Raw genomic sequence first — 176,964 nt, 5'->3', positions numbered from 1 at the left:
GGCCCAGGGCCCCCCCCGGCCCCGGGCCCCCCCCCAGCGCCCCCCGCCGGGGGGTCCGCCCGCCCGGGGCTCGGGGTCAGGGCCGGCGGGTCGGCAGGATCGGAGCCGGCAGGTCGGTCGTCCCCATCAGGTGCCGGTCGACGGCGGCGGCCGCCGAGCGCCCCTCCGCGATGGCCCAGACGATCAGGGACTGGCCACGGCCCATGTCACCGGCCACGAACACGCCGGGCACCGACGTCGACCAACCAAGATCGCGGGCGACGTTGCCGCGGGCGTCCAGGTCGACGCCGAGCTGCTCGAGCAGGCCGGGGCGCTCCGGGCCGACGAAGCCCATCGCCAGCAGCACCAGGTCGCACGGCAGCTCGGTCTCGCTGCCCTCGATCTTCTGGAAGCGCCCGTCGACCATCTGGACCTCGTGCATGAGCAGGGCCCGCACGTTGCCCTCGTCATCGCCGACGAAGCGCTCGGTGGAGACGGCGAAGACCCGCTCGCCGCCCTCCTCGTGCGCACTGGACACCCGGTAGACGATCGGGAAGGACGGCCACGGGTTCGCCGGCGGCCGGGAGGCGGGCGGCCGCGGCATGATCTCGAGCTGGTGGACGGACAGGGCGCCCTGCCGGTGCGAGGTGCCCAGGCAGTCCGCCCCGGTGTCGCCACCGCCGATGATCACGACCCGCTTGCCGGCAGCGGAGATCGTCGTCTCGGCCAGGTCCCCCTGCTGCACCCGGTTCGCCGGGACCAGGAACTCCATGGCCAGGTGGATGCCCCGCAGCTCCCGCCCGGGGACGGGAAGGTCACGCCCCACCGTCGACCCGCCGGCCAGGACGACCGCGTCGTAGGACGAGCGCAGCTCGTCGGCGGTGATGTCGACGCCCACGTTGCACGAGGTGACGAACGACGTCCCCTCGGCCTCCATCTGGGCCAGACGGTTGTCGAGGACCCGCTTCTCCATCTTGAACTCGGGGATGCCGTAGCGGAGCAGGCCGCCGGCGCGGTCGGCCCGCTCGTAGACGACCACCTCGTGGCCGGCCCGGGTGAGCTGCTGGGCGGCGGCGAGGCCGGCCGGGCCCGAGCCGACGACCGCGACGCGGCGGCCCGTGCGCACCGACGGCGGCACCGGCACGACCGACCCGTCCGAGATGGCACGGTCGATGATGGTGACCTCGATCTGCTTGATGGTCACCGGGTCGTCCCCGATGCCCAGCACGCAGGCCGCCTCGCACGGCGCGGGGCACAGCCGCCCGGTGAACTCCGGGAAGTTGTTCGTCGCGTGCAGCCGTTCGATCGCCTCGGACCAGTCCGAGCGGCGGGCGAGGTCGTTCCACTCGGGAATGATGTTCCCGAGCGGGCAGCCCTCGTGGCAGAACGGGATGCCGCAGTCCATGCACCGGCCCGCCTGGTCACGCAGCGCCGGCTCCGGGAACGACTCGTACACCTCGCGCCAGTCGGTGATGCGCACGTCCACCGGTCGGCGCGTGGGCAGCTCCCGGCGGTGCTTGAGAAAGCCGGTCGGGTCAGCCATGCCGCTCCTGTCGGTTCCATGAGGCCGCTGTGACGTGTCCGCCCCGCGTGCCCCGCTGATGGTTCGGGGACGCCGGCATCGCGTTCCCGGCCGTGATGTCGGTCGACGTTCGTTCGGTCGGTCGTTGGGTCAGTCGACGCCCGCTCGGTCGACGTCCGGTCGGGCTGGCGCGTCATTCGGTCTGGCGCGTCATTCGGTCTGGCGCGTCATTCGGTCTGGCGCGTCATTCGGTCTGGCGCGTCGTACGGGCTGGCGGTCGATCTGCAGCGGTGCGGAGAATCGTCCTCCGAAAACCGCGCTCGCGCGAAGGATCGCCGCGAGGTGGGCTGCCGCGCCGGTCAGACGCGCGCGGCGGCCATGATCGCATCCTCCACCGACAGGCCCTGCTCCTCGGCGCTCCGCATCGCCGCCAGTACCCGCTTGTAGTCCTTCGGCATGACCTTGACGAAGTCCTCCTGGGCGCCGGCCCAGTTGGCGATCAACCGGGACGCGATGGCCGAACCGGTTTCCCGGTAGTGCTTCTCGACGATGCCGCGCAGCGCGGACCGGTCGTCGTCGTCGAGCGGATCGACGTCCACCATCTCGGTGTTGATGCGCTGGATGACCGGCTTGTACAGGTAGGCCACGCCGCCGCTCATGCCGGCCGCGAAGTTGCGCCCGATCGGCCCGAGAACCACCACCGTACCGCCGGTCATGTACTCGCAGCCGTGGTCGCCGACCCCCTCGACGACCGCGGTGGCTCCGGAGTTGCGCACGCAGAACCGCTCGCCGACGATGCCGCGGAAGAACGCCTCGCCGGCGGTCGCGCCGTAGAGCAGCACGTTGCCCGCGACGGTGTTCTCCTCGGCGCGCAGCGGCGACTCCTTCGGCGGGAAGACGATGATCCGCCCGCCGGACAGCCCCTTGCCGGTGTAGTCGTTGACGTCGCCCTCGAGGGTGAGGGTCATCCCGCGCGGCACGAACGCCCCGAAGCTCTGCCCCGCGGAGCCGGTGAACCGCAGCGAGATCGTGTCGTCGGGCAGGCCGGCGGCCCCGTACCGCTTCGTCACCTCGTAGCCGAGCATGGTCCCGACCGTCCGGTTGACGTTGCGGATCGGCATTTCAAGCCAGACCGGACGGCCATCCTCGATCGCGCCCTCGCAGAGCTGGATCAGGGAGTTGTCCAGGGCCTTGTCGAGCCCGTGGTCCTGGCTGGCGGTGCAGTGCAGCGAGCCGCCGAACGGCCGCTCCGGGGTGTGCAGCAGCGGGGTGATGTCGAGCCCGGAGGCCTTCCAGTGGTCGATGGCGGCGCGGGCGTCGAGCAGGTCGACCCGCCCCACCGCCTCGGCGATGCTGCGCAGCCCGAGGGCGGCCAGGTGCTCCCGGACCTCCTCGGCGATGAAGGTGAAGAACGCCTCGACGAACTCCGGCCGGCCGGTGAAACGCGCGCGCAGCTCCGGGTTCTGCGTCGCCACGCCGACGGGGCAGGTGTCGAGGTGGCAGACGCGCATCATCACGCAACCCGCGACGACAAGCGGCGCCGTGGCGAAACCGAACTCCTCGGCGCCGAGGAGCGCGCCGACGACGACGTCCCGCCCGGTCTTCATCTGGCCGTCGACCTGGACGACGATCCGGTCCCGCAGGCCGTTGAGCAGCAGCGTCTGCTGGGTCTCGGCGAGCCCGAGCTCCCAGGGGGCGCCGGCGTGCTTGAGCGAGGTCAGCGGGGAGGCGCCGGTGCCGCCGTCGTGGCCGGAGATGAGCACGACGTCGGCGTGCGCCTTGGAGACTCCCGCGGCCACCGTCCCGACGCCGACCTCGGCGACGAGCTTGACGTGCACCCGGGCCTTCGGGTTGGCGTTCTTCAGGTCGTGGATGAGCTGGGCGAGGTCCTCGATCGAGTAGATGTCGTGGTGCGGCGGCGGCGAGATCAGACCCACGCCCGGCGTGGAGTGCCGGGTCTTCGCGATCCACGGGTACACCTTGTGCCCGGGCAGCTGGCCGCCCTCCCCCGGCTTCGCGCCCTGCGCCATCTTGATCTGGATGTCGTCCGCGTTCGCCAGGTACTCGCTGGTCACGCCGAACCGGCCGCTCGCGACCTGCTTGACCGCCGAGCGACGCAGGTCGCCGTTCTCGTCGGGAAGGAACCGGCGCGCGTCCTCGCCGCCCTCACCGGTGTTCGACTTCCCACCCAGGCGGTTCATCGCGATCGCCAGCGTCTCGTGCGCCTCGGCGCTGATCGAGCCGTACGACATGGCGCCGGTCGCGAACCGCTTCACGATCTCCGACACCGGCTCGACCTGGTCGATCGGGATCGGCGCCCGCCCGCGGGTACGCAGCTCGAACAGCCCGCGCAGCGTCGCGTTCTCCCGGGAGAGGCCGTCGACCTTCGCGGTGTACTGACGGAACAGGTCGTACTGACGGCTGCGGGTGGAGTGCTGGAGCAGGAAGACCGTCTCCGGGTTGAACAGGTGCAGCTCGCCCTCGCGCCGCCACTGGTACTCGCCGCCGACCTCGAGGGTGCGGTGCGCCAGCTCGGACGGGACGGCCGGGTAGGCGCGCCGGTGGCGGGCCGCGACCTCCTCGGCGATGACGTCGATGCCGACGCCGTCCAGCCGGCTCGGGGTGCCGACGAAGTACTGGTCGACGAGCTCCTGGGCGAGCCCGATCGCCTCGAAGACCTGGGCGCCGGTGTAGCTCGCCACCGTCGAGATGCCCATCTTGGACATCACCTTGAGCAGACCCTTGCCGAGGCCCTTGATCAGGTTCTTCTCGGCCTGCTCGCGCTCGATGCCGGTGAGCTCGCCGCGGGCGAGGAGGTCGTCGATCGACTCGAACGCCAGGTACGGGTTGACCGCCGCCGCGCCGTACCCGGTGAGCAGGGCGATGTGGTGGACCTCCCGGGCGTCGCCGCACTCGACGATCAGGCCGACCTTCGTCCGGGTCTTCTCCCGGATCAGGTGGTGGTGGACGGCGGCCGTCAGCAGCAGCGACGGGATCGGCGCCTTGCGCTCATCGGAGTCGCGGTCCGAGAGGACCACAATGCGGGCACCGTCGGCGATCGCCTCGCTGACGCCGGAACAGATCTCCGCCAGCCGCGCGGCCAGCGCCGCCCCGCCGCCGGCGACGTCGTAGAGACCACGCACGGTCACCGAGGCGAACCCGGGCATGTCACCGTCGTCGTTGATGCCGATGATCCGCGCCAGCTGGGTGTTGCTGATCACCGGGAACGGCAGGTGCACCATGCGCGCCGACGCAGGGGACGGCGCGAGCAGGTTCCCCTCCGGGCCCAGCGTGCGCCCGAGGCTGGTGACCAGCTCCTCCCGGATGGCGTCCAGCGGCGGGTTCGTGACCTGCGCGAACAGCTGGGTGAAGTAGTCGAACAGCAGCCGCGGCCGGCTGGAGAGCACCGCGACCGGGGTGTCGGTGCCCATCGACCCGATCGGCTCGGCCCCGGTACGGGCCATCGGGCCGATGATGATCCGCAGCTCCTCCTGGGAGTAGCCGAACACCTGCTGGCGGCGCATGACGGACGAGTGCCCGTACAGGACGTGCTCGCGCTCGGGCAGGTCGTCGAGGGAGATCAGCCCGGCGTGCAGCCACTCCTCGTACGGGGCGGCGGAGGCCAGCTCGGACTTGATCTCGTCGTCGCTGACGATCCGGCCCTGCGCGGTGTCGACGAGGAACATCCGGCCCGGCTGCAGGCGCCCCTTGCGCACCACCCGGTGCGGCGGGATGTCGAGCACGCCGACCTCGGAGGCCATCACGACCAGGCCGTCGTCGGTCACCCAGTACCGGGACGGACGCAGGCCGTTGCGGTCGAGCACCGCGCCGATGACCGTGCCGTCGGTGAACGCGATGGACGCCGGCCCGTCCCAGGGCTCCATGAGCGCGGAGTGGAAGCGGTAGAAGGCCCGGCGGGCCGCGTCCATCTCCTCGTGGTTCTCCCACGCCTCGGGGATCATCATCAGCACCGCGTGCGGCAGCGACCGGCCGCCCAGGTGCAGCAGCTCCAGCACCTCGTCGAAGCTGGCCGAGTCGCTGGCGCCGTCCGCGCAGATCGGGAACAGCCGGGACAGGTCGCCGGGGATGAGGTCGCTGGCGAGCAGCGCCTCCCGCGCCCGCATCCAGTTGCGGTTGCCGCGCACCGTGTTGATCTCGCCGTTGTGGGCGATCAGCCGGTACGGGTGGGCCAGCGGCCAGCTCGGGAACGTGTTCGTCGAGAACCGGCTGTGGACCAGCGCGATGGCGCTGGCGAACCGCGGGTCGTCGAGGTCCGGGAAGTAGGCGGAAAGCTGATGGGTGGTCAGCATGCCCTTGTAGACGATGGTCCGCGACGACAGCGAGGGCATGTACACGCCGGTCTCCCGGCGCACCCGCTTGCGCACGCAGAACGCGCTGCGCTCGAGCTCCATGGCGTCGAAGCCGTCGGGCCCGGTCGCGGTCGAGGGCGCGGACGGATCGGTGGCGAGGACCGCCGTGCCTACGCCGTCAGCGGCCCCGGCAGCGCCGGCGATCTCGGCGCCGTCGGCCGTGACGGGCGCGACGCGCGGCCGCGTCGGCGTGCCGGGCAGCGCGAGGAAGACCTGCCGCATCCACGGCTCGACCTCACGGGCGGCGTGGCCGACGATGTGGCTGACGGTCGGCACCTCCCGCCACCCCAGGACACGCAGGCCCTCCTGGCGGACGATCCGGCTGATGGTCCGGACGGCGTCGTCGCGCTCGCCGGCGACCTGCGGCAGGAACACGGTGCCCACCGCGTACCGACCGGGCGCGGGCAGCGCGAACTCGACGACGTCACGGAAGAAGACGTCCGGGACCTGGACGAGGATGCCCGCGCCGTCACCGGTGTCGGGATCGCTGCCCGACGCACCCCGGTGATCGAGATTGCGCAGCACGGTCAGACCCTGATCGACCAGCTCATGACTGCGCCGGCCGTGCACATCGACGACGAAGCCGACGCCGCACGCGTCGTGTTCGAAGGTGGGGTCGTAGAGACCTTGCGCAGTCGGCATCCGGCGGTGTCCTGTCCATCTTCAAGGGCCGATGGGAGCGGACGACGCTGTCCGGAGGGCGGCGCGACGAGATGACGGGCTGGTCGCCAGCTCCACGCCTCTACCGAGTGTGCCATGAGCGCGCCGGATCCGCCGTGATCGCTAATGTCCGCCAGGTCACAGCAAGATGACGGCAGATTTCCTGGACGATCAACGAAGTTCAGGTAAAAGGCGTCGATGACAGAAAATGTCACAGCGAGGCAACATCGTTGTCACCGAACGCGTCGCCCGGCGACCCGGCCCGGACGGACAGCCGGCCCGGGTGACGACACACTCCCGGTCCGCAGTGTACGGATCTCGTCCAGCCGCCGGTCCGCCCGGCCGAGGAACGGACCGATTCCAGGGTCCGGCGACCGCGAACGTCCCCCGGGGACGCCGACGTCCCGGGGACACGGGGTCTCCTGGTCGGGCGGGGGTTCGCCCGAAACGTCAACCCGGTCGCGGGCCCGGCGACCGCGCCGGTGATCCCCGCCGCTGGGCGAGGCGGCCTACCCCGACCGCTGGTCGTGGCCGGACGGCGCCGGCAGGCCGGGCGCGGCTGGCTCGGTGACCGGGTCACCGGCGGTCCCGGTACCGCCGACCGCACTGCTGGCACCGCTGGCACCACCACTCGGCCCGGCTGGTCCGCCGGGCGCGGCCTGGCCGTCGGCTGGCCCCGTGCCGGGAGCCGCCGCGGTGTTACCGCCGGCGGCCACACCGCCGGAATCCGCGGCGGAGCCGACGGAGGCACCGACCGGGGCGACGGCACCCGTGGCTGCCGTCTCGCCGTCACCGTCACCGTCACCGGTGGCGGTGGCGGTGGCGGTGGCGGCGGGGCTGGTCCAGCCGACATCCGGGTCGATCGGGCGACGGACCAACGCCAGCGCCAGCAGGGCCAGCAGGAAGACCGCGATCGAGACCCAGATGTTGATCCGCAGCCCGAGGACCTTCTCCGCGGTGTCGATCCGCAGGGCCTCGATCCACAGCCTTCCGATGGTGTAAAGCGCCACGTAGAGGAAGAACAGCCGGCCGCGGCCCAGCCGCCAACGCCTGTCGACCAGCAGAAGCACCCCGGCGACCGCGAGGTTCCACAGCGACTCGTAGAGGAACGTCGGGTGATACGTCGCCACGCCCGGGATCATCTGGTGGGCCGGGTCGATGCGGACCGCCCAGGGCACGTCCGTCGCGCGGCCGTACAACTCCTGGTTGAACCAGTTACCCCAGCGCCCGATCGCCTGCGCGAGGGCGAGGCCCGGCGCGAGCGCGTCGGCGAACAGGCCGAACGAGACGCGCATCCGACGGCAGGCGATCCAGGCGCCGAGCGCGCCACCGGAGACGGCGCCCCAGATCGCCAGGCCGCCGTTCCACACCTCGAACACGGCCAGCAGATCGCCGTTCGTACCGAAGTAGGCCTCGGGGCTGCTGACGACGTGGTAGATCCTCGCACCGACGATCCCGAACGGGACCGCCCAGTACGCCACCTCGCTGGCGATCACCGGATCCGCGCCCCGGGCCCGCAACCGCCGGGCTGTGACGGCGACAGCGACGATGATCCCCAGGACGATCATCAACGCATAGGCGCGCAACGGGACTGGTCCCAGATGCACGACCCCTCGAGAAGGACTGGGTATCGCAGCGAGCACCACGAGCGTCAGGCTATCTCCCCGTACTCAGCCGGCAGCGAGGCCAGCCCGCCGACCGCCGACGGACCCACGCCCGTCCACACCGCCGGATGGCGGCGGACAGCGGCGAACGCCTGCGGATGGCGGCGCCCGCGGACCGCGGCGAGCGCGGGACGACCGGAGGCCGCCTGGTCAGGCGGTGGCCGAACGCACGCCGGCGGCGAGCTCGACCGCCAGCCGCTCGATCGCACCGACGCCGTAGGCACCGTCCCGCGCGTCGGCCGCCAGGGCCCGGACCAGCGCCGAGCCCACGATGACGCCGTCGGCGAAGCCGGCCACCTCGGACGCCTGGGCACCGGTGCTGACGCCGAGGCCAACCGCCACAGGCAGGTCGGTCACCTCCCGGACCCGGGCGACCAGGCCGGCCGCCTTCACACCGACGGCGGCGCGCGCACCGGTGACGCCCATGGTCGACGCCGCGTAGACGAAGCCGCCGCTGTGCGCCGTCACCAGGCGCAGCCGTTCGGTGGTCGAGCTCGGCGCGACCAGGAAGACCGGGTCGAGGCCGTGGGTGGCGCTGGCCGCGAGCCACGGGCCGGCCTCCTCCGGCGGCAGGTCGGGGGTGATCGCCCCGGCCCCGCCGGCGGCGGCCAGGTCGGCGGCGAACGCCTCCATGCCGTACCGCTCCACCGGGTTCCAGTAGGTCATCACCAGGGTGGGGGCCCCGGTCTCGGCGACCGCCTCGACCGTGCGCAGCACGTCCCTGGTGGTCACGCCGCCGCGCAGCGCGGTGTCCGCGGCGTCCTGGATGACCGGGCCGTCCATCGTCGGATCCGAGTAGGGCAGGCCGACCTCGACGACGTCCACGCCCGCCGCGACCATCGCCCGCATCGCCGCGATGCCGCGGTCCACCGTCGGGAACCCGGCGGGGAGATAGCCGACGAGCACCGCCCGCCCGTCCTTGCGCGCGGCCGCGAAGGCCTCGTCGAGCGGGCTCGGCCCGCCGGGTCGGGCGGGCCGCTGCCCGGACGGCTCGAGCCGGCTCGGCGCCGGCTGGTCGTTTGCCGGCTGCTCCTGGGCCCGTGCCTGCTGGGCCGACTGGTCGTGCGCCACTTGACTCCGCACCGTGCGTCCGTTCCTCGTCGTTGTCGTCAGGCGGACGGTTCGGTGGCCGGGGTTGCGCCCTCGCCCCGGGACTCGGCGTCCGTGTCGTCCGTGTCCAGCAGATCGAACCAGCGGGCGGCCGTGTCGACGTCCTTGTCTCCTCGGCCGGAGCAGTTGACCAGGACGACGGCATCCGGGCCGAGCTCACGGGCCACCTCGAACGCGCCGGCGAATGCGTGTGCGCTCTCGATCGCGACGAGGATGCCCTCCGTCCGCGCGACCAGCGCCAGTGCCTCCATCGCGGCGCTGTCGTCGACCACCCGGTAGCTGGCCCGGCCGGTCTCGTGCAGGAGGGCGTGCTCAGGGCCGATGCCCGGGTAGTCGAGCCCGGCCGAGATGGAATGGGAGACCTGGGTCTGACCGTCCGCGTCCTGGAGGAGGAAGGTCCGCATGCCGTGCAGGACCCCGGGCGCGCCCCCGGCGATCGCCGCGGCGTGGCGGCCCGTCACCACTCCGTCGCCGCCGGCCTCGCAGCCGATCAGGGCGACCTCGGTGTCCGGGATGAAGCGGTGGAAGACGCCCATCGCGTTCGACCCCCCCCCGACACAGGCGACGACGGCGTCGGGTAGGCGGCCGAGCAGGTCGAGCGTCTGCTGACGTGCTTCCACGCCGATGATCCGCTGGAAGTCACGGACCATCATCGGGAAGGGGTGCGGGCCCATCACGGACCCGATGCAGTAGTGGGTCGAGTCGACGGTGGCCACCCAGTCGCGCATGGCCTCGTTGATGGCGTCCTTCAGGGTGCGGCTGCCCGACGCGACGGGAACCACCTCGGCACCGAGCAGGCGCATCCGGGCGACGTTGAGCGCCTGCCGGCGAGTGTCCTCCTCGCCCATGTAGACGACGCACTCCAGCCCCAGCAGGGCGCAGGCGGTGGCGGTGGCCACGCCGTGCTGACCGGCTCCGGTCTCGGCGATCACCCGGGTCTTGCCCATCCGCCGGGTGAGAAGGCACTGCCCGAGAACATTGTTGATCTTGTGTGAGCCGGTGTGCGCGAGATCCTCGCGCTTGAGCAGGATGCGCGCGCCACCGATCCGCTCCGTGAGCCGGTCGGCCGAGGTCAGCGGCGTCGGGCGCCCGGCGTAGCTCGCCAACAGGCGGTCGAGCTCATCGACGAAGGCGGGGTCGACCCGGGCGGCCTCGTAGGCCGCGGTGAGCTCGTCGAGCGCCGCGAACAGCGCCTCCGGGACAAACCGCCCGCCGAAACGGCCGTAGTGGCCGGCGGCGTCCGGTACGGCCTGCCAGTTCCCCGCCGCCTGGGCGGCCGACCACGTGCCGACCTCGACCGGGCCGGTCGCGCGGCTCGGGTCGGTGGCACGGCTCGGATCGATGGCGGAGGTCGGGTCGGCGGTGGTGTCGACGGATCGAGCTGTCACGGCCCCGACTGTACCGGCGCCCACCCCCACCGAGGTGACGTGCGGGGCCGGGCCCCGCCCGGAGACGCTCCGAACACAGAGCATCCGTGCGGGCCTGGCCGGCGACCGCTCGGCCGACCGCCTTACACGGCGCCCGAGCGGTCGGCGGGTCAGTGCGCGATACGGGTGGCGGGATGCGTTCCGGCGGTCACGAGATCGGCGACGAACTGGCGCGGGTCGCCGCCGGTCACGGCGGCCTCCCCGACCAGCACCGCGTCGGCCCCGGCACCCGCGTACTGGAGCAGGTCGCGCGGGCCGCGCACGCCGGACTCGGCGACCTTCAGGACCCCCTGCGGGACCATCGGCGCGAGCCGGGCGAAGGTCTCCCTGTCCACCTCGAGGGTGCGCAGGTTGCGGGCGTTGACCCCGACCAGCCGGGCGCCCGCGTCGAGAGCCCGCAGCATCTCGGTCTCGTCGTGCACCTCGACCAGCGCGGTCATGCCCAGCGACTCGACCCGCTCGAGCAGCCCGATCAGCCTCGGCTGATCGAGCGCGGCCACGATCAGCAGGACCATGTCGGCGCCATGCGCCCGCGCCTCGAGGACCTGGTACGGCGAGATCACGAAGTCCTTGCGCAGGACGGGGATGTCGACGGCCACCCGGACGGCGTCCAGATCGGCCAGCGAGCCGCCGAACCGCCGCTGCTCGGTGAGGACGCTGACCGCCGCGGCGCCCGCCTGCTCGTAGAGCGAGGCGAGCGCCGCCGGATCGGCGATCGTCGCGAGCGCACCCCTGGACGGCGAGCGGCGCTTGATCTCCGCGATCACCGAAACCCGCGGTGCGCGCAGCACCGCCAGCGCGTCCCGGGGATCGGGTACACGCTCAACACGTTGTTTCAGAGCTGCCAGGGACGTTTCCCGCTCACGGACGGCCAGATCTGCTCTGACCCCGTCGAGGATCTCCTCGAGAGCGTTCATCGCCCCGCGCTCGCGCCAGTCGCGGCTGCCATGCCGCCGATGGTAGGGCAGTCTCGAGCCCGAGGCCCGTCGCCCCCACCCGCGGCGCCGAGCCGTCACGATTCGTGGTTGTCCACGCATTGGCCATCCGAGTGGCCGCACCCCTGACGTCGACGTCGAGGCCAGACCAACCCGAGGGATCGCGGGACGAGCGACGGAGCCCCGACCGACGGTAGTGGTGCTCCTGTTGGCCCTGACACCGGACGCACTCGCGCGACCACGGCACGACACCTGGGCAGACGCCTCGCGACACGCCCGCGCACCCGGCACTTTGACGGTCCGCCACCGACCCGTATCATCGAACACACGTTCGAACACGAGTGGATTCGGGAGGCGCGATGTGGAGTGACGAGCCGAGGCCTCGAGACGCCGCGGACGCGGCACGGAGGTCAGATACGGCCTACCCGCGGGCCCGCCGGGGCGGCTCGGAACGGCTCGTCGCAGCCTGGTCCGCCGCCGCCGTGTGGTCCGCTCGCCGGGTCTCCGGCGGCATTCCCACCCCCGCCGGGCCGCCCGTTCCGAGTGCGCCGGAAGGTGGCGCCGACGAGAGGATCGGCCAGAATTCGCGATCATCGTCCCGAGTACGCGGCGCGGCGCCGGAGCGCCCAGCGCCCGGCCGCCCCGCCACGAGCCCGGGTGGCTCCGCGGCTCCCCGGCCCACGGGCCCGGCGGCCACCGGCGCAGCGGGTGCCGCGGACCCCTCCCCGGCGAGTCCCGTGGCCTGCGGATCAGTGGGCGCGGCGCCGCCGCGGCTCACCGCCCCGCCAGGTGCCCAGACCGAGACCGGCGGAGGCGGTACCGAGGGCCGCAGAGCGCCTGAGGAGCGTGCCGGCGGCACGGGCCGGGCGGGGCTCAGCGGCGCGCCAGACACGCCCGGCCGCCCTCCGCGGCCAGGCCCGGGCACGGCGTCCCGCGTTCCCGTGAGCGGTCCGGTGACGGAGCATGACCTGCTGATCGCGCAGGTTCAGGATCTCGACCGCCGCATCGCGCGGATGGACGAGCTCATCTCCCTGCTCGAGGCGGACATCGAGCGCAATGACCTGACCTTCGCCGCCCTGGCCGGCCAGCGGCTCCGGCTCACGACGGCAGATCCCGAGCAGAAGGTCGACGGCGCTCCCGCCCCCGCGCGGGACGCGGTCCCTGAACGAGAGGAGCAGTCCTGATGGTCAGGTGGGGTCCTGGCCCCGCTCGATGGCGTCCCAGGCGTCAGCGGGTGCGGCTGCGCGGGCCTGGTAGCGGCCGGACATGGCCGGCCAGGTCCCGGCGCGTGCGACGACGACGGCACCCGTGATCGCGAGCACGAGACCACCGAAGGAGGCGAGCCATGGAGCCACGGTGCGGGAAAGATCGAGGATGGTCGGATCCCCGATGGGGACGAGCGCCCTGACCTCGTCGGTCCCCCGCACCGCGGCCATCGGGTCGAGGGCGATCCCGCCGGCGATCAGGAAGATCGCGACCCCTGCACCCGCCAGGAGCACGCCCACCAGGGTCCGCCCCACGCGCCTGGTCGCGATGATCGCCACGGTGGCGGCGAGCCCGAGCAGCGCCAGCGCGGTGGCGGCCGGGGCGAGCGATTCTCCCGACCACTTCACCGGCAGGGGCGCCGCCACGGCCGAGGCCTGCCCGCCCGTGCCGGCCTGAACTTGGGCCGAGACCCAGGTCGCGCTGGCGCTGAACAGGACGACGGCGGATCCGACCAGGCACGCGACCATGGCGAGCGCCCGCTCCCGGCGGGCGCCGGGAGCGGGGCTTCCTGCGGGCGCGGGCAGGTCGGCGGGCGCTGTCATACCGGCGGGCGGAGCGACTCCGCCACCTCGATCGCGCGGAGAACCGCCGCGGCCTTCGTCCGGCTCTCGAGATCCTCGGTGTCGGGAACGGAGTCCGCCACGATCCCGGCGCCGGCCTGCACGTAGGCCATTCCTGAACGGAGGACCGCTGTGCGGATGGCGATCGCGGTGTCGAGGTCACCGCCGAAATCGAGATATCCCACGACCCCGCCGTACAGGCCGCGCCTCGTCGGCTCGAGCTCGTCGATGATCTCCATGGCCCGCACCTTGGGCGCTCCCGACAACGTCCCGGCGGGAAAGGTCGCGGCGAGGACGTCGACCGCGCTGCGCTCGGGCGCCACCTCACCGATCACGGTGGAGACGATGTGCATGATGTGCGAGAACCGCTCGACCGACGCGAACTCGACCACCCGCACCGATCCGGGCACGCAGACCCGCCCGAGATCATTGCGGACCAGGTCGACCAGCATCACGTGCTCGGACCGTTCCTTCGGATCGGCCAGGAGCTGGGCGGCCAGTTCGGCATCGCGCTCGGGGGTCTCGCCCCGCGGCCGGCTGCCCGCGATCGGGTGCAGCAACGCCCGGCGGCCGGTGACCTTGACGTGCGCCTCCGGCGACGAGCCGACCACATCATGATCGGCGAACCGCAGCAGGTACATGTAGGGGCTGGGGTTCGACGCCCGCAGAACCCGGTAGACGTCGAGGGCGTCGGCGGTGGTGGGGCGCTCGAACCGCTGGGAGACCACGATCTGGAAGCACTCCCCCGCCCGGATCTCCTCGATCGACCGCTCGACGGCGGCGTGGAAGCCGCCGGGCGGGGTTGCGGAGGCGAAGTCGCGCACGCCCGTGGACGCCCCGGTCGTGGTCGCCACGGTCGGCTCGCTCCACTTGCCGAGATCTGCCGTCATCACCTCGATGCGGTGCACCGCATCGTCGTAGGCGGCGTCCAGCTCCGCCCGCCGCGCGGACGGTCCGCCCGCCGCTCCTGGGCCAGCCAGGTCCGCTGCTTCGGCCGGGTCCCCGGAGCCGGTGAAGATGTTCGCGACGAGCTGGCACGATCCGTCGGTGTGGTCGAGGACGGCGAGGTCGGTCGTCAGGAGCATCCGCAGCTCGGGCATCCCGAGATCGTCGGTTGCCCGGGCGGGCAGCCGCTCGATGCGCCGGACGATGTCGTACGAGAGGTACCCGACCAGGCCTCCCAGCAGCGGCGGAGTGCCACTCGGCCGGGCCGAGCAGAGCTGGCGTTCCACGGCACGCAGGACGTCGAGCGGGTCGCCGTCGAGCGGGACACCGGGCGGCGGGGTTCCGTCCGTCCAGGCGGCCTGCCCGTCCCGTTCGGTGAGTGTGGCCGCGGCACGGACGCCGACGAAGGAGTAGCGCGACCACACGCCCCCGTGCTCGGCGGACTCGAGCAGGAACGTCCCCGGCCCGCCGGCCAGCTTGCGGTAGACCCCGACCGGTGTCTCGCCGTCGGCGAGCAGGCGGCGGGACACCGCGACGACCGGCTGGCGCGCGGCGAGCTCGTGGAACTCCGCCCGGCTCGGTGTGATCTCGCCGGTGGTCATCGTGGTGCTCCCGTCGTCGGCGCCGGCGCCACTGCCGGCATGGACATGGGCGTGGAGGGCGGCGTCGGCGTGGGGTTCACGGCCGGGGGCGGCAGGGGCCGGGCGCCGCCGACCTGCAGCTCGCGGCCGGTGAAGCAGGTACGCGTGCCGGTATGGCAGGCCGGGCCCACCTGGTCCACCTGGACCAGCACGGTGTCGCCGTCGCAGTCGAGGGCGACCGACCGCACCCACTGCACGTGCCCGCTGGTGTCGCCCTTGACCCAGTACTCGGCCCGGCTGCGGCTCCAGTAGGTGGCCCGGCCGGTGGTGAGGGTCCGGTGCAACGCCTCGTCGTCCATCCATCCGACCATGAGCACCTCACCCGAGTCGTACTGCTGGGCGACGGCCGGGAACAGTCCGGAGCCGTCCCGCTTGAGCTGCCGGGCGATGGCGGGGTCGAGATCGGAGGCACGTGCGGTCACCCGCCCATTCTGCCCGCCGCGGCCAGCAGGCCTCCAGGTCACCACGGCAGGCGGGCCGGGACCCGCCGACCGGGGTCACCCCTCCGGGCGGCGGTCAGTGCGACGAGACCCCGGCCGCCCAGGATTCGTGTAGCCGCCGGTAGACCCCGGGCACGGCGACCAGCTCCGTGTGCGTCCCGCGCTGGACGACCCGCCCGGCGTCGACCACGACGACCTCGTCGGCGGCCTCCGCGGTGGAGAGCCGGTGCGCGATGGTGACGGAGGTGCGTCCCCTGGTGAGCTCGAGCAGGGCCGTGGCGATCTTCACTTCGGTCGCCGGGTCGACGGCGGAGGTCGCCTCGTCGAGGACGAGCAGGTCGGGGTCGGCGAGCTGGGCACGGGCAAGCGCCACGAGCTGGCGTTCGCCGGCGGAGAGCAGCTCACCGCGTTCCCCCACCGGGGTGGCGATGCCGGCGGGCAGGCCGGCGAGCCAGTCGCCCAGGCCGAGCTGCGCGAAGGCGTTCACGATCTCGGCGTCGGAGGCGTCCGGCCGCCCGTACCGGACGTTGCCGGCGACGGTGAGGTCGAACAGGAACCCGTCCTGCGGCACCATGACCACCCGGCCCCGCAGCGAGTCGAACCGCACCTGGTTCAGCGGGACGCCGCCGATCAGCACGGTGCCGTCGGTGGGGTCCATGAGCCGGGTGAGCAGCTTCGCCATCGTCGTCTTGCCGGAGCCGGTCTCCCCGACGACGGCCACCCGCCGGTGCGACGCGAGGTCGAGCGTCACGTCGTGGAGCACCGGCGGGCCGCCCGGGTAGGCGAATCCGACATGGTCGAACCGCACGCCGAGCGGCCCGTCGGGCAGCGCCACGCCACCGGTGTCCTCGGCCGGGTCGCGGACGTCCGACGGGGTGTCGAGGACGTCGAGGACCCGCCGCAGCCCGGCGAAGGCGTTCGCGCCGTCGTTCAGTACCTCGGTCAGTGACTGGATGGGCATCACGAACAGCGTGAGGAGGAACAGGAAGGCCACCAGCTGCCCGGTGGTCAGCGATCCGTCGACGCCGATCGCGACCCCGACGATCACCACCCCCGCGGTGGTGAGCGCGGCGACCGTCTCGACTCCGGCGAACACCCCCGCCACCAGGGTCTGGGCGTGGGTCTGTGCGGCGCGGTAGTCCTCCACCGTGCCGTCGATGCGCCGGGAGGTGCGGTCCTGCGCGCCGTAGGCCCGCACGACCTGGGCGCCGACCACCGACTCCGAGATCGCGCCGAGCATGTCCCCGACCCGCTCCCGCACCTTCCCGTACCGCACCGCCAGCCGCTTCTGGAAACGCCGGGTGGCGATGACCAGCGGGACGAAGAACGCGTACACCAGCAGGGCCAGCTGCCAGGAGTAGACGAACATGAGGATCGTGGCGATCAGCATCTGCCCGGTGGCGACGATCAGCATGACGCCGCCGAACTGGAGGAACTGCGACATCGTGTCGATGTCACTGGTGACCCGGGAGGTCAGCGAGCCGCGCCGCTGCGCGGACTGGCTCAGCATCGACAGGTCGTGGACGTGACGGAAGGCCCGGACGCGCAGGGTGGCCAGCGCGCTCTCGGAGACGCGGTAGAGCCGCACGTTCATCCGGAACGCCGCGAGCGCGGTGATCAGGATGGCGACCGCGGCGAGGGCCACCGAGACTCCGACGAGGCCGAGGTCCGCTCCGCCCTCCCAGACACCGCGGTCGAGCGTCTGCTGGACCACGACGGGGATCACCACCTTGCCCACGGTGGCGGTCACGGCGAGGGCCAGGGTTCCGGCGATGCCGGCGGTCAGCTCCGGCACGAGCCGGCGCAGCCGGCCCCCGGTCGCCCACAGGCCGTCGGAGCTCATCGTGCGCCCTCCTGGTCCGGAACCGTCAGCATTCCGACCGAGGCCGCGTCGACAGGCGCGGCGGTACCCGATGCGGCGGCGTTCAGCCCGGAGGAGCCCGGCGCCGGCACCCGGTGAGGCCCGGGCTCCCCCCGCGTTCCCGGGGTCGGCCCGTCGCCGGTCCCGGCGTCCGTGTCCTCGTCGTAGGCCGTCAGCAGCTCCGCGTAGCCGGGCGAGCTGGCCAGAAGCTCCCGGTGGGTGCCCTGCGCGGTGACACGGCCGTCATCCAGGTGCACGACCTCGTCGGCGAGCTCGACGGTGGACCGCCGGTGCGCGACGATCACCACCGTCGACGCCCCCGCCCGCTCCCGCAGCCCGGCGAGGATGGACGACTCGATCCGCGGGTCGACGCTGGACGTCGCGTCGTCGAGGACCAGCAGCCGCGGGTCGCGCACGAGCGCGCGGGCGAGGCCGATCCGCTGGCGCTGACCGCCGGAGAGCGTGGTCCCCCGCTCCCCCACCCTGGTGTCGAGGCCGGCTGGCAGGGCGCGGACGAAGCGCTCCGCCTGGGCCCGGCGCAGGGCCTCCCACACGGTCTCGTCGTCGACGTCCAGGCCGAGGGCGACGTTCACCCGCACGGTGTCGTCGAACAGGAACGTCTGCTGGGGGACGAGCGCGACCGCGCGGGTCACCTCGCCCATCGCCAGGTCACGCAGGTCCACGCCGTCGATCCGGACGGTGCCCGAGTTGGGGTCGACCAGGCGGGCGAGGAGGTTCACCAGAGTCGACTTGCCGGCACCGGTGCGCCCTGTCAGCGCGACCACCCGGCCGGGGGCCACGTCGAAGGTCACCCCGTGCAGCGCGGGCCACACCGCCTCGGTGGATGGCGACCTGGCGGCGGGGATGTTCGCGGAGGTGTCCGTGACGTCGTCGTGGTCGCCGGCGGTCTGCACCGGGTAGCCGTATCCGACGCCGGTGACGCGCAGCGCCGCCGGGCCGGAGCCGGCGAGGGCGGCGGAGCCGAAGCAGAGACCGCCGCGGGCCGTGAGCACCGCGTCCACCCGCTCGTGCCCGACGACGGACCTGGGCAGCTCACCGAAGACCCATCCGATCGCTCTGATCGGGAAGGCCAGCAGGGTGAACAGGTAGGCGACCCGAACCAGCTCACCGACGGTGAGCGAGCCGCCGTCGATGCGGACCGCTCCGACGACGATCACGGCCAGCACGCCGAGGTTGGGCAGCGCCTCCATGACCGGGTCGAACATGCCCCGGACCTGGCCCGCACGGACCATCGCGTCGCGCAGCTCGCCGGCCTTGACGGCGAAGCGGGCCGTCTCGTCGGCCTCCCGACCCAGGGTCTTCACGACGAGCGCACCGTCGAAGGACTCGTGGGCGACCCCGCTGACCTCGGCTCGCAGGCGCTGGGCGCGGCCGTAGAGCGGCGACACCCACCGGCCGTAGACCACGTTGACGACACCGAACGCGGGGAACACGACACAGCCCACCAGGGCCAGCAGCGGGTCGGTCGCGATCAGCAGGGCCAGCGCCGCGGCGAGCATGACCAGCACGCCGGCGGCGAACGGCAGCGGCGCGATCGGCGCCCACGTGGCCTCCACGTCCGCGTTCGCGTTGGACAGCAGCGAACCGGTCGAGTGCCGCTGGTGCCAGGCCAGCGGCAGCCGCAGGTACTGGCGGGTGACCCGACGCCGGTAGGTGGCCTGCAGCCGGTACTGCATCATTCCGGAGACCAGGCGGCGGAAGAACATCCCGGCCGCCCGGGCGAACCCGATGCCGACCATGATCAGCGCCGCGCCGATGACGGCGCTCCAGTCGGCGGCGCCGTCGTCGATGCTCGGGACGAGGACGCGCTCGGTGATCTCGCCAAGGGCGAGCGAGCTCGCGACCGTCGCCAGCGCGTAGAGGGAGCTGCCGGCCAGCGCGATCAGGAAGACCCTGAGCTCCTCCCGGACGGCGATCGCGAGCACGCCCAGCCCGCGCCTGATCACCGTGGGCGAGCCCGCCGCGACGGGCCGGGGCTCCGCGGCAGGCCGGGGCTCCGCGGCAGGCCGGGGCTCCGCGGCAGGCCGGGGCTCCGCGGCAGGCCGGGGCTCCGCGGCAGGCCGGGGCTCCGCGGCAGGCCGGGATGCCGCGGCGGGGGGCCCAGGCGAACCGGCACCGCCGGGGGCTGCTTTCCTGCGGGTCACCTCGCCGGACGCGGGGTCACCGGGCACTGGCACTCCTCCGTTTCACGGGCGGCCGCGGAACACCCCCCGCGGCATCGGCGGCCGCCGCACGCCGTCCCCCGGGTGACGCGGCCGTTCGTCACTCAACGCGCAACCCGGCGGTAACAGTCCCGGTCAGACGCCTGCTCACCAGCGCGCCCCGGACACGGTGCCCGCCGGCTCACCACCCGGACGACCAAGGCGCGCCCGACATCCTGGCCCGCGCGAAGGCCGCCGGCCCGGCAATGACCCAACCGACCGCTGATGGACAACCGACGTTCGACCCGCGTTCGAGGAAATGCCCACGACCGACGCCACCAGCCGATCCGTACCCCGGCCGCAGCCGTCAGCCCGGCCCCGCAGCCGTCAGCGCCGCAAGCCGGCCGCTCGTTGCCCGCAGCCGTCAGCGCACCGCGATGGCGGCGTCGCGCAGCACCTTCTTCACCTCGGAGATCCGCATCCGCCCGAAGTGGAAGACGCTGGCGGCCAGCACGGCGTCGGCGCCGGCGCCGACCGCGGGGGCGAAGTGGTCGAGGCTGCCGGCGCCACCGCTGGCGATCACCGGGACGTTCACCGCCGCGCGGACCGATGTGATCATTTCCAGGTCGTAGCCGTCCTGGGTGCCGTCGGCGTCCATCGAGTTCAGCAGGATCTCGCCGGCGCCCAGCTCGACGGCCCGCGCGGCCCAGGCGACCGCGTCGATGCCGGTGCCCTGGCGCCCGCCGTGGGTGGTCACCTCGAAGGCGGGGCCGCCCGGCTCGCGGGAGCGACGGGCGTCCACCGAGAGCACGATGCACTGGCTGCCGAACCGCAGCGCGCACTCGCGGACCAGCTCCGGGCGGGCGACGGCCGCGGTGTTGATCCCCACCTTGTCGGCGCCGGCGCGCAGCAGCCGGTCGACGTCGTCGACCGAGCGCACCCCGCCGCCGACGGTGAGCGGGATGAAGACCTGCTCCGCCGTGCGCCGGACGATGTCGTACGTGGTCTCCCGGTTTCCGCTGGACGCGGTGATGTCGAGGAAGGTCAGCTCGTCGGCGCCCTCGGCGTCGTAGAGCCGGGCCATCTCGACCGGGTCGCCCGCGTCCCGCAGGTCGGTGAAGTTCACACCCTTGACGACCCGCCCGCCGTCGACGTCGAGGCAGGGGATCACCCGGACGGCGACGGTCACGGTGCGCCCGCCGCGGGCACCTCCGCCGCGACCGCGAGCGCCTCGGGCAGGGTGAACGCGCCGGCGTAGAGCGCCTTGCCGACAATGGCGCCCTCGACACCGGGCACCGTCGCGATCGCGCGCAGGTCCTCCAGGGAGGAGACGCCGCCGCTGGCGACCACCGGCCGGGTCGTCGCGGCCGTCACGGCCCGCAGCAGCTCGACGTTCGGGCCGGTGAGGGTCCCGTCCCGGCGGACGTCGGTGAGCACGTAGCGGGCGCAGCCGTCGGCGTCCAGCCGTGCGAGCACCTCGTAGAGCTCGCCGCCCTCGCGCGTCCAGCCCCGCGCGGCGAGGGTGGTGCCACGGACGTCCAGGCCCACGGCGATCCGGTCGCCGACCCGGTCGATCGCCTTGCGCACCCACTCCGGGTCCTCGAGCGCCGCCGTGCCGATGTTGACCCGGGCCGCGCCGGTGGCCAGCGCGGCGTCGAGGGAGTCGTCGTCCCGAATGCCGCCGGAGAGCTCCACGGCCACGTCGACGGAGCGGACGACCTCGGCGATCAGGTCACGGTTGGACCCGCGGCCGAAGGCCGCGTCGAGGTCGACCAGATGGATCCACTCGGCGCCGTCGCGCTGCCAGGCCAGCGCCGCCTCGCGCGGGTCGCCGTAGGAGGTCTCGGTTCCGGCCTCGCCCTGGACCAGGCGGACGGCCAGGCCGTCGGCCACATCCACCGCGGGTAGCAGCGTCAACGTCACATCCCCACCCTACGGGTCACCCCGGCCCTCGAGGAGGCGCACCACCGGACCACACGAGTTGCCGCAACCTGAGATCCTCCGACCACGGATCGCTCTAGCGTGGTCGGCGATGACCTTCGACGTGGCAGGCCAGGCGTCGACGCCCGGAACCACCGGGCGTGCCCTGGCCAGCGCGCGGATGTGGGCCGCGATCGCGTCCGCCGCCGCGCGCCGGTACGTCACCGACCGGGCGACGGTCGCGGCCTCGGTCATCTCCAACATCGTGCTGACCGTCCTGCGCGGCCACCTGGCACTGGCCGTGTGGGAACAGCGCCCCGGGCTCGCCGGCTACGACGCCACCGCGGCGGTCACCTTCACCGTGGTCGGGCAGGCCCTCGTCAGCACCTTCGCCGTCTTCGGCGGCATGGTCGACCTGGCCTGGCGGGTGCGCGACGGCGGCGTCGAGACCGACGTCGTCCGGCCCGTCGGGTTCCAGCGGTGGTGGCTCGGCCTGGAGGTCGGGCGGGCCGGGGTGTACCTGACCACCCGCGCGATACCCGCGGGTGTGGTCGGAGCGTTCCTGTTCGACCTGCGGCTCCCCCGCTCGTCGGGCACCGGCGCGCTGTTCGCCGCGAGTCTCGTGCTGGCCCTCCTGGTCAGCTTCGGCCTGCGCTACCTGGTCGCGCTCAGCGCGTTCTGGCTGACCGACGACCGGGGGGTGCAGGCCGTCGCCGCGCTCGTGATGATGTTCTTCTCCGGCGCCGTGCTGCCCCTCGGGCTGTTCCCCGGCGTGCTCGGGACGATCGCCGGGTTCCTGCCGTTCGGGGCCGTCGTCCAGGCGCCGATGGACCTCTACCTCGGGTCGCCGGCCGGCGGCACGGCATACCTCGGGAGCGCGGCCGCCGGCCCGGAACGGATCCTCGCCTACCAGGCGGTCTGGGCGCTGCTGCTGTGCCTGGCCGGCCGCGTCCTGACGACCGCCGCGCTGCGCCGCCTCGTCGTACAGGGAGGCTGACGGGTGACCACGGACGAGGCCGCGGCCACCGCCGGCGCAGGCGCAGGCATCAGCACTGCCGGCACCACGGCGACCGGCACCCACGTGAGTGGCACCCACGCGACGGTTGCCGACAGCGGCGTGGGCGGGCGGCTCGGGCTGGTGCGGGCGGAGGCGGGCCACTACCTACTGCTGGTCGGCGCAGCCTTCCGCTCGACGGCCCAGTACCGGCTCTCACTCGTCCTGTACACCCTCGTCGAGATGGCGGCGACGGTGCTGGACCTCGCCGCGATCGGCATCGTGTTCGCCCACCTGCCCGACCTCGACGGCTTCTCGCTCGCCGAGGTCGCCTTCCTCTACGGGACGTCGGCCCTCGCCTTCGCCGCCGCCGAGGCCGCGGTCGGCCCGCTGGACCGCCTCGGCTGGCCGATCAAGGACGGCAAGCTGGACCCGATGCTCACCCGCCCCGTCAGCGTGCTCGTGCAGGCCGCGACCGCGGACTTCTCCCCGCAGCGGCTGGGCCGGGTGGTGCAGCCCGCCGCCGTCCTCGTGATCAGCCTCACCGCGCTGGACGTCCCCTGGACCCCCGCCCGGATCGCCGTCCTCCCACTAATGATCATCAGTGGGATCGTGATCAGTGTGAGCCTCTCGGTGGGCACCGCGGCGGTGCTGTTCGTCGCTCCGGACGCGTCCGTCGCCGTGGGCGCCGTCCGGCAGGGCGCGGCGCTCGCGACGCAGTACCCGCTGACGGTCTACGGCCGCCGGACGGCGCTGCTGATGACCGTGGTGCTGCCGATCGCCTTCGTGAACTGGCAGCCGGCCCTGTTCGTGCTCGACCGGCCCGACCCGTTCGGCCTGCCGGGGCTCACCCGGTTCCTGTCCCCCGCCGTTGCCCTGGTCACCGCCATGCTCGCCGGGACGGCCTGGCGCCTCGGCCTCCGCCACTACCGCAGCACCGGGAGCTGAGTGTCATGACCGGCGTCATCGACGTCGAGGGGGTCAGCAAGACGTTCGTCCTGCGGCGGCGGGCCGGCTGGATGCGCCGGGAACGGGTGGACGTCCACGCCGTCGCGGACCTGTCGTTCACGGTCCGGGCCGGGGAGATCGTCGGGTACCTCGGCCCGAACGGCGCGGGCAAGAGCACCACCATCAAGATGCTGGTCGGCATCCTGACGCCGTCCGGTGGGCGGCTGCGGGTGGCCGGGCTGGACCCGTCCCGGCAGCGCCTGCGGCTCAGCCGGCGCATCGGGGTGGTCTTCGGCCAGCGCTCGCAGCTGTGGTGGGACCTGCCACTACGCGACAGCTTCGAACTGATCCGCCGCATCTACCGGATCCCGGCGCCGCGATACCGGAACAATCTCGAGCATTTCGTCGAGATGCTGGCGCTGGCGCCGATCCTCGACACCCCGGTGCGGCAGCTCTCGCTCGGCCAGCGGATGCGCGGCAACATCACGGCCGCCTTCCTGCCCGACCCGGAGATCGTCTACCTGGACGAGCCGACGATCGGCCTGGACGTCGTCTCGAAGACGGCGGTCCGCGCGTTCCTCGCACGCACCAACCGCGAGGCGGGGACGACGATCGTGCTCACCACCCACGACATGACCGACGTCGAGCAGCTGTGCCGGCGGGTGATGGTCATCGACCATGGCCGGCTGGCCTTCGACGGCGAGCTCGAGACGCTGCGCGAGCGCCTCGGCGGCACGCGGACGCTGCGGGTCGACCTCGCCGAGCCGCTGCCGGCGATGACCGTCGAGGGGGCGCGCGTCGTGCGGGTGCACGGCGCCCGGCAGTGGCTCGAGCTCCCGGCGGGTGGCAGCGCGGCACCGCTGGTCAGCGAGATCGCGGCCCGCTACCCGCTGGTCGACCTCTCGGTCGGCGAGCCGGCGATCGAGGACGTCATCGCCCGCCTCTACACCACCGACCGACTCGCCCCCGACGCCCCCTGATCAACAGGGCCGGAGCCGACGCCTGCGCCTGTGGCGGCGGCGGCTGGCCGCTGCAGGTGGTCAGCTCAGGGTGCGCAGCCAGTTCCGCAGGACGTGGGCACCGGCGTCGCCGGACTTCTCCGGATGGAACTGGGTGGCCGCGAGCGGTCCGCGCTCGACCGCGGCGGCGAACGCCTCGCCGTGCTCGGCGACGGTGTCACCCGCCCGCGCCGCCGCCGCGTAAGAGTGCACGAAGTAGAAACGCGTCTCCGCGTCGATGCCCTCGAACAGGACCGACTCCGATGGGGGCGTGACGACGTTCCAGCCCATGTGCGGCAGGACCGGCGCCGTCAGCCGGCGCACGCTCCCCTCGAGCACGCCGAGGCCCTCCGTCCGCACACCGTGCTCGTCGCCGAGCTGGTAGAGGATCTGCATGCCCACGCAGATCCCGAGGACCGGTCGGCCGGCAGCCAGCCGCTCACGCACGACCTCGCCGCCGCCGACCGCATCCACACCCGCCATGCACGCCGCGAAGGCGCCGACCCCGGGGACGACGAGCCCGCCGGCGGCCCGGGCGGCGTCGAGATCCGCCGTCACCGTCACCTCGGCACCGACCCGGGCGAGCGCCCGCTCGGCCGAGCGCAGGTTCCCCGAGCCGTAGTCGAGGACGACGACGTCCGGCCGCGGGCCGCTCAAAGCACGCCCTTGGTGGACGGCACGCCGGCGACCCGCGCGTCGAGCGCCACCGCGTCGCGCATGGCCCGGGCCACCGACTTGAACTGCGCCTCGACGACGTGGTGGGCGTTGCGCCCGGACAGCACCCGCACGTGCAGCGCGATCCGCGCCGAGGCGGTGATCGACTCGAAGATGTGCCGGGTGAGCGTGGTGTCGTAGGTGCCGATCAGGCCGACCAGCTCCGGCTCGACGTGCACACAGTAGGGCCGGCCGGAGAGGTCGACGGCCGACTGCACCAGCGCCTCGTCGAGCGGCACGGTCGCGTCGCCGAAACGGCGGATGCCCGCCTTGTCGCCGAGCGCCTCGCGCAGCGCGGTGCCGAACGCGATGGCCGTGTCCTCGACGGTGTGGTGCGCGTCGATGTGCAGGTCGCCCTCGGTGCGCACGGTGAGGTCGAAGCCTCCGTGCTTGCCGAGCTGCTCCATCATGTGGTCGAAGAACGGGACGCCGGTCTCCGCCGACGCCAGGCCCGTCCCGTCGAGGTCGAGCTCGATCAGGACGTGCGACTCCTTGGTCTTGCGCTCGACGCGAGCGGTGCGTGCCATCGTTTCCCTCGGGTTCTCCACTGGTGCGGCGCTGGACCGGCCGGCCGGCCGGCCGGCTGTTTGGTCGGTCCGGGCGGTCGTACCGGTCCGGATGTTCGGGTCGGTCCGGATGGTCGGGTCGGGTCGGCCCGGCCCGGTCGGTCAGGAGCTGATCTCCACGGCGGCGCGCAGGAGGGCCGGGCGGGCGGTCAGCACCCGGCGCAGCGCGTCGAGGAAGGACTCCGTCTCGTTCGGCAGGCCGGCCGTCACCCGCAGCCAGCCGTCGAGGCCGACGTCGCGGACGAGCACGCCGGCGTCGAGCAGGCCCTGCCACACGGCGCGCTGGTCGGTGAAGTGGCCGAACAGCACGAAGTTGGCGTCGCTCGGAGCGGTCACGCAGCCGAACTCCGGCAGGGACCGGACGAGCAGGTCGCGCTGTGCCTTCACCGCGTCCACCGTGCCGAGCAGCTCGTCGGCGTGGGCGAGCGCGGTGCGCGCGACCGCCTGGGTGAACGACGACAGGTGGTAGGGCAGGCGGACGAGCTGCAGCGCGTCGACAACCGCCGGATGCGCCGCGAGGTAGCCGACCCTGGCGCCGGCCAGCGCGAACGCCTTGCTCATCGTCCGGGTGACGACCAGCCGGGGGTGGTCGGGCAGCAGGGTGAGCGCGCTGGGGACGCCGGCCCGGCGGAACTCGCCGTAGGCCTCGTCGACCACGACGACACCCGAGCCGACCTCGGCCATGGCGTCGCAGGCGGCCGCGATGACCTCCGCGCCGAGCGCGGTGGCGGTGGGGTTGTTCGGCGAGCACAGGAACAGCAGCGCCGGGCGGTACCGGCGGATCGCGGCGGTGACCCGGTCGGCGTCGAGGGTGAAGTCCGCCGCGCGGGACTCGGCGACCCAGCCGGTGGCGGTCGCCAGCGCGATCAGCCGGTGCATCGAGTAGGACGGCTCGAAGCCCACCGCCACCCGCCCCGGACCGCCGAACGCCTGGCAGAGCTGCTGGAGGATCTCGTTCGACCCGTTGGCCGCCCACACCTGGGCCGCGTGCACGCCGAAACCGGCGTCCGGGGTCAGGTAGTACGCCAGGTCGGCGCGCAGAGCCTCGGCCTCCCGGTCGGGATAGCGGTTGGCCTCGGTCGCGGCGAGGGTCGCGGCCTTGCCGAGCGCATCCACGAGCCCGGCGGACGGCGGGTGCGGGTTCTCGTTGGTGTTCAGCCGCACCGGGACGTCGATCTGGGGCGCGCCGTAGGGCGACATCCCCCGCAGGTCGTCACGCAGGGGCAGGTCGTCCAGGGTGACGGGCCGCCACGGGGCACGGTCGGCCGGGGTGGCCGCAGCGGAGCGCAGCCGCCCGCGGCCACCGACGGGCGCGCCCTGGCCGGCCGGCGCCCCCGGGAGCACCCCGCTGGGACCTGCGGCGTCAGGTGGCCCGGCGCCGTCACCCAGGCCGGCGCCGTCACCCAGGCCGGCGCCGTCACCCAGGCCGGGGCTGTCGCCCAGGCCGGGGCTGTCGCCCGAGGGGGCGGCGTCGCCCGCTCCGCTGATGTTCCCGGTCATCGGGCCCGTACCTCCACCGCGTCGACGTGGGCGATCAGGTCCTCGGCTCCGCCGAGCGCGGCGATGCGGGGCGCGATGTCGGCGAGCGCCTCGGGGCCGCACTCGACGACATGGACCTGGCGCTGGAAGGCGGACACGGCGAGGCCACTGGAGTGCCGCGCGGTGCCGCCGGTGGGCAGGACGTGGTTCGAGCCGGCGAGGTAGTCCCCGAGCGGGACGGGTGCGTAGGCACCGACGAAGATCGCGCCCGCGTTGCGCACCCGGGCGGCGACACCCGCCGCGTCCGCGGTGTGGATCTCCAGGTGCTCGGCGGCCCAGGCGTCGACGACCGCGAGACCCGCGTCGACGTCGGCGACGATCGCCACGGCGCCCTGGCCGGCCAGCGCCTCGGTGACCCGCTCCCGGTGCCGGGTGGCGGGGACCTGCTTGTCGAGCTCGACGTCGACGGCGTCGGCCAGCTCGGGCGACGTCGTGACCAGCAGGCAGGCGGCCATCGGGTCGTGCTCGGCCTGCGCGATCAGGTCGGCGGCGACGAAGTCGGGGCGGGCCGAGCCGTCGGCGAGGATGGCGACCTCGGTCGGGCCCGCCTCGGCGTCGACACCGACCAGCCCGCGCAGCAGCCGCTTCGCCGCGGTGACGTAGACATTGCCGGGGCCGGTGACGACATCGACGGCCGGGCAGCTCTCGGTGCCGTGCGCGAACATCGCGACGGCCTGGGCGCCGCCGGCCGCGTAGACCTCGTCGACCCCGAGCAGGGCGCAGGCGGCCAGCACGACCGGATGCGGCAGGCCGCCGTTGTCGACCTGGGGCGGCGAGGCCACCGCCAGCGAGGCGACGCCGGCCTCCTGCGCGGGGACGACGTTCATGACCACGCTGCTGGGGTAGGCGACCCGCCCGCCCGGCACGTAGAGGCCGACCCGGCCGACCGGGATCCAGCGCTCGGTGACCTTCGTGCCGGGGGCCACCTCGACGACCACCGGCTCCCGGAGTTGGGCCCGGTGCACCAGCCGCGCGCGGCGGATCGCCTCGGTCAGCGCGTCACGGACCGCCGGGTCGAGGGCCGCGAGCGCGCTCGCGAGCGCGTCGGCCGGTACCCGCAGCTCGGCCGGGCGGACCCGGTCGAAGCGCTCCGCGGCGTCGAGGACGGCCGCGTCACCACGGTCGCGCACGTCGTCGCAGACGGGGCGGACCGCGTCCATCGCGACGTCGACGTCCACGGCCGCCCGCGGGAAGAGCCGACGGACGTCCGACGTGGTGGGCTGCGCGGAGCGCAGATCGAGCCTTCTGAGCACGCCCACGAGCGTATCGGCCCGACCGCCGGTCCGAGCAGTGGAACTGTTTGGGAATACCACACCGTGATACGGCGCGGGGCGCGGTGGCACCGGGACCCGGCCCGAGCGGGGTAACCTGCGGCGGTGAGCTCCAGTTCGGACGCCGCCCCCAGTTCGGACGCCGCCCCCGCTCCGGGTACCGCCCCCGATCCGGGCGCCTCCCCCAATGGCACAGGCAGGTACGACGGCAAGTCGGGCTTCCTAGCGCGGCCGCTGTACGCCTACCTGATGGAGCACGGCTCCCCGCCTGACGGCGTCCTGAGTGACCTCGCGGCCGAGACCGCGGCGCTCGGGAGCGTCGCCCGGATGCAGATTCCCGCCGAGCAGGGCTCGCTGCTGACGATCCTGACCGCGGCCCTCGCGCCGTCCCGGGCGATCGAGATCGGCACGTTCACCGGCTACTCCGCGCTGAGCATCGCCCGCGGCCTGCCCGCGGGCGGCCGACTGCTGTGCCTCGACGTCAGCGAGCAGTGGACGTCCGTCGCCCGCCGGTACTGGGAGCGCGCCGGGGTGAGCGACCGCATCGAGCTGCGGCTGGGGCCCGCCGCCGACTCGCTGGCCGCGCTGCCGGCGGAGCCGGTTTTCGAGCTGGCCTTCATCGACGCCGACAAGACCTCCTACCCCACCTACTACGAGCTGCTGCTGCCCCGGATGAAGCCCAACGGCCTGATCATCGTCGACAACGTCCTGCAGTCCGGCCGAGTCCTCGACGCGGACGTGACGGAGCCGAGCGCCGTCGCCGTGCGCGCGTTCAACCGGATGGTGGCCGACGACCCCCGCGTCCAGGTGGTCATGCTCCCCGTCGCGGACGGCCTGACCATCGCCCGCAAGCTGCCGTAGTCCTACCGTTCCGGACGGCCGATCCGGACGTCGACCCCGGGTGAGTAGTGCGCCAGTGGCTCGCCGGGCAGCGGCAGCAGGCCGGTGGCGCGGACGAGACCGTCGTCGATCTCCTCCGGGTGGGCCCGCCACAGCGGCCAGGGCTCGTGGTGGGCCCGCACCGCGCGGTGACTCGATCCGGTCGAGCTGAACACGATCCAGCGCGCCGTGAGGAAGTGGTCGAGCGGGCCGAGCTCGCCGGGCTGGTAGCGCGGGCCGATCCGGATGCGCACCCGGCACGAGGTACCCCGCGGGCCGGGCCAGCGGCGCCGGCACTCGTACCGGATCTCGCTCGGCCCCCCGCTCGGCCCGCCGGACGGCCCGCCGGTCTCGGTGAGCGTCATCGAGGCCCAGAGGTACGGCAGGCGGAAGCCGGTGCGCGCCACCAGCACCGCGCCGAGCCGGGCGGCCTCCAGGGAGAAGAACCAGATCCCGCGCCGGCCCCGCCGGTCCACGACGTAGGTCCGGACATTCGTCTCGCAGAAGTGGGACGCCCAGGGCACGGCGCGCCCGCCGGGCGTCGCGACGCGCATGTAGAAGGGCACCAGGCTCACCCAGGCCCGGTCGTCGTAGGTGTCGGCGGCGAGTTCGGGGGGCAGCAGCCGGCCGACGGCCTCGGGATCGACGGGCCAGTGCACGAACGTGAGCCGCTCCCAGCGCTGCGTCATCGTGGGCCGGTCGACGGTGAACGGGCAGCTGGGCTCGACGACAGGCCGGTCCGACCAGTCGTGCCCATCAGGCAGGCCGGGATGATCCGGACACATACCGACATCGTCGCACCAGGTGACTCAGGTCGCACCGGATGTCTCATCGGGCCCGAACGGGGACCGGCCCCAGACCCGCGCCCCGACCCCGTGTCAGCGGGACGCTCTGCCTCACCAGGACGCCCCGGTTCCACCGGGACGCTCCGGCCCACCGCGCTCCGGCCCATCGGGGTCCGGCCCATCGAGAAGCCCGGCCTCACCGAGAGTCTCGGGCTCTTCGAGGAACTCCGACTCCTCCGAGTCGGAGTCCGGCGAGCCGGGGCCGGACGCGCGCGGCCAGGAGCCGGCCGGCCGGGAGGTGCCCGGCCCGGATGCGCCCCTGGGAGCGCCCGGCGAGGCGAATCCACCGGCCGCGCCGGGCCACCAGCCGCCGGGCCACCAGCCCCCGGGCCAGCCGGGGCCGGGCGCCCCGCCGTCACCGGGCCGGCGACCGCTCGACCAGCCACCACCGGGCCAGCCGCCGTCCGGCCAGCCGCCGTCAGACCAGGCGCGGGCGGCAGGCCACGGTGGGTCCGGCCAACCGCGGAGCGCCCAGGGCGGGCCGACGAAGCCGGGCGGAGGCTGACGCCAGTACTGTTCGCGGCGGCGGCGCATCCACCAGAACCCGCCGATGAGGAGCGCGCCGGCCAGGGCGGTCAGCGAGATACCCGACAGCCCGGTGAACGGCAGTTCACCCCCGGCCTGGCCCTTCCCGGTCCCGCCCGGCCCACCCGCCGCACCGCCGGCAGCGGGAGCCGGGGACTCGGCCGGGGCCGCGCCGGCGGACGCCGCCGGGGGCCGCCGTTCGGACGCCGCGGCCGCCTCGTCCGCGGCCGCCTCGTCCGCGGCCGCCACCTCCTCGGCCGCCACCTCCCCCTCGGCCGCCACCTCGTCGCCCGCGGGATCGCCCAGGGTCAGGCCGTCCAGTCGCGGGATGGAGCTGCGGTCGGAGACCACCGTGGCGCTCTGCTGGCCCTGGAGAAGCTGCAGGAGCGCGATGACCTCCCCCAGCGTCAGCCCGGTGGGCGTGGTGGGCGTGGTGGGCGTGGTGGCCGAGCTACCGCTGTCCTTCGGGGGCCTGTGTCCGCCGTGCCCGTAGTCGGAGCTGTCGGCGTCATCGTCCGCCCCCCTCGGGGATCCGACCACGAGAACCGTCGCGGTGAGGGTGAGCGGGGACGTCCCCGCGGCCGGGACCCCTGTGGCCCCGGCCGCCGCCGGCACGCCGGTGGCCGGGAGCGGGACCGCGCCCGGGGCGACGACCGGAGCAGCGGCCGGCGGGGCACCGGCGCCGGTCGCGGTAAGCAGCTTCGTCCCCAGCGACATGAAGCTGACCGGGACCGCGATCCTCCCCGCGGCGTCCGCCGTGGTCGCGTCCGACGGGACGCCGTTGGCCGCGATCTCGACGAGCGTGCCCGGCGCGAAGCCGCATCCGCCGAAGGTGGTGCTCTCGCCGACCAGCAGGCGCGAGTGGCCCACCCGACCCGAGCCGCAACCGGGAGCGGCCAGCACCGCCACCGTCCTTCCGGCGGGAACGGGCAGGGGTACGGCGCCGGGAGCGGACACGCCGCCGGTGGGGCCGGCCGTGAGGACAGGCCCCCTGGCAGCTGTGGGGACACCGGGGGCCGCGGGACCCGTCGCGGCCCCCGCGGCCCCCGCGAGCAGGACCTCCACCGTCACGATCAGTAGCAGGAAGACGGCCAGGACCGCACCCATCGCAACCATCCGCCTACTGGACGGGACGGCTTCCAGACACTCAGGCACACTCATCGACGACCCCCACCGTCGCGGCTGGCGGCCTAGCCGTCGACAACCGGCAGCCTAGGAGCGACTACTCTCCGTGTCCATGACCTGCTGGGGTCCCGAAGGGACGGCGGGTAGCAGGCCCCGGCGCGCGGTGACCAGCAGGCGCCCGGCGCCCAGCCGGTAGGGCGTGCCGTCCGGATCGGAGTGGCGTCCGATGTCGGTGAAGCCCGCCGCGCCCAGCAGGTCACCGATATGCCCGCACGTGTAGACGTGATGGACGGCGGTGGTGTCCAGCACGTCGTCACCGCGGGTGAACCGGTATCTGCTGAGCATCCGGCTGCGGGCCACGTCGTAGTCGACCGTCGCCTCCGTCGTGATGTCACCGGTCCGCATGACGCGCGCCTCGCCGGTGAAGCCGGGCAGGACGGACTCCGCCGTCGCGCCGAAGTCGAGGACGAGGCCCCCGCCGGGGCGCACCGCCGCGGCGAGGGAACGGACGAACTCCGCGGTCTGCGCGGGGGTGAGGTAGCCGAAACTGTTACCGAGGCACACCGCCGCGTCGAAGGAGCCCGACGGGGCGATCTCCCGCATGTCCCCGAGAACGAACTTGACGGCAGTGCCCGTGGCCGCGGCGGCGCGGCGGGCGTGCTCGATCGCCTCCGCCGACAGGTCCACGCCGGTCACCCGGTGGCCGCGCTCCGCCAGCGCGAGGCTGTGCCGGCCGCTTCCGCACGGGACGTCGATGATCCGCGACCCCGGCGCGAGCCCGAGGCGCGTCTCGACGAAGTCGACGTCGGCGGCGGTCATCTCCGGCGTCGCCGCGCGGCGCCAGAACTCGTTCGGCAGTTCGGTGAAGAACTCGGTGAACCACTCGGGCGAGGGTTCGCCGGTCTGGTCGGTGAGCTGAGTGGAGGAAGAAGAAACAGAAGAATGTGCGGACAACGCCGAGATCTCCTTGCTGGTGCTCTGCAGGGTGACGACATATGTCACCGGGCACCAGGAGTCACGCGCCGCGTCCCGCGGTCAGCGCTGAGCGCCACCGCGCCGGGTCGACGGGTGACCTCCGGAAGCCCGGGACTGTTCCCGGGCAGCCATGGCTTCCTCCACTGTCGGCGCCGGCTGTGTGTTTCCGGCGCTGCCGCGGTCACTGTAGGCCAGCCCGTCACGAACCGTCAAAGTTATTTTCCGGCCGGCGGCGCGCGGTGTCGGAACACCCGCCTGGTCGGCACACCCTCGCCGGGTGTCGGCGGGATCGGCTACAGCGCCAGCCACAGCCGAGCGCCAATACGGTCAGAGCTTCGGGAACTGGCGGTCTGCCTGCTCGCCGGGCTCCAGCAGCCCGGCGGCCGCGCCGACGATCCGCTCGTCGGGGCGGCCGATGACCGACTCGTCCCGGCCGGGGTAGTCCAGCCGGGAAAGGACGTACCGCATCGCCTCGAGCCGGGCCCGCTTCTTGTCGTTGCTCTTGATGACCGTCCACGGGGCCTCGGGGATGTCGGTGTAGAAGAACATCGATTCCTTGGCCTCGGTGTAGTCGTCCCACCGGTCGAGCGCCGCGAGGTCGACCGGGCTGAGCTTCCACTGCCGCACCGGGTCGATCTGACGGATGAGGAACCGCGTCTGCTGCTCCCGGCGGGAGACCGAGAACCACAGTTTGACGAGGTGAACGCCGCTGCGGACGAGCATCCGCTCCAGCTCGGGCGCCTGGCGGAGGAACTCCCGGTACTCCTCCGGGGAGCAGAAGCCCATCACCCGCTCGACCCCGGCCCGGTTGTACCAGGAGCGGTCGAACATGACGATCTCGCCGGCGGTGGGCAGGTGGGCGATGTACCGCTGGAAGTACCAGGTCCCGCGCTCGGTCTCGGTCGGCTTCTCCAACGCGACGACCCGGGCGCCGCGCGGGTTGAGATGTTCGGTGAACCGCTTGATGGTGCCGCCCTTGCCGGCCGCGTCGCGCCCCTCGAAGACGAGGACGAGCCGCTGCCCGGTGTCCTTCACCCAGTACTGCAGCTTCAGCAGCTCGATCTGCAGCAGCCGCTTGTCCCGCTCGTACTCGTCGCGGGAGAGCCGCTGCGCGTACGGGTAGTTCTCCCGCCAGGTGTCGATGGTCGTCCCGTCGGGCCGGAGCAGGATCGCGTCGTCGGCGTCCTCCTCGACGACCGTCAGCGAGCGGACGTCCGCGCCCAGGTACTCGACCGGGAGCACGCCGGGCGGCGCCTCGGCGGCGGCACGCAGACCAGGAGTCGCGGTGGTCAGGTCACTCATGGCAGCCTCCGGTGGCGGTAGCGGGCCGTCGTCGGATACGGCACGTCCCGGGCCGCTTGCCTGCCGGGCGGCCTGTCTGCCGGGCGGCATCGCCTCCCGGTCGGCGTTGTCTCCCGGTCCGCCTTGTCCGCGACGTACCCGCTCCGGGGGTGCGGCAGGCCGGGAGATCCCGCGGCGCCCCGGCCGTCCTCCCCGATCCCACCACCGACCTGGCCGGACGGACCGCGCCGAGCTGGGTGTTCATCATCTGTTCCCCCAGATGAACACAAGTCGACCCGCCCGGGAGCCAGATCCGCGGGCCGATGCCCGGGGATGGGACCGTGCTACCCTCCATTTGACCAGTGTTCAAATGGAGAGCGGAGGTCGGATCACCGTGCAGCGACAGAAGGAACTGGACCTGACCGGCAAAGTCGTGATCATCACGGGGGCCAGCCGGGGCGTCGGCCGGCAGGCAGCCCAGACGTTCGCCCGCCGCGGCGCGAACCTGGTCCTGGCCGCACGAACGGTCGAGCCGGACAGAACCCTGCCCGGCACCCTGAACGAGACACTGACGCAGATCGAGAACACGGGCGCCAGCGCGATCGCCGTGCAGACCGACTTAGCCAGCGAGGCGGATCTCCAGCACCTGGTCGACGCCGCCGTCGAGCGGTTCGGTGGCGTCGACGTGCTCATCAACAACGCGGCGGCCACCACCGGCGACATCTGGTCCAAAAGATTCCTGGAGCTGACACGCGAGGACTGGCTGTACCAGTTCGACGTCAACCTCCACGCGCCCTTCACCCTCATACAGTCAGTGACACCGATCATGGAACGTCGCGGCGGCGGGCGCATCCTCAACCTCAGCACCGGCAGCGGTGAGGTCTTCCGCCAGCCCGAGGAGCTCCCCAAGCTCGAGAACATCGGCGAGTTCAGCCTCGCCGTGCCCGGCTACTACTCCAGCAAGCGAGCACTCGACCGGCTCGGCAACGTCCTCGCCCCCGAGCTCGCCCGGAAGGGCATCGCCGTGATCGGCATGCACCCGGGCCTGGTGGCCACCGAGCTCGTCGCCATCCGCGTCAAGGAGGCCGGCCTCGACGACAGCGTGGCCGTGCCGATGGACGTCCCCGCCCGCATGCTCGCCTACTTCGCCTCGTGCGCCGAGCCCATGGAATACACCGGACGCCTGTTCTGGGCCGAACGTGAACTCAAGGAGCTCGGGATCGACCTGGACGACCAGCCCACGACCACCGCCTGAACCGGAGCGACGGGACGGCCGGGGCGCCCGGGTCACCGCCACCAAAGGGAAGATCATGAATCTGGAGAAGTACGGGCCGTGGGCGCTGGTCGTCGGCGGCTCGGAGGGCATCGGTGAGAGCTACGCCCGAAAGCTGGCCGCCCAGGGATTCAGACTGGTCCTCACGGCCCGCAAGACCGGTCCCTTACAGGTGCTCGCTGATGACCTGCGCGCGGGCGGCGCGGAGGTACGCATCCTGTCCGTCGACCTGAGCGAGCCGGACGCCCTGGAGCGGACACGGACCGTGACCGACGACATCGAGGTCGGCCTGCTCATCTACAACGCCGGCGCCAACAGCGTCCGCGGTGATTTCGTCGGGTTGGATCCCGCGGTCTACCGGTCGGTCATAGCCGTCAACGTGCTCGGTCAGGCCGAGTTCGCGCGGCACTACGGCGGCCTCATGTGCGCGCGCAAGCGCGGGGGGATCATCCTGTCCGGCTCGGGCGCCAGCTTCATGGGCGCGCCGTCCCTGGCCGCCTACTGCGGGTCGAAGGCCTTCAGTCGCATTTTCAGCGAAGCGCTGTGGATCGAGTGCGAACAGTACGGAGTCGACGTACTGCACCTCAGCATCGGCTTCACGGCCACTCCGGCGATGGCCCGGCTGGGTTATCCCCTCGACGCCGCTCAGGCGCCCGACGAAGCCGCCCAGGAAGCCCTGGACAACATCGCCAATGGTCCGCTGTGGATCGCGGGCGGACAGTCGTCTCTCGAGACCGCGGTGAACCGGTCCACGGTTCCGGGGCGAGCCGAGGCAGTTCGGGCGTTCGCCACCCCGGGACGGTTCTGACGCCGCTCGAGCCCGGCGGGCGTGGGCCCCGTGGCCGGCGGCGGTGACGGTGTGGTCGCCAGCGATCCGCCGCCGGTCAGCACGGGTGCCGTCAGCGGCCGCGGTCAGCCCGCACGGTCAGCAAATGCGGTCAGCGGGGCGGTAAGCGGATTTCCGGCGGCGCGGCGGCGTCGCGGCCGAGCGCGGCGAGACCGGCGGTCACCAGGTGCCGCAGGAGTTCGGGACGGCGCCCGGCGCGGCGGGCGAGGAACTCCGCGGGCGGCAGCACGACCCGGCCCGCCGACCGGCTCACCGGTCGAACCCCCGGCCGACCCGCCGGCCGACCCGCCGGCCGACCCGCCCACACCGTGATCATCAGACCTCCCGAGGCGACCTGAGTTCAATCGCGCGATTTGTATCTGCGACGGAGCCTACAAAACCCGCCTGGGCTGCTGTTACGCTGCCGCCACCTGAATGACGACCTCGAGTGGGTACTCAGGAGGCACGGTTCAGAAATGGCAGACATCCAGCGTGCGGCCGGGATTTCCAACCTCGATGCCGACACCGGAGACGCGAGACCGGCTCCCCGCCGGAAAACACTCAGCAGCCCCTACCTGCACCGCCTCCAGCGCCGCCATTTCCTGCTGTTCGACATCATCCCGATTCTTGGCACCATCGCCGCGCTCGGATTCCTCACCGTGCACCCGTTCGGCTTCACCGAGCTCGGGCTGCTGGCGTCGATGTGGCTGCTGACCGGGCTCGGTGTCACCGTCGGATATCACCGGCTGTTCACCCATCGGACGTTCAGGACAACGCGCGGCGTCTCGGCCGTGCTAGCGGTTCTGGGCTCGATGGCCGGCCAGGGCGGGATGGTCTCCTGGGTCGCCCTGCACCGGCGGCACCACGAGTGCAGCGACCGCACCGGCGATCCGCACTCCCCCAATCTCGCCGGCGGCGGGCTGCGCGGCCGGCTCCACGGGCTGGCGCACTCCCATTTCCTGTGGATGCGCCGCCACGAATACCCCAACATCGCCCACTACGCTCCCGACCTGCTGAGAGACCGCGCGCTGGCCCGGATCGGGCGGCGCTACGACTACTGGGTCCTCCTGGGCCTGCTGATCCCGACGCTCGTCGGCGGCCTGGTCTACTGGAGCTGGGCCGGGGCGGTGAGCGGGTTCCTCTGGGGCGGCCTGGTGCGGATCTTCGTCCTCGAGCACATCATCTGGTCGATCAACTCCTTTCTGCACATGTTCGGCACCCGGGCTTTCGACTCCCGGGAGAACAGCAGGAACGGCGGTGTCTTCGGGCTGCTGACCCTGGGCGAGTCGTGGCACCACAACCACCATGCCTTTCCGGAATCCCCCTCCTTCGGCCTGGCCTGGTACCACCTGGACCCGGGGTACTGGCTCATCAGGACCCTCGCGGCGTGCGGCCTCGCCTGGGACCTCAAGGTTCCGTCCACGGAACGCATAGCCGCACGAAGAGTGCCGAGAACCGCCGGGACGGCGACCGGCCCGGCGACATAGGGAGCGGACACAAGTGGAGGGGACACAAATGGAGGGGGCACCAATGGAGTCGACACAGCCGGAAATCGCGGGATGGTGCCGGGAGTACCTGGCCGGACTTCTCGAGGTCCCCGCGGGAACCCTCGATCTGGACGCCGACTTCGATCGGCTGGGCATCGATTCGGCCCTGGCGGTATCCCTGCTCACCGAGGTCGAGGACCGTTACGGCGTCGAGCTCGCCGCCGAGGAGCTTTTCGCCAATCCCAGCCTGAACGCCGTCGCGGCACGCCTGCACGAGCAGCGACAGGCGCAACGGCAGGTGACCTGATCGTGACGCTGACCGACGAGAATGACCGGAGGGCAGAGGCAGCCGAGGCGGCTGCCGCCGTCCGCCATCACTACGACGTGGGAAACGAGTTCTTCGCACTCTGGCTGGACCGGTCTCTCACCTACTCGTGCGCCATCCGGGCGGCGGCGGACGACACCCTGGAGGCCGCCCAGGAGCGCAAGCTGCGGTTCCATCTCGACGCGATCGACGCGGGCCGCGCGCGGAGCGTGCTGGACATCGGCTGCGGCTGGGGCTCGATCCTGGAGCGGCTGTCCGGTGAGCGTGGGGTGGCGCGGTCGGTCGGCCTCACCCTCAGCGAGGAGCAGGCGGCCCACGTGCGCTCCCGCGGCCACCCCGGTGTGGACGTCCGCACCGAGGACTGGCTGCACTACTCCCCCGAGGACCGCTTCGACGGGATCATCTCGATCGGCGCGTTCGAGCATTTCGCCAGGCCCGAGGACTCGCCGGCCGAGAAGGTTCGGCGCTACCACGAGTTCTTCACCCGGACGAGGTCCTGGCTGAACGACGGGGGCGCGCTGTCGTTGCAGACGATCGCCTACGCGAACATGTCCGGCGCCGAGGCGAGCCGCTTCATGCAGCAGGAGATCTTCCCGAACGCGGAGCTGCCCACCCTGACCGAGATCGTGACCGCGGCCGAGGGCGTCTTCGAGATCCAGTCGGTGCACAACGGCCGGCTCGACTACGCCTGGACGTGCGAGCAGTGGGCCCGCCGCCTGCGCGCGCGGCGCGCGGAGGCGGGCCGGCTGGTGGGGCCCGAGGTGGTCGCCCGGTACGAGCGCTACCTGAAGCTGTCCTCCGTCGGCTTCCGGATGGGGAAGATCTGCCTGCTCAGGATCGTGCTGCGCCCTTTCCGGGACCGCTACTTCGCGGCCGGGGAGGTGCCGAGGGGATGACCCCGCGGGCACACGAAGCCGCCGTCGACGAAGCCGCCGTCGACGAAGCCGCGGCCACCGTTGGCGGAGCCGCCGCCGGCAGGGCCTCCGGCGGGGGCGCCGCCGGCGGAGGGCGGGCGGCGATCCGCTTCAACCCCTTCGGCGCGGAGTTCCGCCGCGACCCCTATCCGCTGTACCGACGGATGCGCGAGGCACAGCCCGTCCACCGCACGATGGGCATGTGGGTCCTGACCCGGCACGCCGACGTGCAGGGCGTCCTGCGGGACCGCACGTTCAGCGCCGGGCTCATCCCCCAGTTGGTCAGCCGGCGGGCCGGCCAGCTGGCCCGGGCGAACGTCGACCGGGTGGTGCGGCTCGGCGAGAAGTCCCTGGTGTTCACCGACAACCCGGACCACGCGCGGCTGCGCGGGCTGGTGAACCGGGTGTTCACCGCCACCGAGGTGGCCGCGCTGCGCCCCCGCGTCGAGGAGGTCGCCGGTGGCCTGGTGCGGCGCGCCCTGGCCGCCGGCGGCATGGACGCCATCGCCGACCTCGCGGCGCCGCTGCCCGTCACGGTCATGTGCGACTGGATGGCGCTGCCGGACGGCCTGCGCGCGCAGGTCGGCCCGTGGACGCACGACATCCGGTTCCTGCTCGAACCCGGGCTGATGCGGGCCGGCGACTTCGAGCACGTGTGCGACGTCGTCGAGACGTTCGCGCGGGCTCTGGACGGGGTCGTCGCCGAGCGCCGGCAGCGGCCCGGCGGCGACCTGATCAGCCGCCTGCTCGCGGCCCGCACGGCCGGCGGGGACGCACTCACCCCCGAGGAACTGATCTTCGTCTGCATCATGTGCTTCGTCGCGGGCAACGAGACCACGAAGTCGCTGCTGGGCAATGGTCTCCTCGCGCTGCTGCGGCACCCCGACCAGGCGGCCCGCCTGCACCGCGCGCCCGAGCTGGCCGGCGACGCCGTCACCGAGGCGCTGCGCTACGACAGCCCGCTGCAGATGACCAAGCGCGTCGCGACCCGCGACGTGTATGTCGACGGCCGGCGGATCCGGGCCGGCGACCAGGTGCTGCTGTGTCTCGGCGCCGCGAACCGCGACCCGGCCGTGTTCGACCGGCCGGACGAGTTCGACGTCACCCGCGCGCCGAAGGCCCACCTGGCCTTCGGCCACGGCATGCACGGCTGCCTCGGCGGTCTCCTCGCCGAGATGCAGGCCCAGGTCGTCTTCGAGTGCCTCTTCGGAGCGACCACCAGCATCGAGCCGCGGACCGACCAGCTCGAGTGGCAGGACCACAGCTCCATCGTCCGGGGGCTGCGGCACCTCCCGGTGACTCTGCACGCCGCCGGCACCGTTCTCCCCCGCGCCCTCCCCCACGCCGCCGGTGCCGCCCGCCCCGCCGGCGCGGCATCCCCGGAGGCGTCCCGGTGACGACCGTCGGGACGTCCAGCCGGTGACGCGGGCCCGGTCCACCAGCGCACAGCGAGCGCGGCGAGAGGGGATGGCGGTGCGACGGACGACGACGCCCGGTACAGCGGCGGTGCGGCCGGGAACGCTGCTTCCCGACGTCCTGCGTGGGCGTGCCGCGCTCGAACCGGAGCGGACGGCGTACGTCTTCGTGAACGAGCGTGCGGAGGAGACCGGCCGCCTGACCTACGGCGGGTTGCACGCCCGCGCGCTGGCCGTGGCCGGTGAGCTGTCCCGGGCCTGCGAACCCGGTGACCGGGCGCTGCTGGTGTTCCCGCAGTGCCTGGACTTCGTCGTCGCGTACCTCGGCTGTCTGTACGCGCGGGTGGTCGCGGTGCCCGTCCACCCGCCGCACCGCGACGGTGTCCAGGACTCCACCCGCCGGATCGTGGACGACTGCGAGCCGGCCGCGGTTCTCACGCTCGAGGCGATGGCCCGCGAGCTCCGGGCCGCCCTGACCTCGCCGCGCGGCGCGATGTCCTGGATCCCCGTCGACCGGATCCCCGCCGGCCCGGCTCCCACGGGCATCCACACCGCGGGCATCCACACCGTGGACGTCCACGCCGCGGGCCTCGACCCCACGGCCGTCGAACCCATGGACCTCGATCCCGCCGACATCGCGTTCCTGCAGTACACGTCGGGCTCGACGTCGGACCCCAAGGGGGTCATGGTCTCCCACGGGAACCTCGCCGCCAACCAGGAGATGATCCGGCGGGCCTTCGGGCACGACCGCGACTCGACGGTGGTCGGCTGGGCTCCGTTCTTCCACGACCAGGGCCTGATCGGCAACGTGCTGCAGCCGCTGTACGCCGGGGCCACCTGCGTCCTGATGTCCCCGACCGCCTTCATCCGGTGGCCGATGCTGTGGCTGTCGCTGATCTCCCGGTACCGCGCGCACACCAGCGGCGGCCCGAACTTCGCCTTCGAGGCCTGCGTGGCCCGCGCCGCCCGGGGCGGGGTGCCCGATCTCGATCTCAGCTGCTGGAAGGTCGCCTTCAACGGCGCGGAGCCCGTCCGCCACGACACCCTGCGACGCTTCGCCGAGACGTTCGCGCCGCACGGGTTCGACGAGCGGGCGCTCTACCCGTGCTACGGCCTCGCCGAGGCGACGCTGCTGGTGACCGGCAGCGAGAAGGGCCGCGGGGCGAGGGTGATCGAGGCGGCCACCGAGGACCTGCGTGAGGGCCGCTACACGCCGGTGCCCGCGGGCCGCGGCAGCACCCTGGTCGGTTCCGGGGTCCTCCCCCGGGACGGCGCGCTGCGGATCGTGGACCCGCGGACGGGACGATCTCTCCCACCGGACCGGATCGGGGAGATCTGGGTGGCCGGGGACCATGTCGCGCGGGGCTACTGGGACCGCCCGCGGGAGAGCACCGAGACCTTCCACGCCGAGCACGCCGACGATCCTGGCCGCGGCTACCTGCGCACGGGGGACCTCGGCCTGGTGGTCGACGACGAGCTGTTCGTCGTGGGACGACTGAAGGACCTCGTGATCATCCGGGGTCGGAACTACTACCCCCAGGACCTCGAGCACACCGCGCAGTCCGCGCATCCCGCGCTGCGGCCGGGCGGGTGTGCCGCGTTCTCCGTTCCGGGTGCCGACCGGGAGAGGCTCGTCATCGTCCAGGAGGTCAGGGGCGAGTTCCGGCGGCGGGCCGACCCGGGTGAGGTCGCCGGGGCCATCCGGGCCGCGGTGGTGCGTGAGCACCAGGTCTCCGTCGGGGATCTCGTGCTGACGCTGCCGGGCCGGCTCCAGAAGACGACCAGCGGAAAGATCATGCGAGCCGCGGCCCGACGCCGCTACCTGCGGGACGCCTTCGACCGCTGGACGCCGTCGACCAGCCCGTCCACCGACCCGGCCACCGGCCCGTCTCCCAGCACCGACAACCCGCGCGAGAGGACCTGAAATGGACTCGCCACGAGCGCCGAACCCCGATTTCGAGCGGGCCGTGACGGACGCGGTCCTGAGCATGCCGGCAGCCCGGCACCTCGGCTTCCAGGTCGGCAGGCTGGCGCCGGGCGAGGCCGAGCTCGTCCAGCCGTACCGTGCGGAGCTGACCCAGCATGACGGGTTCGTCCAGGGCGGCGTGCTGGGAGCGCTGGCGGACTTCGCCGGCGGGTGCGCGGCCGGCACGCTGCTGCCGGCCGGCTGGGCCAACATGACCATCGACTACACGGTCAAGATCGTGGCCCCCGCGCGCGGGGAGCGGATCGTCGCGCGCGGGCGCGTCATCAAGGCGGGGCCGACCATCAGCGTCGCCGCCGCCGACGTCTACAGCTCGACCGCCCGCGGCCGGGAGGTCGAGACGCTGTGCGCGACCGCATTCGTCACTCTGCGCAACATCAGGGTCCCCGACCCGAGGAGGGGCGCCGACCGGTGACCGACACCCGAACCCCGCGGGCCACCAGCGGGCAGTACGTCTTCAATCCGTTCGCCGACGGCTTCGCCGAGGACCCCTACCCGCACTATGCCCAGCTGCGCGAAAACGCGCCGGCTCACCGGCACCCGCTGGGATTCTGGATTATCTCCCGGTACGAGGATGTGGCGAGAATCCAGCGCTCCGGGCATTCCGTCGACGAACGGCACATCACCGAGCTTCCGGAGTGGAAAAGCGAGTCGCGGACCCTGGGCAAGCAGAACCGGCTCATGCACGGCCTGTCCATGCTCGACCAGGATCCACCGAACCACACCAGGCTGCGCCGGCTGGTGACGAAGGCGTTCACCCGGCGCGCCGTCGACGCGCTCGAAGGGCGGATCGAACGCATCGTCGACGACGCTCTCGACCGGATGGCCGAGGCGGGCCGGGTCGACCTCGTCGCGGAGCTGGCCTTCCCGCTCCCGTTCACCGTGATCTCCGAGCTGCTGGGCATCCCGGTGATGGAGCACGGCAGGCTCCGCGAGCTGACCGGGACGATGGTGCGGGCCCTCGAGCCGCTGCCCGACCCGGGGCTGCAGGCCGAGATCCGGGCGGCGAACGACGAGGTGGCCGCCATCATGCGCACGGTGACCGACTGGAAACGTGACAACCCCGGCGACGACCTGCTGACCGCGCTCATCGGCGCGGAGCACGACGGTGACGTCCTCAGCGCGGAGGAGCTGGTCGCGCAGGTCATGCTGCTGTACGTCGCCGGCCACGAGACGACGGTGAACCTCGTCGCGGGCGGGATCCTCACGCTGCTGCGCCACCCCGACCAGATGCGCCGGCTGCGCGACGAGCCCGAGCTCGCCGGGAACGCGGTGGAGGAGCTGCTGCGCTACGACAGCCCGGTGCACCTGATGCGGCGGATCACCCTGGAACCGCTGTCCGTGCGTGGCACGGAGATCCCGCCCGGCGTGTTCGTGACGGTGTGTCTCGCGGCGGCCAACCGGGATCCCGACTTCTGGGGCCCGGACGCCGACGAGGTCCGCCTCGACCGCGCCGACGCGCACCGGCACGTGTCCTTCGGCGCCGGGATCCACCACTGTGTGGGCGCGGCGCTGGCCCGGTTGGAGGCCCGGGTGGCCATCTCCCGCTTCGTCGGGCGATTCCCCGCGCCGGTGCTCGAGGACGTCCGCTGGAACGGCCGGATCAACGTCCGCGGCCCGGCCTCGCTGACGGTCGCCGTCCGGTAACGGCGTCTCGGGCCGGCGGCGGTCCGGGCCGCCACCGGCGTCACGGGCCGGCGGCGCCCTGGAACGGTGGGATCACGCCCCGGCGACGAACCCGCGCAGCAGGCCGGTGATGACGTCGGGCTGCTCCAACGGGCTGGTGTGTCCGCAGTCGGCGACGACCTCGAGCCGGGCGCCGGGGATACGGGCCGCCATCCGCTCGGCCCGTTCGGGCGGGGTGGCCACGTCGTCGGCGCCGACGACGACGAGCGTGGGCACCGCGATGCCGGGGATCTCGTGGTCGACGGGCGGGCGGTCGGCCACCCCGAGCACCGCCTTGCGCAGGGCGGAGCGGTCGACTCGGCCAAGCCGGCCGGCCCACTCCGCGACGACGGGCCGGCCGTCCGGGTCCGCGAGGAAGGAGGGGCCGAACATGGTCGGACGGACCCGGCCGAGGACCGGCCGGACGCCGACCAGCCGAGCCACCAGGGCCAGGCGCCGGTAGGCACCGGCCTCGGTCGGCTCCTCGGCATCGGCGCTCGAGTCGAGCAGCGTCAGCGACCGCAGCAGCTCGCCGTGGCGGGCCGCGATCCGCAGGCCGACGAAGCCGCCCATGGACAGTCCCACCCAGTGCACGGGCGCGAGGCCGAGCCGCTGGATCACGGCGACCGCGTCGGCGGTGAGGGTGTCCATGTCGTACCCGCCGGGGGTCGGCGGTGTGTCACCCTGGCCGCGCCAGTCAAGGGTGACGCAGCGGTAGTGCTCGCGCAGCGCCGCGACCTGCGCGCGGAACACCCAGCCGCCGAACAGCAGGCCGTGCCCGAACACAATCGTCGGCGCATCCGGCCGACCTGCTGGAGAACCGGTATCTCCATAAGAGATCGACACGCCCCGGACATCGATGGTCGACACAGCGCTCCGCTCCTTCTTGAGATCTTGTCCCACGCCAGGAAGCGGGCACCCAGGCTACCCGCCCCGATATTCTCCACGACATCCGAAAAACATTCAGTTAATATACGGAAAAATAAGATCGAAGAGATTAGGATATTTCCCGCAAAGCGATTCCGGTAAGCGTTCCCGGTAACCCCGAAGTGACGTCCTGGTCGGAGGTGGCCGATCCCGCGCGCCGCCCGGCGCGAGCGACATCCTCGACCCGGAGTGCGCCGGCCGGGTCTCCGCCATCGGCGCGGCCACCGACGCGGGCGGGCCGGCCGTCGGCGACGAGGTGTGTGCCCTGCTGACCGGTGGTGGGTACGCGGCCCGCGTCAACGTTCCGGCGACGCCGGCACCGGAACACCGAACACCGAACACCGTCCCGTCGTCCGAAAGCCGTACCCATCGACGGATCGTGAAGTACTCTTGCGGCAAACCTCGCTATCCGGCTATTGTCACTGACGGCTATTGTCACTGACAATTGGCGGTCAGATGATTTGGCGGTCAGATGATGGAATCCCGCACTCGGATCGTCTTATCCGAGCGAGGCTGACATGGTGACGCGCGACGCCTCGGCCCTGGACCCTCGACGGATCCGCGAGCTGTTCGATCTCCGTAGTGAGGTGTACGCCGCCCGCGGCGGGGCGTTCGAGGGCGACATCTACCCGGAGTTCCACCGGCTGCGCGAGACCGGCCCGGTGCACCCCGGCATCGTCGGTCCTCTGGTCGGATTCCACGGCGACGCGTTCTTCCCGGGCCTGCCCTATCCGGAGCTGCCGCACTTCTCTGTCTTCGACTACGCCACCTGCCAGGCGGTGCTTCGGGACACTGGGACCTTCGCCTCGGCGCCGGCCATCCCGGGCTTCGAGAACGAGCGGAGCGAGACTGTTCTGCTCTTCATGGACGGCGCGCGGCACCGCCGCTACCGGGCGCTCGTCCAGCCGTCGTTCGTGCCCAAGCAGGCTGGCTGGTGGATCGACCGGTGGATCAGATCCACCGTGCACATGCTCATCGACACCTTCGAGGCCGCCGGCCGGGCCGATCTCAACGTCGAGTTCTGTGCCGCCATTCCGCTGCTCACCATCTGCGGCAGCTTCGGTGTCGGCGCCGCCGACGCGTTGCGCATAAAGGCGGCGGCGACCTCGGACGGGCGCAGCCCCGACGCGTTCGTCGACATCGTGATGCCCATCGTCGCGGCTCGTCGCCGTGATCCGCAGGACGACCTGATCAGCGTTCTCGCGCAGGCGGAAATCACGGATGAGGACGGCGGGCGCCACACCCTCGCCGACGAGGAGATCCTGGGCTTCGCGTTTCTGCTGCTGACCGCCGGCTCCGGTTCGACGTGGAAGCAGATGGGCATCACGCTCCTCGCCCTGCTGACCCGTCCCACCTGGCTGGAAGCCGTACGCGCGGACCGCGCGCTCCTGCGCCCGGCAATCGACGAGGCCATCCGCTGGACGCCCACGGACCCGATGTTCTCGCGTTTCGCGAGAGTGGACACGACGCTGCGTGAGGTCGCGATCCCCGCCGGGTCGGTCGTACATCTGTGCTTCGGCGCGGCCAACCGCGATCCCGCGCGCTGGGAGCGTCCGGACGAGTTCGATCCCACCCGCCCGGCGGGTCCGCATCTCGGCTTCGGTGGCGGACCGCACATCTGCCTGGGCATGCACGTGGCCCGCGCGGAGATCCACACCGCGGTCTCCGCGCTGCTCGACCGCCTACCCGGTCTGCGCCTCGATTCTCATGCCGAGACCCCGCGCGTCATCGGGATGTACGAGCGGGGACCGTCCGCCGTGCCGGTGGTGTGGCGATAGGAGCCACGTCCTCGTCGCCCGGCCGGACGGCACGAACGCCGTCCGGCCGCGGCACGGCGTGACCCGCACTCAGGCGGTGGGATCGTCGATGCGCCGGCCGGTGGTCGCGTCGAACAGGTGGAGATGGGCGGCCGCGACCCTGGTCCGCACCCGGTCGCCGACGGCCGGCTGGTCGACGCCCGCCCGGACGGCCACCGCCCAGCGGCCGAGCTCCCCGGCGCAGTGCACGACGACGGCGTCGCCGGTGAACTCGACGACGTCGACCACGCCGTCGGCGTGCAGCCCCGGCCCGGTCGACTCGCCCCCGGCGCCCAGCCCGGCGGCCGGTCCGGCGTCCGGCAGCCGCTCGAGGACCCCGTCCCCGGGACGCCACCCGAGCCGGACCTCGGCCGGCAGCCCGCCGCCGGGGATCACCACGCGCAGGCCGGGCGCGGTCAGCTCGGTCCCGGCGGGATGCGTGCCCGCCCGCACGTCGTGCAGGTTCATCGCCGGGCTGCCGACGAAGCCGGCGACGAAGGTGTCCGCCGGGCGCCGGTAGATCTCACCGGGCGTGCCGGACTGGACGACCTTCCCGCCGTTCATCACCACCAGGTTCGTGCCCATCGACAGTGCCTCGAGCTGGTCGTGCGTCACCAGGACCACGGTGTTGCCGAGTTCCCGGTGCAGCCGGACGAGCTCGGCGCGCGCGTGCTGGCGCAGCTGGGCGTCCAGGGCGGACAGTGGCTCGTCGAGCAGCAGCACCGAGGGGCGACGGACGACCGCGCGGGCCAGTCCGACGCGCTGGCGCTCGCCGCCGGAGAGCTGAGCCGGCCGGCGTCCGCGCAGCTTCTCCAGGCCCAGCATCGCGCACGCCTCGGTGACCCGGCGGGCGATGTCGGCCTTGCTCGGCCCGTTGCGCCGGTCGTGGCGGGCCTCGAGCCGCAGGCTGAACGAGATGTTCTGCTCGACGGTCAGGTGCGGGTAGAGCGCGAAGTCCTGGAAGACCATCGAGACCCCGCGCCGTCCCGGCGCGACGTCCGTGACGTCCACACCGCCGATCACGACCCGGCCCGTGTCCGGGGTCTCCAGGCCGGCGACGACCCGCAGCCCGGTGGACTTGCCGCAGCCCGACGGCCCGACGAGCACGGTGAACGAGCGGTGCGGGACCTGCAGTCGCGGCACGTCGAGGACGGTCTGGCGGCCGTAGCGCTTCGTGACGCCGTCGAGCAGGACTCCGGCGCCGTCCGGGGTGAGGTCATTCGCGGTGCCGCCGTCCGTGGTGACGCCGGCAGTCATCGGGGGGGTCTCAGTCGTCAACTGGCTACCGCAATCCGGCCTGGAGGAAGGCGTCGGCTATCCGCCGGGACGCCAGGACATACGCGGCGGCGACCGGGAGCGTCGCGAGCATCGCCGCGGCGAGCATCGGGCCGTGCTCGGGCCCCTCTGTGGTCTCGAAGAGCTGGAGCCCCATCTGGATCGTGGTGTGCTCCGGACTGGGCGCGGCCAGCGAGGGCCACAGGTACTCGTTCCACGTCGTGATGAACACGACGATCCCGACCGCGCCGAGGGCGGGGCGCAGCAGCGGCAGCACGATCTGCCGCAGCGTCTCGCCGTGCGTCGCGCCGTCAAGAGTGGCGGCGGCGATCAGCGTCGGCGGTATCGCCCGGATGTGCTCGCGCAGCAGCAGGACGGCGAGCGCGCAGGTCGCGAGCTGCGGGACGATCAGGCCGACGAAGCTGTCCCGCAGGTCCAGCCGGGTGATCATCAGGAAGTGCGGGATGATCAGCGACTGCGGGGGGACGACGAGGGCGACCGTGACCAGGCCCAGCACCAGCCGCTGGCCCCGGTGGGCGAAGCGCACGAACGACCAGGCCGCGAGCACCCCGGCGACCAGGTGCAGCAGGGTCACGCCGATCGCGGTGACGAAGGTGTTGACCAGCAGCCGCCAGAGCGGGAACTCCCGCAGGGCGTACCGGTAGTTGTCCAGCGTGCCCGGGAACGGCAGCGGGTTCGCGTTGTAGATGTCGGTGCCGGGCTTGAACGACGCGGACAGCGCCCACAGCAGCGGGAACAGCATGACGAACGCGGCCAGCAGCAGCACCGCGTGCCGGCCCACCGTCGCGCCCCGGCCACCGGACAGCGCGCGGCCACCGGACAGGGCGCGGCTTCCGGTCAGTGCGCGGCTACCCGAGGGCACGGCGCCTCCTCAGCAGGGTCGACAGTCCGAACAGCGCGGTGAGGATCAGCACGATCAGGACCGCGGCGGCGGCTCCCGTCCCGGCGTCGAAGAAGGTGAACGCGTAGGTGTACAGGCGGTAGTAGATGTTGTCGGTGCTGGCGTCCGGGCCGCCCTGGGTCAGCACGGCGACGTTGGTGAAGGTCCACTGGCCCGCGAAGACCACGCAGAGAAACGACAGCAGGACGGTCGTGTTGACCAGCTGGGGGACCACCAGATGCCGGGTGATCTCCCACTCGGTGGCGCCGTCGATGCGGGCGGCGTCGAACGCGCGGCGGTCGAGCGCGGCCAGCGCCGCGCCGTACAGCAGGATGTTCAGCGCGACGAACCGGCTGGACGTGATCAGCGAGATCGCCCAGATGGCGGTGTCGGGATCGCCGAGCCAGTCCTGCTCGGGCAGGCCGACGGCGCCGAAGACGTGGTTCGCCACGCCGCCGAGCGGGTCGAGCACGAACCGCCAGGACAGCGCCGTCGCGACCGGGGCCAGGACGACCGGCAGGAACAGCAGCGACCGGTAGTTGTCGCTGGCCCGCCCGGGCCGCTTCCACAGCATGATCGCCAGCGCCATGGGGACGATCGTGGCGAACGGCAGCAGCGCCAGGACGTAGAGCCCTGTCCGCGCGAGCGCGTGCGGGAACTCCGGTTCCTCCACCAGGCGGCGGTAGTTGTCCACGCCGACGAACGTCCTGTCCGGCGACACCAGGTCCCAGTCCAGGAGGCTGAGCACCATGGTGAACACCAGCGGGCCGTACACGAAGACGAGCAGGGAGATCAGGACCGGGGCCTGGTAGGCCCAGGGCGTCAGTCGGGCGCGGACGGCGGCGGCGGGGACACGCCTGTTCGCGTGCCCCCGCGCGTCGAGCGTCGAGGCGCCGGCCTCGAGGGTGGTCATCGTCAGGCGCTGAGCTTCCGGATCTTCTCGGCGACCGAGGTGAGCGTCGGCCCCGGGTCCGCGCCCCGCAGCACGATCGGTTCGACCGCCTCGTCCTGCAGCGCGACGACCGCCTGGTTCGCCTTCTCACCGCGGAAGGCGGTGTACGGCGCGACGGTGTCGAGCTGCTCCAGCGACGGGGCGAGGAGCTTCACGATCGCCGAGTCCCCCAGCTTGGTGGCGACGGACTCGCGCAGCGGCAGGTAGCCGATCTTGGAGGTGATGATCTCGAAGCCGGCGTCGCTCGTGACGAACTTGATGAACTCCCAGGCCGCCCGCTTGTGGACGTCGTCCTTGGCCAGCACCGCGAGACCCGCGCCCGAGTAGGTGGGCCGGGCGGGCTTCGAGCCGAAGGCCGGGAAGCCCGCGGTCCGCAGCTCGAACTTGCCGGTGGCGGCCTTCATCGCACTGGCGAGGACGGCGGTGCTGGTGACGAGCATGCCGAGTTTGCCGGTGGTGAAGGCGGCCAGCGCCGTCTCGGTGTTCACCGCGGGCATCGCCCCGGACTTGACCAGGTCCTGGATCCCCGTGAGTGCGCCGACCGCCGCCGGCTTGTCGAGGGTGACCTCGCCGTTGGCGTCGACCAGGCTGCCGCCGTTGCCGTTCACCACGGACTGGGTGAGGAAGTCGGACTTCGCGGAGTCCACGACACCGTAGTAGACGCCCTCGGACCCGGTGCCCTTGATGGCCAGCCCGGCCTTCTTGACCTCCTCGAGCGTCGTCGGCGGCTTGGCCGGGTCGAGCCCGGCGGCCCGGAAGAGGTCGGCGTTGTAGTAGAGGACCGGGATCGACATGGTGTAAGGCATCGCCTTCACCTGGTCGTCGACCGAGACGGCCGAGAGGATGCTCTTCGACATCCCGGCGACGTGCTCGTCCCACTCCGCCGTCGGCGGGATCTCCTGGACGGGCACGATCGGCAGGGCCTGCACGGCCTCGGCCATCTTGCTCCAGCCGATCTGCGCGACGTCCGGCGGGCTGCCCGCGGCGGTGTCGGTGCGCAGCCGGGTCAGGACGTCCTTGGTCGCCACGCCCTGCGGCTCGATGGTGATGTTGGGGTGGGCCTTCTCGAACGCGTCGATGAGGGCCTGCGTCCCCGTGCCGCCCAGCCCGGGGGTGCCGTAGTTGTAGGAGAGGAACTTGATGGTGACCTTGGTCGCGCTGTCCAGCGGGGCCAGCGCCCCCGCGGCGTTCTCGGTGCCCGAGTCGCCGTCGCTGCTGCCACACGCCGCCGCGGCGAACACCGAAACCGCGGCGAGCAATGCGGGAATCAGCCGCCGACCACGCACGCGCCCTGTCCGGCCTGTCATACTGTTACCTTTCCGAGGTTCGTGCACACCCGTGTCACCGATGTGCGTGAGGCCAGCGCAACGCACTGGTGGAATCGCCGGGGAGAACCGTGCCGGCCCGCCTTCCGATCCGCGTCCGGCGGCGGGATGTCACCGCGATTCCCGAGGTCCAGGTGGAGCATGACGGCCGGTCCCCCCGAGCAGGCAGGCAGGCGGATCCCTGGGAACGGAACCAATGCCCGTTCCCCCGCCCCCTGCGCACCGGACCCGAATCGGGCTGTTCGGGCCGCCGCGAGCAATCGTGCTACCGCGGATTCCCGATCGCAAACGTAACTTCGAATCCGATCATCACGTATTCCAATCGGCGTCGGCCTCTAAACCATCCGGCCAATACGCCGATAAACGTCGGATGAACAAACCGGGTCGATTTGATGACAGCCGCCAGCCGCGGGCGGCTGGCGGCTGGCGGCTGGCTCGGTTACTACGCGGACCTGGCAGGCTGACTGGATGGCAGGTCGGGACACGGCGCCGGACGAGGTGGCGCCCGCGGTCGCCGCCGCCCGGCTGGCCGCGCAGGGGCTCGCGGGCACGGCGTGGTGCACGGCCGTCGACACGGTGGCGCATCTCCTCGCGGTTCAGGCGCAGGACCCGCGCGGCATGCGGCTGGCGATCAGATCACGGGTGGCCGGCTCCCACGCCGCCGACGTCGACGAGGCCCTGACCACCGACCGCTCGCTCGTCGTCACCTGGCTGAACCGGGGGACGCTGCACCTCGTCCGGGCCGAGGACTACTGGTGGCTGCACCCGCTGACCGCCCCGCGGATGCAGGCCCAGATCCGGCGTCGGTTCACCGAGGAGGGCGTCTCCCCCGCCCAGGCCGAGAGGGGCGTCTCGGTCGTCGAGCGGGCGCTGGCCGCCGACGGGCCGCTGGGCCGCGACGCGCTGCGCGAGCGTCTCCGCGGTGCCGGCGTACCGGTGGACGGGCAGGCGCTGGTCTACATCCTCATCGAGGCGTCGGTGCGCGGCCTGGTCGTGCGCAGCCCGGTGGCCGGCGGCGAGCAGGCTTACGTGCTCGTCCGCGACTGGCTGGGCCCGCCGCCGGAGCCCCGCGAGCGCGACGACACGCTGGCCGAGCTGGCCCGGCGGTACCTGGCGGGCCACGGCCCGGCCACCGACCGCGATCTCGCCCGCTGGGCCGGGCTGCCCCTGGGCGACGCCCGCCGCGGGCTGGCCGCGATCGCCGCGGACCTGGCCGACCGCGACGACGGCCGCGCGCAGCTTCGGTGCCCACCTGGCCTCGGGCCGGCAGCCCCCGCGGCCGGCCCGGCCGGGGCAGGCGCGGCGGCCGTGGCGGGCGTAGCGGGCGGTGACGGCGCCACCGATGTGGCCGGCGCAGGCCGGATGCCGCCACCGAGGCTGCTCGGTCAGTTCGACCCGGTCCTGCTTGGCTGGGAGTCGCGGGACTGGATCGTCGGGCCGCACCGCGGCATCGTCACGTCCAACGGCATCTTCCGCCCGTTCGCCCTGGTCGACGGCCGGGCGGCCGGCACGTGGGCCGTCCGCGCCGGGCGGGTCGAGCTGACTGCCTTCGCCCCGCTCTCCCCTGCCGTCACCCAGGCGCTGCGTTCCGAGGCCGCCGACGTCGAACGGTTCCTGCGCCCGGCCGGCCAACAGGCTTCCGTCAGCTCCCGGCGCCCATGACGAGGCAGGTGCTGCTCGCGGTGGCCACGACTCGGCCCTGCGCGTCGCGGACGTCGCCCTCCGCGAATGCCGCCCGGCGGCCGGGACGGGTGACCCATCCGTGCACGGTCAGTGTGTTCACCCGGCCGGGGAGAACCTGGACAGGGCGGACGTAGTTGACCTTGATCTCAAGAGAGGTGTACGCGACACCGACCGCCAGTGTCGTGTGCACCGCGCAGCCCGCCGCGGTGTCGAGAAGGGTGCAGACGAGACCGCCGTGGACGAGCCCGATCGGGTTGTACGCGGACTCGTCCGGCTCGCAGGTGAAGACCACGTCGCCGACCTCCGCCGTGACCGGGCGGAAGTCGAAGACTCGTGAGATCGGCGGAGGCGGGACGGTGCCGTCGACCATCGCCCGCAGGAACTCCAGGCCGGACATGGTCAGGCTCGACCGCGCGCTGGCGGCCGGGTCGTACCAGGTCACGGTCTTGCGGCGCAGGTCGCCCCACCTGGGGTCCGCGCCCGGCGGCGCGGCGACGGGCTCCGCCGGTGCACCGGCGGACCGGGGTGCGGGCTCGGACACAGGCTCGGGCTCGGACACAGACACGGGCTCGGGCTCAGACGCGGGCTCGTTGGGCGCGGCGGGTGGCATGAGCAGGAGCCTAGCCACCCAGACCATCTGAGTTGGAAATTGCTTCCCAGCCACGCCTCGCCCCCGTGACACGATCAGGTCGACGGGCTCCCGGTCGACGACTCCGCCCCGGTCCGCACGGACCGGGGCGGGTCAGGCGGCGCGGATCGGCAACGGCGGGCCGCCCGAGACCACCCGGGAGACGGTGAAGACCACGCGCCGGCCGGTTCCGCCGTCGTCGTCCGCCGGGCCGGGGTCCGCCCATTCCACATGCGCGCGGCCCGAGAGCTGCACGGTGTCGCCCGTGCCGAAGTCGACGAAGGCCAGCGCGGCCGTGTCGTCGACCTGCAGGTTGCCGAGACTGTTGAACATGTTGTTGCCGGGGTAGTCGGGCCACGCCAGGTCGCCTCCGGCGACCTGGACGAACCCGGCCGGGCCACCGCGGTGTGACGCGTCGGCACCGCGTTCCGGATGGATGGTGCCGAGGAAGAAGGTGTCGGCCGCGCGCACGATCCGGGTGGCCGACTCGTCGAGCCGATCACCGACCAGCGGAGCCGGGTGCTCGGTCCGGCGGGTCGGCCCCGTGCCGATCGTGCGCTCCTGGATGTACTGCGGGCAGTTGCCGTAGGCCTCGCCGACCTCGACCACCAGGCTCCCGGGACGGGCCGAGATCAACGTGCCGTTGACGCGCATTCGGCGCCGCGCCTGTGGATCGATCGCCACGATCCCGACCGGCTGGTCCGCGCCGAGGTCGGACAACGGGTCGCCGGGCACCGGAGCCGCGCGGATCCGCAGCAGCTCCCCGGCACCGTCGAGGAATCCCGGTGGACCCGTCAGGACCGAGATCCACAGCGTTCCGGCGCGGTCGCGCGCGGTCAGCGCCGCCAGCCGCAGACCTGCCAGGAAAGCGGTCGAGCCGGGGCGCAACCGGGTGGGCCCGAGCATGCCCGCGAGCCGAGCCGCGTCCCGGGCGACACCAGCCCGCTGCTGCACCGCCAGTTCGCCGTCATGGAAACCCCGAGCCGGGTCGGCTGTCATCGGAACGTCACCTCGCGGTCTGTCGAATGCCGACTACGCCGCCGAGAGACGGACAATCGGCCCTCGGTCGCGCCCCGCTCGGCAGCCGAATGCTCCACACCACCGATCGTCCCGCCGACGCCGCCTACGGGGAACCGTCAGATGACGGTAGCTGGAGGCCTACGGAACTCGCTCGACTTCACCGGCGGATGAGTCCGGCGGCCGTCCGGGCCTGGTTCACCCCGGCCTGGTAGACCGGCCGCCAACGGCTCCGGTCACCCAGGTCGGGGCCGAAGCTGTTCCGCGCGGCCTCGTCGGGGGCGATCCGCACGACGGCGGGCGCGGGCCGCACGGCGGCCGCCACGGGTGACACGGCGGCCGGCACGGCGGGCCCGGGCCTGGGAGCCCCCGGTTCGATGACCACGACCGGGTCGGCGCCGTCAGCGAGGTGGATGTTGGATCCGCCGCCCAGCGCGCCGTCCATGTAGCGCCGGCCCTCGATGGTCACCGGCGGGTAGGCGGCGGGCATGGCGCAGCTGGCCGCCACGGCGGAGGCCAACGGGACGCCGCTGGCGCGGTCCCAGACGACGGGCCGGCCGGTCTCGACGTCCACCGCGGTGATCAGCAGCCGCCGGTCCGGCCAGTCGTGGGCTCCGATCAGCCACGCCATCCGGGCGACGTGCACGTCCTCGGGAATGGTCGGGGCGGTGAGCGCGATCCGGCCGACGCGACGGACCCGCTCCGGATCAGCCTGATCGGCGAGGATCGCGAACACCTCGCCCATCAGGCCGGGGTCCGGGCGGGTCCGCGGAGCGGTCGGGTCGGGGCTCGGATCGGGCAGGGCGGAGAGGCGCTCGGGGTCACCGCCGGTGGCCAGGACCGCCCCCGCGATCGCACCCGCGGAGGTTCCCACGATCAGATCGGCGTCGGCGAGGTCCACGCCGCCACGGCGCAGGCCGGCTGCCAGCCCGAGCAGCCAGGCCGTGCCGACCAGCCCACCCGGCCCCAGGACGACCGCCGCACCATCGGAGAAGGTCATGCCGATCAGCGTCGGGGCTGAAGTCGGGTTCAGGTCAAGGCCCGCCGGCTACGGCCCGACGCGCTCGTCGGCGGCTCGCCCGGCCGGCCCACCGACCTCCGCGGGTGCCGCGGGTGGGAAGCCCATGACAGCGGCGACGTCCGCCGGTCGGAACGTCGGGCCCTTGACCGCCTTGCCGCCGGCGGGATGCGCCTCCTTCGTCAGGTTCGCGCGGTGGATCTCGGCGAGGACCGCGTCCAGCGGGATCCCGTACCGGGCGGCCGTGCCGTAGGCGACGTACACGACGTCGGCCAGCTCCTGGGCGAGGCCGACGAGGTCGCCGTTCTCGTCGGCGGCGACGGCCTCCGCGGCCTCCTCGGCCAGGAACTCGCGCCGCAGCCGGCGGGTCGCCGCGTCCTGGAGACGCGGCGAGCCCGGCAGGTCGTCACCCAGCGCGCCGTGGAACTCCCGCACCATCGCCATGACGGACGGCGCGGTGGGGATGCCGCGTCCGCGGCCAGCCGGCCGGCCGGGATCACCACCAGGATCACCACCGGGGTCGACACCCGGCGCCACGGCCGGCGCCGCCGGTGGCACCGCGCCCGGTGCCGGTGACGCCGCCGCCAGCCCTCCTGGTACCACCGCGACCAGCCGCGACGTCTTGGTCAGCACCTGGTCGCCGAACCGCTCGGCCCAGGAGCCGGTCAGGGACGCCGCCGTGACCAGGGCGCTGAGCGCGACGTCGAGAAGCTCGTCCACCAGATCCTGTTCGGAGGAGCGCGGCTTGCGCGGGTTCTGGCCGCGCAGACCGATCAGGGCGGCGCTCGCCTCCCCGCACTCCTCGACCAGCTTCAGGACCCGCAGCGCCAGGCCCTCCTGGGGCCCGATCCCGTTGCGCGCGTCGTTCACGTCGAGCGCGCGCACGGCGGCGTCGATCGCCGCGACGGGAAGCGCCGGGTCAGGCACCGCCGGCCGGTCCGGGAGGGAAATCACCACGTCGACGCTACCGCCGGAACCCGCACGCCTGATCGCTGGCCGAAGCCGGCCGCGCCTACGATGCGCCCACGATGCGCAGGGCGAACTGGCTGAACTGCCAGACCACAGCGTCCTCGGTCAGCTCGCCGTCATCGCGGAACCACACCGCGACGCCCATCCCCAGGTCGAGGATCGCGTACGAGGCCAGCCTCGCGGACTCCACCTGGAACCGCCCCGCCCGCAGGCCGGCCTCGATGAGGTCCCGGAAGCACCGCTCGTACTCCGCGCGCAGGCCCAGCACACGCTCGCGGTTGGGCTGGGTGAGGCTGCGGATCTCGCGGTTCCCGACGAACGCCTCCAGCCGGTGCCGCGCGTGGTACCGGACATGCGCCTCCGTGGCGCGCCGCAGCCGTTCCACCGGGTCCGCCGTGGTCGCGACGGCCGCCCGGTGCGCGGCCAGGAGCGCCTCCATCGTGCCGGTCATGATCTGCTCGAGGACGTCCTGCTTGGACGCGACGTGCTTGTACAGGCTGGGCCCACGCATGCCGACGGCGGCACCGAGGTCGGCCATCGTGGTGGCCTCGTAGCCGGAGCGCGTGAACAGGTCGAGCGCGGCGGCGCGGATCTGCGCGGACCGCACCGAACTGGGCCGGACCACGTCCTTTCCAGCCACGCCCCTCCCCGATCGCTAACAGGTGATAGCCAAACCTGGCCACCGTCACCTCGCATCATAGTCAGGATCACTTGCGGCCAGCACAAAGCCGTGTCTAGCATCCGGCTAATAGTCATTAGCCCCTGCGGCAGCCAGGAGATCCGATGGTGGTTGACCTCGCGCCCGAGCCGGCGGTCGCCGACCTCGCCGAGCGCACCGCGCGGTTCGTCCGTGACGTGGTGCTCCCGGTCGAGGAGCGGCACCGGGATCCGGTCCCCTCCGAGGCGGTGCGGCGCGAGCTGCAGGACGCCGCACGGAAGGCGGGCGTGTTCGCCCCGCACGTCAGCACCGGGTACGGCGGCCACGGGCTGGACATGCGCGGTCGGGCCGCGGTGTTCGAGGAGGCCGGGTACGCGCTGCTCGGGCCGCTCGCGCTGAACATCGCCGCCCCCGACGAAGGCAACATGCACCTGCTGGAGGCCGTCGCCTCCGGCCCGCAGAAGGAGCGCTACCTGCGCCCCCTCGCGGCCGGCGAGATCCGGTCCTGCTTCGCGATGACGGAGCCCGCCCCCGGCGCCGGGTCGGACCCCAGCGCGCTGACCACCCGTGCCGAGCGGGTCGACGGGGGCTGGCGGATCAACGGGCGCAAGTGGTTCACCACGGGCGGCGACGGGGCGGCGGTCACGATCTGCATGGCCCGCACCTCGGGCGACCCCGGGGACGCGGGCGGCGCGACGATGTTCCTGGTCGACGCGGACAACCCCGGCATGAAGACGGTGCGGCACATCGAGACGCTCGACCAGAGCCTGTTCGGTGGCCACGTCGAGCTGCTCTTCGAGGACTGCGAGGTGCCCGACGACGCCGTGCTCGGCCAGGTCGACGCGGGCTTCCGCAACGCGCAGGTCCGGCTCGGCCCGGCCCGGATGACGCACTGCATGCGCTGGCTGGGCATCGCCCGGCACGCCAACGACATCGCGATCCGGCGTGCCAACGAGCGTGAGCTGTTCGGCTCGCGGCTGGGCGAGCTGGGCATGGTCCAGCAGATGATCGCCGACAACGAGATCGACATCGCCGCCTCCCGGGGCCTCATCCTGCGGGCCTGCTGGGAGCTCGACCAGGGCCGTTCGGCCGCGCAGGCCACGTCGATCGGCAAGACGTTCTGCGCCGAGGCGGTGTGGCGGGTGGTGGACCGGTCCCTGCAGATCTGCGGTGCGCTCGGGGTGTCCGGGGACGTCCCGCTGAGCCGGTTCCTGCGCGAGGTGCGCCCGTTCCGGATCTACGACGGCCCGTCCGAGACCCATCGCTGGGCGATCGCGCGCCGGGCGATCAGGCAGCACGCCGCGGCCGCCCGGTGAGAACCGCCGTCGAGGGGCTGGACCTGCCGGCGCTGGACCGCTTCTTCGCCGAGCGGATCCCCGGTTTCCGCGGCGAGCTGACGGCCGAGCGGCTGTCGGGCGGCCGCTCGAACCTCACGTACCTGCTCACCGACGGGACGACCCGCTGGGTGCTGCGGCGACCGCCGCTGGGTGGGCTCACCCCGTCGGCCCACGACGTGCTCCGCGAGCACCGCGTGGTGTCGGCCCTGTCCGACAGCGTGGTCGCCGTCCCCCGCGCGGTCGCCCACAGCGAGGGCGACCCGCTGGGCGTGCCGTTCTCCGTGGTCGAGTACGTTCCCGGCCCGGTCATCCGCACCGAGGAGGAGCTGCACGCGCTCCCCCAGATCGACATCGACCGCTGCGCCCACGCCCTGATCGACGTGCTGGCGCGGCTGCACTCCATCGAACCGGACGGGGTCGGTCTGGGCGCCTTCGGCCGCCCGCAGGGCTATCTCGGCCGCCAGGTACGGCGGTGGAACGACCAGTGGCAGCGGATCCGCACCCGCGCCCTGCCCGATGTCGACGCCCTGTACGCCAGGCTCGCCGAGGCACACCCGGTGGAGAGCGGCGCGTCGATCGTGCACGGCGACTTCCGGATCGACAACGTCATCGTGGCGCCGGAGGACCCGGCGACGGTACGCGCGGTGGTGGACTGGGAGATGGCGACTCTGGGCGACCCGATCGCCGACCTGGGCGTGCACATCGCCTACTCCGATCCGGCGTTCGCGCCGGTGCTGGGCGGCTCGGCGGCGTCCACCAGCCCGCGCCTGCCGGCCGCGAGCGAGCTGACCAACCGCTACGCCGAGATCACCGGCCGGGACCTGAGCAACTTCCCGTTCTACCTCGCACTCGGTTACTTCAAGGTGGCGGTGATCGCGGAGGGCATCCACTACCGGTTCGAGCAGGGCGTGACCCGCGGCGCCGGGTTCGACTCCGTCGGCGAGGCGACGGCACCACTCGCCGCGGCCGGGCTGCGCGCCCTGAGCGGAAACCTGGAGACACCTTGACCTGGGAGAGACCGTGACCCTGGAGACACCATGACCAACGTGCTGGACCTGTTCCGGCTGGACGGCAGGGTCGCCGTCGTCACCGGCGCCAGCTCGGGGCTCGGCGTCGGCTTCGCCCGCGCGCTCGGCCAGGCCGGCGCGGACGTCGTGCTCGCCGCCCGCCGCGCCGACCGCCTCGAGGAGGTCGTGCGGGACGTGCGCGGGACGGGACGGCGGGCGCTCACGGTCACCACCGACGTCAGTGACCCGGAGCAGTGCACCGCCCTCGCCGAGGCGGCGGTCACCGAGTTCGGCCGGATCGACATCCTGGTCAACAACGCCGGAGTCGGCACCGCGGTACCCGCCCTCCACGAGCGGCCGGAGGAGTTCCGGCGGGTCATCGACGTCAATCTCAACGGCGCCTACTGGGCGGCGCAGGCGTGCGCCCGGGTGATGGAGCCGGGCTCGAGCATCATCAACATCGCCAGTGTTCTCGGGCTCATCAAGTCCTACGCACCGCAGGCCGCCTACGCCGCCAGCAAGGCCGGGCTGATCGGGCTGACCCGGGACCTGGCGCAGCAGTGGTCGGGCCGCCGGGGGATCCGGGTGAACGCCATCGCCCCGGGATACTTCGCCTCCGAGATGACGGCACAGATCCCACCAGACAAGCTGATGACGTTCATCGGCAACACCAGCCCGCTGCGCCGGCTCGGCGAGCAGCACGAGCTGGACGCGGCGGTGGTCTTCCTGGCCGGCCCGGGAGCTTCCTACATCACGGGAACGACGCTCGCGGTGGACGGCGGCATGTCCGGCCACTGAGCTTGCCGGCTGACTCCGGCCCGGCGGTGCGCCGGCCGGTTCCCGGGTCGTCCGCGCCGCCGTGATTGGGTCTTGTCGTGGCCTGATCGTCGTGGCCTGATGGGAGGTGGTTCGTGATGGCGGACGTGCCCGCCGATCCGACCGTGGTGCACCCGGTCCCCGGGCAGCCGCGGGTGGTGCTGCTGAAGCCGCTGTGCACCTCGCCGCTGATCGAGGTCGGGGAGTTCTCCTACTACGACGACCCCGACGACCCGACCGCCTTCGAGACCCGCAACGTGCTGTACCACTACGGGCCGGAGAAACTGGTCATCGGCCGGTTCTGCGCGCTGGGCGCGGGCGTGCGCTTCATCATGAACGGCGCGAACCACCGCATGGACGGCCCGTCGACCTTCCCCTTCCCGATCATGGGCGCTTCCTGGGCCGAGCACTTCGACCTCATCACCGGCCTGCCCGGCCGCGGTGACACCGTGGTCGGCAACGACGTCTGGTTCGGCTACCGCGCCATGGTGATGCCCGGCGTCCGCATCGGCCACGGCGCGATCATCGGGTCCGGCTCGGTCGTCGTGGACGACGTCCCCGACTACGGCGTGGTCGGGGGCGACCCGGCGCGGCTCCTCCGCCTGCGCCACAGCGAGGCGGACGTCGCCCGCCTGCTGGCGCTGGCCTGGTGGGACTGGCCGATCGAGCACATCACCCGGCACATCCGCACCATCATGGCCGGCAGCGTCGACGACCTCGAGGCCGCGGCCCCCAGGTAGCCGGGCGCGGGGTCACGCCTCCCGGACGATGAGCGCCGCGCGGTGGTGGCCCGGTGTCCCGATCTCGTCGAGCAGCGCGATCGCGAAGTCGGCGTAGGTGATCCGGCTCGCCCAGTCCGCGTGCCCGGCGACGCGGTAGCGGCCGGTGCGCGTGCCGTCGTGATCGAAGTCGCCGGCGGGTGCGACGTACACCCAGTCGAGATCGCGGCCCCGGAGCTCGTCGAGACCCGCCGCATGGCCGAGGGCGAAGGGACGGTACTCGGTCGGGAAGGCGGGCTCGTCCATCAACGGGGCACCGGACGCCCCGGCCATGATCGAGGCGAGGCCGACCATCACCAGGCGGCGCACCCCGACCGTCGGCAGCCCGGTGCTCAGCGCACGGGCCGACGCGGTGAAGAAATCGTGGGACGGCACCGCCAGGTCGACGGCGGCGCTGATGGCGGCGTCGTGCCCGGCCGCCACCTCCTCGACACTCGCCACATCGACGACGTCGCCCCGCACTACCCGCACGTCGGACGGCATCTGGTGACGTGCCGGGTCGCGCACCACGGCGGTGACCTGGTGACCGCGCCGGCACGCCTCGGCGACGGCCTCCCGGCCGGCCCGACCCCCGGCGCCGAAGATCACGATGTTCATGCGGGACCGCCTCTCACCGGAGCCGGAGCCCTCACGCCCGGCCAGTGCCCGGACGCTATGGGGGACAGCGGTTACCTCCCGGATAGCGGCTACCATGCCGCCATGAGGGAACCGCTGCCCTCCGACATGTTCGACGAGCTGTGCCCGTCCTCGCTCAACCCGATCCGGTTCGGCGACAAGTGGGCGGCTCTCGTCATCCGGTGCCTCGAGCACGGCCCGCGCCGCTTCTCCGAGCTGCGGGTTCCGCTGCGCCGGGTCTCTCCCAAGGTGCTCACCGCGTCGCTGCGCTCCCTCGAGCGGGACGGCCTGGTCAGGCGCACCGTGTACGCCGGGCCGAGCCCGCGGGTGGAGTACGAGCTGACCCCCCTGGGCCGCAGCATCCTGGAGCCGATGGCCGCCGCCTGCGCCTGGGCGGAGGAGCACTGGGACGAGCTGCTAGAAGCCCGGGAGGCGCACGACGGCGCGGGCCGCCTGGACCCCACCGGCTCGTGACGAGCCCGCCCGGCGGCCCTGACCGAGGCGTCCCGGAACACTGACCGCTGCTGCTCAGGTCACGGACTGTTTCTCTCGCCGGCGGAGCCGCGGGCGACCAGCGCCGGCTCGAAGACGATGCTGACCGCTTCACCGGGACGTTCGACGACGAGCTCGGCTGCCCGCCGGCCCATCTCGTACGAGGGCTGGGTGATCACGGTGATCCCGAGCGCGGTGGCCCAGGGAAAGTCGTCCATCGTCACGAACGCGATGTCGTCGGGAATGGCGAGGCCGCGAGCCGTGAGCGCCGAGTACGCGGCGACGGTCAGGCGGCCCGTGGCGCAGGCGACCGCGTCCAACGGCGTTCCGCGAGCATGCGCGCGCGCGAGGAGCGCGCCGACAGCATGGTCGGCCTCTTCCGCCGTCTCGGCGACGGCCACCGCGTCCGCGGGCAGCGGACGTCCGAGCTCGATGAGCGCCTGCCGCAGCCCCGCCGTGCGCTCGAGCTGGGACGGGCGGCTCCCGGAGGTGACGACCCCGACGGACGACCGCCCGCACCCGACCAGATGCCTGGCCATCAGACGACCGGCCCCGACGTTGTCGAGGCTGACGGCGTGCAGGTCGGGCGGAGGGTTCCGCACGGTACGCGCGACGATCACGCACGGCGTGCCGGTCTCGGCCATGCGGCGGGTGCGGCTGTCGGTCTGCTCGCCGGCGGTCACGATCAGGCCGCGCACCCGGTGCTCGTCCATCATCCTGACGAGCGCGATTTCATGGTCGGCCTGGCGGAACGTGTTGGCGAGCATGACGAGGCTGTCGTTGGCGGCGGCCACGTCGTCGATGCCACGGATCAGGTCGAGGTAGAAGGGGCTGCTCAGGTCACGGATGACAACACCGATCGTGCTGGAGCGACCGGCGAAGATACTTCTGGTGAGCGCGTTGGGGCTGTACTCCAGCGCGGTGACCGCCTCCCGCACCCGGGTCGCGGTCGCCTCGGTGACGGCGCCCCCGTTGAGCACGCGGGAGACCGTCGCCGTGGAGACGCCGGCGTGCGCGGCGACGTCACCGATGGTGACTCGCTTCGCCATGGTCGCTGCGCGTCCCTCCGAACGGTTCCGGCGGTGCCCGGTCAGGCCGCCTGGTCGGCCGACGCTCCGGTCGGGTGCCCTGCGGGCTGACGTCCCGGCGGCTGTCCAGTCGGTAGGCGGCCGTCGGATGCCCGGTCAGGAGGGCGGCCCGTCAGCGGGCGACGCACCGGCCGTCGCGAACGGCGAACCTGCCACCGACCATGACAGTACCCACGTCGCGGAGCTCCGCCGGGTCGGTCACCACCAGGTCGGCGATCGCCCCGGGGACGACACGGCCACGGCGTGGCGCCAGGCCGGGGATGGCGTCCGCGGCGTTGGCGGTCGCCATCGCGACCGCGGCCGGCAGGGTCACCACGCCCGCCCGGACGGCCCGGTCGATCGCGAGCAGGACCGGGTCGTGGCGGACGGTGTCGCCCACGACGATGATGTCGACGTCGCGCCGCGGTTCCCCTCCCCGGCCGTCGACGAGGTCACCTCCGTTCAGGACGACCGTGCGCGTCATCCGCCCCTCACCGGGCCCCCGCCGGGTGGAACCGCTCGAACCGGAAGGCGGCGAGCTCGTCGCCGCGGTCCTCCCCCGTCACCTCCGCCGCGACCAGGTCACCGGCGTGCACGCTCAGGGTCACGCCGCTGTGCGAGACGGCGAAATGGAAGTTGGGCAGCTCGGCCGCCCGCCCCAGCACGGGCAGGCCGTCCCCGGGAATGGGCCGTTCACCGATCCGGACCTTCTCCACCGTCGCCGCCCGGATTCCCGGGTAGAGCACCCGGCTCGCCTCGAGGATCGTCTCGACCGCCGATCCGTCCGCGCTCATTTCACCGTTGCCGGAAATACGCACCGCGCCGTCGATCGCCTGGGTGTGCAGCAGCAGCCGTCCGCCCCCGTCCGGCCGCAGGTGGACGTCCGGCGCGTGGATGACGCGGGATACCGAGACGGTGACCGGGGAGGTGTGGACGAGCACGCCGTGGGTGTTGCGCATCGGCAGATCCAGGCCGGCGAGCCCGGCGATCGCGCCGGCGCGCGGCCCCGCGCAGTTCACGACCGCGCCCGCGGAGATCGAGCGACCCGAGGCGAGGCCCACGGCACGTACCAGTCCAGCGGCGATCCGCAGGCTGACGACCGGGTCGTCGGTCACCAGCTCGGCGCCCCGGGACACCGCCCTCGAGAGCAGGTGGCCGACCAGGCGGGCCGGCTCGACCCACCCCTCCCGCGGGAAGTAGGCGATCTCGTCCGCCGGAAGCGCGGCGGGATCCACGTCCGGTTCGAGCTTCAGCGCCTCGGCCCGGCTGAGCCAGCGCACCTCGTACCCGTAGGCGACGACGGTGGCGACCTTCCGGCGCAGCACCTCGTGCTCGTCGTCGGCGGTCTCCCACCGCAGGTTGCCGGACTCGTGGTACCAGTCGCCGGCGGGCGTCTCGGCCGCCAGCCTGCGGTGGGCGTCCATCGCCGCGACCCCGAAAGCGTGGTACGGGTGTGACTGCTTGCTGGAAGCGTTGATCCAGGCGAACGTCGCACCGGAGGTGCCGCCCGCGGGGGCGCCGGCCTCCACGATGACGACCCGGGCACCGCGGCGCGCCAGCGAGGCGGCGACCGCCGCGCCGTAGGCACCGGCACCGATGACGACCACGTTCTCAGCCATGCCGATCCTTTCCCTCCGGGCCGGCGGCTCTCGCCGCGTCACGCACTCTTGAAACTAGTTTCAGTAACTAGTTTCACCCTGACTCACAATGCCCGCACGGTCAACCAACAGGGCCAGCTCAGATGATGCCGTCGGCCCGCAGTCGGGCGAGCTCCCCGTCGGGGACGCCGGCGGCGAGGAGGATCTCGTCGGTGTCCGCGCCGAGTGCCGGCGGTCCGGTGGTGGGCGTCGACGACCGTCGTCCCTCGGCGTCCCGGAGCCGGACCGGCGTCGCTGGCACCAGCGTGCCCATGACGTCCACGAGGGCTCCGCGTGCCGAGGCGTGCGGATCGGTCAGCAGATCCGGGCCCTCGTTCACCGCGCCGATCGTCGCGGCGGGGTCCGACTCCATCCACTGCGCCGCCGGCCGGGTGACGAAGACTTTCTCGAAGCGCTCGGCCATCGCCGCCTGCTCCTCGACGGGGGCCGTGAGCCGGTCCGCCAGATCGTCGGCGTCGAGGACCCGGCAGAGCGCATGCCAGGTCCGGGACTCGGCCGCCGAGACGCTCACCCACCGGTCGTCGGCGCATCGGTAGAGCCGGCGGCCCGCAGCCCATCCCAACTTGGGCGCACCGGCGGTGAACTGGGCCGGCATGCCGGACAACAGCCACGTCGAGGCATCCGTGATCGAGGCGTCGACGAAGCAGCCGGTTCCGGTTCGGGCAGCGCCGGCGAGCGCGGCGGCCACGGCCATCGCCGCGACGGCACCGGCCATGGGCGCGGCGATCGCCGTCTGGGGCATCCACGGGAGCTGCTCGGCCATCGCGGCCAGCGCGCCGGACTGACCGAGAAAGGTGACCTCGTGGCCGGCCCGTCCGGCGTAGGGGCCGTCAGCGCCGAAGGCGGACAGCGCCGCCCACACCAGCCGTGGGTTGACGGCTGCCGCCTGCGGATACCCGAAGCCCGCCTCCTCCAGGGCACCCGGGCGGGAGCTGTCGACGACGGCGTCCGCCCCGGCCACGAGCCGGCGGAGCACGTCGAGCCCCGCCGGCCGCCGCGTGTCGAGGGTGATGGAGCGCTTGCCCCGGTTGAGGCCGATGTGGGCGGGCGACGTCCCGGCCGGGCCGCGGAGCGGATCGCCGGCGCCAGGGGCCTCGACCTTGACCACCTCGGCGCCGAGGTCGGCCAGCAGCAGGGTGCAGTACCCGCCGGGATAGTGCCGGGCGAGGTCGAGAACGCGGACCCCACGCAGAGGGAACGTCACCCGCCAAACCTATGCAGGTATCGGGCGAGCTGGTCGAGGGATGTGATGCGGTCTGGCTCGTCGTGCGGGCCGAGGCCGGCCGGGGCGACCGCGGCCAGCACCGCGTCGACGTCGCCGAACCTCGCCCAGGTGGACGCGTAACAGGTCAGGTAGTCGGCGAAGAGCCGGTCAAGGCGTCGTCGGTGCCGGCAGGGTGCCGTCAAGATCGAAGATCACTGCCTGGAGCGGTGCTGTGGTCATCGTCCCGAGTATCCATACGACGCTCGCCGTGCCGGGGCTCGAGAGCGCAGCCGTGAATCCGGCGCCAGGCGCCCGCGATCCATCGGATGTCCCGTCAGCCGACCCGGCATCCGGAGGGCGCCTGCCCGTCCGGGGCCTGGACGTACGCCTTGTAGGCCGCGTCGTGCAGCGGGACCGCCTGGCACAGACCGGAATCGGCGAACGACCACGGGGTGGGAAACCAACCCGGCGGGTGCGCCGGCCGCAGGTCGTGCTCGAAGTCCTTCCTCCGTTCCTGGAGCATCCGCGCGACGAAGGCGACGAGCGGCCGGTCCGTCGACTTCATCGCGACCACGCCGTTCGGCGTTCCGAAGGTGCCGACCTCGTTCACCCCCGGATATTCCGGGCCGAGCGGCAGTGCCACGAATGGCTGACTCACGTCCGGGTAGACGGTGGACCATTCCTCGGCGACGGCGACGCGACCGTCGTTCAGCGGGACGAGCCTGATCATGTGCCCCTTGGCGAGGTAGTCGCTGATCAGCTTCGTCGGGGCACCAGCTGCCCAGAAGACGGCGTCCACCGGGGCCGTCGAGGATGGATCCAGTCGTGGCAGCGCCGTCTTGAGCCCCTCGTCGGGGCTGCTGTCCACCTTGCAGTTCCAGGTGTCCTGCACGTACCGGATGAGCACAGTGCTGATCTGGTTGGTGCCCGAGCTGTCCCGTCCAGCGAGAACCTGCTTCCCGCACAGGTCGACGAGTCCACCGATGGGCGAGTCGGGCGGCACGATGAGGTGCACGATGTCGTAGTAGACCTGCCCGACGTAGCGGAGACCGGCGATGGGACCGCCGTTCTCCGGACGGAAATCCCCCAGCCCGCGTTCCGCGTCCACCGGGACGTTGAGCTGGGCGAGGCTGAGGGTGCACTTCGGGTCCGCGGCGAGGGTGCGCAGGCTGGCGGAGGTCCCTGACGTGCTCAGATCAGCGGTGGCCGACCAATGGTTACCGCCGTTGAGTGCGCGATCATTGATGAGGTCGGCGAGCGTCTGGGCGTACAGGCTGTAGGGCGAACCGGCCAGGCCACCCAGCACCTGTACGTCCTTACAGCCGGTGTCGGCATACGGTGACGGGCCGGAACCGCCCAGCCAGTTCTTGAGGGCGCCGGTGCCCACAATTCCACCGCCGGTGAGAGCCACGAGCAGCACCAGCGCGATCAGCACCCGTGGGGCCGGCCACGGTCCGCGCCGTACCCGGCCGCCGGGAAACTTCGGCCGCGCCAGAGGCGGCCGTCGTGCCGGTGTGGGCGTACTCGCGGACGCCGTCGCCGTGGCGGGCCTGCCGGGGAAGCTCGGTGGTGACTTCGGCTTGTGCCGCTGTCCGCGGGCCGCCGCCAGCACGCGCTCCCGGGCGGTGTTCTCGTCGACGTCGAACAGGTCCGTCCCGACGACCTGTCGCAGCAGGCCGGGTTGTTCGCACTCGCCGACCCGGAGGACAAGCAGCCGGCGATGGATGCCGATCGGGTCACCCGCCCAGGCCGCCGCCCATTCGGCCTCGGCGTAGGCCGAGGCTAGATACTCGGCGGAGAGCACGGCAACCGTCCTGGCCGCGCCTCCTGCCGCCCGGTGCATTTCGTGAACGAAATGAGATCCGACAGCGAAATCCCAGACCTGGATGCGGGTGCTGTACCCGGCCTCCTCGAGGTTCCAGGCGATCCACTCCGCCCACGCCTCGTCGGCGGTGGCGTACGAGACGAAGAAGTCCGTCCCGGCGACATTCGCCACCGCGCCCCCGTTGTCGCAGTCCCCCGATGCCATGGGCACACACCCTGGCACAGGTGGCGATCCGCTGATGGCGCCACCCCGTCACGCCCCGGGCTTCTCCCCGTGACACCTCGTGGCTCGACCCGTTCCCCCCGCAGCGACCGCGCCGCAACCGGGCACCGGCGACCTCGGCTGCCTGATCGACCAGGTACACCAGTCCGGGCTGACGGTGAGACCGACCACCACAGGACGGCGCCGCGTCCCCGCCCCGCCGACGCCGACGCCGACGCCGAGTTCACCGTGCTCCGCCGGCGGACGAAGAAGGTCGCGTCACCAGGCCATGGACAGCAGTTCTCCGTGCCACGGGGGAAGCTTGGCCACGGCGCCGGTCGAGACGTCGATGCTGTAGCGCCAGTCGTGGCTGTCACGCAGGCGCAGATCACCGTCGACCAGGTCGACCGCCATCTGACCGAGGGAGTGAGCGGGGTCGGTGTTGCGCTGCTCGAGCAGAACCCGGGTCTGCCGGCCGTCACGGGCGTCGAGTTCCACCACCCGGGACACCCCGCTCCCGTCCGCGGCCTGTTCCGAGGCGATGACGTACACGTGCCTGGCGTCGGCGCTCAGCACCGGCGCGCTGGTCTGCGCCTGCGTCTGCGTCCGCGCCGTCGGAGTCGAGAGTCGCACCGTTCCAGGAATCAGCCGGGAGTTGGCGATCAGATCGCCCCCGTCGGCCTCGGTGTCGAGAATGCGGATGCCGTCGTCCGCTCGTGTTCCGGAGAGAAAGAAGGCGAGGTACCGACCGGTGGCGTCCCAGCTGAAGAAGGACCCGGCGCCGCCATAGGAATAGCTGGTGCCCGGACCGTTGCGGGCGAGCGTGAAGGTCTTCGTCTCCGAGGTGCCAGGAGTGACGATCTCGATGCGGTAGGGCGTGGACTGCGCCGAACCGTCGAGGTCGGGACCGGTGGGAAGCCTCCCGCGGACCAGTCGGGTGCCGTCCGGAGACGCCGAGGTGAAGTCCTCCCCGACGCCGCCGAGGTTCCGGATCTCGGTGAGGGCGGCATTCCGCCCGGAGCGATCGATGGTGAGCAGATACGCCACCACGCCCTCCATACTTCCGACCTCGGCACCCCCACGCGTGTCGCTGCCGCTGATGAAGAAGACGCGGTGGTCCTCCGTCGGGTTGAGACCGTGGAAGACGACTCCCGGCGGGTTCGGCACGCTCAGGCGCCGTGTCCCGGTCGGCGAATCCTGTTCGAAGACCTCGAGGGATCCGCCGCCCGTGATACTGACGACGAAGTGCGGCCTGGACGGGGGAGCTGCCAGCATCGCCGGATCGCGTACGTCATGACGCAGCACCACTACGACCACCCCGACAATGATCAGCACGAGTGTCGCCGCGGCGACCGGAAACGCCATGCGAGGGACGGCGGCGTATCGCCGTCGGCGGCGGTGCGTGGTGGGGGCCAGGCCCGTGGCCAGCTCCGGGACCGGCCCTGCGGCGAGCGCCGTCGCGGCGAGGGCATCGCGGAGCCGATCCTCAGTGGTGCTCATGCTTCCTCCTGCCCGAACACACGACTCAGCGTCCGCAGGCCCCTGCTCGCGGTGGAACGGACACTGGACGGGCTGATGCCCAGAACATCGGCAATCTCGTCGTCCGTGAGATCGAGGTAATAGCGAAGGACGAGGACGGCACGGCGCCGCGGGGGCAGCCGGGCCAGTGCCCGCATCACCTCAAGGCGATCCTCGCCGACAATCGCCGCGTACTCGGCCGATTCGGCCGACCAGATCGGCGGAGGGTGCGACGCGTGCAGGCGCCGGGTCAGGGCCCGGCGGCGAAGGGCCGAGTTTGCACCGTTGACGACGGCGGTACGGACGTAGGCGGGTGCACGTCCCGGGTCGCGCAGGTCAGGCCATCGTCGCTGCAGGCCGACGAAGGCGTCCTGGACGATGTCCTCGGCGGTCGCCCGATCGCCGACGAGCAGCACCGCCAGGCGGAACAGCCCCGCCCCGTGCGCCGCGAAGACGGCGGCGACCCCGGGAGGCTCACCCGCCACCAGCGTAGTTGTCTGTTTCACGCTACATAGACGCACCAGGCGCTGATCCGATGCTCACCGGGCCGAAGAATCTGTACCTCCAGGAGAGCTCGCCACCACCGGACCAGAGCTTGAGAACCTGCTCAAGCGCCCGGCGACGTCCGTCCGCTCGATCCTGGCCACGTCCACTACCCGGCTCTGAACTCCCCCGGCCCTGTCGATGTGGCCGCGGCCGACTCGCCGCCGGCCGGGAGGGCCTGCTCGGCCCCCGACTCGGGGCGCTCCACAGCGACGAGCGCGACGTCGTCGCCAAGCGAGCCGCCGGTCCAGCAGACGAGCGCGCTGACCAGGTGCGCGTTCGCCTCGGGCAGCTCCGCGGCGGCGAACGCGTCCGACACGGCCGGGAGAAGCGGGAAGAACTCCCGGGTACCGCGGTTGCGGGCTTCGGCCAGGCCGTCGGTGTAGAAGAGCACCCGGTCAGACCGGGCGAAAAGGTAGTGGGCCACGGCCGGCGCGGCACCGAGACCGAGCGGTGGCTGCCGGTCGGCGACACCGAGTGGCTCCACGACGCCGCCCCGGACCCGCAGCGGGTCGGGGTGGCCGGCGTTGAGCAGCGACATCCGCCCGGCACGGTCGATCTGGGCGACGACCGCGGTGACGAAATCCTCGCTCTTCTCACTCCCGAAGGCGGCGACCTCGCTGTCGAGCGCCGCGACCAGATCCGCCGGATCCTCGAGCCGCCCCGCCAGCGCCCGGAAGCAGCCCAGGACACGGCTGGCGAGCCGAACCGCCTCCAGCCCCTTGCCCCGGACGTCCCCCACCAGCAGCCGCACGCCCCACCGGGTGTCCACCACCTCGTAGAGGTCTCCGCCGACGCTGGCCTCCGTGGCCGCGCTCCGGTACAGGGCGGTGAACCGCAGGCCGTCGACGACCGCCGGGACCGGGCTCAAAATGGCACGCTGCGCGACCTCGGCCACCCGCACCAGCGCGGTCAGCCGGTGCTCCCGAGCCTGGCGGGCCCGGCTCGCGACCACGGCTATCCCGCCGCCGAGGGCGATGCCGGCGAGCCGGATCACCCGCGCGATCTGGCCCCCTCCCGCATCCGGTTCCACGACCTGGTTGGCGATCTCCACCGCGCCCGCCCCGGCGAGCGCGGCGAGTGCGTAGACACCGGTCAGTCGTGGACCGACCGTGCTGGCAGCCAACAGCGGAGCCATGACCACGAGCGCGATGATGACGAAGTCGGGTCCCCCGACGGCGTCGACCACGCAGACCGCCACGATGATGACAAGCGGGACCAGCATCGCTGCCCGCGAACGGACCCGCATGACACTCACGTCGAACGTGGTACCCGTCGGGTGTGCCCCGACCCGAACGGGCGGCCACCGGACGGACGGCGACGGCGGACCGTGACGATGACCTGTCTGCCGCCGGCAGAGCGCCCTCCCCCTGGCTCACCCCTCGCTCTAGGTTCGTCACCATGACCGAGACCACCACCGGCAGGAACAGCGGACCGATCACTGGATACGCGGCCGGCGTTCCGTTCACGGCACTGCCGCCAGCCGGCGGCGCCGACGTCCCGGCACCGCTGGTGGTGACCTGGCACATGATGGACGCGCCCCGTTCGGACAGCGCGTTCGCCGCCGCGCTCCCACTGGCCGACGTCCCCGCCTGGCGGGTGCATCTCGGGATGCCGCTGGTCGGCCGACGTCCAGTGGAGGGAGCGTACGAGGCCGCGCTGGCCGATCCCGTGCTGCGGTATGTCGATCCGGTGGTCCGGCAGGCCACCGAGGAGTTCCTGCCGGCGCTCGACGCGCTGGAGGACGAGCTCCCCCTCAGCGGCGGGCCGATCGGGATCGTCGGCGCGTCGCTCGGGGGGACGGTCGCGCTCAACGTGGTGGCCCGGGTGCCGGTCCAGGTGTCGGCGGTGGCGCTGGTGAACCCGGCCATCCGGGCGCGGACCGTGGTCGACGTCTTCACCGCGGCGGCGGGCACGTCCTACGAATGGGACGAACGGGCGCACGCCGCGGCCGATCATCTGGATTTCGTGGCCCATGCCGGGCTGATCAGCGGCCGCCGGCAGGCACCAGCGGTACTCGTGGTCAGCGGCGAGCTCGACTACCCGATCAGCCGCTCCGACGCCGGCGAGCTGATGGCCGCGCTCCAGGCCGAGTACCAGGACCCGGCGCGGGTCCGTCTGAGCACGATCGCCGGCCTGGACCACCCACTCGCCGAACAGCCCGGCATCGAACCGGCGCCGCAGATCCCGCTGGCCAAAGTCGTCGACCGCGTGGTCAGCGAGTGGTTCCGCGCGAACCTGTGACCGCTGCAAGCAGAGATCGTCCGCCGGAGCGGCGGGTGGTTCACGGATCGCCGCCGGGCTCCGGGAGGCGAAGGCGGTCACCTCGAGGCTGCTCGCAGCTGACCGAACTTCGCGATGGCAACCGGGGTCACCGGGGTGAAGAAGTTGACGGGGTTGCCGTCGGGGTCATGGAACGGTTGTCGGACGGGCGGGCGGCGTCCGGCGCGAACAGCGCGACGGTGCGGGTGCCGGCGATCGCGAGCGTGGCGCAGGTGGTCCTGAGCTCAGCGAAATCCTGGTTGGACCAGTCCGCCCGCACGCCGATCGCCCGCTCGTAGAAGCCGAGACCCGCCCTGGCGCGCAGGCAGTCTGACGGGCGGGAACCGCGCTGACGGCGAGGCGCCGGGATGGCGGGCCGAGATCCGGACCCGCAACGCCGCGGGCCGGACGGCGAACCGCAGCAGCGGGTGTAGCTCCGCCGCCTCGCCGTCGATGCCCGCGTGCACCGGTGCGGTGGCGCTGACCGTCAGACCCTGTGCGCTCCAAGCCCGCCCCGGGGGGCGAACTCCGTCGCCGGGGCGGTCCAGAATGACGATTCCCAGCTGGCCGGTGTCGAGCGCCGGGCGGGTGCCGCGGTGCAGGGGGTGGTCCAGAGCGTAGGGGTTGTTCGACACCAGCACCACGGCGAGCTGATGGTGTTCGCGTCCCAGGTCGTCGACCAGGCGCAGATCGGACGCGGGTGAGCTGGGCCCGAGTACCTCCTCGGCGGTCCGCAGGAGCGTACTCAGCTTGGCGTCGCGGTAGGCGGGCTGGCGGACGGCGTCGCCGTAGATTCCGAGCGAGACGTTGTTGACGAACAGGCGGCCGTTCACGTCGGCCACGTCGATCCGGCGCTCGACCCCGTCCGTGAAGGCATCCAGCGCGCCCCCGGGATCGCGTCGGTCGACCCCCAGATCGAGCGCGAAGTGGTTGCGCGTGCCGGCGGGGACGCAGATGAAGGGCAGCCCGTGCGCGGCGGCGGCGGTGGCCACCACCGCCAGCGACCCGTCGCCTCCGGCCATCCCGACCGCGTCGGCGCCGCTGGCCACGGCGTCGTCAACCAGCGTTGCCAGGTTCTGGCCCGGGGCCAGGAGGACCGACTCTACCCCGCGTTCGCGGGCCCGCTCGGCCAGCCCGGCGCGAGCCGCCGTGCCACCACCGGACCTCGGGTTGATGAACAACACCGGCCGGCGCGGCGGGCCGACGGGCTGCCAGCCGTAACGCGACAGCCGGCGATCGGACGGGCTCGTCGCCGACGGGTCGAGCGATGCCACCTCACTCCCCTCCCCCCACTCCCGTCCGCTCTTCGACCGCGCGTTCCGCCTGCTCCCAGGAGCCGTTGCGGATCTCGACGAGAAGGTCGTGGACCAGACGAGTAAGCTCGGTGTCTTCGTGAAGGTCCTGCTCGGCCACATGGAAGTCGTGGTTTGCTTTTTCTTGCGCAAAGGCGGACTGGCGGTTCTGGCCGATCATCACGAAGGTGGAGAGGAAGATCTCCTCAAGCGACACAAACAGCGTCAGGGTCGGCCAAAGGTGCTTCTCCAGCCAGATCGTCCAGGCCGCGAAGAGGGCAGCGTGCAGATAGACGAACTGCATCGAGCCGGCGAAGGCGATGATGCTGTCGGCGATCCGCAACTGGATGTCGTCGCGTCGCCGACGCAATTCGGACACGACGGCCGGGTGAAATTGTCGCTGCGCGCTCGTGGCTTTCCTGGTCGTGGGCAGCACGGTAGGGGTCCTTCGTTCAGGCGCGTCGAATCCGCCGAGCAACGACAGGTTCTTCGCCACTGGTGTGTCCGAAGGGCTCAGCGAAATCGTACGCTTTTCACCCGGGAAGATCGGTCGGTCGCCCATGGCGACCACGCGCCGGGTGGCTGACCGGCCGATGAGCCGCCGCGTGGCCGCCAAGGCGTCCGTATCCGTCGACCGCTGACCCCAGATGGGCGGTGGTTGCGCCGCTGGGGGCTCGCCCCGTTGCCTGGTGCTCGTTCGACGTGGTGCTTTCCGGGTGCTTCCCGGCACATTCCCGACGAGTGCCGCGGAAGCGCTAGCTGCGGCTCGAGGCAAACTCGTCAGCCTCGGCGCGGGCGATGACGGCGTCGGCGATGGCGTACTCGGCCTGGTCGATCACGAGGAGCGCCACGTCGATGGCGTCGACGGCGTCCTCCTCAGCCCTGTCGGCGCGGTGCTCGGCCTTCCGGACGTCCCGCTCGGCGCGCCGTTGCTCCGCCTCGGCGCGCAACTCGGAGAACCGCTCGTTCACCGACGACCGCACGGCGTTCCACCGCGCCTCCGCGCCGGCTTCCGCCTGCGCGATCTGCTCCGATGCCTTGGCCGCGCCGGCTTCGGCCGACGTCTTGATCGATTCCCGCTGCGCCTCGAGGCGCGCCCGGTTCTTCTCCCGCGCCGCACCGACGACGTCCTCGACGTGCCTCGTCCGGTCGGAAAGTTCGGTGAGTTGTTCGGACAGCGACTTCATCGACTGACCCTCCCCGGGGATCTCTGCATGATTCCGGCTGCTTCGGCAGCCGCCTGGTCATAGTCGTACGTGCCCTTTACCCCCGGTTCCTGAACACGGGAGGGGTCGTGGCGGCCCACGTTAGCCCACCTGGGGCTTACCTCCCGATATCCCTGTTGCACCCAAAGGCGTACATGGCGAAGTCGTCCTATTTCTCGCGACGATTTGGTCCACTGCCCGTCTTTATCCCGGTCTGCTCCCGGGGACGGGCGACGGCTGGCCGAGGGGCAGGGCGGTGCCGGTGACCGCCCGCAGGTCGGCCAGCAGCTGCCCGGTGGTCCGAGCCGCGGTATCGACCGGCTCCGGCGACCAGACAGTGCGGTTGTGGGATGTGTCCGACCAGGGCGCACCAAGCCCCGCTCGGCCAGCCCCTCGCCGGCCACACCAACTCGGTGTTCTCGATGGCGTTCGCCCCGGACGGTCACACCCTGGCCAGCAGCAGGGACACCGCAATCCGACTCTGGGACGTCACCGACCGGTCTACTCCCCGTCTACCCGGGGCACCGATCACCGGCCACACCAACACCGTCGGACCGGTGACGTTCTCTCAGGACGGCGACACCCTGGTCAGCGGAAGCTACGACGACACCGTACGAATATGGGACGTGACCGACCGGTCCCATCCCCGCCCACCTGGTCTGCCCCTGACCGGTCACACTGACTGGATTTGGTCGGTAGCGTTGTCGCCGGACAACCAAACCCTTGCCAGCGGCAGCAAGGACAACACAATACGACTGTGGGCCCTTCCCTGACCAGGAGCCGCGCGAACCAAAATTTGCGGCACCGCGGTGCGGACGATCGGGGGTCGACCGTTGCACCACCTATCAGTCGGGTGACGGGTGGTGCAACGGTCTTCCCTTGTTCAGGCTCAATTCAGAGACTGCTGCACTGATTACTCTTCCAACCCCCGACGGTGTTCAGCGCTCCATAGTTGACAGGTGCGGGCTGATTACCAGAGCAGGACAGGCTACCGCCGATATGGTTCCCCGACACCACAATCGGCCTTTGCCCTGTGTTGTTGTTAACTATCAGCACTGAGGACCCGATATTCGTGTGAGAAACGAGCACCTGTCCGGTTGTCTGGCCGATGCTGAGCGACCCACCGACACCGACGTCACGGATGTGAACTCTGGTCGCGCCACCGGTGTTGATCGACCCGCCGATGCTGGCTTTATCAGCGACGAAACCAGCGCCACCCGAGACATTAATCGAACCGGTCACTCTGGCGCCTGGTGCCAGGCACGTAACACCCGTGGTCAAGCTCAGCGAACCCTGATGAGTGCCGGCCACAGTGTGGTCACACGACTGGAAGTAGTTCTCGAACTCGTAGTCAGAGATTTTTTGACCACCCCTCGTACCCACCTCACCACTGGTACGGAAGTGAACCCCCACGTTGATCCGAGCATTGATCATCTCTTCTGCCATTTGAGAGAAGCTCGTGAAGCTCCGGGTTGTGTTGGAAGACCGACTGAAGACACTGATCGCGCCTCCGGCGATGGTGTCACTGCCGAAGAAATCCTCGAACGCCCTCGTGTACACTCCAGCAGCGTAGTTGTGGCCCGCCGGGTATTCCGGATGCTCCCACTCCGACTGGTCTTCCAACGGCAACCAATCCGGATCGACCGCTGTCGCCGGGTTCCCGTCTGCGTCAGCCTCGCGGATCGCCGTAACCGGCCGCCACCTGTGGTAGAGGTACTTGTTGTGGCCAACCATTATCTGGCCGTCGGCCTCCGCAAGAGCTGTCATGGCGAACAGGCGAGCCGTCTCCGACCCATCAAGGCTCTGACGCCGGGCGAGTTGCGCGGCGATGTCGCCCCACGGCGCCTGTTGCCAATATAGTCCGACATCAAGTTGTTCCGGCGTCCGCGTCGTGCTTGACTGCGACCCCAGGCTCTTTGTCTCGTTGACGTCTGCCGCGTACCGTTCACTTGTCAGCGGGATCGGCGCTTCAACCTGAAATCGCTCAACTCCGGGAATTAGGAACGGCTTCACATTCCTAACCCACGCATGGGCATCCAGTTGGTAGCTCGGAGGTACCGGCCGGAATTCCCCAGGCTCGTTTCCGATTGGGAAGGTCTCGTCTTCCGCATTGCGCCCATCGTTCTGGCGGGCGGCGAGCATCGCCGATGCAGCCTCCTCACCCACAGCGATGCCGCCGTTCTTCGCTGGGCCGTTGGGAATCAAGGCAAGGGTGGACTGGTATTTGGAATCGAGCGTTGCTTCCATCTCCGGGAGGAGGCTCAACAACACCCTGTAGGAAGCTGTCGCCGCCGCCGCTCCCACAGAGTCGCCCGGATCCGCCGAGGGGGGTATGGCAACGTATGCCTGATGGGTACGGGAGATCCCGTTTGTCGCGTCATAGACCGCACCGTTGACCATCGCCTTGTCGGGTGCGGAGACCCACGGCGGGGTTGCGCTGGTCAAACCCCTGTTGAACAGCAGAAACCCACTGGTCTGGTACCAGTCGATGATTATATTTCTATCGGTTTCGGTTGATGCGGATGCGGGTGACGCCGACATGATTGGGACGGTAGCCGCAGCCAGGCAGGACAGGGTGGCACCACAAATTCCCGCCAGAAATCCTTTACGACTTAATTGTCGGTTTCTCATACCTACCTTCTCCCTTGCCGGCATCATGGGGATTCTTTGCTTCGGGACCAACAGTCCGCCGCTATTACAGCAAAACCTCCTGGCGTGTCGTCGACGACACGCCATACATGAAGTCCCGTAGCCACGGAGATCGATAGGTGTAGCCGGCCGGAGGGAAGGTACACTTCCGGATCGCGAGGGGTTTTACTGTAGTACTATTGGCAGGATTTAAAATATCCGCGCTATCGCACTTTTGCAGGCACCTGATCATCGATCGAACCTGCTACCACTCGCCTGTAAGGCGCCACCGCGCCAGCGCCGTAGTTGACCTGTATGAACGCAGGTCACCCCGGAGTGTTGGGCACACAATTGTGTTGTGTCTCAACGATCTCGATCGAGGCGATTTCGAGAACCCGATGCCGTGGAGATCACACTCCTCACGGCACTGCCGGGCCTCCTGAGCGAGTCGTACTGGAGCGCCGGCGAGAGCGATGGCTCGCTCGAGGGGGCTTCGCGCGGTCAGGCGACGTCGAGCCAGGCACGGCTTTCCCAGCGAGCACCGCCCGCCCGTTCGACTGGACCGCCTGTTCCTCGGCGGACACCGTCAGCCGGTCAACGAGATCGTCGGCTTCGAGGACGCCGCAGAGGGCACGCCAGGTCCGGGGTTCGGCCGCCGAGGCGGTCACCTATCGGTCGTTGGCAGATCGGTAGAGCCGTCGGCCCGCGGCCCATCCCATCCTGGACGCACCGCCGGCGAAGCAGCCCGGCATGCCGGACAACAGCCACGTCGACGCGTCCGCGATGGAGGCGTCGACGGAAACAGCGGGTGTCGGTGCGAGCCGCACCGGCGAACGCGGCGGCCACGGCCATCGCCGCGACGGCACCGGCCACGGGCGCGGCGATCAGTGCCCGGGACATCCACGGGAGCTGCTCCCCATCGCGGCCAGCACACCGGAATGGCCGAGGAAGGTGATATCATGACCGGCACGTCCGACGTAGGGGCTGTCGGCCCCGAAAGTGGACGGGGCCCGCTCACACCAGCCGCGGGTGACGCCGGCCGTCTGCGCGTATCCGAAGCCCGCCTTCTCCATGGCCCCCGGTCAGGCACTGTCGACGACGGCATCCGTTGAGGCGCGCACCCGCCCGCACGACCTCACGCAGAGGAGAGCGCCGCCCAGATCGGGTGCCAGGAGGCGATCGCGGTGGCAACTGTCGCGGCCGTGAGCAGTCCCGTCATAGCCAACGGCGCCGCCGCGCGGCGCAGCCGAACGGCGAGCGGCGTACCCCCGTCTCCGGACAGCCGGACCTCCTGCAGGATCACGACGGACAGGACCAGCAGGAAGGTCAGGGAGTCCTGCAGGGCGAACAGGAGATAGCCCGATCTCCCGCCCGCGTGATGGACGGTGAGATAGGTCCAGCAGGCCGCGAGCGGGACGACCACCATCGCGACGTAGGGAGCCATGGGTCGCAGCGAGACGGCTCCGGCCTCACCCCCCACTCCCTTCTTCGTGATCATGTATGGCTTCTTGACTCTGAGGACGACCTGGACGAGCGCGGAGAGGACCACGATCCAACGGGCGGCATGCAGGACGATCCCGCGCCAGGTCAGCCGTATACCGGTCGGCACGTGCCACGGCCGGCTCCACCACCAGATCAGCAGCGAGGCGACGCTCAGCGGAACGCTGTGGGCGAGGAAGTCCAGATAGTGGACCTTCGCGATGGCCTGGTTCAGGCAGAGCGCGAGAAGCGGCAGCGCGAAGAGGATCAGCATCGACAGCGACCAGAGGGTGTACCAGGTCTGAGCGAAGAGAAACTGGACGGCCTGCCGCAGTCCGTACCGGCGGAGCAGTCGGGGCGTGTGCCGCAGGAGGACCTCGATCATCGAGTACGCCCACGCGAACTGCTGCGACAGATAAGTCTCGAACGTCTCGGGCCCGTCACCGGTCGCGATGACATCCGGGACGAAGACGCCCTGGTATCCGCGCGCAGCCAGGCAGACGGTGTCGAGGTGGTCCTCCGCCCTGGTCGGCTGGAACCCGCCGATCTCGAGGATGCCGGCCGTGTCGTAGGTGCAGTGACTCCCGATGATGAAGGGCGTCCGCGAGAACCCGAAGAACCCCATCTGAAGCGGTCCCTGCAGACCCAGTTCCTGCTCGGCCGCGCCCCGGGCGGTCCAGTGTTCGAAATTCCCGTACACACTCGGCGCCTGCACCCACTTGACCTTTGGGTCGGCGAAGTAGCCGAGCACCCGGTCCAGGTAGTCGGGGTTCGGTATGTGATCGATGTCGAGCTGGGTGAAGTGGCTGTACTCGTGGCCGTGGGCATCCAGCCAGCTGTTGACGTTGCCGGCCTTGGTCTTGCGTTTGAACGGCGGGTTCCGGCGATTCCAGCCGGCCACCCCCTCCCGCCCCCAGCGGGCCTCGTCATGCCGCGAGAAGTATCGGACACCTACCGACCGGGCGAGCTCCTCGATCTCCGGTGAGGAGACCTTGTCGACGAGTATCCAGCTGTCGTGCGGATATCTGATCCTGCTCATCGCCACCAGTTGGCGACGGACGATCTCGAGGGACTCCGAGCCGGGGACGGTGAGGCTGATGACGGCAACCCGCCGGATCGGCGCCGAGATCTCCGCCTGGCGCACCGGAATGGGAACGGGCCGCCGCATGTGCCCGACAAAAATCAGATACATCCCCGCCAGGAGGGTACCCACGTAGAAGAAGGACACCGACATCAGCACGAACAGCACGATCGAGCCGACGTTGTCGGCGCGTAGCCACCACCACCAGAAGAACACCGTGGCAGCCAGCCACCCCACCGTGATCAGCCAGTACTGCAGTTTCTGCCACCGGCTCATCACGGCCGTCGACCGGACCCGGTTCCCGGAATTTTCCAGGAGGCTTGGCGTTAACCTCTGGTACTGCAGGGGGACGGTCAGCGGCCCGACACCACCCGCCAGATCCTCCGAAACGTACGCCTCGCGCACCGGACCATTCACCGGTCTCCCCCAGAAGAATGCGCGCGCTCGTTTCGACGAGCGGCGAAGAAAAGAGCCACCATGCGTCCCCGCACACAAGGTGCACGGAGAGGAAGAGCGCCACCGCCGGTCACACAGAAGAAAGGCGAGGCTACAGAGGCGAAGGGATCACCCGCGAGTAGAAGCACCCCGCTCCGGCGAACGCCTCCGCGACAAACAGTGATCTTTCATCGTCATGACCAACACTGACGATCAGCTCGTCGCCCGATGACCTGCCACCGCAAGTCCGCCCCCCAAGCCCAGGCATTCGACCGGGGCACCCACACAAAGGTCAGCATAGCCCGGATGATGTTCGAGGCTAGACCACTATCATCCGACTGGCAACGCTTGGCACCTTTCGCGACAACCTCATTACCCAGAGCGACCACCGACACCGACGGTCCGGCGCCACCGGGCGAGAGTCCATGTAGACCAGCAACCAAGATCGAGGATCGGAAAGTCGGCGAAGCGGTATATTTCACCGGCGGTACGCGCGCCGAGCGCGCTCCACGACAACGCGGTGAATCGGCAGCCCGGAGTCACCGTCCCCGGGCACGCACACGGCGGACGGCTGACGGCTGACGGGCAGGCGACCTGCGGGAAGAGGAACCGAGACCCATGCGGGGCAGCGCCGCGCGCGTGATTCACATCGTGAGCCTGATCGTGGCCGCGGGTACGGTGGCGGTAACGGTCACCGTCCTGACCGGGCGCGACAGACCGTCACGCGAGGTCCTCAGCGTCCGGGGCGCGGACATCTCGTTCACGCTCCAGGAGGAGGCCGCTGGGACCGGCCTCTCCGACGGCGGGCGGCGCCTCCCCATCGAAAGGATCCTTGCGGCGCACGGCGCGAACTACGTCCGGCTCCGGGTCTGGGTCGATCCACCCGCCGGATACAGCGACGAGCAGTCTGTCCTCACCCTGGCACGCCGCGCGACGGACGCGGGGCTAAGAATAGTGCTTAATCCGCACTATTCCGACTTCTGGGCGGACCCGCATTCACAGGAGATCCCGGTGGCGTGGCGTGGCGCCGATCTCGTGACGACGGCAGCGAAGGTCCGGGAATACACACGCGGTCTGGTCGCCAGACTGGCGGCGCAGGGAACGCCCGTCGACATGGTTCAGATCGGCAACGAGATCACCAACGGGATGCTCTGGCCGCTCGGCGATGTCCGGGACGGCACACGAACACAGTGGTCACGCCTCGCGGAGCTGGTCAACAGCGCGATCGAGGGTGCCCGCGAAGGCACGTCGGGCCGGCCCGTGGCCATCGTCCTCCACGTCGACAGCGGGGGCGACCTCGGCCGCTCGGAGTATTTCTTCGGCAACCTCATCCAGGCGGGCGTCACCGCGTTCGACGTCATCGGGGTGAGTTACTACCCGTACTGGACCGGCTCCCTGGCGGCGCTACGGGCAACGCTCGACGGCCTGGCCCGGCAGTACCACCGGGACATCCTCATCGCGGAGACCGCGTATCCGTGGACGTTGGTCGACCCCGGGCCGGGCGACTGGGTCACGTCCCCCGACCAGCTACCGGACGCCATGACGGTGCCGGCGACGCCGGCCGGGCAGGCAGCCTTCTTCGCCGAGCTGCGGCAGATCCTCCACGACGTTCCGGACGGCCGAGGCCTGGGGTTCCTCGCCTGGGAGCCCGGCTGGCTCACAGTTGCCCCCAAACCCGGCGAGCCGATCCCCGGAGCGAACCTCGCGATGTTCGACCGGGACGGGGTCGGGCTGCCCAGCCTCGCCGCGTTCGCACCCCCCGACGCCACCGGCCTGTGAACGCGGATCACACCAGGCGACGAAGAGGACGACCGCCGGGACGACGCCGCGTAGGGGCCTATCCCCTCCGGACCCGGATTGAGGTCGGCATCTACCAGCAGCGGGGCATCCTCACCAAGGACAGCCTTCGCGAACAGGCCGGACGACGACTCGGAATCGTCTCAGCGCGGGGCACCTGGTATCTCGTCCCGCGTGTCCTCGGGAGAGGCCCGAACCTCACCGGGAACGACACCATGTTGCTCCCCTGCGGCGCACAGGCGGGACCAGACCGCCCGGGTGGCGTCGTCGCTGGGGAAGAACGACTCCAGTCGTAGTTCCTGCGCGGTCACATCGATCGGCGTGCCGATCGATGTGACGACGGAGAACAGGTCAAGGGCGTGCCGGCCACGTCGAACCGCACGTCGATCACGGGCGCGGCGGCGTCCCACGGCTCGGGGGCGGCGAGCAGCGCGGCGACGTCGGCTCGCGCACGCAGCCGGCGCACCAGCGCATCGGTGCGCTCATCCAATACTCCGCCCACAGCCTCGCGCCGGGCCCGTTCCAGCAGATGCGGGACGACGCTGTGCCAGTTGCGCACCGCACGCCGCACCGGCCCGGCTCGATAACCATCTGGAGGACGTTCGCGGACTCCACATACAGCCGCCCGAACAGCAGCCGGGCACCGTTGTTGGCCCGCACCAGGTCCCAGCTGCGGTTCAGCACCACCGCCGGCAACGGATCGTGGCCGCGGAGCATGGGCCGACAGCGCCGTGTTCACGCGGTCCAGCTGGGGCTGTCCAGCGGCTCCGCGGTGTATGCCGGCGCGTAGCCGCCGGCCAGCAGGAGCACGTTGCGCTCCCGCAGCGGCACGTCCAGGGCGCGGGCCAACCGCCCGATCATCTGTCGGCTGGGCTGCGCCCGGCCGCTTTCGATGAAGCTCACGTAACGGGGCGTGCTGCCCGCCGCCGACGCGAGCTCCAGCTGACTGATCCGGCGTACCCGCCGCCAGTGGCGCAGCTGCTCTCCGAGCGGCGGACCGGCAGGTGACGCGGACTGCGGTACCGACATGACACGCACCGTACGGTGCAGCCCGGGCGGGATCCCTTCCCTGGCAGGGAATCGCGCCCATGCCTCGGACTACGCCGCACAGCCTCGTCGGCGCGGACAGCCCCACCCTGCCACCCCGAATCACCCCGCCGTGAAGCGCCTGGCGCGGTGCAGACGGACCGCCCGCAGCACCGCGGCATCGAGCGCGACGGCCGCGACGATGGCGAGCGAGCCGAGGGGCACCCAGTCGCCGAGGCGGGCATACGGGGTGCCGGTCGCGCTGGTCAGCGGCAGGTCTACGACATAGGCGCCGCGCCCGTCCCTGCCCAGGCGGAACAACTGCCGGCCGGAGGCGTCGAAGGCGGTGGACACGCCGGTCAGCGTGGCGTGAAGGACAGGCCGTCCCGCCTCGACCGCCCGCAGCGCGGCGAGGCTGGCGTGCTGATCGGGTGCCCAGCTGTCCTGGAAGGTCGAGGTGGCCGACTGGACGACGACCACGTCCGCGCCGTCGTTCGCCAGACGGCGGGTCATGTCCGGGAAGGCCGACTCGAAGCAGACCAGCGGACCGAGCCGGATCGTCCTGCCGTCCGGCTTCCCCGCGGCGAGCACGGTAAGCCGGACGCCCTTGCGGCGGTTCTCAGCGGCTGCCTCGGTCACCGCGGTCAGCCAACCGAAGACGGGGCGCAGGGGGATGTACTCCCCGAACGGCACCAGCCGCATCTTGTCGTACCGCCCGCGCGGGCCGTCCGGTCCGACCAGCACTGCCGACTTGTAGATCCCCCCGCCCCCGTCGTCGGGGCTGGCGACCTCATCAGCACGCCGCGCATCGGTGTTGACCAAGACCGGGACACCGAGCATGCGGGACAGATCCTCGAGCCGGCGCAGCCGTGCCTGGTCGTCGACGAGGTCGAACCCGACGCTGCTCTCCCCCCACACGACCAGGTCGACCCCGGTGCCGACCAGGCTTCTGGTGGCCGCCTCACCGTCGGCGAACCGCACGTCGGCACCGTGGACGACGCCTGGCTGGACGCCACCAACGGTGAGCGTGCCGGTGTTGGCCGGGGTGGGCACGGCCGCCGCACCGGCCACCATCACGGCAACGAGCAGGCCGGCTGCGAGCGCGACGCCAGCCCGCCACGGTCGCCGCCGCCCCGACCGCAGGCCCGGCATGACCGCGGCAGCCACCAGCAGGTTGACCGCAGCGAGCAGGAAGCTCAGCAGCCACACCCCGCCGACGGCGGCCAGCGGCAGAAACGGTCGGGCGTTCCACTGGCTGGCACCGAGCAGCGCCCACGGCCCACCGAAGCCCTCCCACGACCGGGCGAACTCCCCGATCACCCAGCCGGACGGGACGGCGACCAGCGCCCAGGCGAGACGGCGGTACCCGGGCGGTTGGGAGGGCAGCCGGGGGCGCAGAGCCGTCCAGACCAGGACACCCCACGGCATCCAGGTGACGCCGAGCGCCAGACCGAGGACGACGATGAACGGACCGGTGTTCGGAACCAGCCAATAGCAGGTCGCCAGGAAGAACCCGGTACCGCCGCACCAGGCACGGATCGCCGCCTCCCGCGGGACGGCGGCCGCCACGATCACCAGGGTTGCCGGCACCACCCCGACGAAGCCGACCGGCCACGCCGACAGCGCGGGGAACGCCACGGCGGGCACCGCCCCGAGCAACGCGGACAGCGCCCGGTACCGCCACCGGGACCACCGGGTCGGCACCAGCCACACATGCCCGCCCGCGTCGACGGACACGGGGCGGCCGGCGCTGCTGGCCATGTCTCGATGGTGCTACCGGGCCCGGCGGCGTGCGCCCGGAGGAGCCCGCCCGGCCACTCCCGCTCGTCGAAGGCGGAGAACCACTCGGCCCTGGCCCGACTCGACGACCGCCTGAGCGGAACCCGACTGACCAATCACTCCCGCGACGGTGGTCACGCTGCGCGTTGCTCATGGGGTTGCACCGGTCCCCGAAAGATATCGCGGCTGGTCACGAGCTTGATCGGAGATCAACGAGCATGCGGAACCAGCGCGTGGGCGCGGCAGGGGTCGAACCTGCGACCACTCACTTGTAAGGCTCCAGAGGGCAAACACTGTACTCGACCTGCATATATGAAGGTCGCTACTAAGCGTCGGGCGCACAATTGTGTCTAAACAATCTCTCGGGCGATGACTCAGGCGATCACAACGTGGGGAAAATCATGTTCACCTCGATCCTAGGCGCCATCCTCCCGTACGAGCTTTGTTGTGCCGCCACCGCCTCCCGGTGACACTGAACGCATGGAAGGAACCCCGTTTACCATCGGTGGACCCGAGCTGGTCACCGACGTGAGCCCGGCGGGCTGGGTCGTGGACGGAACCCGCGGCCCCGGCTACACCGTCGGCTCCCTGGTGCCGCGGAGCTTCGCCGCGTACGCCCGCGTGTTCCACCCGGCCTATCTGGACGAGGCCGAAGTTCGCTGGACCACCGTGGCCCACGGAAATGGACGCCTACCCCACCCCTCCATGGAGTGGATCTCCATCACTGGCTCCTGGCAATACTTGCAGGGCAGCAGCGATCAGCCCGGTCTGTGGAACAACCAACCAACGCAAGGATCCCTCCCCGTTCCACAGACAGCACGTCTTTCCGGCCTGCTCGCTCGGCACACGACCACCGCGAATCGGTGCTGGTTCGCCGTATGGCGAGGATTCGGCGCACTCGCCGTGCCCACCGCCGGAATTCCGACCATCGCCATGACGCACCGTCCCATGGTCCTGCTGACCGGCCCACTGACTGCGGCGACCGCATCGCTGGAGCATCCACCCTGGGATCGGCGGGCCAGCCTGTGGTGGCCCGAGGACCGCGCATGGTGCGTCGCCACCGATGTGGACCTGATGACCACCTACGTCGGCGGCAGCCGGGCCTGCATCAACGTCCTCACCGCAGACGACCAGCTCGAAGCCATGCCCGTCCCAGTCGACCAGCGGATCACTTGGGACAGCGACAGCATCAACCCGACCCCGCCGCGGACAGCCCACTGAATGACTCGCCTCACGCGGACCAGAGCCGGAGGCGGGCCTCGACTCCGGCGCCGCGCGGGCGTGGAGGTCCGGTTGGGCCGGACCCTCCCGGACGGCGCGGCGAAGAGCAAGATCGCACTGCTGATGGGATGGGCCGTCCTATGATGCGTAGCATGCCGAATCTGAGCGTGTCGGTTCGTGAGGCCACCCTGCAGGACGCTCGAACTCAGGCCGAAGCCGCCGGACTCACCCTGTCAGCCTGGGTCGACAAGACCCTGACCGAGGCCATCTGGACAGCCCGGTTCGCTCGACAGCAGCAGCGCAACGCAGCGCTCGGAGTGACTCCCAAGGCCCTCGACGCCGAGTTCGCCCGTCTGGAGGAGCTGCGCCGCCGTGCAGCAGGGTGAGGTGTGGGCGCGCGCGGACGCGCCAGCCCACGCCCTGATCGTTTCAGCCGACCTGTACAACCGAGCGGGTACGGGCCGAGTCGTGACCTGCCCGGTCATCCCCGGTGAACCGCTGCCCCACGACGACTACGCCGCCGACGCCGGGATCACCACCCCGATCAGGGGCACGATCCTGCCCGAACTCGTCGCGTGGATGCCGGTCTCCGGACTGTCCCATCCACTCGGCCCCATCCCCTCCGACGCATGGCAGCGGGTCGACCAGATCCTGCGCCGCGTCCTCGGACACTAAAGGCGAGCCAGCAAGCAGCAGCGCCTTCGATCAGTTGAGCGACGGCACCCGCGTCGGGCGTGAACCGCCTCGGGTTCAGTCGTCGCGGTCAACACCAGGCTGGTACGACGAGCGTTGCTGCGGACGATCCTGGACAGGGTCCGCGGCGCGACGGATGACATCTCGACGGTCAGATCGTCGATGCTCGATGTTCCCGGGCAACCGCCGACAATCAGGGACGTCCCGTGAGCCTGGCCGGGTACCTGCATGATCGAAAACTTGTGTTGTGCCTGAACGCTGTGCTCTACACGCGGGCCTACGGAACGATCTCTGTATCCGTCGAGGCGTTCGAGGATCCGCCGCCGAGGGGACATAGCAGCTGGTCGCGAGCTTGATCAAAAATCAAGCGAACACGCGGAACCAGCGCGTGGGCGCGGCAGGGATCGAACCTGCGACCACTCGCTTGTAAGGCGAGCGCTCTCCCGCTGAGCTACGCGCCCGGGGTGGATGCCCAGCCTACGCAGGCATCGTCCGTCCGGTGGCACGGCCGATCGCCGGATCGGTGAGGTGACCGTGCCCGGTCGCAACGTTAGCGGATGATCCCGGATCGTGGGTCAGGAAACCGGGCGCGGTCGCCCGAACATGCGGGTGAGGGCTGCGTCCACATCGGCGGCGAGGTCGCCGCTGAGGGCACGCTCAGGCCCCTCCACGGCTGGTTCCCCGCCATGACGTCCCGCGGAGGCGTTGGGAGTGTCTGTGGCGGCCGGCACGCCCTTGGCGGATCCTGCGGCCGGCGGGCGCAGAGCACCGGTTGTGGTCTCTGGCACGTCGGAGGCGGTCCGCGACGGTTCGGGGATGAGTGAGGACAGTCCGGGCGTGGCTGAGAACGGTTCGCGAGCCGATGAGGGCGGTTCAGGGGCTGGCGAGCGCCCGGCGGGCTGCTGTTCGGAGGATTTCCGCGCGCCGCAGGCCCGGCAGAACACCGTGCCGAGGGCCTTCGCCAGGTGGGTCGAGGCGCAGCGGTCGCAGCGGTCAAGGATCTTCTCCCACTCCGGGGAGGGGCGGCAGGTCGGGCAGACCAGGACCTGTTCGCCGCCGACGACCGCGCGTTGCCAGGGGCTCGCGCCCCGGACTGGGTCGGTCTGTCGCGTACTGCAGCGGAAACACGGCATGAGGTTCCCCGTCCTCGAAGACCGGCGGCGCACGTCGCCCGTGCCATGCCACGCCGGGACCCCCGCGAGGTGTCCCTGACTCGGGAACACCTCGCGGGGGTCCGACGGGCGAGGCGACCCGGCCCGCCGCTCGCCGGGACTACAGCGAGGCGAGGGCCTTGAGGTACTCGGCCTGGTCGCGTGCGTCCGGAATGTTGTTGACGACCTTCCAGCGCACCTTGCCCTCCTTGTCGATGATGAAGGTTCCGCGGAGGGAGATGCCCTTCTCCTCGTTGAAGACCCCGTAGGCCTTCGCCACCTCGCCGTGCGGCCAGAAGTCGGCCAGCAGCGGGAACTCGTAGCCCTGCTGGTCGGCCCAGACCTTGTGCGCGAAGGAGGAGTCGACGGAGATGGCCAGCACCTGCACGTCGTCGTTCTGGAAGGAGGCCAGGTCGTCCCGGACGGAGCACAGCTCGCCCTGGCAGACGCCGGTGAAGGTCAGCGGGTAGAACAGGAGCACCACGTTGCGGCGGCCCCGGAAGTCGGACAGGGTGACGACCTCGTTGTTCTGGTCCTTCAACGAGAAGTCGGGGGCGACGGCTCCGACGTCGACGGTCACGAGCTCTTCCTCTCGATTGCGGTTGGTTTTCGCGTCCTGCGGTGCTGTTCGACCTCTCGGTCTTCGCGACCTGTCGGTCCTCTCCGCCAGCATGCCACCGTCGGCCGCGGCCTTGCGCTCCGGCTGCGGCCGGTGTGCCGGATCCCGCGGGCAGGCCGGGGCGGTGGGCAGCGGCGGCGCTACGACACGGATGCGATGGCGAACAGGATGAGCACACAGGGGGAACACATCGGGGCGGGTACTCGGCAACGGCACTCGAAGATGTAGAGACCCGAAACGGCTCCAAGACGTGCCCGGCCGGCCGCGGATGGCACTTTTCCGGTCAGCGAAGCCACAGGAAGGCGCGGGAGCCGGTTTCCGGGACTCTGGTGCCCTAGTCTGACCGGTCAACGACCGCGGCGAGCTAGTCGTGCCGGACAACGACAGAGGTGACCGGGCGGAGTGTGCTTTTTCCGGCCGTTGCCCCGGCTCGCGGCCACGCCGCGGACGGGGCCGCACAGTGGCGCGTCGGGCGTCCCGCGGATGCCGACAGCAGGGAGGTCGTGACCACCTTGACCGATCACATGCCGCCGTCCGGCCCACCTGGCTGGGGCCCGGGCGGCCACGGAAGCCCCGGCGGACAGCCGCCCGGGCCCGGCGGTGCCTTCGGATCGTTCCCGGACGGCCCTCTTGGAGCACCGCCCGGAGGCCCGCGCGGGTTCGCCGGCGCGGCCGGGCCGGCGGGTGCGCCCGGTCCGGCCCCGGGTGGTCCGGGCGGCTACCCGCCGTTCCCCCGGGAGGGCTCGAATCCCTACCCGCCCCATCCCGGGGCCGGGCAGACCTATCCCGTGCCGCCCGGATACGGGCCGCCGCCGGCCGGTGTGCCGCCGGTCGGAGCCGGCGTCCTCGGTAAACGGCGCAACCCGTTCGGGGTGTGGCTCGGCCTTCCGCTGATCACTCTCGGGATCTACGGGTTCGTCTGGGTGTACAAGACCAACAAAGAGCTTGCCGCCTACAACTCGCGGATCAAGGTCAACCCTACGCTGTCGCTGCTGGCCTTCCTGATCGGCTGGGTGCTGATCGTCCCGCCGTTCGTGGCGGCGTGGCGGCTGGGGACGCGGACAGCGGAGGCGCAGCGCGCCGCGGGCCTGCCGGAGATCAGCCCGGGGATCGCGTTCCTGCTGTGGCTGATCGGCGGTGGGCCGCTCTATCTCCAGTTCGAGATCAACAAGATCTGGAACCGCTACCCCGGCGCGGTCGAAGGCCAGCAGGTGCCGCTGAGCCGCTGAGCCGCACGGCGTAGCGGACGAGAAACGGGGCACCGCGGGCTGTGACGGCCCGCGGTGCCGTACCGCTGATCATTCAAGTGCGGATGCCGGCCGGGCGGGCGGCACACGGACCTGGCGCCGGGCATGGCGGAAGGACCGTCGGCAAGCACGTCACACCGATCGGTTGCGACCCCGACTGGGGAGATCGCCGCCGCTGAGGCCTCGGACGCGCGCGGGCGCCCGGGGCCTCAGCGGTGGCGGACCCGCTGGGACTTCGGGGCGGCCAGCCGCATTCCGGCCCATTCGGCCGCGACGCTGACGGTGCTGGTCTGGACGAGGCCGGCGGTCGGCACGGCGTCCAGGACGTCGCTGGGCTCGACGTGGCCGTCACGGCCGGCCTTCGGGGTAAGCAGCCAGATCACGCCGTCCTCGGACAACTGCCTACGCGCGTCGATGAGGGCGTTGGCAAGATCACCGTCATCCTCGCGCCACCAGAGGAGCACGACGTCTACCACGTCGTCGGAGTCCTCCGGGACGAGGTCGGTGCCACTCGAGGTCGTGACCGCGTCCAGGAGATCCTGGGCGATGTCGTCGTCCTCGTTGAGCGACTGGACCAAGGTGCCGGCCATGACTCCCAGACGTTCCGCACGGCGCTGACCCTCGGCGTTCGCCGCGGTCGGACTCACCCTCCGCTACCTCCTGCTCGTCTACACGACGCTCCGCGGTCGCGAGGCGCCCCGGTCGTGGGCGGACCGGTTCGGCGACGATCCGCTCGCGCGACCCGCCGTGGGCCTAGTCCACCGGACCATGCGGTGGGTGCGCAAGTGCCACGCCGGGGGTTGTGGACAAGCAGGGGGATGCCGGCCGTTCCACAACGATCTCCGCTGACACAATCTCGCTACCCCGGGGCCGCCTCGTCAACCCGTCGTACGAAACCCGCCGACATGATCCCACCATCAGTCCAACCTGCGGGTATGTGATGTCGGACGTCTCCTGGCCGTTCCGATGATCCCAGGTCCGGCACCGGGGTGGGCGCACTGGCCGGACTTTGCCCGCCGGACGGGGCCGACCGGCCCGGTCAGCCCGGCAGGAAGGAGAACCGGACGGTCCGCTCGGGGTTGTCCACATTTAGGTCGACAAGCGCCACCGACTGCCAGGTACCGAGCGCGAGCCGCCCGTCCAGGACGGGAACGGTCAGGGACGGCGGGATGATGGCTGGCATCACGTGTGAGCGGCCATGCCCGGGCGAGCCGTGGGCGTGCCGCCAGCGGTCGTCGGCGGGCAGCAGGGCGGCCAGGGCGGCGAGGAGGTCGTCGTCGCTGCCGGCGCCCAGCTCGAGGATGGCCACGCCCGCCGTCGCGTGCGGGATGAAGACGGACAGCAGCCCGTCACCCCGGCCGGCGACGAACTCGGCCGCCGGCTCGGTGAGGTCGACGACCCGTTCGTCGCGCCCCGTCCGCACCGTCATCGTCTTCGTCTCCACGGTGGCGTCCCTCCCTCGGCGGGCGTCCACAACCCGGGCGCACGTAATCCCAACCATCCCGCACCTGCCGGTGCGACCGCCCGCACGCCACCCCGACGCCTGGGTGGCCGTCCGGGTCCGAGGGCTGCGTCCAGGTGCTGCTCAGACGGCCGTCGCGGCGTGTTCACCGGCGCGCCACCACCTCGGGGACAGACCGCGAACAACCGCGTGTGCCGATCCAGTTTCCCTACCGCACAGTAGGCAGGGCGTGCGTGACGACCGTGTCGAGACGGAGCACGATAGTGAGAGGGCATCGGCACAGGAGCTAACGGAGAGCAGGAGTAGGCGTGGCGCAGGACACAACGCGGAAGTTCTCGGTCATCACCGACGGGCTCCCGAGCCAGTTGCCGGACATCGATCCGTCCGAAACCAGCGAATGGCTCGAGTCGCTCGACGCGGTGATCGAGGAGTCCGGGCGAGGCCGGGCACGGTTCCTCATGCTCAAGCTCCTCGAACGGGCACGTGAGAAGGCGGTCGGGGTACCGGGCCTGACCAGCACCGACTTCATCAACACGATCCCCCCCGAGCAGGAACCCTGGTTCCCGGGCGACGAGCACGTCGAACGGCGGATCCGGGCGTACATCCGGTGGAACGCCGCCATCATGGTCAGCCGCGCGAACCGTCCGGAATATAATGTCGGCGGCCATATCGCCACATATGCCTCGAGCGCGAGCCTGTACGAGGTCGGCTTCAATCATTTCTTCCGGGGCAAGGACCACCTGACCTCCTCCCCCGGCAGCGATTCCGGGGACCAGATCTTCATCCAGGGGCACGCCTCCCCCGGCATCTACGCCCGCGCGTTCCTCGAGGGCCGTCTCACCGAGGCGCAGCTGGACGCGTTCCGCCGCGAGGGTGAGCCGGGCGGCCTGTCGTCCTACCCGCACCCGCGGCTGATGCCGGACTTCTGGGAGTTCCCGACGGTGTCGATGGGCCTCGGCCCGATCGACGCCATCTACCAGGCGCGGTTCAACCGCTACCTGCTCAACCGCCAGATCAAGGACACCTCCCGCAGCAAGGTGTGGGCGTTCCTCGGCGACGGCGAGATGGACGAGCCGGAGTCGATCGGCGCCCTCGGGGTCGCCGCCCGCGAGGAGCTCGACAACCTCATCTTCGTGGTGAACTGCAACCTGCAGCGCCTCGACGGGCCGGTCCGCGGCAACGGCAAGATCATGCAGGAGCTGGAGTCGCTGTTCCGCGGCGCCGGCTGGAACGTCATCAAGGTCGTCTGGGGCCGTGACTGGGACCCGCTGCTCGCCAAGGACACCGACGGCGTCCTCGTCCACCGGATGAACACCACACCCGACGGCCAGTTCCAGACCTACTCGACCTCGTCGGGCGACTACATCCGGGAGCACTTCTTCGGCGCCGACGCCCGGCTGCGCCGGATGGTCGCCAACCTGGCCGACGAGGATCTCAGCAAGCTCTCCCGCGGCGGGCACGACTACCGCAAGCTGTACGCGGCCTACAAGGCGGCCACGGAGCATGCCGGTCAGCCCACCGTGATCCTCGCCCACACGATCAAGGGCTGGACGCTGGGCAAGGACTTCGAGGGCCGCAACGCCACGCACCAGATGAAGAAGCTCACCAAGACCGAGCTCAAGGAGCTGCGCGACCGGCTCTACCTGGAGATCCCCGACTCGGCGCTGGACGGCAACCTCCCGCCGTACTACCGCCCGGGGCCGGACTCCGAGGAGATCCAGTACATGCGGGAGCGCCGGGCGGGGCTCGGCGGATCGATCCCGCGCCGGGTGGTGCGGGCCCGCCCGCTCTCCCAGCCGCCGAAGTCGATCTTCGACGAGCTGCGGCGGGGCTCGGGCAAGCAGCCGGTGGCGACGACGATGGCCTTCGTCCGCCTGCTCAAGGACCTGATGAAGACCAAGGAGATGGGCGCCCGGTTCGTGCCCGTCATCCCGGACGAGGCGCGCACGTTCGGCATGGACGCGATGTTCCCCACGGCGAAGATCTACTCGCCGCACGGGCAGCGCTACGAGGCCGTCGACCGGGACCTGCTGCTCTCCTACCGGGAGTCCGAGTCCGGCCAGATGCTGCACGAGGGCATCAGCGAGGCCGGTTCGATGGGCTCGGTGATCGCCGCCGCGACGGCGTACTCCACCCACGGCCAGCACATGATCCCGGTGTACGTCTTCTACTCGATGTTCGGCTTCCAGCGGACCGGCGACCAGATGTGGGCGCTCGGCGACCAGCTCGGCCGGGCCTTCCTGCTCGGCGCCACCGCGGGGCGCACGACCCTGAACGGCGAGGGCCTGCAGCACCAGGACGGCCACTCGCTGCTGCTGGCATCCACCAACCCGGCGTGCGTGTCGTACGACCCGGCGTTCGCGTTCGAGATCTCCCACATCGTCCGCGACGCGCTTGACCGGATGTACGGCGAGCGGAACGAGAACGTCTTCTACTACCTGACCGTCTACAACGAGCCGGTCCCGCAGCCGGCCGAGCCGACCGGGGTCGACCCGGCCCAGATCATCGCCGGCATGTACCGGTTCCGTACCGCCGACGCGCTCACCGGCGGCGAGGGGACGCCCGCCACGGCCGCCGAGAGCTCCACCACGGCGCAGGCGCAGCTCCTGGCCAGCGGTACCGGCATGCGCTGGGCGCTGGCCGCCCAGGAGATGCTGGCGGCCGACTACGGCATCGCCGCCGACGTGTGGTCGGTGACCTCGTGGAACGAACTGCGCCGGGAGGCGCTGGTGTGCGAGCGGCGCAACCTGCTCAACCCCGAGCAGCCGCCGGCCGTGCCCTACGTCAGCCAGATCCTGGACGGCGCGCCGGGCCCGGTCGTCGCGGTCTCGGACTGGATGCGCGCCGTCCCCGACCAGATCTCGCGGTGGGTGCCGCAGCAGTACACCTCGCTGGGCACCGACGGCTTCGGCCGCTCCGACACCCGGGCGGCCCTGCGGCGCCACTTCAACGTCGACGCCGAGTCTGTGGTCGTGGCGACCCTGGAGGCGCTGGCACGAACGGGTGATGTCGAACAGGCCACGGTGGACGACGCCATCCGCCGGTACGGGCTGCGCAAGGACGGCGCCGGCGAGGCCGCTCCCGGCAGCGGCGCCGTGGAGGAGGACGACCAGCCGGTCTCCGGCTGACCGGGCGCGGCCGGTCAGCCGGCCGCGGCCTCAGCGGCCTGCCCGGTCCACGGCGGCTGGACGGCCCGTGGCGGCGGCTGGGAGCGGCCTGTGGGGCCGCCCGGACCTGGCCCGCGGGGCTTCCGAGACACTCGGGGCCCCGCGGGCACCGGTGGCGGACGTGCCGCCCGCGACACGGCGTGACGACGTTCGCCACCCTCGACACCACTGTGCGTAACCGAATGTGGCACTAACTCTTCGTGTTCACGGAGCTCCGGCCGCGCACCGGCTACCATCTGTACTCCAACGGTGCCACCAGCACAGCACTCCGTGTGACAAGCTGTCACCGGCAATCGGTTCCGGATCGTCACCGGCGACACTATTGTCTCGGGAGTGACATCCACGGCCGACGGCCAGGCGACGCTGTCGCGCGTCGGCCAAGGGTCGGCCAACCGCCGCGGGACGTCCCCCACGGCGCACGGCACCGTGCCGCGGCACCGGCCCGTCGAGGGCAGGAGCGTGGCCGGCGTCGCATGGCCGGAACGCGGAGCATCCGGTTCGCGGAGCCCGCGGCCGTCCGGTGATCCGGACGGCGCTCGGTGGGGCCCGTCGCGACCTGGTCGCCACGAGATCGAGGAGGAGCACGTGACGCGTGTCCCGAGGACCACCGGTCCGGCCGCCATCATGGCGGCCACCCGCCAGCCGGGCCGGCAGGCATGATCCTCCGGGCCCGCCGCATCGAGCGGCTGGAGGAGCATCCGAACCTCCGCGGGATCCTCGGCATCCTGGCGCAACTCGTGCACACCTCCGACAGCGAGCTGGTGGCACTGGCCTCGCTGTGGCGCAACTCCGGTCAGCTCGCCTCGGCCCGGGACAAGGCGCTCGCCCCCGACTCCCCGCTGATCGTCGAGGTCCTGGCGGCCTTCGACGCCCTCTCCGCCATCTACGCGGATGATCTGGCCGGCGCGGAGTACGTCACACTCGACCCCGCGATCACCGCGACCGCGCTGCGCGCGATGCGCGACGCGCTCGCCGGCGCCTACGCGAAGCCGATCCTGAACCGCTCCGAGTACACGGCGCTGCTGCGGCCGTGGCGCACCGTGTACCCGCGGGTCCGCTCGCACGAGCCGGATCTGGGCCCGGCCGCCGCCGACGTGAAACGGGTGCTGGCCACACTGCCGCGGCTGGCCCGCCGCTGCCACGACCAGGCCAGCCTCGAGGTCTTCGACGGCCTGCTCACGACCGTGCTCACCCGCGACGACGACGCCCACCAGATCGCGATGGAGCGGGCCTTCGACAGCGCCGTCCTGACCGGGCGACGGCGGGTGTGGACGCTGGTCCGCCGCAGCGCCGCCGAGGGGTTCTGGCGGCTGTGCCCGGCCTGCCGCCGGCTCGCCACGGCGCCGGACTCGTCCTCGGACGAGCGGGTCATGGAGCTGTGCGCCGACCTGGCCTGCGCGCTGCTCGTCGAGGACCTGCTCGACCCCGAGGTCTTCGCCCGGCTCACCACCCCGCTGCGCGCACTGGTGCCGCTCCAGAGCCCTCCCGGGGACTGACCCGGCACCCGGTGCCGCCCCCGGGGCACCGCCGCCGTCGTCCGGGTCTACTCGGGCCGGTAGACGATGAGACGGGCACCGCTCGTCGTGACCGCGATCCGGCGGATCCCCTCGGTCACCTCGCCGTCGCTGGCGAACGGCAGCGGGGACGGCTGGTTGGAGGAGATCCGCACCCGTTCCACCGTCCGCTGCTCGTAGACCCGTGACCGGCCGAGACGTCCGGTCAGCACCGCGCCGACGAGGCGGAGCCGGGCCAGCGGCGCGGTCGCGTCGACGACCCGCAGGTCGAGCAGGCTCTCGTCGAGGCGGGTCCGGTATGTCGGGGCGAACCCGTCGGGCAGGTAGCGGCCGTTGCCGACGAAGACGAGCCAGACCCGGCGGGTGACGCCGTCGATCTCGACGTCGAACGGCGGGTCGCTCCACAGCACCCGGCTCAGCGCGATGATCATCGCCGGCCACTTGCCGATCCGGCGCTCGAAACGCTCCCGGATGCCGACCATGTCCGGGTAGCCGCCGAGGCTGGCGGTGTTCACGAAGATCCGGCTGAACCGGGAGTCGGCCGCGCCGATGCCGTCGACCCTGCCGACGTCCACCGCGACGGCCGTGCCCTCGCGGACCGCCTTGATCGTGTCGCCGGCGCTGTTCAGGCCGACGTCGGCGGCGAAGTGGTTGAGGGTGCCGGCCGGGAACACCGCGAGCGGAAGGCCCCGGGCGAGAGCGGCCGCGGCCGCGGCGTTGACCGTCCCGTCGCCGCCGGCGACGCCGAGGACCCGGCTGTGCGCGGCGACGCGGTCCAGGGCCTCGGCGACGTCCTGGTCGGGGCCGACCTCGACGACCTGCGCGCCGGGCAGGTCGGCACGCAGGACTGCGACGAGCTCGGCGTGGTGACCGGCGCCGGACCGGGCGTTGACGACCACACCCAGGCCCGTCCCGTCCGGCAGGGCCGGGGCCCAGGCGGACGCCGGCCGGGCCCGTGCCGGCGACCAGGGGCGCCGCGGCATCACCTTCGTCGTCAGCAGCCCGGCGCCGATGCCGAGCGCGGCGCCGGCCACCACGTCGCCCGGGTAGTGGGCACCGACGTAGACCCGGGAGAAGGCGACCGCGGACGCCAGAGCGACCACCGGGACGGCCGCCGCGGGCGCGTCGAGCGCGACACCGGTGGCGAAGGCGGCCGCCGAGGCCGAGTGCCCCGACGGGAACGAGAAGGTCGTCAGGTCACGGCGCAGCCGGCGCAACGGCGGGATGCCGTGTGTCGGCGGCCGGCCCCGGCGGAACAGGAGTTTGGCCGGGCCGTTGGCGACGGCGCTGGCGACGCCCAGGGCGAGCAGGCCGCGCATCGCCGCCGGGCGGCGGCGGCCCTTCGTCGCGCCCAGCGCGCCCGCCACCCCCCACCAGAGCATGCCGTGGTCGGCCGCGTGGGAGAGCCGGGGCAGCAGCGGGTCCACCAGCGGCCGGGCGCCGGCGATGGCGGAGAACATCGCGCGGTCGACCGTGATGAAGGTGTGCACGAAACGCCGGCCGATCGCGACGTCGTGCCGGACGAGCAGGCGGGCCAGGTCGCCGACGCGGGGCAGATCGCTCTCGCCGACCAGGTCGCGGGAACGGTCACGGTCACGGGTGCGGGAACGGTGAACGGGCCGCGGAATCCGCCGCATGGACGTCACGCCGGAACCGTACCCGTTCGTCCCGTGTGCGGGCGGGCGCGCGCGGCGATCCGCCGGGAAGGCGGAACGCCGGCTCAGGGCACCGGGTCGGGTCCGGGCGGGCGGGCGGGACACCGGGTCGGGGCGAGGTGCCGGGTTGGCGCATGGTGGCCCGCGACGTGGTCCTCTCACGGCCGGGAGGACCACGTTCAGGTGATTCGCACAGGCCGGACCGGCATCAGCACGTCGTCAGCCTGGTCCGTCGTGCCGGCGCGCGGAGCGGCCCGGTGACCCCCGCGCCGCCGTCCCAGCGGCACCCGCGGCGCATCCGCAGCGCACACGGCACCGCTCACAGGTGCCGGCCGTGCCCCCCGGTGCCGGCACAGGCCAGGGCGGAACCCCGGCCCGGGCCGGACGGTGCCGGGGCGCGCCGCACCGCCCAGCCGGGCGGCGGGACGTGGCGGGTCAGACCGGTGTCGGCGCGGCGACCGCCCCTCGACGCGGCGCGGGCGGCCGGGGCACGCACCCGGGCCTCGGCAACGGTCGCCGCGGCTCCACGGTGCGCCCGGTGGGCAGGATCTCCCCCGTGTCCTCGAAGAGGATCACCCCGTTGCAGAGCAGACTCCAGCCCTGGTCACAGTGTCTGCTGGTGACTCTCGCCGCGTCGTGGTCGGCGCTGTCGGCCGTCGGGCAGGGCGGACTGTGCGGACACCTCCGCCGCGCGACGGGGGAGGCGGAGGCGGGGTCGCCGGACGGCTCCGCCTCTGTGGTGGGCGCCGGCAGGGCCGGGGCCAGGTTGAAAACACTTCCTTGGTGCACGAGCACCAGAGGTTACGCCTCTCCGTTAGGCACGTCACACGGGGGCGCCCGTGCGCCCACCGGCGTGTCACGCCGTACGCGGCCAGCCGGGGGCGGGTGTGGGCGTCCGGTAGGCCGGGGCGTATCTCCCCGTGGCCGTAGGCGAGGGCCGCTGCCCGGCGCTCACGCATATGGGTAGATTGCAGCCCGACGCCGAGCGTTCGACCTGCTCGGACCGGAGGATTGGTCCGAGCCGACAGGCGGGGCCCGCTTCGTCGATCGATCGTCGCGGCCGGGCCGGTCCGGGATGCGGACCATCAAGTTCGGCCCGGCGCACGTCTGCTCCTGGCCTGTGGGGGGTCACGCATGGTGAACGACTCGCGCACCACCGGCGGTCCGCTGCCGGAGACCGCCGGCCCGCTCGCCGCCGGCGGCCTCCACGGCGCCCGCGCCGATGTAGCCGTCGCCGATGTAGCCGTCGCAGGCACCGCTGTCACCGGCACCGCCGTCGCCGACTCCGCCGATGACGGTGATCCCGCCGACCGCCTCGACGTCTCCGTCGTCATGCCGTGCCTGAACGAGGCCGAGTCGGTCGGCGTCTGCGTCCGCAAGGCGCTGGCCGGGCTGGCCGCCGCCGGAGTCGTCGGCGAGGTCGTCGTCGTCGACAACGGTTCGACCGACGGCTCCGCGGCGGTGGCGACCGCGGCCGGCGCGCGCGTCGTCGCCGAGTCACGGCGTGGCTACGGCAACGCCTATCTCGCCGGCTTCGCCGCCGCGCACGGCCGGTTCCTGGTCATGGGCGACTCCGACGACACCTACGACTTCGCCGACCTCGGCGCGCTGCTCGCCCCGCTGCGCGCCGGGCGCGCCGACTACGTGCTGGGTTCCCGGTTCGCCGGTGAGATCCTGCCCGGCGCCATGCCCTGGCTGCACCGATACGTCGGCAACCCGCTCCTCACCGGCATCCTCAACCGCCTGTTCGACGTCCGCTCGTCCGACGCCCACTCCGGGATGCGGGCCTTCACCAAGGACGCCTACCGGCGGATGCGGCTGCGCTGCGAGGGCATGGAGCTCGCCTCCGAGCTCGTCATCGCCGCCCGTCGAGCCGAGCTGCGGATCGAGGAGGTGCCGATCACCTACCACCCGCGGGTCGGAGCGTCGAAGCTCCACTCACTGCGGGACGGCTGGCGCCACCTGCGGTTCATGCTGCTGCTGGCGCCCAGGCACCTGTTCGTCCTGCCGGGTCTGGTCCTGTTCGGGCTGGGCACGGCCGGCCAGCTGGCGCTCCTGCCCGGTTCGCTCGATGTCGGGTTCCACCGGCTCGACCTGCACTTCTCCGTGCTGTTCGCGCTGATCGCGATCCTCGGTTGGCAGTTGGTGCTTCTCGGTGTCTTCGCCGACGTCCACAACCATGCCGCGGGGTGGCAGGAGCGCCGCCGCTGGCCGCTGACGTCGATCCACCGGCGTTTCACGCTCGAGCGGGGCCTGGCGGCCGGCGGGATCCTGTTCACCGTCGGCTTCGCGATCGACTGCGTCATACTCGCCCGATGGCTGGCGAACTCGATGGGGCCGCTCAACGAGCTGCGCCCCGCCCTGCTCGCCATGTCGCTGATGGTGCTCGGCGCGCAGACCGCCTTCGGGTCGTTCTTCCTGCGGCTGGTGACGGCCGGGCCGAGCGGCGGCCACCGCCGGGCCGGCTGGGCACCCGCGACCGGACCCGCCGTCTCAGCCGCGGCCACCGGCGCGTCGCCATCCGCAGTCTCGCCGTCCTCAGCGTCGCCGGCCGATCCCCCGCCAGCCGCGGCCCCGCCGGCCGCGAGGCCGGTGGCGGCCGAGCCGGGCGACGACGCGGCGGCCGGTGACCGCGCCCCCGGGCCGGTCGGGGCGCCGGGCCCGGTCGGGACGCCGACGCCAGACGGCGGAGCCGGTCCGGCTACCCGCACGGGCCCGGAAAGTCATGAGAACGACGAGGATGCGGCGTTCCTCGCCGCGCCCGCACCTGTCCTCGGTGGAATTCCCGCCCACCAGCACTGACCACTCCGATCGGGTCTTACCGTGATCCACATACACAATCGGGGGCCCAAAGGGGACCATTTGGACAATTCCGCGGAACGATCGTGGACCATGGGTGCCGTGACGGCACCTGGACAGCTCCACGCCTCCGGACCCCGCGGCGCGCTGGAGGCCCCTGGCCGATCCCGACCCGGCGACGGCGACGCCTGGACCACGCCCGCCGTGAGCCCGGCTACCGGTGACGACGAGGGCGGCTCCGGCCGCCACGCCGCCCTGGGGCCGGCCGCGGGCCCGTCCGAGCTCGAGCCCGGCTTCGAGCTCGAGTCCGGCTTCGAGGCCGAGCCCCGCTCCGGGCTGAACCGGCGCGGGCGCTTCCGCCGGCGGTCAGCTACCGGACGGCGCTCCCCGCTCGCCCGGCACTCCGTGTTCGAAGTTTTCCTGCTCACCGGCGTCGTGCTGCGGCTCGTCACCACCTACGCCTACCGGCCCGTCTTCGAGTTCAACGGCGACTCGTACGCGTACATCCGACTTACCCGGCTGTCAGAACCGGACCCGATGCGCCCGGCCGGCTACCCGGCGTTCCTGCGCGCACTGACCGAGACCGGGGCCGACCTGTGGGTTGTCCCCCTGGTACAGCACGTGCTCGGGATCCTGCTCGCGACGGCCCTCTACGTGCTGCTCGTCCACCGCAGGGTGGCCCCGCCGATCGCCGCGCTCGCCACCGCACCGATCCTGCTCGACGCCTACCAGATCGTGATCGAGCACTTCGTGATGGCCGAGACGCTCTTCGCCGTCCTCCTCGTCGCCGCGGTCGTCGCCCTGATGTGGTCGCGCCGGCCGTCGGTATGGGCGTTCGCCCTGGCCGGCCTGCTCCTCGGCGCGTCGGGCCTGGTGCGCACGATCGGCGTGGCCATCGGCCTGCTGGCCTTCGGCTACGTGGTGCTGCGCCGGGTCGGCTGGCTGCGGCTCGGGGTCTTCGCCGTCTTCCTGGCCGCGCCGCTGATCGCGTACGCGTCCTGGTTCCAGTCCTCGCACGGGAAGATCGGGCTCACCGGGGGCGACGCCGCCTGGCTGTACGGCCGGGTCGCCCCGATCGCCGACTGCGGCCAGCTCGACCTCGAGCCCAGCCAGCTCTCGCTGTGCTCCCCGCACCCGGTCGGCGAGCGGCCCGACCCGAGCTACTACGTGTGGGACCGCAACAGCCCGAGCAATCAGCTCGACGTCCCCGTCGACGAACGCGACCGGCTGCTGAACGACTTCTCGCGGCAGGTCATCACCCGGCAGCCCGTTGACTACCTGCGCATGGTCGGCTCCGACATCGCGCACTACTTCGAGCCGGGACGCCGCGTCGGGCCCCGGGACTGGCCGGACGCCACCTGGCGCTTCCCGACCGCGGACGAGCCCCGCTACCTGCACAACGACGAGCCGCTGCTGGGCCTGCACGGGGAGGCCGACCGGCCGGATCGGACCGTGATCGAGCCGTGGGCCGGCTATCTGCGGGCCTACCAGAGCCGGGGCTTCACCCCCGGCCCGGCCCTCGCCGTGGCCGGTGTCCTCGGCCTGCTCTCCTGCCTGGCCGCGCTGCCGCGGGTCGTCCCGGCGGGCCTGCGTGGGGGTGACGGGCGTGCCCGCTGGCACGACCTGACCGCGGAACGCCGGCGCACCGGCGCCGACTGCCTGTTCCTGGTCGCCGCCGGGGCAACGATGATCATCGTGCCGGCGGCCACCGTCTGCTTCGACTACCGGTATCTGCTGCCGGCGCTGTTCCTGCTGCCGCCGGCAGCCGCGCTCGCCGTCCACCAGGGCCACCTGCTGGTCGTCGCGTGGCGTGAGCGGCGCGAGGCCGCCGAGACCCCCTGGCGTACGCCTCCCGGCCCGACCGGCCTCGGCGCGGCCGACCCTGACACCGACGGTGACCCGACCGGTGCTGACACGCTCAGCGCCACCGAGACCGGCCCTGACGGCGGCGGCGCGACCGGTTTCGGCGCGCCAGGCGATCGCGCCGATCCGGACGCCCCGTTCAGCCTCGGCGGTCTCGGCGCGCCGCCGGGCCGCGTGGCCCCGGCTGGCCACGGCGATCATCGCGAGGGCGGGCCCACGAGGCCGGCCACGCCGGCCAGACCCATCCCGCCGACGACACCGAACCCACCGGCACCGAACCCGCCAGCGCCGATTCCGCCGACGGATCCGATCCCGCCGGCGGCGTCGGCCAGGCCGGCCCCTCTCCGGAGCGGGCCGAACCCGGCCGCGGCGGCGGCGCGGCGGCAGAACCCGTCCGGCACACCGCCGCTGCCGAAACGTGCGCCCGGGGTCACGCTCGAGGCGAGGAACCGCCGATCGCGTCCCGCCGCGGCCGGCGGGGCCGCCCCTGAGACGCCGTCCGGACGAAGCACGCCGCAACGCCGGCCCGTGAGCCTCGGCCCGGACGCCCGGATGCCCACCCCGGGCAGCCGACCCGCGGCGCGCGGCCCGGCCGCGGCGAACGCCTGGGACGACCCGACGGCGCCGCCCACGAAGGTCGAGCCCGACGCCGGGGACGATCCGACGTTCCCCGGTTGATCATCCGGCCTGATCAGGCCGGGTGCCCGACCAGGCATGGTGCCGCTGTGGGCCGGGTGCCGGTGTTGGCTAGCGCCAGCCCAGCAGACGGGGCCCGTCGATGCGGGGGCAGGCGTCCACGACCACGTCGAGCCCGGCGTCACGGGCGCGTGCCTGCGCGGCCTCGTCCCGGACGTCCAGCTGCGTCCAGACGGCACCGGCGCCGATCTTCACCGCCTCGTCGATGACCTCGCCGACCAGGTCGGAACGGACGAAGAGATCCACCACGTCCACCGGGAACGGGATCTCGCTGAGCGTCGCGTACCCCTGCTCGCCGGCGACCACCGGCGCCGACGGGTGCACCGGGATCGTCCGCTTCCCGTGCCTGCGCAGGTACCCGGCCACGCCATAGGCCGCGCGTGAGGTGTTCTCGGACAGCCCGACAACCGCCCAGACCTCGGTGTCGGCGAGGACCCTGCGCTTGACCGCATCCGTGTTCTCCGTCATGGACGTTCCAACCCCTGGGCCAGCACGGACAATCCCGCGGCCTCGCCGACGCGCCGGCAAGGCCGGTCAGATCAGCCGCCGTCCGGGCCGGTCAGGAAAGTCGTCGTACAGGCCGGCCGTCGTACAGGCCGGTCAGGTGCGGGTCGTGTGGTGCTCCGCGGCGGCGAGGACGACCTGGACGGTGAGCCCCGCGACTCCGTCGACGCGGGCCGACGCCAGCGCCAGAGCGTCCGTGTCGGGCGGGAAGTGCTCGTTCGGGACGGCCACGACGGCGAGGCCCGCGGCCGAGGCCGCCCGCAGGCCGTTCGCCGAGTCCTCGACGGCGACCACCACACCGGCCGCCGTGCCGTCCGGCACCCGCATCCGGCGGACGGCTTCCAGATACACGTCGGGCGCGGGCTTGCCCCGGGCGACCTCCTCGGAGGAGACGACCTGGCGGAACTCCCCCGCCAGGCCGGCGCGGTCCAGCACCAGCTCGATGAGCGTCCGCGGGGACGAGCTCGCCACTCCGAGTGGCCAGCGCTCCGCGAGCGCCCGCACCGCCGCCACGGCGCCCGGGAGCAGCGGCGGCGCGTCGCCGTAGCGTGCCGCGACCCGGCTGCGTACCTCGGCCGCGATCTCCTCCGCGCTGTCACCGGCACCCAGCTCGAGCAGGTACCCGGACCACTCCGCGGTGGACATCCCCATCATCAGGGCGGTGCTGTCGGCCGCCCAGCGGCCCCCGCGCTCGGCCACGAAGGCCCGCCGGACCTCGTCCCACACCTGCTCAGAATCGATCAGCACACCGTCGAGATCGAAGATGACGGCCTGGACGGTGACCGGCGCGGGAGGGAGAGCCACCCGCCCATCCTGCCGGGCCGCTCCCCCTGGCGGGGCCGTGTCCTCCTGGCGGGGCCGTGCCTGCCGGTGTGACATGACCCGGCGATCGGCGAGCCCGAAACGTTAAGGTCAGGAAATGCACAACGCGCACAGCGTTCCAGCGCCTGCCGGGTGCCGGCGGACCGGCCCGGAGACGTCGATCCCCTCGCCATCCGCCCAGGCGGCAGCCGGCCAGGCCGCGTTCGCCCACGGCCAGGTCACCTACGCCCAGGCCGCATCACGCCGCCCTGCCCCGGCCGACGTCCGCGGATGAGCGACAAGCACGAGGTGACGCTCTCCCCCTCGGCGGAGCGGGATCTGGCGAAGCTGCCCGAGCTGCTCAGCGCCGAGGTACGCCGGTTCCTGGACGGGCCGCTGCGCAACGATCCCCGTAAGGCTGGGACGCCGCTCGCCGGCGAGAGCCAGGTGGGCATGTTCGAGGCGACGGGGCGCGGTTGGCGGGTGCTGTACCGGGTGGACGCGAACACACGGACGGTACGCGTGATGATTGTCGGACGCCGACACACCCCGTCCCGGCTGCCATTCTGAGAACGGCGGCCCCCCGAATCGGCGACACGCCGACCGGGCGGCTTCGTTGTTTCTCGCTCGCCCACGGGACGATGCTCGCCGACGCCGCCATTCCCACCCGTGGCCGCGCGCAGGGATCCGTCACCCCTGAGCGCTCCGCCACCGGATCGACCGGCCTAGCTGGGTATTTTCACGCGGGCGGGGCGCCCCGGTTCATCGCCGCGGCGAGCCGCGCGCGGTGCTTCGCCGCGTAGGTTTCCTGGTCGTTCAGCCGCGGGAACTCACCGGCGGGCACCGGCACGTCGAGGAATTCACACAGCGGACCCCAGCCCTGGGCGATGTCGAAAACCAGCAGGCGGTCGGGCGGAATCTCACGGCGTACCGCCTCGCTGTGCTCCTCGAACGCCTGCAGTGCGTGTTCCCTGTCCTGGAAGCGGCCCTTGAAGACGCCGTCCCACACGATCAGGTCCATCATCTTCATGACCCGCGTCGCCTCGGGGTTCGCGACCGTCGGCCGCGCCGAGCCGGCCCGGAACAGCGTGTTCGAGACGCTCTGGTACCACTTCCCGGGATCCCGGACCGTCAGGATGACCCGGGCCGACGGGTAGTGCGCGACGAGCTCGCGCCAGAAGAAGGCTCCCGGCCAGTCGACCGTCGACCGGTAGTCGCGGTACAGGGCATCCCAGTCCGCGGCGCCGCCCTCTGCCGCCGCTATCCAGTCGGCAACCGTCTCCCGGCGGGAGAGGACCTCGTCCATGTGATGGCAAGGGCCGTGGCCGAGCTGTTCGAGAGCAGCCTTGAGCGAGAGCGTTCCGGTGCGCCCGAAACCCACACCGATGACCTCGACCAATGTTCCTCCTCAGAAGATCCGGAGGCAAGAATAGCGACTATTCCAGCATTGGTCCAACACTGATTGCCTCAACCGGTAGCCCGGAGTTTTGATGGCGCTTTGCTCTCGGCCAATTACCCGGATCCCGAGGGAAAATCCGGGAATTACCGCAGAATTACATTCACCCGCAGACTACCTCCGAAATGCTCGCCCCGCGCCACATTCGAGACGGCCGGACGCAGAGAAACAAACACGCGACAACGCCCGCTGGAAGCACCGCGACAGTCGCTCGAGAGAAGTGACAGCCGACCCGCGACGTGACGGTTACGGGCCACTCGTGAATAGGGGGTGGTGGCGAGGCCGAGAGCGGAGATCCGGGCCGCACACGATCAGCCGGGCCAGCAGTGGCGGCAAGCCTCGCGCAAGCCCGCGCGGGCCGAGTTGCACGGCGGCAGGCCGCCTCGGAGTCTCTCCAGACACCATGCGGCCATCGTGCCAGAGACCGCAGCACGGCAGACTGCTTTTCGACAAACGACCCGCCCGCGGCTCGGACGCCCAGGGGCGAGCCACCGGGCGCCGCCGCCGGGCCGCTCCCGGCTTCCCGCAGCCCGGGGAGCGGCCCGCCGGCAGACGCCGGGACAGCCTGCTAGGAGACGTTGACGCCGAAGTCGAGCGCGATTCCGCGCAGGCCGGACGCGTAGCCCTGCCCGACGGCCCGGAACTTCCACTCAACGCCGTAGCGGTAGAGCTCACCGAAGATCATCGCGGTCTCGGTCGAGGCGTCCTCGGTGAGGTCGTACCGGGCGACCTCGGCGCCGGTCGTCGCGTCCGCCACCCGGATGAAGGCCTCGCGGACCTGGCCGAAGGTCTGCCGCCGGGCGTCCGCGTCGTAGATCGAAACCGCGAAGACCACCTTGCTGGCCTGCGGGGAGAGGATCCGGAGATCGACGTTGATCTGCTCGTCGTCGCCCCCACCGCCGCCTACGAGGTTGTCCCCCAGGTGGGTCACGGCGCCGTCCGGGCTGACCAGGTTGTTGAAGAACACGAAGTGGCTGTCCGACAGCACACGGCCCGAATCACCCACGACGATCGCCGAGGCATCGAGGTCGTACGGCGCGCCGGTGGTCTGACGGACCTGCCAACCGAGACCGACGGTAACAGCCGTCAGGTTGGGCGCGACCTTGCTGAGCGAGACATTGCCGCCTTTGGACAGCGACACCGATGACATGTCGTGAGCGTAGTCCCGAGCTCGGGCCCGCGGCATCCCCTCCCCGCACTTGTCTCGTTCCGACCTCACTTCGTTGTGCCGCCCCGGATTCAGGCCGGCGCACGCACCGGTGGGTTGGTTCGCGCATGCCCTGGCCAGGACCACACCTGCCCGCGCGGGGCAGGATCGGCGCCCGGCTAGGGTGCCAGAGATGGAGATCCGCCAGGCGCCGCCGGACTCGGCCGGGACGGCCCGTGTCGTGCCGCGTCACCTGGTCGGCCGGGACCGGGCCAGTCGATGAACCCCGGAACCATCGCGACCGTCGCGCCTGCGGCGGTCGCCGACACCGGGATGACCCGGCGCCGCAAGGCGCTCGCGCTCACCCAGCCGCTGCACGACCTGGACGCCAGGAAGTCGTACCTGGAGGGCGCCGACTTCGACGTCTACGCGATGGCCGAGCTCGCGCTGCACGCCATCGACCTGGTCACCGTGGCCATGGACTTCGACCGGGGCGCGGACCACGAGCAGGTGCTACGCAAGCTCGTCCCGCTGGCCGCCGACCAGGCACCCGACCGGCCCCGCGCCGAGCACGAGCGGGTCGCCCGGTGGGTGCTGAGCAACCTGATCAACGTCGGCAGCGTCGACCGCGGGTTCGACGTCATCTACGGCACCTACCGGGCCGACGGCCGCTACGTGCGCCGGCGGTTCGACTTCAAGCTGCTCGTCGAGCTGACGGGCAGCGGCGGCGAGCTGTATCTGCGCGCCACGGACGAGGCGGTAACCGTCCTCGTCGGCGCGCTGGACACGGACGTGACCTCCGCGCAGATCGCGGCCGAGGTGACGCTGGACAACCTGATCCGCCGCGGCCGGCTGGCCGACGCCAGAACGGCGGCGGAATCGGCGCGGTACCGGACCGTCCAGTACGCCGAGCAACTGCGCCGACAGCTCGACGCGACGCGGCGCAACGTGCTGGCGGTCGACTGGCTGCGCGCGGTACCGGTGCTGCTGGATGAGGCACTCAGCCACGTCGAGCAGCGGTACCGGCACGAGAACGCGATCCTGACCCACATTCGGCGGTACCGCGACGCGGCCGACGACGCCGATCACAAGCGGCAGGCCGCCGAGCTGGTCGCGATCGTGGCGGACTGCGTCCGCCGCCACACCCAGCTCCAGGCGCGGCTGCTCGAGGCGGGCGCGGTCTTCCGCGCCGAGCAGGACCGCCAGCAGTTCGCGGATGTTCCCGCGCGCGACGGGATCGACCTCTACACGCAGGTCCTGATGCCCGTCCTGGCTCTGCCGGTGGCGACGGCGGCGGCTCCGGCCACTGCCTTCTTCCCGGCAGCCGTGGGAGTGCGCACGCCTCGGGCCGTACGCCTCGTCGATCTGGTCGACGGGCTTCTGGCGCCACCCGCCGAACAGGAGGTGCTCGGGCCTCCGGTGGTCGAGGCGGACCTGGTCTCGCTGCGCGAGCCGGCACGGTTCGACGACGAGACCTGGTCGGCCGCGACGGCCATCCTGGAGATCGCGCCGGAGGCGCCGCGGCGACTGTCGGAGCTCCTCGCGCAGGCCAGGCGGGCGGGTGGCGCGGACGTGGCCGAGCTGGTGGTGCTGCTCGCCGCGCACGCGCTGAGCCCGCAGGTCTCCGCCGCCGCGCGCCAGGGTGACGACGTCGTGTCGGTCGCCGTCGACGACGGCGTCGAACTGGATGACCCCTGGTTCGGTGGCTCCGACCTCCTCGTCGGCCGGGTGCGCATCGGCGCCGAGGGCACCGATGCCGGCGGCCCCGCTCCCCCACCCACCATGATCCGGAAATAGTCGTGACAGCCACCCATGAGCCCATCGCCGCGCTGGAGCACACCCCGGGCGCGGCCAGCCCTCGTCTCGAGGCCCCCACTGCCCCCGAGCGGGATGCCCGGCGCGAGCACGGCGACGCGTTCGACGCGGCCCGCCTGATCGCCTACGGCCTGCGGCCGAAGCTGGTGCCGGCACGGGACGGGACGTACGCCGAGCTCGTGCGCCGGCATCTGCGGGACCAGGAGTTCGCGGCGCTGACCCAGGCTGTCGCCGGTGGTCTCGGGCTGGTCGTCCTGGACGTGGCGGAGCGGGCGGGCCTGGTGGTCGCGGGAGCTGAGGACTCCGCCTTCACCGTCCGGATGACGGACTACGCGCGGCGGGCTGGCGGGGAACACCGGTCGGCCGAGCGCCTCCTGCACGCGGTCGCGCAGCTCGCCGTCGCCGCGCTCGCGTTCCCCCGCCCGGCCGATCTGCTCGACGACTCCTATGTGGGCCGGGTCAGTGTCGGGGGCGTGGACGCGTTCGTCCGCGAGGCCTGCCGGCTGCTCGAGGAGCGGGTCGCCGCCGACCCGGACACCGAGACCGACCCGGGGGACGGCCGACGGACGCTCGAGGCCGCCTGGCGCCTGTACTCGCGCCGCCCGGCGGCGGGAACGACCCGCGACGCCCGCCGGCTCGCCGGGTCGACCACCGGGATCATCGCCCGGGCGATGGGCTTCCTCGCCGACTCCGGCTGCCTGGTGCCGGTGAGTGAGCAGGCCGGCGGCACGTTTCGCACCACGGCGCGCTACCAGATACAGGTGCGCGAGCTGGCGGCCGACGCGGCGCTCGAGGAACTGCTCGACCTCGGCGTCGTGACGGTGGCCGACGGCTCGGGGGGTGTCCGGGTGCTCGCGGCCGAGCCCGTCCTGCCCGGAACCGAGGCAGGCAGAACGAGCGGGCCACAGCGCGTGGCACCGGAGGCGGACGATGTTTGAGCTCTCCAGGGTGCGACTCCATTCGATCGGGCCGCCCGGGGCGCGGTTCGGCGATGTTCTTCTCGACTTCTCCGGGGTAGGAGCGCCGGTCACCGGACACCGCCAGGATGCGCTCTTCAGCGCCGGCGTGGCCGTCCCGGAGACGGACGGTAACAGTGAGGACACGGCACAACGGGCCGGCGGCGCGCCCCCGTCCGACGGGAGCGCACCCAGCCTGAGGACTCCCGGCGCTGTCGCTGCCGGCGGGGTGACCGACACCGCCGTACCGGCCGTTCAGCCTGGTCAGGCTGGCCAGTCGAGCCGCCCGGTCCGGCCGTCGCCCGCGTCTGTGCTGTTCCTGGAGAACGGCGGCGGCAAGAGCGTCCTGATGAAGTTGATCTTTTCGGTGGTGCTCCCCGGCCGGCGGCAGGTCGTGGGCACCTCGAACGGCCGTGTGCTGGACAACTTCGTCCTCGCCCGGGACTGCGGGCATGTCGTCTGCGAGTGGCAGCACGCCGTCACCGGGGAACGGGTCGTCACCGGCAAGGTCAGCGAGTGGCGCGGGCGGGCGACGGGGGACGCGTCCCGCCTCGCCGAGGCCTGGTACTCCTTCCGGCCGAGCGCGGAGCTGGACATCGCCAGCCTCCCCCTCGTCCGCGACGGACGGCTGATCACGCTCGCCGGCTTCCGCACCCGGCTGGCCGAGGCCGGCGCGGCGGACCCGAAGCTGGCGATGACCTGGGAGACGAACCAGGGCGCCTGGAGCGAGAACCTCGACGCCATCGGCCTGGACCCGGAGCTGTTCCGCTACCAGCGGGCGATGAACGCGGGCGAGGGAGAGGCCGCGGAGGCGTTCGCGTTCAACAGCGACGAGCAGTTCGTCGACTTCCTGCTACGCGCCGTCACCCCGCCGGAGGATCCCGCCGGCGTCGCCGAGGTCGTCGACGGCTACGCGGCGAAGCTCGCCGAGCGGGCGGCACTCGACGCCGAGCGGGAGTTCGTCGCCGGCGCGCTCGAACGGCTCGACCCGCTGGTCGAGGCGGTCGGGGCGCGCGTGGAGTCCGCGGCGGGGCTGCGGACGCTGCTGACGACGGTGCGCGGCGCGGCCGGGGCCGTCGAGGCGCGGATCGCGCTCGACCGCGTGGGGGCGGTCGAGCTGGATGCCCGCGGCCAGTCCGGCCGGGACGCCGTCGAGGAGGCCGAGCGGGCCCGGCGGCGCGCGGTCGACACCGAGCTCGCGGCGCGGCTGCGGGTCTCCGAGCTGCGGCTGACCGAGGCCGAGGCGACCCGCGACGAGCTCGTCGAGCGTTTCGCGGAGGCCAACGAGGAGCTGGACGCTTGGCGCGCCGCCGAGGACGTCCTCCGGCACGCGGCCGCCTCGAGCGAGGCCGGGCGGCTGACCCGGCTCGTCGAGGAGGCCGAGTCCCGCTCGGCGCCGGCCCTGGCCGACCGGGACGCCGCCGCCCGTGCCCTGGTCGTCGGGTTGTCCCGGCTCGCGGCCGCCTCCGATGCGGAGGAGAGCCGGGCGCGCGCGGCCGCCGCGGCCCACGATCTGGCCGCCGAGTCGGCCGCGGCGGCGGACCGTGTCGCCGCCGACGGAGCGGCCACGGCACGCGCGGGCGCGGCGGCGCTGCGCGAGCGACGCGCCCGGTCCGCGCGGGTGCTGGCCGAGGCGGTCCGGGACGGCCTGCTCCCCTCCGCTGACATCGATCCCCAGTCGGCGGCCGCCGAGGCCGCGCGGGCGGCGGAGGAGGCGCGCGCCGCCGTCCAGGACGCGCTCGCGGCCGCGACCCGCTCCACGGACCGGGAACGGGCCCAGGACGGCGCCCGCGCCGCCGAACGCGAGCTGGACACCGCGCGCGCCGAGCTCACCCGGCTCACGAGCGAGCTCGAGCAGGCACTGGCCGGGGCACGCGCGCTGACCGCCGACGGCCGGATCGCCGCCCTGCTGGGCCTCGGTACCGGACCGGACGAGCCGGACCAGCTCGATGCCGCGCACCACCTCGACGCGGTGGACCTGGACACCGACGCGCCCGCCGCGCTGGACGCGCTCGCGGCGGCGGTCCTGGCCGCCGAGGAACGCCAGCTGGCGCTGTCCGTCGACGCGGAGGCGGACCTGCGGGTGCTCAACGCGCTCGGTGACGGGGACCTGCGGCCGGCGCGACCGGCGGTCGGCGACGTCCTCGCGGTGCTGACCCGGGCCGGCATCCCCGCGGTCTCCGGATGGCAGCACCTCTCCCGGGCGGTCGCCGCGACCGAACGCGAGCGCGTGCTCGCGGCCCGCCCCGATCTGGTGGACGGCGTCGTCGTGCCGGCCGGCTGGGACGTGGGCGCGGCGCACGCCGCGCTGGCCGCGGCTCGGCTGCTCCCCGACTGCGCGATCGTCGTCGGTGCCGCCGAGCTGCTGTCGGACGCGGCGTCGCCCAGCCACACCGACCACCCTGACAACGCCGACCACCCTGACAACGCCGACCCCGCGGGCCCTCTTCGCGGGCGGGCGTTCCTCGTCCCGCCGAACCCGGCGCTGTACGACCGGGCCGCCGCCGCGGCCGAGCGGGAGTCCGTCCGGCGTCGACACGAGGAGCGCAGCGCGCAGGCGGCCGAGCTGAGCGCGCGGGCGCGGGCTGACCGCGAGCTCGCCGCGGCGGTCGCCGGCTGGCGCCGGTCCAACCCGCCGGGACGGGTCGCGGGGCTGCGTGCCGCCGCCCGCGCCGGCCAGGACGCGGTCGACGTCGCCGAGAACGCGCTGGCGGCCGCCCGCGAGCTGGTCGGGGAGGCCGTCCGCGCCGCCGAGCGGGCGGTCGCCGAGGTCGAACGCCTGCGTGCGGTGGAGGAGGAGCGCACGGCCCGCGCCGCCGCGCTCGACCTGCTCGTCCGCGCCGTCGGGGAGTCGGTGGGAGCCGACAGCGAGATCACGCGGCTGGAGGCGACCGCGGCCGAGCGGTCCACCGAGGCCGAGGAGCACCGCGCCCGGGCCGCGGCAGCGCGGGCGGCGGCGCAGGACGCGCTGCGGCGGGCCGACGACGCCGCGCGCAACGCCCGGGTGGCGCGGGCGGAGTCGGCCGAGGTGGTCGGCGGCGGAGACATCGACAGCGCCGACATCGACAGCGGCAACATCGACAGCGACATCCACGGCGCGGACGGCGCCGGGGACGGCCACGGAGGCTACGGAGCCGGGCCCGGAGTGGGCGGGCCGCCGCCGCAGGTTCCGCTGCTGCGCGCTGTCTACGAGTCGGCCGAGCGGGCGTACGCGCAGGTCGAGGTGGGTGCGGACCTCCGCGGCGAACTGGATCGCGCGCGGCGGGCGCAGGCGGCGGCACGCGGTGCCGTGGAGGGGCTGCCCGCCGCCGTCCGCACCCGCTCGGCGGCGCTGCTGGCCGGTCCGAACGGCGGCGACGCGGCAGCGCGGGCGACCGCCCAGGCCGCGTCCCGGCGCGTCGCGGCCGACCTCGGCCGCGAGCTCGACGCGGCGCGGGAGCGGCTCGGCGGACTGCGGCAGGAGCTGCGCCACACCGCCGCCGAGGTGACCGACGCCGGAGCGCGGCCACTCGCGCGGGACGAGGGCCCCGCCACGATGGAGCAGTCGCGGGACGCGCACCGGGCCGCCATCGAGGCGCTGCACGAGTCGGAGGCCGCCGTCCGGGCGGCCCGGGACGCGCTGGACGAGCTGGAGCGCCACGCCGCGGCGCACGAACGTGAGGTGGACGCCTTCGGTCTCGTCACCGAGACGCTGTCCGAGCTGCGCGCGGACGCCGAGTCGGCCGTAGCCGGCACGAGCGAACGCACGGGTGCCGGCGAGCGTTCCGACACCGGCGTCGGCGAACGTGCGGACGCCGACGTCGGAGGCCGCGCGGGCACCAGCACCGGAGGCCGCGCGGGCACCAATGCCGGAGACGCCACGGGCACCAGCGTCGGACGCGGCAACGGCGCCGTTGCCGCGCCGGCTGGCTCCGCCGGATGGCCGGGCGGCGTGGAGGCGTTCGACGGGGACACGGCCGCGGCCACGGCGATGGCCCGCGAGCTGCGGTCGTCCTGGCGGCAGGCGGTGGCGGCGCACGGCGAGGCGGCGGGACGGGTGCGGGCCGCCGCCGACGCCGTGGCGGCCTGGGCCGCCACCGACCGGTTCGAGTCCGTCCGTTCGCCGGCCCGCCGGCAGATGGTGCGGGCCGGCCGGGACGCCGTGGCCGCGAACGCCGCCGACTGGGCCGCGGCTCTCGCGCCGCGCCTGCGCAGCCTCGACGACGACCTGGCGCACATCGGCCGCAACCGGGCCGCGATCGTGGCCCGGCTCGAGGGCATGGTGCGGGCCTCGCTGGGCACGCTGCGCTCGGCGCAGCGGCTGTCCCGGCTACCCGACCGGCTCGGCGACTGGTCGGGCCAGGAGTTCCTGCGCATCACCTTCGCCGAGCCGGACCCGGTGGCGCTCACCGACGCGCTCGGCGAGGTGGTGGACGCCGCCGCGCGCGGTTCGGCCACCCCAGGGCCGGCGTCCACAGGTACCGTCGCGGTCTCCCCCGGCGGGCCCGGTACGGCCGGGGCCCGCCGGGACGGCATGACGCTGCTGCTGCGCGGCGTCCGCGCCGCGCTCCCGGGCGGGGTGCGGGTCGAGATCCTCAAGCCGGACGCGGTGCTGCGCACCGAGCGGGTGCGGGTCTCCCAGCTCGGCGACGTGTTCTCCGGCGGCCAGCAGCTCACCGCGGCGATCATCCTGTACTGCACCATGGCCGCGCTGCGGGCCAACGACCGTGGACGGCTGCGCGCCCGGCACGCCGGCGTCCTCTTCCTCGACAACCCGATCGGACGGGCCAGCGCCGCCTACCTGCTGGACCTGCAGCTCGCGGTGGCCGATCGGCTCGGAGTGCAGCTGATCTACACCACCGGCCTGTTCGACACCACCGCGCTGAGCGCCTTCACCCTCGTCATCCGGCTCCGCAACGACGCCGACCTGCGGGCCGGGATGAAGTATCTGCGGGTACAGGAACGACTGCGCCCGGGACTGACCCCGCCGGACGTCGCCGCGGGCAGCGCGGCCGGAGTGATCACTGCCAGCCGCCTGTTCCGCCGGACAGCACCCGGCCCGCCGGCCACGGCATCAGTGCCAGCCACGAGATCAGCGCCGGCCGGGACCGGCCGGGAGGCCATCGCCGCCACGAACGGGGACCGGTCCGATCCCGCCGCCGCGAACGCGCATACGGGACCGTGAGCATCGAGTCCGCACCGAGCCTTGGTCCCGCGCCCGGCGGATGAGACCATGAGCCCGCGCCGCCCGGCACCCCCCGAGCCGGGCGGCGCCGTTCCGGCGGTCAGCCGCAGGCCTCCGGCGGTCAGCCGGCCGGGCAGGGGCGCACCTCGACGGACCCGTCGGTCGTCGAGCTCCGTCCGTCGAGGTCGGTCGCCACCACGGTGTAGGTGATCGTCCCCGCCGCCGGCACCGGCCCGATCGGCCCGGACCAGGTCGACCGGTCGTCCACCGCCGCGCCCAGTTGGAGCGGGGTGGTGGTGGCCTGTCCGTCCGGGGCCCGGGTGCGCACCTCGACGCCGAGGACGCCCGTCGGGTCGACGACCGTGGCGGTCACTGTCGCCTGTGTGGTGCCCTGATCACCGGCGCAGCCGCTGGGGAGGATCGTGGTCGGCGCGGCCGAGACGCCGCTGAGCCCCGGTGCCCCGGAGACCCGCGCGGTGATCCGCAGGTTCCCGCCGCCGGAGCCGTCGACGGCCGAGACCGGGACGTCCAGGTCGATCGAGCCCGGCGGAGCCACCGCCCGGTCGAGGGTGACCACGAGCGGCACCTGCGCGCCCGGACCGACGACGTCCTGCCCCGGGACGACGCTGACCCACCCGGGCGTGTCGCCAACGCGCACGCGCGCCGGTGACGTCCCGACGCCGAGCACGTCGAGCCTGATCGTCGACTCCACCTCGCCGAAGTCGACGTCGGTGCGGCTCAGCCCGATCGCCGGCCCGGCCGGCGGGGTCCCGCGCGGGCCGCCCGTGCCCGCTCCCGGGCGAGCCGGCGCGGACGTGCCGCCCGCCTGGGACGGTTCGGGAGACGCCGAGACCCCGGAGCTCTCCACGGGCTCGGGCGGCCCGGATGCCCCGAACGCCCCGACGGGGACGGGGCCGTTCGCCGTCGGCGAGGGAACCGGCGGGGACGCGACGGAGGTCGACACGACGATGCTGGTCCGCGCACCGGCCGGGTCCCGCACCGCGGACGCCGGCCCCGACCCGCTGTTGTGGATCAGGAACAGGGTCGTGGCCAGGGCCGCCGCGGCCCCCACCGCGGCCGCGACCCGCCCCCACCGGATGGGGAGGATCCGTTTGGAGCGCCCCCAGGGAGAACGGTGCCGGCCAGCGGGACTGATCTCGTCCGCCATCCGTTGTTCCATTGGGTCCGAGCGTAGGCCCAAAAGTGGATACAGGACCCCGATTCACTCGTTTCCGTGACGAAATCCCCACCAAACCCACCACACCAGCGTCTGGGTTACCAACGCGAACCCGAACAGCAGGTCCTCGACCGGCGCGAACACGAGGCGGGGCCCGGCGATCGCGTCCGGGTCGTACACGACGATGTCGAAGCCGGTCAGGATGCCGTTCGTGACGAGCTGGAAGAAGACGATGATCGCGTAGGCCGTCCAGAACAGCCGGCGGGTGAGCAGCCGGGTACGCAGGATCCGCAGGTCCAGCAGCACGCTCACGACGACGCCCACGACGGCCAGCGCGGTGTAGCTCATCCCGGCCCGCGGGCCCCGTCCGCCGGCCTGTCGCCGGCACGCTCGCCGTCCACCTGCTCGCCGTCCACCTGCTCGGCGCCAGCCCGCTCGTCGCCCGCCTGCCAGCCGGTGACGGCGCGCACGGCCTCCAGCGCGAGCACGGCACACACGGGGACCACGACGAAGAAGAGGACCTCGTCGAGCGGGAGGCCGCCGGGCAGCAGCACCCCGGTGGTGCGCCGCGGGTCGAACGCCCAGTGGCCGCGCGCGATCGCGTACAGATCCCACCCGACGAAGACGACCAGCACCGGCGCCACCGACAGCAGGAGGCGGCGGGGGCGCGCATACACCCTCGTCCGCAGCAGGATCTCCAGCGGCGCCGTCGCCACCAGGCACCCCAGCAGCACGGCGAGGTAGCTGAAGTGGCCCAGACCGCCGAAGTGACCGAGGCGGCTCACCGCGGACGCCCTCCCCCGGTCAGGCCGAGCGCAGGCGTTCGGCGAGCGCGGTGGCGGCGGCTCCCGGATTCGCGGCCTCGGTGATGCCCCGCACCACCACGACCCGGCGCGCGCCGGTCTCGAGGATGGCGTCCAGGGTCCGCGCGTCCACACCGCCGGTGACGAACCAGGGTTTGGCCCCCGGCTCGAACGGCGGGGCGTGCCGCGCGGCGAGCCGCGGCAGGCCCATCCCGACCGGTGGACGGCCCTCCTTGGTCGGCGTGGCGTGCACCGGGCCGACGCACACGTAGTCGACGTCCGGGTCCGCGAGCGCGGCCAGGAACTGCTCGGGATCGTGCGTGGACAGCCCGATGAGCGCGTCCGCCCCGACGATGGTCCGCGCCAGCCGCGGCGGGATGTCGTCCTGCCCCACATGCAGGATGTCGACGCCCGCGAAGGCGGCGACGTCGGCCCGGTCGTTGGCGCTGACCAGGGCACCGACCCGGTCCGCGGCCTCCCGCATCCGGGTCAGCCCGGCGAGCTCCTCGCGCCACTCCAGCCCCTTCTCCCGGAGCTGGACGAGGTCGACGGCGGGCGCGCCCGGCAGGCCGAGCACGTCCTCGAGGAAGCTTCCCTCGTCGCCGCGACGCGCGGTGCACAGGTAGAGGCGGGCGTCGAGGAGGCGGGCCATCCGACGCGCGCGCAGCGACTCAGCCCCCGGCGACGGCACGGACGATCTCCAGGGTGTCGCCGTCGGCCAGGTGGACCGAAGGCATCTCCGACGGGGTGAGTGCGGTGCCGCGCAGTTCCACGACCACCGAGCCGGGCCGCAGCCCGAGCTGGACGAGCAGGTCCGGCAGGGCGAGCCCGGCGGGCACCTCCCGCGGCTGCCCGTTGACGACGATCCGCGCGCCGCCCGGGCCACCGGCCGGGGCGGTGCTGACGGCTGCTGGTCCCGGGGACGGATCGAGCTCCGCCCGGTTCGGACGATCGGCCATGCACCCGACCCTACGGGAGCGGGCGCCCCTGGCCGGGCGGGTTCGGCGGGCCGGCCCGGTCAGAACCCCAGCGCCTGCGCGCGCCGCCTGACCTCTTTGCCGCGGTTCTCGGCCAGCGCCTGAACCGGGGTGCCCGGCAGGCTCGGATCCTCCCGGAACAGCCAGTCGAGGGCCTCGTCGTCGTTGTAGCCGGCGTCGAAGAGCAGCGTGAGCAACCCGGGCAGGCCCTTGACCACCGCGCCGTCCTGGATGAACGCCGCGGGCACCTTGAGCACGCCGTCCACCCGCCGGGCCAGAAGGGTGCGGTCGCGCACCATCTGGCGCACCCGGGTGACGGGCACTCCCAGATTCTCGGCCACGTCGGGCACGTTCAGCCAATCCATGGTCAACAGTAAACACCGTTGCGTTCCGGTTTGCTTTGACCCCTGCGCCGGGCTGGTCAGCCGGGCGCCATCTGCGCGCCGCCGGCCGCCGCCGACCTGCGGGCCGCCTCGAGCACCGCGACCAGCCGGCGGGCGTCCTCCGGCTGCTGCTCGGCCAGTGGCCAGCCGGCGACCAGGCAGTCCGCGAGCTCGCGATGGAACCTCGTGGCGTCGTGCGGCCCGGTCGACAGCGCGGTGCGCGTCCCGTCGTGGGCGAGCAGCCGCGGTGACCGCGGCGCCCCGCCGTGGCCGTCGCGGGCGTCGCGGGCGTCGCGGGCGAGCAACGAGCCGATGCTGCCAAGCACCTGGGTGCCGGGCCGCGCGGCGGCGGCCACGTCCGAGATCGTCACCTGGGCCTCGCAGCCGCCGGCGAAGTGGAGGAGCACCCGGGCGTGGTCGGCGTTCGTGACGTGGTGCCACACCCGCTTGTGCCCGAAGGCGCTGACCCACTCGACCTGGTCGTCGACGAGATCGAGGACGCGGCCGAGCTGCACGGCGCCCCGGTCGAAGATCAGCCCGCCGCTGATCCGCTCGTCGTCGTGCCAGGTGCCGGTGGGCCGCCGCAGGCCACCGGAGAAGACGTCGATCCACATCACCTCGCCGACGTCCCCGCGGTGCACGGCCGTGCGCATCGCCCGGTGACCTGGGTCGTCCCGGCCGTCGGGGTAGACGGCGAGCAGCAGCGAGCGGCTCTGGGCGAGCTCGGTCAGCTCGTCCACCTCGTGGGTCGACAGGCACATCGGGGCGTGCACGACCACCTGCTTGCCGGCCTCGAGCGCGCGGCGGGCCCACTCGACATGGGTGTGGGTGGGGGTCGCGACGATCACCAGGTTGAGCTCGGGGTCGTTGACCAGGTCGTCGGGGTCGTCGACCCGGCGGGCCGGCCGGTCGGTGTCCTGGCCGGGCGGGCGGGCCATCCCGCCGTCGCAGAGGGCGGCCAGCTCCAGGCCCTCGACGGCGTCGACGGCGTCGATGTGCACGCCGAAGACGTCCGGGGCGCCGATGAGCCCGACCTTGACCGGCCCGGCGTCGGTCACGCCGAGCGCGTGGCGCAGCCAGCGGCCGACGAGCCGCTGGTAGCGGGGATCGGCGAGCAGTTCCTCGCCGGCCCCGAGGGTGAAGATGCCCAGGCCGGTGGACGGCCGCCAGGTGCAGATCGGGTGCTCCCCCATCTCGTGGCGCACCATGAGCAGCCGTTCGACGTCCTCGGCCACCTTCTCCGGGATGACCCAGGACTCCCGGGGCCGGAAGTCCCCGAGGCGGGCGGCCACGGCGGCGCCGTCCGGACCGGGGATCAGCGGCAGGTCGTAGAGGGGCGTCACCCGGCCGGGGGTGAGCCCGGAGGCGTCGATGAGCGGGCTGTCCGGCGACAGCGACCGGACGGTCGGCCCGGCCAGCAGGACGGGCACGGACTGCCGGGCCCGGTCGAGCAGCTCCTGCTCGACGTGGTCGAGCGGGCGGTCGATGAGGACGAGCAGCGCGTCGGCCGAGCGGGCCGACGTCGGCCCGAGCCCGGCGGCCCGTAGATGATCACCGAGCGCATTCACGCCGGGAAGGTTCGACACCAGGTGAATGCGTGGCACGGGGGGCACTTTAGTCAGAACCCACCCGGACGGGAACAGTGGGTTCACGACACGCGAGCACGCCACGCACTCCACGACAAAAAGTAAACAATACTTTTACGGAAAGTAGTCAACTGCGGGCATGGCAAAGACCGCCGGCCGCTCGGAGCGGCCGGCGGCGCCCGTCTCACACCGGCTGCGCGGGCTGGAGCTCCTTCAGCGCGACCGCGGGGTCCGCGAACCGCTCGGCGTCCGGCGCCACGCCGGCGAGCAGCATCCGCCGGCCGGCGACCATGTCCAGTGGTCGGGCGACGGTCACCAGAGCGACCAGCTCGCCGTCCGGGGCGAACCAGCCCGCCGACCAGCCCGGCGCCCGCTTCGCGCCCTCCGGCGCGACGGCGGTCGGATCCCCCCGCAGCACCAGCGTGCTGTCCGCGCCGGGCATCCCGGCGAACTGGATCATGCGCCCGAACTGCTGCGACCAGAAGTACGGGACGGGATCGTAGATCTCGGCCTGGTCGCCGGCCTGCGCCGGCCCGTCACCGCCGGCCAGCGAACGCAGCAGGGTGGCCACGGCGACCCGCGGCGACTCCTGGGCGCATTCCCAGTGCTCGACGCGCAACCGGCGGTCGTAGCGCCGGGACCACCACGCGGCGCAGTCCCCCACCGCGACGACCGAATCCGGCCGGTAGCCGCCGGCCCCGTCGGCCGTGCCCGGCCCGCCGGCGTCGGCCGCCCTGGCGCCGGGCACCGCCGACAGCCATTCGTCGACGACGACGCCGCGGTCCAGCGGCAGACCCGACGACTCCAGCCAGGCGACGTCCGGGCGGACGCCGACTCCCACGACCACCACGTCGGCAGGCACGAACTCGCCCCCGGCCAGCGCGAGCCCGTCCGCCCGGATCTCGTCGACCGCGGCACCGAGCCGCAGGTCGATCCCCACCTTGGCGTACCAGGGGACCGTGTACCCGCCGATCTCGGCACCCAGCGCGAGCAGCGGCGCGGAGCCGGCCTCGACGACGGTCACGGCCGCGCCGGCGGACGCCGCGTGCGTGGCGACCTCGGCGCCGATCCAGCCCGCGCCGACGATGGCCAGCCGGATACCCGGGGTCAGCGCCTCGCGCAGCGCGAGGGCGTCGTCGATGGTGCGCAGCACCCGCTGCTCGCCGGGGCCGGGCAGCCGCACCGGGGCGGCGCCGGTCGCGAGCACCAGCCCGTCGAACTCGACGACGCCGCCGTCGGTCTCCAGCACACCCGGGCGCAGCCCGGTCGCGTGCCGGCCGAGCAGGAGCTCCACGCCGTCGAGGTCGAAGGGCAGCGTGGTGTCGTCCGTCCGCCCCGACAGCACCGCCTTCGACAGCGGCGGCCGGTCGTACGGCCGATGCTCCTCCGCGCCCACCAACGTGATCGTGCCCGCGAAGCCCTGGGCGCGGAGCTCGACGACCGCTCGCCCTCCGGCCAGCCCGCCACCGACGACGACGACGCGATCCATCAGCCCACCCGCTCCATGGGCCGAGAGGCTACTGGGCAGGTCTGTCCCGTGTCGCCCGCTAGTCGCGCTGCCCACAACGGCGGGCGGCGCGGACTCGCCGCGACGGAGGATCGCCGGTCAGCCGGTGGCGTCGACCAGCGGGAAGGCGTCCTTCCACACGGGCTCGTAGCCGGCGCCGACCAGCATCGCGGCGACGTCCGCCGGGGAGCGCTCGTCGGAGATGGAGAACTGCTCCTGCGCCGTCCCGGGCCGGCCGTACCCGCCGGGCTCGGTGGACGAGCCCGCGCTCATCGTGGTCACCGCGATGCGGACCAGGCCGTCGCGCAGGGCCGCCGGCTCGCGGGTCGACAGTGAGATCGCCGCGTCCGGCTCGAACAGCCGCAGCGCCGCGTGCGCCTGGACGAACTCGGCGTCGCCGACGACGACGGTCGGTGGGAAGCCACTGGCGCTCGGCTTGATCCTCGGCAGCGCCACCGAGACCTCCGTCCGCCAGAAGCGGCGGGCGAGGAAGGATGCGTGCGCGGCGAGCGCGAGGACGTCGGCCCGCCAGTCCGGCGCCAGGCCGAGCAGGACGCCGAGGCCCAGGCGGCGGGCGCCGGCGCGGGCCGCCCGCTCGAAGGAGGACAGCCGGCGGTCGTAGTCGCGCTTCCACCCGGCCACGTGCACCTGCGCGTAACGCTCCCGGTCGTAGGTCTCCTGGTAGTGGACGACGCCGTCGAGCCCGGCCGCGACCAGCCGGCTGTAGGTGTCGTCCGACCAGGTCTGGGTCTCCACCGAGATCGAGGGGACGAACGGTCGCAGCCGCTCGACGACGTCCACCAGGTACCCGGCGGAGACCTCGACGCGGTGCTCCCCGGAGACCAGCAGGATGTGCCGGAAGCCGCGGTCGGCCAGCAGGCGCGCCTCGGCCTCGGCCTCGTCGACCGTCAGGGTGCGCCGGGCCACCTCCAGCCCCTTGGCGAACCCGCAGTAGGTGCAGGACGACAGGCAGGCGTTCGACACGTACAGCGGGGCGAACAGCCGCACCGCCCGGCCGAACCGGCGCAGCGTCGTCTCCCGTGCCGCCTGCGCCAGCTCCTCCAGCCGCCCGGTCGCGGCCGGCGACAGCAGGACGGCGAGGTCGGCGATGTCCAGCCGGCCGCCGGCGTCGGGCCGCCCGGCGGCGACGGCCCGGCGCAGGACGGCGTCGACCCTCGCCTCGTCGGCCTCGACCGAGACACGGGCGAGCGCCGGGATGTCGAGCGCGGCGAGCTCGCGGGCGAACAGCCCTGCCGGGCTGGCCATCAGCCGGCCCCGCCGGGCAGACCGCCGGGCACCGCGCCCAGGAAACCGGTGAGCGGAGAGGACGCCTCGGCCACGGTGGCGCTGCCCGCCCGCGGCCTGCCGGCGAGGTGGGCCATCCGCCCGGCGGTGGTCGCGAGCGCGAAGGCCCGGGCCATCGCGACCGGGTCGGCGGCGATCGCGATCGCCGTGTTGACGAGCACCGCGTCCGCCCCGATCTCCATCGCCTCGGCGGCGTCGGAGGGCGCGCCGATGCCGGCGTCCACCACCACCGGGACCCCGGCGGTCTCCACGATCGCCTCGATCGCGTCGCGGGTGCGCAGGCCGCGGTTGGAACCGATCCAGCTGCCCAGCGGCATCACCGTGGCGCAGCCGGCCTCCTCGAGCCGGCGTGCCAGCACCGGGTCGGCCGAGCAGTACGGGAGCACGGTGAACCCGTCGGCGACCATCAGCTCGGCGGCGCGCAGCGTCTCGATCGGGTCCGGCGCGAGGGTGCGCGGATCCGGCGTGACCTCGAGCTTCACCAGGGACGTCCCGGTCGCCGCGCGACCGAGCCGGGCCAGCCGCAGCGCCTCGGCCGCGTCCTGCGCGCCGGAGGTGTTCGGCAGCAGCGTCATGCCGGCCGGGACGAAGTCGAGCACGTCGCCCTCCCCCGCGCGGCTCAGGTCGACCCGGCGCAGGGCGACGGTGACGATGTCCGCCCCCGAGGCGACCAGGCTGTCGCGCATGACCGGATGGCTCGCGAACTTGCCGGTGCCGACGAGGAGCCGGCTGGCGTAGACGGTGCCGGCGATCCGGAACGGGTCGGGATGACCGCGCTCCGAATGGTCGGAGTTGTCCGGCTCGCGTCGGACCTCGGTGACCCGCTGTGTCATCAGATGGTTCCTCCCCACGCGCGCATGACCGCGATCGGGTTATGCGGGTCGCCGGCGGCATGCTGGCCGGCCTCTCAGCCCGCGTCCGCGGGCTCCCCGGTCACGCCACAGTCTAAGCCGCCGCGCGCGGCGGACCAGCGGCTCCGGCGAACCCGGACAGACAACGCGTCCCGGTACGGCGTCCGGGAGCTCACCCGGGCCGGTATCGACCGGGCTCCCGCCGAGCGGGCCCGAGATCGAGCACGCGGATCGAATTCCAGATTTTGTGACGAACATCCCGCCCGTTCGGGTACATCTCACGGCCAAATGCGCAGTAAGACCACTGTCTGGCCGATCGGGCGGCCGATCGTAAACTGTGCATGTGGATTCCACCGTGGCCGACCCCGTCATAGGTCGTCTCCTGGACGGGCGGTACACCGCCCAGGAGCGGCTCGCCGTCGGCGGGATGGCGACGGTGTACGTCGCCCATGACAACCGGCTCGACCGGTTCGTCGCCCTCAAGATCATGCATCCGAACCTCAGCCACGATCCGGAGTTCGTGGCCAGGTTCCACCGGGAGGCGAACGCGGTCGCGCGGCTGAACACGCCGTGCGCCGTCTCGATCCTCGACCAGGGGTCCGACACCAGCCCGGCCGGTGTCCTGCACTACCTGGTGATGGAGCTGGTCCGCGGGCGCTCGCTGCGCCAGCACCTGGGGATGCGCGGGCGGCTCACCGTCGCCGAGGTCGTCGAGATCTTCGAGCCGGTGGCCGAGGCGCTCGCCGCGGCGCACGCGGCCGGCATCATCCACCGCGACATCAAGCCGGAGAACATCCTGCTCGGCGACGACGGCCGGGTGAAGGTCGCCGACTTCGGCCTGGCCCGGCCGGTCACCAATCCCACGGCGGCCCTCACCGGCGGAGTGGTGATGGGGACGGTCGGCTACCTGGCCCCCGAGCAGGTCACGCACGGCACCGCGGGCATGCGCAGCGACGTCTACGCGGCCGGCGTGATGCTGTTCGAGATGATCACCGGCAACCTGCCGCACACCGGTGAGACGCCGATGTCGGTCGCCTACCAGTCGGTGCACGGTGACGTGCCGGCGCCGTCCACGGTCGTGCCGGACGTCCCCGCCGAGCTGGACGCGCTGACGCTGCGGGCCACCGCCCGCGACCCGAACCACCGGCCGGCCGACGGCGCCGCGCTGCTGGCCGAGCTGCGCGCGATCCTGCCCTACCTGCCGGCGCCGGACGCCGGTGAGGAGTACCACTCCGGCTTCACCGGCCCGCTGGCGGCGCCGCCGCGTCCGGCACCGCCCCGGCCGCCCGCCGGGCCGCAGGTCGCCCCGACCAGCATGCTGGGCACGGGCTCCGGCTCGTCCTCGGGTGGACGGCGGCGGGCGCAGCGGACGGGGCCCGGCTCGCGGCTGCCGGTCGGCCCGGCCGTCATCGCCGGGGTGGTCGTCGTGTGCCTCGTGCTCGGGGTCCTCATGCTGCGGGCGCTCGTCGGCGGCGGGAAGCCCGAGGTGCCGCTGCTGATCGGCCTGGCCAAGGCGGACGCCGAGCAGGACCTGCGGGACGTCGGCCTGGCTTTCACCTACGGAGCGGAGATCGCCAGCACCCAGATCCCGCAGGGGCACGTCGTCGAGCAGGACCCGAAGACCGGTGCCGCGGTCAGCGACGGCGCCGTCGTGACGCTGCGGCTGAGCTCCGGCGCCCCCAAGGCCACCGTGCCGGACCTCGCCGGCCTGACCGTCGACCAGGCACTGCCGAAGCTGACCGAGGCGAAGCTGGCGGACGGCGGGCGCAGCAGCGAGGCGAGCGACACGGTGCCGCAGGGCCAGGTCGTCCGCACCGAGCCCGCGGCCGGGGCGGTCGTCGACCCGAGCACGTCGGTGAAGCTCGTGCTCAGCAGCGGGCCGTCCTCGGTCGCCGTCCCCAGCGACATCATCGGGATGACCTTCGACGAGGCCAAGGCGCGCCTCGACTCGCTGAACCTCAACCTCACGGTCCAGCAGAGCAATGTCGCCAGTGACAGCGTGGATCCCGGTCATGTGGTCCGCTCGTCGCCCGATCCCGGCCAGCGGGTGAACGCCGGCGGGGCGGTGACGCTCTTCGTCGCCCAGGAGGCCGACGACGACGACGACGGCGACGGCAGCGGCGTCATGGTCACGGTCCCGAACGTGGTGGGCAAGTCCTGGTCGGACGCCGAGCGCATCCTCAACCGCCTCGGGCTCAACGCCGACCGGTCGAACTGGTTCGCGGAGCGGGTCACGGGGCAGAGCCCCAAGGCCGGCCGCAAGATCGAGAAGGGCAGCACCGTCCATCTCAAGACGGAGTTCCGCGTAGGCAACTGATCCCTGGGCCGGGTGCGGGCCGGAGTGTGAGTTCCACCTGGCACCGCGTGAGTTCCGCCTGGAACCGATTGCGGCACGCTGTGAGGAGGCCACTCGTCCCCGTGACGAGACACGCCCGGGATCGCGGTTACCGGCACCCACGATCGGGTACGGTCGATCTTCACCGGGACCGCGGGCAGGGGAACGAGGAGCGCGGGGGGCGACGTGGCGGCAGGGCGCGGACCGCGCTGGCGCGGGGGGCGGGCCGGACGCACCGCCGAGGTGCTCGACGGCCGGCGTGAGCCCCTCGACGAGACCGAGCTGCAACTGGCGCGCGCGGTCGCGACCCTGCGGGCGCTGCCCGGTGCGCTGCCCGCGCCGGCGATGTCCCCCCGGGTCCGCGCCGAGATCCGGGCGATGCTCCTCGCCGAGCCGATCGGCGCCCGCGGCACCCACGAGGTTGGTGAGGGCAACGGCAGGGAAACCGTCGGCGCGGCTGAGAGCACCCGGCGGGCACAGCCGACCCGACCGACCCGACCGGTTCCTCGGCCCGCCGCGCTCGTCACCCGGCCAGGCGGGATGGGCGTCCGGCAGGCGTTGCGCGCCGCCCGGCCGGCCCTGGTCGGGGCGCTGGCCGTCTCGGTCGCGACGGTGGGCGTCGCCGTGAGCGCCGAGCAGGCCCTGCCCGGTGAGCTGCTCTACGGAGTGAAGCGGCAGGTCGAGCAGATTCAGGTCAGCCTGGCCGGCAACCGCGTCGATCGCGCCAAGATCCAGCTCTCCGTCGCCCGGAACCGGATGGACGAGCTCGCCGCGGTCGTCCATCCGGCAGCCCGGCCACCGGCCAGCACGCGCACCGACTCCCCCGCCACCGGTGGAACCACGGCTGGCCTCGGCCCGGCTGACAGCGGCCCGGCTGACGGCGGCCCGGCTGACGGCGGCCCGGCTGACGGCGGCCCGACTGACGGCGACGCAGCCAACGGCGACCCGGCCGGCGGCGGTGCCGCCGCATCGCCCTCGGGCCAGCCACTTCCAGCAACGCCCCCCGGCCCCGGATCTGCCGGGGTACCGCCGACAGAGGCGGCGCCAGAGCAGACGGGCGACCCGGTCGCGGGCGGCCTGGTGCGAACGGGCGGATCGGTGCCGGCGGGCGCCGCGACCCCCGATCCGGCCGTTTCCTCCCCGAGCCACGCGGCGCCCGGGGGGCGTCCGGCCGCGGACGGGGACATCGGCACGGTGACCAGGCTGCTGCGCGACTGGTGCGACGAGGCCGGGGCGGGGAGCGCGGTCCTGATCGAGGAGGCGCTCGCGGGCAGCCGCGACGCCCGGGCGACCCTGAACGAGTTCGCCGCGGACCAGTCGACGCGCCTCGAGGCGCTGTTCGACGCGCTGCCGACCGGCTCGGTATCCGGCGCGCACAAGGCTCGGCGGATCATCCACGACGTCGACTCGGCGCTGGCCGTCACCGCCCCGGAGGCCGACGGGCCGTCCGGGGCCGGCACCGCGGCGGGGCGCGGCGGCACGACGGCCGGGACGGCGAGCGGCGGCACCTCACCTGACCCGACCAGCCGGGCACGTTCGGCCGACGGGATGACCAGCCCGACGGTCACTGAGCGCGGCGACTTCCAGCGACAGTCCACCGGGCCGCGGGCTACGGCGCCCGTGCCGACCGTCCCCGCGGCGATCGGCGGCATGGCCGGCGGGTTCCTCCCCGGCCTGCCCTTCCTCACACCGGCACAGTCACTGACACCTGACCAGCCAGCGGCGTCCGACAAGCCGTCGGCACCTGTCCAGCCAGCGGCATCCGGGCAGGCGTCGACACCCACGCCCGCATCGCCGCCGCCCGGCACGGTTCCCGGAGATCCGGGCGCCCCGCCGGCGGACCGGTCGGCACCCGATCTCCCGCTTGTTCTGGAACCAGAGCCGTCGGCACCGCCGCCGACGGGCGGGCATCCCGGCGGCGGCACGTCGACACAGTCCTCCCCCACGACGCCGCCGGACGTCCTCGAGACGTTCGACGCGCCCGCGAAGGCGGTCGGCCCCGGCGACGGCCCCGCCGGTGACCCCGCGGTCGACGATCCCGCCGGTGGCGGGGCCGAGCAGACTCCGGCGGACGGTTCGTGGTCGGACGGTCCGCGGCCCGAGGTGTCCCCCGTCGCTCAGCCGTCACCGGCGGCGTCGGACGACCCGCTGGCGGAGAAGGCCGTCTTCGGGGAGTGGGCGGCCGAGGCCGCCCCGGACAGCGCGGAACCACCCAGCCCCGAGACAGCCCCGAACGGAAAGACGGCCCCGACCGCCGGGACGACGCCGACCAACACGACGCCACCGACCGGCGGAACCGCGGTCACCCCGAAGACCACAGCGAGCGCGGCAGCCACCCCGACGACCGAGGCCACCGAGGACGTCACCGGAGGGAACGCGCCGGCCGGGCAGCCGTGACCGCCCGCCCCGGGCCTGTGCCAGGGGCGGGCGGGACACCGGTCAGTGGGTGTGTGTGTCGCGCTCCACGCGGGCCTGCTGCAGCGACTCGGCCACCAGGAAGGCCAGCTCGAGCGCCTGGCCGGTGTTCAGCCGCGGATCGCAGGCCGTCTCGTAGCGGCCACCGAGGTCGGCCTCGCCGATCATCTCCGCGCCGCCGAGGCACTCGGTGACGTTCTCGCCGGTCAGCTCGATGTGCAGGCCACCGGGGTGCGTCCCGAGCCCCTTGTGCACCTCGAAGAACCCGAAGACCTCGTCGAGGACGTCGTCGAAGTGCCGGGTCTTCACGCCGCCGACGTCACGGGTGTTGCCGTGCATCGGGTCGCATGACCACACCACGGGATGCCCGGCCGCGTTCACCTTGTCGATGATCGGTGGGAGGGCGTCACGCACCCGCTTGGCGCCCATCCGCGCGATCAGCGTCAGCCGGCCGGGGATGTGGTCGGGGTTGAGCCGCTCGGTGAGCGCCACGACCTCGTCCGGCGTCGCCGTCGGGCCGATCTTGCAGCCGATCGGGTTACCGACCCGGGAGAGGAAGTCGACGTGGGCACCGTCGAGGTCACGGGTGCGCTCGCCGATCCAGATCATGTGCGCCGACAGGTCGTAGACCTCGCCGGTCGACTCCTCGGTGCGGGTGAGCGCCCGCTCGTACTCCATCAGCAGGCCCTCGTGGCTGGTGAACATCTCGACACCGGTCAGGGCCGCCGTGCGGTCCGGGTCGATGCCGCAGGCGGCCATGAACGCCAGCGCCCGCTCGATGTCGACGGCCATCAGCTCATAGCGGCGGCCGGCGGCCGAGTCGCGCACGAACGCCTTGTTCCACTCGTGAACCTTGTGCAGGTCCGCGAAGCCGCCGGTCGCGAACGCCCGCACCAGGTTCAGCGCGACGGCGCTCTGGTGGTAGGCGTCGACCATCCGCTTCGGGTTCGGACGGCGGGCCTGCGCGTTCGGCGTGATGTCGTTCACCGCGTCGCCCCGGTAGGAGGGCAGGCCGGTCGAGGCCTCGATGTCGGCCGAGCGCGGCTTGGCGTACTGGCCGGCGATGCGGGCCACCTTGACCACCGGCGTGCTGGCGCCGTAGGTCAGGGCGACCGCCATCTGCAGCAGGGTCTTGACCTTGTCGCGGATCTTGTCCGCGGTGTTGGCCGCGAAGGTCTCCGCGCAGTCACCGCCCTGGAGCAGAAACGCCTCGCCGCGGGCCACCATCGCGAGACGGTCGGTCAGCGAGCGCACCTCCGGCGCGGTCACCAGCGGCGGCAGGGCCGAGAGCTCGGCGAACGCTGCCGCCAGCTCCTCCTGGTCGGGCCAGGAGGGCTGCTGCCTGGCTGGGAGGCTCCGCCAGATGTCCAGGTCGTTGCTCACGAGTCACCAGGGTACGGCTACGGCGCCGACATCTCCTGCGGTTTGCGCCGGCCGGTCGCGCTCCCCTCATCCACCGGTGCGTCAGCCGAAGAAGACCTCGGCCTCCCCGTACAGGTGCTCGGGGACGGTCTTGAGCTCGCCGGTCGCCTCGCTGAGCGGAACCCGGTCGATCCGCGTGCCGTGCAGGGCGACCATCGTCCCGAAGTCGCCCTCGTGCACGGCGTCGACGGCGTGCAGCCCGAACCGGGTGGCCAGCCAGCGGTCGAAGGCGGTCGGCGTCCCGCCTCGCTGGACGTGGCCGAGCACCGTCGCCCGGGTCTCCCGGCCCGTCCGGCCGCGGATCTCGGTCTCGAGCAGGCCGGAGATGCCCTGCAGGCGCACGTGACCGAAGGCGTCCAGCTCGCCCTCCCTGGCCATGGCGGTGCCGGCGATCGGCCGGGCGCCCTCGGCCACCACGATGATCGGCGCGTAGCGGGTGGCGAAGCGCTGCTCGACGAAGGCGCAGACCTTGTCGATGTCGAAGGGCCGCTCGGGGATGAGGATGACGTTCGCGCCGGCCGCCATCCCGCTGTGCAGGGCGATCCACCCGGCGTGGCGGCCCATCACCTCGACGACGAGGACGCGGTGGTGGCTCTCCGCCGTCGTGTGCAGGCGGTCGATGGCCTCCATCGCGATGTTCACCGCGGTGTCGAAGCCGAACGTGTAGTCGGTCGCGGAGAGATCGTTGTCGATCGTCTTCGGCACCCCGACGACCGGGATGCCCTCGGCGTGCAGGCGCGCGGCAGCGCCGAGGGTGTCCTCGCCGCCGACGGCGACGATGGCGTCCACGCCGGTGCGGTCAAGGGTCTCCCGGATGCGGGACGGACCGTCCGCCGAGGCGAACGGATTCGTCCGGCTGGAACCGAGGATGGTCCCGCCGCGGGGCAGGATGCCGCGCACGGCTGTCACGTCCAACGGGACGGTGTCGTTCTCCAGTGGTCCGCGCCAGCCGTCCCGGAACCCGACGAAGCTGTGCCCGTAGACGCCGACGCCCTTGCGTACGACGGCACGGATCACCGCGTTCAGACCAGGACAGTCGCCACCGCCGGTCAGCACACCGATCTTCACGCCCCAGGGCCCTCTCTGTTCGAGTCGCCCCCGATCTGCGGCACATCTGCCAGCGGCAGCCTAGCTCCCCGGAGACCCCGACCAGCCCTTCACCGTAAACACGGCGTGGCCAATCAAACACGTTCCGTCGACTGATCGTTCCGTCAGTTGGCGGAGTGCCCCGGCGCCTTCGGGGCGAGCTCGGCGCGCAGCGGCGCGAGGACGGCCCAGCGGGCCAGGTTGTGCCGTGCGTCGGCCAGCGCGTCGTGCGCGTCGGGCGGCGGCGGGGGCAGGCTGGGGCTGCCGACGTCCTCCCAGAGCTGGCGCAGGTCTCGGGTGAACCGCGGCAACCGGCGCGGCAGCGCGGGCATCTTCCCGAAGAGCTGGCAGAGCACGACGTGGTCGTAGGCGGCGTACCAGGCCCACAGCTCCGGCGAGCCGTCCGCCGTGAGGAACTGCGCCACCTCGTCCCGGATCCGCTCCCGCGACATCCAGGCCGGGCTGGACGGCGATGGCAGGCGGTCCAGGACGTTGCGGCGCACCCAGGGGACGGCGTGCGAGGGGTCGAACTCCGTCGAGACGGCGTAGAGCTGCCTCGTCCCGTCCTCGCTGACGATCCCGATGCTGACCAGGTCGAGCCAGTGATGGCCGCCGTCGTCGCGCTCGATGAACTCGGTGTCGTAGAAGAAACGGCCGCCCACACCCCCAGTGTGCTCCGCCCGGCCGGGGCGCCGGCCAGGGGCCGGGGGCGGCGCCGGTCAGCGGCGGCGTAGCCGGACGAAGACGGGGCCGAGCACGGCGGCCGCCGCGGCGGCGCCCAGCAGCGGAAGGACCAGCAGGAGCAGGACGGGGTCGGAGTCGTCGGCCGCGGAGGTCGCCGCGGGCGCCCCGGACGGCGGCTGCCCCGCCGCCGCGCCGGCGCTCCCCGGCCCCGCTCCCGGGGCGGCGGCGCAGTTGACGGCACCCGCACGGGTGGGCGCGACCGGCGCCGGCGCGCCGGCGGCAGGCGTCACCTCCACGCTGACCCGGGTCGCGCCCGCCCCCGCGACCACGCACAGCACCCCGGCTCCGGGCGGGGAGGTGACCTGGCCACCGGTGACCCGCGCCTGGTAGCCCGACGGATAGGCCCACGCGGGCAGGACGACCGCCGTCGCCGTGCCCGGGGCGAACGTCCCGCCGCCGGCCCGGGACGGCTGGTAGACGAGGCGGAAGACGCCCGCGCCGTCGCGCTTGAACGACTCCGGCGCGCCCGCCACGGCGGCCGGGTAGGGCCGCACGATCTCCGCCGGGGGCGCGGTGAGCGCCCGCACCTCACCCGGCCCGATGCCGGTCGCGGAGGACTCGACGGCCGGGCCGTCGAAGAACCAGCCAAGCCCGAACGCGTCCCCGGCGTCGGCCAGCGCGGCGGCCCGGCGCGCGGAGCCGTCCACCCAGCCGGTGACGTACCCGGCCCCCTCGGCGGCCGCGACCCGCGCCGCGGGGTCGAACGGCGCCGGCTGCTCGACCCAGAGCGTGTGGTTCGTGTCGACGGCCCGCACGGCGCCGGCGAGATCGGCCGAGCCGACCCCGGCCGGCACCTCGTAGCCGATCAGCCCGGCCACCCCGCCGAAACGGCCGGCCAGGCGGGTCAGACCGGACGTCAGATCCGCGGCCGAGGGGGTGTAGCCGGCGGCGCCCGGGACGATCCGCAGCACCACGGTGAACCCGCGGCCGGTCAGCTCCCGGACGACCATGCCCGCCTGGTCGAGGCCGCCCAGCTCCCGGTCGCCCGGTGGCGGGGCCTCGCCCGACGGCGGGAACAGCCCGCCACGGGTCATCGGGATCTCCAGGCGCAGGCCGGTGAAGCCGAAGTCGAGCCACTGCGCGATCTCGCCGGCGGTGGGGACCCGCCCGGCCGGGACGGTGACACCGCGGGGCAGGACGACCCGTCCGGCGCTGTCGGTGAGGTGGGTGCCGGTGCGCGTCACGGTGCCCGGCGGGACCTGGGGGGCCACGGCGGTCGGCGCGCCGGCAGCGCCGGGCACGGACGCCGGCGGCTGGGCCGGGGTGGACGTCGAGACCCGCGCGGTCGTGGCGGCGGCCCGGCCGGACGGGCCTATCCCGACGTAGGACGGGAGGGGGACGGCGACGAGGGCGGCCGCGAGCACCACCGTCGCCCACCTGGCCGGGCGGCCGCCCCGGCGGCCGTCTCCCTTTCGCGAACCACCCGCAAAGCCGCGCACCCTGCAATCTTGCCGTGCCTGCGCGGAACCGCTCAGACCGCCCTGCGGACCGGCGGCTCACCGGCAGGGGGTACGCCGGGAGAAGAGTCCCCCGCGCGCCGGTCCTGCAGCGGACGCGGACCGTTCTCGGACCGCGGGCCGGTCTCGGAGCGTGCGGCGGTCTCGGAACGCGAGCCGGTGTCGGGCCGCGGGTCCGGCTCGGAGCGGGTGCCGGCCTCGGGGCGCGGGTCGGCCGGCGCGGCGGAGGCGGCCTGCGCCTCGCGGGCCGCGGCGAGCTCCTCCTTCCGCCGCTGCGCGTACATGTCGACGTACTCCTGGCCCGACAGGGACATCAGCTCGTACATGATCTCGTCGGTCATGGAGCGCAGCACGAAACGGTCATCGGCCATCCCGGCGTACCGGCTGAAGTCGAGCGGACGGCCGATCCGGATGCCGACCCGGCGGATCCGCGGGACGAGCCGGCCCAGCGGCTGGACCTCGAACGTGCCGATCATCGCGACCGGGATCACGGGCACCCCGGCCTCCAGCGCCATCCGGGCCACGCCGATCTTGCCGCGGTAGAGCCGGCCGTCGGGCGAGCGGGTCCCCTCCGGGTAGATGCCGAGCAGCTCGCCGTTGCCGAGCACCCGCACGCCCGTGCGCAGCGCGCCCTCGCTCGCCTTCCCGCCGCTGCGGTCGATCGGCACCTGGCCGACGCCGGAGAAGAACTTCCGCTTGCTCCAGCCCTTCAGCCCGACACCGGTGAAGTAGTCACTCTTCGCGAGGAAGGTGATCCGCCGCGGCACGACCAGCGGCAGGAAGAAGGAGTCGAGGAAGCTCAGGTGGTTGCTCGCCAGGATCACCGGCCCACGCGCGGGCACGTGTTCGAGACCCTCGACCCACGGACGCCAGAACACCCGCAGGATCGGCGTCAGGATGGCCTTGACGACCCAGTACAACACGCAAGCTCCCCGCTTCGTCGCACCTACCGCCCTCTGGCGGCATTCCCGGACGTCCGCGCCCGAACCCACCCGACGGCCGGACGCGTGCCCGACACGGTGAGTCAGGGCGAGCGCCACGACCCCGGGACGGGGATCGGACATGAACGGGTTGCCCGGGGTGACCATATGGACCCCTCACGACGTCGTCCACCCACGCGGCACAGACGTCGGTGTGTCATTGTCCGGCGCGGGCCCGGCGAGCCGGGAGCGGGCCCGCCGCGGGCCACGGCGAGAGCCGGCCCGGCCCACGCCGGGCGGGCGGACCTCCATCGATCCCACCGACCTCACTCGACATCCCGTACCCCGACATCCCGCCGACATCGCGGAGACGTCCCGCCGACATCCTGCCGGCCGGTGCCAGCGGGAACGCGCCGGGAGCACGCAGAGCGCACCGGAGGGAACACACTCCGGCAACGACCGGTTCGTCCAGGATGATGGAAAGGCACACGGCCATGGCCAGTCGGCCCGGGGCGTGCGAGCATGCGAAGGTCGGCGTCGTTTCCCAGCACGGTGATGGACGGCAGGTGACAGTCGGGTGACCGGCGGTTGCTGCCGGCCGACAGGCGATGCGGGCCGACAGGCGATGCGGGCCGACAGGCGATGCGGGCCGACAGGCGATGCGGGCCGACAGGCGATGCGGGCCGACAGGCGATGCGGGCCGACAGGCGATGCGGGCCGGCGCACGCACGGTCACGGAGGCGCCCACGTCATGAACCGCGGCGGGCGCGTCGCGGGCGCTCGACGCGGAGGGAGCGGATCACCATGGCGGGAGTCCCGGAGCCGGCGATCCTGCCCGGCGCCGAGCCCTTCGATCTCGACGGCGGCGGTGTCGACGGCGTGGGCGTGCTGCTCGTCCACGGCTTCACCGGCTCGCCGCAGAGCATGCGACTGTGGGGGGACCACCTCGCCGCGGCCGGCCTGCGCGTGAGCTGCCCGCGGCTGCCCGGGCACGGCACCCGGTGGCAGGACATGGCCGGCACGACCTGGCAGGACTGGTACAGCGCCGCCGACGCGGCCTTCGGCCGGTTGAGCGCCTCCTGCGACCGGGTCTTCGTCATGGGCCTGTCGATGGGCGGGACGCTCACGCTGCGCCTCGCCGAGGAGCACGGCGACAAGGTCGCGGGAGCGGTCACCGTCAACGCCAGCCTCGGCACGGACCGGCGGACGGCCGCGCTGGCGCCGCTGCTGTGGCGGATCCTGCCGACGGTGCCCGGGGTCGCGAACGACATCCGTGATCCCGCCGCGACGGAGGTCGGCTACTCGCGTGTTCCGACCAGGGCGTTCGCCTCGTTGCGCGAGCTGTGGGCGGTGACCCTGGCGGACCTCGGCCGGGTGGTGTGCCCGGTGCTGGCCTACCGCAGCGTGACCGATCATGTGGTCGAGCCGACGTCCGGGCGTCTGCTGCTCGCGGGTCTCACGTCCGCGCCCGCCGAGGAACAGCTGCTGCACTACAGCTACCACGTGGCCACCCTCGACCACGACAAGGAAACGATCTTCAAGGGGAGCATCGACTTCGTCACCGCGACACCGGGGCCGGCCGGCTCCGGCCAGCCCGAGCCGAGGCCGGGCCGTCATGCCTGAGAACCCGGCGGGTTTCGGGCAGCCGGACGCTGACCCCGACGAGATCCCCACCGAGCCGACGTCACCCCCCGCGGCAGCGGCGGCGGATCAAGCGGCTGCCGGTGGTTCGGGCTCCGCGGGAGCCCCCGGCTCAGGCCGTCCGGTGGAGTCGCCGAACGCGGAAGCGGGAGCCGCCGGCTCTGGCGAGGGACGAGAGGACGGCACGGCACCGGATGCCGGTTCGCCGCAGGCGGCTGGTTCCCCCGATACGGCTGGTTCCCCGGAGGCGGCTGGTCCGGACACGGCTGGTTCCCCGGACCGGGGGGCCACGCGCGCCGACACCGCCTCACCGAGCCTGACCGACAGCGGGGCTGACGGGGCGGGCGCGGCGGGCCGGCGGACCCCCCGGGAGCGCCGCTCACCGGCCGCCGACGAGGCGGCCTTCCTCGAGCTGATCGCCCGGTTCGACCAGGAGCCGCCGCCGGGCGAGCGGCTGTGGCCGGCCGCCGAGGACGTCGACGAGCCCCGACGGCCGTCCGTCATCATCATCAGGCCCGCGGGTCGGCAGCCCGACGGCATGCCGCCGGACGGGCGCCACCTCGCCGGCGACGACACCGACCCGGGCACCGAGCGCACCGAGCCGGCGTCCCCGCTCGGCCGCCGCACGGACGGCGCCGCCCCGGTGGATCTCGACGGGTCGAGCGAGGACCGCCCCAACGCCGGCCTGACCGGTTCCGACCGCACCAGCACCGACCGCACCGGCACCGACCGCACCGGCACCGATCGCACGGGCGCCGGGAACGCAGGCACGGGCCGCCAGGGCGGCGGCCGGGGCGAGGCCGGGGCCGCCGACGAAGCGGACCGCGCGGGAAACAGCCGCGGGCGGGACAACCGCTCCCCGCTCGACGGCATCGCGGGGCTCGACGCCGCCGTGCGGGCCGCCTTCGGCACCGCGGGTCGCGACGCTCCCGAGTATCCGGGCGCGGACGACGACGATCACTACGTGCCGCCGCCACCACCGCCGGTCCCGAAGCTGCGGCCGGTCACCCGCTGGGCGCTGGGCTCCATCGCGCTCGGCGTCGCGATCCTGGTGGTCCCGACCCTGATCGGGCTCAACCATTCACGTTCCCAGGACGTCGCGGGCGTCCTGCTCATTCTCGGAGGCGTCGGGACGCTCGTGGCCCGCATGGGCGACCGGCCGCCGACGGACTTCGACGGACCGGACGACGGCGCGGTCGTCTGATCGCGCCGACGGACCGGACGCGCCTGGGGCGCGTCCGGTCCGTCGGCGTTGCTCCAACCAGCCCGACCTGCCGGCGCGGCGTCGGGTACGGCGACCGACAGATGACGGCGGAAGGACGGCGGCGTGCGTTTCCACGAGCAGGTCGAGGTGCACGGGCACCTGATGGACACCGGTGTGCTGGCGCGGGTGCTGGACGACGTCCTGGCCTACGGCGGTGACTACCGGGTCGACAAGATCGACCTCGGCCGGACCCACGACGACGAGTCGCACGCCGTGGTCACGGTCGGGGCGGAGTCGGCGTCCAGGCTGGCCCGGATCCTGATGCGGGTGCAGGTGCACGGGGTGAACAAGCTCGTCCCCGGCGAGGCGCGGATGTGCGTGGCCGACGCGGACGGCGTCTTCCCGGAGGACTTCTACTCGACGACGAACCTGGAGACCGTCGTGCACCTCGACGGGCAGTGGGTGCCTGTCGAGCACCCGGAGATGGACTGTGGGCTGATCGTCTCCGGCGGCCGGGTGCGCACCGTCCCGGTGGCCGACGTCCGCGCCGGCGACGTGATCGTCTGTGGCATCGACGGGGTCAAGGTCGTCCTGCCCGTCTCGGACCACTCGACCCGGCTGCACGGCGAGTTCGCGTCGATGTCGACGTTCAGCTCCACCGCGGCCCAGCCGCAGGCCGTCCTGGTCAAGGCGATCGCCCGCCAGATCCGCGAGGTCAAGGCCGAGGGCTACCAGGTGCTGTGGGTGGCCGGGCGCGCGGTGGTCAGCACCGGCGCCTCCCGCGCGCTGACCGCCCTGGTCGAGGCGGGCTACGTCGACGTGCTGTTCGGCGGGAACGCGCTGGCCACCCTCGACCTCGAGCGCGCCCTGTTCGGCAGCGCGCTGGGCCTGGGCTCGCCGCACAGCCGGCGGGTGCAGCGTGGCAACGAGCAGCACATCCGCACCGTCAACACGATCCGCCGGGCCGGGTCGATCCGGGCCGCGGTCGAGTCCGGCCTGGTCACCAAGGGTGTCATGCACGCGATGGTGAAGGCCGGCAAGTCGTTCGTCCTCGTCGGCTCGGTCCGCGACGACGGCCCGCTGCCCGACGTCCACACCGACGTCGTCGCCGGGCAGCGGGCGATGCGGGCCGCGCTGCGCGGCGTCGGCTTCACGGTGATGGTCGCGACCACCCTGCACTCGGTCGCGACCGGCAACATCCTGCCGGCGTCGGTCCCGGTGGCCTGCGTCGACACGAACCCGTCGATCGTCTCCGGCCTCACCGACCGCACCTCGGCCCAGGCCCTCGGAGTCGTCGCAGACGCCGGGCTGTTCCTCGAGCAGCTCGCGACCGAGCTCGTCCCCGACTACCAGACCTGATCCGCGGAGGACGAGAACGCGCCGCTGTGCAGAACGGGCACGATCGGGTCGGCGTTGAGCTGCGCGGCGGATGCGCCGTCGTCGTCCCAGCCCAGGTTCAACAGCTCCCGCCCGGAGACGGACCCACGTAGCTCGTCGTGAAGGTCGGGCTCGGCCGAACGGAAGGCGGCCATGGCAGCTCGGGCCTCCGGGGAGACCCGTGATCGGGGCAGCGCACCCGCGTCGACGGCACTGGCGATGACCGCGATGTACCGGCCTGCGGCGACTTCGTCCGCGAGCAGGCTACCCACCGCCGCCGCGTTGCGCAGGCATCCAGCGATCAGGGTCGCCCCGATGTCGGCTGCTGCGGCTGGCAGAGCGGCGCCGTTCGGCGAGGGCAGGACCAGACGGGTGCCGGCTGGAATGTGGGCGAGGTCGGTGGGCGACAGGGACCACGGCGTTGCCGGATCCTCCCCCTCCCCCTCTCCCCCCGAACCGCACCACCAGCTGTTATGCACGGCCGGCTCCGCCGCCGGGCGAAGTGTGGCCGTTGAGTGAGTCGTGGCTGTCACTCAACGGCCACGGTTCCTCGGCTGCCGTGCATAGCGGCCGGGGCGGTACGAATATTTATCGCTTTCAGCCCCGACCGGGGCCCAACCGAGCCCCGATGCCCCCGCGGTGCCCGGCCGGCCGGCGGCTACCGGCGGGCGAGGTCGGCGGCGCCGACGATGCCGGCGGAGGAGCCGAGGGTGGCCACCACCACGTCGGCTTCCGGCCGGTGCCCGCGGCCCGACAGCCCCGCCCGGTACTGGGCGCGGGCGGGCCCGACCAGCAGGTCCCCCGCGTCCGACACTCCGCCACCGATGACGAACCGGCCGGGGTCGAGGATCGCCGTCAGGCTCGCCAGGCCCTGGCCGAGCCAGTGGCCGATCTCCTCGAAGCACTTCACCGCGGCCGGGTCGCCGTCCTGGGCGGCGGCGGTGACGTCCGGCCCGCTCAGCTCCTCGACGGAGCGACCGGCCAGCATCGTGCGGGCGGCCTCCGGGGACGCGGTGGCCATCTCCTGGGCGACCCGGACGAGGGCCCGTCCGCTGGCGTACTGCTCCCAGCAGCCGCGGTTCCCGCAGCCGCACAGGTGGCCGCCCGGGACCACCTGCATGTGGCCCATCTCGGCGCCGATACCGAACGCGCCGCGGTGCAGCCGGCCGTCCAGGACGATGCCGCCGCCGATACCGGTGCCGACGGTGACGCAGACGAGGTCGGCCTGGCCGCGCCCGGCGCCGAAGCGGTACTCGGCCCAGGCCATCGCGTTGGCGTCGTTCTCGACGACCACGGGCAGGCCGACCCGCTCCGCCACGACGTCGCGCAGCGGCTCGTCGCGCCAGGCCAGGTTCGGGGCGAAGAGGACAGTCGACCGGTCGCGGTCGATCCATCCCGCCGCGCCGATGCCCACGGCGCGGACGTCGTATTCCTGGCGGAGCCCGGCGACGAGCTCGGCGATGGCGTCGGCGACCTCGGCCGGGGCATGGCTCGGGGTGGGCCGTCGGGCGGAGGCCAGCATCCTGCCCTGGGCGTCGACGACACCGGCGGCAACTTTCGTCCCGCCGACGTCGACTCCGATCGCCAGGTCGCCGTCCCCCTCGGGGGCGGTCGCTGACCCGGTGGTCACTGTGCGCTCACCTCACATCGATCTTCTGGACACGGGGTCGGGGCGACCCCGCGGACGTTGTAAGGCCGGCGCCCGTCTCACGGCCCCGGCCTGGTGGTGGGAAGCCTGGTGGTGGAAAGCCCGGCGCGGGGAAGGGATCGCGGTCGGTCCCGGCTCCCCGTTCCCGGGCGGCCGGGCCGCCGCTGTCGTGCGGTGCCGCCGCCTGCCCGGGAAGACGGTCTGCGCCGCCACCGTGCCCCGTCTCGGCCGGACGAACCCGATCCCCGGCGGCCGCTTCGCTACGCTCCCGGCCGGTTGCACCATGTCGCGGTCCGGCCGGGTCGGCAGGTTCGCCCGCGGCCTGGCCGCGGTGCCCGCTGGCGCCCCAGACCGTCCAGGCGGCACGCGCCGCCGCGCTCAGTGACACTGCCGCGTCGACCAGGTGGCCCGCGACCTCCACGTGCTCCTCCCGGACACTGGCGAGAACCCGGCAGACCGGGCAGGCGCAGCATGGCCAGGAGCCGTCCCGGCCGCCGTGCGCGTCCGATCCCGCGGCGCCGGGGGCTGTGGCGTTGGCGGCTGCGCCGGTGGGTGCCGTGCCGGCGGGTTGCCCGTCAGCGGTGTCGAAATGACCGTCCGCGGCGTCCGGGCCGCCGTTGGCCGCCGCCCAGTCCCGGACGGCCGCCGCCAGCAGCGCCGCCTCCTGGGCGAGCGAGCCGACGACCTCCCGGGGCACCCCGTCCGACGTGCTCACGCACGCACCCACTGGGCCGGGTCCGGCACGAACGACACGACGAGGCGCTCCTCGGCCAGCCGGGCGCCTGACACATCACACCGGCGCAGCGCGGCGGGCAGCGGGACGAGCCGCCGGTGCGGGCCGACGCTGACGATGAGGTCGTCACCGACCCGGGCGAGGTCGACCTCCGACCGGTCGACGAAGGGCAGGCCGAACGACATGGCGTAGCCGCCCTCGGTGCGCTCGACCCGCGGGCCCGCCCCCTCGCCGGACCGGTGAACGCTGAGCACCGCAGCCGGGTCGCGGTCTCCGTAGGCCGCGGCGCCGAAGGCGGCGAGCTCCTCCAGCCCGAGCGGCTCACCGGCCCGGTAGGCGGCGGTGAGGACGGGCAGCGGCGCGACGAACGCGCCGATCTCGATGAGCTGCTGACGGTGCGCCGCCGCCCAGCCGGCCCGCCAGGCGTCGCCCCCGACCGAAGCGATCACCCGGTTCGCGACCACCGCGTCCACGCCGATGCCGTGCAGCGCCAGGGCGCTCAGGGTCCGCCGGGCCTGGGCGAGCGCGGCCGTCTCCGGGGTCAGCACCAGGCGCACGCTGGTCACGACGGGATCGGCAAGCAGGGCGCGCATGTCACGCGCCAGGCGTGCCAGCCACGACACCGCCTCGTAGGCGGGCCCGGCGATCGCGGCCACCCGCCCGGTGAGACGGCCCGGCAGCGCCAGCGACGGGCGCATCCAGCGGGCGAGCGCGCCGTCCGGGGAGCCGAGCCGGCGGCAGCCCCACGCGAGCGTCTCCGGGCTCGCCAGCAGCCGCAGCGCGGCGCTGGCCGGCCCTGCGTCGACGACCACGACGTCGTAGCGGTCCGACTCGAGCCGGTCGCGCAGCTCCAGCAGGGTGAGCGCCTCGAGGGCGCCGGGCAGGCCGGCGAGCTCCTCGACCTCCAGGAGGTCGACACCGGCGGCGGGGGCCACGGCCGAGATCAGCGCGCGTAGTTGCGGCCAGCGCTCGGCGAACGCGTGGCGCAGGTCCAGTTGGAGGCCGAACAGCCCGGGTTCGAGCTCGACCTCACCGGGGCCGAGCGGATGGTCGAGGATGCCGGCCAGGCCGGCGGCCGGGTCGGCGCAGACCAGGAGCGTCCGGTGGCCGCGCTGGGCCGCGAGCGTGGCCGTCGCCGCCGCCACCGTCGTGGTCCCACCACCACCCTTGCCCGTCAGGAGCACACACCGCACCGGATGGTCAGCTCTCGGTGAGCTTCTCGACGTGCTTCTTGAGGTCCTTGAGCGCCGCGTCGACGATGCCGCCCTGCACCTTCCGACGGAGCAGGCCGGGGATCTTGATCTTGAGCTCGACGGTGAGGTCGTAGGTCACCTCGGTGCTGCCGTCGCCGAGATCACGCAGCGTGTACGAACCGTCCTGGGTCGACATCGCCTCGCCGGAGACGAGGCTCCAGCTGACGTGCTCGTCGCCCTTCCAGGTGTACTCGTTGACGAACTCGTCCTTCACGACGACGGCGTTGATCCGGAACCGGGCCTGCCGCGGGCGGCCGTCCGGGCCGACCTCGAGGATCTCGGCCTGTTCGATCTGGCCGACCCAGGTCGGGTAGGCGGCGATGTCCGCGATGGCCCCCATGATGACGGCCGGCCTGGCATCGATGACGATCGACGACTGCGCGTGGTCCGCCATAGCCGCCAGCACCTCCACATCTCATCGCCCCGGCGGGGCCTGGTCGGACCCGCCGGTCCTGTCCGGGCCGTGCCGCCGGCCCGCCTCCGCGGGCCGTTCGGCACCCGTTCGGCGACCCGTGTCACGGGCCGCCGGACGATTACCCGATCGATCGTTGAGGCTACCGGAACCCGGGCGCGGGGCCGGGTGTCCTACCACTCGAGGACGTACGGCGCGCCCCGCGCGTTGAAGTGACCGACGTTGACACATCGGGTCGCGCCGATCTCGAGCTCGGCGACCAGGGGCTGGTGCACATGGCCGAACAGCGCGTACCGCGGCTGTGTCGCGTGGATGGCCTCCAGCACCGCGACGCTGCCGCGCTCGAACCGGCGGGCCTCCGTGTCGTAGACCAGCTCCGGGACGTGCGGCGGGATGTGGCAGCACAGGACGTCGACCGCGCCGACCGCGGCCACCTTCGCCGCGTAGGTCTCGTCGTCGATCTCGTACGGGGTGTTCATCGGCGTGCGCAGCCCACCGCCGACGAACCCGAACGTCAGCCCGCCGATCTCGGTGGTCTGGCCGTCGAGGAGGGTGATCCCGTCACGCAGGAAGTCGGGGTAGAGATGTGGGAGGTCCACGTTGCCGTAGGTGAGGTAGGTCGGCGTCGGGAACGCGGAGAACATGGCCGCGTACTGCCGCCGGATGGCCGCCTCGACGACGTCGGCCCGGTCGCCGTCGACCCCCGCCCAGAGCTTCCTGGACCACTCCCGCGCCTCGTCGAACCGCTGCTCGGTACGCAGTTCGATCATGCGGCCCACCGCCTCGGCGCCGAACAGCTCACCCATGATCCCGCGGCCGTGATCGAAGTAGTCGATGAAGAGAATCAGGTCACCGAGGCAGACGAAGGCGTCGGCACCGGCGGCGGCGCCCGGGAGCGCGTCCGACCGTCCGTGAACGTCGCTCACCACATGCACGCGCACGTGAGAGAGCTTAGGGCGAGTCGCGTGCCTTCCACAGCACCCGTACCCGAAAGCGCACAGGCGGGTCGGCGCGGCGGGGGCGAAAAAAGCGGGCGCGGACGGCTCGCCGTGGCCGCGCTCACAGGCTAACGTCACTTGACCAACTTCTCTCCGATCACCGACCGCCCTCCCATCAGTGCCACACCTCAGTGCCACGCCGCACCAGAAGGCAGCGTCGCGGATCAGCGCCGCACCGGCACGTCACCCCGAACGGCCCGCCGCCAGCCAAGGAGTTCCCGTGCGCGAGTACACCTCTCCCGCCCGAGTCACCGTGGCGGATGACATGACTCTCAGCGATGCCGTGTTCGCCAACGCGTCACGGACACCCGAGAAGGTCATCGTCCGCCACAAGTCGGGCGGCCAGTTCGCCGACGTGACCGCGCGGGAGTTCCGCGATCTGGTGGTCCGCACGGCCGCCGGCCTCGCCGCCCGCGGGGTGCGCCCCGGCGACCGCGTCGCGATCATGAGCCGCACCCGGTACGAGTGGACGGTCGTCGACTACGCGGTCTGGGTCGCCGGCGCGGTCACCGTGCCGGTCTACGAGACGTCCAGTGCCAGCCAGATCGAGTGGATCCTGTCGGACTCGGAGGCCGTTCTCACCGTCGTCGAGACCGAGGCCAACGCCGCACTCGTCGCCACGGTGCGCGACCAGGTTCCCACCCTGCGCGAGGTGCTCGTCCTGGACGGCGGCGCGCTCGACACCCTGGCCGAGGCCGGGGCCGCCGCGGGGACCGGCGAGGAGGAGCTCGCCGCCGCGCGGGCCGGGGTGACCGCGGCTAGCATCGCCACGATCATCTACACCTCCGGCACCACCGGCAGACCGAAGGGCTGCGAGCTCGCCCACCGCTCGCTGCTGTTCAACGCGATGAGCTCCGCGGCGACCATGCCGGACCTGTTCACCGAGGACGCGTCCACGCTGATGATCCTGCCGCTGGCCCATGTGCTGGCGCGGACGATGCAGTGCACCATCATCAACAGCGCGCGGTGCATCGCCTACGCGCCGGACACGTCCACGCTGCTGGCCGACCTGGCCCAGGTCCGCCCGAGCTTTCTGCTCGCGGTGCCGAGGGTCTACGAGAAGGTGCACGCCGGCGCCCGTGCCAAGGCCCACGCCGACGGGAAAGGCCGGATCTTCGACGCCGCCGAGGCCACCGCGATCGCCTACAGCGAGGCCCTCGACCACGGCGGGCCCGGCTTCCTGCTGCGCGCCCGGCACGCGTTGTTCGACCGCCTCGTCTACAGCAAGCTGCGGGCCGCGATGGGCGGCCGGATCGACCACGCCATCAGCGGCGGCGCGCCGCTGGGCCCACGCCTCTGCCACTTCTACCGGGGCATCGGGGTTCCGATCTTCGAGGGGTACGGGCTCACCGAGTCCACCGCGGCCGCGACCGTGAACCGGCCCGATTCACTGAAGATCGGCACCGTCGGCCTGCCGCTGCCCGGCGTGACGATCCGTATCGCCGACGACGGGGAGATCCTCATCCGCGGCGACCTGGTCCTGAGTGGCTACCGCAACGACGAGACGGCGGCCAAGGAGGCGCTCGACGCCGACGGCTTCCTGCGGTCCGGCGACCTGGGCTCCCTCGACGAGACCGGACATCTGCGCATCACAGGGCGGAAGAAGGAGCTGCTCGTCACCGCGGGCGGCAAGAACATCGCCCCGGCGCCCCTCGAGCACCGCATCCAGGAGAACCCGCTGATCAGCCAGGCGATGCTGATCGGCGACCAGCGGCCGTTCATCGCCGCCCTGATCACCCTCGACCCGGACGCCTTCGCCTCCTGGCGCGACACCCACGACCACCCGTCGACGGTGACCCCCGCCGACCTCGCCACCGACCCGGAACTGCTGGCCGAGGTCCAGAAGGCCGTGGACGCGGCGAACGCCACCGTCTCCCACGCCGAGTCGATCAAGAAGTTCGTGATCCTGCCGAACGACTTCACCGTCGCCGGCGGCGAGCTCACCCCGAGTCTCAAGGTGAAGCGCAACCTCATCATGGAACGCCACGCGGCAGCCGTGGAATCCATCTACGCGGGGGCCCGGACCGCCTCCTGATCCCCCGCACGCCCCAGCCGAGCATGGCCGGGCCAGGCGCAGGCCGGGCGGCCGCGGGCGGCTCAGGCGAGCAGCAGGTCGCGCAGGTCCGAGGCCAGGACGTCCCAGCGCCAGCGGAGCTCGACCCACGCCCGCCCGGCGGTCCCCATCGAGCGGGCGCGGTTCGGATCGGCCAGCAGGTCGCCGACGGCCCGGATCAGCGCGCGCGGATCGCGGCCGTCCACGACCACCCCCGTCCGCTGGTCGAGGACCGCGTCGGGGGCTCCCCCGCTGCGGCCGGCGACCACCGGCAGCCCGGTCGCCGAGGCCTCGAGGAAGACGATGCCCAGGCCCTCGACCTCGAGCCCCGCGCGCCGGTTGCGGCACGGCATGGCGAAGACGTCCCCCGCCGCGTAGTGGGCCGGCAGTTCCGCCCACGGCACCGACCCGGTGAACACCACGTGCTCGGCGACGTCGTTCTCCCTGGCCAGCCGGGTGAGCTCCTGCCGGTACGGCCCGCCGCCGACGAGCAGCAGCGCGGTGCCCGGGATCCGCCGGCGCAACGCCGGCAGCGCCCGGATCAGCATGTCCTGCCCCTTACGCGGAACCAGACGGCTCACACAGACGACCACCGGACGGCTACCCAGCCCGTAGCGACGACGGGTCTCGTCCCGCCCCTCCCCCGGCCGGAACAGGGACGGGTCGACACCGCTGGGCAGCCGGGCCAGGTCCGGATGCGGACCGAAGGCCGGACCGAGGCGACCCCTGGTGTAGTCCGTGAGGTAGGTGATCACGTCGGTGGTCGCCCCGATGCGCCGCAGCAGTTGCCGCGCGCCGGGCAACGCGGCCCAGCCCACCTCGTGCCCGTGCGTGCTGGCCAGCACCCGGCGGGCGTCGAGATCCCGGCGCAGCCGCGCCCCGAGCAGGCCCAGCGGCGCCGCCGCGCCGAACCACAGCGTGTCGCACTTCTCCGACCGCGCGATCTCCCGCGCGCGACGGAAGACATCCGGCGTGGGCAGCATCAGCGACGTCGGGTGCCGCACCACCGGGAACCGCTGCGCCGCGTCGAACTCGGCGGCCCCCCGCCAGGCAGGGGCATACACCACGATCTCGTCGTCGGGCAACCGCGAGGCGAAATTGTGCACATACGCCTGGATGCCACCGGGCCGCGGAGGGAAGTCATTGGTCACAGCGAGCACCCGCACGCCGCCATGTTCCCGCATCGCCTCCATCAAGACGCAGGTGGGACGCCTCCAACCACGCGGACACCACCGCAGCGCCCCGCCCGCACACAGAGCGCTCTCCCTCTCCCGGACGCGGCCGCACCGCCCGCTCCCCGGGCACGCCCCGGGCAGCGCATCAGCCAGGCGTCAACCGGCGCGGCGGCGTGGCAGGGGCCGGGGCGTTTCCGGGCCGGTCGGCGACCCGCCGGGGGCAAGCCGCAACCTCGGGATGAGCCCGGCATCGGCGAGCACGGCGAGGGCGCGGCGCTCGTCCTCGTCCCACTCCATGCCGGTGGACGGCGGGGCCAGCAGGACGGTCACCACGCAGTCCGCGCACGCGACGTCTCGCACGGCGCACGCATCACAGTCGATCAGCATCGTGCTCACCTCTCGGTTCGCCGCCCGGATCCGCCTGGTCTTCCCCGCACCCGGTAGATCACCGAGCCCTGTCGACCACCGCGGAACCGGACACCAGTTCGACGCGAACCACGCTAGGTGAGGGGTCCGACAGTTCCGGACGCCCGAACCCCGTCCCCCGTACCCGGCGCCACCCAAGCGTCAACGAACCGTGGCGGCTGAGTAAGTCGGGGCCGGCGGAGAGCTAGCGGTCGAGGCGGGCCAGGAGGGCGTCCGAGGGGACGGTGCGGGCGCCCTGCGAGGCGCAGTTCTCCGCCACCTCGCGGTCGGAGGTCACGACGGCCACCGGTCGGCCGACGGGTTCCGCACGCACGAGACGTCCAATCTCGTCGTCGGCCAGCTCGCCGGGCTGGCTGAAGACGACCCGCACGCCGCGGGGCATCGCGACCCCGACCGGCCGGGCCACCACCGCCGTCGCGTCGAAGACGACGGTGACCTCGGTGTCGAGGGAGCGGCCGGCCAGGGCTCCCAGGCCGGCCAGCAGGCGTGCCCGCTGGGCCTGGAGGGTCAGGGTGCCGTAGCCGCGTTTGGTGACGTTGTAACCGTCGATGATCAGATGCAGGCCGGGGATGGCGAGGACGTCGTCGATGATGGCCGGGTCATCGGCGGAGCGCCCGCGGCCACCGACCGCGGAGAACGGGTCGAAGGCAGCTCCGTTGTCGGAGCGGCCGACCAGGTCGGCGGGCCGCGCGACGGTGGTCGGCAGCGCCAGCTCCCGCCGGACCCCGTTCGCCGCAGCCATCAGCGTGTCGAGCAGCACCCGAAGCCGCGCCTCGTCCAGGCCGCGGGACTCGCGGGTGTCGCGGCGGGTCAGCGAGGCGGCGGCTTCGAGGTCGCCGACCCGCGCGCGCAGCCGCCGTACCTCGGCCTCGCTCTCCCGGGCCGAGGCCAGCGCGGCGTCCCGGGCGGCCTCGGCGGCGAGACTCACCTCCCGGGCGGCGAGCTCGGCGCGGCGGACGCGGTCCGCGGAGGACCGTAGCCGGCGGCGGGCCTCCTCCGCCTCGGCCCGTGCCTGGTCGAGCTGGCCGCGCAGCTGGTCCTGCTCGGTGCGGGCGAGCCGGCGGACGGCTTCGATCTGCTGGTGCAGGCGGTCGATCTCGCGCTCGGCGTCGACGAGCCGCGCGGTGGAGACCGCCTGCTCGGACGAGCGGGCCGCCTCCTCGACGAACTGCTCCCAGTCGGGGAGCCGGAGGATGTAGGCGACCGCCGCGACCTGGGCGGGTGGGGCGGCGGGTGGCGGGCCGCCCTCCCCCGTGATCGCGGCGACCAGATCGGGGTGGGTGCGGCGCACCCATTCGGCCACCCGGCCGCGGAACTGCGCGTCGTGCTCGATCGCGGCCGCCAGCGGGACGGCGCCCAGCCGGGCCCGGCGCGACGGCTTGAACCGGCGCACGGCGACCAGGCTCGGGGGGACGACCGCTTCGACGATGTCGGCCAGGGTCTCGGCGGCGTAGGCCACGACCTGGGCCCGCACGTCCACGGGCAGCGTCTCGTTCATGTGACGGGCCCGGCCTGGCCGGCGGGGGTGCGGACGCTGACTCCCCGTGGCCGGCCGAGTGGTCGGGGCATTACCACTGGCACGGGGGACTCCGGAGCGAACGACGACAGCGACGGTCCAGGGTATCGGTCGGCCAGCACGACCTCTTCGGACACCATCGGTGAATCCGTGCCCAGCCCACCGCGAACGGGCACGCACCGCCGCAGGGTCCGCGTCGGCGGCCGCGAATCCCAACGGGAAGCGGTGTTTCGCCCCCGGTGGGCCGGGGTCGAGGGGCTGCCGCAGGCCACAGGACACGGCGGCGCAGGCCCGGGGCATCACGGCACCGCCGCACCTACCGCATTTCGCGAGCCAGCCGGCCATTGTCTCATGTGATATCCGGCTTATGTAGCCTCGCCCTGTCCGTCCGCACATACCCGCTTCGAGAGAAACACGGCAATGGCCGTCGAGAGGACACCCGTTGACCGACCAGACCCCTCCTGGCCAGCCCTCCCCCGGTCCGGAGAACCAGGAGACCTGGAGGGCCCCCAACAACTCGTGGCAACAGCCACCGGATGCCGGCGGCCAGGCGGGCGGAGCGCCCGCAGCGGCCGGTGCTCCCGGCGCGGGCCAGGGCGGCCTGCCGTCCACCACCCCGCCGCCGGCGCCCGTGCCGCAGTGGGGCGCCGGCGCGCCGGGCCAGGAAAGCGGCGGATGGCCGTCCACCACGCCCGTGGGCGGCGGGGCGGGCGGCGGATGGGGCACGCCACCGGCCGGCGGGCCCAACCCGGACGGTTCGTGGCCCGGGGCGGGACAACAGCAGTGGCCCCAGCAGGGCACCGATACGCCCTGGGGGCAGCCGGGCCAGCCCGGCACCGGATGGCAGCAGCCCGCCGACTACCAGCAGGGTGGCACCCAGGGCCAGTACCAGCAGGGCTACCAGCAGCCGGCTGACTACCAGCAGCAGGGCTACCAGCCCGGGTATCAGCAGCCCGCCGACTACCAGCAGCAGGGGTACCAGCAGCCCGGCTACCAGCCACAGCCAGGCGACTACCAGCAGCAGGGGTACCAGCAGCCCGGCTATCAGCAGCCTGGCTACCAGCAGGGCTTCCCCCAGCAGCAGGGCAACTGGCAGCAGCCCGGCGGCCCGCCACCGGCCCGGCCCCGCCGGAACCCGGCAATGATCATCATTCCGGTGGCCGTCGTCGCGGTCATCGTCCTCGGGGTGGTGATCGCCCTCGCGGCCGGCGGCGACGACTCGAAGCCGACGGCCACGCCGCCGGCGGTCACGAACCTGGGCCCGGGCACCGTGCCCACCCTGACGGCACCCGCCGTCCCGGGTACGACGACGGCCCCGCAGCAGCCTGCCGGCCCCGCCGGATGCACGCCGGTCGTGCCGCAGGGCGCGCCGCCCGCGGGCACCCTGACCCTGGGTGGGACGGGCACGGTGGTCGGCACCGCGAGCTCGTCGGTCAGCGACTTCGAGGCCAAGGTGACGCTGAACAGCATCTGCAGCACCACCGGCCCGGCCGCCGACTACTCCGATCCGCCGGTGCAGGGCGCCAACTACATCCTGAACGTGACCGTCGAGACCATCCGCGGCGAGACGACCGCGTCACCGGACGACTTCTACATCCAGACCTCGGACGGCAGCCGCTACGACGGCTCCTTCACCACGGTCGAGCCGAAGCTGTTCACCCTCGACCTGAAGGCCGGTCAGAAGGTGCGCGGCAACGTGGTCATCGACGCCCCGGCGGGTCACCACATCCTGTCCTGGGAGCCGCTGTTCGCGACGCAGCCGGCGAAGTTCCAGTTCTGACGACAGGGGGCCCCGTCCGTGCCCGTTCCACCGGTGAACGGGCACGGACGGGGCCTCGGCGGGGCACCCGTGGCAGAGCTCGACTCGGCTCCGCCACAACCGGCACGGCTCGCTCCGGACCCGGCGTGGCCGGATCTAGACCCGGCGCGGCTCCGCCAGGGCCGCCCGCAGGCGCTCGGCGACGTCGTCCATCATCGCCGGATCGGGGTTGTGGTCGGCGAGCGCGAAGCTCATCTGCGACTCCGCGTCGATCGGGAACAGGTGGATGTGGGCGTGCGGCACCTCCATCCCGGCGAGCATCGCCGCGACCCGCCGTGGCTTGAACACCGTGTCGATGGCCCGCCCGACGACAGCCGCGGCACTCCACACCGCGCGCACCGTCTCGTCCGGCAGATCGATCCAGTGATCGATCTCCAGGCGGGGCACGATGAGCGTGTGCCCGGGGCGGACGGGCGCGATGGAGAGGAACGCGACCGCCGACTCGTCCGAGTAGACGATGCGGCCCGGGAGCTCGCCGTTGATGATCCGGGTGAAGACACTGGCCATGGCCGGACCCTACCGAGATCGACCGCGCGGCACCCGACCACGGACGCCGGGGTCGCGGTCGGTCCGGGGAGCCTCTGGTGAACGCGGCCGGCAGGCGGACCACACCATCCACTATCACACTTGAAACCATACGATAGCGGGCAATAGCGACTAACAGGAAACGTAGCCCGCAAAGAGGTCCAGGAGGACACGCCGGAAGCACTCTGGTGCGCCAACAAACCCGGCCATACGGAATGATGCTCCGGGTGGCGTGGTTTGAGACGAACGGCATCAGGGTCGCCCGTATCAGCGTCGACTGCACCGATGTGGACACGATGGTCCGCTTCTGGTCCAACGCCCTCGGTTACGAGGTCTCCGAGCAGGGCGGCGACTCGGCCGTCCTGCGTCATCCCGCCGGTGCCGGGCCCAAGCTCCTGCTCCGGCGGCGGCCCGAGCCGCGGGCCGCCCGAGGCGAGCAACGACCACCACGATGGGCGGCGCGCCGGGCCGGCCGCCGCCCGGAACCGGAGCAGGACACCGCGGACAAGGCCGGCAACCGCCTGCACCTGGAGCTGTACGCCGTCGACGCGGAGCGGGTGATCGGCTGGCTGTCGTCGCTGGGCGCGCGCCAGCTCGCCCGGTACGAGGCCGACGGGGAGACCGGTTTCGTGCTGCGCGACCCCGAGGGCAACGAGTTCCGCGTGATGAACGCCGGGCCGACCGCCTTCGCCCGGCCGTTCTCCTGAGCCGCGCCGGGCCGACCGGGGACGAATCCTGTCGTACCCGCGGCCTAGGGTGTCGCCGTGTGCCCAGTCCCTGCGCCGACCGGCGGCGTGCCGCGCCAGGCCAGCCTGGCAGAGCTCGGCCGGCCGCTGTCGGACCTGACGTTCGTCGTCGTCGACCTGGAGACCACCGGCGGCTCGCCGGCGACGAGCGAGATCACCGAGATCGGCGCCGTGCGGGTTCGGGGCGGCCAGATCCTCGGTGAGATGTCGAGCCTGGTCCGGCCGTCGGCCCCCATCCCGGCCTTCATCTCCGTGCTCACCGGCATCACCGACGCCATGGTCGCCACCGCCCCGGGCATCGGCGAGGTCGTGCCGACGTTCCTGGAGTTCGCCCGGGGCGCGGTGCTCGTGGCTCACAACGCCCCGTTCGACCTCGGCTTCCTGCGCGCCGCCGCCACGGCGTGCGGCTACCCGGCCCCGGCCTGGGAGCATCTCGACACGGTGCGGATCGCGCGCCGCGTCATCAGCCGCGACGAGACCCGCGACTGCCGCCTGTCCTCCCTGGCGGCCCTCTTCGGTAGCGCGACCCAGCCGAACCACCGGGCGCTGGCCGACGCCCGCGCGACGGTGGACGTCCTGCACGGGCTGTTCGAGCGGCTGGGCAACCTGGGTGTCACCACGATCGAGGATCTGCACGAGTACAGCGCGCGGGTTTCCCCCGCCCAGCGGCGCAAGCGGCACCTCGCCGACGACCTGCCCACCGGCCCGGGGGTCTACGTGTTCCGCGACGGCACGGGGCGCCCGCTGTACGTCGGCACGTCCCGGTCGGTCCGCTCCCGGGTGCGTACCTACTTCACGGCCAGCGAGCCCCGCACCCGGATGGCGGAGATGGTCGCGATCGCCGAGCGGGTCGACGCGATCGAGTGCGCGCACGCGCTCGAGGCGGAGGTGCGCGAGCTGCGGCTGATCGCCGAGTACAAACCGCCGTACAACCGCCGCTCCCGGTTCCCCGAGCGGGCCGTCTACCTGCGGCTCACCGACGAGCCGTTCCCCCGGCTCTCCCGGGTCCGCTCCGTCGGCGACGGTGTGACGTCGCTGGGGCCGTTCGGCAGCGCGGCGGCGGCCGAGTCGGCGGCCACGGCGCTGCTGGAGGCGATCCCGCTGCGCCAGTGCTCGACCCGGCTCTCGCCGCGCCGTCCGACGGCCGCGTGCGCGCTGGCCGAGCTGGGGCGCTGCGGCGCGCCGTGCGACGGCCGGGAGGGGGTCGCCGAGTACGGCCAACACGTCGCCGCGGCGCGCGGCGCGATGACCGCCGATCCGCGGCCCGTCGTGGACGTGCTGGAGCGGCGCATCGCGCGACTGTCCGCCGACCAGCGCTACGAGGAGGCCGCCGGGGTCCGTGACCGGCTCGCGGCCTACGTGCGGGCCGTCGCGCGCATGCAGCGGCTGACGGCGCTGACCTGCGTCGACGAGTTGGTCGCCGCCGCGCCGACCGCCGACGCCGGGTGGGATCTCGCCGTCGTCCGCCGTGGCCGGCTGGTCTCCGCGGCGTCGGTGCCGCGCGGCACCGACCCGAGGCCCTGGGTCGACGCCGTGGTCGCCAGCGCGGAGACCGTCCGACCGCTGCCCGGCCCCACCCCGTGCGCCTCGGTCGAGGAGACGGAGCGGATCGGGCGGTGGCTGGCCGGGCCCGGCGTGCGCCTGGTCCGGCTGGACGGCGAGTGGAGCTGGCCGGCGCACGGCGCGATCCGCGCGGCGCGGCGGTTCGACGTCCGCTTCGACGGCGGTTTGGACAGCGGGTTCGACCGCGGGTTCGACTCCCCCACCGACACCCGACGCGGGCGCGCGCCCAGCAGCGGCCGGAGCGGCCGCGAGCCGCGGAAACGCTAGGGTCGCAGCGCTAGGGGCCGCCCCCGTCGATGACGGGAACGGCCCCTCGGTGCTTCAGCGTGCCTGTTCTCGAGTGTGCCTCCGGGTCGAGCCTGGTGGCTTACCTCAGTGCTTGGTCTGACCGCCGCCCACCGCCGAGTCTGCGCCCTCGCCGTCCGCCGGCTTCTCCGACTCCTCGGTGAAGAACCCGCCGACGGCCTTGCCGGCCCGGCGCGCCAGGCCCGTGCCGTGCTGGCCGGTCCCGTTGCCGTGGCCGTCACCGGCCGTGAGCGCGAACCGGTCGTTCGGCACGACCGGGTAGTCGGGCACCGCCGGCGGCTTGGGCCGGTGGTCCTCGACGAACTCGCCGTTGGGCAGCTGGCGGATGATGCCCGTCTCGATGCCGTGCGCGGCGATCTCCGCGTCCCGCTCGTTGAGGTGGATGCAGAGCTTCTTGGTGACCACGTAGGCGATCGGCGGCACGACGATCAGCCCGATCCGGCCCGCCCAGGTCATCGCGTTCAGCGAGATGCTGAACGTGTGGGCGATGATGTCGTTGCCACCGGAGATCCACAGCACCAGGTAGAAGCTGATGCTCATCGCGCCGAGCGCCGTGCGGGTCGGTGCCTCCCGCGGGCGCTGCAGCAGGTTGTGCGACGCCTTGTCCCCGGTGAACTTCGCCTCCAGGAACGGGTAGACCGCCAGCAGCGTGAACAGGACGCCCGGCAGGACCGCCGTCGGCCACAGCAGCGGCGGGATCGTGTGACCCCACCCGCGGAACTCCCACGGCGGCATGAGCCGGGTGGAGCCGTCCAGGAAGCCGATGTACCAGTCGGGCTGGGACGCCGAGCTGACCTTGGCCGGGTCGTAGGGGCCGAACGTCCAGATCGGGTTGATCTGGGCGAGGCCGCCCAGCAGCGCGAGCACCGCGAAGGTCAGCATGAAGAAGCCGCCGGACTTCACCGCGAACACCGGGAACACCCGGTGGCCGACCACGTTGTGCTCGGTCTTGCCCGGGCCGGGGAAGTCGGTGTGCTTCTGGTGCCACAGGATGCCCAGGTGGGCGCCGATCAGCGCGAGCAGCACGCCCGGCACGAGCAGGATGTGCACGACGTAGAGCCGCGGGATGAAGTTCTCACCCGGGAACTCGCCGTTGAACACCAGGAACGACGCCCACGTCCCGATGATCGGGATGGACTGGGCGATCGACGCCGCGATCCGCAGACCGGTGCCGGAGAGCAGGTCGTCCGGCAGCGAGTAGCCGGCGAAGCCCTCGACCAGGGCCAGCATCAGCAGGCCGACGCCGATCAGCCAGTTGACCTCGCGGGGCTTGCGGTACGCGCCGGTGAAGAACACCCGAAGCAGGTGCACCACGATGGAGGCGGCGAAGATCAGCGCCGCCCAGTGGTGGATCTGCCGGAACACCAGGCCGGCCCGCGTGTCGAAGCTGATGTCCAGCGTCGACGCGTAGGCCCGGCTCATCTCGACGCCCTTGAGCGGCACGTACGAGCCGTTGTAGATGATCTCGACGTTCGACGGGTCGAAGAACAGGGTCAGGTAGATCCCGGTCAACAGCAGGATGACGAAGCTGTAGAGCGCGATCTCACCGATCATGAACGACCAGTGGTCCGGGAAGACCTTGTTCAGGTTGCGGCGGATGGCCGCCTGCGTCCCGAACCGTTCGTCGATGGCCCGGTTGGCCTTGCGCGCCGGCGTCGGCCGCTTCTGGAACTTCGGAGTGGTCACGGAGGCGGGTTCGGCGGTCATGAGCGCTCCCAGAACGCGGCGCCGACGGGCTCGGTGTAGTCCCCGTCACGGGCGATGAAGTAGCCCTCGTCATCCACCGCGATGGCGAGCTGCGGCAGCGAGCGGCTGGCCGGCCCGAAGATCGCCCGGCACCCGTCGGGAACGTCGAACACCGACTGGTGGCAGGGGCAGAGCAGGTGGTGCGTCTGCTGCTCGTACAGGCTGACCGGGCAGCCGGCGTGCGTGCAGATCTTCGAGTAGGCGACGTGGCCGTCCACAGCCCAGTTCTCACGGCCCTCGCGCGGCTTGTTCAGGCCGGGCTCGAGACGGATGAGGATCGTGGTGCTGTCGGCCTTGCTGTGGATGTCCAGCTTGGGCTCGTAGGAGATGCTGCCGTCGGACTCCTTGACCGGCACCGCCGGCAGCACCGTCTCGATGCCGCCGATCGCGATGTCGCCGAGCTTGACGTACCGGCCCTGCAGGTTGACCAGCCGAGCACCCTTGACCCAGTGGGTGTGGTCGAACTTCTTGCCGGGCTTGCTGTTGGTCAGGTTGAGCAGCGGGACCACGAGCAGGCCACCGAGGACCGTTCCGGCGCCGAGGAGGCTGCGCCGCAGCAGCGGGTACTTGGCGAGGCCGGTGTCGGCGAAGCCGAGGGCGACCTCCTCCTCGGTGACGGCGATCTCCTCCGGCGAGGAGGTGAACTCGTGGCGCTCCTGCACCGCCTGCTCGTGCGGCATCAGGCGCTTGGCCCAGAGGATCATGCCGATGCCGAGGCCGCCGACGGCCAGGCCGAGGGCGCTGCCCATCGCCGGGGTGTAGTACTGCTTGTGCTTGTCGCCGACGAAGTTGGTGACGATGAAGCCCACCGTGCCGACGACCGAGATGGTGAACCAGAAGGCGATGAGCCGCTCGGCGCGCCGGGAGGCCCGCCGGTCGTACTCCGCGGAGTGCGGGGCCCGGGGGGTGACTCCCCCACCGGCGCCGCCGCCCGCGCCCTGTGCGGTCAGGGTCGACGTCCCGCCCGAGCGCATGACCGTCGTCTCCGGGATACGGGAGGAGTCGGTCTGGTGCGGGGGGGTGCCGAGCACCTCGGGCCCGTCGTGCCCCGCGTCGGGGACGTCGGGGCCGCCGGCCCGGGGGTCGGTGGCGTCCTTGGGGCGCCCGGCCGTGTCGACCGGGTGCTTGGTCCTCTTGAAAATGCTGCTCATCGAGTCCTGGTCTGATTTGTCGGCCGGCTCTCCCTGATAGCCGGCGTAGTGCATGCGCCGCTCCGGCGAGTCCGGCGGCAGCTCGCCGCCGTCCGCGGACTCCGGCCCGGTCAGGCCCTGGTTGGCGCTCACAGCTTCTGCCTCGCTCCGATCCAGAGGCAGACGCCGAGCAGCGCGCCGATGCCTATCACCCACGCGACCAGGCCCTCCGGGACCGGCCCGTACTTACCGATCGAGGAACCACCGGGTGACGGGGTGTCCTGGAGGTGACGGACGTACGCGGCGACCGCGACGGCCTCGTCATCGTTGATCTGACCGGGACCGAACACCGGCATCGACTCCGGGCCGGTCCGCATCGCCTCGACGACCTGTTCGGGCGTGGCCTGGCTCAGCGACGGCGCGAACTTGCCGTAGGTGAGCGGGGCGCCGGCGCCGGCGGCCTGGTGGCACTGGGCGCAGTTCGCGAGGAAGAGCTCACCGCCCTCGGCGAGGTCGGCGTCGTTGAGATCCGCCTCCGTCAGCTCGGGCACCTGCGTACCGCCGCCCAGGGTCTGGACGTAGGCCGCGATCTGGTCGATCTGGGTCTCCGAGTACGACGGGGGCTTGCGGTCGGCCTGGGCCGCCGGCGCGGCGAGCGGCATGCGGCCGGTGGACATCTGGAAGTCCACCGCGGCCGCGCCGACGCCGATCAGGCTCGGGCCCTCGGTCGAGCCCTGGGCGTTCAGCCCGTGGCAGGTCGCGCAACCCTGCAGGAACAGGGCGCGGCCCTGGCGCACGGCCTCGTTGGCGTCCGGCGTCTCCGTCGCGTTGCCGCCTGGAGCGAGCACCGTCCACATCACCCCCGTCGCCAGCAGGCCGAGGAGAAGAACGATGGACGACGACCGCCGTCGGCGGCGCGCGGAGGTCGACCGGGATCGCCCGGCGTTCCTCACCGAGATGAGCCGGGGTCTGCCGGCCTCGCCCGCGGACGAGGTCGGGGACGCCGCGGCTCCGGATGCCTTGGATGTGGTCATGTCGCTCACTGGAGGAGGTAGATGGTGGCGAACAGGGCGATCCAGACGACGTCGACGAAGTGCCAGTAGTACGACACGACGATCGCTGACGTCGCCTTCTCAGGCGTGAACCGCCCGTAGGTCGACCTGGCCAGCACCAGAACGAAGGCGACCAGCCCACCGATCACATGCAACCCGTGGAAGCCGGTGGTCAGGTAGTACACCGACCCGTAGCCGTGCGACGCCAGGGTGAACTCGTTCTCCTTGAAGTACTCCCAGGCCTGGCCGCCGACGAAGACGATCCCCATCAGCAGCGAGATCAGGTACCAGCGGCGCAGGCCGATGACGTCGCCGCGCTCGGCGGCGAAGACCCCGAGCTGGCAGGTCACACTGGATAGGACCAGGATCACCGTGAAGAACAGCGCATAGGCGACGTGCAGGTGCACGGGCCCGATCTCGGACCCGGCCGGGTCGCCGGTGACCGGCGGCCAGTTGCCGCTGTTGACCGAGCGGATCGTGTAGTACATCGCGAACAGGGCCGCGAAGAACATCAGCTCCGACGACAGCCACACCACTGTGCCGACCGAGACCATCGAGGGACGGTTGGCCGCCGGGTGCGCTGGAGGAGCCTTCTCGAGGACAGGGGCTGAGGCCACGACGGTCATTCTGGCATGTGACGCCGCACGCGCCACCGTAGGTTCGACAATCGGTAGGACTACACGGCGTCGACGACGCCCGGATCGCGGCCCGGCGCGGCCGGAAATTTTGCTCCTCAGCGTCGAAGCTCCTGCTAATACGCAGGTTCTGGTACCTGACGAGACGCCGGCCACGTCCGGTGGTAACCCGGGAACCCGCCCGTTGTTGTGTCCCTCACCCAGGGCGGGGCGGCGCGCCGAGGGTGGCCCGGACGGCTCAGTCCGCGAGGGCGGCGAGCGCCCGGACACCCTCCGCGGGGAGGGCGATCCCCTCCTCCGTTCCGGGGTCGACGGCAAGCATGAGATCACCGGCGGGCCACGTCCGCAGCAGCGCGGCCAGTGGCACCCGGCGGTAGCGCCCGACGCTCGGCAGCGCGTCGACGAGGCGCCGCTCCGAGGTGAAGGTGGGGACGAACTGCTGGCCGTCGGGCTGCTCGGCGACGGGCAGCCGCACCACACGGGCATCGCCGTTGTCCCTGGCCGGGTCGCTGACGTCCGGAACGAGGACGTCGGAGGTGGCCAGGGCACCCAGGGCGGCCGAGTCGTCGTGGTCAAGCGCGAGCCGGTGCAGGGCATTGCCCGCCCGGGTCGTCCCGTCGTTGGCGTCGTCGGTCACAGCGGGCTCCTGTCGATCCGGGAGTCGTGCCTTCTGTGGCCTCGCATACCCGGCTCCGCCCGCGTGTACCCGGCTCCGGCCCGAGATGGGCGGCCGCGGCCGTCAGCTCGGCAGCGCGAGATCCGCGATCAGGCTCCGGCGGACGGCGCCGACGATGGGGGTCGCGTCGCTGTAGGCGGGATGATCGACCACCAGCTCCACGGTGACCTCCGGGTCGCGGAACGCGTCCCTGGTGCCGTCGGTGAGCGGGAACCGGAGCATGTGGACCGACACCGTCTCGCTGGGCTGATCGGGGTCCTCGTCCACGCCCGGGATCTCGACGGCGGGCACGGTGACCCCGCCGATCTCCAGCGCCACCCGGTGCTGGACGCCGGAGAGACGGGCCAGCTCGTCGCGCACGGCCTCGACCTGGTTGAGCTCGATGAACATCGTGGCGGTCAGGGCGTGGCTGGACGGCAGCAGCCGCGAGTAGGCCTCGACCTCGTGGGCGACCTCCCCGGGGGCGGTGAGCCGCTCGGTGTAGACCATCTCCTGCACCTGGTAGCGCAGCGTCTCGGCGTTCTCGAACTCGAAGAGCAGGATGTCACCGACCCGGACGCGCCGCTCGGCGCGGATCGGGAGCATCCTCGAGCGGGCCTGGACCCGCTGGGCGGAGTAGGCCGTGTGGTCGGTGGTGATGTCGGCGGCGGTGAACGCCATCGTGCGCAGCGTCATCGTGCTGGCTCCCTCCCCGTCGCGAGGACGCATCGACCTCGACGGCCGTCCGGCCGTACTGGGTGTATCCCCGGAGTACCGGATGTACCGGGTGTAACGGTCTTTCGGGTGTTGCCGAGGTGCCGGATGCCCGGGGGCCCCGAGAGGGCCGGGTGGCGGGCCCGGGGTGACCCCGGGCCCGCTCCGCGCGCCGCTCAGGCGTCAGCGGTCTCCTCGGCGACCACCGCGTCGAGGGCCTTCTTGAAGCGACCGGCGTGGGTCTTCTCGGCGCGGGCCAGCGTCGAGAACCAGTCGGCGATCTCCTCGAAGCCCTCCTCGCGGGCGGTCTTCGCGAAGCCCGGGTACATCGCGGTGAACTCGTAGGTCTCGCCGGCCACGGCGCTGGCGAGGTTCTTCGACGTGTTGCCGACCGGCTCGCCCGTCGCCGGGTCGCCGACCTCGGCGAGGAAGTCCATGTGCCCGAACGCGTGGCCGGTCTCGCCCTCGGCGGTGTCGCGGAACAGGGAGGCCGCGTCGGTCAGGCCCTCGATGTCCGCACGGCGGGCGAAGTACAGGTAACGACGGTTGGCCTGGCTCTCGCCGGCGAACGCCTCCTTGAGGTTCTCGTGGGTCTTGGTGCCGTCAAGCTTCGGCATGCGGTACTCCTCCTACGTGATGGGTGTCGGGTCCTACCGTCGGCCCGGGCGATTGCCCTCGCCGGCGGTCTGACACTCCGGGCACAGGCCCCTGAACTGCAGGTCGTACCCGGTGATCGTGAAACCGGACCGGCGCGCGATCTCGGCCACCATGCCGTCCGGGACGGGGTGGTCGATGTCCGCGGCCCGGCCGCACCGCTCACACACGGCGTGGTCGTGCCGGCTGGTGTTGGCGTCGTACCTGGCGGCCGCGCCGTCCCCGAGGTTGAGCTCGAGGGCGTGCCCGGTCTCGACAAGCAACGCGAGGGCGCGGTAGACGGTCGCGCTGCCGATCCCGGGGGCCGCGAGTCGCACACGCTCGTAGACCTCCGCCGCCGTCGGATGGTCCTCGGCGGCCTTCAGCACCTCCAGCACACGGGTGCGCTGGGGGGTGAGACGTAGTTCGGTCCGCTCCGGCATCGATCACGTCCGTCATCGGTCGGCGCCGCCCGGGGCGTTCGTCCCGCGTCCCGGTGCCGTGTGTCGGTGTGTCCGCGGCAACGGGCGAACGTCGGGACTGGCGCTCGGACAAACGTTGAGAACGAGTCTCAGTATCGCGTGCATCACCACCCGATGGCAAACCCCCCGGGCGTCCGCCCCCGAACGGCATGACCGTACCCACCGCCCGTCGCGTCCCGTGAAGCCGGATGGCGTCGCGCCTGGCGGGCGGCGAGCAGATAGCCTTCGGGACGGATACCGGGACGGTGCGACACCCGCCGCCACGCGCCGGGCCTCCGCGGCGACGCCCGGGGCCGCCCGGCGGGGACCGGTGCCCGCGCAGTGCCGGTACCGGCAGTCGTTCCCGATCGCCGACCACGGCGGTCGCCCATCGAGAGGCCCGTGGACGCCATGAGCACCGTCCTCGTGTACGCGAGCAAGGCCGACGTCCGAGAGCGCGTCCTGGCCGCGCTCGGGCGCCGTCCCGCACCCGACCTCGACGAGCTCGAGCTTGTCGAGGTCTCCGACGCGGAGACGCTGATCGACGCCATCGACCACAGCGAGGCGGACCTCTGCATCCTCGACGCCGAGGCCACCCCCTCCGGCGGGATGGGGCTGGCCCGGCAGCTCAAGAACGAGGTCGCCGACTGCCCGCCCATGCTGCTGCTCGTCGCCCGGCGCGACGACCGCTGGCTGGCCACCTGGTCGCAGGCGGACGCGGTGGTCGGCCACCCGATCGACCCGGGCGAGCTCACCGACGCGGTCGTCGGGCTGCTGCGCGCACGGGCCGGCGGAGTCGCCGTCCGGCGCCCGGTGGTCAACGTCCGGCACCACTGACGCCCGGCAGCACCGATCCACCAGGCCGCACCGAACCACCCGGCCGGCGCGACGACGCGGTCGTGCCCGGCCACCGGACCCACGCGAACAACGACTGCAGACGGACACGACATGACGAGCACCGCCTCGGAGCCGCGGGCGACGACGGCCGCGGCCTCCCCCCTCCCGACGGCCGCCTCTTCCCCGGCCGAGTCCCCCTCCCCGGGCGTCACCGCTGCCGGGAGGGTCCGGGCCACCGCCGAGAGCTGGCCGGATCTGATCACCGACCTGATCGCCGGGCAGGCGCTGACCGCCGGCCGGACGGCGTGGGCCATGGAGCAGATCATGGGCGGGCTGGCGACGCCGTCCCAGATCGCCGGCTTCGTGGTGGCGCTGCGGGCCAAGGGTGAGACCGCCCAGGAGATCGGCGGGCTGGTCCGCACGATGCTCGGCTTCGCCGAGCCGCTCACCCTCAGCGAGGAGCTGCGCGCCGCCGCGGTCGACACCTGCGGAACCGGCGGCGACCGCTCGAACACCGTGAACCTGTCGACCATGGCCGCGATCGTGGCGGCCGGCGCCGGGGTCACCGTGGTCAAGCACGGCAACCGCGCGGCGTCGTCGGCGAGCGGGTCGGCCGACGTGCTGGCCGAGCTCGGCATTGTCATCGACCTGCCGCCGGCCGGAGTGGAGGCGTGCCTGGCCGCCGCGGGGATCGCCTTCTGCTTCGCCCCGGTCTTCCACCCGGCGATGCGGCACGTCGGCGCCACCCGCAAGGAGCTGGGGGTGCAGACCGCGTTCAACATCCTCGGCCCGCTGGCGAACCCGGCGCGGCCGGGCGCCCAGACGATCGGCGTGGCCGACGCGCGGCTGGCCCCGGTCGTCGCCGACGTGCTCGCCGAGCGGGGAACCCGGGGCCTCGTCTTCCGCGGCGACGACGGACTGGACGAACTCACCACGGCCACCACGTCGACCGTGTGGGTCGTCCAGGCGCCCGACCCCACGTCCAGCCGCACGCCGGGTTCCACGGCCGGCTCCGTGGCCGGGAGCGCGTCGGAGGCCGCGGCGGTGCGCCGCTCCCGGGTTCGTTCGGAGCACTTCGACCCTCGCGACCTCGGCCTCGCCCGGCCGGACACGACCGCGCTGCGGGGCGCGGACGCCGCCTACAACGCTTCCGTGGCCCGGGCCGTGCTGCGCGGGGAGACCGGGCCGGTCCGCGACGCGGTGCTGCTCGCCGCGGCCGCGACCCTGGTCGCGGTGGACGGCCCCACCGACGCCCCGGTGGCCGAGCAGATCGCGGCCCAGCTCGGGCGCGCCACCGAGGCCGTCGACTCCGGTGCCGCCGCGGCTGCGCTGAGCCGCTGGGCCGAGGCCAGCCAGCTCGCGGCGACGGCCCGGGGCTTGAGCGGCTCCGTCTAGCAGGGCCCCGTCAGGGCCGTCCCCACCCGCCCGAAAACGACTCAGGGGCCGCGGTTCCAGGTCATCACCTGGAACCGCGGCCCCTGACGCGTCCGCGCCGCCGGTTGGCGGCGCGGACCGGTGGTACCGATCAGTCCTCGGGAATCGGCGGGTTCCAGAAGTTCTCCATCACCAGGCACACGGCGAAGGTGAACGTCAGGACCGCGCCGAGGATGGTCATCCAGATACCGAAGGCCAGCCCCATCGCGGCCACCGCGGCACTCGCCGCGAGAAAGAACGGGTAGTAGCTGCCCGGGGTGAAGTGCCCGAGCTCCCCGACACCGTCGGCGACCTCCGCGTCCGGCAGGTCCTGCGGGCGCATGCCGATCCGCCGGCCGGTGAAGACCAGGTAGCCGCCGACGAGGAAGCCCATGCCCGCGCACAGGGTGAGCGCCGCCGTCCCGGTCGGGTCCTTCGCCCAGAACCAGTAGACCAGGGCCATCGCTCCGGCGAAGAAGCCGAAGAAGTTGAAGATGAAGCCTTCTACCTTCATCGCGCGGCTCCCTGACCGAGTTCCGGTGTGGCGTGGTAATCCGCCCTACCGACGACCGCCGGGTAGTGCAGGTCGAACGCGGGTCGCTCGGAGCGGATGCGCGGCAGCGACCGGAAGTTGTGCCGGGGCGGCGGGCAGGACGTCGCCCACTCCAGCGAGTTGGAGTAGCCCCACGGGTCGTCGACCGCGGCGATCGGGCCCTTGCGGTACGAGTACCACAGGTTGTACAGCAGCGGCAGCGTGGACAGGCCCATCAGGAACGAGCCCGCCGTCGCGAGGGTGTTCAGGTTGGTGAAGCCGTCGTTCGGGCCGTAGTCGGCGAACCGCCGGGGCATGCCCTGGGTGCCCAGCCAGTGGAACACCAGGAAGGTGGCGTTGAAACCCAGGAACAGCGTCCAGAAGTGCAGCTTGGCCAGCTTCTCGTTCAGCATCCGGCCGGTGACCTTCGGGAACCAGAAGTAGACACCCGCGAAGGCCGCGAACATCAGGCCGGCGACGACGTAGTGGAAGTGTCCGACCACGAAGTAGCTGTCACTGACGTGGAAGTCGATCGGCGGGCTGGCCAGCAGCACGCCGGTGAGACCACCGAACAGGAACGTCACCAGGAAGCCGACCGCGAACAGCATCGGCGCCTCGAAGCTGATCTGCCCGCGCCACATCGTGCCGATCCAGTTGAAGAACTTGATCCCGGTGGGCACCGCGATCAGGAACGACAGGAAGGCGAAGAAGGGCAGCAGCACCGCGCCGGTGACGAACATGTGGTGCGCCCACACCGCGACGGAGAGGGCACCGATGCTGATGGTGGCGAACACCAGGCCCTTGTAGCCGAACAGCGGCTTGCGGGAGAACACCGGGATGATCTCGGTGACGATCCCGAAGAACGGCAGGGCGATGATGTAGACCTCGGGATGCCCGAAGAACCAGAACAGGTGCTGCCACAGCATCGCGCCGCCGTTCTCGGCGTCGAAGATGTGGGCCCCGAACCTTCGGTCCGCCGCGAGCGCCAGCAGCGCGGCCGCCAGCACCGGGAACGCCACCAGCACCAGGATCGAGGTGACCAGCAGGTTCCAGCAGAAGATCGGCATCCGGAACATCGTCATGCCGGGGGCGCGCAGGCACAGGATCGTGGTGATGAAGTTGACGGCACCGAGGATCGTGCCGAGCCCCTGCACCGTCAGGCCGAGCACCCACAGGTCGGAGCCGACCCCGGGCGAGTACAGCTGGTTGCTCAGCGGCGCGTAGGCGAACCAGCCGAACGAGGCCGCACCGCCCGGGCTCAGGAACCCGGCGAACACGGTGAGGCTGCCGAACAGGAACAGCCAGTACGACAGCGCGTTCAGCCGCGGGAACGCGACGTCCGGCGAGCCGATCTGCAGCGGCACGAGGTAGTTGGCGAACGCGAACGCCAGCGGCGTCGCGAACATCAGCAGCATCAGCGTGCCGTGCATGGTGAAGAACTGGTTGTACTGGTCGTTGGAGAAGTACTGCAGCCCCGGGCGGGCCAGCTCGCCACGGATGAAGACCGCGAGGATGCCGGCGATGACGAAGAACGCGAACGACGTCAGGAAGTACATGATCGCGATGTCCTTGTGGGACGTCGTCCTCAGGTACCCGAGCAGGTTCGCGATCGCCGGCTTCTCGTGGTTCACCGGCTCATGGGCGTGCCCGGCCGGCCCGGCGGGCGACTCGTGCAGAAGGGTCACTGGACACTCCCGGTGGTGACGCCGGAGGACGGCGACGCGCTGATCGCGGCGCTCTCCCGTTCCTCGATGAAGCGGTCGTACTCGGCACCCGGCACGACCTTGACGTAGAACGTCATCCGGTCGTGGTCGGTGCCGCACAGCTCGGCGCATCGCCCGACGAACGTCCCGGTCTTCGTGGCGGTGAGCTCGAACTGGTTGACCCGCCCGGGGACGACGTCCCGCTTGAACAGGAACTCGGGCACCCAGAACGAGTGGATCACGTCCGGTGACGTCAGCACGAACCGGACGGACCGGCCCTCGGGCAGGACGAGCACCGGCGCCTCGCCGGGACGACCGGTGACCTCGACCTGGTTGCTGCCGGGGGTCTTGCCGGTGTCCAGGTACTGGAACTGCCAGTTCCACCGGAAACCGATGACGTTCACCGTCACGTCGGGCTTGTCCGAGAGCTTGGTGATCTCGGACTCGTCGCGAGCGGTGTAGTAGAACAGGCCCGCCACGATCACGACTGGCACGACGGTGTAAAGGATCTCGACGGGAAGGTTGTACCGGACCTGGCGCGGCAGAACGTCACTGCGCTTCCGGAACACGACGACCGCGTAGAAGATCAGGGCCCACACGAACACACCGACGGCCAGGGCGGCGATCACCGAGCCCTGCCACATGTTCAGGATCCGCGGGGTGTGGTTGGTCACACCGTCCGGGAATCCGAAATTGGGGACGTCGCAGGCGGTCGCCAGCAGGCCGACGGCCACCAGCGTGGCGCCCAGGCGCGCATTGACGCGGCGCCGGCGCGGCCGTCGGTGCCCAACCCGACGGCTCGGCGACGCGTCCGCGTCCGCGGTGTCAGCCGGGGCCATCGGCGTGTCCTCGACATCCGCGAGCGACGGCCGGGTCCGACCGAAGGATCTCCTCACCAGGTCCTGCCTCCCACGACTAGCGGCCGCGCGGCCGGCGGAGGAGATCTGAGCCCCGCCACCGCCTCGTGACCGCGTAAACGCTTCGCGGGCCGGCCGGTCCAACCGGCCTCGCTGCTTCGTCTTCCGACTGTCTTCGACACGCTGTAGATGGTGCGGCAGCAGCGTATCCCAGCAGCGGACGAGCTTCTCGCCGCAGGCCCCGTCCGGAGCTGTGAGACACGACCCGCGGGGCATCCTGGACGGGCCGGAGAGCCCTTGATCCGGGCAGATCGGCGGGCGCGCCGTGGGCGCGTTCCAGCTCCCGGCGGGCGTATCCGCCACCCGCATTGTTCGCGGCACCCCGCAAGCCCTTTCCCCGCCGCCCCGCCTGGCTGCGCGAATGCCCCCACGCGGCCCCGCAACGTCCGGCCAGCTGCTCCGGGACGGGCGTAGCGTCACTCTCGTGCCGGCCTATCTCGACCACGCGTCGACCACGCCGCTGCATCCGGTCGCCCGGGAGGCCCTGCTCGCCGCGCTCGACGACGGCTGGGCCGACCCCGCACGGCTCTACCGCGAGGGCCGCCGCGCGCGGATGCTCCTCGACGCCGCCCGGGAGACCGTCGCCGGCGTCCTCGGCGCCCGGACCAGCGAGATCAGCTTCACCGCGAGCGGGACGGCCGCGGCGCACCAGGCGCTGCTCGGCACCGCCGCCGCCCGCCGCCGCGCCGGGCGGGTGGTTGTGGTCAGTGCCGTGGAACACTCCAGCGTCCTGCACGCCGCGCAGCGCCACGAACGTGCCGGCGGCGAGGTCGTCACGATCGGTGTGGACGGCCTCGGCCGCGCCGACCCGGCCGCGTTCGAGGCCGCGCTCGACGCCCACCCGGGAACGGCCGTGGCCGCCCTGCAGCACGCCAACCACGAGGTGGGCACCGTCCAGCCGGTCGCGGCGGTCGCGCGGGCGCTGCGCCGGCGCGGGGTGCCGCTGCTCACCGACGCGGCGACGACGGTCGGGCGGGTTCCCGTCGACCTCGCCGCGCTGGGCGCGGACCTGCTCACCGCGAGCGCGCACAAGTTCGGCGGGCCGCCCGGGGTGGGCATCCTCGCCGTCCGCACGGGCACCAGGTGGGCCAACCCGCTGCCGGCGGACGAGCGGGAGCACGGGCGGGTTCCCGGCTTCCCGAACGTTCCCGCCGTCGTCGCCACGGCTGCCGCGCTCGCCGTGCGCGCCACCGAGATCGACGCGGAGGCGCCCCGGCTCGCCGGCTACACCGAGCGCCTCCGCCGGCGCCTGCCGGAGCTCGTCGAGGACGTCGAGCTGCTCGGCCCCGGCGGCGCCGACCCGGCGGTGGGAGTGCCGCACATCGTGGCCTTCTCATGCCTTTACGTCGCGGGCGAGGCACTCCTGGACGAGCTCGACCGTGCCGGCATCGCCGTCAGCTCCGGGTCGAGCTGCACCTCGGACACCCTGACGCCCAGCCACGTCCTGGTGGCGATGGGCGCGCTGACCCACGGCAACCTCCGCGTGTCGTTCGGGCGGGACTCCACCGACGCCGACCTGGAGGCGCTGCTCGACGCGCTGCCGCCCGCCGTGCGCGCCGTCCGCGAGCGCGCCGGGGCGGCAGGCCTGTGAACGACGGCTCGCCGGCGGCGGTCGTGGACGCGCGCGGACGGCGCTGCCCCATCCCGATCATCGAGCTCGCGCGGCGGATCGGCGACGTCGATGTGGGCGAGATCATCGAGCTGCTCGCCGACGACCCGGCCGCCGCGGCCGACGTGGCCGCCTGGTGCCGGATGCGGGGCCACGACCTGCTCACCGCCGCACCCGGCGCTGGGCCGGGCTCCTACCTCGTCCGCCGCCTGGGTTGAGACACCTGGGTCAGAACGCCTGCAGGCGCGCGGCGACCTCCGCGGCCGCCTCCGGGCCGTAGGCCTCGGTGAGGCGCTTCACGATGTCGTCCTGATCGGCGCTGTACTCCTGGGTGCCGACCGTCTCGAGCACCAGGGTCGCCAGCAGGCATCCCACCTGCGCGGACCGCTCGTGCGACAGCTCCCAGGACAGCCCGGCGAGGAACCCGGCCCGGAAGGCGTCCCCCACCCCGGTGGGGTCGGGGGTGCAGCGCGCCGGGACCACCGGCACCTTGACCGCCGCGGCGCCGGGCGCCTCGATGACGACGCCGTCCTTGCCCAGGGTGGTGACGCGCACGCCGACGCGGCCGAGGATCTCCTCGTCGTTCCACCCGGTCTTCGACGCGAGCAGAGCCTTCTCGTACTCGTTGCAGAACAGGTAGGCCGCGCCGTCGATCAGCGAACGGATGTCGTCGCCCTCCATCCGGGCGAGCTGCTGGGACGGGTCGGCCGCGAAGGAGTATCCGCGCTCGCGGCACTCCTCGGTGTGCCGGACCATCGCCTGCGGGTCGTTGGGGCTGATCACCACCAGGTCGAGCCCGCCCAGGCGCTCCGCGACCGGGCGCAGCTCGATGCTGGCCGCCTCGCTCATCGCGCCCGGGTAGAAGGACGCGATCTGGCAGAGGTCGTTGTCCGTGGTGCACACGAAGCGGGCGGTGTGAGCGATCTCACTCACCCAGACCGACGCGGTGTCGACACCATGCCGGTCGAGCCAGGAGCGGTAGTCGGCGAAGTCCTCCCCGACCGCTCCCACCAGGATCGGGTGCAGGCCGAGGCGCCCCAGACCGAAGGAGATGTTCGCGGCGACCCCACCGCGGCGGATCATGAGCTCGTCCACGAGGAACGACAGCGAGACCCGCTCGAGCTGGTCGGCGAGCAGCTGCTCGGCGAACCGCCCGGGAAAGCGCATGAGGTGGTCGGTGGCGATGGAACCAGTCACGGCAATACGCACGATGGAGCAGCCTACCGGCAGCCCCCGCGCACCCCGGAGGGACGTCGCCCCACAGTGACCCTGCGTCCGACCTTCGACCGTTTCGGAACAGGGGCGGGCGTTCGGAACAGGGGCGGAAATGGCGGAACCCGGTGTGGCAAGAAGCACCACACCGGGTTCCGTATCGAGGGATCAGCTACCTCCCCCGCCGACCGGAGACGAGACGCGGCCCACCGGGACGGCCCGCGCCCGCCCGCGCCCGATCAGTGGAAGGAGTCGCCACACGCGCAGGAGCCCTGCGCGTTCGGGTTGTCGATCGTGAAGCCCTGCTTCTCGATCGTGTCGACGAAGTCGATCGTCGCGCCGCCGAGGTAGGGGTAGCTCATCCGGTCGACGGCCACCTTGACCCCCGAGAAGTCGAGCACCGTGTCGCCGTCGAGCTGGCGCTCGTCAAAGAAGAGCTGGTAGCGCATGCCAGAGCAGCCGCCGGGCTGCACGGCGATCCGGAGCTGGAGGTCATCCCTCCCCTCCTGCTCGAGCAGGGTCTTCACCTTGCCGGCGGCCGTGTCGGTGAGAACGACGCTGCTCGGCCTGGTCTCGGTCTCGGTTGTGTCCTGCACGGTCATAGGGGCTGCTCCCTGCCCTTGTGGACGTGCCTGGTTCACCAGGCTTGCTGGTACCCAAGGCGGCTTACGCGAGGAGACGCCAACGGGCGACGGCTCCCCACGGGCGGCACCTGCTGTGCCGCCGTTCCTGCTCAACACCGCGAGGCAGGATCCGCTTCCCATCGTAGCCAGCGACTCGCGGGTCGGCCACGACGCGCAAGTGACATCCGTCCGCCATCCGGGGCCCGACCGGACCAGGCCCCCGGGGCCCGACCGGACCAAGTTCGCGCAGACCAGGCGTTCCGGAGTTAGAGTCTGAACGACCATTAGCAGGCGGCCCACAGCGAGGCCACGAACAGCGAGCGAGGCGACCGGGCCCCCGGTCGGTCGCCCGAAGGAGCGGACATGACCACCAACCCGGCCCTGGAACGCCTGGGCGTCACCGCCTCACCGCTCGCCATGCTCCTGCTCGGGCGCGACGCCGACCCGGGGAGCGAACGGGGCGTGGAGTGCCCCGGCGATCTCCCCCCGGCCGCTGATCCCGACCTCGCCAGGCGGGCCGCCGCCGCCAAGGCCGCGCTCGGCGACGACGTCTTCATCCTGGGCCACCACTACCAGCGTGACGACGTCATCGCCTTCGCGGATGTGACCGGGGACTCCTTCAAGCTCGCCCAGCAGGCCGCCGCCCGGCCGGCGGCGAGCGCGATCGTGTTCTGCGGCGTGCACTTCATGGCCGAGAGCGCCGACATCCTCACCGCCGACCACCAGCGGGTGATCCTCCCCGACCTGGCCGCCGGCTGCTCGATGGCCGACATGGCCACCGCCGAGCAGGTCGAGCAGGCCTGGGACGACCTCCTCGACGCCGGCGTCGCCACCGGCACGGTGCCGGTCAGCTACATGAACTCCTCGGCGGCGATCAAGGCGTTCACCGGCCGCCACGGCGGCACGATCTGCACCTCGTCGAACGCCGAGCGGGCTCTGGACTGGGCCTTCGGCGAGCGGGGCGGCCAGCGGGTGATCTTCCTGCCGGACCAGCACCTGGGCCGCAACACCGCGATCGACAAGCTGGGCATGTCCGAGGCCGACTGCGTGGTCTACGACCCGCGGCGGCCCGGCGGCGGTCTGAGCCGCGCGCAGCTGCGCGACGCACGCATGATCCTGTGGCGCGGGCACTGCTCGGTGCACGGGCGGTTCACCCGGGAATGCGTGGACGAGGTGCGCGAGCGGGTGCCGGGGGTACAGGTCCTGGTGCACCCGGAATGCCGGCGCGAGGTCGTGAGCGCCGCTGACCTGGTCGGTTCCACCGAGTACATCATCAAGGTCGTGGACGAGGCCCCGCCCGGGTCGTCATTCGCCGTGGGAACCGAGCTGAACCTGGTACAACGGCTGGCGAACCGCCATCCTGACAAGACGATCGTCTTTCTCGACCGTACGGTGTGCTTCTGCTCCACGATGAACCGCATCGACATGCCGCACCTGGTGTGGGCGCTCGAGGCGCTCGCGCGCGGTGAGACCGTCAACCGCATCACCGTCGACCCCGAGGTCGCGACCTATTCCCGGAAGGCCCTAGACCAGATGTTGACCCTGCCCTGATGGCGCTGCTGAAGAAGCGGAGCCCCGAGCCCGCGCCCGGCCCGGAGAACGAGGAGCCGTCCGCCGGCGCGGTCGACCAGGCCGACGGTGACGCCGGCGCGAGCGCCCGGGTCACCGCCGGCAAGGGCCGGCCGACCCCGAAGCGGTCCGAGGCACGCGCCGCGCGGACCCGCGGCGGCGCGGTGCGCACCCCGGCGAACCGCAAGGACGCCCGCAAGATCGAGCGGGAGGACCGGCGGGCGCAGAGCCAGCAGTACCGCGCCGCGATGATGGCCGGCGACGTCAGCCGCCTGCCGCCCCGCGAGCGGGCGCCGGAACGCGTCCTGGCCCGGGACTTCGTCGACACCCGGATCAACATCGGCCCGTTCTTCCTGGCCGCGGCGGTGGTGTACTTCGTCGGCGGGCTGGTGCCGAACTCCTACGTCCGGCTCGTCGCCACCTACGTCATGCTGCTCGGGATCGTTGCCGTGGTCGCCGACTCGATCGTGCTGTCGCGGCAGGTGAGCCGGCGGGTGGCCGAGAAGTACCCGGACTCCAGCGTCCGCGTGCGTGCCTACGCCGCGCAGCGGGCCCTGCTGCCGCGCCGCTGGCGGATGCCCCGCCCCCGGGTGTCCCGCGGCGACAGCTGACGGCCGACAGCTGTCGCTCGCGACCGGCGGCTCGCGGCTCGGCGGTGGGCACTACGAGGCACGGCCGGACGTTGGCCGGGCCCGGGAGCTGGTGCGTAGTGTTCCGGTGTGAAGCATCGACGCCTCGGGCGGAGTGGACTGTCCGTCAGCGAGATCTCCTACGGCAACTGGATCACCCACGGTGACCAGATCGAGGCCGACACGGCGAAGGCCTGCGTGCACGCTGCGCTCGACGAGGGAATCACCACGTTCGACACGGCCGACGTGTACGCCCAGACCCGCGCCGAGTCGGTTCTCGGCGAGGCCCTGGCCGGGGTCCGCCGGGAGTCCTACGAGCTGTTCACCAAGGTCTTCTGGCCGACCGGCCCCGGCGAGAACGACAAGGGCCTGGGGCGCAAGCACATCATCGAGTCCGCGCACAACTCGCTGCGCCGGCTCGGCACCGACCACATCGACCTCTACCAGGCCCACCGCTACGACCCGACGGTCCCGCTAGAGGAGACGCTGCGCGCCTTCGACGACCTGGTGCGCGCCGGCAAGGTCCTCTACGTCGGCGTCTCGGAGTGGACGGCGGCGCAGATCGCCGACGCCGCGCGGATCGCCGCCGAGCTCGGCCTGGACAGGATCATCTCCAACCAGCCGCAGTACTCGATGCTGTGGCGCACCATCGAGGCCGAGGTGGTGCCGACCTCCCGCACGCTGGGCATCTCCCAGATCGTCTGGTCGCCGATCGCCCAGGGCGTGCTGACCGGCAAGTACCTGCCCGGGCAGCCGCCGCCCACCGGCAGCCGGGCGACCGGCGCGACCGGCGCGGGCTTCATCGCCCGTTTCATGTCCGACGAGGTCCTGACGGCCGTGCAGCACCTGCGCCCGATCGCCACGGAGGCCGGCCTGACGATGGCGCAGCTCGCCATCGCCTGGGTCCTGCAGAACGACAACGTGGCGTCCGCGATCGTCGGCGCCTCCCGGCCCGAGCAGGTCAAGGACAACGTCGGGGCGGCCGGCGTCGTCCTGGAGCCGGAGCTGCTCGCCCGCATCGACAAGGTGCTCGCCGGCGTGGCGACCACCGAGCCGGAGGCCTGACCGCCACCGCGCGGCGCCCGGGGGTTCAGTGGGCGGTGAAGGCCGCAGCCAGCGCCGCCCACGTCCGGTCGAGGTCCGAGCCGGGCAGGAACCGGTTCGCCAGCTCCAGCACGACCGCGCCGTGCGCCGCGGCCCACAGGGCCTGCGCCGCGTACGGCTCACCGGTGGCCCGGTAGAACGGCTCACCCGACCAGTCCTCCAGGCCGGCCGTCAGGCCCTCGCGCCCGAGCGGGTCGACCGCGGTAAGCCGGTACAGGTTGGGGTGGGCCAGGGCGTACCGCCGGTACTCGGCCAGCAGCCGGCCGACGACGTCGCCCGGGCCGGCCCCGTCGACCACGCGGTGCAGGGCGTCCCCCGCCTCCCACAGCGCGGTCTCGACCAGGGCCGCCTCGACCGCGTGCTTGCCCGGCAGATGCTTGTACAGCGACGGCGCGCGGATGCCGAGCACCTCGCCGAGCCGACGCATCGTGAGCGACCCCACGCCCTCGTCCTCCAGCAGGCGCCGGGCCGCGCCGATGATCTCCGTCACCCGCGGCGACCGTGTGGGCGGCGTCGGGCGCAGCGCGACCCGCTCAACCGGCACGGCCGGCCGCGGCGGGTCCGCCGGCAGTCCCGTGTCCGCAGGTGGCCCCGTGTCCGCCGGCCGCGGCGCCGCCGGCAGCCGCAGGTCCGTCATCAGGCGGCGGCGAGGATGAAGACCGGGTGCCGCGGCGCGATCCGGCCCAGCTCCTCGTCGGCCGACTCCGGGCCCACGCCGTCGAAGAACACGCCGACCTCCGCCTTCCACTTCTTCAGGTACGCCCGCAGCACCGGGATCTTCTCATCGCCGGCGAGCTCGGCCGCACGGTAGCGGACCCGCCGGCGCCCCACGACGAGCGCCAGCTCGCCGTCGGCGGCCCGCACGTTGCGGACCCACTGGCTGTGCCCGCGCGCGGAGACCAGGTACTGCCGTCCCTCCAGCGTGAGCAGGTTCACCGGCAACCGCCGGGTCTCGCCGGACGTGCGACCGCGGACCTCGAGCACCCGGCTCCCCCACAGGCTCAGCCCGGCCCGGGTGACCAGCGCGACCGGGCGGTTGAGGAACGTGTTCGTGAACCAGTTGGGCCGCCGGTAGTGCCGGGCGTCGTCGTCCCGGGTGTCGCCGATCGGGTTCGCGCCGCTGCTCGCCATTGTGATCTCCCCTGTCTTCTCGGGCTCCGATTGTTGGCTAACAACGTTAGCCAACGAGGTAAGGCTAACACTGTTAGCCGAGGGGGTGTCAACCCGTTCGGGCCCGTTCGGTGGGACTTGGTCCGCGGGCTCTGCTACCCGCGGGCAGGGGCCGGCCTGGCAGCCGGGGAGGCGGCCCTCAGGTCACCGGGCGCAGGCTCATCGGCCCGTAGACGCGCCGGCCCGCCTCCAGCAGACTCACCTGCGTCACGCCCAGATCCAGCAACTCTCGCCAGGTCTCGCCGATCCACGTCTCGGCGTCCCCCTGGCTGGTGAACGACTCCGACCCGTCCGCGCCGCCGACCGCCACGACCGAGCCGTCCTCTCCCTCATACCGCCAGGTCCAGCTCACGGTCCACGTCCTTCCCGACGTCCGGCGGCCTCGGCCACCGAGCCGGGGCCACCACCGACCCCGGGAAATGCCCACCACACCATCAAAGCGCGTCCGGACCGGACGCGAGGCCGTCCCGCGCCGCTGGCGATGAGCAACTCATCCGCGGCGCGACCCACCGCGGGACGGGACGGATCCGCGCCAGCCCGTGGATCGGCCCACGAGCAAGGCACCGGCGACCCGAAGGTCGGTAACGTCGAGACCCGCGAGTGACACACGAGCAGCACGGTTCAGCCCGGAGAAAGGAAGGCACCAGTGACACCCGCCTACACCGCCGCGGCGGTACTCGCCGAGACAACCGAGCACCACGACGGGGGAATGGTCTGGTGGGCCGCCTGCCTGCTCACCTTCGGCGCGATCGCGGCGCTCGCCGTGGTCCTGACGCTGATGACGCTGTGGGAGCGCAAGCGCCACCCGCACTCGCACTCCTGATCGCCCGGGGTCCGGCGCGGTGCGGCTCACGCTGCTGGGTACGGGCTCGGCCGACGGATGGCCGAACCCGTGGTGCGAGTGCGCCTCCTGCGCATGGGCCCGGGCGCACGAGCCCCGCGGCCAGACGGCCGTGCTCGTCGACGACCGGCTGCTCATCGACTTCGGTCCGGACGTGCCGCGGGCGGCGTCCCGGTTCGGGGTGAGCCTGGCGGGGCTGCGCCACGTCCTCGTCGGGCACGCCCATCCCGACCACCTCGGCCCGGAGGCGCTGATGTGGCGGTCCTGGTCGACCGTCGCCGACCAGCCGCTGGACGTCGTCGCGCCGCCGGCCGCGCTGGAGGTGTGCCGGGCCTTCCTGTGTCGCTGGGAGGGCACCGAGCCGGGCGAGGGCTCCCCGCTGCGCCTGCTCCCGGCCGTCGCCGGCGATCACCTCGAGCTCGGCGGGCCGGGCGAGCCCACCGAGCCGGGCGAGCCCCACAGGCCCGGCGGGCCGGGTTACCTGGTCCGCCCGGTGGCGGCCCGGCACGGTGACGACAGCATCGGGCCGGCGGTGCTCTACGACGTCACCGCGCCGGACGGGGCGCGCCTGCTGTACGGGTGCGACACCGCCGTGCCGCTGCCGCCCGCGACGCTCGCCGCGCTGGCCGGCCGCGCGTTCGACGTCGTGCTGCTGGAGGAGAACAACGGCGACCGGCCCGGGTTCGGGGAGCATCTCGACCTCCCGGACTTCGCCGAGCTGGTCGCCGAGCTGCGCGGCCTGGGCGCGGTCGTGCCCTCGACCCGGGTGCTCGCCGTCCACCTCAGCCACCGCAACCCGCCCGGTGGCGAGCTGACGGCACGGCTCGCCCGCATCGGAGCCGAGGCCCCGCCGGACGGCAGCGTCCTGGAGATCCCACCCGGCGGGGCCCTCCCGGACGGCGGCACGGCGGCGCCACGCCGGGTACTGATCACCGGTGGCACCCGGTCGGGAAAGTCCGCCCAGGCCGAGGACTGGCTGCGGGCAGAGCCCGAGGTCGTCTACGTCGCCACCGGGTGGGCGCCGGACGGGTCCGATCCCGAGTGGGCCGCGCGGGTCGCCGTCCACCGGGAACGCCGGCCGGCCCGGTGGCACACCGTGGAGACCCAGGAGCTGGAGCCGCTGCTGCGCTCCCCCGGGCCGGCGCTGCTCGTCGACAGCGTCTCGCTGTGGGTGGCGGCCCGGCTGGACGATCCGGACTTCGGCGCGGCGGTCGACCGGCTCGTCGAGGCCTGGCGCGCCACGCGCCGGCGGGTGGTGGCGGTGACGGACGAGGTCGGGTCGGGGGCGGTGGCGCCGACCGCCGCCGGGCGGCTGTTCGCCGACCGCCTCGGTCAGGTCAACGCACGGCTCGCCGCCGAGTCCGACGAGGTGTGGCTGGCCGTCGCCGGCCTGGCCACCCGGCTGCGGCCCGCCTGACCCAGCCGGGTTACCGCGCGGGCGGTCGCGGCTGCGGCCGGTGGTCCTCGCGGATGCCGTCCGCCAGCAGGTCCAGTGCCCAGGTGACCGCGCCCGTCGCCGCGTCCAGGTCGAGCTTCCAGGCGGTGACCAGCCGTTCGTAGACGTGCCCGGTCCAGAGGATGTCCAGGATCGCGGCCGCCATCCGCCGCTGGGTGTCGGTCCATTCCTCCGTCGGCGGGGCGACCGCGCGGGCGAGCGCCTCGCGCCGGCGGCGGTCGGCGGCGCGGGTGGGCTCGACGGCTTCCCCGCTCAGGCCCGGCGAGGCGGCGAAGCGGTCCAGGGTCGCCAGCCCGCCGGCCGCGGTGTCGGCGAGGTTGTCCAGGTCGAGGCCTTCGTAGACGACCCCGGCCTCCTTCTCGAGGTTGCGAAGGATGGCGTCGTGCAGCTCGCCCTCGGTGGTGAAGTAGCGGTGCACGGTCCGCTTGCTCACGCCGGCGCGCTCGGCGACCGCGCGGAACGTCAGGCCTCGCCAGTCCCAGGTCGGGAACGAGTGGACCAGCGCCGTCCCGGCGGCGACTATGCGCTCCCGCGTCTGCGCGGTCTGCGCCCGGCGCACCGGGCTGTCGTAGCGGCGCGTCTGCCGGGCTGGATCGCTCCCGTCCGTGTGCTGGTCGACCGGAAGGCTCATGGCGGCTCCTCGGGCTGTCGCGCCGGGGCGGGACCGGACGCCGGGCAGTGGGAGTGGCGGGGACAGCGGGAGCGACGCAAGCCGGTTGACGGTCCAATTAGTGTCACTATTGTAGTGACACTAAAGCTCCCGGCGCTCATGCCGCGGCGCACCGGCAGCGGCGCGCCCCCGTGGCCCACCAGGAGCCCACGCG

General features: G+C 72.7%; 156 protein-coding genes, 1 tRNA gene, 1 pseudogene and 1 riboswitch. Of the genes and pseudogenes, 54 read left to right on the top strand and 104 right to left on the bottom strand.

Features of this window, described 5'->3' with window-relative positions:
• Positions 1 to 76: 76 nt before the first annotated feature.
• From AC559T_RS29755 to trpC, 6 genes are all read right to left on the bottom strand, one after another.
• On the bottom strand, positions 77 to 1,522 hold the full coding sequence (locus AC559T_RS29755; protein WP_071065617.1) for a glutamate synthase subunit beta: 1,446 nt from the start codon (positions 1,520 to 1,522) through the stop codon (positions 77 to 79).
• Between the two features lie 338 nt (positions 1,523 to 1,860).
• Positions 1,861 to 6,513, bottom strand: coding sequence for a glutamate synthase large subunit (gltB, locus tag AC559T_RS29750; RefSeq protein WP_498870809.1), 4,653 nt, complete (start codon positions 6,511 to 6,513; stop codon positions 1,861 to 1,863).
• 527 nt (positions 6,514 to 7,040) lie between these two features.
• A complete protein-coding gene (lgt, locus tag AC559T_RS29745; RefSeq protein WP_498870808.1) occupies positions 7,041 to 8,138 on the bottom strand; it encodes a prolipoprotein diacylglyceryl transferase in 1,098 nt (365 codons plus the stop codon).
• Positions 8,139 to 8,345: 207 nt separating this feature from the next.
• Positions 8,346 to 9,266: a tryptophan synthase subunit alpha gene (gene trpA / locus AC559T_RS29740; RefSeq protein ID WP_083391218.1), complete on the bottom strand. Its 921-nt coding sequence runs from the start codon at positions 9,264 to 9,266 to the stop codon at positions 8,346 to 8,348.
• A gap of 38 nt (positions 9,267 to 9,304) precedes the next feature.
• Positions 9,305 to 10,777 carry a tryptophan synthase subunit beta gene (trpB, locus tag AC559T_RS29735; protein ID WP_112105746.1) on the bottom strand — a complete coding sequence of 491 codons (1,473 nt, stop codon included), beginning with the start codon at positions 10,775 to 10,777 and terminating at the stop codon, positions 9,305 to 9,307.
• Positions 10,778 to 10,842: 65 nt separating this feature from the next.
• Entirely contained in the window at positions 10,843 to 11,649 is an 807-nt protein-coding gene (gene trpC, locus AC559T_RS29730; protein ID WP_020459536.1) for an indole-3-glycerol phosphate synthase TrpC, read from the bottom strand.
• 971 nt (positions 11,650 to 12,620) lie between these two features.
• Here trpC and AC559T_RS29725 point away from each other — a divergent pair.
• A complete protein-coding gene (locus AC559T_RS29725) occupies positions 12,621 to 12,851 on the top strand; it encodes a hypothetical protein (RefSeq protein ID WP_131626002.1) in 231 nt (76 codons plus the stop codon).
• Positions 12,852 to 12,854: 3 nt separating this feature from the next.
• Here the strand turns inward: AC559T_RS29725 and AC559T_RS29720 are convergent, their stop codons facing one another.
• The 7 genes from AC559T_RS29720 to priA all read right to left on the bottom strand — a co-directional run bounded on the left by AC559T_RS29720 (position 12,855) and on the right by priA (position 21,465).
• A complete protein-coding gene (locus AC559T_RS29720) occupies positions 12,855 to 13,475 on the bottom strand; it encodes a Trp biosynthesis-associated membrane protein (protein ID WP_112105748.1) in 621 nt (206 codons plus the stop codon).
• Entirely contained in the window at positions 13,472 to 15,040 is a 1,569-nt protein-coding gene (locus AC559T_RS29715) for an anthranilate synthase component I (RefSeq protein ID WP_071065623.1), read from the bottom strand. Before AC559T_RS29715 ends, AC559T_RS29720 begins: the two co-directional genes overlap by 4 nt.
• A complete protein-coding gene (hisI, locus tag AC559T_RS29710) occupies positions 15,037 to 15,501 on the bottom strand; it encodes a phosphoribosyl-AMP cyclohydrolase (RefSeq protein WP_498870807.1) in 465 nt (154 codons plus the stop codon). Before hisI ends, AC559T_RS29715 begins: the two co-directional genes overlap by 4 nt.
• A gap of 94 nt (positions 15,502 to 15,595) precedes the next feature.
• Positions 15,596 to 17,362, bottom strand: a complete 1,767-nt coding sequence (locus tag AC559T_RS29705) for an ABC transporter ATP-binding protein (RefSeq protein ID WP_368951691.1) — start codon at positions 17,360 to 17,362, stop codon at positions 15,596 to 15,598.
• A complete protein-coding gene (locus AC559T_RS29700; RefSeq protein WP_498870806.1) occupies positions 17,359 to 19,347 on the bottom strand; it encodes an ABC transporter ATP-binding protein in 1,989 nt (662 codons plus the stop codon). The genes AC559T_RS29705 and AC559T_RS29700 overlap by 4 nt, the downstream gene beginning before the upstream one ends.
• Before the next feature lie 619 nt (positions 19,348 to 19,966).
• A complete protein-coding gene (gene hisF, locus AC559T_RS29695) occupies positions 19,967 to 20,731 on the bottom strand; it encodes an imidazole glycerol phosphate synthase subunit HisF (RefSeq protein ID WP_071065627.1) in 765 nt (254 codons plus the stop codon).
• Positions 20,728 to 21,465: a bifunctional 1-(5-phosphoribosyl)-5-((5-phosphoribosylamino)methylideneamino)imidazole-4-carboxamide isomerase/phosphoribosylanthranilate isomerase PriA gene (gene priA / locus AC559T_RS29690; protein ID WP_112105752.1), complete on the bottom strand. Its 738-nt coding sequence runs from the start codon at positions 21,463 to 21,465 to the stop codon at positions 20,728 to 20,730. Before priA ends, hisF begins: the two co-directional genes overlap by 4 nt.
• A 109-nt stretch (positions 21,466 to 21,574) precedes the next feature.
• Here priA and AC559T_RS29685 point away from each other — a divergent pair, with 109 nt between their 5' ends.
• From AC559T_RS29685 to AC559T_RS29675, 3 genes are read left to right on the top strand one after another with little or no spacing between them, the layout of a single operon-like run.
• Positions 21,575 to 22,459 (top strand): ABC transporter permease, encoded by an 885-nt coding sequence (locus AC559T_RS29685; RefSeq protein WP_498870805.1) that lies wholly within the window; start codon positions 21,575 to 21,577, stop codon positions 22,457 to 22,459.
• 3 nt (positions 22,460 to 22,462) lie between these two features.
• Positions 22,463 to 23,404, top strand: coding sequence for an ABC transporter permease (locus AC559T_RS29680; RefSeq protein ID WP_498870804.1), 942 nt, complete (start codon positions 22,463 to 22,465; stop codon positions 23,402 to 23,404).
• A 5-nt stretch (positions 23,405 to 23,409) separates the two neighbouring features.
• Positions 23,410 to 24,384 carry an ABC transporter ATP-binding protein gene (locus tag AC559T_RS29675; RefSeq protein WP_112105755.1) on the top strand — a complete coding sequence of 325 codons (975 nt, stop codon included), beginning with the start codon at positions 23,410 to 23,412 and terminating at the stop codon, positions 24,382 to 24,384.
• A gap of 60 nt (positions 24,385 to 24,444) precedes the next feature.
• Here the strand turns inward: AC559T_RS29675 and hisH are convergent, their stop codons facing one another.
• The 4 genes from hisH to hisD all read right to left on the bottom strand — a co-directional run bounded on the left by hisH (position 24,445) and on the right by hisD (position 28,474).
• Positions 24,445 to 25,059 (bottom strand): imidazole glycerol phosphate synthase subunit HisH, encoded by a 615-nt coding sequence (gene hisH / locus AC559T_RS29670; protein WP_498870803.1) that lies wholly within the window; start codon positions 25,057 to 25,059, stop codon positions 24,445 to 24,447.
• Positions 25,056 to 25,643, bottom strand: coding sequence for an imidazoleglycerol-phosphate dehydratase HisB (hisB, locus tag AC559T_RS29665; RefSeq protein WP_020459523.1), 588 nt, complete (start codon positions 25,641 to 25,643; stop codon positions 25,056 to 25,058). The genes hisH and hisB overlap by 4 nt, the downstream gene beginning before the upstream one ends.
• Before the next feature lie 141 nt (positions 25,644 to 25,784).
• Positions 25,785 to 27,182 (bottom strand): histidinol-phosphate transaminase, encoded by a 1,398-nt coding sequence (locus AC559T_RS29660; RefSeq protein WP_498870802.1) that lies wholly within the window; start codon positions 27,180 to 27,182, stop codon positions 25,785 to 25,787.
• Positions 27,179 to 28,474 carry a histidinol dehydrogenase gene (hisD, locus tag AC559T_RS29655; RefSeq protein ID WP_200835238.1) on the bottom strand — a complete coding sequence of 432 codons (1,296 nt, stop codon included), beginning with the start codon at positions 28,472 to 28,474 and terminating at the stop codon, positions 27,179 to 27,181. Before hisD ends, AC559T_RS29660 begins: the two co-directional genes overlap by 4 nt.
• Positions 28,475 to 28,597: 123 nt before the next feature.
• Here hisD and AC559T_RS29650 point away from each other — a divergent pair, with 123 nt between their 5' ends.
• The gene (locus AC559T_RS29650; RefSeq protein ID WP_498870801.1) at positions 28,598 to 29,353 is read left to right on the top strand and encodes an O-methyltransferase; all 756 of its coding nucleotides are present in this window, start codon (positions 28,598 to 28,600) and stop codon (positions 29,351 to 29,353) included.
• Between the two features lie 2 nt (positions 29,354 to 29,355).
• On the opposite strand, the gene AC559T_RS29645 is transcribed toward AC559T_RS29650, so the two are convergent.
• The 4 genes from AC559T_RS29645 to ppk2 form a co-directional block, all read right to left on the bottom strand.
• On the bottom strand, positions 29,356 to 30,156 hold the full coding sequence (locus AC559T_RS29645) for a YqjF family protein (protein ID WP_498870800.1): 801 nt from the start codon (positions 30,154 to 30,156) through the stop codon (positions 29,356 to 29,358).
• 111 nt (positions 30,157 to 30,267) lie between these two features.
• Positions 30,268 to 31,848, bottom strand: a complete 1,581-nt coding sequence (locus AC559T_RS29640) for a hypothetical protein (protein WP_498870799.1) — start codon at positions 31,846 to 31,848, stop codon at positions 30,268 to 30,270.
• Positions 31,849 to 31,953: 105 nt separating this feature from the next.
• Positions 31,954 to 32,868, bottom strand: a complete 915-nt coding sequence (locus AC559T_RS29635; RefSeq protein WP_498870798.1) for an SAM-dependent methyltransferase — start codon at positions 32,866 to 32,868, stop codon at positions 31,954 to 31,956.
• Positions 32,869 to 33,168: 300 nt separating this feature from the next.
• Positions 33,169 to 34,143, bottom strand: a complete 975-nt coding sequence (gene ppk2 / locus AC559T_RS29630) for a polyphosphate kinase 2 (RefSeq protein ID WP_498870797.1) — start codon at positions 34,141 to 34,143, stop codon at positions 33,169 to 33,171.
• Positions 34,144 to 34,516: 373 nt separating this feature from the next.
• On the opposite strand from ppk2, the gene AC559T_RS29625 reads away from it, so the two are divergent.
• Entirely contained in the window at positions 34,517 to 35,377 is an 861-nt protein-coding gene (locus tag AC559T_RS29625; RefSeq protein ID WP_498870796.1) for an SDR family NAD(P)-dependent oxidoreductase, read from the top strand.
• Between the two features lie 55 nt (positions 35,378 to 35,432).
• Entirely contained in the window at positions 35,433 to 36,203 is a 771-nt protein-coding gene (locus AC559T_RS29620) for an SDR family NAD(P)-dependent oxidoreductase (protein WP_071067016.1), read from the top strand.
• Positions 36,204 to 36,333: 130 nt separating this feature from the next.
• Here AC559T_RS29620 and AC559T_RS29615 read toward each other — a convergent pair whose 3' ends face one another.
• Positions 36,334 to 36,495: a hypothetical protein gene (locus tag AC559T_RS29615; RefSeq protein ID WP_498870795.1), complete on the bottom strand. Its 162-nt coding sequence runs from the start codon at positions 36,493 to 36,495 to the stop codon at positions 36,334 to 36,336.
• A gap of 202 nt (positions 36,496 to 36,697) precedes the next feature.
• On the opposite strand from AC559T_RS29615, the gene AC559T_RS29610 reads away from it, so the two are divergent.
• From AC559T_RS29610 to AC559T_RS29580, 7 genes are all read left to right on the top strand, one after another.
• Entirely contained in the window at positions 36,698 to 37,708 is a 1,011-nt protein-coding gene (locus AC559T_RS29610; protein ID WP_200835459.1) for an acyl-CoA desaturase, read from the top strand.
• Between the two features lie 43 nt (positions 37,709 to 37,751).
• A complete protein-coding gene (locus AC559T_RS29605; protein WP_071067018.1) occupies positions 37,752 to 38,015 on the top strand; it encodes an acyl carrier protein in 264 nt (87 codons plus the stop codon).
• Positions 38,016 to 38,017: 2 nt separating this feature from the next.
• Positions 38,018 to 38,929 (top strand): class I SAM-dependent methyltransferase, encoded by a 912-nt coding sequence (locus AC559T_RS29600; RefSeq protein WP_498870794.1) that lies wholly within the window; start codon positions 38,018 to 38,020, stop codon positions 38,927 to 38,929.
• The gene (locus AC559T_RS29595) at positions 38,926 to 40,344 is read left to right on the top strand and encodes a cytochrome P450 (protein ID WP_498870793.1); all 1,419 of its coding nucleotides are present in this window, start codon (positions 38,926 to 38,928) and stop codon (positions 40,342 to 40,344) included. The genes AC559T_RS29600 and AC559T_RS29595 overlap by 4 nt, the downstream gene beginning before the upstream one ends.
• Positions 40,345 to 40,420: 76 nt before the next feature.
• On the top strand, positions 40,421 to 42,286 hold the full coding sequence (locus AC559T_RS29590) for a fatty acyl-AMP ligase (protein ID WP_498870792.1): 1,866 nt from the start codon (positions 40,421 to 40,423) through the stop codon (positions 42,284 to 42,286).
• Between the two features lies 1 nt (position 42,287).
• Positions 42,288 to 42,761: a PaaI family thioesterase gene (locus AC559T_RS29585; RefSeq protein WP_112107874.1), complete on the top strand. Its 474-nt coding sequence runs from the start codon at positions 42,288 to 42,290 to the stop codon at positions 42,759 to 42,761.
• The gene (locus AC559T_RS29580; RefSeq protein ID WP_498870791.1) at positions 42,758 to 43,993 is read left to right on the top strand and encodes a cytochrome P450; all 1,236 of its coding nucleotides are present in this window, start codon (positions 42,758 to 42,760) and stop codon (positions 43,991 to 43,993) included. The genes AC559T_RS29585 and AC559T_RS29580 overlap by 4 nt, the downstream gene beginning before the upstream one ends.
• Before the next feature lie 72 nt (positions 43,994 to 44,065).
• Here AC559T_RS29580 and AC559T_RS29575 read toward each other — a convergent pair whose 3' ends face one another.
• Positions 44,066 to 44,881: an alpha/beta fold hydrolase gene (locus AC559T_RS29575; protein WP_112107876.1), complete on the bottom strand. Its 816-nt coding sequence runs from the start codon at positions 44,879 to 44,881 to the stop codon at positions 44,066 to 44,068.
• 575 nt (positions 44,882 to 45,456) lie between these two features.
• Here AC559T_RS29575 and AC559T_RS29570 point away from each other — a divergent pair.
• Positions 45,457 to 46,716, top strand: a complete 1,260-nt coding sequence (locus tag AC559T_RS29570; RefSeq protein WP_498870790.1) for a cytochrome P450 — start codon at positions 45,457 to 45,459, stop codon at positions 46,714 to 46,716.
• Between the two features lie 69 nt (positions 46,717 to 46,785).
• Here AC559T_RS29570 and AC559T_RS29565 read toward each other — a convergent pair whose 3' ends face one another.
• Genes AC559T_RS29565 through AC559T_RS29550 form a run of 4 tightly spaced genes read right to left on the bottom strand, consistent with a single transcriptional unit; the run spans position 46,786 to position 51,169 of the window.
• Positions 46,786 to 48,012, bottom strand: a complete 1,227-nt coding sequence (locus AC559T_RS29565) for an ABC transporter ATP-binding protein (protein ID WP_498870789.1) — start codon at positions 48,010 to 48,012, stop codon at positions 46,786 to 46,788.
• Between the two features lie 4 nt (positions 48,013 to 48,016).
• Positions 48,017 to 48,892, bottom strand: coding sequence for a carbohydrate ABC transporter permease (locus tag AC559T_RS29560; RefSeq protein WP_112107879.1), 876 nt, complete (start codon positions 48,890 to 48,892; stop codon positions 48,017 to 48,019).
• Positions 48,879 to 49,823: a carbohydrate ABC transporter permease gene (locus AC559T_RS29555; protein ID WP_071067026.1), complete on the bottom strand. Its 945-nt coding sequence runs from the start codon at positions 49,821 to 49,823 to the stop codon at positions 48,879 to 48,881. Before AC559T_RS29555 ends, AC559T_RS29560 begins: the two co-directional genes overlap by 14 nt.
• Before the next feature lie 2 nt (positions 49,824 to 49,825).
• Entirely contained in the window at positions 49,826 to 51,169 is a 1,344-nt protein-coding gene (locus AC559T_RS29550; protein ID WP_498870788.1) for an ABC transporter substrate-binding protein, read from the bottom strand.
• 486 nt (positions 51,170 to 51,655) lie between these two features.
• Here AC559T_RS29550 and AC559T_RS29545 point away from each other — a divergent pair, with 486 nt between their 5' ends.
• Positions 51,656 to 52,849 carry a winged helix DNA-binding domain-containing protein gene (locus tag AC559T_RS29545; RefSeq protein ID WP_498870787.1) on the top strand — a complete coding sequence of 398 codons (1,194 nt, stop codon included), beginning with the start codon at positions 51,656 to 51,658 and terminating at the stop codon, positions 52,847 to 52,849.
• Here AC559T_RS29545 and AC559T_RS29540 read toward each other — a convergent pair.
• The 5 genes from AC559T_RS29540 to AC559T_RS29520 all read right to left on the bottom strand — a co-directional run bounded on the left by AC559T_RS29540 (position 52,830) and on the right by AC559T_RS29520 (position 57,142).
• Positions 52,830 to 53,312 (bottom strand): PaaI family thioesterase, encoded by a 483-nt coding sequence (locus tag AC559T_RS29540; protein WP_071067033.1) that lies wholly within the window; start codon positions 53,310 to 53,312, stop codon positions 52,830 to 52,832. The genes AC559T_RS29545 and AC559T_RS29540 overlap by 20 nt on opposite strands.
• A 300-nt stretch (positions 53,313 to 53,612) precedes the next feature.
• The gene (locus AC559T_RS29535) at positions 53,613 to 54,497 is read right to left on the bottom strand and encodes a pyridoxamine 5'-phosphate oxidase family protein (RefSeq protein WP_498870786.1); all 885 of its coding nucleotides are present in this window, start codon (positions 54,495 to 54,497) and stop codon (positions 53,613 to 53,615) included.
• Positions 54,498 to 54,675: 178 nt separating this feature from the next.
• Entirely contained in the window at positions 54,676 to 55,515 is an 840-nt protein-coding gene (locus AC559T_RS29530; protein WP_498870785.1) for a patatin-like phospholipase family protein, read from the bottom strand.
• A gap of 48 nt (positions 55,516 to 55,563) precedes the next feature.
• On the bottom strand, positions 55,564 to 56,487 hold the full coding sequence (locus tag AC559T_RS29525; RefSeq protein ID WP_498870784.1) for a pyrophosphohydrolase domain-containing protein: 924 nt from the start codon (positions 56,485 to 56,487) through the stop codon (positions 55,564 to 55,566).
• A 58-nt stretch (positions 56,488 to 56,545) separates the two neighbouring features.
• Positions 56,546 to 57,142 carry a TetR/AcrR family transcriptional regulator gene (locus AC559T_RS29520; protein ID WP_241831131.1) on the bottom strand — a complete coding sequence of 199 codons (597 nt, stop codon included), beginning with the start codon at positions 57,140 to 57,142 and terminating at the stop codon, positions 56,546 to 56,548.
• A gap of 143 nt (positions 57,143 to 57,285) precedes the next feature.
• On the opposite strand from AC559T_RS29520, the gene AC559T_RS29515 reads away from it, so the two are divergent.
• The 4 genes from AC559T_RS29515 (at position 57,286) to AC559T_RS29500 (ending at position 61,060) form a co-directional block, all read left to right on the top strand.
• The gene (locus AC559T_RS29515) at positions 57,286 to 58,476 is read left to right on the top strand and encodes an acyl-CoA dehydrogenase family protein (protein WP_498870783.1); all 1,191 of its coding nucleotides are present in this window, start codon (positions 57,286 to 57,288) and stop codon (positions 58,474 to 58,476) included.
• Complete coding sequence (locus tag AC559T_RS29510) at positions 58,473 to 59,504, top strand: phosphotransferase family protein (protein ID WP_498870782.1); 1,032 nt, start codon at positions 58,473 to 58,475, stop codon at positions 59,502 to 59,504. Before AC559T_RS29515 ends, AC559T_RS29510 begins: the two co-directional genes overlap by 4 nt.
• 30 nt (positions 59,505 to 59,534) lie before the next feature.
• Positions 59,535 to 60,302, top strand: coding sequence for an SDR family NAD(P)-dependent oxidoreductase (locus tag AC559T_RS29505; protein ID WP_498870781.1), 768 nt, complete (start codon positions 59,535 to 59,537; stop codon positions 60,300 to 60,302).
• 116 nt (positions 60,303 to 60,418) lie between these two features.
• A complete protein-coding gene (locus tag AC559T_RS29500; protein ID WP_498870780.1) occupies positions 60,419 to 61,060 on the top strand; it encodes a CatB-related O-acetyltransferase in 642 nt (213 codons plus the stop codon).
• Positions 61,061 to 61,072: 12 nt separating this feature from the next.
• Here AC559T_RS29500 and AC559T_RS29495 read toward each other — a convergent pair whose 3' ends face one another.
• Positions 61,073 to 61,696: an NAD(P)-dependent oxidoreductase gene (locus tag AC559T_RS29495; RefSeq protein WP_498870779.1), complete on the bottom strand. Its 624-nt coding sequence runs from the start codon at positions 61,694 to 61,696 to the stop codon at positions 61,073 to 61,075.
• Between the two features lie 102 nt (positions 61,697 to 61,798).
• Here AC559T_RS29495 and AC559T_RS29490 point away from each other — a divergent pair, with 102 nt between their 5' ends.
• Entirely contained in the window at positions 61,799 to 62,188 is a 390-nt protein-coding gene (locus AC559T_RS29490) for a winged helix-turn-helix transcriptional regulator (RefSeq protein WP_112107909.1), read from the top strand.
• Between the two features lie 59 nt (positions 62,189 to 62,247).
• Here AC559T_RS29490 and AC559T_RS29485 read toward each other — a convergent pair whose 3' ends face one another.
• The 9 genes from AC559T_RS29485 to AC559T_RS29445 all read right to left on the bottom strand — a co-directional run bounded on the left by AC559T_RS29485 (position 62,248) and on the right by AC559T_RS29445 (position 71,471).
• Positions 62,248 to 63,255, bottom strand: a complete 1,008-nt coding sequence (locus AC559T_RS29485; protein WP_498870778.1) for a LacI family DNA-binding transcriptional regulator — start codon at positions 63,253 to 63,255, stop codon at positions 62,248 to 62,250.
• 151 nt (positions 63,256 to 63,406) lie between these two features.
• Complete coding sequence (locus tag AC559T_RS29480) at positions 63,407 to 63,757, bottom strand: amidohydrolase family protein (RefSeq protein ID WP_498870777.1); 351 nt, start codon at positions 63,755 to 63,757, stop codon at positions 63,407 to 63,409.
• A 7-nt stretch (positions 63,758 to 63,764) separates the two neighbouring features.
• A complete protein-coding gene (locus AC559T_RS29475) occupies positions 63,765 to 64,892 on the bottom strand; it encodes an NAD(P)/FAD-dependent oxidoreductase (RefSeq protein ID WP_498870776.1) in 1,128 nt (375 codons plus the stop codon).
• A 118-nt stretch (positions 64,893 to 65,010) separates the two neighbouring features.
• Positions 65,011 to 66,135, bottom strand: a complete 1,125-nt coding sequence (locus AC559T_RS29470; RefSeq protein WP_071061813.1) for a CaiB/BaiF CoA transferase family protein — start codon at positions 66,133 to 66,135, stop codon at positions 65,011 to 65,013.
• The gene (locus AC559T_RS29465; RefSeq protein ID WP_112107892.1) at positions 66,132 to 66,338 is read right to left on the bottom strand and encodes a hypothetical protein; all 207 of its coding nucleotides are present in this window, start codon (positions 66,336 to 66,338) and stop codon (positions 66,132 to 66,134) included. The genes AC559T_RS29470 and AC559T_RS29465 overlap by 4 nt, the downstream gene beginning before the upstream one ends.
• 131 nt (positions 66,339 to 66,469) lie before the next feature.
• Positions 66,470 to 68,164, bottom strand: coding sequence for a TIR domain-containing protein (locus tag AC559T_RS29460; protein ID WP_498870775.1), 1,695 nt, complete (start codon positions 68,162 to 68,164; stop codon positions 66,470 to 66,472).
• 276 nt (positions 68,165 to 68,440) lie between these two features.
• A complete protein-coding gene (locus AC559T_RS29455; RefSeq protein WP_498870774.1) occupies positions 68,441 to 69,661 on the bottom strand; it encodes a hypothetical protein in 1,221 nt (406 codons plus the stop codon).
• Positions 69,658 to 70,185, bottom strand: coding sequence for an RNA polymerase sigma factor (locus tag AC559T_RS29450; RefSeq protein ID WP_235014364.1), 528 nt, complete (start codon positions 70,183 to 70,185; stop codon positions 69,658 to 69,660). The genes AC559T_RS29455 and AC559T_RS29450 overlap by 4 nt, the downstream gene beginning before the upstream one ends.
• A gap of 146 nt (positions 70,186 to 70,331) precedes the next feature.
• Entirely contained in the window at positions 70,332 to 71,471 is a 1,140-nt protein-coding gene (locus AC559T_RS29445; RefSeq protein WP_498870812.1) for a PP2C family protein-serine/threonine phosphatase, read from the bottom strand.
• A gap of 152 nt (positions 71,472 to 71,623) precedes the next feature.
• Between AC559T_RS29445 and AC559T_RS29440 the strand changes: the two genes are divergently transcribed.
• Positions 71,624 to 72,466 (top strand): alpha/beta hydrolase family protein, encoded by an 843-nt coding sequence (locus tag AC559T_RS29440; RefSeq protein WP_498870773.1) that lies wholly within the window; start codon positions 71,624 to 71,626, stop codon positions 72,464 to 72,466.
• A gap of 263 nt (positions 72,467 to 72,729) precedes the next feature.
• Here the strand turns inward: AC559T_RS29440 and AC559T_RS29435 are convergent, their stop codons facing one another.
• From AC559T_RS29435 to AC559T_RS29425, 3 genes are all read right to left on the bottom strand, one after another.
• Entirely contained in the window at positions 72,730 to 73,758 is a 1,029-nt protein-coding gene (locus AC559T_RS29435; RefSeq protein WP_498870772.1) for a diacylglycerol/lipid kinase family protein, read from the bottom strand.
• A gap of 1 nt (position 73,759) precedes the next feature.
• The gene (locus AC559T_RS29430) at positions 73,760 to 74,392 is read right to left on the bottom strand and encodes a DUF1003 domain-containing protein (RefSeq protein WP_498870771.1); all 633 of its coding nucleotides are present in this window, start codon (positions 74,390 to 74,392) and stop codon (positions 73,760 to 73,762) included.
• 139 nt (positions 74,393 to 74,531) lie between these two features.
• On the bottom strand, positions 74,532 to 74,963 hold the full coding sequence (locus AC559T_RS29425) for a hypothetical protein (RefSeq protein WP_112107899.1): 432 nt from the start codon (positions 74,961 to 74,963) through the stop codon (positions 74,532 to 74,534).
• A 368-nt stretch (positions 74,964 to 75,331) separates the two neighbouring features.
• Between AC559T_RS29425 and AC559T_RS29420 the strand changes: the two genes are divergently transcribed.
• The gene (locus AC559T_RS29420) at positions 75,332 to 75,754 is read left to right on the top strand and encodes a WD40 repeat domain-containing protein (protein WP_498870770.1); all 423 of its coding nucleotides are present in this window, start codon (positions 75,332 to 75,334) and stop codon (positions 75,752 to 75,754) included.
• A gap of 121 nt (positions 75,755 to 75,875) precedes the next feature.
• Here AC559T_RS29420 and AC559T_RS29415 read toward each other — a convergent pair whose 3' ends face one another.
• Both AC559T_RS29415 and AC559T_RS29410 read right to left on the bottom strand, forming a co-directional pair.
• Complete coding sequence (locus AC559T_RS29415; protein WP_498870769.1) at positions 75,876 to 77,522, bottom strand: vanadium-dependent haloperoxidase; 1,647 nt, start codon at positions 77,520 to 77,522, stop codon at positions 75,876 to 75,878.
• Between the two features lie 1,222 nt (positions 77,523 to 78,744).
• Positions 78,745 to 80,445 carry a glycosyltransferase family 2 protein gene (locus AC559T_RS29410; protein WP_498870768.1) on the bottom strand — a complete coding sequence of 567 codons (1,701 nt, stop codon included), beginning with the start codon at positions 80,443 to 80,445 and terminating at the stop codon, positions 78,745 to 78,747.
• 810 nt (positions 80,446 to 81,255) lie between these two features.
• On the opposite strand from AC559T_RS29410, the gene AC559T_RS29405 reads away from it, so the two are divergent.
• The gene (locus AC559T_RS29405; RefSeq protein WP_235014371.1) at positions 81,256 to 82,383 is read left to right on the top strand and encodes a glycoside hydrolase family 53 protein; all 1,128 of its coding nucleotides are present in this window, start codon (positions 81,256 to 81,258) and stop codon (positions 82,381 to 82,383) included.
• 161 nt (positions 82,384 to 82,544) lie between these two features.
• Here AC559T_RS29405 and AC559T_RS29400 read toward each other — a convergent pair whose 3' ends face one another.
• From AC559T_RS29400 to lnt, 5 genes and pseudogenes are all read right to left on the bottom strand, one after another.
• Positions 82,545 to 82,712 carry a hypothetical protein gene (locus tag AC559T_RS29400; RefSeq protein ID WP_498870767.1) on the bottom strand — a complete coding sequence of 56 codons (168 nt, stop codon included), beginning with the start codon at positions 82,710 to 82,712 and terminating at the stop codon, positions 82,545 to 82,547.
• Positions 82,709 to 82,972, bottom strand: a complete 264-nt coding sequence (locus AC559T_RS29395) for a hypothetical protein (protein ID WP_112107902.1) — start codon at positions 82,970 to 82,972, stop codon at positions 82,709 to 82,711. Before AC559T_RS29395 ends, AC559T_RS29400 begins: the two co-directional genes overlap by 4 nt.
• A 56-nt stretch (positions 82,973 to 83,028) precedes the next feature.
• Positions 83,029 to 83,118 (bottom strand): annotated as a pseudogene (locus tag AC559T_RS29390) (MmyB family transcriptional regulator); the annotation flags it as partial.
• Positions 83,119 to 83,136: 18 nt separating this feature from the next.
• On the bottom strand, positions 83,137 to 83,430 hold the full coding sequence (locus AC559T_RS29385) for a helix-turn-helix domain-containing protein (RefSeq protein ID WP_071061835.1): 294 nt from the start codon (positions 83,428 to 83,430) through the stop codon (positions 83,137 to 83,139).
• Positions 83,431 to 83,550: 120 nt separating this feature from the next.
• Positions 83,551 to 85,188, bottom strand: coding sequence for an apolipoprotein N-acyltransferase (gene lnt / locus AC559T_RS29380; protein WP_131626013.1), 1,638 nt, complete (start codon positions 85,186 to 85,188; stop codon positions 83,551 to 83,553).
• A gap of 546 nt (positions 85,189 to 85,734) precedes the next feature.
• On the opposite strand from lnt, the gene AC559T_RS29375 reads away from it, so the two are divergent.
• From AC559T_RS29375 to AC559T_RS29365, 3 genes are all read left to right on the top strand, one after another.
• Complete coding sequence (locus AC559T_RS29375) at positions 85,735 to 86,427, top strand: hypothetical protein (protein ID WP_498870766.1); 693 nt, start codon at positions 85,735 to 85,737, stop codon at positions 86,425 to 86,427.
• Between the two features lie 152 nt (positions 86,428 to 86,579).
• Positions 86,580 to 86,813 carry a hypothetical protein gene (locus AC559T_RS29370; protein WP_112107904.1) on the top strand — a complete coding sequence of 78 codons (234 nt, stop codon included), beginning with the start codon at positions 86,580 to 86,582 and terminating at the stop codon, positions 86,811 to 86,813.
• Positions 86,800 to 87,102, top strand: coding sequence for a transcriptional modulatorof MazE/toxin MazF (locus tag AC559T_RS29365; RefSeq protein WP_020459472.1), 303 nt, complete (start codon positions 86,800 to 86,802; stop codon positions 87,100 to 87,102). Before AC559T_RS29370 ends, AC559T_RS29365 begins: the two co-directional genes overlap by 14 nt.
• Positions 87,103 to 87,509: 407 nt before the next feature.
• On the opposite strand, the gene AC559T_RS29360 is transcribed toward AC559T_RS29365, so the two are convergent.
• Positions 87,510 to 87,581 (bottom strand) — tRNA-Val (locus tag AC559T_RS29360).
• Positions 87,582 to 88,392: 811 nt separating this feature from the next.
• Positions 88,393 to 88,851, bottom strand: coding sequence for a peroxiredoxin (locus AC559T_RS29355; RefSeq protein WP_020459470.1), 459 nt, complete (start codon positions 88,849 to 88,851; stop codon positions 88,393 to 88,395).
• 542 nt (positions 88,852 to 89,393) lie between these two features.
• Between AC559T_RS29355 and AC559T_RS29350 the strand changes: the two genes are divergently transcribed.
• Positions 89,394 to 90,119 (top strand): DUF4234 domain-containing protein, encoded by a 726-nt coding sequence (locus AC559T_RS29350; RefSeq protein WP_241831408.1) that lies wholly within the window; start codon positions 89,394 to 89,396, stop codon positions 90,117 to 90,119.
• 227 nt (positions 90,120 to 90,346) lie between these two features.
• Here the strand turns inward: AC559T_RS29350 and AC559T_RS29345 are convergent, their stop codons facing one another.
• Together AC559T_RS29345 and AC559T_RS29340 are read right to left on the bottom strand one after the other, a co-directional pair.
• Positions 90,347 to 90,784, bottom strand: a complete 438-nt coding sequence (locus AC559T_RS29345; RefSeq protein ID WP_020459468.1) for a DUF3052 domain-containing protein — start codon at positions 90,782 to 90,784, stop codon at positions 90,347 to 90,349.
• A 392-nt stretch (positions 90,785 to 91,176) separates the two neighbouring features.
• On the bottom strand, positions 91,177 to 91,566 hold the full coding sequence (locus tag AC559T_RS29340) for a YjbQ family protein (protein WP_020459467.1): 390 nt from the start codon (positions 91,564 to 91,566) through the stop codon (positions 91,177 to 91,179).
• 341 nt (positions 91,567 to 91,907) lie between these two features.
• On the opposite strand from AC559T_RS29340, the gene aceE reads away from it, so the two are divergent.
• Both aceE and AC559T_RS29330 read left to right on the top strand, forming a co-directional pair.
• Complete coding sequence (aceE, locus tag AC559T_RS29335) at positions 91,908 to 94,727, top strand: pyruvate dehydrogenase (acetyl-transferring), homodimeric type (RefSeq protein ID WP_498870765.1); 2,820 nt, start codon at positions 91,908 to 91,910, stop codon at positions 94,725 to 94,727.
• A 695-nt stretch (positions 94,728 to 95,422) separates the two neighbouring features.
• A complete protein-coding gene (locus AC559T_RS29330) occupies positions 95,423 to 96,262 on the top strand; it encodes a hypothetical protein (protein ID WP_071061852.1) in 840 nt (279 codons plus the stop codon).
• A 47-nt stretch (positions 96,263 to 96,309) separates the two neighbouring features.
• Here AC559T_RS29330 and AC559T_RS29325 read toward each other — a convergent pair whose 3' ends face one another.
• Positions 96,310 to 97,917, bottom strand: a complete 1,608-nt coding sequence (locus tag AC559T_RS29325; RefSeq protein ID WP_498870811.1) for a bifunctional phosphatase PAP2/diacylglycerol kinase family protein — start codon at positions 97,915 to 97,917, stop codon at positions 96,310 to 96,312.
• A 453-nt stretch (positions 97,918 to 98,370) separates the two neighbouring features.
• A complete protein-coding gene (locus AC559T_RS29320; protein ID WP_241831410.1) occupies positions 98,371 to 98,724 on the bottom strand; it encodes a DUF5999 family protein in 354 nt (117 codons plus the stop codon).
• A gap of 345 nt (positions 98,725 to 99,069) precedes the next feature.
• Here AC559T_RS29320 and AC559T_RS29315 point away from each other — a divergent pair, with 345 nt between their 5' ends.
• Positions 99,070 to 100,737 carry a glycosyltransferase family 2 protein gene (locus AC559T_RS29315; RefSeq protein WP_498870764.1) on the top strand — a complete coding sequence of 556 codons (1,668 nt, stop codon included), beginning with the start codon at positions 99,070 to 99,072 and terminating at the stop codon, positions 100,735 to 100,737.
• A 90-nt stretch (positions 100,738 to 100,827) separates the two neighbouring features.
• Positions 100,828 to 103,275, top strand: a complete 2,448-nt coding sequence (locus AC559T_RS29310; RefSeq protein WP_498870763.1) for a hypothetical protein — start codon at positions 100,828 to 100,830, stop codon at positions 103,273 to 103,275.
• Between the two features lie 69 nt (positions 103,276 to 103,344).
• Here AC559T_RS29310 and AC559T_RS29305 read toward each other — a convergent pair whose 3' ends face one another.
• Positions 103,345 to 103,761, bottom strand: a complete 417-nt coding sequence (locus AC559T_RS29305; protein ID WP_112105905.1) for a CoA-binding protein — start codon at positions 103,759 to 103,761, stop codon at positions 103,345 to 103,347.
• A gap of 132 nt (positions 103,762 to 103,893) precedes the next feature.
• Positions 103,894 to 104,601: an HAD family hydrolase gene (locus AC559T_RS29300; protein ID WP_498870762.1), complete on the bottom strand. Its 708-nt coding sequence runs from the start codon at positions 104,599 to 104,601 to the stop codon at positions 103,894 to 103,896.
• 288 nt (positions 104,602 to 104,889) lie between these two features.
• Between AC559T_RS29300 and AC559T_RS29295 the strand changes: the two genes are divergently transcribed.
• Positions 104,890 to 105,168 (top strand): type II toxin-antitoxin system RelE family toxin, encoded by a 279-nt coding sequence (locus AC559T_RS29295; protein WP_071061863.1) that lies wholly within the window; start codon positions 104,890 to 104,892, stop codon positions 105,166 to 105,168.
• Positions 105,169 to 105,337: 169 nt separating this feature from the next.
• On the opposite strand, the gene AC559T_RS29290 is transcribed toward AC559T_RS29295, so the two are convergent.
• Positions 105,338 to 105,997: a sulfotransferase family protein gene (locus AC559T_RS29290; RefSeq protein ID WP_498870761.1), complete on the bottom strand. Its 660-nt coding sequence runs from the start codon at positions 105,995 to 105,997 to the stop codon at positions 105,338 to 105,340.
• A 625-nt stretch (positions 105,998 to 106,622) separates the two neighbouring features.
• Positions 106,623 to 107,204, bottom strand: a complete 582-nt coding sequence (locus AC559T_RS29285; protein ID WP_071061866.1) for a TerD family protein — start codon at positions 107,202 to 107,204, stop codon at positions 106,623 to 106,625.
• Positions 107,205 to 107,480: 276 nt separating this feature from the next.
• On the opposite strand from AC559T_RS29285, the gene AC559T_RS29280 reads away from it, so the two are divergent.
• The 3 genes from AC559T_RS29280 to AC559T_RS29270 are packed head-to-tail and all read left to right on the top strand — an operon-like array spanning position 107,481 to position 115,136.
• Entirely contained in the window at positions 107,481 to 108,998 is a 1,518-nt protein-coding gene (locus AC559T_RS29280) for a hypothetical protein (protein ID WP_498870760.1), read from the top strand.
• A gap of 2 nt (positions 108,999 to 109,000) precedes the next feature.
• A complete protein-coding gene (locus AC559T_RS29275; RefSeq protein WP_498870759.1) occupies positions 109,001 to 109,954 on the top strand; it encodes a hypothetical protein in 954 nt (317 codons plus the stop codon).
• Complete coding sequence (locus AC559T_RS29270; RefSeq protein ID WP_498870758.1) at positions 109,947 to 115,136, top strand: hypothetical protein; 5,190 nt, start codon at positions 109,947 to 109,949, stop codon at positions 115,134 to 115,136. The genes AC559T_RS29275 and AC559T_RS29270 overlap by 8 nt, the downstream gene beginning before the upstream one ends.
• Positions 115,137 to 115,257: 121 nt before the next feature.
• Here the strand turns inward: AC559T_RS29270 and AC559T_RS29265 are convergent, their stop codons facing one another.
• The 10 genes from AC559T_RS29265 to AC559T_RS29220 all read right to left on the bottom strand — a co-directional run bounded on the left by AC559T_RS29265 (position 115,258) and on the right by AC559T_RS29220 (position 123,707).
• Positions 115,258 to 116,316 (bottom strand): hypothetical protein, encoded by a 1,059-nt coding sequence (locus tag AC559T_RS29265; protein ID WP_498870757.1) that lies wholly within the window; start codon positions 116,314 to 116,316, stop codon positions 115,258 to 115,260.
• Positions 116,317 to 116,358: 42 nt separating this feature from the next.
• Positions 116,359 to 116,661: a lycopene cyclase domain-containing protein gene (locus tag AC559T_RS29260; protein ID WP_498870756.1), complete on the bottom strand. Its 303-nt coding sequence runs from the start codon at positions 116,659 to 116,661 to the stop codon at positions 116,359 to 116,361.
• Positions 116,658 to 117,098, bottom strand: coding sequence for a lycopene cyclase domain-containing protein (locus AC559T_RS29255; protein ID WP_112105910.1), 441 nt, complete (start codon positions 117,096 to 117,098; stop codon positions 116,658 to 116,660). Before AC559T_RS29255 ends, AC559T_RS29260 begins: the two co-directional genes overlap by 4 nt.
• Positions 117,099 to 117,117: 19 nt before the next feature.
• Positions 117,118 to 117,807 carry a thiamine phosphate synthase gene (locus AC559T_RS29250; RefSeq protein ID WP_498870755.1) on the bottom strand — a complete coding sequence of 230 codons (690 nt, stop codon included), beginning with the start codon at positions 117,805 to 117,807 and terminating at the stop codon, positions 117,118 to 117,120.
• Positions 117,788 to 118,075 carry a sulfur carrier protein ThiS gene (gene thiS, locus AC559T_RS29245; protein WP_498870754.1) on the bottom strand — a complete coding sequence of 96 codons (288 nt, stop codon included), beginning with the start codon at positions 118,073 to 118,075 and terminating at the stop codon, positions 117,788 to 117,790. The genes AC559T_RS29250 and thiS overlap by 20 nt, the downstream gene beginning before the upstream one ends.
• Positions 118,076 to 118,134: 59 nt before the next feature.
• Positions 118,135 to 118,458 carry an Rv2175c family DNA-binding protein gene (locus AC559T_RS29240; protein ID WP_498870753.1) on the bottom strand — a complete coding sequence of 108 codons (324 nt, stop codon included), beginning with the start codon at positions 118,456 to 118,458 and terminating at the stop codon, positions 118,135 to 118,137.
• 56 nt (positions 118,459 to 118,514) lie between these two features.
• The gene (locus AC559T_RS29235) at positions 118,515 to 120,080 is read right to left on the bottom strand and encodes a Gfo/Idh/MocA family protein (protein WP_112105913.1); all 1,566 of its coding nucleotides are present in this window, start codon (positions 120,078 to 120,080) and stop codon (positions 118,515 to 118,517) included.
• Between the two features lie 166 nt (positions 120,081 to 120,246).
• Complete coding sequence (locus tag AC559T_RS29230) at positions 120,247 to 121,551, bottom strand: NAD(P)/FAD-dependent oxidoreductase (RefSeq protein ID WP_498870752.1); 1,305 nt, start codon at positions 121,549 to 121,551, stop codon at positions 120,247 to 120,249.
• 117 nt (positions 121,552 to 121,668) lie between these two features.
• On the bottom strand, positions 121,669 to 122,835 hold the full coding sequence (gene thiH / locus AC559T_RS29225; RefSeq protein WP_112105915.1) for a 2-iminoacetate synthase ThiH: 1,167 nt from the start codon (positions 122,833 to 122,835) through the stop codon (positions 121,669 to 121,671).
• A complete protein-coding gene (locus AC559T_RS29220; protein WP_498870751.1) occupies positions 122,835 to 123,707 on the bottom strand; it encodes a thiazole synthase in 873 nt (290 codons plus the stop codon). The genes thiH and AC559T_RS29220 overlap by 1 nt, the downstream gene beginning before the upstream one ends.
• A riboswitch (TPP riboswitch) is annotated at positions 123,702 to 123,816 on the bottom strand. (Overlaps the previous gene by 6 nt.)
• A gap of 252 nt (positions 123,817 to 124,068) precedes the next feature.
• Here AC559T_RS29220 and pknB point away from each other — a divergent pair.
• The gene (pknB, locus tag AC559T_RS29215; protein WP_498870750.1) at positions 124,069 to 126,042 is read left to right on the top strand and encodes a Stk1 family PASTA domain-containing Ser/Thr kinase; all 1,974 of its coding nucleotides are present in this window, start codon (positions 124,069 to 124,071) and stop codon (positions 126,040 to 126,042) included.
• Between the two features lie 204 nt (positions 126,043 to 126,246).
• Complete coding sequence (locus tag AC559T_RS29210) at positions 126,247 to 128,457, top strand: DUF5667 domain-containing protein (RefSeq protein WP_498870749.1); 2,211 nt, start codon at positions 126,247 to 126,249, stop codon at positions 128,455 to 128,457.
• 42 nt (positions 128,458 to 128,499) lie between these two features.
• Here AC559T_RS29210 and AC559T_RS29205 read toward each other — a convergent pair whose 3' ends face one another.
• From AC559T_RS29205 to AC559T_RS29185, 5 genes are all read right to left on the bottom strand, one after another.
• The gene (locus tag AC559T_RS29205) at positions 128,500 to 129,858 is read right to left on the bottom strand and encodes a class II 3-deoxy-7-phosphoheptulonate synthase (protein ID WP_071061893.1); all 1,359 of its coding nucleotides are present in this window, start codon (positions 129,856 to 129,858) and stop codon (positions 128,500 to 128,502) included.
• Positions 129,859 to 129,939: 81 nt separating this feature from the next.
• Positions 129,940 to 130,965, bottom strand: a complete 1,026-nt coding sequence (locus tag AC559T_RS29200) for a 6-phosphofructokinase (RefSeq protein WP_020459439.1) — start codon at positions 130,963 to 130,965, stop codon at positions 129,940 to 129,942.
• 143 nt (positions 130,966 to 131,108) lie between these two features.
• On the bottom strand, positions 131,109 to 131,645 hold the full coding sequence (locus AC559T_RS29195; protein ID WP_071061894.1) for a polyadenylate-specific 3'-exoribonuclease AS: 537 nt from the start codon (positions 131,643 to 131,645) through the stop codon (positions 131,109 to 131,111).
• 57 nt (positions 131,646 to 131,702) lie between these two features.
• On the bottom strand, positions 131,703 to 133,094 hold the full coding sequence (locus AC559T_RS29190; RefSeq protein WP_498870748.1) for a hypothetical protein: 1,392 nt from the start codon (positions 133,092 to 133,094) through the stop codon (positions 131,703 to 131,705).
• A 104-nt stretch (positions 133,095 to 133,198) separates the two neighbouring features.
• Entirely contained in the window at positions 133,199 to 134,107 is a 909-nt protein-coding gene (locus tag AC559T_RS29185; RefSeq protein ID WP_112105921.1) for a lysophospholipid acyltransferase family protein, read from the bottom strand.
• Between the two features lie 801 nt (positions 134,108 to 134,908).
• Here AC559T_RS29185 and AC559T_RS29180 point away from each other — a divergent pair.
• The 3 genes from AC559T_RS29180 (at position 134,909) to AC559T_RS29170 (ending at position 138,308) form a co-directional block, all read left to right on the top strand.
• Positions 134,909 to 135,727, top strand: coding sequence for an alpha/beta hydrolase (locus tag AC559T_RS29180; protein WP_498870747.1), 819 nt, complete (start codon positions 134,909 to 134,911; stop codon positions 135,725 to 135,727).
• Positions 135,720 to 136,949 carry a hypothetical protein gene (locus AC559T_RS29175; RefSeq protein ID WP_498870746.1) on the top strand — a complete coding sequence of 410 codons (1,230 nt, stop codon included), beginning with the start codon at positions 135,720 to 135,722 and terminating at the stop codon, positions 136,947 to 136,949. Before AC559T_RS29180 ends, AC559T_RS29175 begins: the two co-directional genes overlap by 8 nt.
• Before the next feature lie 123 nt (positions 136,950 to 137,072).
• Positions 137,073 to 138,308 carry an ornithine cyclodeaminase family domain gene (locus AC559T_RS29170; protein WP_112105924.1) on the top strand — a complete coding sequence of 412 codons (1,236 nt, stop codon included), beginning with the start codon at positions 137,073 to 137,075 and terminating at the stop codon, positions 138,306 to 138,308.
• Here AC559T_RS29170 and AC559T_RS29165 read toward each other — a convergent pair.
• The 6 genes from AC559T_RS29165 to AC559T_RS29140 all read right to left on the bottom strand — a co-directional run bounded on the left by AC559T_RS29165 (position 138,296) and on the right by AC559T_RS29140 (position 143,313).
• Positions 138,296 to 138,805, bottom strand: a complete 510-nt coding sequence (locus AC559T_RS29165; protein ID WP_498870745.1) for a 2-phosphosulfolactate phosphatase — start codon at positions 138,803 to 138,805, stop codon at positions 138,296 to 138,298. The two genes, AC559T_RS29170 and AC559T_RS29165, sit on opposite strands and share 13 nt — an antisense overlap.
• A 179-nt stretch (positions 138,806 to 138,984) precedes the next feature.
• Positions 138,985 to 139,956: an ROK family glucokinase gene (locus tag AC559T_RS29160; protein WP_112105428.1), complete on the bottom strand. Its 972-nt coding sequence runs from the start codon at positions 139,954 to 139,956 to the stop codon at positions 138,985 to 138,987.
• A 7-nt stretch (positions 139,957 to 139,963) separates the two neighbouring features.
• Positions 139,964 to 140,689, bottom strand: coding sequence for a hypothetical protein (locus tag AC559T_RS29155; RefSeq protein ID WP_498870744.1), 726 nt, complete (start codon positions 140,687 to 140,689; stop codon positions 139,964 to 139,966).
• Positions 140,686 to 141,900 (bottom strand): ArsA family ATPase, encoded by a 1,215-nt coding sequence (locus AC559T_RS29150; RefSeq protein WP_373693939.1) that lies wholly within the window; start codon positions 141,898 to 141,900, stop codon positions 140,686 to 140,688. Before AC559T_RS29150 ends, AC559T_RS29155 begins: the two co-directional genes overlap by 4 nt.
• Before the next feature lie 7 nt (positions 141,901 to 141,907).
• Positions 141,908 to 142,354 carry an SRPBCC family protein gene (locus AC559T_RS29145; protein ID WP_020459429.1) on the bottom strand — a complete coding sequence of 149 codons (447 nt, stop codon included), beginning with the start codon at positions 142,352 to 142,354 and terminating at the stop codon, positions 141,908 to 141,910.
• A gap of 191 nt (positions 142,355 to 142,545) precedes the next feature.
• Positions 142,546 to 143,313 (bottom strand): metallophosphoesterase family protein, encoded by a 768-nt coding sequence (locus AC559T_RS29140; protein ID WP_071061920.1) that lies wholly within the window; start codon positions 143,311 to 143,313, stop codon positions 142,546 to 142,548.
• Positions 143,314 to 143,590: 277 nt separating this feature from the next.
• Between AC559T_RS29140 and AC559T_RS29135 the strand changes: the two genes are divergently transcribed.
• Positions 143,591 to 145,405 carry an AMP-dependent synthetase/ligase gene (locus tag AC559T_RS29135; RefSeq protein WP_112105426.1) on the top strand — a complete coding sequence of 605 codons (1,815 nt, stop codon included), beginning with the start codon at positions 143,591 to 143,593 and terminating at the stop codon, positions 145,403 to 145,405.
• Between the two features lie 62 nt (positions 145,406 to 145,467).
• On the opposite strand, the gene AC559T_RS29130 is transcribed toward AC559T_RS29135, so the two are convergent.
• From AC559T_RS29130 to AC559T_RS29120, 3 genes are all read right to left on the bottom strand, one after another.
• Complete coding sequence (locus tag AC559T_RS29130) at positions 145,468 to 146,589, bottom strand: glycosyltransferase family 4 protein (RefSeq protein ID WP_071061985.1); 1,122 nt, start codon at positions 146,587 to 146,589, stop codon at positions 145,468 to 145,470.
• A 165-nt stretch (positions 146,590 to 146,754) separates the two neighbouring features.
• Positions 146,755 to 146,985, bottom strand: coding sequence for a hypothetical protein (locus AC559T_RS29125; protein WP_112105430.1), 231 nt, complete (start codon positions 146,983 to 146,985; stop codon positions 146,755 to 146,757).
• A 223-nt stretch (positions 146,986 to 147,208) separates the two neighbouring features.
• Positions 147,209 to 148,522: an NYN domain-containing protein gene (locus AC559T_RS29120; RefSeq protein WP_498870743.1), complete on the bottom strand. Its 1,314-nt coding sequence runs from the start codon at positions 148,520 to 148,522 to the stop codon at positions 147,209 to 147,211.
• 460 nt (positions 148,523 to 148,982) lie between these two features.
• Here AC559T_RS29120 and AC559T_RS29115 point away from each other — a divergent pair, with 460 nt between their 5' ends.
• Positions 148,983 to 150,320: a DUF4352 domain-containing protein gene (locus tag AC559T_RS29115; RefSeq protein ID WP_498870742.1), complete on the top strand. Its 1,338-nt coding sequence runs from the start codon at positions 148,983 to 148,985 to the stop codon at positions 150,318 to 150,320.
• Positions 150,321 to 150,455: 135 nt separating this feature from the next.
• Here the strand turns inward: AC559T_RS29115 and AC559T_RS29110 are convergent, their stop codons facing one another.
• On the bottom strand, positions 150,456 to 150,866 hold the full coding sequence (locus AC559T_RS29110) for an HIT family protein (RefSeq protein WP_112105423.1): 411 nt from the start codon (positions 150,864 to 150,866) through the stop codon (positions 150,456 to 150,458).
• Between the two features lie 233 nt (positions 150,867 to 151,099).
• On the opposite strand from AC559T_RS29110, the gene AC559T_RS29105 reads away from it, so the two are divergent.
• Entirely contained in the window at positions 151,100 to 151,591 is a 492-nt protein-coding gene (locus AC559T_RS29105; protein ID WP_041253893.1) for a VOC family protein, read from the top strand.
• A 57-nt stretch (positions 151,592 to 151,648) separates the two neighbouring features.
• Positions 151,649 to 153,460, top strand: a complete 1,812-nt coding sequence (locus tag AC559T_RS29100) for a DEDD exonuclease domain-containing protein (protein ID WP_498870741.1) — start codon at positions 151,649 to 151,651, stop codon at positions 153,458 to 153,460.
• A 105-nt stretch (positions 153,461 to 153,565) separates the two neighbouring features.
• On the opposite strand, the gene qcrB is transcribed toward AC559T_RS29100, so the two are convergent.
• From qcrB to AC559T_RS29060, 8 genes are all read right to left on the bottom strand, one after another.
• The gene (gene qcrB, locus AC559T_RS29095) at positions 153,566 to 155,206 is read right to left on the bottom strand and encodes a cytochrome bc1 complex cytochrome b subunit (protein WP_020459419.1); all 1,641 of its coding nucleotides are present in this window, start codon (positions 155,204 to 155,206) and stop codon (positions 153,566 to 153,568) included.
• Positions 155,203 to 156,528, bottom strand: coding sequence for a cytochrome bc1 complex Rieske iron-sulfur subunit (gene qcrA / locus AC559T_RS29090; protein ID WP_112105421.1), 1,326 nt, complete (start codon positions 156,526 to 156,528; stop codon positions 155,203 to 155,205). The genes qcrB and qcrA overlap by 4 nt, the downstream gene beginning before the upstream one ends.
• The gene (gene qcrC / locus AC559T_RS29085; RefSeq protein ID WP_071061991.1) at positions 156,525 to 157,409 is read right to left on the bottom strand and encodes a cytochrome bc1 complex diheme cytochrome c subunit; all 885 of its coding nucleotides are present in this window, start codon (positions 157,407 to 157,409) and stop codon (positions 156,525 to 156,527) included. Before qcrC ends, qcrA begins: the two co-directional genes overlap by 4 nt.
• 5 nt (positions 157,410 to 157,414) lie before the next feature.
• Positions 157,415 to 158,053, bottom strand: coding sequence for an aa3-type cytochrome oxidase subunit III (gene ctaE / locus AC559T_RS29080; RefSeq protein WP_020459416.1), 639 nt, complete (start codon positions 158,051 to 158,053; stop codon positions 157,415 to 157,417).
• A 247-nt stretch (positions 158,054 to 158,300) separates the two neighbouring features.
• Positions 158,301 to 158,699: an SseB family protein gene (locus AC559T_RS29075; RefSeq protein ID WP_498870740.1), complete on the bottom strand. Its 399-nt coding sequence runs from the start codon at positions 158,697 to 158,699 to the stop codon at positions 158,301 to 158,303.
• Between the two features lie 102 nt (positions 158,700 to 158,801).
• The gene (locus tag AC559T_RS29070; protein WP_498870810.1) at positions 158,802 to 159,398 is read right to left on the bottom strand and encodes a DUF3501 family protein; all 597 of its coding nucleotides are present in this window, start codon (positions 159,396 to 159,398) and stop codon (positions 158,802 to 158,804) included.
• A gap of 209 nt (positions 159,399 to 159,607) precedes the next feature.
• Positions 159,608 to 160,048 carry a rubrerythrin family protein gene (locus AC559T_RS29065; protein WP_020459414.1) on the bottom strand — a complete coding sequence of 147 codons (441 nt, stop codon included), beginning with the start codon at positions 160,046 to 160,048 and terminating at the stop codon, positions 159,608 to 159,610.
• 33 nt (positions 160,049 to 160,081) lie between these two features.
• A complete protein-coding gene (locus AC559T_RS29060; protein WP_112105420.1) occupies positions 160,082 to 160,507 on the bottom strand; it encodes a Fur family transcriptional regulator in 426 nt (141 codons plus the stop codon).
• A gap of 429 nt (positions 160,508 to 160,936) precedes the next feature.
• Between AC559T_RS29060 and AC559T_RS29055 the strand changes: the two genes are divergently transcribed.
• Both AC559T_RS29055 and trpD read left to right on the top strand, forming a co-directional pair.
• On the top strand, positions 160,937 to 161,362 hold the full coding sequence (locus tag AC559T_RS29055; protein ID WP_071061994.1) for a response regulator transcription factor: 426 nt from the start codon (positions 160,937 to 160,939) through the stop codon (positions 161,360 to 161,362).
• A gap of 111 nt (positions 161,363 to 161,473) precedes the next feature.
• Complete coding sequence (gene trpD, locus AC559T_RS29050; RefSeq protein WP_498870739.1) at positions 161,474 to 162,757, top strand: anthranilate phosphoribosyltransferase; 1,284 nt, start codon at positions 161,474 to 161,476, stop codon at positions 162,755 to 162,757.
• A gap of 130 nt (positions 162,758 to 162,887) precedes the next feature.
• On the opposite strand, the gene ctaF is transcribed toward trpD, so the two are convergent.
• Genes ctaF through ctaC form a run of 3 tightly spaced genes read right to left on the bottom strand, consistent with a single transcriptional unit; the run spans position 162,888 to position 165,849 of the window.
• Complete coding sequence (gene ctaF / locus AC559T_RS29045; protein ID WP_020459410.1) at positions 162,888 to 163,289, bottom strand: aa3-type cytochrome oxidase subunit IV; 402 nt, start codon at positions 163,287 to 163,289, stop codon at positions 162,888 to 162,890.
• The gene (ctaD, locus tag AC559T_RS29040; RefSeq protein ID WP_071061944.1) at positions 163,286 to 164,992 is read right to left on the bottom strand and encodes an aa3-type cytochrome oxidase subunit I; all 1,707 of its coding nucleotides are present in this window, start codon (positions 164,990 to 164,992) and stop codon (positions 163,286 to 163,288) included. The genes ctaF and ctaD overlap by 4 nt, the downstream gene beginning before the upstream one ends.
• Entirely contained in the window at positions 164,989 to 165,849 is an 861-nt protein-coding gene (gene ctaC, locus AC559T_RS29035) for an aa3-type cytochrome oxidase subunit II (protein WP_071061947.1), read from the bottom strand. Before ctaC ends, ctaD begins: the two co-directional genes overlap by 4 nt.
• A 502-nt stretch (positions 165,850 to 166,351) precedes the next feature.
• Here ctaC and AC559T_RS29030 point away from each other — a divergent pair.
• Positions 166,352 to 167,518 carry a cysteine desulfurase family protein gene (locus AC559T_RS29030; protein ID WP_112105675.1) on the top strand — a complete coding sequence of 389 codons (1,167 nt, stop codon included), beginning with the start codon at positions 166,352 to 166,354 and terminating at the stop codon, positions 167,516 to 167,518.
• Positions 167,515 to 167,754 (top strand): sulfurtransferase TusA family protein, encoded by a 240-nt coding sequence (locus tag AC559T_RS29025; RefSeq protein ID WP_020459406.1) that lies wholly within the window; start codon positions 167,515 to 167,517, stop codon positions 167,752 to 167,754. The genes AC559T_RS29030 and AC559T_RS29025 overlap by 4 nt, the downstream gene beginning before the upstream one ends.
• Before the next feature lie 10 nt (positions 167,755 to 167,764).
• On the opposite strand, the gene AC559T_RS29020 is transcribed toward AC559T_RS29025, so the two are convergent.
• Together AC559T_RS29020 and erpA are read right to left on the bottom strand one after the other, a co-directional pair.
• Positions 167,765 to 168,745: a carbohydrate kinase family protein gene (locus tag AC559T_RS29020; protein WP_071061952.1), complete on the bottom strand. Its 981-nt coding sequence runs from the start codon at positions 168,743 to 168,745 to the stop codon at positions 167,765 to 167,767.
• Between the two features lie 242 nt (positions 168,746 to 168,987).
• Positions 168,988 to 169,350: an iron-sulfur cluster insertion protein ErpA gene (erpA, locus tag AC559T_RS29015; RefSeq protein ID WP_020459404.1), complete on the bottom strand. Its 363-nt coding sequence runs from the start codon at positions 169,348 to 169,350 to the stop codon at positions 168,988 to 168,990.
• A 384-nt stretch (positions 169,351 to 169,734) separates the two neighbouring features.
• Here erpA and nadA point away from each other — a divergent pair, with 384 nt between their 5' ends.
• From nadA to AC559T_RS29000, 3 genes are all read left to right on the top strand, one after another.
• Positions 169,735 to 170,922, top strand: coding sequence for a quinolinate synthase NadA (gene nadA / locus AC559T_RS29010; protein ID WP_112105673.1), 1,188 nt, complete (start codon positions 169,735 to 169,737; stop codon positions 170,920 to 170,922).
• Positions 170,922 to 171,551 (top strand): DUF3043 domain-containing protein, encoded by a 630-nt coding sequence (locus AC559T_RS29005; protein WP_071061957.1) that lies wholly within the window; start codon positions 170,922 to 170,924, stop codon positions 171,549 to 171,551. Before nadA ends, AC559T_RS29005 begins: the two co-directional genes overlap by 1 nt.
• Before the next feature lie 108 nt (positions 171,552 to 171,659).
• Entirely contained in the window at positions 171,660 to 172,634 is a 975-nt protein-coding gene (locus AC559T_RS29000) for an aldo/keto reductase family protein (RefSeq protein ID WP_498870738.1), read from the top strand.
• 25 nt (positions 172,635 to 172,659) lie between these two features.
• Here the strand turns inward: AC559T_RS29000 and AC559T_RS28995 are convergent, their stop codons facing one another.
• From AC559T_RS28995 to AC559T_RS28985, 3 genes are all read right to left on the bottom strand, one after another.
• Positions 172,660 to 173,310, bottom strand: a complete 651-nt coding sequence (locus tag AC559T_RS28995) for a TetR/AcrR family transcriptional regulator (protein ID WP_071061962.1) — start codon at positions 173,308 to 173,310, stop codon at positions 172,660 to 172,662.
• The gene (locus AC559T_RS28990; protein ID WP_071061964.1) at positions 173,310 to 173,804 is read right to left on the bottom strand and encodes a nitroreductase/quinone reductase family protein; all 495 of its coding nucleotides are present in this window, start codon (positions 173,802 to 173,804) and stop codon (positions 173,310 to 173,312) included. The genes AC559T_RS28995 and AC559T_RS28990 overlap by 1 nt, the downstream gene beginning before the upstream one ends.
• 178 nt (positions 173,805 to 173,982) lie before the next feature.
• Positions 173,983 to 174,195 carry a hypothetical protein gene (locus tag AC559T_RS28985; RefSeq protein WP_020459398.1) on the bottom strand — a complete coding sequence of 71 codons (213 nt, stop codon included), beginning with the start codon at positions 174,193 to 174,195 and terminating at the stop codon, positions 173,983 to 173,985.
• Between the two features lie 294 nt (positions 174,196 to 174,489).
• Between AC559T_RS28985 and AC559T_RS28980 the strand changes: the two genes are divergently transcribed.
• Together AC559T_RS28980 and AC559T_RS28975 are read left to right on the top strand one after the other, a co-directional pair.
• The gene (locus tag AC559T_RS28980; RefSeq protein WP_165938622.1) at positions 174,490 to 174,666 is read left to right on the top strand and encodes a hypothetical protein; all 177 of its coding nucleotides are present in this window, start codon (positions 174,490 to 174,492) and stop codon (positions 174,664 to 174,666) included.
• Positions 174,667 to 174,685: 19 nt separating this feature from the next.
• A complete protein-coding gene (locus AC559T_RS28975; RefSeq protein ID WP_498870737.1) occupies positions 174,686 to 176,101 on the top strand; it encodes a bifunctional adenosylcobinamide kinase/adenosylcobinamide-phosphate guanylyltransferase in 1,416 nt (471 codons plus the stop codon).
• A 10-nt stretch (positions 176,102 to 176,111) separates the two neighbouring features.
• Here AC559T_RS28975 and AC559T_RS28970 read toward each other — a convergent pair whose 3' ends face one another.
• On the bottom strand, positions 176,112 to 176,771 hold the full coding sequence (locus AC559T_RS28970) for a TetR/AcrR family transcriptional regulator (protein WP_498870736.1): 660 nt from the start codon (positions 176,769 to 176,771) through the stop codon (positions 176,112 to 176,114).
• Positions 176,772 to 176,964: the final 193 nt, after the last annotated feature.

The organism is Frankia sp. Hr75.2, assembly GCF_949319125.1.
Lineage (GTDB): Bacteria > Actinomycetota > Actinomycetes > Frankiales > Frankiaceae > Parafrankia > Parafrankia soli.
Note: the sequence above shows the minus strand (reverse complement) of the source record. Positions and strands in the feature narration are given on the sequence as shown.

What these genes read in the sequence shown, in the direction of transcription:
- AC559T_RS29370 (WP_112107904.1), top strand. Translation starts at nt 86,580, where the DNA reads ATGCCGAATCTGAGCGTGTCGGTTCGTGAGGCCACCCTGCAGGACGCT.
- AC559T_RS29125 (WP_112105430.1), bottom strand. Translation starts at nt 146,985, where the DNA reads ATGCTGATCGACTGTGATGCGTGCGCCGTGCGAGACGTCGCGTGCGCG.
- AC559T_RS29610 (WP_200835459.1), top strand. Translation starts at nt 36,698, where the DNA reads ATGGCAGACATCCAGCGTGCGGCCGGGATTTCCAACCTCGATGCCGAC.
- AC559T_RS29315 (WP_498870764.1), top strand. Translation starts at nt 99,070, where the DNA reads ATGGTGAACGACTCGCGCACCACCGGCGGTCCGCTGCCGGAGACCGCC.
- AC559T_RS28970 (WP_498870736.1), bottom strand. Translation starts at nt 176,771, where the DNA reads ATGAGCCTTCCGGTCGACCAGCACACGGACGGGAGCGATCCAGCCCGG.
- AC559T_RS29715 (WP_071065623.1), bottom strand. Translation starts at nt 15,040, where the DNA reads ATGACCACCGGCGAGATCACACCGAGCCGGGCGGAGTTCCACGAGCTC.
- AC559T_RS29415 (WP_498870769.1), bottom strand. Translation starts at nt 77,522, where the DNA reads ATGTCGGCGTCACCCGCATCCGCATCAACCGAAACCGATAGAAATATA.
- AC559T_RS29110 (WP_112105423.1), bottom strand. Translation starts at nt 150,866, where the DNA reads ATGGCCAGTGTCTTCACCCGGATCATCAACGGCGAGCTCCCGGGCCGC.
- AC559T_RS29295 (WP_071061863.1), top strand. Translation starts at nt 104,890, where the DNA reads ATGAGCGACAAGCACGAGGTGACGCTCTCCCCCTCGGCGGAGCGGGAT.
- AC559T_RS29685 (WP_498870805.1), top strand. Translation starts at nt 21,575, where the DNA reads ATGACCTTCGACGTGGCAGGCCAGGCGTCGACGCCCGGAACCACCGGG.
- thiH (WP_112105915.1), bottom strand. Translation starts at nt 122,835, where the DNA reads ATGGCCAGCCCGGCAGGGCTGTTCGCCCGCGAGCTCGCCGCGCTCGAC.
- AC559T_RS29230 (WP_498870752.1), bottom strand. Translation starts at nt 121,551, where the DNA reads ATGGATCGCGTCGTCGTCGTCGGTGGCGGGCTGGCCGGAGGGCGAGCG.
- AC559T_RS29005 (WP_071061957.1), top strand. Translation starts at nt 170,922, where the DNA reads ATGGCGCTGCTGAAGAAGCGGAGCCCCGAGCCCGCGCCCGGCCCGGAG.
- AC559T_RS29330 (WP_071061852.1), top strand. Translation starts at nt 95,423, where the DNA reads ATGATCCTCCGGGCCCGCCGCATCGAGCGGCTGGAGGAGCATCCGAAC.
- erpA (WP_020459404.1), bottom strand. Translation starts at nt 169,350, where the DNA reads ATGACCGTGCAGGACACAACCGAGACCGAGACCAGGCCGAGCAGCGTC.
- AC559T_RS29240 (WP_498870753.1), bottom strand. Translation starts at nt 118,458, where the DNA reads ATGGATTGGCTGAACGTGCCCGACGTGGCCGAGAATCTGGGAGTGCCC.
- AC559T_RS29660 (WP_498870802.1), bottom strand. Translation starts at nt 27,182, where the DNA reads ATGACCGGGAACATCAGCGGAGCGGGCGACGCCGCCCCCTCGGGCGAC.
- AC559T_RS29270 (WP_498870758.1), top strand. Translation starts at nt 109,947, where the DNA reads ATGTTTGAGCTCTCCAGGGTGCGACTCCATTCGATCGGGCCGCCCGGG.
- AC559T_RS29720 (WP_112105748.1), bottom strand. Translation starts at nt 13,475, where the DNA reads ATGACAGCGCCCGCCGACCTGCCCGCGCCCGCAGGAAGCCCCGCTCCC.
- AC559T_RS29285 (WP_071061866.1), bottom strand. Translation starts at nt 107,204, where the DNA reads ATGTCATCGGTGTCGCTGTCCAAAGGCGGCAATGTCTCGCTCAGCAAG.
- ctaC (WP_071061947.1), bottom strand. Translation starts at nt 165,849, where the DNA reads ATGGCCCCGGCTGACACCGCGGACGCGGACGCGTCGCCGAGCCGTCGG.
- AC559T_RS28990 (WP_071061964.1), bottom strand. Translation starts at nt 173,804, where the DNA reads ATGGCGAGCAGCGGCGCGAACCCGATCGGCGACACCCGGGACGACGAC.
- AC559T_RS29495 (WP_498870779.1), bottom strand. Translation starts at nt 61,696, where the DNA reads ATGAACATCGTGATCTTCGGCGCCGGGGGTCGGGCCGGCCGGGAGGCC.
- trpC (WP_020459536.1), bottom strand. Translation starts at nt 11,649, where the DNA reads ATGAACGCTCTCGAGGAGATCCTCGACGGGGTCAGAGCAGATCTGGCC.
- AC559T_RS29310 (WP_498870763.1), top strand. Translation starts at nt 100,828, where the DNA reads ATGGGTGCCGTGACGGCACCTGGACAGCTCCACGCCTCCGGACCCCGC.
- AC559T_RS29515 (WP_498870783.1), top strand. Translation starts at nt 57,286, where the DNA reads ATGGTGGTTGACCTCGCGCCCGAGCCGGCGGTCGCCGACCTCGCCGAG.
- AC559T_RS28995 (WP_071061962.1), bottom strand. Translation starts at nt 173,310, where the DNA reads ATGACGGACCTGCGGCTGCCGGCGGCGCCGCGGCCGGCGGACACGGGG.
- AC559T_RS29555 (WP_071067026.1), bottom strand. Translation starts at nt 49,823, where the DNA reads ATGACCACCCTCGAGGCCGGCGCCTCGACGCTCGACGCGCGGGGGCAC.
- ctaF (WP_020459410.1), bottom strand. Translation starts at nt 163,289, where the DNA reads ATGAAGGTAGAAGGCTTCATCTTCAACTTCTTCGGCTTCTTCGCCGGA.
- thiS (WP_498870754.1), bottom strand. Translation starts at nt 118,075, where the DNA reads ATGGCCGATCGTCCGAACCGGGCGGAGCTCGATCCGTCCCCGGGACCA.
- AC559T_RS29550 (WP_498870788.1), bottom strand. Translation starts at nt 51,169, where the DNA reads ATGACAGGCCGGACAGGGCGCGTGCGTGGTCGGCGGCTGATTCCCGCA.
- AC559T_RS29545 (WP_498870787.1), top strand. Translation starts at nt 51,656, where the DNA reads ATGGCAGGTCGGGACACGGCGCCGGACGAGGTGGCGCCCGCGGTCGCC.
- AC559T_RS29485 (WP_498870778.1), bottom strand. Translation starts at nt 63,255, where the DNA reads ATGGCGAAGCGAGTCACCATCGGTGACGTCGCCGCGCACGCCGGCGTC.
- AC559T_RS29055 (WP_071061994.1), top strand. Translation starts at nt 160,937, where the DNA reads ATGAGCACCGTCCTCGTGTACGCGAGCAAGGCCGACGTCCGAGAGCGC.
- AC559T_RS29585 (WP_112107874.1), top strand. Translation starts at nt 42,288, where the DNA reads ATGGACTCGCCACGAGCGCCGAACCCCGATTTCGAGCGGGCCGTGACG.
- AC559T_RS29060 (WP_112105420.1), bottom strand. Translation starts at nt 160,507, where the DNA reads ATGCCGGAGCGGACCGAACTACGTCTCACCCCCCAGCGCACCCGTGTG.
- ppk2 (WP_498870797.1), bottom strand. Translation starts at nt 34,143, where the DNA reads ATGAGTGACCTGACCACCGCGACTCCTGGTCTGCGTGCCGCCGCCGAG.
- AC559T_RS29420 (WP_498870770.1), top strand. Translation starts at nt 75,332, where the DNA reads ATGTGTCCGACCAGGGCGCACCAAGCCCCGCTCGGCCAGCCCCTCGCC.
- AC559T_RS29385 (WP_071061835.1), bottom strand. Translation starts at nt 83,430, where the DNA reads ATGTCGGTACCGCAGTCCGCGTCACCTGCCGGTCCGCCGCTCGGAGAG.
- AC559T_RS29340 (WP_020459467.1), bottom strand. Translation starts at nt 91,566, where the DNA reads ATGACGGTGCGGACGGGGCGCGACGAACGGGTCGTCGACCTCACCGAG.
- AC559T_RS29265 (WP_498870757.1), bottom strand. Translation starts at nt 116,316, where the DNA reads ATGGAACAACGGATGGCGGACGAGATCAGTCCCGCTGGCCGGCACCGT.
- AC559T_RS29220 (WP_498870751.1), bottom strand. Translation starts at nt 123,707, where the DNA reads ATGACACAGCGGGTCACCGAGGTCCGACGCGAGCCGGACAACTCCGAC.
- AC559T_RS29475 (WP_498870776.1), bottom strand. Translation starts at nt 64,892, where the DNA reads ATGGCTGAGAACGTGGTCGTCATCGGTGCCGGTGCCTACGGCGCGGCG.
- AC559T_RS29325 (WP_498870811.1), bottom strand. Translation starts at nt 97,917, where the DNA reads ATGCGGCGGATTCCGCGGCCCGTTCACCGTTCCCGCACCCGTGACCGT.
- AC559T_RS29705 (WP_368951691.1), bottom strand. Translation starts at nt 17,362, where the DNA reads ATGAGCTCCGACGGCCTGTGGGCGACCGGGGGCCGGCTGCGCCGGCTC.
- AC559T_RS29460 (WP_498870775.1), bottom strand. Translation starts at nt 68,164, where the DNA reads ATGGCATCGGGGGACTGCGACAACGGGGGCGCGGTGGCGAATGTCGCC.
- AC559T_RS29570 (WP_498870790.1), top strand. Translation starts at nt 45,457, where the DNA reads ATGGTGACGCGCGACGCCTCGGCCCTGGACCCTCGACGGATCCGCGAG.
- AC559T_RS29260 (WP_498870756.1), bottom strand. Translation starts at nt 116,661, where the DNA reads ATGAGCTACACCGCGCTGGCCGTCGTGGGCGTCGTCGTGAGCGTGCTG.
- qcrB (WP_020459419.1), bottom strand. Translation starts at nt 155,206, where the DNA reads ATGACCGCCGAACCCGCCTCCGTGACCACTCCGAAGTTCCAGAAGCGG.
- gltB (WP_498870809.1), bottom strand. Translation starts at nt 6,513, where the DNA reads ATGCCGACTGCGCAAGGTCTCTACGACCCCACCTTCGAACACGACGCG.
- AC559T_RS29500 (WP_498870780.1), top strand. Translation starts at nt 60,419, where the DNA reads ATGGCGGACGTGCCCGCCGATCCGACCGTGGTGCACCCGGTCCCCGGG.
- AC559T_RS29620 (WP_071067016.1), top strand. Translation starts at nt 35,433, where the DNA reads ATGAATCTGGAGAAGTACGGGCCGTGGGCGCTGGTCGTCGGCGGCTCG.
- AC559T_RS29070 (WP_498870810.1), bottom strand. Translation starts at nt 159,398, where the DNA reads ATGGCGTTCACCGCCGCCGACATCACCACCGACCACACGGCCTACTCC.
- AC559T_RS29605 (WP_071067018.1), top strand. Translation starts at nt 37,752, where the DNA reads ATGGAGTCGACACAGCCGGAAATCGCGGGATGGTGCCGGGAGTACCTG.
- AC559T_RS29145 (WP_020459429.1), bottom strand. Translation starts at nt 142,354, where the DNA reads ATGGCGGACCACGCGCAGTCGTCGATCGTCATCGATGCCAGGCCGGCC.
- hisB (WP_020459523.1), bottom strand. Translation starts at nt 25,643, where the DNA reads ATGGCACGCACCGCTCGCGTCGAGCGCAAGACCAAGGAGTCGCACGTC.
- AC559T_RS29120 (WP_498870743.1), bottom strand. Translation starts at nt 148,522, where the DNA reads ATGAACGAGACGCTGCCCGTGGACGTGCGGGCCCAGGTCGTGGCCTAC.
- trpB (WP_112105746.1), bottom strand. Translation starts at nt 10,777, where the DNA reads ATGCTCTGTGTTCGGAGCGTCTCCGGGCGGGGCCCGGCCCCGCACGTC.
- qcrC (WP_071061991.1), bottom strand. Translation starts at nt 157,409, where the DNA reads ATGACCACATCCAAGGCATCCGGAGCCGCGGCGTCCCCGACCTCGTCC.
- nadA (WP_112105673.1), top strand. Translation starts at nt 169,735, where the DNA reads ATGACCACCAACCCGGCCCTGGAACGCCTGGGCGTCACCGCCTCACCG.
- AC559T_RS29445 (WP_498870812.1), bottom strand. Translation starts at nt 71,471, where the DNA reads ATGCGGGTCCGTTCGCGGGCAGCGATGCTGGTCCCGCTTGTCATCATC.
- AC559T_RS29530 (WP_498870785.1), bottom strand. Translation starts at nt 55,515, where the DNA reads ATGACCTTCTCCGATGGTGCGGCGGTCGTCCTGGGGCCGGGTGGGCTG.
- AC559T_RS29755 (WP_071065617.1), bottom strand. Translation starts at nt 1,522, where the DNA reads ATGGCTGACCCGACCGGCTTTCTCAAGCACCGCCGGGAGCTGCCCACG.
- AC559T_RS29425 (WP_112107899.1), bottom strand. Translation starts at nt 74,963, where the DNA reads ATGAAGTCGCTGTCCGAACAACTCACCGAACTTTCCGACCGGACGAGG.
- AC559T_RS29480 (WP_498870777.1), bottom strand. Translation starts at nt 63,757, where the DNA reads ATGACGCGCACGGTCGTCCTGAACGGAGGTGACCTCGTCGACGGCCGG.
- ctaE (WP_020459416.1), bottom strand. Translation starts at nt 158,053, where the DNA reads ATGACCGTCGTGGCCTCAGCCCCTGTCCTCGAGAAGGCTCCTCCAGCG.
- AC559T_RS29490 (WP_112107909.1), top strand. Translation starts at nt 61,799, where the DNA reads ATGAGGGAACCGCTGCCCTCCGACATGTTCGACGAGCTGTGCCCGTCC.
- AC559T_RS29505 (WP_498870781.1), top strand. Translation starts at nt 59,535, where the DNA reads ATGACCAACGTGCTGGACCTGTTCCGGCTGGACGGCAGGGTCGCCGTC.
- AC559T_RS29675 (WP_112105755.1), top strand. Translation starts at nt 23,410, where the DNA reads ATGACCGGCGTCATCGACGTCGAGGGGGTCAGCAAGACGTTCGTCCTG.
- lnt (WP_131626013.1), bottom strand. Translation starts at nt 85,188, where the DNA reads ATGGCCAGCAGCGCCGGCCGCCCCGTGTCCGTCGACGCGGGCGGGCAT.
- AC559T_RS29440 (WP_498870773.1), top strand. Translation starts at nt 71,624, where the DNA reads ATGACCGAGACCACCACCGGCAGGAACAGCGGACCGATCACTGGATAC.
- AC559T_RS29175 (WP_498870746.1), top strand. Translation starts at nt 135,720, where the DNA reads ATGCCTGAGAACCCGGCGGGTTTCGGGCAGCCGGACGCTGACCCCGAC.
- AC559T_RS29595 (WP_498870793.1), top strand. Translation starts at nt 38,926, where the DNA reads ATGACCCCGCGGGCACACGAAGCCGCCGTCGACGAAGCCGCCGTCGAC.
- AC559T_RS29410 (WP_498870768.1), bottom strand. Translation starts at nt 80,445, where the DNA reads ATGAGCCGGTGGCAGAAACTGCAGTACTGGCTGATCACGGTGGGGTGG.
- AC559T_RS29535 (WP_498870786.1), bottom strand. Translation starts at nt 54,497, where the DNA reads ATGACAGCCGACCCGGCTCGGGGTTTCCATGACGGCGAACTGGCGGTG.
- AC559T_RS29305 (WP_112105905.1), bottom strand. Translation starts at nt 103,761, where the DNA reads ATGACGGAGAACACGGATGCGGTCAAGCGCAGGGTCCTCGCCGACACC.
- trpD (WP_498870739.1), top strand. Translation starts at nt 161,474, where the DNA reads ATGACGAGCACCGCCTCGGAGCCGCGGGCGACGACGGCCGCGGCCTCC.
- AC559T_RS29105 (WP_041253893.1), top strand. Translation starts at nt 151,100, where the DNA reads ATGATGCTCCGGGTGGCGTGGTTTGAGACGAACGGCATCAGGGTCGCC.
- AC559T_RS29645 (WP_498870800.1), bottom strand. Translation starts at nt 30,156, where the DNA reads ATGTGTCCGGATCATCCCGGCCTGCCTGATGGGCACGACTGGTCGGAC.
- AC559T_RS29640 (WP_498870799.1), bottom strand. Translation starts at nt 31,848, where the DNA reads ATGGGTGCGGTCCTGGCCGTCTTCCTGCTACTGATCGTGACGGTGGAG.
- AC559T_RS29065 (WP_020459414.1), bottom strand. Translation starts at nt 160,048, where the DNA reads ATGCCGAAGCTTGACGGCACCAAGACCCACGAGAACCTCAAGGAGGCG.
- AC559T_RS29180 (WP_498870747.1), top strand. Translation starts at nt 134,909, where the DNA reads ATGGCGGGAGTCCCGGAGCCGGCGATCCTGCCCGGCGCCGAGCCCTTC.
- AC559T_RS29280 (WP_498870760.1), top strand. Translation starts at nt 107,481, where the DNA reads ATGAACCCCGGAACCATCGCGACCGTCGCGCCTGCGGCGGTCGCCGAC.
- AC559T_RS29455 (WP_498870774.1), bottom strand. Translation starts at nt 69,661, where the DNA reads ATGAGCACCACTGAGGATCGGCTCCGCGATGCCCTCGCCGCGACGGCG.